Raw genomic sequence first — 230,686 nt, 5'->3', positions numbered from 1 at the left:
TTGCATGATAGTTTGGCTGGTACTGTTTTCCCAAGTATATATTCGGCAATCATAAAAAAGATGGTCCTTTATCATGATTTTGTGTCATTTAGTTTATTTACGCATGGGCACTGTGCAAGGTTTTTGCTATAGTAGAGGCGGTTGTTCGATTGGCTGTCAAGTTTTCCAACCGTTAACTTATAAAAAATAAGTTGTAAAGGTTAAATAATACGAACCGAATTATAAAAACTGAGCCATAAATAAGATAAAGATAAAACACCTTAAATATATTGGTGACATGCTAGATACGTTAGTATTTAAGGTTGTAGTGACACTAACAGGAATAAAAAGGATAAGCGGTAATGAGTGAGCAGTCTTCAAAACAAAACACAAATCATCTAAATCCAACTGCCGCAAGTACAAGCGATACCGCGACCGATCAAGAATTTTTGAACCAACTGCGCCACAGTATTGATGCGGTCGACACTGAAATACATACGCTGATAAACGACCGGGCCAAGCTTGCTCAACAAGTGGCAACTGTCAAAAAGGAGCATGTGGCAAAAAGTGGTGTTGCTGCTGAGCAAAATCCTATTTTTTATCGTCCAGAACGCGAAGCACAAGTGTTGAAAGCGGTCATGGAGCGTAATACTGGTCCAATCGCTGATGAAAAAATGGCACGTTTGTTCCGTGAGATCATGTCGGTTTGCTTGGATTTAGAAGCACCGCAGCGTATTGCATTTTTAGGTCCAGTTGGTACCTTTACTCACGCTGCCGCCTTAAAGCATTTTGGTAAAGCTGCTGACACCGTACCGATGACGACCATTACTGATGTATTCCGTGAAGTTGAAGCTGGTACTGCTATGTATGGTGTGGTACCTGTTGAAAATTCTTCAGAAGGGGTGGTCAACCATACTTTGGATGGATTCTTATCTTCAACGTTGAAGATTATTGGGGAAGTTGAGTTACCCATTCATCAAAACTTTCTTGTTGCTGAACATACTAAGGTTGATAGCTTAAGCCGTATTTATTCACACCAGCAGTCCCTTGCCCAGTGTCGTCATTGGCTCGATGTTAATTTTCCTAATGTTGAGCGTGTGGCAGTATCAAGTAATGGTGAAGCGGCCCGTCGTCTTAAAAACGAGTGGCATTCAGCAGCTATCGCAGGTGATGTCGCCGCTGCAGAGTATGATCTGCATAAGCTATATTCAAATATTGAAGACAATCCTAGTAATACCACGCGTTTTTTAATTGTTGGTCATGAGGCCATTGCGCCATCAGGACAAGACAAGACTTCTATTGTGGTCTCAGCTCATGACAAAGCAGGTGCCCTAATCGAAATCCTCAAGCCATTGTCATATCATGGTGTGTCGATGACCAGCATTGAGACTCGACCTGAACGCCCTAATAAATGGGCTTATGTCTTCTTTATTGATATGAATGGTCATATTCAAGATGTAAATGTGAGTGCAGCTATCGATGATATTCGGCCGTTGGTGAAAGATGTACGTGTACTAGGCTCATATCCGAAAGCCGTGCTATAGAGCGCTTGTTATACAATGGATGTTGTATGAATAAAGCGGTCATCGAATGCGTTTTAACAGTAACCACTAATAATAAGTCATTCATAATAAATAGGTTATAACATCTTAGGATAAATTATGCAGCCTAACGAACCGACAGAGCTAGCGTTGTCACCGTTGACACCAGCCTACGATAGTATTTTGGAGCTAACACCGTATCAGACTGGCAAGCCTGTCGAAGAGTTGAGTCGAGAATATGGGGTTTTCAATGTAGTGAAGCTTGCAAGTAACGAAAACCCCATAGGCTGCTCGCCGCAAGTAACATTAGCGATAACCGAGCAATTAGGAAAGCTGGCACGTTATCCAGATGGGAACGGACACTATTTAAAGCAAGCGCTTTCTGATTTTACTGACATCAATATAGAGTGTATTACTTTAGGCAATGGCTCTAATGATCTGCTGGATATCCTAGCACGTGCCTTTGTAAGTGCTGATGATGTGGTAGTATATAGTCAGTATTGTTTTATCGTCTACCCGATGGTGACTAGAATGCAAGGCGCAACAGGTGTAGAAGTGCCTGCGCATCGATTTGGTCACAATTTGGACGCTATGCGTCAAGCAGTAGACGATAATCCTAATACTAAAATGGTTTTTATAGCAAACCCAAACAATCCAACAGGCACTCAGCTTCAGCATAAAGAATTGCACAAGTTTGTTGCCAGTATTCCAAGTTCGGTATTGGTGGTATTAGACGAGGCTTATATTGAATATAGCCCTGAAAGTAATAATTGTGTGCTGCTAGATGAGTTTGATAATGTGGTTATTGTCCGCACTTTTTCTAAAGCTTATGGGTTAGCAGGTTTACGCATTGGTTACGCACTAAGCTCAGCTGCTGTGGCAGAGTTGCTCAATCGTATTCGCCAACCGTTTAATGTCAGCCGCATTGGACTCGCTGGAGCAGTTGCGGCACTTGGCGATCAATATTTTATTGAAAAGACGCGCAATACCAACCAAGAGCAAATGCATTGGTTGGAAAAGCAATTTGATGCGTTGGGATTGGCATTTATCAAGTCGTATGCCAACTTCATTATGGTGGAGATACAAGTTGAAATGGAAGATATAACCGCTATTTCTATTTATCAGGCGTTGCTAGAGCAGGGTGTTATAGTGCGTCCATTGGCAGGTTATGGTTTACCTAATTGGTTGCGTATTACTGTTGGCATCGCAGAAGACAATTTACGTCTCATTGATACGCTGCGCTCCATCTTAACCAATGACTAGGTAAATACAGTTTACGTAATACGTTTTGAAATTTAATAGACAGTGTTTATAGTTTCGGGATGAAAGATTTAATATACTTTGACGATCAATAAAAAGTACTGTTTTTGTCATTTAATTTTTATAATGCTAATCTAAATCTAAATCTATGCTTAAGCTTACGTAGCGGTATGGATTGGTTTGTTCAATGAGTAATGCCGTGAGTAGCCAGCAAAACAAGCAGAAAAATAATAAACGATCGCCTTTAAACGTTAAGCCACCTCTATTTAAACAGGTTTGCGTGATTGGCTTAGGGCTAATTGGCGCCAGTCTTGCTCAAGCAATTAAAGACAATGGTGTAAGCGAGCGTTTGGTAGCGGTAGATAGGCATGTGCCAAGTTTAGAGGAAGCCATTCAAGATGGATTGCTTGATGCCGGTAGTTCTGTACTTGATGACGTGGTTAGTGGTAGTGATTTGATAGTCATTGCGGTACCAGTACAAGCTGTACAAGCCGTGTTTGTGGATATCAAAAACGCAATGGACAGTAGACAGCTGGCCACAGACTGTATCATTACCGATGTTTGTAGTACCAAAGTCAATATCATTGAGGCTGCCAGAACTGTATTTACCTCGCTACCTATAGGGCTTGTGCCAGCACATCCGATTGCTGGTGCTGAAAATTCAGGATATCACGCTAGGCGTGCCACATTATTTGTCAATCATAGTGTCATTATTTGCAACCTACCAACGACCAATCTTTCTGCAATTGCTAATCTACGTCAGCTATGGGAAGCAGTAGGAGCCATGGTCATGACAATGGAGGCTGACCATCACGATGCCATATTGGCGCATACCAGTCATTTGCCGCACCTGCTTGCGTTTAACCTTGTTGAGCAGCTGGCAAGCCATAATGACAATTTAGATATGTTTCGCTATGCAGCAGGCGGGTTTCGGGACTTTACTCGTATTGCTGCCAGCGACCCCAAGATGTGGCATGATATATTTTTTGCCAATCAAAGCGCGATTGTGAGCGCCCTTGATGAGTACAGCGTCTATCTACAGGACATACGCCAACTTATCATTGATAAAGATTCAACCGCCCTGATGGGCCTTTTGGGCCGCGCGCAAGCCGCACGGCGACATTTTGGTCATATGTTAGCCAGCACCCCTTATACGGATACCCCTGCTATGTCAGCTTCTTACCTTATTACTCCTAGTAACACTGTCACTGGTACTATTGCTATTCCTGGTGATAAGTCTATCTCCCATCGCAGTATTATGCTTGGTAGCCTCGCAACAGGAGTGACCAACGTCACAGGTTTTTTGGAAGGAGAGGATGCGTTAGCGACGTTGCAAGCATTCCGTGATATGGGTGTGACGATAGAAGGCCCTGACAATGGTAAACTGACTATTCATGGTGTCGGAATGAACGGTCTTAAACCTAGCAAAACCCCTTTATACATGGGTAATTCTGGCACCAGTATGCGCTTGCTAGCAGGTATTTTAGCTGCACAATCATTTGATAGCGTATTGACAGGTGATACTAGCTTAAATAAGCGTCCAATGGAGCGTGTCGCAGCACCACTTCGCCAGATGGGCGCAGTCATTCAAAGCACTGGGCATAGTGGCACAGCGCCGCTCAGCATCACTGGCCGTGATAACGTCGGTAAGCCGCTCCAAGGTGTAGATTATGATATGCCGGTTGCTTCAGCACAGGTCAAGTCTTGCTTATTGTTGGCGGGGTTATGGAGCGAGGGTACAACAACCGTTATTCAACCTGAGGTTAGTCGTGACCATACCGAGCGTATGCTGTCAGCCTTTGGTTATCCTGTGACCGTCGATGGCAATCGCATTAGCGTTGAAGGTGGTGGTACGCTGACAGGCGGTGATATCGCCGTCCCTGCTGACATCTCTTCTGCGGCCTTCTTTATGGTAGCTGCTGCTATCAGTCAAGATAGTGAATTGACCTTAACGCAAGTCGGTATTAATCCTACGCGTACTGGTGTCATCGATATTTTAAAGCTGATGCAGGCAGATATTAGCTTAAGTAATGAGACCCACGTTGGTGGCGAACCAGTGGCTGATATCACCATTCGTAGTTCAAGCCTAGTCGGTATTAAAATTCCAGAGTATTTAGTCCCATTAGCGATTGACGAATTTCCTGTATTATTCGTTGCCGCTAGCTGTGCGCAAGGTCGTACGGTATTAACTGGTGCGAAAGAGTTGCGTGTTAAGGAGTCCGATCGTATCGCCGTCATGGCCGATGGGCTAAAAACCCTTGGTGTTGATTGTACAGTTACGGACGATGGCTTAATCATTGAAGGTCAAGGTATCGAAGGGCAAAATGGTCTAGTAAATAATAGTCAGCCTGTATTTGGTGGCGGACATATCACCTCGCATCATGATCATCGTATTGCTATGAGTTTCTCTGTTGCTAGTTTACGTGCGTCTGAACAGATTATCATTGAAGGCGTTGAAACGGTCAATACCAGTTTCCCAGGTTTTGCAGAGCTTGCCAATCAAATCGGTATGTCTATCCAAGTCGATCATAGCAAGGCATAGATATCGAAAACACCAAGAGAGTAAACGTGTTAAGAGTAAACCAAAATAAGGGTTAATTTGAGAGTTTTCTAACCCTTATATTTTATTTCGAAAATGCAGTCATCGTTAGCAATGTGTTGATACCTAAATGGGTATAACGCATTGCTTTTTACTTTTTATCCTATATGTAGTAACCCTGCGCTCTTACCAATAAACTTTTATTGTTTATAAAGATAGGTAAGGTCGTGCTTTGCTCTGATAAGTTGTCTTGCCTTATGACTACCCAAAATGTCGTCAAAAAACCAGTAGTCCCGATCAAAACTACGAGAAGTGGCATCATCACTGCACTAATCGCTTTTTGTATATGGGGCGCATTCCCTTTATATTTTAAACAGCTAGCGGCTTATAATGCGACAGAAATCATCGGTCATCGCATCGTTTGGACGTTTGCCTGTTTGTTAATCGTCGTAGTTGTGACCAAGCGTTGGCAGTGGATAGATACCTTAAAACAAAATCCAAGATGGATAGCGTTGACTTTTTTATCAGGTATTATTATTGCGACCAACTGGCTCACCTACGTATGGGCAGTCAATCATGATCGTATTCTTGAAGCAAGTTTAGGGTATTTCATTGGTCCGCTAGTTGGCGTTGCTTTGTCGATGATTTTATTTAAAGAGCGTTTGCGATCCTTACAATGGGTAGCAATTGGTTTTGCATTGTTATCTGTGATTATTCAGGTGGTGATGCTGGGTAGCTTGCCATGGCTATCGCTCATTTTAGCCTTTAGTTTTAGTACTTATGGTACTATTCAACGCCAAACGCCTTTGACTCCTGTCGATGCAATGTTCGTTGAGACCACCATGCTCGTCCCCATCTTTATTTGGTGGTTTTGGCAAGCTGATGTGATCAGTAGCCAGCTTGGCTTTTGGTTTACGTCAAACATTTGGCTATTAATGTTGGCAGGTCCGATCACTTTGATACCGCTATTACTATTCAATAGGTCGACAAAACTGGTCGCTTATAGCATTTTAAGCTTTATGAATTATTTGACCCCGACTTTTATTTTCTTTTTAGCCGTGTTTTATTATAAAGAACCTTTTGATTTGCATCGTCTAGTGGTCTTTGGCTTGATTTGGCTTGGTCTGTTATTATTTAGCATTGACTTATGGCGTCATCGCCCTAGTAAAGCGCTAAAAGCTGAGCGTCTACGCGAAGAAGCTTTGCAACAAGCCAAATAAAAACTGGATGTAAAGTAAGAGTCGATCACCTAAACAAAAACTTAGCAAACAAGGATGAAATCATGTTTCATACCGAATCTGATGTGGTATTTGTAAAAGGCTTAACAGTAGAGGCAGTGATTGGTGTATACGCGTGGGAGCGCGCTATCACACAGCCATTATTGATTGATATAGCGCTTGAGACGGATATAAACGCTGCCGCATTCTCTGATGATGTGAATGATGCGCTAAATTATAAAGCGGTCTGCGATGATGTCAGAGAGTGGTGTCAAGATATCAAGGCGCAATTGCTTGAGTATCTGGCTGGGCAAATCGCAGATCAGCTGCTCACAAAATATCACTGTCATAAAGTCACTTTGAGCGTTGCCAAGCCAACTGCCATTAAGCAGGCCGATGCAGTTGGGGTGCAAATCACTCGTTATGCAAAAGCCATTGAAGATAAGCCAGTTGTAAGCAAGGGCAACGATGCATAAGGTACATAATGATCTGGCTGATTTTGATTTGGAAACGTTAGAGGTTTGTACACCTGAGGCGTTGCAAGCGCAGTCCGTGACAGCAGTATTATTGGCTTTGGGTAGTAATTATCAAGCCGAGTACTATTTGCCGCGCGTTCGAAAAAGTCTAGCCGTGTTAGGAGACATGCAGTTGTCTACTGCATTTCAAAATCCTGATTTTACATCGACCAAAGCGCAACCAAAGCCTGATTATACCAACCAATGTGTTTATCTTTCTCTCAGATCTGCACTCACTCTACAGCAGCTGCAGCAGACTTTTAAGCAGTTTGAACGTGACTGTAACAGACAACGTTTAACCGAGCCAACAGTGGCCAATCAGATAAAAAAAGTCACCATGGACATCGATATATTGATGGTCAAACCATCCTTCGTTAAGAATAGCCTAAGCCAAGAAAAAAAATACAAATGGTTGAAAGAATGGATAATAATGGCAGATCGTTATCCATTTAGAGCACATGAAAGAGCGGGGGTTAAAGAGTTAATTACAAGTGATATTTTTAAAGTTGGATAAATCGCTTGAAGTATTGTTTGATGTAGAGAACGGTTAGCGCTGATAGCACCTTAATCTTCGTGAGCAGGCTCTATGGAGATTTTGTGGTCATAGCAGCTTGATAGGGAGGCGTAAATACTTTGTCAAAAAGTAAAGTAAAAATAAAGATATACACTACAAAGCTAATAGTAAGAGAGACTTCCATGGTAAGAGCAGTCCATATGCCAACGCCATACCAAAACATATAAAGTGGCAAACACACTAACGTAAGTCCTCCTTCAAAGCATATTGCATGGACACTACGTATCTTAAAAGTACGAGCTTTGATTTGATTGCGTCATTCCCAGTACTCAAAGAAAGTGCTATAAACAAAGTTCAAGATAACAGCGGTAATAGCTATGATAACAGCAAGTTTCAACGACTGTTCTGTATCACTGCCACTTAATACCACTAGGATAAATGTGGTCAACATGACAGCAAATATCTCAAAAAGGGTGACATACAGCACCCGGCGTTTGATAGGGCTTAATGTAATCAATGCAAACTCCAGTGTGCTTTTTTAAGCTTTTAGATTTGATAGAATGCTGTATATAATAGGCTTATCATATTTTTAGTTACATAAGTTGTATAGCCAAGCTATAAATTAAACTAGTGTTGCTTAGCATCTGTTTCACTCATATCTTCTCTATCAATAACATCTAGATCTTCTAGGCATAATTTGTCGTATTCTTTTTGGCAAAAATTTGGATCAATCTTACACATCGCTTTTTGCAGCTGATCTAAGCGTTTTTCAGACTGCTGGATATGATTGAGCATTTTGGCAAATGCTTCAGCGACTGGGTCTTGTGAAGTAGGGTCAATACCATAAGCTTGAAAGGCAGTAGCGCGTGCTGTGCTTTGTGTAGTGGTCTTAGATTGAGCCGCCTGCGCTGCTTTTTCCTGCTGTTTTGCATCGTCGACTTTGGCTATGATTGGGTTGCCTTTTTCATCATGATGTTCTGAAATCATGCGAGCTGCACTACCAACCATCGTTGCACCCGCTGGCACAGGCTTTACAACTACTGCATTTGAGCCAATCTTAGCATTTTTGCCAACGGTGAATGGCCCCAAAACTTTTGCCCCAGCACCAACGATGACACCATCTTCTAATGTTGGATGGCGCTTACCATTATTCCATGATACGCCGCCCAAGGTAACGCCATGATACAAAGTAACATCGTTACCAATCTCAGCCGTCTCACCGATAACGACACCGACACCATGGTCAATAAAAAAGCGCTTGCCTATTTTGGCTGCAGGATGAATTTCAATACCAGTCATAATACGTGAACCATAAGACACCACGCGGGCAGCAAGCTTTTGCTCGTTTTGCCATAAGCAGTGCGCCCCGCGATGCAAAATAAGTGCATGAATGCCAGGGTAGGTTAGGATGACTTCCAGGCTGTTGCGAGCAGCCGGATCGCGATTAAATACCGCATCAATATCTTCTTTTAGGTCGTGCTTGATGCTGGCAATTGATTTGAATAAGGCGGTTGGCAATGACATAAATCATCCTATCGTATTTTTGATTACAATCTCTTTAGTTATAGCATTTTCAGAGCATAAAACATAGCGATGAGTCGTAAGTAAAAACAGATTGCCAGTAAACAACCTATCAACCACTAACCAGTGGCGCTTTGTTTATAGGCAATCTTTTATCGTTTAGCTGTCACTAATAACGTATTTTAATATCTCGACAATTTGTTCGGGCGTTTGTGCCCATGCCATGGCCGCAGCATCAACCTCTTTTAATGGATGGATAATATCTTCAGCGTGCAAGGTGATATAAGGCTTACCCAGTGCAGCACAGTAGCCAGCATCGAATGCTGCGTTCCATTGCTTATATTTGTCGCCAAAGCGAATAATAGCAATGTCGCATTTTTGAATCATATTTTTGGTGCGAATCGCATTAACCTTTGACGACTTATGATCGCGCCAAAAACCATTTTCCTCTTTGCCAAGCACATCACCGGCTGCGTCACTGGCTTCATGCTCAGTCACTGCTGATGTGAAGGTGATAGCAAGACCATAATCTTTTGCCCCTTGCATAATCTTCTGTCGCCAGTCGGTATGTATTTCTCCGGACAAATAAACGTTCCAATTCATTTTAAATTCCTTTTTATGATTAAATTATATTGCTTGTAGATAGTAACACTACCGTGAATAATGTCAAAAAATCAATACCTTAAACCTTGTACGTCACAGAGTTTAATCTTTTAAAAGCTTAGCGATAAGTGCGCTTAGCAACTGATACTCTTTTTGATCAAGCTGAATGCGTGAGCCAAGTCGAGACAAACGTGAGGGCAATGATTTTAAGTTTTCACTATCAGCCAGTTTGCGTTGAACCATCAAGGCAGTGGTACGCTCAGTAAGCTGTTGTAGTTGTTGCTGAGTAATCGCTGGCTCGTCCCATTGCTGACGTGCATAGGTGTTCAACGTCGTTTGTTCCGTCAACTCTAACATATCGTTATCAGCTTTTATATGCGCTCGCGTATAAGCAAATATAAAGCTGGCAATCACTTGGACGGCTGATGCGACGTTAAGCACGGGATAGGCAGGATTGGCATCAATCTGAATATGATAATCGGCATAAGCCAATTCCTCGTTGGTTAAACCTCTATCTTCGCGGCCAAATAAGATAGCGATATTTGGTTTACCAGTACCAGAAGCGTTGCCGTTATTATTTGTTATATCAAAAGTAGATTGAGTATCAATAAAATCACACATGATTTTGGCGGCTTGTGTGGGTGTGACCACAGGGCGCGGTAAATGACGACTACGACTGCTGGCTGCAAACACCAACTGACAATCTTCTATTGCAGACTCTAGTGTTGGTGTTATCAAAGCCGATGATAGTAGCTCACTGCCTCCTGCCGCATGAGAAATACTGGTTTCATCAATCGGTAGCTTAGGATCGACGACTGTCAGACGTGACAGGCCCATAGTATGCATGGCCCGCGCTGCTGAACCAATGTTGGCAGGTAAAGTGGTATTGACCATGACAACTTGTAAGCAAGACAGATAATCAGCAGCGGTAAATGTTGAAACGTTGGGAGATACGGGTAAGTCAGAAGTGCTCATTATTAACTCAGTCTTTTATTGGTTTCTTGTTCGACATGTTGTAATGCTAATGCAATGTCTTCTATCAGACTTGCTTGCTGGTTAATTTTACGTTCGCGGCAGTGCTCTTGTAGCTGGTGACTAAGCGCTACCAACTGAGTTGCTCCTAGGTTGGCACTAGCGCCTTTTAGCGCATGGGCGATCTCGAAACCGTTGACATTGTCATTCGCTGTTCGCGCTGCACGTAGTGTTTCGATACGATGCTGGCTATCAACTATGTAAGCACGTATCAATTTTTCAAAATCTTCTTCAAACAACTCACGCAAATCTTCGAATTGTTCATGATTGATAATACCATCATCTAAGTTTTTGTTTATATGGTCTTTTTTGAAGTGTTCTTTGGTCATTAATACCTATCCAGTGTCAAAATATTTTTAAACTTCTATATTTATAGTATCAACTATAATGAAAATGCAGGTTGTCTTCAGTCACCATGCTCTTTAACTGCTGCAAATTGTCGTCATTAGGATAGACGCGCCAATGCTCAGATAACCCTACATTAGCGATACCATAACTTTCATAGATGCTCAAGCCAAGTGGTAAGCAATTATCATTGATTGAGTCGTCGGTATTGCTCAAAGCGTTGTTGGCATAGCTGCTGCCATTTTGTTGAAGTGTATTTTGATTCATATCATTTTCTAGCGCCAACAAGTCGTTACCATCTTCATCATATAAGCTACCACCCATAACAGGATCATAGACACCAGTGTTATTACTGTCTTGTTCGTCCTGATCATTATTATAAGTCAAGCGCGGTGCTGGGATGATGTCAGCTTGTGCTGATTTGAGCAGTGGCTGCAAACGCGTGAGTAATTGAATATCACTACCATGTATTTTAATACTAATTTTTTTGAGCCAACGCAAGCGTGCATCCATCATGGTCATGGCATTATCAAGTCGTGCAAACAGACGGCCATCACGCTCACGGATACTGCCTTTGATAATGACCACTTCATCTACCTTTAGCTGGTCTTTAACGCGATTAAAACGCTCGGCATAGCAGCTGACTTCTAATCGTGAGGTACCGTCATCTAAGGTAATCACATTTCGGTTACCGAAGTTGGCGATATCGATAATAAGGCCTGCAAAGTAGCAGCTGCCGTTGTAACCTGTGTCTGTGAGCTTATCGAGACGAGCACCGGAGGTGTAGCGCTTTAATTCATCCAAATACTCATTAATAGGATGTCCGGTTAAATATAAACCTAAAGTATTCTTCTCAGCTTTAAGACGATGCTTATCACCCCAAATCAGCTCTGGCGTCATTTTTAGAGGCGGCGCTGCGACCACGCCGTCCATTTCACCAAACAAATCCATCATGCCAAGCTCATTGTTTTGGCGGTCTTGCTCAGCGGCTTGTACCGCGCTTGGCAACTGACTCATGAGTGCACCGCGAATCTCGTAAGCTTCGTCGCTTGGCAGATCAGGGCGTAATATTGCTGCAAAGTCATCAAAACAGCCGGCGCTTACCAAGGCCTCTAAAGTACGCTTATTGACTTTTTTGATATCTACTCGGCGGCAAAAATCATAGAGGTCTTTAAAAGGGCCTCCACGGCGACGCGCATTGACGATAGACTCAACCGCACCTTCACCCACGCCTTTGATCGCGCCTAAGCCGTAGATAATATTGGTCGGCGTATCGGCGACAAAGTGCCACTCGCTACGGTTCACTGATGGATTGACAACCGTGAGGTCAAAGTTTTCACGGCAGTCATTAATAAAGAACACGACGTTGTCAGTGTTGTTCATATCAGAGGTCAGTACCGCAGCCATAAATTCGGCAGGGTAGTACTGCTTGAGATAAGCGGTCTGATAAGCGAGCACACCGTAAGCGGCGGAGTGCGAGCGGTTAAAGCCATAACCGGCAAACTTCTCCATCAAGTCAAATACGCCGCCTGAGGTCGCTTCATCGATACCTTGCGCGGTCGCACCAGTGACAAAGATATCGCGCTGTTTGGCCATCTCTTCAGGTTTCTTTTTACCCATGGCGCGGCGTAGCATATCCGCACCGCCCAAGCTATAGCCTGCCATGACCTGCGAGATCTGCATGACCTGTTCTTGATAGACAATAACGCCATTGGTATTCTCGAGGATCGGCTCAAGGTTGGGATGGTCATAGATGACTTCCTCGCGGCCGTGCTTACGGTCAATATACATCTCTACCATGCCAGCGTCTAGCGGACCTGGACGATAGAGCGCACACATGGCGATGACGTCTTCGATATTGGTCGGTTGTAGCTTGGCTAAGTATTTCTTCATGCCCATACTTTCTAGCTGAAAGACGGCCGTGGTCTTAGCATCTTGCAACAGCTTATAAGCTTTTTTATCATCTAGTGGCAAGTCTTCTAATACTAGCGCATCGAGACCTTCTTTTGCGCGGCGTAGATTGATGTTTTCTACCGCAGCATTGATAACGGTTAAATTACGTAGACCCAAGAAGTCAAACTTTACTAGGCCCACATCTTCGACATCATCTTTGTCAAATTGGCTGACACGATGTCCGTCATCATCGCAGTAAATGGCGCTAAAATCAGTAATTCTATGTGGGGCAATCAGGACGCCACCGGCATGTTTACCAACGTTTCGGCATACGCCCTCAAGCTTAATCGCCATCTCCCAAATCTCAATGGCATCTTCATAATCCATATTGTCAGGATTGGATATTAAGTCTTTAAGCTGCGGCTCTTGCTCGAGTGCTTGAGACAGCGTGATGCCTGGCGTCTTGGGAATCAGTTTGGAGATTTTATTAGCCAAAAAGTATGATTTGCTTTGTACCCGTGCTACATCACGCACCACGGCTTTGGCCGCCATCGTACCAAAGGTGATAATTTGCGAGACCGCTTCACGGCCATAGGTTTGGGCGACATAATCAATAACTCTATCGCGGCCTTCAATACAAAAGTCAATATCGAAATCGGGCATTGAGACGCGCTCTGGGTTTAAAAAACGCTCGAATAATAGATCATAGTGAATAGGGTCAAGATCGGTAATATTCAGTGCATAAGCGACTAGTGAGCCAGCACCAGAACCACGGCCAGGGCCAACTGGGACACCATTGGCCTTGGCCCAGCGGATAAAGTCCATGACGATTAAGAAATAACCGGGGAAACCCATCGATAAGATGATATTAAGCTCGTACTCTAAGCGCTCATCGTACTGTTTGCGAAAGTCACTCCAGCTGTCGTCGCGCTCTTCCACAGGAAAGAGTTTATCCAACCGGTGATTAAGGCCGCGCTGCGACTCTGCGCGGAAAAAAGACTCAATGGTTTCGCCCTCTGGAACAGGAAAGTCGGGCAGTACGTTGATGCCAAGGGTCAAGATCACATTACAGCGGGTTGCTAAACGTAAGGTATTATTAATAACTTGTGGAATATCATCAAACAACTGCGCCATCTGTTCTTGAGTCTTCAAATATTGCTCATCTGAATACAGTCTTGGACGATTTGGGTCAGCCAGTACATAAGAGCCTGCGATACAAACGCGGGCTTCGTGAGCATCGAAGTCTTCTTGTTCTAAAAAACGCACATCGTTGTGTGCAATGAGAGGAATATTGTGTTTGGCACCTGAGTGGATAGCGGCTTTAATAAAAGCATCTTCCCCTGAGCGATTGGTACGTTTGATAGCAAAATATAAGCGATCATCAAACTGCGCTTGCCATTCGTTTATCAGCTCATCGGCTTTTTCTGGCATAGAGCCGAGTAAGGCCTGACCGACGTCTGATCTTTCACCGAATAAGACAATAACGCCCGCAGCGTGCTCTAGAATATGACTGCGCTTGATAATGGGTACGCCGTGATTATCAGGATCGGCGCGGCCTTCGGTAAAGCCTAGCGATACGATGCGGGTGATATTTTGATAGCCTTCGTTGTCCATAGCCAGCAGGGTAAGCCTCGAGTCTTCATCATCTATGATGACTTCACTACCGATGATGGGCTTGATACCAGCGCCTAAGCAGGTACGATAGAATTTCACCGTAGCATAAAGGTTGGATAAATCAGTTAACGCCAGCGCGCGCTGATTGTCCGCTGCTGCTGCTTTAATAAGCGGCTTGATGCGCACGATAGAATCGGTGATTGAATATTCGCTGTGAATGCCAAGGTGTACAAATGCCATAGAGGACTCTTACTAATGCAATCGAAAGAAGATGAGCTACCAAGAAAATAGTTTTATTATTATCAATGCTTTGAATGAGTTTTTAAAAGTAGTTAGAAGTAAATAGGGCGTTAATAGCCTTATTTATTAATTTTAAATTTAGCTGCTAATAATATCATTATTTGGCACAGACAACCACTGATTCAGCTACTAGGTATTATACGAGAAAGAATGAAATCGGTTTCCAGATTTGCAGCGACTTTTTGGTATAATTTTGATATAAAAGCTTTTTTTAGGTCGGCAAAGCATATAATAAAGATTTAACACGCCCTAGTCTTTGCCCAATTTATAATGTTTTGACAACCTACCTATCTGAAACGGGCAAGCTGATAAGGTTTGGGGTCGATAGTATGACTTTCATCAAAATAGTATTCGGCAATCATTTTTGCACTGACAACAGCTTGTGTTAAGCCTAAATGTTGATGGCCAAAGTTTAAAAACACACGCTCAATCTTATCTATAACAGGGAGAGAGTCAGAGGTTGACGGACGAAAGCCCATCCATGGCACATTATCGTTGGAATTTAAGGGAGTCTTTAGCATGGGCTGTGCATGCTGTAAGAATATGTGCGCTCGTTGCATATTGGCAGGAGCTTCAAGTCCTGCATATTCTACTGTGCCCGCCAAACGTAAACCCTCCTGCATCGGTGTTATCACAATGCGCCGATCTAGACTGGTTACGGGAGTCTGTATGCGTTTGCTTTCATGAGGTAATATCAAATGATAACCACGTTCGGTATCTAAAGGAACATTGACCCCCGTTAATTGTTTAGCCAAGGCTTTTGAATGAGCACCTGCCGATAACATCACTTTGGAGGCGGTGATATCACCTTGATTGGTCTTCAAGCGAATACCATCTACATCAGTGTGCGCTTCAAGGACTCGGCAATGTTCAATAATCTCACCACCAAGGTGTCTAAAAGTACTGCTAAGCTGATTGATTACCGCTGTTAAATTAGTGATATGTCCTGTGTTTGGGAAAAACAACGCTGCTAATTGATTATCTTGTAAGGCGGGCTCATGTTCTAAGAGTAGCTCTTTGGTCAGTAGTTCATTCGTGACACCAACATCGTTAAGACGCTTGCCTTGGGTCATAAGCAGATCAATGCCGCTTGTTTTTTCAGTGGTCAATAACGAACCTTTTACCTCTATCCAATCGTCTAATTGCCACTGGTTGGCAAAGTCTAGCCATGCTTGAAGGCAGTTAGTATTTAAGCTTAATAACGCTTGATGAATGCGCTCAAATGGTTCAGGACGCATGTTCAGTAGTAACTGAATGGCCCATGGCATCAAGCGAGGCAGGTAGCGCCAGTCTATACGCAGCGGTCCTGTCGGATTCAATAACATGGCTGGAATATGACGGAGCATGCTGGCATCAGCTATCGGAAATACATGTTCTGGCGCGATATGTCCGGCATTGCCAAATGACGCGCCTTGTCCAACTTCATTTGCCTCCAACAATACTACCTTTACTCCTCGTGCTTGTAATATCACTGCAGTCGCAAGCCCAATAATACCGCCACCAATAATGTGTAAGTCAAAATTTGAAGTAATCATAAAGACTCTCGATAGTGCTCATGTGCTGAGTTTAAAGAGGATAGAGTAGTTAAGGATAGAGTAGTTAATGTCATGACTGTCAGCTAATTGAATCCAATATACTCAGTCCAAGAGCTTAAAGCAATATGCTCTATTCGAATAAAAGAGCCCTCCACATGAAATGCAAAGGGCTCTATATTTTTAACTATGGATAAGGTCTTTTAGGGTTTAACGCTTACCGTACTTATCACTATACTCTATCCAGAAGTCTGCGTTTTCGATGCCTACTTTTCTGGGATCAAATATTGGATCAAGTCCTAACTTTTTCTGTTCATCATAGTCTTTTAGAACTTTTAATGCGGTTTTGCTAAGCAGTAAGATAGCAATGAAGTTTAGGTAACACATACTACCGAAGCCAATATCACCAAGCGCCCACATCATGCCAATAGATTGCACGCTACCAGAAAAGCAGATGGCTAAAAATACAATTTTTAGTATTGGCTTTAATACAGGATAACGCAGATTGCTATCCAAAAATACCAAGGTAGTTTCAGCGATGTAGTAATAAGCTATTAAGCAGGTGAAAGCAAATAGAAAGATAGCAATGGCCACAAAACCGCTGCCATATTGGCTAAATACGGTTGATACCGCTGCTTGAGTAAATGCTGTACCAGCGGCAACGCCTGGCATGTTTTCAACCAATGTCATACCTTCTGCCGGAATGACATTGTACATACCTGTAGATAAGATCATCAATGCAGTCGCAGTACAGACGAGGACAGTGTCAACATAGATCGAAAATCCCTGTACCAAACCCTGCTTGGCAGGATGCGAGACTTCGGCAGCAGCAGAGCTGAAAGTCGCTTCACCAGCGCCGGCCACGTTTGAGAACACCGCACGACGTACACCCCAAGAAATTGCGGTACCGACGATGCCACCGAAGACTGCCTCCATACCAAAGGCGCTCTTGATGATAAGTGCAAACATAGCAGGTATATTGGTTGCATTAAATCCTAATACGATAACCATCATTAGGATATAACCAATCGCCATAAAGGGCACCACTGTAGCAGCAACGCTGGCAATGCGTTTTACGCCACCAAATATAATAACGGCTAACAGCGCCACAATGATTAAACCAGTCATAGAAGGTGGAATATCAAAGGCGGTCTGAAAGGAGTCAGCGATGGTATTGGCTTGAACGCCAGGAACTAATACGCCATAAGACAGACAAGTAACGGCAGCAACGACAATGGCAAAAGGCTTCATCTTAAGCCCGCGCTCGATATAAAATGGCGAACCACCACGATACTGACCATCCACGTCGTCTTTGTACACCTGAGCAAGAGTGGATTCAATAAAGGCACTTGCACCGCCAAGCAGCCCCATCACAATCATCCAAAATACGGCTCCAGGTCCACCAGCTGCGATTGCTGTGGCAACCCCAGCAATGTTACCAACACCAATACGACCCGACAATGCCATACAAAAGGCTTGGAATGAGCTAATACCTCTATTTGAAGTTTGCTTGTCAAATAATAACTTGATCATCTCTTTAAAATAGCGGAACTGTACACCGCGGGTCATAATCGTAAAATAAATACCGACACCGAGTGCCAAATAAACTAACGCATCACTCCAGATATAGCCGACTATGGTGTTAATAATTGCTTCCATGACCTTACTTCCTTGTAAGTTTGACTAAAGAATTCAATTGTTTTGATATGAAATACGGTCACATTAAGCGCGTTAATATGACCGTACGTGTTGCGAAGCTCTATTAATTGACGACCCAAATAGTTTTAGTCTGTGTGTATTGTTCCAACGCTTCTAGACCGTTATCACGTCCGCCAAATCCTGATTGTTTATAACCGCCAAATGGCGTGGTGATATCGCCTTCTGAGAAGCCATTGATAGAGACAGTGCCCGCTTTGATGGCTGAAGCGACTCGATACGCGCGCTTGATGTTTTGGGTATAAAATGACGCCGCCAAACCATAGCTAGATTGATTGGCAAGACTAATGGCTTCTTCTTCAGTCTCGAAGCTAGTGACGGCAAGGATGGGACCAAATACCTCTTCATTAAACAAAGTCATGTCGGGACTGACATTGTCAAAAATAGTAGGCTCGACATACCAACCGCTGCCCAATTCTGAATGGATGTTGCCTCCTGCCACAAGCGTTGCGCCTTCATCTTTGGTGGTTTGTAGATAATGACTCACCTTGTCGAAATGTGCTTTTTCGATCATTGGGCCAATGGCAGTGCTTGGATCATAAGGTGAACCAACTTTCCAGTCTTTTAGACCTTCTTTAAGTTTTTCAAGTAAAGCTGCTTTTTGGCTACTGTGTACGATCAAACGTGAGCCGCAGCTACAGTTTTCACTCATGTTCCAAAACGCCGCAGACAAGATGTCGTTGATGGCGGCGTCATCAAGTACGGCGTCATCAAAGACGACTTGCGGGCTCTTGCCGCCGCACTCTAAGACGATTTCCTTTAAATTGCTTTGTGCCGCGTATTGTAAGAAAAGACGTCCGACTTCTGTTGAGCCAGTGAATGACACCATGTCGACATCCATATGCTGACCGAGTGCTGCACCGACATTCTCGCCAAGACCACAGACCAACTGTAGGGCTTCTTTTGGCACGCCCGCTTTATAGGCAAGCTCGGTTAAACGGTAGGCGGATAGGGAGGTCAGCTCAGCGGGTTTAACAATGACAGAGTTGCCTGAGATGAGAGCAGGAGCGACTTTCCATGCATACATTTGGGCTGGAAAATTCCAAGGTAATACTGCACCAACGACACCAATGGGCTCTTGCACAATAAGTCCTAAAGCCGCGCTACCTGTCGGCGCGACTTTACCAAATACCTTATCAGCTGCTTCGGCATACCATTCAAAAGTCTCGATAGTCGCTGGCATGTCAGTGTTTAAGCATTCGGTAATCGGCTTGCCCGCATCCACACAATCTAATGCTGCCAGCTCCTCGAAATGCTCATGCATGAGCGCACACCAGCGCTGCATGATGGTTTTACGCTCAGCTGGTGCTAGACGTCGCCATTCACCATTCTCAAAGCTATCGCGTGCGACCTTGACGGCAATGTCAACATCATCGGCGTTACCTGAGGCGATTTGACCGATGACGCTGTTATCAATAGGGGTGTAATTGTCTAAGGTCTCTGTTGATAGATTTTCGGCGGCGATTAAGTGACCCGCCCATAGTTTTTGTTGTTTTGCTTGCTCGAATACTTGCTCTTTAGTAGTTATTTCTTTTGTGGTGCTCATTTTTTAATCCTTGTCTGCTAAGTTTGATGCCGTCAGTTTAACTACGGCATCAAATTTAGCGTTGGTTATCCTTAACAGTACTTTTACTAAGCTGAATGTTATTTAGACAGCAATGCTAAAAACTCTGATTTTTCATCTGCTGGCATGTCCGTGAGTGGTACGCGAACTGAGCCAACATCCATAGTGCCGTTTAAGCATCCCGCTTTGGCCTTTTGGTTGTAGTTGCCAGACTCCATAGAATGAATGGCAGGATAAATCTCACTCATGATTTGCTTGGCTTTATCCCAGTCGCCTTGCTGGGTGGCATCAAAAAGAGCGACTTGTTCGGCTGGAAAGACGTTTGCTGCGCCTGCGATCCAGCTTTTTGCACCCCAAAAGAAGAAGTCAACGGGTTGATCGTCGCAGCCACAGACCACTTCAAATTCATCAAAATCAGCTTGTAGCATACGTAACGCATGGCTAAAGTCGCCGCTACTTTCTTTTACGCCGACGATGTTAGGGTGCTTGGCTAGATGAGCAACCGTGTCAAATTCAATGGCAACGCCGACACGATCCGGGAAGTTGTACATGATGATTGGCAGCTCGCTGGCGTCGGCCACTTTTTCAAAGTGAGCGATGATGCCATCTTGCTCAGGTAAGCTATAAGGCGTCGCAGATAGCATGAGACCGTCATAACCTAAGGTTTTTGCTTGTGCGGCAAGCTCAATAGAATGATCGGTTGATAAGCTGTTAATACCAGCGATAAGGGTCACTTTATTTTTTGCAGCTTCAGCAATAGTGGTCAACACTAACTCACGCTCAGCATCTGAAAACGTGTAGTATTCACCAGTAGTGCCGCAAGCGACGATACCAGCAACGCCTTTATCGATAAAGGCTTCGACCAGCGCCGTTAGTTTTTGCGCATCAACGTTACCGTTAGTGTCAAATGGGGTAACGATTGGGACTAAGATTCCATTAATATTCATAAGTCTTTCCTTATTGGTAGTGATTTAAATAATGGTGATTCAGTATTGAATCGGTTGCTTTTTTTGCTTGCTATACGGCAGTCATAAACTGCCTATTTGAAACGGTTAAGTCGATATGGTTTTGGGTCTATTACAGGCGGCTCATTAAAATATAGCTCCGCGACCATGCGTGCACTGACGACGGCTTGCGTTAGGCCCAAATGCTGATGCCCGAAGTTTAAAAATACTTGGTCAATCCTATCTATGATGGGTAGTGAATCCGCTGTTGAAGGTCGAAAACCCATCCATGGCACACTGTCCGTTGCATTTAATGGTGCTTTTAACATGGGCTGCGCTTGTTGCAATAACATGTGAGCTCGCCTCATATTTGCTGGCGCGTCAAGTCCTGCATATTCCACAGTGCCAGCCAAACGCAAGCCTTCTTGCATCGGTGTCATAATAAAGCGCCGATCCATACTGGATACGGGTATCTGCAAACGCTGCGGCTCATGCGGTAGCATTAGATGATAGCCACGCTCGGTATCTAACGGTACCGTCACACCAGTGAGTTGCCTCGCCAATGTTTTTGAGTGAGCACCGGCAGATAGCATGACCTTAGATGCTGTCATATCGCCTTGACTGGTAGTTAGACGAATACCGTCTGGATGCACGGCTGCTTCAAGTACACGGCAATGTTCAATCGTATGACCACCTAATTGTCTAAAGGTACTGTGAAGCTGCTTCATGACGGCTTTTAGATTGGTGATGTGACCGGTATCTGAAAAGAACAATGCTGCTAATTGGTTATCTTGTAAGGCTGGCTCACGCGCCAACAGCTCTTTTTGACTGAGTAACTCATTTGCCACACCAATCTCGTTAAGACGATTGCCATGTGCGGTTAATAACGCCACGCTAACGGGTTTTTCGACCGTTAATAATGAGCCTTCAATATGTACCCAATCGTTTAGTTGCCACTGATTAGCAAAATCCTGCCAAGTTTGAATGCTGCTCTGATTAAGGGTCAGTAATGCCTGATGAATGCGCTCAAATGGCTCAGGGCGCATGTTCATGAGCAATTGCATTGCCCAAGGCATTAAGCGCGGCAGATAGCGCCAATCTATGCGTAATGGCCCTGTTGGGTTAAAGAGCATGGCTGGGATGTGGCGAAGCATACTTGCATCGGCAATCGGAAAAACCTGCTCGGCAGCCAAATGACCTGCATTACCAAAGGATGCGCCTTGACCGATTTCATTGGCGTCGAGTAGTGCGACCTTGATGCCTCGCGCTTGCAACGTCACCGCAGCCGCAAGGCCGATAATGCCGCCACCAATAATATGAAGGTCGAAGTTTGAGGTGCTCATATAATCTCTCGATAATGCTCATACATAAACATCGGCTGACCAATCTATTGCTATCTGTGGTTTTGCATATGCTTAATAATTTTTTAGCAAGTGCTTAACAAGTGCTTAGCAAGAAATGCCCCATTTGAATGGGTCGTCGTCTTGTACAATCAGTGTGGTCTCGGCGCAGACATAGGCATGACCACAAATCGTTGGGATGATTGTGTGCTCAGGGTAGGCCGTAGACTCTGTATTATTGAGATCAATGGCATGTCGGTAGCTACCAGTAAATACGCTGCCAACGACACTTTGTTGGCGCCAAATTTGACCAGGCGCTAACAGATCGTCAGCAGCAAGGCAGGCCAGTTTGGCACTGGTGCCAGTGCCACAGGGTGAGCGGTCATAAGCAGCACCTGGGCATAGGACGAAGTTTTGACTATCTGCTTGAGCATCATTGCTATCGGCAAACAGCTCGATATGGTCAATCTCGCCGCCGTTTTCGCCTGTGATATTAGCAGCGACTAAGGCTTGCTTAATTTGCATAGTTACTTGAGTTAATTTTTCGACATTATTTGCTTGAATATCTTGTCCATGTTCACTGACCAAAAAGAACCAATTACCACCCCAAGCAATATCTCCACGGATAAGACCCAAATCAGGAACTTGCACTTCAACTTGTTTTTTATAACGATAAGAAGGCACGTTTTGGATACTACAGCTGCCGTCATAATGTAAGGTTGTTTTGATTAAACCCACAGGGGTCTCAAACCAATGTGTGCCAGTCGTGATTTTTTGTTGATAAGCCAGCGATGCGACGACACCAATCGTGCCATGGCCGCACATACCTAAATAACCAGCATTATTAAAAAAGATAACGCCCGCTGTGGCTTTAGGGTCCGTTGCAGGAAGGAGTAGCGCACCGACAAGGACATCATTACCGCGGGGCTCTAAGATGATACTTTGACGCAGATGATCGAAGTTTTGTTTGAAGTATTGCAGCTTATCTTGAATAGTGTCACCGACGAGGTCAGAAAAGCCGTCATAGACCATACGAGTAGGCTCACCGCCTGTGTGTGAGTCAATAATTTGAAAATTAAATAATGTAGAAGACATGACCGACGCCCTAATTCATCCGTGAAAAAGTTACATTCCGTTTTTTATGCATGAGACCTAATGGTTTCAATTTAACAGCCAATAGTTGGCTCTTATTTACCAAGGTCTATACATAGAGTGGACTTTTTCAGAGAGAGCGTCTTGCTATTTTTTCATGGATAAATGCGCATTTCTGCATAGTGTTCAGGTGTACACTAGTAAGGTTGTAGTATATTTTGGAGTAAAAAGGACACGACTTTTTTTCATAAATATAATCAGTGGATGCTGTTATATAAGCTTTGTTTCATAGAATATGAGGATAAATACATATAGGTTTTTTAACGTTTAATATGTATATTCAGCCTAATAGAACAAGGAAGCGCTATGCTTGATGAGTTAAATGAAAACACTGAACTTGTGATGTCACTACAAAAGAGCGTTACATCTTATTATCCAGAAAGTATGGATGAATTTGTTGGGAATATATCGTTATTGCTGCCTTTGATTGATAAGTTCACCAAGATTGTCTTTTTTGTAAAAGATGAGCAGGCACGTTATCAGCTGGCAAACAAAACCTTGCTAAAACGCTGTCAGTTGAGGCAGCACGAAGATATCGTAGGGTTTACTACAGAGGAGGTGTTTTCGCATCGGCAGAGTAGGGATTATATTTTACAAGATATGAAGGTATTGCGAGAAGGCAAGTCTATCGTTGATAATTTAGAGCTGCACAGTTATGCGTCTGGTCAGTTAGGGTGGTGTATTACCAATAAACTGCCTATTTATAATAAGAATCAACAAATAATCGCGATGGTTGGTATTTCGGTCGATATCGACGAAGATAACGAGCGCGTTTTACGTAAACACGCTCGCTTGGCAGAAGTTGCTCAGTTTGTACGAGCGCATCTTGATCAGAAAATCAATATCGCCCAATTGGCCGATTTGGCTAATTTGAGCGTATCGCAGCTAGAGCGTACCTTTAAAGCCGTACTCAATATGTCGCCCCTGCAGTTTGTACAAAAGCTGCGCTTGGAGTATGCGGTGAAGCTATTGGCGATGCCTGAAATGTCAGTGACTCAGATATCGTTGCACTGCGGCTATAGTGATCACAGCGCTTTTAGCCGCCAGTTCAAGCAGTTCACAGGCATGTCGCCTACTCAGTTCCGCCAAGCTTATTTATAATTAAAAAACTAAAATTGAAAAACTAGCTTAATAAGCTATTATTACGGATTTAACTAATTCAGATCTAGCTACTGCGGATCCAACAATTCAATCCAGTGCTTCACTGGTACGCTTGATCGGCTACTTAAATGGAGTTGGCAACCTATATTAGCGGTTACTATCTGCTCTGGATAACCAATCGTCAAGTCCGCAAGCTTGTTGGTTAGTAACTGTTGACTCAGCTTAGGCTGCAGTATTGAGTAAGTCCCAGCAGAGCCGCAGCATAAATGCTTGTCTTTAGTAGGCGTGAGCTCAACGCCTGCCTGCTGCAATATCCGTTCAACTAAGCCGCTAAGCTGCTGGGCATGTTGCAAAGAGCAAGGACAGTGTACGGCTGTTTTGCGCCCCTTATCTTGCAATTGCAGCTGACTCAGATCTTCCTTAACTAATATTTCTCCAAGATCATGAGTCAGCTCGCTTACTCGTTTCGCTTTGGCCGCATAAGCTGGGTCATACTGTAGTTTTTCGCCGTAGTCTTTGACCATCGAGCCGCAGCCTGAGGCGCTAACAACAATAGCTTCTACGCCGTCTTCAATATAAGGCCACCACGCATCGATGTTGCGGCGCATGAATGCCAGCCCCTCTTCATGGGCGGGCATGTGATAACTGACGGCACCGCAGCACCCTGCTTTGGGCGCAGTAAATAAGCTAATACCTAATTTATCAAGTACACGAGCGGCTATAATATTGGTGTTTGGCGTTGCTGATGGCTGAGCACATCCGGCTAATACCAACATTTGGCGTGAATGCTGCTGTATTGGCATAGGAAGTTTGTTTTGTCTCGTTGGCACTGTCGCTTTTAGGCTGCTTGGCAATATAGGCCGTACTGACTGCCCTAGGCGTAACAAAAATCCGAAGCGATGAGAGTAGGGTAATACCTTACGAATTAGCCAACGTAGTAGCTTTTGCTGTAGAGATCGCTCTAATTGCTCCTCCATAATGCCGCGGCCTATTTCGGCTAGGCGACCGTATCTCACGCCAGAGGGACAGGTGGTTTCGCAGCTACGACAGGTTAGACAACGGTCTAAGTGCGTTTGCGTTTTTTCGCTAACATCACCAGTTTCAAGCAGTTGTTTGACCAAATAAATACGTCCACGCGGGCCATCTCTTTCATCGCCTAATTCCTGATAAGTAGGACAGGTGGCATTACAAAACCCGCAGTGTACGCAGCTACGTAAAATAGAGTCGGCCTCTTCGATTTCTGGATGATCTATATACTTCACATTAATTTGGGTACGCATAATGTTTTCCTATTGCATTTCGCTATCATGTAAACCTATTGCGCTCCGATAGGATATGCAGCTATTACATCCAACTATAGAGACGACCTGGATTAAAAATATTCATCGGATCAAAAGCTTGTTTGAGCCGTTGATGGAGTCCGCGCAGTACCTCAGGCTGAGTATGAAACACCTCTTGTAGCCGATTACCACCACGATAAAGGCTCACTTGACCACCCATACTCTTGGCAAGTGCTTCCAGTAATTCAGTATCAAAATCACCGCGCAGCCAGCGTTGGCTACCGCCCCAATCTAGCAGCCACTTTTTATCTGGCAATACATGCTCAGCATTACTATTGACTGAAAACCGCCATAAAGGCGCACGATCCGCAAAGTAACCTAACTGCTGCTCACGTAGCTGTGTCCATAGATTATCACCTTCTTCTAATACCACGCCTTGCCATTGCTTAACAGTGCTCTCGACTGCACTACGCGCGCCCTCTAAACGTAGATAAAGGTGATTGTCAAACCAACAAGCAGCGGTCAAAGGATTAGGCAGTCCTGCTAAACGATTCATCTCTTTGATAGCTTGCTTTGCATCCATCTCGCGTTTGAGGGTAATAGTAGTAGCAGGTTTGGGCATGACCTTTAGGCTGACCTCGCTAATGACACCTAAAGTCCCCATCGCTCCGGCTTGCATTCTTGAGACATCGTAGCCAGCTACGTTTTTCATCACTTGACCACCAAAGCGCAGCGCTTCACCTCGACCATTAATCAGGCGAATACCGAGGACATGATCCCGGACCGAGCCATTCCAAGGACGTCCGGGTCCCGATAGATGACATGCTAGCGTGCCTCCTAAAGTCGCCTGCCCATTAAATAGCGGTGGCTCAAACGCCAATCTCTGATTATGTTCACTCAAAGCGTTATTAATCTCGGTCAACGGCGTGCCTGCTCGTGCGGTCAACACCAGCTCAATCGGCTCGTAACTCACAATACCACTGTGCTCAGCAATATTAAGCGGCACACCCTCGGGCGTGCGACCCATAAAATACTTACTACCGCCGCCAACTATTTGTAATTTGCTACCATCAACACCCGCCTGTTTAACTCTCTCAATTATCTCAGCACTAATATCCTTCATGCTGGTGCTCCCTGCTGTGGTGGCTGACTCACTGAATCGTCCATTACCTTATTAAGTGCTCGATATTCCTGACAATTTTTTAGGACAGGAATGCCTTTACCTGGATTGAGCGTCCCAGCAGGGTCGAAAGCGGATTTAATAGCATGAAATTGGCGTAATTCCTGCTCATTAAACTGCACATGCATTTGACGAATTTTTTCTATACCGACACCGTGCTCACCAGTGATACAACCACCTACCTTGACACAAAGCTCTAAGATACGAGCGCCAAATTCCTCAGTTTTTTCAAGCTGACCAGGCATGTTGGCATCGAATAATATCAGAGGATGCAAGTTACCATCACCGGCATGAAAGACATTTGCCACACGCAAATTATAGTGCTCTGAGAGTTTTTGCATTTCAGTCAATACATGAGCCAGTTGGCCGCGAGGAATAGTGCCATCCATGCAATAGTAGTCGGGTGAGATTCGGCCTACCGCTGGAAAGGCAGACTTACGGCCTTTCCATAACAAAGCACGTTCCGCCTCGCTCTGAGAAACTCGAGTTGAAGTGGCTCCTAGTTGGGTGAAGAGTTGTTCAACTTCGATAATTTGTTCTTGAACTTCCGCCGCTGTACCGTCTAATTCACATAGCAGCAGTGCCTTCGCATCGGTAGGATAACCCGCTTTAGCAAAGGCTTCAGCTGCTATGATAGCGTAGCTGTCCATCATCTCAAGCCCCGCTGGGATAATGCCTTTAGCAATGATTTCGCCTACGGCATCGCCTGCCGTCTGTACATTATCGAAACAGGCCATAACGACCTGCGCCTTTTCGGGACTGGGTAATAATTTAACCGTCACTTCGGTAACTACACCAAGCAATCCCTCAGAGCCGGTTATCAATGCCATAAGATCAAAGCCGTTACTGTCGAGCCCCTCACTACCAATGCTAATCAGCTCTCCTTCGACCGTTACCATTTCTACTTTTAATAAGTTATGCACCGTCAGCCCGTACTTGAGGCAATGCACGCCACCGGAGTTTTCGGCGACGTTACCTCCTATCGTACAAGCAATCTGTGAGGAGGGGTCTGGACCATAATACAAGCCATGTACGGAGGCTGCTTCACTGATAGCTAAGTTACGTACGCCAGGTTGCAAACGTGCCGTGCGTGCTAGAGGGTCTATCTCGAGGATATGCTTAAAACGCGACAGTACTAACAGCACGCCATCAGGATTTGGCATGGCACCGGCACAAAGTCCTGTTCCTGCTCCGCGAGCTACTACTGGGATCTCATAACGATGGCAAATACGCATGACTTCTTGTATCTGCTCGACCGTATCTGGCAACACGACTAATAGCGGCATATCACAATAGACAGACAAGCCATCACACTCAAAAGGCTTTTGGGTTTCCTCATCACTGATTACGTATTCGGGCTCAATAAAATCACGAAACATGCTCGCTAACGTGGCTTTATCAGGTCTTTTACTCTCAATCATAGGGCTCTCCTTAGCTTAGGGTCTGTTGAACACCTAATTTGTTACCCGATTTAATACCCAACCACTGCCGCATCAACGATACGCGGGTCAGAAGAACCATATACACCATTAGGGGTCAACATAATTGATTGGGTTGAGCCCATAGCTGCCTTTGGACTAACCGTATGTCCCATGGATTCTAGTTTTCTAACCGTATCAATATTCAGTGCCTTTTCAGTACGAATCTCATCCGGCAACCATTGATCATGAATACGCGGTGCATGAGTGGCTTCGGCGATATTCATATCGTGATCGATGACGTTGGAGATGATTTGGGTGACGGTAGTAATGATACGGCTACCACCGGGGCTGCCTGTCACGATATATGGTTTACTGTCCTTAAATACTAAGGTTGGACTCATAGAAGATAGCGGACGTTTATTGGCTTCAACGGCGTTGGCGTCACCACCAAGTAAGCCATAGCCATTAGGCGTGCCTGGCTTAGCAGAAAAGTCATCCATCTCGTTGTTAAGTAATATGCCGGTACCTTCAGCGACAAGGCCCGTACCGTATGAGAAGTTCAGCGTATAAGTATTGGCTATCGCATTGCCGTCTTTATCAACGATAGAGAAATGCGTGGTTTGATCGCTCTCGTAGGGTAGTGGATTGTTGGCTTTGATCGTGGCTGCTGGCGTGGCTTTATCCGGATTAATTAATGTACGGAGCTCATCAGCATACGCTCGAGCGGTGAGGCCGCTGGCAGGTACATCGATGAAATCAGAATCTCCTAGATACTCAGCTCGATCGGCATAAGCCAGTTGCATGGCCTCAGCCATCAAATGAATGGTTTGTGCGCTATTTTGCCCGTAGTCTTTGAGCGGATAGCCTTCTAAGATATTTAAAATCTGCACGATGTGAATACCACCAGAAGAGGGCGGCGGCATCGAGACAATCTCATAACCGCGGTAATCTCCTTTCACTGGCTCGCGAGCGATGGCTTCATAATTGGCCAAATCCTGCAAGCTCATACTGCCGCCAGCGTCATTAACGGCCTTGACCAGCTTGCTTGCAGTTTCACCTTTATAAAAGCCATCAGCACCTTGTGCAGCAATTAATTTCAGAGAGCGAGCAAGCTCGAGCTGCTTTAAGCGTTCACCTGGTTGATAGGCGCTGCCATCTGCTTTAAAAAATATTTTTTGGGTGCTCGGCCATTTCTGCAAACGATCGCTCAAGGCTTCTAGCGACTCCGACAAACCAGCAGTAACTTCTATACCATCTTCAGCCAATGCAATGGCGGGCGCCATTACTTGTCCGCGGCTCATGGTGCCATGATCTTCCAACGCTTTTAGCAGTCCTGCTACTGTACCCGGTACCCCAACGGCCAAACCATGATAGCGAGATAAATCACTGACAGCATTGCCTTCCTCATCGAGATACATATCACGCGAGGCGCTACTCGGTGCTTTTTCACGGTAATCGAGTGCTACCGTTTTGCCTTGCTTGGCATCATAAATCATCATAAAGCCGCCACCGCCGATGTTGCCAGCGCGAGGTAAGGTAACTGCTAAGGCAAAGCCAACAGCGACGCCAGCATCAACGGCATTGCCACCTTCTTTTAGAATCTTCAAGCCAATATCCGAGGCCAGCGCTTCTTGAGTCGCGACCATGCCATTCTTTGCCCATACCGGATGATGGATAGCATCCTCAGAATAGATGGCTTGATCGGCTTTGGCATTGCTAGTCGTTGATGTAAGCGCATTGGTTTTCGCTCGGGTGATGCGCTGAGTCTCAAGTACAACCGTTGGGTTGTCCGTCATGATGGCGAGATTGATGGCGCTAGTATTGATCGAGGTATTATTTATCACATTGGCATCAGTTGGTGCAACGGGTTCAAGCGCATGAGCAGATACAGACAGCAAGATTGTACTGCTAATCAGCACCATAGCTGACTTAAGTGTTGTTTTTAATACTTTTTTACTTTGGTGGTTGTGAGAGGAACCAATATCGTTATGAGGTTGAGAAGGTAGTTTTTGCATCGCAAAGTCCTTTTTACGAGTGGGTAGGAAATCATACTGAAGTACTAAAGAGAACGATTATATAGTTAGATAGTAACGAATATAGCAGCGAGCGCAAAGCTGTTTATCAACTTTTATTTTTTGATATTACTAGGACGTGTCCTCAGTCTGAACGAGTCAACCTCTAATGGGCCAAAAATGGCTATATTTCCGTACCATTCTTACAGAAAGAATTTTTAAAGTTAATTAAAATATCAGATTGATTTGAGCGTAAATGTCGAAAACTAAAAAGCGCACCGTACATACGATGCGCTTTTTTGTGTCTGATATGATACTTAGACTAACGAGATAGTCAGTATTGCCATAACGCTGTGACGACTGATATATTTTAGTTCTGCATTTTTTGACGCTCCAAGCCTTTATGACCTTTAGCCATTCTATCAGCCTTAATTGCTTCAAGCTTTTGGCGCTGCTCAGCGGTGAGTACTTGTATTATCGCGCTGTGGTTTTGCATACGATTGCCAGAATTATTTTGTCTAATAGTAGCGATCTGCGCTTGCTGCGTTGCTGTTAGATTCAATTCTGATAAAGGACTGTTTTTGCCGCCTTTATTATGCGAGCGGCGATGTCCTTTAGCTTGTCTTTCTGACTTTAAGGTTTCAAGTTGAGCGCGCTGTTCTGCTGTAAGTATTGCTAGCATTGCTTCACGATTTTGCATACGCTCGCCGTGCTTTTCTTGCATGATGGCTTTGATTTGCGCCTGCTGCGTGGTTGTCAAGTCTAGCTGTGACATCGGACCTCGCATGCCGCCTTTATGCATGCCGCCTTTCACACCTGCTTTATGATGCTGCATTTTGCTGGTCGTTGGTGCTGTATCAGTGGTTGCGTTGACACTCGTACAAGCGGTAACTGTAAATACGCTAGACATTGCTAGTACTGAACCCATTAATAATTTTTTCATAAAGATATCCTTTATTTAATTCGGTTTTGTTAAATGAACATTAAATTTTTATCTTGCAAGCATGATTTTTAGAACGTTGTAGATAAGTACTGTCAGCTACTCTATAAGCACCACGCTGTATAAGCACAATGTATAAAAGCAATGCTTGCTGTTGATAGGAGTTATCTTACGACAGTTAAAGGTTGCGAACATTTATGAAGTATTAAGAAAAGTAACGTTTATAGCGTATTGATAAGCACATGCCTGATAATATGGGTGATAACGCTATTAAGGCTCAAGGAGACAGATGTGCCAAATATATTGCTAGGTGATGATGACGAAGAGTTGACCCAGTTATTACAAGAATACTTGCACAATCATGGCATTCAATGTGACTGCGTTCATGATGGTGAGGCGGTCATCCAGAAGCTTAAAACCGCATCTAATGATACTTCTGCTTATGATTTGCTGGTACTTGATATTATGATGCCTAAAATCGATGGGCTTAGTGTGCTGCGTCAGTTGCCAAATGTTAGTGATATTCCAGTCATTATGTTGACGGCAAAAGGTGAAGAGATTGATCGTATCATTGGGCTTGAGCTTGGCGCTGATGATTACATTACTAAACCCTGCAATCCGCGTGAGTTGCTGGCACGCATCAATGCCGTTATCAAGCGCACTAATGCGGCAGCATCAGAGCATACGCCGCTACCAGAGAGTCGTTTGCATCTGAATCAAAATCAGCGACTTTGTCAGATAGATGGCGTAGAGCTACAAGTGACGGGGACAGAATTTGATTTGTTAGTCGCGCTACTCAAACAAAAAGGCGAGGTGGTGAGTAAGGCATGGCTATCAGAGCATGTGTTGCAGCGTGAACTGCAGCCGTTCGATCGTAGCCTTGATGTACATGTCTCGCGCCTGCGCAAAAAACTCCAACCTTTCCACGATGAGCCTATCAAAGCTATCCGTGGTAAAGGCTATCAGCTGGTGCTGTAATGACGGACTTATCGATGAAACCCGCCAAGAAAGCTATCAACAATAAAAGTCTTAATCAAGCGCCTAAATTTAAGCTGCGAATCACGCTGTTTTGGCGTTTGTTTCTGAGTCTGTTATTGACGATTCTGATCACCTCTATTTTATCTATCGTGGTGGAGCGCTGGTTGGTCGAAAAAACGCTGACTGCTCGCATGGATGTGCAAATTGATAGTTTATTAATTAAGCGTCAAGAGATGGTTGAGGCGCTACAAGTAGGTGATTTAACTACCGTTAGGCAGATGTATCGTGAAGACCGATGGCTTATGAATCAAATCAGAGTCTATGATCAGCAAGGCGCTATTATATTTCCGCGTTATCGTGATAGAGATGAGCGTAGGCAAGAACATAGGCAGGAACGGATGCCAGATGAAAGGCAGATAATGAAGCCTTTATCAATGCCACCAATGCAGTCAGTGCCTAAGCCTGATAATGAAATGTTTGATAATGAAAGGCCTGGTAGTCACGACGATAGAATATCGGATAATGAGCCGTCACTTTTAAATAATATCCTGTCACCGATGAGACCGAATCGCGCAAATATAGCTAATCCCGATAGTCGTCCTGAGTTGGCTGACGTGACGGTCGTCTTACCAGATGAGCAGGCAGTCATTGTACAATTGCGTCCGCATCTGCGCTTTGCCGACGTTGTAGCGCTGCAACGCGGCAATTTTCCGATACGTTTATTACTGATTATCCTTTTTAGCATCTTGGTTTGTATTTGGCTGAGTCGTACGCTGATCCAGCGTATTCGCCGTGTACAAAACACAGTCCATCATATGATCGACGGCGATTATCAAGCTAATCCAAATCTATCTAAGATGGGAGATGATGAATTGGGTTTACTCGCGAAAGACGTGGCCAAGCTATCAACAAGGCTGGCGGAGAGTGAGCTGGCACGCAAGCAGATGCTCAGTGATATCTCACATGAGCTGCGCTCGCCATTGGCACGGCTTGACGTTGCGACTGAGCTGACTCGAGACTTTGCGCCGAATGCCAATCGTTACCTTGACCGTATCGATAAAGAATCTGCACGGATGAATGAGCTGATTGAGCAAATCATTCATATTCAATCTCTACAAATGCAGCAATATACTATCGACAATTTAGAAAATGAAGCAGTTGATATTGCTGAGATTATCAGTGAGATTGGACAAGATGTCTGCTTTGAGTTTCAACAGAAAAACGTACACTGGCAATGGCAGCCGGATAATTCATTATTGACAGATTCTTCATTAGTCATGCCTTTATCAGCTACTTCTCCAGATACTCCTTGGACAGTGCTAGGCAATCAAGAACAGCTACACAGTGCACTTGAAAACGTCATTCGTAATGCTTTTATGCATACTGCAGCTGATTCAACGGTTATTGCTGAGATTAAACAAGCAGAGATGGACGGTAAAACCTCTGCTATTCAAATTAGCATAATAGATGAGGGCGGCGGTGTTGCGGATGAAGATTTGGAGCGTATTTTCCAGCCCTTTGTACGGCTAGACTCTGCCCGCCATCGCGAAACTGGTGGCTATGGATTAGGATTAGCGATCGTCCATGCGGTGGTAATGGCACATAAGGGTCAGATCAGTGTCTATAATCGACAAGATGGTATTCAAGGGTTGGTGGTGCAAATAGTGTTGCCCGCCTATTCTGCGTAATTTGCACAGCAGTTACCTACATAGCAACATAAATTGTCTTACTAGCAGAACTTATAGCCACTTAATGTAAGTGGCCATTTTAAATAAGCTATTTAAGTGCAATCGTATAGCTCTGCGGTTTGTCTTGCAAATTGTAAGCTTCAATGGCTTGTAATTTGAACTCGTTACGATCGTAAAGGCTAGGTTCCTCAGCAGCTCTTGACTCGAGCAGATTCATGGTGGAGTAATAATTTTCATCTGAGAAATCACCAAAAAGATTTTTGGCAATATAGTTTAAGTACTTTCTATTATGTCCATTTATCTCAAACTTTGTGAGGTAGTTGTCTTTTTCGCGATCAATAACCAGTGTATCGGTTATTTCTAACCGTGAGGGACAGTTAAAACAGCCTGGAACAAACTGTACGTCTTGAATATCAACTTGGCTGAGCAAATCCTGAGTCTTGGTAGTTTGACTATTATAGTTCACATTGGAGGTAGTAGAATATTTGCAGCTTTTACTGTCTATTATTTTAATTTCATTAATCCGATTTTTCTTATTTGTTTTTACAATAAGCCTGCAATCATTAAGCTCACGATTGCCATATTTGCCGGAACTTTGTTTTTTCAATCCTAACTGATACTTCTTGTTCAGTGTATGTATGCTTTTGCCTAAGGAGCTTGGCGCAATAAAGCTTTGATAATCTGCTGCATGGACAGGTATAGAGATAGTGACGATTAAACCAGATATTAACAACGTGTTCTTCATAACGTAGACCTAAATTTCAAGAGCATTAGCCAACTTAATACAACCATTAATAAAGCGTTTTAAGTCAGCTTTGTAAGCTTGACGTAATTATAGTCAACTTATTATCTGAATGCTATCTCCATAAAAAAGCCCCAATACGGGGTTTTTGCGTAATTATGATGTTATAGAATGGATTAAAGCAATGATTAAAAACATAATAACCTCGCTTGCAATTAACGATACTGGCTAATAATCAATAAAGTTAATGACCTAGTAGTTCATGAGCTTTGGTTTGGCAGGCATTGTATAAACAAGTATAGTAAATAATCAAATTACCTAGTAACCCAAGACCAAGGATGGATCAATGACTATTGCATGCTTTAAGCCAAAGTGGATGGATGAAGAGATTGAAATGCTGCATGAGAGTGCGCTCAAAGTATTTAGAGATTGGGAAGCACACGATGAGAAGTGGCGTGAAAACGGTATGCTCGATCGGGAAGCTTGGCTAGAAGCAGGCGAGATGGGGTTTTTGTGTGCTTCAATGCCAGAAGAATACGGCGGGGCAGGTGGTGACTTTCGTCATGAAGCAGCGCTGATTTATGCGCAATCTGAAGCCAATCAAGCAGGCTTCGGTGGCTTTTTGCATTCAGGCATCGTCGCCCCTTATATTTTGCATCATGGTACTGAAGAGCAAAAGCAAAAGTGGCTACCCAAAATGGCAACAGGGGAGTTAATCGGCGCGATTGCTATGACTGAGCCGGGCACAGGCTCAGATTTGCAAAACATCAAGACCTACGCAGTCAAAGAAGGCGATGATTATATTATCAATGGTTCAAAGACCTTTATCACTAACGGTCAACTGGGTAATTTAATTATCGTTGCCTGCAAAACTGACCGATCTCTTGGTGCTAAAGGTGTATCGCTTATAATTGTCGAAACCGATAATGCTCCGGGGTTTGAGCGTGGCAAAAAGCTCAAAAAACTTGGTATGGCATCACAAGATACTTCTGAGCTGTTCTTCAATAATATGCGCGTTCCGCAAGCCAATTTATTGGGTACGGTTGAAGGATTAGGTTTTGCGCAATTGATGCAAGAATTACCGCAAGAGCGTTTGATCGTAGCGCTGGCAGCGATTGGGGCGATGAAATTAGCACTGGACTTGACCATTGACTATACCAAAGAGCGCACCGCTTTTGGCCAACCTGTTTGGAGCTTTCAAAATACCCGCTTTAAGCTGGCAGAATGTAACACACACTATATTGCCTCAAGTGCCTTATGTGATGCTGCTATTGAAGCATTGGTCGAAGATAAGCTCACAGTACAGCATGCTGCTTTAATCAAATACTGGGTGACCGAAAAACAATGTATCGTGATGGATGAGTGCGTCCAGTTATTTGGTGGTTATGGCTATATGATGGAATATCCGATTGCGCGGTTATACGCTGATGCGCGGGTACAGAAAATCTATGGCGGTACTAACGAGATTATGAAAGAGCTGGCGTCACGCTTTATGTAAGCGACTTGTTTTAAATAATTGAAAATTTCATTAAGACCATTTCAATAAGACTATTTCATCAAGACTATAAGGATATAGCATGATTCAGACGGCTTATATTTACGACGCCATCCGTACCCCTCGCGGTAAAGGCAAAGCAGGCGGCAGCTTAAATCAAGCAACCCCCATTTGGCTGGTACGCACCTTACTTAATGCCATGCAACAGCGCAATGATTTAGACACTAGCTTGGTCGACGATGTCGTGCTCGGCTGTGTGACTCCAATCGGTGAACAGGGTGCAGATATTGCCCGTATTGCGGTGCTGGATGCAGGCTGGCATGAAACCGTCGCTGGCGTGACATTGTCGCGTTTTTGCGCATCAGGCCTTGAGTCCATCAATTTGGCCGCAAGTAAAATCATATCAGGTATGGAGGACATGGTCGTTGCAGGCGGTGTGGAATCAATGAGCCGTGTAAAAATGGGCGCAGATGGCGGTGCTTGGTTTATGGATCCGCGGGTAAATTCTGTGACTGGCTTTGCCCCGCAAGGCGTTGGAGCCGATACCATTGCAACACTTGAAGGGTTTAGCCGTACTGATGTCGATGCCTTTGCTACCGATTCGCATCAGCGCGCTGCTAACGCTTGGGCTGCTGGCTATTACGACAATGCGGTGATACCTGTGCATGATTTAAATGGTCGATTGTTGCTTGATAAAGATGAGACCATTCGTCCCGATACGACAGTCGATACCTTAGCAGGGCTCAAGCCTTCGTTTGCATCGCTTGGCGCGATGGGCTTTGATAGCGTTTTGCTGGACAAATATACCAGCATTGAGCGTATCAATCACGTGCATCATGCGGGTAATTCCTCCGGTATTGTTGATGGCGCTGCGCTTTGTCTTTTGGGGAGCGAGGCTGCGGGTAAAAAAGCAGGATTGCGTCCGCGCGCGAAAGTCATTATGGCGTCGGTTATCGGCTCTGAGCCCTCTATTATGCTGACTGGTCCAACACCTGCTTGCCAAAAAGCTCTCAAAAGAGCCGGTATGACGGCAGCCGATATTGATCTATGGGAAATCAACGAAGCGTTCGCCGCGATACCGATGAAGACGGCGAAAGATTTGGGTGTCTCACTGGATAAAGTCAATGTTAATGGTGGCGCTATTGCCATGGGACATCCGCTAGGAGCCACGGGTGCCATGCTGCTCACCACTGTGCTTGAGGAATTAGAGCGTCGTGATCTAAAAACGGCCATGATTACGCTTTGTGTCGGTGGCGGTATGGGCATCGCCACTATCATTGAGCGTGTATAAGCTATCTGTAAGACGATGATTAAATAATAAGTTTTAAATTATAAAAAAGGAATAGTAATGAGCATGGATTGCACCCCAACGATTAATGAGTTGGCAGATTTTTCTGCTGAGCGTGACAATGACAATATTGTAACAGTCACTATCAACCAAACCGCGCATCAGATGAATGTGATTGACGATACTTTTAATCAATCGTTTAAAGTATTGGTCGATGCTTTTATAAACGATGAGACGGTTAAAGGGCTTATCTTAACGTCAGGTAAAGAGTCTTTTATCGTTGGCGCTGATATTGATCAGCTTGCGAGTATTCAAACCCACGAGCAAGCGTTTGAATTGGCGGAGTCGCTCAAGGCCAGCCTACGTAAGCTTGAGAAATCTGGCAAGCCGGTCGTGGCAGCGATGACAGGTTCGGCGCTTGGTGGCGGGCTAGAGGTTGCGTTGGGCTGTCATTACCGACTCGCTATTGATTCAGCTAAAACCAAACTTGGATTGCCCGAGGTGAAATTATGCTTGCTACCCGGTGGCGGTGGTACTCAGCGCCTTATGCGCCTACTCGGTATGCAAAAGTCGCTTGAGATGATGACTCAAGGTAAAATTGTCAGTGCTACTGCTGCCAAAGAGATTGGGTTTATTGATGCGATAGCCAGTGACAAAGACGATACGTTAAACCAAGCTAAAGCATGGATTAAAGCCAATCCCGACGCGCAGCAACAGTGGGACAAAAAAGGCTTTAGCATCCCTGGTGGCAATGCGAATCATCCAAAGAACGCGCAAATGCTATCTGTTGCCCCAGCTATGGCGTATCAAAAATCACACGGCAATTATCCTGCCATCACCCATATCATGTCTTGCGTATTTGAAGGCAGCTTACTTGATATCGATGCTGCCCTTGAGGTCGAATCTAGCTACTTTGCTGCTTGTGTGCTGTCGCCTGAATCTAACAATTTAATCACTTCTATGTGGACGCAGCTCAATCAGATTAAAAAAGGACAATCGCGTCCTAACGGCTTTGATCGTCAAAAAGTAAATAAGGTTGCGGTACTTGGCGCAGGCATGATGGGTGCTGGGATTGCATATGTTGCCGCCAAAGCGGGCATCAATGTGGTGCTATTAGATACCAGTATTGAAAACGCAAATAAGGGTAAACAGTATTCAGAAAACCTACTTGATAAAGCCATTAATCGCGGACGCTCAAACGATACCAAAAAAGAAGCGTTATTAAGTAAAATTCAAACCACCATCTCCTATGATGATATTGCAAGTTGTGATTTGGTCATCGAAGCGGTATTTGAAAATCGCGATATCAAAGCTAAGTGTACCGAACAAGCAGAAGCCGTCATTGCTGAAACGGTCGTTTATGCTTCTAATACGTCGACCATTCCTATTACGAGCTTAGCCACTACAAGTAAACGTCCTTCTCAATTCATCGGGCTGCACTTTTTCTCACCAGTCGATAAGATGCCCTTGGTTGAGATTATCATGGGCGAGCAGACGGATGATGCAACCTTAGCAAAAGCTTTTGATTTTGTGCTACAAATTGGCAAAACGCCTATCGTCGTCAACGACAGTCGTGGCTTTTATACCTCGCGCGTATTTGGTACGTATGTTTCAGAAGGCATTGCGATGTTAGGTGAGGGCGTGCATCCACGTCGAATTGAAGTGGCGGGTCTCAAAGCTGGTATGCCGATGCCGCCGCTCGCGCTACAAGATGAAGTGTCGCTTGATTTATCTATGCATATTATGGAGCAGTCCAAAAAAGATACGATCAGCGAGGGCAAAGAATGGGTCAGTCATCCATCTGCTGCAGTGCTTAGTGTGATTGCAAAAGACCACGAGCGCTTAGGTAAAAAGGTCGGCAAAGGCTTTTATGATTATTCGCAGAGTTCAGAGGGTAAGAGTGATAAGCACTTATGGCCAAAATTGACTGAGCTGTTTCCACCCGTTGTTGAGCAGCTAGACATGCAAGAGCTGATAGATCGCCTGCTCTATATCCAAGCCAACGAATCGGCGCGCTGTTATGAGGAAAATGTCTTGCGCTCTGTTGCGGAAGGTAATGTAGGCTCAATCTTTGGTTGGGGTTTCGCCCCGCATCAAGGGGGGACGCTACAGTTTATTAATGCGGTAGGAATAGAAAATTTCGTTAAGCGTAGTCATGAGCTGGCCGCTAAGTTTGGTGTGCGTTTTGAGCCTGCACAAATTTTGATTGAAATGGCAAAAAAAGGCGAGGTGTTTTCAGATGGCTAATACAGATTTAGTATCGAATAACTCAATACCCAGTACAATGACAGACATAATGTCTGACTGCCTAAATGGTCTTAAAGTTATCGACTTGACGCGTAATTTACCCGGTCCATTCGCAACGCGCTTACTTGCCGATCTAGGCGCAGAAATTGTTAAAATTGAACCAAAAAATGGCGATCCAGGACGTGCGTTTGGTGAGTTGTTTAAAGCGTTAAACCATGGCAAACATTGTGAAAAGGTGGATTTTCGTAGTGAAGCAGGCATCGAAGCAATAAAAGCGCACATCAAAGATGCAGACGTGATGCTTGATAGTTTTCGTCCCGAAGTACTTGTTGGAATGGGTTTAGATGCTGCTACTTTACATGCTATTAATCCAAAACTGGTGATGGTTTCTATCACAGGCTATGGTATTCCAGAGGCGCTTGATGCTACAGGTAAGTCTTGGGCAGCAAAGGCAGGGCATGATATCAACTTTATGGCAATGAGTGGCACCCTCGATCAACTCAAAACTGCTTCAGGCGATCAAGCTATGCCCAATATGCAATTTGCAGATTTGGCTGGTGGTAGCGATACCGCAGTGATTACCTTATTAGCAGCGGTACTTGCCGCTAAAAATACTGGTCGCGGTCGACACATAGCCGTGAGTATGACGCATAGCTTGTATCAGCATCTGGTCATGCCAAAAGCGACAGCTGATATGATGAAAAATATAAATGGACAACGCCCAGAGCCTCAGAATGACTTCTTGGGTGGATGGCTGCCGTGCTATCGGTTGTACAAAACACAAGATGGTCGCCATATGGCAGTCGGCTCGTTGGAGTTTAAGTTCTGGCGATTATTATGCGAGACCTTAGACTTATCTGAATACGTTGATGCTCATTGGCAGCGTGGATCAATGCCAAATACAGCTGAGAGTAAACAAGCTGAGCAAGCAATGATAGAGAAGTTTGCTAGTCAAACGATGACGTATTGGGAAGAATTGTTCGCAGAGGTTGATGCTTGCGTAACCCCAGTACTTAATTTGGCAGAAGCTCAAAGCCATCCTTTGTTTGCGCATCAAGACAAGTATCAAGCGACTGCCAGCTGGCAGGTTATTGCTAGTGTATAAACTCAGTTAAACGTCATTGATATTTCATTTTAAGCAAACGGTTTTAATTATTGGTGTAAAAAATCCAGATGAATTAGGTGATATTTCTCCATGCTAACGATATTCCAGCGTATTCTCAGTGAGACTTGCTTTTCAAGTCAGGATGATATTATGAAAGATTTTCATTACCAAGCTTTACCGCTCGACGTTCATTTTGGGAACGGTAAGTCAGCTGAAGCCAAAGATATTCTAATACAGCATGGTTATCGTAAAGTTATAGTAATTACGACACCGGGTCAAAAAGAAGCAGGTCAGAAGTTATCGCAGCAACTACAAGAGATTTCAGCAGGCGTGTATCCGCACGCTGTCATGCATGTTCTGGTAGAAGTCGCGGACAAGGCGGTAGAGTTTGTCCAATCAAACGACATTGATTGTTGCCTGGCTTTGGGCGGCGGCTCTACGATTGGACTTGCCAAAGCCATTGCATTAAAGACGCATTTACCGATAGTCGCTATACCAACTACCTATTCAGGTAGCGAGATGACAACTATTTATGGCATGACTGAAAACAATCTAAAAACCACAGGTAAGGATATTCACATCCTACCCAAAGTAGTGATTTATGATCCAGAGCTAAACTTAACCTTGCCTGCGCAAATCTCGGCTTGTTCAGGTATGAATGCCATGGCACATGCGATAGAAGCGCTATATGCTGAGGATAAAAACCCAATTGTCAGTCTCATGACGGTTGACTCTATCAAAGCATTAAAGTCTGCTTCGCCTGTGATTGTAGATGACTTGAGCGATATTTCAGCACGCCAGAAAGCAACCTATGGTGCTTGGCTTGCTGGAGTTTGTCTAGGATCAGTTGGTATGGCCATTCATCATAAGATTTGCCATACTTTGGACGGCACATACAGTCTGCCACATGCTCAAGCACACGCTATTACGCTTGCGTATTCAGTGCATTACAACCGTAACGCTGATATTGAAGCCATGGATCGATTGGCAGAGGCTTTAGGTGTTAGTAGCCGTGAAGAGGTCGGTTTAGAAATTTATCGTTTAAATCAATCCTTAAAGATTCCGTTGGCACTAAAAGACATTGGTCTACCCAAAGAGGGTCCAGCTAACGTGGCACAAATCGTCTGTGATAGTCCTTATTATAATCCTCGTGATTATGACTATGAGGAATTAAAAGATTTATTAAATAAAGCGTATCAAGGACTACCTCCTGCTTAAGAGTGACATGAGAGTTGTCGTTCGGCGCAAACGATTTATTATGGTCATCTAGTGAAGTGCGTACACGTACACCTTTGGTTTATGACGAGATAAATAATGGTCTCCATTATTTTAACGCCGTTTTATTTCATGCCATTCCTAAAGTCTATCGTAATATTAAAAAAGCCATTATTGATATCTATCTTATGAAACTACAGGTTCAATATTGTCTTTGAGAAGGGAGTGATCAGATTTAAGCGTAGTACTTTTAGACTAAGCGATAAGGGCGCTTCATGTTTTATTTTTGAAAGTGGTCTGCTGATGTGCTATCTAGTCATGGTGGTGTATCTTCATATTAGCCTATAACAAGCCTTGATTATGGAGGCGTCATTGGTTGTACTTTATCTGGTTTATACTTTCTCTTATAACTGGGCTTATGACAAGATTTTCCCAATACCGTATGTTAGCTATGAAAAAATAAAGCGGTATCTATGTAAACCAAAGCTATTCATCGAGTGATTTGTGATGTTGATGGATGCTAGAATGGACTATAAATTTAAAGTTATCACCTCGATAAAATCTATGATTGATTGAGCTTTTTAGGCTATAAAGTATATAGTTTAAAAGGCTTTACTGTATTTTAAGGCGGATAAAACACTTCTAAATTTAGAATTAATTTTCAGATTTTTAAGAACTCATTAAGGATAGGTTATGCATATCACTGCAAATTTCGATGCAGGTAATATTGATGTTATCAATGTAGAGAATAAAAACGATATTCAATTGGCGATTCGCCCAGATGTTGGTGGCGAATTTTTTCAGTGGTTTAACTTTCGTCTGTCAGGTGAGGTTGGTGAGCGCTATACTCTTAATATCCTAAATGCAGGGGAGGCTTCCTACGTTAAAGGGTGGGAAAATTACCAAGCGGTGGCTTCCTACGATCGGGAGTATTGGTTCCGTCTGCCTACCACTTATAAAGACGGCAAATTAACCATCGTGGCAGAACTGGAATGTGACACCATTCAAATTGCGTATTTTGCCCCTTATAGCTATGAGCGTCATCAAGATTTATTAGCAGCTGTACAAACGCATCCGTTGGTGACATTGGAGCATTTGGGTGACACCCTTGATAAGCGTGACTTAACCTTAATAAAAATCGCTAATAAAGATAGCAATAGTAATGTGAATAAACGCAACATTTGGATTACGGCCCGTCAGCACCCCGGCGAGACCATGGCCGAATGGCTGATTGAAGGTTTGCTGGATAGTTTGTTAGATGATGACAATGCTACTGGTAAATTGTTATTAGAAAAAGCGAACTTCTACATTGTGCCGAATATGAACCCAGATGGGAGTGTACGCGGACATCTGCGTACTAATGCAGTTGGCACCAATTTAAACCGTGAATGGTCAAATCCAAGCTTGGAGAAAAGTCCTGAAGTATTTCATGTCATCAATAAAATGGAAGCGACTGGCGTGGATCTATTTTATGACGTGCACGGCGATGAAGCATTGCCTTATGTGTTTCTTGCCGGCTCTCAAGGGACGCCAAGTTATAACGAGCGCCTCGCACATTTGCGTGATAGATTTTCAGAGGTATTAAAGTTAGCCAGTGCCGATTTTCAGTCTGAAGTGGGCTATGATATTGATGCGCCAGGTAAAGCGAACATGACGGTTGCAACTAATTGGGTGGCGGAACGCTTTGATTGCCTTGCCAATACTTTAGAGATGCCTTTTAAAGATAACGATAACCTACCGGACGCAGACACAGGTTGGTCACCAGAGCGTTCTAACAAATTAGGGGAAGCCTCATTAGTTGCCATGTTGGCAGTGGTGGATGATTTACGTTAGTTGTTAGGGCTTGGTTTTAGAAACACAGGTTTTGAAGACCTAAATTTTAAGGTCGTAACAAGACTTTAATAAGCGTGCAATTCTGTTTCTATTATTACGCAATAAAAAGGTGGTCTACCTTAGATAACTAACCTTATTTAAGGTAGACCCTTATCAATAGCGAGGTTAAAAAAGTACCAAGAAGCATAGTCGATACTAAATAAGACGAATATGCGGCATTACTTATAATCTCACCTCTTTAAAGCGCAGTAAACGCAAAGCATTGAGCGTGACCAGAACCGTCGCGCCAGCATCGGCCAGTACCGCAATCCAAAGTCCTGTAATACCAAACACAGTAGTAATCAAAAATATGCCCTTTAGTCCGAGCGCAAACGTCACATTTTGATGAATATTGGTCATCGTGGCACGCGATAGTACAATAAGATTGGCAACGTCCATCACGCGGCTTTTCAACAGTGCAATATCAGCCGTTTCGATAGCCACATCGGTACCACTACCCATAGCAATACCGACATCTGCTGTTGCTAGTGCTGGTGCATCATTAATGCCGTCACCAATCATCGCTATTTGGTTGTTGTCTTTCATCTCGCTTAGCAGACGTAGCTTGTCTTCAGGTAACAGCTCAGCCTGCCACTCTATATCTAACTGACTGGCAAGCGCTTTTGCTGTACGGCTATTGTCACCTGTGAGCATGACAGAGCGCACGTTCATTGTGTTCAGCGTTGCTACAGCCTGCTTTGCATCTTCTCGCAGCTCATCACGCAGAGCGATCAATCCAAGCGCCTCTCCGTTTTGTTCATCAAACAAAATCGAAACTGTTTTTCCCTCATTTTGTAGCGTCTCGATTTGCGTTTGCTGCGTCATCGGCAACGTAGTTTTCTCTGCTATGTAGACTGGTGAGCCAATGCTTAAAGAGCGTCCAGTGACCGTAGCATGTACGGCTTTACCCGCAGTAGCAGTAGCATCAGTGGCGTCAAAGATGTTTACCTGAGCGTCTTTGGCATGATCTACGATAGCTTTAGCAAGAGGATGGCTAGAAGCCGAATCTACGCTTGCAAACAGTGCCAATAGTTTTTCTTGACCTTTAGCATCCGCATGCGCTGAGGTAAAGCCGACAATATCGGTTACCTGCGGCTTGCCTTCGGTTAGCGTACCTGTTTTATCAAAAGCGACGGTACTGACTTGACCAATCAATTCCATGACATTACCGCCTTTGATAAGAAGTCCGTGGCGCGCACCGACCGCCAAACCTGAGGCGATAGCGGCTGGTGTTGAGAGTACCAACGCGCAAGGGCAGGCAATGAGTAATAGTGCTAGACCACGATATAGCCATGTCATCCATTCTGCGCCCATAAATAGCGGTGGAATGACAATAACTAGCGCAGCAAGTGCCATTACGATAGGCGTATAGTAGCGGCTAAAGGTTTCAATAAAGCGCGCGGTCGGGGCCTTAGATGCTTGCGCCTGCTCTACAAGCTCGATGATACGTGCAATCGTGTTATCAGTCGCTGTTTTCTCCACGCGTATGTGTAGTACGCCATCGACGTTAATCGAGCCAGCAAAGACATCATTGTCTATGGTCTTAGCAACAGGAACGGACTCACCAGTTACAGGCGATTCATCAAGACTTGACGTCCCTTGAGTAATGACGCCATCGGCAGAGACTCTATCTCCAGGACGCACCAGTACTTTATCATTTACTTGTAGTGAAGCTGCTGGCACCTGACGTTGTTGACCTTGTGCGTCTAATAAAATGGCAGTCTTTGGTACAAACGACGATAACGCTCTAATACCAGCGCGGGCATGATCGGCCGCTACGCTCTCTAACAGCTCACCAACAGAGAACAAAAAGACCACTGCAGCCGCTTCTTCAGCTTCACCGATGATAAGGGCGCCAATAGCCGCGACGGACATCAGCATTTCAATTGAAAAAGGCGAGCCTGTCAGCGTCAATGCAAACGCTTTGCGGGCAAATGGTATGACGCCAATAACAACAGCGGCAATAAAAGCCCATGTGCCATAGGCAGGAAAAACCAATGATAAGACGTAGGCTGCGCTCATTAACAGGCCAATACCAATGACTTGTTTGCCCTTTAACGTTTGCCACCAGCGCCGATTATTTACTGTTGTTTGATGCTCATTGATTTCCGCCTCATGTTGTTGGTCAGTGAGCTCTGACACACCAAACCCAAGACGCTTGATGGTTTTTTCGATATCTTTGTCTTTGGTTGCCGCATTAGGCGCTAAGGTTAACGCAAGCTTTTGGGTGGCAAAGTTTAGCTGAACGTCAGAGACACCAGGCATACGGGTTAATGCTGTTTCAATTTTGCCCACACAACTGGCACAGTCCATACCTTCAATATGATATTGCATAATATTTTATCCTCTTATTAAAGGTATTATGAGCCCTATAGTGGCTTTAGGGTCAAGGCCTTGATTACTCAATCGGTTTGATTTTTCGCTTATTAAACCTTATAGTTACTTTATGGTCTAAATTTTAGAATCACTATTGATGATTACAGCTGTTTAAGGAGACAAACATGCTTATCAAAATTGGCGAGCTGGCCAAACGCACAGGGGCAACGGTAGAAACCATTCGCTATTACGAAAAAGAAAATCTATTACCAGAGCCTACGCGCAGTCAAGGGAATTATCGTTTGTACCGTGAGGATCATATTGAACGTCTGCAATTTATCCTACATTGCCGTACGCTCGATATGACTTTGGAGGAAGTGCGAGTTTTGCTGCAGTATTGGGATACGCCTGATAAAAACTGCGGAAAGGTAAATATACTATTAGACGAGCATATCGATGCGGTAGAGACACGTATGAAAGAGTTGGTGCAATTAAAGCAGCATCTATTGGATTTGCGCCAAAAATGCGCCAAAGAAGCGCCAGCTGAATCATGCGGGATACTCCATGCGTTGGCGGACAATTCTTGTCATCTCTCTTCAGGCTAGCTCAAATCATAAGGTTGCTATGTCTATAAAGGCTAAATCGCTGGTATCAAAATGATTACTATTGCTGGCATGCTCTTTATTTGCTGAATTAACGCTTTTCGTCTAAATGTTTGATGTCGTCCGGGCTGGCAGCATAGATAGCGTCAAGCTCGTGCTGCGTCAAGTACTCTTCAACAATAGGAAACAGTTCTCGCTCTTCGAAACGTAAATGATCATACAATAAGTTACCAAGTTGTTTGACTTGTCCAACAGTGATTATAGTCTCTTCACAAGTTTGGATTTCCATCTTCATATTGTTCAACAGTCTATGCTGTTCTTTCATTGTATTAAGTACAGAGGTAACCTTAGGTTGAGTAGCTTGATGAGGTAGCAAGGCCTTTGTGATTAAATTATCTTCGATACTAAAATGAGCCTGCATGTCATGAATATAAGAAGACAGTGCTTGCCAGTGAGCAGTAATTTCTTGCAGGTTATCTGCACACTCTTTAGCATGGCGTCCTATATGCAAACCAAGATGATGCTGGCGGGATAATGGCTGTAATTGAGGGGCGCGTTTCATTCGTAATCTCCAGTTTATGAAGTCGATGTGTTTAATTGACGACCTATTATAATATGAATGATAACCATTCTCATAATATAACAATTTATAGCCTGTTTGACTATTATCATATGACGTCTATTATTAACCAATACGCGGTTATTACTTAGATAAAATTGATGATTAAGATTGTTACTTTTATATTATGAAACCTATCATGTCGACAGATAGCCTATCTCAAACATAGTACGTTCTCTCCTAAACATAGTACGTCTGTATTTGTTCAACGCAATCACGCAATGTAGGTAAAAACTCGTTTATCAAAACCTCATGAGAGACTCGTGAAGCATTGGTACTAACGTTAATAGCACCAATCAATTCGTTATTTGACTTATATACAGGCAGTGCAAGCGATCTTAAGCCAGTGTCTAACTCCTGATCTACTATGACATATTGATCATTTTTTGCTTGTTTTAAGGTTTTAAGGAGCTGTTTTGGGTCAGTAATGCTATAGGGTGTATGGGAGATGAGTTCAACATTGTTGACATAATCTTTGCGCTGCTCGTCAGGAAGGTTAGCCAAAATAGCGCGTCCTATTGAGGTATAAGCAGCAGGCAAGCGTGTACCAACGGATATACCAATAGATAATAAGCGATGTTTGGCAGCCGAGCGGGCAATATAAACCACTTCGTCATTATCTAGTACCGCAAAGGAACAAGATTCTCCAGTTATTTCAGTGACACGCTCTAGATAAAACTGAATAATATCGTGATGATGCATACCATCTAAGTAGCTTGCTCCAATACTCAACGTTTTGGGAGTCAAGCTAAATTGGCGCTTATCTTTGTGCACATAACCAAGGGCATGTAAGGTTAATAGATAGCGCCTAGCTTTTGCTCTATCTATGTTGGCGCGTTCGGCCACTTCACTTAGAGTCATACTAGAATGACTTTCATCGAACGTTAGTAAGACGCTTAAACCTGCTGCAAGAGAGGCAACAAAATCTGGACTGTCGGAGGATATTTTCTTTTCTTGTTCTTTATACATGATGTCTACTAATTACCAATTAATGATTACTAAAATTAGGAAGTTTAAACGCCCGTTACCAAATTAATCAATCAACCTTTTGTACATACTGACATCAAAAACGAACTTTTGAATCGTTTGTTTGTACAAGCGATGTTAGATGTTGAGCTGGTTATCATAGAAGTTAGAGAACATCATAGCCTTATTCTAAAAGGTATGCTACCGCAAACGAAGTAAGAGCGATCAATAGATTTGTGTGATAGCGATACGATTGGATCACAAACTTATTTTAGTAATAATTTTACTATCCGTTCTATTTGTCATCTAAACTGAGTCCTTCAATTCAATCATTAACACTATCTTGTCATTAAACAGTGACCTGTCAAGAGGTGATCGATACAGCAACGGTGATGTTGCTTAACCCTGCATTAATACACGGTAATCACAACTAAGCGAGACAAGCTTACCTTATTAACTATCAAGAGGTTGGTTTTGTCATTGGCGCAGGACAAAACACATAACTAGATTGACAGTAGGCTAAAAACAGGTTAGCTTAATTCACTATACGAACAACTATTCTAATAGAGAACGAATAAAGCGTCGTTGCTATCAATGACGGTAAAGCTATGCCTCTATATGGCGAAGATACCTTATTTGCAAATTTAACGTTTGCAAATTCAGCGCTAGCCTATGAAAGTTTGAGTCTAGCCATGAAAGAGAGGATAGATCCATTCAAAGTTTAGATGAGTACCAAACATGTTGTAGACTCAAGTGATATAACAATACAGTGATCATGTGGGACAACAGAATCTGCTGACATCAGGCTTTTAATGATTATGATGGCTATAGAAGAGAGATGCATCGCGCAGTAGTAATGGATGAAAGTTTAGAATAAAAGGAAGTTATCATGAAAGATATTTTTGATACCATAACGACCCCTGCAGGCTATAGTGACATTGAATGGCAAGCAAGAATAGAGCTGGCATTATGCTATAGGATGGTAGATTACTATGGGTGGACTACCCAAGTTTATAACCATATCTCCTATCGCATTCCTGGTACAGAGCATTTATTGATTAATGCCTTTGGACTGCTATATAGTGAAATCACCCCCTCAAACCTAGTAAAAATAGATTTTGAGGGCAATAAACTTGAGGATTCACCGTACCCGATTAACAAAGCAGGTAACGTGATACATACTGCATTGCATAAAGGCCGACCTGATATCCATTGTGTGATGCATACGCACAGTACGGATGTGCAAGCAGTAAGTGCTTTAGAGTGTGGATTTATCCCTTTGTTTCAAGAAGCTTATATGTTCCATGACCGTATTGGTTATCATCCTTTTGAAGGGATTGTATTAGATGCTACGGAACAAGAAAGGCTGGTGCGCTCAATCGGAGCAAAAAATCACACGCTGATGCTGAATAACCACGGCGTTATTACCACAGGACCCGATGTAGCGTGGGCATTTATGCGCATGTACCAAATGATACAAGGGTGCCAAGTTCAACTAAAAGCCATGGCGTCTGGTGGCAAGTTGCTACAAGCCAGTGATGAAGCGATGAGTAAGACAAGAGAGCAGTTTGAAGGGGGTGATGCACAAGCGGGTGCCCAAGTTAGACTGCCTGAGTGGCCTGCTTATTATCGATTGATGAATCGCATTGACCCTAACTGGATTAGATAGTAAAGCTATGGTAATAATGTCATAGCAAAAAATGATGAGTACATATGAATGATATAGTAATAGACAATATATCAGCCCACTTATCTATATATATCCTATAAAATAAAAGACCTACGATAATTCGTAGGTCTTTTTACTATTAAAAAAGTAGTCAGCTATATTGACAGAGTCCTAAAAAAAGTATAAGTTAATTCACAATACGAACAATAATTCTTATATAGAACAAAAGTTATTCGTAATTAAATGGTATTGATAATATCTCTAGGGAGAGAGGAAAATGACAGCAGTCTATATATGTCATCCAAAGCGTTCAGCGGTCGGTCGTTATGGTGGCTCTTTAGCGGATATTCGTCCTGATGACTTGTTAGCTCAAGTGATAAAGGCTGTATTGGCCGATGCCCCTGAGTTCGATCATAGTATGATTGACGATGTGTTCATGGGGTGTGCCAACCAAAGTGGTGAGGACAACCGCAACGTCGCTCGTATGAGCAGCTTACTATCAGGCTTAACAGAGCAGGTACCCGCTACCACTATCAACCGTCTATGTGGTTCAGGCTTGGACGCTGTCGGTACAGCTTTTCGTGCGATTGTTAGTGGCGAGATGGAGTTGGCAATAGCTGGCGGCGTTGAATCGATGACGCGCGCCCCTTTCGTAATGGGCAAGCCAGAAAAAACTTATGACCGTAGTCAAAAGCTGCAAGATACCACCATGGGCTGGCGCTTTATTAACAAAAAGCTTGATGCCTTATATGGTACAGAGGCTATGCCACGCACAGCTGAGAACTTGGCTGACAAATATCATATTTCGCGCGAAGATCAAGATGCTTTTGCAGTATGGTCACAGCAGAAAGCTGCACAAGCACAAAACGACGGTCGCTTGCCCGCTGAGATTACGCCAATCACCATCGAAAGACGCAAACAAGCCGCCCTTATTGTCGATACAGATGAGCACCCAAGACCCAATACTGATATAGCAGCATTAAGCAAATTACGTCCAATATATGAAAACGGCACGATTACCGCTGGTAATGCGTCCGGCATCAACGATGGTGCAGCCGCTATGCTAGTGGCTAGTGAAGCTGCCGTAAAAAAATATGGCTTAACCCCAGTCGCCAAAATCGAAGGTATGGCTACAGCAGGCGTTTTACCAACCATCATGGGTATTGGTCCTGTGCCTGCCACTCAGAAGTTATTAAAACGTTTAAACCTCAGCTTAGATGACATCGACGTCATAGAGCTAAATGAAGCTTTCGCAGCGCAGGCCCTCGCTTGCTCTCGTGAGTTGGGATTAGAAGATCGTGATGAGCGTATTAATCCTAGAGGCGGCGCTATTGCTTTAGGTCATCCACTAGGCGCATCAGGCGCTCGTATTCTAATCTCAGCTATCCATGAATTACAACATACCAATAAAGATAAAGCGCTTTGCACGATGTGCATTGGCGTCGGGCAGGGTATTGCCTTAGTCATTTCACGAGTAGGAGAATAACGATGGCCTTTTTAGCGACCGACGCTCACCTTATAGCTTATCAAGACAGTGGTGAGACCTATCTGCCTGCGTTATTTATGGCGCATCCTTTGGGAATGAGCCGTGACGTTTGGGATACAGTATGTGATCAATTGCATGGTCATTACCGGTGTATTCGTTGGGATTTACCAGGTCATGGCAGCAGTGGTGTCGCAGCAGAAACCTTATCGGCAGAGCTGCTTGCTTATGATGTGTTGGCTTTAGCGGATACCCTAGAGGTGGCCAGTTTTGATTTTATTGGGACTTCAATTGGCGGGGTCGTTGGACAAAGCTTATGCCAGCTTGCACCGCAGCGTTTGGAGCAAGTGTGGCTTACCAATACAGGGGCTGTCATCGGCACTAAAGCGGGGTGGTCTGAGCGCGCTGAAAATGTGCGTCGTTTGGGTTTGACTGCCATGGCAGAGACGATTGTGCCGCGGTGGTTTTCACCCAGTTATACCCAGCAAAATCCGGCGGTGATACAAGGCTGGCAAGTGCAACTGTCACGCAGTGATGCTGAGAGCTACGCCAAGCTTTGCGAGGTTCTAGCAGAGGTTGATAACCGCGGCAAGTTGGCTGGCTATACAGATAGTGTGGCGTTGATAGCTGGCGGTGACGACGTCTCTACGCCTATCGAAGCTTTAGAATCTCTCAAAACTGAATTTACTGCTGCAAGCCTAAGTGTATTTGCAGGGGTCGGTCATGTGCCATCTATTGAAGCATCCGATTTATTGGTTGAGCATATACAAGTTAAGGCTGGTCGAGAGACTGTCGGGCAGACTGGTATCAGCTACGAGCAAGGACTGATGCAGCGTAAGCGCATTTTAGGAGAAGCTCATGTTGAGAGAGCCTCTAAAAACGCAACGACGTTAGACAGCCCGTTTCAACAATTTATCACGCGTAACGCTTGGGGTGAGCTTTGGGGCGATCCATCTTTAACGATACAACAGCGTAGTATGATTACTACTGCAATATTGGCGGCGCTTGGCCGCGATGGAGAGCTGGGGTTGCATTTACGTACCGCTAAGCGCCTAGGTATTAATGAGGCTCAATTAAGGCAAGTATTGATGCATGTCTCAATTTATGCTGGCGTCCCTGCGGCCAACCATGCTTTTGCCTTAGCAAAAGACAATGGTTGGGGCACGACCATTTTATAAAGTCACAGCCGTCAATACTATTGCTTATAAAATTTTATAGATAAGAGTGGAGAAAATCAAAATGAGTCAAAAGTATCCTTATTTTCTGGCGCGTGATCGAGCATGGCAACCGGCGCAATATACTCCAGGTTATAAAACTTCTATCACACGTTCGCCAAAACAAGCCTTGGTTAGCATTCAAAATGCCAGTCCATCTGAGCGCAGTGGGCCAGTATTCGACGGTTTAGAAATTGGTCAATACGACAATGATTTGCTCATGAATTTTCGTACAGAAGGTACACAAGCTGGCTTGCCCATCGGTGAGCGTATCATTATGCATGGCCGTGTTATCGATCAGTTTGGTAAGCCAGTTGCCAATACACTAGTTGAGATGTGGCAAGCCAACTCTGGAGGTCGCTACCGCCATAAAAAAGATAACTACCTAGCACCGCTTGATCCAAACTTTGGCGGGGTAGGTCGTTGTATAACTGATGCTGATGGCCGCTACCGTTTTCGCACGGTACGTCCAGGGCCTTATCCATGGCCAAATGGCATCAATACTTGGCGCCCTGCCCATATTCACGTCTCAGTTATGGGGCCATCGATCTCAACACGGTTGATCACACAGATGTATTTTGAAGGTGATCCATTGATCCCTTTGTGTCCTATTGTTCAAGTATTAAAAGACCCAGAGGCAGTGGAAACTATGGTTGCGCGTTTAGATATGGCGATGAGTAAACCTATGGATTGCTTGGCCTATCGTTTCGACGTTGTCGTTCGTGGCGCCTTGCAAACCTACTTTGAGGAGTAACAAATGTACAGTCAATATAAACTACAAGATGACACAGGTATATTGCGCGAAACAGCCTCACAAACATCGGGTCCTTTTGTGCATATCGGTTTGGCCTTAGAGATCGCCGGGTTTGCATCGCGAGAAGATGAAATCTGGGAAGACTTAGCTAAAGAAGGAGCTGAGGGTGAGCATATTGAATTGGTCGGCCGAGTCTATGATGGCAATGGTGAGCTGGTGCATGATGCTTTGATTGAGATGTGGCAAGCCGATAGCCATGGCAATTATATCGCTAGTTTTGACAATAAAAAACCCTTTGGTGGCTTTGGACGCAGCGCTTGCGCCATAGATGGAGGCTTTCATTTCAATACCATCAAGCCTGGACCAGTAGACTTTAATGGTAAGCTGATGGCCCCGCATGTCAATATCGCCGTGTTTGCACGAGGTATCAATTTGCATCTACAAACCAGAGCTTATTTTGAAGATGAGCAGGCGCATAATGATAACTGTCCAATCTTAAACGCGGTACCTTCATTAGCGCGTCGCAATACACTGATAGCGGTAAAAGAAGCGGGTAATAATCAGCCACGCTATCGTTTTGATATCTACTTGCAAGGTGATAACGAAACCGTGTTCTTTGATTTTTAAGTTGGGTATTTCAAAGAACCACATCTAATTAGACAATGAGAGGGATTTCATGACTAAAACAAAAGTAGCTATCATCGGGGCAGGTCCATCCGGGTTATTACTTGGTCAGTTATTGACCAAAGCTGGGATTGATAATGTTATTTTAGAACGAAAGTCAGGAGAATACGTATTAAGTCGTATTCGTGCAGGCGTCTTAGAACAAGGTACTGTAGATTTGATCCGCGAATCTGGTGCTGGCGCTCGTATGGATGCAGATGGCTTAATTCATACCGGAACGGACTTTAGTTTTCAAGGAGAGCATTATCACCTAGACCTAGAGAAGTATAGCGGTGGTAAACAGGTCATCGTTTATGGTCAAACCGAAGTCACACGCGATTTGATGGCAGAGCGTGAAAAGACTGGGGGCGTCACTATTTATGAAGCTGCTAACGTGCAGTTGCATGATATTGAATCAGACAATCCGTACGTAACTTATGAGCATCAAGATGAAACTCTGCGTCTAGACTGTGATTATGTTGCTGGTTGTGACGGTTTTCATGGTGTGTCTAGAAAGTCCATCCCAAAATCTGAGCTAGAAGAGTATGAGAAAGTCTATCCATTTGGGTGGTTGGGCTTAATGAGTGATACACCGCCTGTCAACGATGAGCTGGTTTACTGTGCTCATGAACGCGGTTTTGCCTTATGCTCAATGCGCTCTGCCACCCGCAGTCGTTATTATCTTCAAGTTCCCAACACGGACACGATTGAGGACTGGAGTGAAGAGAAATTTTGGGAAGAGTTAAAGCGCCGTATTCCAAAAGAGATGGCCGAGCGTTTAGTGACAGGGCCAGCCTTGGAGATGAGTATTGCTCCGCTACGCTCTTATGTGTGTGAAACCATGCAATACGGCAAGTTGTTTTTATTAGGCGACTCAGCACATATCGTGCCGCCCACCGGCGCTAAAGGTCTTAACTTAGCGGCCAGCGATGTAGAAACGGCTTACCGCTTGTTTGTCAAAATATACCAAGAAGGCCGTACAGATTTAATTCCACGTTACCAAGAAGTATGTCTAGCCCGAGTATGGAAGTCAGTACGCTTTTCTTGGTGGATGACCATGCTATTGCATCGTTTCCCAAGTTCTAGCCGCTTTGATTTTCGCGTACAGCAAGCTGAGTTTGACTATTTTATTAATTCAGAAGCGGGTAAGAGTAATATCGCTGAAAACTATGTTGGATTGCCCCTAGAAAAATTAGAGTAAGGGCTTAAGGGCTAAGGTTTAGCACCGACCTACCTTAAAAACAATAATGACAACCTACTGATTTGTTTACCATATGACGGGCTGTCCATTAAGATAGCTCATAACGTTAGATAGACATATTTGCAGGTATAAGCACTTTTTTATAGGATGACTCAATGTTAAATAAGGTGACAGAATCTGCGGCTCAAGCTATGAGCAATATAACGGATGGCGCCACTATCTTAATAGGTGGTTTTGGCCTGGCAGGACAACCAGCAGAATTAATCGATGCATTAATTGAGCGCAATGCTAGAGATCTCACGATCGTTAGTAATAATGCTGGCAATGGTGAAACAGGACTGGCTTTATTATTAAAATCAGGCTGTGTACGGAAGATTATTTGCTCGTTTCCGCGCCAGCACGATTCTTATATTTTTGATGACTTATACCGTGCAGGCAAGATTGAGCTTGAGGTTGTGCCACAAGGGACACTAGCGGCTCGCATGCAAGCAGGAGGTAGTGGGCTTGGGGCTATTTATACGCCAACCGCCTATGGCACACTACTGGCTGAGGGTAAAGAGACTCGCACCATCGATGGCATCGACTATGTATTAGAGTATCCTATTAAAGCGGATTTCGCTCTGATTAAGGCCTTTCAAGGAGATCGTTGGGGCAACTTAACTTATCGCAAAGCGGCCCGCAACTTTGGCCCTGTTATGGCTGCAGCCTCTAAGCATACGGTTGCCCAAGTCAGTGAAGTGGTAGATTTGGGGGTTTTAAATCCTGAACATATTGTCACCCCTGGTATTTTCGTCCATGAAGTCGTGCATGTGGGAGCATAAACATAATGAATAATTATACACCATGGTCAGTCGATGAGATCGCCAAGTACGTCGCCCAAGATATTCAAGAAGGGATGTACGTCAATTTGGGTATTGGTCAACCCACCAAGGTTGCAGATTTTTTGCCGGACGATAAAGACATCTTTTTGCACAGTGAAAACGGGGTATTGGGTATGGGTCCTGAGCCAACTGCAGGAGAGGAGGATGGCGACTTAATCAATGCCGGTAAGCAATATATTACCTTATTGAAAGGCGGCAGTTATTTTCATCATGGCGATTCTTTTACCATGATTCGAGGAGGGCACATCGATTTATGCGTCCTAGGGGCCTTTGAAGTGGCTGAAAATGGTGATATTGCTAACTGGTTTTTAGGTCGCCCTAAAGATATTCCTGCAGTTGGTGGGGCGATGGATTTAGCGGTAGGCGCTAAAAAAGTGTATGTGATGATGGATCATGTCAACAGAAATGGTGCGCCCAAAATTGTTGAAAAACTCAAACTGCCTATTACCGGTAAAAAGTGCGTTAATCGAATTTATACAGATTTAGCAGTAATTGATGTGACTGATCAAGGCTTGAAAGTCCGTAAAATGGTTGATGGCTTAACTTTTACTGAGCTACAAGCCAAGACAGGTGCCAAGCTAATTGATAACACTCAATCAATCTAAATAACTACCTGTCAAGACAGGATTCTATGATACAAACAATTTAATAAGAAAGAAAATACTACAATAAGCTGAAGGCTCAAAGCGTAGTACGAGTGGCGATATCTTGAGATATAAATAGTTTTGCTGACGCAATAGCGTTTTTCATGTCTGTATCATGAAAAACGCTTGTTAGTGTGACTTGTCTCTCACAGTTTTATTTTGCGGCTTTAGTTAATCGGGCTTATCAAACAGCTTTTCAATTGGTTTGCTATGAATAGTGGAGCTGTTGAATAGAGATTTGCCCTTAGTGTCGCCCTCTGTCCAAAAGTTAATATTGAACTGTGCATCATCGCTTAGCTCAACCCGGTGCCAATACTGCGGCGGGCTAACGGCAAACTCTCCTGCGCGAATGATAATGGTCTGCTCGGGCTCAGTGGCGGCCTCGTTAGCGAAGCCATAAAAAGTTACCACACCTTGCATCACACAAATCTGACCATATACGCCCTCAGCGGTATTGTGATGTGTGAGCAGAGCTTTAGGCACTTTATCTTTGGTAAAGAAATGCGTAGAGCGTTTTATTTTCCAGTGGCTGGGAATGACTTGCTGATTCATAGTGACTCCTTAATAAGTTATCAGTATTTTACATATTGAATAATTATCATTTACCTCATTATAGCTTAAAGATGAATGAATAAAGTCCTCCTTTAGTAGTACTAGTCGTAGTCTTAAACGCATAAAATATACTGCTTTTGCTCAATAGGTATGCTCGCTTTTTATTGCTAACTTATCTCCATCACAATTATTTAAAACTATCTAGTTTTATGGCGGAGGATATGAGATATGCATGCAAAAGAGCTGCTTGAGATGGAACGCCGTGAAATAAGAGCGCTGCATTATACGTGGATTGCTTTTTTTCTAACCTTTTATGTTTGGTTTAATATGGCTCCGCTAGCCACTTCTATGCTAGCGACTGAGAGCTACTTGACCCCTGATCATATCAAGCTATTTTTAATTGCCAACGTGGCTTTGACTATTCCTGGTCGCGTCATTGTCGGTATGGCACTAGACCGTTTTGGTCCTCGGCGAGTATTTTCAATACTCATGGTCGTAATGGCAATACCGACTTGGTTTTTTGCCTTTGGTACCTCAGCCATGCAATTGTTTGTAGCGCGACTATTTATGTCGATTGTTGGTGCAGGCTTTGTGGTCGGTATTCATATGACCGCGCTGTGGTTTAAGCCCAAAGACATTGGTTTTGCCGAAGGGTTTTATGCCGGTTGGGGCAACTTTGGTTCAGCGGCGGCCGCAATTACTATTCCAACGGTGGCGCTACAGTTTTTTGGCGGCGATGATGGATGGCGCTGGGCGATCGCTTTATCAGGCCTACTGATGGCAACATACGGGGTGGCGTATTGGTTTTTGATTACTGATGGTCCAAGCGCTGATACCCATCAAAAATCACGTAAGGCGGGTGCATTAGAGGTCTCTACTTGGGCAGATTTGCTGCTTTATTGTTTGTTTATTATTCCTTTATATGGCGTGTTATCACTCCTGGTCTATCGTACACAAGGAATGGGTTTTTTAAGTGATACAAATGCTTGGATACTCTACGGCGTTATTGCGCTGATGGTGGTTTATCAGATATATAAAGCCATTAGCGTCAATGCGCCTATGATTAAAGCCGGTATTCCTGAAGACGACAAATACCCATTTACTTCTGTTGCAGCGCTTAACGTGACCTACTTTGCCAACTTTGGGGCTGAGCTTGCGGTAGTCTCCATGCTACCGATGTTCTTTGCGGCGACTTGGACACTTGATCCGACGGTTGCAGGTTTGGTTGCCTCAACCTTTGCCTTTGTGAACTTATGGGCGCGGCCGCTTGGCGGCTACATCTCTGACAAAGTCGGTAACCGCCGGCTAGTGATGCTGATTTACATGTTTGGAATAGGCATTGGCTTTGGGTTGATGGGACTACTCAATGCTCAGTGGCCGTTATTTATTGCGGTGGTGTTTACTATTTTATGCTCCGTATTTGTGCAAGGCGCAGAGGGCGCAACCTTTGGGGTTATTCCTTCTATCAAGCGCCGCCTGACCGGTCAGATATCAGGTTTGGCAGGTGCTTATGGTAACGTGGGCGCGGTATTTTATTTGTTTGTATTCACTCTAGTGGAACCTAGCCAGTTTTTCTTTATCATCGCAGTTGGCGCCTTTATTGCTTGGGTGCTCTGCTTCTTTTGGCTAAAAGAACCTAAAGACGCCTTTGGTGATGAGTATCAAATGTCATCGGTGGATCGTCAGATTGCCGCTGAAGCTAACGGCTAAAATCATTTTTTTATCAAAAAACCAGCTGATGTATCATCGGCTGGTTTTTGAGTTATCTGTTTGATTAAAATTTATTTTGTTAAGTTGTTGACGGCCCATACTGCCGCTTCTACTCGGCTGCGTAGCCCAGTTTTGTTAAGGATGTGCTTGACATGCACCTTCACAGTTGATTCAGCGATATCTAGTTTATTGGCGATCATTTTATTACTAAGACCTTCAGCGATCATTTGAATCACCTGTAATTCTCTAGCGGTCAAATTGCCAGCCATATCATCAATGGTAGGTTTGCGTAAGGTTTGCGCTAATATTGCAGCTAGATTGGGGCTAATCACTAGCTCGCCTCGCAGTACCTTTCTGATATTAACAATAATCAGCTCAGGCTCCATATCCTTTAACAAGTAGCCATCTACTCCCAGCTCTAAAGCTTCTTGGACATCTTCACCAGCATCAGAAACCGTAAACAATAAAGTCTTGGCCTCGATGCCGCGAGACTTGATCTCCCTTAAGGTCTCAATACCTGTCAGTATCGGCATTTTATGATCCAATATGACCAAATCAACCCTATTGCTAACCAAAAAACCTAATGCTTCTTGCCCATTACTGGCTTCACTAACCACCTCTACATCATCCTCAAGGCTTAATAGCTCGGCGATGCCTCGGCGCAGCATAGGATGATCATCGACTAATAGTAGTTTGGCAGGAGAGGTTGGGGTATAGACATTCAGACTCATAAGATGCTCACAAATTAAAAGTGTTACAAGGTAGTCTAATTAATTAGTTGTCAGTTAAAAAGACTCGTTAAAATCAGTGGTTTCCGTCATATAGTCGGTGAAAAAATGGGGTACAAATCTAACAATGACACTGACGCCCGTTGGTTCATTGGCAGTGACAATCAGGTCGCCGCCAAGCTTATAAGCCCGCTCTTTCATAATCATGAGGCCATGATGCTGCGTTTGATTGACCGTACCTGACATACCGATGCCATCGTCTATCACTGCTAGGGCGATATAATTGCTCTCGTCATCATAGCCTAAATCTATAGTGACGTTTTTGGCTTGCGCATGACGGCTCACATTGGATAGCGCCTCTCTGATAATTTGTATCAGATGTACCTGCTCAGCGGCACTCAAATTCAATGACATGATTTGATTGTTTACTTTCACCGCAAAGTCGCCTTTTACAGCGAACTCATCAGCGGCTTCATATAAGGCTTCATCAAAATTAGCACTATCAATAGAGAGACGAAAAGTAGTCAGCAAGTCTCGCAGCTCTTGATAAGCTGAATTAAGACCCGTTTTGATTTGGGAGATATGCTGCCAAACTTTGGCTTGATTTTGCTCATCAAAAGGGTGCTGATCGTCTTTATCTGAGTATTTTTTTAGATGCTTTTCAAGCACACTCACTTGTATCTTCAAATAAGATAACGACTGGGCTAGAGAATCATGTAGCTCTCTTGCAATAGTGGACCTCTCCTCAAGTAAAATCAGCTGATGCTCTTGTTGTTTTTGTTTACGTAATGATAGGGCGGTACTGATAAGGTTGGTGAGCGCGACAATCAGCTCATGACTTCTAGCATCTAGATACGCGCTGTCTATATCTACCATTTTGATACGCGATGACGACGACTCTTGATTGGCATTAGCATTGGTATTGATATCGACATTGGCGTTGGTATTGGCATTATCTGTCAAGAAGGCGTCATTTGATAATAAGACGGATTTGGGCCGTACGTTCAGTTCACCAAACTCGACATCTTGGTGAACAATCGGGAAAGTTTGGGTATGGCTATTGTCTTTAATAATGCAGTTGTCGCAAGTCAGCTTGGTGCATAGCTCTTTCATTCTGTCATCGTGCAAGGCGATGCTGTCTTTATCACTCAAAATATTGCTTTGTATACATAAAGTGATGTCTAAATGCGAAAAAATATGACCGAAATCGGTAATCAGACTGTCCAGCTTATGCAAGCTGACGGGACTAATCGTGAGCTGTTTAGAGAAATCATAAAACAACGACAAGGCTTGATTGGCTTTAATCAGATGCCGCGTTTTTATCTGTACTTCATTTTCTAATGATTGCTGAGAGGTTTCAATCGTACGCGCCATATCGTTAAAAGAGTCGCCCAGTTTTTTGAATTCTTTATAGCCTGAAATGGATACTCTGGTATCGCGCTTGCCTTGTCGAAATTGGCTATTGGCTGTGATTAAGCGCTGCACGGGTAATAAAACGTTTTGCTGTAACTTAGCAAAACCAACAAGCATGATGATGAGCGTTAATACCAAAGAGGCGATCTGTAACAACTGCTGCCACATCTGTCTTTGCTCGTTGCGATACTGCAAGGCATCAACCAATCCATCTGCGTCTTTGACGTAGGAGTCTGATGCACTATATAAAGAGGCTTTATCACGAGACAGTAAAGCAGGTTTTAGACCATTGAACCACTGTGTTTCGATCTTTGCTAATTGATCATTAATACTGTCATGTTCATTACCATAGTGACGTTGATATTGTCTTAGGCTGGCTAGCCGGTTCTCCATGTCAGTAATCAAAAAAGCGGACGCATCAGAGTAACTGGTAGAGTCCGTCTGTGCCGGATTGGTTTTGGGGTTGCTATCCAAATCAGCGGAGTAGAGCCTATCAAAGTCAGTCGCTATTTGAAACTTGATACGATAAGTCGCCATACGTATCGAGCCTGCCGTATTGATGGCTTGGCCATCTGCTTGAGACACCCAAGCCAACACGCCGCTGCCTACAGCAGATATAAAGCAAAGTATAGCAATAGCAAACACAGATGCTAACGCTTGGGCAGGCAAAGAACGTCCTAAGTAATTTTTCATAATGGAAAAATGTATTCCTTATAACTAATCTGTTTTCACATCGTACTTTTTAAACGCTAAAAAACTGCCATCGTACCTTATCACTTATTTCCCATTACTCGCTATACCTCTAAAGCAGTAGCCAATTTGGCGTACGTCAATTAACTCCTTTAGATAATAGTCTACCTCTATATGTGAATACCAATCAAAAAGGCAACTCAGTAAGCTGAGTTATGACTTTTTGTTAATGCGTGATCAAGTTTAAAAGCCGGCTGAGCAAGCAAGGATAGTTGAGTTGCTGCCAAGTAGTAACAGACTAGTAGCAACCGCTTAGTAGTCATAGCCAAACCGTCATCACTCGCTGCATGCTTTTTAACTTCTATCACTGATTAACGAGATAAGCCTACTACTAATAATGGGATAAACTCTATTAAGTGAGGAAAAAATGAGCGGTAAATATTATACAAAAGGCGGTAAGCTCATTACTGATTGGCGTCCTGAAGTAGATGAGTTTTGGCAAAACGGCGGCAAAAAAGTCGCCACGCGTAACTTATGGATATCAATACCCGCGCTACTGCTAGCGTTTGCAGTATGGATGGTATGGAGCGCGGTCATCGTTAATTTGCCAGATATTGGCTTTCGTTTTGATGATGGTCAGCTGTTCTGGCTTGCCGCGCTGCCTGGATTGACTGGGGCAACGTTACGCATCTTTTACTCCTTTATGGTGCCTATCTTTGGCGGCAGACGCTGGACTGCTATCTCAACCGCGTCATTACTGATTCCGGCACTATGGATGGGCTTTGCGGTACAAAACCCTGATACGCCATTTATGATTTTTGCCATCATTGCGCTACTTTGCGGCTTTGGCGGTGCAAACTTCTCATCTTCAATGTCTAATATCTCATTTTTCTACCCTAAGGCTGAACAAGGGACAGCGCTCGGTCTTAATGCCGGCTTAGGTAATCTTGGTGTCTCAGTCATGCAGTTCGCTATTCCTATCGTCATTGGGCTAGGTGTCTTTGGCGCTTTGGGCGGCGCACCGCAGATAACCGCGGCGGGGAAAGCGCTTTATTTACAAAACGCGGGCTTTATTTGGGTGCCTTTTATCGCCTTGGTCTCTGTATTGGCTTGGTTTATGATGAATGATATCTCCTCAGCCAAAGCCTCTTTTAAAGATCAGTCGGTTATTTTTAAACGTAAACACAACTGGATCATGTGCATCCTTTATATGGCAACCTTTGGCTCATTTATTGGTTTCTCTGCCGCCTTCCCCATGCTCATTAGAAACGCCTTCCCTGATATCAATCCACTCAAATACGCCTTTTTAGGGCCTTTTGTTGGTGCCATATTTCGTCCACTGGGCGGCTGGATAGCGGATAAGATAGGCGGGGCGAGAGTGACGTTTTGGAATTATATCGTGATGGTGCTGGCGGTGGTAAGTGTGATGTACTTCTTACCTAGTGACAGCCGTCCGGGTAGCTTTGTCGGGTATTTCATCTCCTTTATGGTGTTGTTTATCACTACGGGTATCGGTAATGGCTCTACCTTTAGCATGATTCCGAATATTTTTAGAACCTTTTTGGAGCGCCGCCATCCGTGTAGGGTCGGCACTGAAGATCTGTTTATCGAGATACGTAAAGAGTCCGCGGCGGTGGTTGGCTTTACCGCTGCTATAGCCGCTTATGGGGCATTTTTTGTCCCAAAAATGTTTGGCTCAGGCTTGGGTATCAATGGTACCTTTATCGCTTTAATCATCTTTTATGTCATTTGTATCGTGCTGACTTGGTGGTATTACAGCCGCGGCAATGCTGAGATTCCTTGTTAGAGTCATCGTGTTAATTTTATAAGCTTAAAGGGTTTTGATAATGCCACTTACTCCGGTAAGTGGCATTTTTTTTGCCAAAAATTTGGTTTTTATGTGGTTAAGTCTATGTGCTTTAGGAGCGTTTTTTATAGGTCGAGCATGATAGCAACTACTACTTAGGAGGTAGAGCACTGCTCATATTAGCTGATAGTCAGGTTATCAAGGCTCACTTAGAATGATGATATCTAAATAGTATTTATCAAAATAGTATGAACAGCCGTTAAGCATAGAGCGATTTATCCAAAGCCTGTCACACAAACCTAATTTCATGACCTTAGCGCTTAATCAATCACTGTTCACAATATAAGCCATCAAGTAGAGGATAGCCAAATGAGTCATTTACTCGACCAGTTCCGCTTTTTTAAACGCAAACAAGGCGAATTTGCCGATGGGCATGGTGAGACTCGTGATGAGTCGCGCGCGTGGGAGAACGTCTATCGTAGCCGCTGGCAGTATGACAAGATTGTGCGCTCAACGCATGGGGTCAACTGTACAGGCTCTTGCTCATGGAAAATCTATGTCAAAAACGGCTTGGTCACGTGGGAGACGCAGCAAACTGACTATCCTGAAACGCGCCCTGATCTACCAAACCACGAACCGCGCGGCTGCCCACGGGGCGCAAGCTATAGCTGGTATATGTACTCAGCCAACCGCGTCAAATACCCAAAGGTACGTAAGCCGCTACTCAAACTATGGCGTGAAGCCAAAGCCCAATATCCTGATCCCGTCGACGCTTGGGCCAGTATCGTTGAGGACCCAATCAAAGCTGAGCAGTACAAATCCAAGCGCGGCTTGGGCGGCTTTATTCGCTCGACGTGGGTGGAGGTGAATGAGATTATCGCTGCCAGTAACGTCTATACTGCCAAAACTTTTGGCCCTGATCGCATTATTGGTTTCTCACCGATTCCGGCGATGTCGATGGTCAGCTATGCTTCTGGTAGTCGCTATTTATCACTCATTGGTGGCGTTTGTTTGTCGTTTTATGACTGGTATTGTGATCTGCCGCCAGCATCCCCAATGACTTGGGGCGAGCAAACCGACGTGCCAGAATCCGCCGATTGGTACAACTCTGACTATATTATCGCTTGGGGCTCAAACGTACCACAAACGCGCACGCCCGATGCGCATTTCTTCACCGAAGTTCGTTATAAAGGTACTAAGACCGTTTCTATTACGCCTGATTATGCTGAGATCTCTAAGCTGACCGACTTATGGCTAAACCCTAAACAAGGAACCGATGCAGCAGTGGCGCAAGCCTTTTGTCATGTGATTATCAAAGAGTTTTATCTTAAGCAGCCAAGCGATTATTTCTTAGACTATGCCAAGCGCTATACCGATTTACCAGTGTTAGTGATGTTAGAAGGAGATGAGAATTCGCGCCGTGCTGGTCGTTATCTGCGCGCTTCTGACTTGGTGGATAATTTAGGGGAGGAGAATAATCCAGAATGGAAAACTATTGGCTTAAATAATGATGGTGAGCTGGTGTCGCCACTAGGCTCTATCGGCTATCGCTGGGGCGAAAAAGGCAAATGGAATCTTGAACAAAAAAATGGCGCAACAGGCGCAGATATTGACTTAACCTTGACTCTAAAAGACAACAGCGAGACCTGTGTCGTTGACTTTGATTACTTTGGTCATGTCGATCATCCGCACTTTACCTCAGTGCCAGGCGAGCCAATACAACAAAAAACCGTCCCTTGTAAAACCATCACCCTTGCCGATGGTAGTACCGCTATTGTGGCAACCGTTTTTGATTTAACTGTGGCCAATCTTGGTGTCGATAACGGCGTTGGCGGCGAGCATGTTACTGATGACTATAATGATGCCACGGTACCAGGCACGCCAGCTTGGCAAGAAGTAATCACCGGTCTTAGCCGTGAGCGTGTCATTCAAGTGGCGCGCGAGTTCGCAGAAAACGCGCACAAAACCCATGGTAAATCGATGATTATTATTGGTGCCGGCATGAACCACTGGTATCACCTCGATATGAACTATCGCGGCGTCATTAACATGCTGATGCTATGCGGTTGTATCGGCAAATCTGGCGGCGGCTGGGCGCATTATGTCGGTCAAGAAAAACTGCGCCCGCAAACCGGCTGGTTACCACTAGCCTTTGCCCTTGATTGGCACCGTCCGCCGCGTCATATGAACGGGACGAGTTTTTTCTACGCGCACAGCTCACAGTGGCGTCACGAGACTATCTCCGCTCACGAGATACTCTCGCCCAATGCCAATAAAAAATTCTTCCCTGAGCACATGCTTGATTACAACATTCAAGCCGAGCGTGCTGGTTGGTTGCCATCAGCACCGCAGCTCAACCGTAACCCATTAACGATAGCAGCCCAAGCTAAAGCTAGTGGTAAGGGCGTCGAAGAATACGTAGTGGACTCACTACAAGATAATAGCCTACGTTTTGCTTGTGAGTCTCCAGATAATCCTGCTAACTTCCCACGCAATATGTTTATTTGGCGCTCAAACCTGCTGGGCTCATCAGGAAAAGGTCACGAATATATGCTGCATTACTTCTTAGGTACTAGAAACGGTCTCTTAAATGAAGAAAACCCTACCGGTCATTTGCAGCCAAAAGAAGTCGATTGGGTCGAAAAAGGCCCAACTGGCAAGCTTGATTTGGTCGTTACCTTAGATTTTCGCATGTCCTCGACTTGTCTATACTCAGACATCGTTTTGCCAACAGCGACCTGGTACGAAAAAGATGACATGAATACCTCAGACATGCATCCGTTTATTCATCCCTTAACAGCGGCAACCGACCCTGCTTGGGAGTCCAAATCAGATTGGGAAATCTATAAAGGCATCGCCAAAAGCTTCTCTGAGCTATCAAAAGGTCATTTAGGGGTTGAGACCGATGTGGTGACTTTGCCGATGCAGCATGACAGCCCAGGTGAGCTAGCGCAGCCCTTTGGCGGTACAGACTGGAAAACTGCCGGTGAAAAACCAGTACCGGGTAAAAACTGTCCCATGATTAAGATCGTTGAGCGTGATTATCCCAATACTTATAAGAAGTTCACCTCTATGGGACCGGCGCTTGAGGCACTAGGCAACGGCTCAAAAGGTCTAAATTGGGATATGAAAACCGAAGTCAAACAATTGGGTGACTTAAACCACCGTGTCACTGAGCCAGGTATCTCTGAAGGGCGACCCCGTCTGAATACCCCAGTGAATGCCTCTGAGATGATTTTGATGCTGGCGCCTGAAACCAATGGTCACGTGGCGGTCAAAGGGTGGTCGGCATTGTCTGAGTTTACGGGTCGCGATCATACCCATTTGGCCAAATCCAGCGAGCACGAAAAAATCCGCTTTAAAGACATCGTCGCCCAACCGCGCAAAATTATCTCAAGCCCGACGTGGTCTGGCATTGAGTCTGATGAGGTGAGCTACAACGCTGGTTACACTAACGTTCATGAACTGATCCCTTGGCGCACCATTACAGGTCGTCAGCAGTTTTATCAGGATCACCCATGGATGCAAGCGTTCGGTGAGCAGATGCAGCAGTATCGTCCGCCTATCGACACTAAAACCACCGATATCATTCAAAACACCAAGCCCAATGGTAATAAAGAGATCGTACTGAACTTCTTAACGCCGCACCAAAAATGGGGCATCCACAGTACCTACTCTGAAAACTTACTGATGCTGACGCTAAGTCGTGGTGGCCCTTGTGTTTGGATGTCAGAAGTGGATGCACAAAAAGCCGGTATCGTCGATAACGACTGGATTGAGCTCTTTAATGCTAACGGCGCTATCACGGCTCGCGCTATTGTCAGTCAGCGCGTCAAAGAAGGTATGACTATGATGTATCACGCGCAAGAAAAACTAGTCAACGTACCTGGCTCGCAGCAAACCGGTATCCGCGGCGGTATTCATAACTCAGTGACCCGTACTATCTTAAAACCAACGCATATGATTGGTAGCTATGCACAGCAGTCTTATGGCTTTAACTATTATGGCACGGTCGGCTGTAACCGCGATGAGTTTGTGGTGATTCGCAAAATGTCGAAGATCGACTGGTTAGAAGAAAAACCAGATGATTCATTACCGCGCCCATTGCCTACTAGCATCGATGGCTAAAGCTATTTTTCTCAAAGAGATATTCTGATTTTTGGATATCTCTTAAGAAACCAAAGCTGCTTTTTTACTACTATTTGGAGCACACCCATGAAAATTCGTTCACAAGTCGGCATGGTGCTTAACCTTGATAAATGTATCGGTTGTCACACTTGCTCAGTCACCTGTAAAAATGTTTGGACCAGCCGCGAAGGGATGGAATACGCGTGGTTTAATAACGTTGAATCAAAGCCCGGTATTGGTTATCCCAAAGAGTGGGAAAATCAAAGCAAATGGCGCGGCGGTTGGATACGAAACGCTAACGGCACGATAAACCCGCGTATCGGCGGTAAGTTTCGCGTACTAGCCAATATCTTTGCCAATCCTGATTTGCCAGAGATTGATGATTATTACGAGCCGTTTGATTTTGATTATCAGCATTTGCATACCGCGCCTATCGGTAATTATTCCCCAATCGCCCGCCCGCGCTCAGCCATCACCGGCAAGCGTATGCAAAAGATTGAATGGGGCCCTAACTGGGAGGAAATCCTCGGCTCAGAGTTTGAAAAACGCCGTAAGGACAAAAACTTCGACAACATTCAAGCTGAGATTTACGGTGAATACGAAAACACCTTTATGATGTATTTGCCGCGTCTATGCGAGCATTGTCTGAATCCCACCTGTGTGGCGTCATGCCCCAGTGGCGCGATTTATAAGCGTGAAGAAGACGGTATTGTCCTCATTGACCAAGAAAAATGCCGCGGCTGGCGCATGTGTATTTCAGGCTGCCCATACAAAAAGATTTACTACAACTGGAAATCGGGCAAGTCAGAAAAATGCATTTTCTGTTATCCGCGTATCGAAGCTGGCATGCCAACGGTTTGCTCAGAGACCTGTGTTGGCCGTATCCGCTACCTAGGCGTATTACTCTATGATGCCGATAAAATCGCTGAAGCCGCTAGCATGCCAAACGAGCAAGATCTGTATCAAGCGCAGCTCGATGTGTTCTTAGATCCTAATGACCCAGCGGTTATCGCCCAAGCCCTAAAAGATGGCGTGCCGCAATCGGTCATTGACTCAGCGCAGAAATCACCTGTTTATAAGCTGGCGATGGATTGGAAGCTTGCGCTACCACTGCACCCTGAATACCGGACGCTACCGATGGTCTGGTATGTGCCGCCATTATCACCGATTCAAAACGCGGCTGAAGCGGGCAAAGTCGGTATGGATGGTCTGATTCCAGATGTCGATAGCTTGCGTATTCCGCTGCGTTATTTGGCCAATATACTCACCGCAGGCGATGAAGAACCGGTACGTTTAGCGCTCAAACGCTTGCTTGCCATGCGTAGCTACAAGCGTATGCAATTGGTTGAGAAGCAAGAGGTACAAAGCATTTTGGACGAAGTTGGTTTGACCAAGCACCAAGTGGAAGAGATGTATCGTTACCTGGCGATTGCCAATTATGAAGATCGTTTTGTCATTCCAACCGCGCACCGCGAAGAGGCATTGAGCGATGCTTTCGCGGAACGTAATGGCTGCGGCTTTAGCTTTGGTGAAGGTTGTTCAGGACAATCTGATAACAGTATGTTCGGTCAACGCAAAACCAATCGTCGTGATTTTATCGATACCGTACAAAAGTGGGAGTCATAAGATGCAAACTACTCAAACTCACAATGACAGCACAGTGCATGAGTCTATTGAGCCGGCCGTAATCGGCTCATCAGACCTAAAGATACTCAAAGTCTTAAGCTTGCTTATCGACTATCCAAGCAACGAGCTATTCTTAGGCGATACCTTGGCCGATTGTACCGAGATTGTTGCTAGGTCGACATTGATTAGCCCGCAAGTACGCACACAAATTATCGACTTGATTGAAGACTTAATCGATACCGGTTGCCTTGAGGCGCAGGCGCGTTATGACGGCCTCTTTGAGCGTGGTCGCTCGTTATCGCTATGGCTGTTTGAGCATGTGCATGGCGAATCGCGTGATCGCGGCCAAGCGATGGTTGATCTGATGAATCAGTATCAGGAAGCCGGTTTTGAGATTAGCGTTAAAGAGCTGCCTGATTTCTTACCGTTATATCTTGAGTTTTTGGCTTATCAAGCCGCCGTCATCACCGACGATATTCAAATCCGTATGGATATTGCTGACGTCAGCCATATCATTGCGCTACTTGCAGCAAGACTTGAGGATCGCGGCAGTGTCTATCAAGGCTGTTTTAATGCGCTATTACAGATTGCTGGCAAGCCTCTAGAGATAGTTGAGGAATATCAAGAAAAAATCAGCGAAGAGCAGCGTGATGATACCTTTGATGCACTAGATAAAGAGTGGGAAGAAGAAGTGGTGACCTTCTTAGATGCGCAGCAAGAAGAGCGTTGTCCTTCGCAAACCAGCACGCAAAACCTTGCGGCTAAAGCGGGCGTTAAGGCCAACTCAACAGCGCCTATGGTGGATGCTCCGGTGCATTGGGTGGACTTTAACCAAAGTCCAAAACAAAATCAATCGGCTAGCCAATCATAAGGAGAGAGGACATGAATCTTGGAGCGCCTAGTATACAAGCTTTAGCCAGCCTAAATTGGCTGCAAATATTCCTTTTTGGGGTGTATCCCTATATTGCGCTAGCGGTTGCTATCGTTGGCACTTGGGTACGCTTTGATTTGTCGCAGTACTCATGGAAGACGGGCTCCTCGCAGATGCTCAGATCTAAAAACATGCGCTGGGCAAGCAATCTATTCCATGTCGGTATCATCATTGTACTGCTGGGACATTTTTTCGGTCTACTCACGCCGCATATTTTTTATGATCGCTTTATCAGCGCCGGCAATAAGCAAATCTTAGCGGTCGTGGTCGGCGGTATCGCAGGCGCGTTTTGCTGGGTGGGGCTGGTGATGCTGATGTGGCGCCGCTTCACTGATGATCGCATCTCTAACACCTCAAATTTCTCCGACAAGCTGGTACTGGTTCTGTTATTTATCCAATTGACGTTAGGGATGATCACCATCTTTACCTCAGCGCAGCATTTAGATGGTTTAACCATGCTCAACTTCGCTGGCTGGGCGCAGGACATTACCGTGCTAAGACCACTGCAAGCCGCGGCGCGTATTGAGCAGGCGGATCTGATTTATCAGCTGCACATGGCACTTGGGATTACCTTGATTATGATCTTCCCATTCACGCGCTTGATTCATATTATCAGTGCGCCGGTATGGTACTTTGGCCGTCGTTATCAGATCGTCAGACAGAAAAAATCACAATAAGATAGTGGTCATTTTAGGCTAATAACTGGCTTAAAGTGATGTTAAAAAAAGCTTTGATTGCTAGTCGCGAGTGGGCTAGTAATTATAAAATGATGCAACGATATCTAAAATTTCTACATACGAATACTGAGCGGAGCAACAATGATGACTGTCAATACTTATCACCCAAGCCACCACGTAAATAACGAGTCTAAAGCCCCGAATGCTGCTATGGAGAATAACGAGGATATTATCCGTATCATGCCAACGACAGCAGACCTGAAAAAACCGCATTCGGATCAAGAGTTTATCGAACGAGCGATGAGTGAGGAGCGTAGTAACCACAAAAACCTAATTGCTTCTAGCCGAGATGAGCTACCCTCTGTCACCGTCAACGGGGTAATGATTGATCGCACTGATATTGCGCAAGAGCTACAGTATCATCCGGCCGCTAATAAAGAAGACGCGGTGTTTTTGGCGACGCAAGCTTTGGTCGTGCGCGAGCTGTTGCGCCTAGCAGTACTAGCTGAGCCAAGTCTTGGCATCTCTGCTTGGAAGCAAGATGAAGAGCAGGCTATCTCTAATTTAATTGATAAAAATGTGCAAGCCACTATTGCGGATACCGCCACTTGTGAGCGTTATTATCAGCAAAATATCACTGACTTTAAGACCGATCCTATTATGTCGGTGCGGCATATTTTGTTAGCGTGCGCCCCTGATGACGGCGATGAACGTCTAAAACTAAAAAAGAATGCTTATGAGCTGATTAAGCAAATTAACAACGATGCCAATCCTAGTGCACAGTTTATTGAACTGGCTCGTCAGTATTCTGCTTGCCCCTCAAGAGAGCAGGGCGGCGAGCTTGGCGTGATTGATAAAGGACAAACCGTGCCCGAGTTTGAAAGTCATCTCTTTAAACTAGATAAAGGATTGGCACCCAGCCCTATTGAAAGCCGATATGGTTTTCATATTGTTGAGGTGCTAGATAAGCAGCCGGGCATTCAAATGACTTATGAGCAAGTCAGTCCCGCCATTCACAATAAGCTTAGCCAACAAGCCTTTCACCAAGCATTGTGCGATTATCTGTTTACTTTAGCCAATGAGGCCAATATAGAAGGTATTGAGATGAGTCTGGAGCAAGAAAACATCTTTCGAGGGTAGTGGCCTTTGTACTGTTTTTCTATACTTCCCATAAAAACTTTATAGCGTCTCATGAACCCTAAGTAATCTAGTTTCTACTCCTTAAGGGGTAGAGGTGAGATCATTTAGGGTTATTTCGTCGGTAATCGTTTTTTGTCATAATAGCGATTCACTATTATTTTTCCATTCATAACCTGAGGCGATGCTTAGAGCCAACCATTTATCCTTATTAACGGTATACTGATATGACCCATCTTGCCCCCACTTTAGGGAACGTGCAACGCTATTATCCCAGTAAAGACGCCGCCTTTACTGCTGATCATAAAGCATTGTCCATACCATCAGCAGCTACTGCTGTAGCGTCTACAGCGCTTTTTAATCGTAGCGAACCCCAACGACCGCTGACGGATAGTTTTGCTCGGGAGCTGACATATCTGCGTTTGTCTATTACTGACTTTTGCAACTTTCGCTGTGAGTATTGCTTGCCCGATGGTTACCAAGGTAGGCCTCCTGAAGATGAATTGACAGTCGCTGAAATTGCAACGCTAGTGCGTGGGTTTGCGCAAGTAGGTACGACCAAAGTGAGGATTACCGGCGGCGAGCCCTCTATTCGCCGCGATGTCGTCGATATCATTAAGACCATCAAACAAACTCCCGGTATTGAGATGGTCGCGATGACGAGCAATGGCTATAAACTTGGCAAGCATTTAGCGAGTTGGCAAGCTGCTGGGCTGAACCAGATTAATATCAGTATGGATAGTTTTGAGCCTGATGTTTTTCATAAGGTGACAGGGTTTAATATGCTACCGCAATTGATGGCTGATATGGATGAGCTATTGGCCACTACTGATATTAAACTAAAGATAAATAGTATTTTGATGGCCGAAACCGCCTATGAAAATCTTATTAATGCCATCGACTATATCAAACAGCGCCCAGTCACTTATCGCTTTATTGAGTTTATGCAGACCAGTGATAACAGCGAATTATTCTTCGCTCAACACGCCCAGTCCGAGCTGATTACCAATTATCTGATTAGCCACGGTTGGCAGCCACACGCGCGCGGTCATGCAGATGGCCCCGCTATCGAATACAGTCACCCAGACTACCTAGGACGCATTGGTATGATTGCTCCCTATGCTGCACACTTTTGTGATAGCTGTAATCGTCTGCGTGTAAGCTCTCAGGGCAAGGTACATTTATGTCTCTTTGATCAAGGCAATTACGATATTCGTGAGCATCTAAAAGGTGATGATGTCGAAGGGCTCATCAACACCTTATATAGCTTTATGCCGATTAAGCCTGAGCACCATCATTTGCACGATGCCAATAGTGGCATGATGCATAACTTGTCGATGATTGGTGGTTAAAATTCTTCATCACTAATTTTATAACAACCAAATAACTATTAAGGAATATCCATGAGTAAGCCTGCCGCTGACTTTATCCCTCTTAATATCGCTATTTTGACAGTCTCCGATAGTCGCACCATCGCTCAAGATAGCTCAGGACAATGTTTGGTCGATCAGCTAACCACCGCAGGTCATCATTTGGCGGACCGTAAGCTGATTAAAGATGATATCTATCAAATCAGGGCGGTAATTAGTCGCTGGATAGCAGATCCTGAAGTGCATGCAGTAATTACTACTGGTGGCACGGGCTTTTATATTAGAGACAGTATGCCGGAGGCGGTAGGGGTGTTGTTTGATAAAGCTATCGACGGCTTTGGTGAGATGTTCCGTCTAATCTCAAAAGACGATATCGGTATGTCAACAGTACAATCGCGAGCAGTGGCTGGCATGGCCAATGGTACGGGTATCTTTTGTCTGCCAGGATCGACAGGAGCCTGCCGCACTGGTTGGGAGGAGATATTACAAGAGCAATTTGATAGCCGTACGCGTCCTTGCAACTTTGTGCCGCACTTCATGCGAGTAAATCCTAGTCATGGCTAAATCTACTGAGATGACCAAAAAATACAGTATTACTCAACCGTACTCATGACCTGATCCTGTTTTGTCATCCTTTTATAAGCATACCTAGACTAGGTTCTTAGTGACTAGGTTTTTAGTCTATAAAATGTACGTGTTTTAGTTGATGACCTACCCCAACAGTAACCTGGTTTATTAAATAAGAGGATAACAGCAATGGGCGTTATCGCTAAAAACATGGACACAGATAGTTTAATAAATATTAATGTTTTATATTTTGCCAGTCTAGCTGATAAAGCCAGATGTAATGAAGAAAAAATACAAGTGCCACCATCAATATCATTAACTAAGCTGTACGAGACGCTTTGTCAAAAGCACCGTTTTGATCTTCCGCAGTCTGATCTAAGAGTGGCAGTAAATGACTATTTTGCTAAGTGGACAGATGAGATACATGAAGGTGATAACGTAGTATTCATCACGCCAGTAGCAGGTGGTTAAAAGTGTCAGACAATAGACATAATCAAGCGGTGGCCATCAAACGTAGTGTCGTAGATGACATCTGTGTCTGACTTAATATAGCTACGCTGACTTGGCGCTCAATCAAGAGCCGTTTAACCTATAAAATTAGCATAGCTTGCCATACTAAATAAATGGCCCTGATGGTAAAGCATAAAATAACCTCTGTAAGTGAATACTTATAGGGGGGTTTTTGCTATGAATTTTTTCATGAGCTAGGATAAAGATTAGAAAACCTTTATCCTAGCTCATAGTATGGTAAGTACGTTTTATGAGAATGGGCTGAAAAGCACCCTCCATTTAATTCACCCAATAGTAGTACGACAGTTTTAGCACCGATAAAGATTACAACTAGGATCATAACTATGATAACAATAAAAAAATCAGCCAGCCACGATCCATTTACGCGCGTATGTATAGAGCTGATTGAGGACGAACATAGTATTCACAGCATTACAGCGAATGAGGAGCACTGCGCGCGGTATGCCGAGAGAAGCATCGGTATCGTCACCGCCCTTGTACCCCATATTGGTTATGATAATGCTAGCCGTATCGCAGGCCTAGCTTTGGACAGTGGCTTAGGCGTGGCAGAGCTGGTCAGACGCGAAGGGCTACTAAGCGCTGAGCCGCTAGCAGCGATTTTATCTCCTAGCACTATGACCACAAACTCTTGAGGGCTAGGTGTGATTACTGTTCTACAAACCCAGCCGCCGCTATTTTTATTAAGTATTCTACTATTAGTCGTTATCGTAGTTTTATGGGCATTGCAATATGTTGTCATTCGCTATGGCAAACCCGTCTTTATACTAGCCAAGAGATATTGGCGCAAGTTTGAGCAGTATTTTGGCGTGGATAAGCGACTGATTCACTTAAAAAATAGCCAGCCAAAGCTTTATCAGTTTTTTTGGCAGCGACTACACGTTGAACATTTTTATGGCTTGCCACTGACTATCTTGTTCTTGCTGATGGTCTATATAGCAGCGGTATTCGTGGGATTGGTTGAAGATGTGGTTACCTCCGACGCTATAGTCGCGCTCGATCTCTTGGTCTCGCAGCAGATGAGCTTGTTAAATGAAGCTGGCGTCATACATTTTTTTATTTTAATTACCAGCTTAGCCTCTACGCCGATTACCATTTTAGTGGTGTTATTGACGGCTATCACATGCTGGGTTGTGCGCCAACGTTATATTATCATAGGCTTACTAATAGCCGTCATCGGTAGTACGGCATTTACCTTTTTAAGTAAAATGATCTTTGAGCGCGCCCGTCCTATGGATATCTTATTGTACGAGAGCACGTACTCTTTTCCCAGTGGACACGCTACTATTACCATTGCTCTCTATGGGTTTATCGCGTACACCGCTATTCGCTTTAGCCAACACTTTGCGACACAAGTGCGCATCGTTATGGCAACTGCCTTGTTAACCGTGCTGATAGGACTAAGTCGAATACTACTAAATGAGCACTATTTGAGCGATGTATTAGGCGGCTATTTGGTCGGCAGCTTATGGCTACTAGTGGCGATCAGCGTGACGGAATGGTTGACTACTAAAGATAAAATTAACTGGCAAACACCTTGGTCAAACAAGCAGGTCTATTTGGTTGGGTTTAGTATCGTTAGTGTGCTGATTGGTACTTTAATATATGCAGGTATTTATCAGTTTCCATTGCTCGCTTAGATGACTTGTTAGCTTTAGCGACCGTTAATGTCCTTATGTAGACGTTAAATAAGCGCTATACGACTCTATGCAGTTAGAATCAACATACGTTATCTATTGTGTAGCGTTATATAAAAATACTATACTATACTGTAATATAATATATAGATACCATATATATTGAGTCTATAACAAATAAGGAAGCGTTATGATTTTTCGGCAATTGTACGAGCCTCTCTCGAGCACTTATACCTATTTAATAGGGGATGAGGACACAGGGGAGGCAATTTTAATTGATCCGGTTATTGCCACTATGGATCGAGATTTGGCCGAACTGCACAAGCTGGGCTTAAAGCTGGCATACACTGTTGACACGCATATTCATGCTGACCATATTACCGCTGCATTAGAGATGAAGCGCGCCGTTGGCAGTCAGATTGCAGCGCCAGCTTATGATCGGTTGGAGTGTGCTGATGTCGGTCTAGAGGAGGGTGTCCCCTTAACAGTAGCTGGCATCACTATAGACCCTCTACATACGCCAGGGCATACCGCTGGGCATTTTGCTTATCTATTTGATGGGCGGGTATTCACAGGAGATGCTTTATTGATTGAAGGTTGCGGTCGTACGGACTTCCAAAACGGTGATGCTGATGCCTTGTATGACTCTGTGCGCAACAAGCTGTTTGCTTTGCCTGATGAGACTTTAGTTTATCCTGCCCATGATTACAAAGAGCGCTTTGTCTCCTCAATCGCACAAGAAAAAAAGCGTAATCCACGGCTTGGCGGAGATATATCTATTGAGGCGTTTCGAGATATCATGAATAACTTGAACCTGCCGTATCCAAAATTCATTGATCACGCGGTACCTGGCAATCAGCAATGCGGTGTCTGTCCAGAGGATTTACCAGAGAACCTAGCAGGCTACTGTCGTCAGATGACTCAAAGCCCTCAAGGTTAAAGGCGTTGCTATATTGAATGAGGCTTAGGCGCGATGCTCAGCGCCTATCAATCCTGTCATAAGCGGCAGCAACACCAAATAAGCATAAACTAATAATGCCACTACCATCGTAAGATGAAACGCCCAATCTACCCAATAATTCAGATCTGCCAAGCTGGCTTTAAACAGCATCGGCAATACAAAAAAGCCAATGACAGCGACGATAGCCGATAGCACACCAGCGACCCGATACGCCAGTTTTTTATGCCGACCTTTGATGACCCAGTAGCCCCACGCCACAAGTAACACGAGTAATAACATGATCACCAAGGTAGCGTTCTCTAGTATCGCCTCCCATAACATCATAAACGCTTGGTTTAGCAGTAACATAGCATGTGCTCCTCAATTTTGATTCAGAAAGTAAAGCGACTATACGTCACTAAAATTGACTCTATAGAACGCTAAACCTGACCTTTAGCGACCGCCATATACGCAGGTTTTAGCATCATCTCCTCTAAAAACCAAGCAAAGTAGCTCTCTTGTAATGGGTCTACTAGAGGCACGCTAGGGGTTAAGTTATTGTCATAGTCGAACTCAACCAGCATCGCTTCACCTTCTTTTATGAGCAGTGGGCACGATGTATAGCCATTGAACTTTTGGCTGGGTGCGCGCCCTTGTATCGCGTCGATAAGATTCGTCGTCACTATCGGTGCAGAGAGCTTGACGGTGGCGGCCGTCTTACCTTTTGGCGTACCATTGATATCGCCTGCGCCAAAGACATTGTCATACTGCTTATGCTGTAGCGTATATTTATCGACATCAAGCCAGCCTATCTCATTTGCTAGTGGGCTATTGAGTACGCTATCGACTGCAAACATAGGGGGAACCACATGAATAAAGTCGTAATCTTGCTGGTTTCGGTCGCCGTTTTTGTCCGTAAAAATAGCTGTTTTGCTACCTTTATCGATCGCTGTTAGGCGCTGCTCAAAGTTAACCTTTATCGGCGGATCATACGATGCCCAGCGTGACAATATGTTGTCATTGACAATAGGCACGCTAAAGACGGTCTTATGAGGGCTAAAAAACTCAATATCACTATCGTGGCGAGTGCCTGTCTGCATAAGTCTATCGTGTAGCATAAAGGTCATTTTTAGTGGCGCACCCGCGCATTTCATATCGGTATGTGCCAAAGTCATCACCGCGCGTCCACCTGTCTGGCGAAAGATATCCATCTGCTGCCATGTCTTTAGGGCAGTCTCTGGACTGGCATAGACGCTACCGATACCATCCGTTCCCAAGTCATCAAGACTGAGCCCTTCAATTTGCTCATAACCCAGCCGAAGTCCAGTTGCAATCACCAGATAATCATAGTCTAGGATTGTGCCACTATCGGTCACCACTTGATTATTATCAGGTAAAAACTCACGGGCATTTTCTTGTACCCAATTGATATCTGTAGGCATCAAGTTAGCATTGTCGTCAGTGACCTTGTCCGTACTGCTCCAAACCCCAGTGGCGAGCAAGGTGTAGCCTGGCTGATAATAATGAACTTTGCGGCTGTCTAAGATGGTTAACGTGGCATTAGGTAACTGACGGCTGAGTCTGTTGGCAACGCCCAATCCTGCCACACCTGCACCCACAATTACGATATTGGGATTGTCTTGATGAGTGGGCAAGGTAGAGCATCCCGTCATCGTCATGCCACTCATGACAGCGCCTGTGGCCAAGCTTGCCCCAATAAACTGACGACGATTAAACGGTTTTAGACCCTTTGCCTTTAACGAGGTGCGCGGATCTTGATTAGGGTGTTGCTTGGCAGTAGATGAGCCATCTTTGGGGCTTGTTAGATAAAGCGAATTACTAAAAAGTAGTTTCATAATATTATCCTCAAATTGTTAAAAGATGACTGACCGTTACCCTTAGATGATCGCTGTGGCTAAACAATCGTTACGCCGAAACTTAACGAATCAGCTCAATGAATCGGTCTGCTTAATCAAAATCAAAACCGTCGTTTGCTGAAATAACGATATATTAAACAACTATATATAAAATAATATATTAATATAACTGTAATATCCATAATTGTTTTTGATATGTGGACGAATTTTGGAACACATTGGATTTAGCTATATTTTGCTAAAACAGGTGTGATTTTATGCTTATCGCTAGAGAAGATAACTAAAACACTCAAGTTTGTTGGTCAGGATATGACAGTAGAGGTCATGCGCTAGAGTAGTCGAAAAGCTAGCGACATGCTTTTTAGGATTGGAATTACGCGGAGCTGAAGATAAGCCTGCTAGGGGTTGATGCGCTGAAAAGAAGCAGAATAAGACATGAACGATCTTATAAAGTAGTAAAAATTATAAAGCTAAGCGGTCTATCAGCTCAGTACATTTCTCTCTTAGAGTATCTCTAAGCAATCTTACTGCAGGTGTTATCGACTGCCTGCTTGGGCAAATTAGCCAAAGCTCATTTTGCTTTGCTTGATAGTCAGTCATGATAGGTATCAGTCGGCCTGCTAATATATCGTTAGATAGATCCAAACAAGACTTTACCGCAAGCCCTTTGCCTTCAATACACCAATGCTTAACTAAATCGCCATCATTAGATGCTCGGTTGCCATTCATTTTTACTTTATACGTCTGCTTGTCTTTGGTGAATTCCCAAACATCGTGGGTCTTATCGTACAGCTGATAAAACAGGGCATTGTGCGCTGGCAGCTCATGCGGGTGTTGAGGTGTGCCATATTGTTCTAGATACTCAGGTGACGCACAAAGTAAGCCTTGCGTATCACATATCTTAAAGCCATAAAGTCCAGCATCTTTGGGTGAGCCATAGCGTAACGCCATATCTACAGAGTCGCGATAAAAGTCGATCTGACTATCACTTAAGTTCACTCTCAAGCTTAAATTTGGGTGTTTGTCTAATAACTCATCAAGCCACGGCGTGACAACATTTCGTCCTAGATCAGAAGGTAGGGTGATTCGTAACTCCCCATCAATAACGTTAAGGTCTTCTTTTATATTTTGTTTCGCTTGTTCAAGCAGTAATAGAGCTTTTTCGCATTCTGGTATATAGCGCTCTCCTGCACTCGATAGCCGTAACTGCCGCGTTGTTCGGATAAATATCTCAGCACCCAATGCTTTTTCCACCCGTTTCAGTGCCGCGCTAGCCGTGGCCACACGCATGTCCAGATGCGCTGCCGCAGCAGTGATACTGCGGTGTTCAGAGATTTTTAGAATAACTTCAAGGTCGGATAACAACATATTTTCAATTCCTATTTGATAATGTATCAAATATTACCCTGTTTATTATGCAATAAGCCAGCGTTATGATAGTAGCCACTTAACCAATTGGTGTCATATTATGAAAGCATTTGTCGTAGAAAAGAGCGAAGATAAAACATTCTCAAGCAGCATACAAGAGGTGCCTGTACCTCAATGCGGCGAAGATGATGTGGTTATAAAGGCCACTTATTCCTCCTTAAACTATAAGGATGCCTTAAGCTCTATAGGTAATCCTGGTGTGACCAGAAAATTCCCACATATCACAGGTATCGATGTGGCAGGCGTGGTACATGAAACGACTTCTGACGCCTTTACTGTTGGCGAAAAAGTGCTAGTGACGGGTTATGATTTAGGCATGAATACCGATGGCGGTCACGCTCAATTTGTCAAAGTGCCGGCCTCATGGGTTGCAAGAGTACCTATGGGAATAACTGATAAAGACATCATGACTTTTGGTACGGCAGGACTGACTGCAGCTTTGAGCGTTAATGAGCTGATAAATAATGGTGTCAAGCCTGAAGATGGAGAGGTTTTAGTCACTGGAGCAACAGGCGGCGTCGGTTCTATAGCCGTCTCAATACTTAGTAAGATTGGCTTTAGCGTCGTTACGGTGTCAGGAAAAGAGACACAAATTGAGTACTTAAAACAAATTGGTGCCACAGAAGTTATCCTCAGACAAGCCTTTAATGAGGACGCCAAAAAGACAATGATGGCTGAGAGATATGCTGGGGTGGTTGATACAGTCGGCGGTGACATCTTAGCTAATGCTTTGAAGTATATAAAATACGATGGTGTCGCAACGTGCTGTGGATTGACCGCTTCACATGAATTAAATACCAACGTATTCCCATTTATTTTACGAGGTGTCAGATTAATCGGTATTGATTCTGTCGAGTGCAAGCTTGACAAGAAGCAAGCGGCTTGGAATAAACTCGCTGATGAATGGAAGGTAGAGACACTAGCAAGTATCACTAATGAAATTGCGCTCGAAGATATCAAAGCAATTTATCAGTTGATGCTAGAGGGACAGTCAGTTGGTCGCTATGTGGTCAAAATATAGAGGGGCTGCTTCTTTGTCTACATAACTATTTTTTTTATCTACATAATACAGTTGTGAGTCACCCAATCGCTCTTAGAGACTTAGTCTGTCAAAGACACAAGACAGCTTTGGGCGGCTTAAAAGAGGTGTTAATTAGTAAGTAAACTGAGAGCCAGGTGTGATAATGCTTAAAGGGCTTGAGGTAATGCGAGGTTATGTCTAAATACATTGTTTTAAATAAATGATTGGTGCGCCCACCAGAATTCAAATTAATACGTTAAGTTAATGATAAATAATGCTTTTATAAGTTCAGATAATAATAATACCGTAAGTGATTAAAATGATAGTGTAAATGCTACTTTTTTCAAATTGTCTGACCTCCGCTATCAAATCCGTACAGTTAAACCTGGGATATTTTAGTTACGCAGCTTGATGGTAAAAGTCAGACCATAACTTGCTTGGTGATCTATAGACCAAACTTTTTTAATGCTAATCACACTACGAGCATAGTTTTTGTCTTGCATCAGGGCGAAACAGTGCTTCGCTTTATCCTCTAATATCCCTCGTTCCTCTTCGAATATTATAAATTGGCGTTTATTCTTTTCCGATATGGCTATCTTCTTGACAGCCTTGGCTTTAAATTTGCCATTTTATGTTCTGATTTTTTTGTCATGACAAACTCCGGTTAATACGCTTAGTTTAGCAATTTTAATTGTAAAGTTTCTTCAGCATAGCTCAAACAGCATCTTTTCATACAACACACTAATGACGTTTGGATGCTTTCACATATATTCTTTTTTTTAATCTCTAATTACAAGTTCAATTGTAATTTTAATCAATCAGTTTCTTATGAAATTAACTTTACAGATATTAGCTGTGCTTATATATGCTATTAATTTATAACGTTTGACTGTGACTTTTCAGCAACATATATTAGAGAAAAACAAGTAAAACCTATTAAATATAGCCATCTCCCATAGGGTGTAGCCAAATATACTTTAGTAAGTGTATTAGGATTTTTAATATAATTTTTAAGTAATTTAGAAACAAGGAAACGTTCAAAATGAAAATTTATAACCACGAAAATCAAATGCTTCATTATCCGAAAAGCTATTTTTCTCGAGGGAAAATGCGTCAGCCGCAAGAAAAGCCTGAGCGTTTGACTGAGCTTCTAAAAGCACCAGAAGCTCTAAACTTGAAAATCACGATGGCTAAAGAGATAGGTATCGCCCCGATTTTAGCAGTGCACGATTTGGGGTACGTGAATTTTTTGAAGAACGCTTATAGTGAGTGGATAGCGGTAGACGAAGACATGGGTGAAGAGGTCCAGACTACTATCTATATGCCAAATAATAATGATGGCTTAGGTATTTTGGCAAAAGCCGCCAAATATCAAGCGGATGGTAGTGCCCCTATCGGTGAGCATTCGTGGGATTCTATTTACTGGTCAGCTCAAACGGCTCTCAACGCGGCTGAGTGCTTATTGAATGATGCAGATCATCAAAACTCTAATGAGAATAAGGTACAAATATGTCTAACCAGACCTGCAGGGCATCATGCTCGCAAGAGCGCGGCAGGTGGTTTTTGTTATCTAAATAATGCTGCCATCATCGCTGAACATCTTCGTCAGGAATTTCAAAAAATTGCCATCATAGATACGGATATGCATCATGGTCAGGGCATTCAGGAATTATTCTACGACCGTAGTGATGTGTTATATACGTCTGTACATGGCAGTCCTATTAATTTTTATCCAGTAGTCGCAGGTCATGAGCACGAACGAGGTGTAGGGGCGGGCTATGGATATAACATCAACTTTCCAATGCCACATGGCACAGATGAATCCGGATTTTTTCATTACGTCGATCAATCAATCGACGCTCTAAAACTCTTTGACCCAGACGTTATTGTTCATGTTTTAGGGTTTGATGTTTATAAAGATGATCCACAAGCCAAATGTCATGTTAGCACTGAAGGCTTCAAAATTTTGGCAGAGAAAATCCAAGCAATAAACAAACCGGTCATTGTGCTGGTCGAAGGAGGGTATTGCATAGAAAAGCTCAATGAAAACTTACAAGCTTTCCTCTCTGGGTTTACTGCAGAAAAAATCATTGATAATGACTAGTTGTAGTCAGTGATTGATTGTTTATTGAGCTATCTAACGAAATTAGAATCTATGAAGGTCGGACTAAAATGATAAAAAATGCTGAGATCATTGGCAACGAGACTCGCTTATGGGCATCTTTGATGGATATGGCCAAGATTGGTCCAGGTATTGCTGGTGGCAGCAATAGACAGGCGCTAACAGATGAAGATAGTGAAGGTCGTACTCTTTTCAAGAATTGGTGTGAAGCTGAAAATATGGTGGTAAAAATTGATGAGCTTGGCTCTATGTTCGCTTTTAGAGCGGGTACTGATCCAAGTGCACGACCCATCATGATAGGTTCTCATCTCGATACGCAACCTACGGGTGGTAGATATGATGGTATTTTAGGCGTTTTAGCTGGACTAGAAGTTGTGCGTTCGCTTAATGAGCATAACATTAAAACTAAACACCCAATCGTCGTCGCAAACTGGACAAATGAAGAAGGTTCACGTTTTGCACCGTCCATGATTGCATCAGGCGTCTATGCCGGTAAATATGATCTCGAATACGCATACAATTGTACAGATCCAGACGGTATTAGTATAAAAGATGAGTTAATACGTACAGGTTGGCTGGGCGATATGCCCGTAGGTAAGCCTAAAATACATGCTTATTATGAATATCATATTGAACAAGGCCCTATCTTAGAGGCAGAAGATAAGTTGATAGGGGTGGTGACGCATGGTCAAGGTCTGGCTGCTCTTGAAGTGACATTGAAAGGTAAAGCTGCACATACGGGCTCGACACCCATGACAATGAGATCAAACGCTTCTTTGGCAATGGCCAAAATAATTCATGTCACCCATAATTTGGTCATGGACAATCAACCCAATACCGCAGTGTCAGTGGGTAAGATTGACGTTTCTCCAAACTCTCGCAATGTCCTTCCAAGTAAAGTGGTATTTACTATAGATATCAGGGCAGCTTCGCAAGATAAATTCGATAAGTTATGTAATCAGATAGAAGCTAAGGTGCATCAAATATCATCAGAGTTTGATGTGGGCTGTTCAATAGAGGTAGTAGGGCATAAAGATCCTGTAGCCTTTGACCCTAAACTAGTGAAGATAATTCGTGATGCAACTAGTAAGTTAGGTTACTCGAATACTGATATTTGCTCTGGTGCTGGACATGATGCCTTTTGGATAGCAGATGTAGCGCCTTCTGCAATGATTATGTGCCCTTGCGTGGATGGTATATCGCACAATGAAGATGAAGAGATTTCCTCTGAATGGGCGATTGCAGGCACTAATGTGTTGTTACATGCGGTATTAGAAACAGCGATCATAGAAAACTGATAGGTACCATGGGCAAGGCATTCAATAGGTATTTCATGATCGTAAAGTATAGAGGCGCTCTATAAATCAGTAACGTTCCTACGCCCTACAGTATTCAGAAAGCAAGTTTTTTTGATAATAGTTCATTGTCGATGAATGCTTGAGGGTGAGCGATATAAAAATTTATTAGGACAATTGCTCGACTTAATAATATAACAAGGATGTTCAATATAAGAACCTCCCTCCATTCTGAAAGTAGTCAGTTGTTTCGGTATTGGTATTGGAGTGATTGTTACTACAGGATATACAACAATCTATAGGGAATTTGATTATGTATAGTTCAAATGAAAGTTTGATTTTAGGTTCTTTAGTAGTTATATATTTCTTATTTTTATTTGGTGTATCGTTTTATATTAATAAGAAAAGTATTAAGACATATGACGATTATAATGTTGCGGGAAGATCTGTATCGATCTTTCCTCTTATCTTAACATTTGTAGGTACTGCGGTCGGTGGTGCAACGCTATTAGGTTTCATGCAGAATGGTTTTCTATATGGAATGGGGCAGCAATGGCTAAATTTTGCGATTTTCATTTCAGGTGTGCTGATGCTGGCGTTCTTTTTAAAGAGAATTCGGGCAATTGGCGAGAAGTATCAAATGGTAACGATTGCAGACTTTACTGTCTTAAGATTTGGTGAGGGCGCTAGAATCCCTACAGTTGTAAGTGTTTTGGTTGCAAACTGTGCGTTGACAGGAATGCAGTTTGCCGCTATTGCCACCATACTTAATTTGACAATGGGGCTAAATATAACCACTGGTATTTTAATTAGTTGGGTTCTACTTACATTAAAGACCTATTACGGTGGCATGAAGTCCGTGATTTGGCAAGACGCTTTTCATGGAACGATACAGACAGTCGGTATTTTTGTCTTATTTGTAGTCGTGATTTTGGCTTCTGGTGGCTTGCAAGAAGTATCTAAACAAGCCGCACTTGCTAACCAAAGTGAGTTTTTAAGTATACTCGGTATTTCGCCTTCTGAGGTGTTTGTTTATCTATTAACTATTGGGGCTTATCAGTTCCTTAGACAGGATTTGTGGCAAAGATTTTGGGCTGCTGGCAGCGCTAAAATAGCTAGAAATGGCTATTGGATAGCTATTGTTTTAGGTGCTTTGACCGCCTTTATGGTTATTGCTATCGGTGTTATGGCCCGCTTTGGGTTGAACCTAGGAGAAATCGATTCTAGTCTTACTTATTACATAGTAATTGGAGACGTATTTAGTTTTCCAATGATTGTAGTGATGATTATTGCCCTACTTGCAACTGTTATATCAACAGCCGACTCTTTCTGTATGGCTGGTGCCTCTTCAATTATAAACGATATCATTAAACCAAGATTACAGGAGAGCACGGATCTTGATAGTCGCTTATTAAAGTATAGTCGCCTTTCAGTTCTGATAGTTTCGATCTTTTCTTTATTACTAGCGCTATCTATCCCGAAATTAGTTGGTTTATGGGTGACAGGTGCAGCTATGTTAGTGTCAAGTTTATTAGCACCAGTCATTGCTGGCTTATTTTGGAAAAAGGCGACTCGATTAGGTGGCATAGTTGCCATGTGGGTTGGGTTAATCGTCGCAGTAACTTGGCAAATACTTGGACATCCATTTGGTTTGCATCCGATATTTATTGGTTTCCCAATCTCAGTCTTATTGGTTATTGTTGTTTCGTTAATGACTAGTGATAACAGTAGTAATATTTAGTAACTAATAAATTATTTGCTCAATTAGTGTTTAATACTCAGAAGCAATAACTAGTACTTAGAGTGATTGTCCTATGATTATTCCAATAAGGGAACTCATAGAATAGCTGGACAATTCATAATTTAAATAATGACGTTATGGCTAACACTATTTGAAGTAATTTGGGGGCAAAAAATGAGTGATTTAAAACATGGCGGTCAAGCCATTGTGAATAGCCTTAAACAACACGGAGTAGATCGAGCTTTTATAGTGCCGGGAGAAAGTTATTTAGCTGTACTTGATGGCCTGTATAACTCTGATATACAGACCATTGTTTGTCGTCACGAAGCTGCGTGTACTTATATGGCTGATGCACATGGTAAATTTACAGGTAAGCCAGGTATTGCCATGGTGACTCGTGGCCCAGGCGCTGCGCAAGCTTATACGGGCATTCATACGGCTTGGCAAGATGGTGTGCCGCTGATATTATTTGTCGGACTTATACCGGTTGCTGATAGGCAGCGTGAGTCATTCCAAGAGTTTGATCCGATACAGTGGTTCGGTAGTCAATGTAAACGAGTCTTCATTCTTGACGAAGTCTCTAGGGCATCAGAAATTGTTGCCAAAGCATTTCATGCTGCTTTAGAAGGTCGACCAGGACCTGTTGTAGTTGGATTACCTGAAGATATTATTCAGCAGCCATTTGAAAATCAGAAGCACCCTGTTATTCCTGTCGCTCAAGGCGCAATTACACAATCAGAGTTGCAATCAATAATTGATGCACTGTCTATGGCTAAAAAACCTTTAGTGTTTGTTGGTGGTCAAAATTGGGATGCTCAAACATGTCAAAAATTAACTAAGTTTGCCGAAGATAATTATATCCCCATCATACATGATTGGCGAGCCTCTGACAGGATCCCATTTGATTCGTCCGCTCATGCAGGTTACCTAGGATATGGTCGAGCAAATGGATGTGCAGACTTACTGGATTCAGCGGATATGTTGTTGACGATAGGTACTGTGCTTGGCGATGTGGCTAGTGATGGTTACACCTTGCGTCAATCATTCGATCAAATCAATTATGTTGTCAATTTAGATACCAGCTTACGCGGTCATAGCGGCGCTATCACTTCTCATATTGCCGCAAGTCCTATTAGTTTTATAAAGGCAATTACTGAATATAAATTCGACGGACTTGATGCTAAGTCACGTCTTTCATGGTTCAACCACTGTCATAAACAACAGCGTCAAGATAGCGCTTTCCCAGAAGTCACTCTTTCTTCTAATAGTCATGAAAAGTATGCCAGTATGACTTTGGTGATGAAAGAGCTGGTCAAAATTATTCCAGAAGATGCCGTATATAGCTTCGGTGCAGGCAATCATTGTTTGTGGGCGCAGAAATTTCTACCAACGAAGGTGTTTCCAAGTCAGTTAAGCAGTAGGAATGGGGCAATGGGCTATAGTGTGCCGGCGGGTATCGCTGCTGCCCTAGAGTCTCCTGAGCGTTTATCCGTTGTTGTTACTGGCGATGGTGAGTTTATGATGAACGAGGCAGAATTATCTACTTCGATACGTTATAAAGCTCCTATTTTAATTATTGTTATGGACAATGGTCAATTTGGTACTATTCGTCAGCATCAAGAGGCTCATTATCCGGATCGTGTGTCAGGTACACAGCTTCAAAACCCTGATTTTGCTTTGATGGCGCAGTCTTTTGGCGCTCATGGTATTACGGTAAATAGTGATGAGCGAGTCGAAGAGCAAGTTGCAGAGGCCATGCAAGTCGTACGTAAAGATCGCAAAACTGTGGTAATGCATGTGATTACTGATCCTGCTGAGTTAAATCCTTAGTAACTTTATTTAACGGATAACTCTTTCAGAGTCATTGTTCATGGCAAGTTGTTAAATTTATAAAGGCAAACTGGTAAAATTTTTCAATATTTTCAAAAAGAAGCTTAACATCAAGTGTTAGGCTTCTTTTTGTGCTGCATATGATTACAGATCTTAATGAGCTAACAATTTAGGTGTTAATTAGTTTGTTATGACAAAGAGGTGTTATGACAAGACATACAATAAGTCAGCATTTATATTGACTCACTATCTCTAGTTATATTGTATTATGGACTGATGACAATAATAAGAGGAGAGTTGAGAACTCGGAGGCTAAGTACATATCGCGAAGACTAAGTCCTTTATACCTTTGGCAGACCTCTCATATTGATTGGTTATCAATATATTTAGAATATAAGTACTGAAATTACTATGATACAACGGAAGTTAGCAGACAATTTAAATTGGACATTACTCCACGTATTAATTGCTATATGTGAAGAGGGGAGTATTAGTGCGGCGGCTGATCGTCTAAATATTACTCAATCTGCAGTTAGCCAAAATCTCAAAAAGCTTGAAGAACAACTCGAAAACCAACTTGTTATTCGTAATACTAAGCCGCTAGAGCTTACACCGATCGGTCGCTATTGTCTTCAAGTCGCTCAAACGATATTCACAGAGATTACTTCTATTGAAGCGATGAAAGGCAGTAATTTACATCTTCTAGAAGGTAATATTAAACTATTAGTTGTTAGTCGACTTCATAACCCTAAATATAATGATTTTTTGGTATATTTCAAAAAAAAATATCCGAACATTACGTTAGATTTGACGGTCAAATCAAGTACGGATATTTTGAATGATTTAAAGCAAAAAAACCCTGCTATTGGTATTTGTTTAGCAAAGCATACATCCGATACTCTCAATCAACAAATACTCTTCAATCAACGTTATTACCTATATTGTGGATATCACCATCCTTTGTTCTCGGTAAAAGATTTAAGTATTAGTAATATACTAAAAGAAAATTTTATTGCATTTAATAGCGAAGCTATTGGTGATGTTCTTTCACCAATAACGTTATTTAAAGAAGCTCATGATTTTACTGGTCAAGTTAGTGCTTATACAAATAATTTAGATGAGCTGGTTCGACTGATTTACACTGGATATGGCATAGGTGCTTTGCCAGATCATTTTGTTGCTGCTACTCATCTAGCATCTAAACTTAGACGCTTGCCCCCGAAAGATGGTATTGCTGATATACCTGTATATATTTTTTGGCACAAGCATCGCGCTTTGTCCGCTATTGAAGCCAAATTTATCGAAGAAATTATAGAGTTTGATATGTCTTTTTAATAGCAGCATCAATTTACAAGATCAATGAGTGGTAGAGGCAATTGTTTCGACAACCCTCCAATAGAAAGCTTCTGGGGCATATTGAAAAATGATATTGTGTATCACCAAGATTATCAAACGCCAAGGCAGATGTGGTTTGAATTTTATAGTCAGGCTGCGTAACTAAAATCTTTCAATTTCAACTGTACGGATTTGACGACAGGGGTCAAAACGTTTAAGCAACAAAAAACCCCACAACCAGGTAGGTTATGAAGTTTTTTGTTGCTTCTGATGATATATGATGGTGCGCCCACCACGCAACGACTATTTACCTGTAGTTCCTTATTTATATAGGTCTTTTAAATTTACTTAATTATTTTAACAACATATTTAACAACTTTGTTAGACCTGTCCATTTACCATCCTATCAATATTGGCTTTTACATCCTGCATAACTTGGTTTGATAATTCTTTCTCAATATCGTAGTTGTTAATAATCTTCAGAAAACCTTTGGCCACAGCTGTTACCTGCTCAATAATAGCAGTTGCTTTATTCTGCTTAATATCAGCAAGTTTGGCAAGTTTAAGTAGGTGCAGTGCAGTAGGATGCCGAGCTTCACCTGCTACATCCATTTGATGATAACCGTTCATACCTGAATTATAGGCGATATCATAAACGGGCGATAACGACCACCTGCCAGCCTCGTCCATCATAAAAGAAAAGTTCTTACTATGATCGTCTTTATTGTTAAAAATGACATTAAATACGGCATGCCTAAAACCCTCTTCTACAGCAGCTTGTGACTGGGTTAGCATACGCACACAGCGTAAATACTGCAAATAATCCAATGATGGAATCCGAAAATCGATATCTAATAAGCCAGCAAGCGTATGAATATGGACGCGCTGATTGCCCATGCGGTCAAAACGCTCAACCCCGAAAGCAGCATATTTTTCATCAATATCAAAATAATGATGCGCTGGCATGTTAAGGCCTGCTTTTTTTGCCATATCAGCATAAAGCGATTCTAATAGACAAACGGTTTTATGCTCCGACTGAGCAGGGAACTTAATAAGCCACGGCATTGCGGATGTATGTTCGCTTGTTAAGTCAGTAGTAATAAACTCAGTTGCTTCATCGTATAGGATAAGTGCTTTTGGTCTTGCGCCTTGTGGTGAGCCACCGATGACGATAAGCTCAGCCAGTATGTCACTATCTTGTCCGGATAAAATCGATTGATTGGCAGCGGCTAGTTTGGCTAAAGTGAAATCAGTGATGTCGATATCGGAGCCTGATAGGTTTTGTTGTGGCTCAAAACTCAGCGCTCCCATGGCTGAATTACCAATATACGCAAGGCGATCTAAGACATTAATGGGCGTAGCATGAGTCATTGTTTTTCGAAAGAACCTATCCATTAGCAACATTCCCCAACCATCAGGTAAGCTGTCTGACAATAATCCACATAGGTAATGGCTCGACGCATGAGTACCATAATAAGGTGCTGCTCGTAATGGCATCTCAATTGGTGACAGCTCCATTCCATCAGCCAGCCACGCTGCATCATAGCCAAAGGCAGGGCGTCGTCCGTCCATCGTTAATTTGCCGATAAGACGTTTGGCTCCAAATCCTTGATAGTAAATGTTAACAATTGATATCGGTTGATACATTAAAATGGCTACCTTATGTCAGCTTTTATTTGAGGCACGCAAGCGTGGATTTTGCTTAGCGATAACATCTTCTATGTTGGTAGGTGCCATATTGAACAATTCAGCAAAACTATTGACCATACCAAGGGCTAAAGCGAGCCTGATTATATTATCTAGTGTACCGCCTTGCCCTGATTCAATACGAGCTACGGTGCTGACACCGATTCCAGACCTCTCAGCTAAAGTTGCTTGAGTTAAGTTTAATAACAACCGCTGCGCTTTTAAGCGTTCACCTAAAATCTTGGCAATCTCACTTGGAGTATAAAAATTGAACCTTACATTCATAATTTAATCAATCATATAAGAGTGTTATATCACTATATTAGCATTTAGTGATTCAAATATGAATTCTTATTTTTTTATAATGAATAGCTAGAAAAGAATACTTGCTTTAAATAGTGAAAAGTATGAAGCATTAGACCAACCCCAGTATCAATTAAGTCATCTGAGTGTTTCTAAAAACAGTAAGAACCCGCTAAGACATACCAGAAAATGCTTAGAGAGTTTTATATATATAACCAAGCCTAGGAAAACCATAATATTGCTACCTGAGAAGTAAGGATTATGTTGTCAAGACACTTGTTATTTATGAGTAAAAATTGAGTTTTACACGCTGACCAAAATGATTACCGTAACACTAGCTTCTAGTTCTAAATATGCTGCGCACATTCAATTAAATATTCCTTTACCGCTTGAAGGGTCAATTAATCGTCGTTCAGGACAGATCAAACCCCAATTTTGAAAACATCACCTGAGTAAAATGCGCAACTAGAAAAAGGTTGCTAACGCTATGTACGGTATAGTTTTAGCAACCTTTCTTATTGGTATTAATATTTAATTGCTGCATGCATTTGTTTATTGTATTAATATCTAAAACCACTTGTTAACGAGGTCATTAGCACCTACAAAATTGCGAGTTAGTAAATAGAAACAGTTTTCTTTAGCCACATGATCGCCATAGGAGCTAAGACTTGGGCTAGATGATGAGGTTGGTCTCAGTGATATCGTTATGAGTCACTACTGCTTGTCTAAGCTACATCAACGAGATCTGAAGTTGCAAGAAGATAGTGGGGATTCGCTAAAATCTGGCAATGGCAGTGTTTGTAAGGCTAAAAACAAAAAAGAGGACTGACTATCGAAAATAGTCGTGCGATTGAATGAGTTGTTTGATACTGAGAGCTTGACTGATAGCGACCTTACCAACACACTACTCAAGGTTTGTCATCGCCGGTTAACTGGCTAACTAGAGCAACCGAGCTGAGAACTCTTTGGACCTTGCACTCGGTCTCAGTATTCATTCAGGCAATCTCATGTACGCAAAAAATCCGTCCACCAAGACCGTAAGGACGGCGTTATTAAAGCCAAGTTATCAATCAGTTACAGTAAGCTCATTGGAACTATTTTAGCAACGTCTAACCAATTTTCATAAACAATAAGATGAGGTGATGAGAAATCCATCTCGTTGCTTACGTTGGTGTTGCCTTTTTTAGAACACAAAAGTTTGTTTGTTATGCTTCTTCTTAATAGCTTATTAGTCATAATAAAAGTGATAGAAAGCACCAAAACAAGGAGGTAGGTATGGCTACAAAAACTATAGGTATCGTCGGGTTAGGCCGTATGGGTAACGGTATGGCTCAGTCTTTGCTTCGCAAAGGTTTTAAAGTGTTCGGCACGGACGTTGGGGAAGCACAAAGCCAAGCTGCTAGGGAAATCGGCGTAAATGTTGTTGCAGATATTAAAGCTCTGTGTGCTGAATCTAGTGTCATCATTCTATCTTTGCCAATGGCAAAGCATGTACAAGCAGTTGTTAAAGGCAAAGATGGCATTATTAACTTTGCTCAGCCTAAAACTCTGATTATTGATACTTCTACTTCAGAACCAGAGGTGACGCGGGCACTCTCGATAGAGCTGGATCAGTTAGGCCATCAGTTATTGGACTGTCCTGTCAGTGGCGGTCCGGCGGGTGCTGCAGCCGGTACTATGGTAATGGTTGTTGGAGGTGAACGTAGTTCCCTTGAACGTGCACAGGTGTATCTGGATGCCTTGAGCTCAAAAGTGGTCTACATGGGAAAGTCTGGCAATGGACATGCGGCTAAACTGATCAATAATCTACTATGTGCTGCACATCTAATAACTACCGCCGAAGCAGTAGCTCTAGGTACTAAGGCAGGACTTGATCCTGCAGATCTTATTGCCGGTTTGAACGCCGGTTCAGGTCGTAGTGCAATCAGTGAAGTTAATTTCCCTCGTTGGATTCTTAATAAAGGTTTTGACTCCGGTTTCACTATGCAGCTGATGCGTAAAGATGTGCGTCTGGCGGAAAATATGATCGGTGAGATGGGATTAGAGTTACCTTTGGCTAAACAGGTAGCTGAAATTTGGTCGCAGAGCGAAAAAAACATACCTGATCAGGATGATTTTAATTGCATTATCAAAAATGCCGGCTTGGGAGAATAGATTATGAGTTTTGAAGTAGAAGGAAGTGGCGCGCAACAAGTTGAAATACTGCTTAATGAACTACTGGGTACTTCAAAGTTTGGCAGCTTGATTGATGGAGAATTGGTTGCAGGTAATGGTGACGACATCGAGCTGATTAACCCAGCAACCGGTCAGGTATTTTTAATCTATCGTGATGCGGGGAAAGATATTGTTGCTAATGCAGCCGATGCAGCTATAAAAGCTCAAAAAGTGTGGTGGTCAATGACCGCCAGTGCAAGAGGTCAGTTAATGTGGCAGTGCGGCATGAAAATACGTGCCGCTGCGGAATCTCTGGCACGCCTAGAATGTATATCTGCAGGTAAGCCTATTCGCGATTGCCGGGTTGAAGTGGCAAAAGTTGCAGATATGTTTGAATACTATGCTGGTTGGTGCGACAAAATTATGGGACAAGTTATTCCCGTACCAACAAGTCACTTAAACTATACTCGTCATGAGCCTTATGGCGTAGTGACTCAAATCACACCTTGGAACGCCCCTATATTTACCGGAGGCTGGCAGATTGCGCCTGCCATCTGTGCAGGAAATGCAGTCTTACTGAAGCCATCTGAATTAACCCCACTAAGCTCAACAGTACTCGCTAAAATTCTTGAGCAAGCAGGTATCCCGTGTGGTTTGGTGAATGTAATTAATGGGCTTGGGCACACTACAGGCATTGCCGCAATTGCTAATCCGGCCACTAAAAAAGTGGTTTTTGTAGGTTCACCACAGACCGGTGCTCTCATTGCTTCGGCATCTGCAAAGCGTGTCATCCCTTGCGTATTGGAGCTGGGTGGAAAGTCAGCCAATATAATTTTTCCAGATGCTGATCTTGATCGTGCGGTAGTGGGTGCGCAAGCTGCCGTATTTTCTGCCGCTGGACAAAGCTGTGTATCGGGTGCTCGGTTATTGGTTCATCGGGATGTTTATAAAGAAGTCGTGGAACGTGTTGCCTCGGCAGCCAGCAAGTTGCCTGTGGGTTTGCCATGGGATGAAGGTACGATGGTGGGGCCCATTAATAACCAGAAACAGTTTAGTCACGTGCGTTCGTTAGTTTCTGATGGTATTGCTGAAGGTGCTGTTGTTGCCGCAGGCGGAAAGCCAGGTGAAATTTGTGGAGGTGAAAATGGTTATTTTTATCAGCCAACCGTTTTGGCCAACGTGAAAAATAGTATGCGAGTCGCACAGGAAGAAGTTTTTGGACCTGTTGTTTCTGTGATTTTATTTGATGAAGAAGAAGAAGCGGTAGCGTTAGCCAACGACAGCCGGTTTGGTTTAGCTGGCGCTGTTTGGACTGCTGATGTAGGCCGTGCTCATCGGATGGCCGCTCAAGTAAATGCAGGAACGTTCTGGGTAAATAGCTATAAAGCAATCAATGTCATGTCGCCGTTTGGTGGCTTTGGTGAGAGCGGCTATGGCCGATCTAGTGGCTACGAAGGCCTGCTTGAATATACACAGACTAAAAGTGTATGGGTCGAAACCGCAAAAGATTCTGCTATTCAATTTGGTTATTCAAGTCAATAAAAGGAGAAAATAAATGTTAATTAACGAAACTCTATTAAGTGAAGTAAAGCAGTGGCGTAAGCAGATTCATAGTCAACCAGAGCTCGGTTTTAAAGAGTTCAAAACGTCATCATTTATTATCGACAAGTTACAGTCCTTTGGGATTGAGGTGCATCAAGGATTGGGCGGTACTGGTGTTGTCGGTACTCTAAAGAATGGCTCAGGCCCTACTATCGGCATACGAGCAGATATCGATGCGCTACCAATAAAAGAGCAAAACGACATTGATTATAAATCTACTCATGAAAACTGCATGCACGCCTGTGGCCATGATGGTCACACTTCAGTTCTGCTTGGTACGGCAAAGCATCTGAGCCAACATAAAAACTTTAATGGCACCATTCATTTTATATTTCAACCTGCTGAGGAGGTCTTAGGTGGTGCCAAGGCCATGATTGATGACGGCTTATTCGATAAATTCCCGATGGATGCGGTTTATGGATTGCACAATTGGCCAGGGCTTCCTGTAGGACAAGTTGCCGTTAATGATGGACCGATGATGGCGTCATTTGATACTTTTGAGATTACCTTAACTGGTAAAGGCACTCATGCAGCTATGCCACATTTAGGGGCTGATCCTATAGCAGCAGGAGCCGCTTTAATTACTAATATTCAATCTATTGTCTCTCGTCGAATATCTCCGCTCAAATCAGGCGTTATTAGCGTAACGCAGATGAATAGTGGGGATACTACCAACGTCATCCCTGATTACGCCATTTTAAAAGGAACCGTTCGTAGCTTTGATATGGACGTGCGCCAGTCCATGCAGGATATGCTCACAGAAATGGTTAAGACACTACCACCTCTATATGGTGTCACAGGCGAGATGGATTACCATATTCGCTATCCAGTAACCACTAATAATAGTCAAGCTTATCTTGAAATCGAAGAGGCTGCTACTAAAGTGCTGGGTGCTGATAAGGTAAATACTGCCGTAGAGCCATCAATGGCTTCTGAGGATTTTTCATTCATGAGTCAAGTGGTTAAAGGTGCTTATTTTTGGTTAGGTGTTGATGGTAGCAGCCCCTCCAAACCATTACACAATGCGTCTTATGATTTTAATGATGATGCTATTGAGACGGGTATCAAAGTATGGACTTCTTTAGTTGAGTCTCAACTACCAAAAAATGCTGCATAAACCAAATAATAAAAAAAACTTAGAAATCATAAAATGCAAAGGGAGTTGCTATGAATAATACCAGTGTGCTATCAAGTACAATGACAAAACGCTTATTTGATTGGAAACTGCATTTATTAGTGATTATTACATCGCTACTTGCAGAATGGATAGGGATCATTAAGATTCCAATTGGTATTGGTACATTAGTCTTACTGCCTCTACTATACGCATTCATATTTACACTATTGTTGAACCCCAATGTCATACCCTCAATGAAAGCTGTAATCTCCAAAGACCGAGCAAAATTTGCAAGCTACGCCGTCCTTTTAAGTATTATGCCTTTCATTGCAAAATTTGGCGTTGGCGTCGGCCCTAAAGTCGAGGAAATAATAGCCGCAGGTCCCGCCCTTTTATTACAAGAGTTAGGCAATGTAGCTACTGCCGTTATCGCCTTGCCTGTTGCTGTATTGGTGTTTGGCATGGGAAGAGAGTCTATTGGTGCCACTCACTCAATTGCTCGTGAGCCTAATATTGCGCTAATTGCTGATAAGTATGGACTTCAGAGCGCTGAAGGTATCGGCGTAATGGGTGTCTATGTGATGGGTACTTTATTTGGAGCAATTTATTTTTCACTTATGGCAGGGGTCATTGCCTCTTTAGACATTCTAGATATACGTGCTTTAGCAATGGCTTGTGGTATCGGTAGTGGTAGTATGATGGGTGCCTGTTCAGCAGCGCTAGCAGAGACTGTTCCAGCGCAAGAGGAGACCATTACTGCCTTTGCCGCGACTTCTAATTTGCTTACCTATGCTACAGGATTATTTGTCAGCTTATTCATAGCGCTACCAGCCGCTGAGTTTTTATACAAAGTTACCAGTAAATTCAGAAAAAATAATGGCGCTGATATCAGTAAAGCCATGGATTTTGGTTTGCAAGAGCAGTCTATCTTATCAATATGGCAGTCAGTATTATTATTGGTCGCTATATGCGGTGTGCTATTATTGAGTAATTGGGTGGGACAAGGTTTTAATCCGATTGCTGCGCTACCTGGTATGCTCGTATTATTTAGCTGTTGTGTCGTTGGCATACTACTAAAACGAGTCATTCCAATTAATGTGCCTGCTATTGCTTGGATATCTATTGTCGCTATTTTGATATCGCTGCCGCAGTTTCCATTTAGTGACTATGTTTTAGTCGAGACTGATAAGCTGGGTGTGCTACAACTCATTACCCCGGTACTAGCTTACGCAGGTTTCGCCATCTCGCAAATGGAGGTGGACTTATTCAAAAAGTCTGGCTTTAAGATTGCTATTGTAGCGCTGCTAACCTTTACTGGTACTTTTTTAGGCTCGGCGATTATCGCACAGGCGTTGTTGTAAACAGCGATAAGTCGTGCCGCCCGCTTACAAAGCTTTCATCCATGACTTTAGATGTTGTAATAATTCATATGGGCCTTGGGATAGATGACGACCCAACCGAGTTACAATATGAGCTTCACCGCTTGCCAGTAGCGCATTGTCTATAGGGATTGCTACCAGATGTCCGTCTTTCACTTCTTTGGACACTACAAAATACGGTAGAAAGGTAAACCCCATATTTGAGCGGGCAAAATTCTTTAGTACAGCGAATGAGTCAGTTGTTAGGATAGGGTTAAATCGAATTTTTTGTTGAAATTCAGCCATCGCTAGTAACTGACGTATGCCAAAACGACTTTCAGCCAGTCCCACTGGGTATTCTAGAAGCTCCTTCAACTGCATCGGTTTATCTTGATCGGCTAAAGAGTGGTCAGGGGACATAATAATATACATTGGCTGACAACTTACAACCTGTGAGCGGATGCGTGGATGACTGCTGGGATGGAAAACTAGACCGATATGTGCTTCATCTTCCTCAACCTGACGAATCACTTCGTTTGATCCACCAGTACTGATTGAAAGCGTCAGCGCCGGATATAGACGGGCGAATTCAGATAGGGGGCCCAACATCAAATCCCCAACAAAGCCATCACCCATAGCTAATTTTATATGTCCCCGTTGTAATCCCAACAACGCCTGTAATTTGGAAACACAATTCTCTTCAGCGGAGAGTGATTCCCGATAAAACTGTAAGAGAATACTACCAGCTTCTGTCGGTGTTACTCCTTTACGGTGCCGTTCAATAAGAATGCATGCTAATTCTTCCTCTAACAGAGATATTTGCCGACTGATGGCCGAAGGAGCAATATTGAGCTTATCTGCTGCAGCCCGGATCGTACCCATAGTTACAGCCTCATAAAGATAGGATAACCGCTTTCCATTAATCTCTGTCATTGCTTCCTCTTGCTCTGTTCTTGTTTTCATTAAGTAAGTGTAACACTTTGACCCATGGATGCAGCAAAGATGGCCAGTGTCGGTATACTATTTAGTCGGCTCTATAAAAGTACTGGTATTGTATCAAACCCCAATATTAATTAAGCCACCTGACTACTTCTAAAAATAATAAGAATCCGCTAAGACATGGCAGTAGATGCCTAGTGGTTTTATTTATACATTGAACAGTTTAGCGCTCTGATATTTGCAAAGTTTATTATTGATAATGCTATACCGTTAATAACTATTATATTGCTACCTGAGAAGTACAACTGGCGTTATCAGACTATTTATTATTTATAAGTAAAAGTTAATTTTTATACCCTAATGTAGTTAGAGTAAGTACATTCTAAGCTCTGAAGAAATAACTTTAAACTTCACTTTTTAAAGTTTTTCATTATTTTGCTTATCTAGGACAGATCCTAGCAGTCTACTTTAAGGGGTTAAAGATGTCTTTAAGGTGGTATAGGACAAGACATAAAAACAGAGATAACTAAAATTAATGGTAAATGAGGAAGGCAAAGTATATATAAGTTGTTGATAAGGATATTTATATTTTTTAATTAATAGTGTCAAAAGATTTTTTATGTGCTAACTTTATAGGTGAACCAAGTAAACTTAATTCTGTATTAAGAGATACTTTAAGAAATTGCTCGTTTTGAGCTGAGCTGCTCTTAAAGTTATACGAGGTGATTTATGCCTGACTTTAAAGAGACAACTCCATCCTCTGTAGACAATGGTGGAGCCGATAACGCACAAGGAGCCGATCAGCGGCAAGGCTCTGCTCCCACGATCTCACTTCCCAAAGGTGGCGGTGCGATTCAAAGTATTGGAGAAAAGTTTGCTGCTAACCCAGTAACGGGTACAGGTTCTATGTCTGTGCCAATCGCAACCAGCCCTGGTCGCTCTGGCTTTGGTCCTCAGCTCGCTCTTTCCTACGACTCCGGCGCAGGCAACGGCCCTTTTGGGTTCGGCTGGACGCTTTCATTACCGTCAATCACGCGCAAAACAGCAAAAGGCTTACCGCGCTACCATGACACCGAAGAATCTGATATTTTCCTGCTCTCTGGTGCAGAAGATCTAGTACCGCTACTTAATTCCGATGGTACGAGTTTTGAAGATAAGGCGTCTGTCTTAGGTTACCTCATCCATAGATATCGTCCTCGCATTGAAGGATTATTTGCACGCATCGAACGTTGGACTCGGCTGAGTGATGGGGATGTGCACTGGCGCTCGATATCCCAAGATAATATTTTGACCCTATATGGCAAGGATCCCAGCTCTCGAATAGTTGATCCTGAGGATGCTAGCCGTGTTTTTAGCTGGTTGATCTGCGAGACCCGCGACGATAAAGGCAATGCCATTCAGTACGGGTACAAAGTAGAAGATGGAGTCGGGGTCGATTTAACCAAAGCGCACGAAAGCAACCGAGGCGATCGTAATGATCCTCGACGCACAGCCAACCGTTATCTCAAACGTATCCATTACGGCAATCGAACGTCGTTGTTGGATGAGGCAGGATCTCGGCCACTATTTTTGAGTGAGACACAGATCCAGAATGCTGGTTGGATGTTTGAGGTGGTTTTCGATTATGGGGAGCACGTTACCGAAAGACCCATGCCAAACGGTATTGAGTCGTGGGTCTTTCGTGATGATCCTTTCTCAACCTATCGCGCCGGCTTTGAGGTACGAACCACGCGACTTTGTCAGCGGGTGCTAATATTTCATCATTTCGAGGGCGAGGAGGGTGTGGGTAATGATTGTCTAGTACGGTCCACCGACTTCACCTACTCACATGAGCAAGATCCAGCCAGCGCCTCTAATCCCATTTATACCTTTCTGCGCACCTTTACACAAACAGGATATAAGCGCAATGGTAACGGCTATCGAAAGCGTAGTTTGCCACCGGTTGAGTTCGAATATACCCAGCCCACCGTGCAGGACACGGTAGAGGAAGTCGATTCTGAGAGTCTTGAAAATCTTCCGATGGGTCTGGATGGCACAAACTACCAATGGACGGATCTGCACGGTGAAGGTCTCCTAGGCATCCTTACCGAACAGGCGGAGGCCTGGTACTACAAACGCAACCTCGCGCCAATCAATGAGATTGAAGAAGACGGAACAGTCCGCATCAGAGCGAAGTTTGCGCCATTGGAACGAGTGGCCACGAAGCCGAATCTGACGTTGGCCGGTGGCGCGCAATTCATAGATCTCGCCGGAAACGGTCAGCCGGACCTAGTGATGCTGGGTGGTCCAATGCCGGGCTTCTATGAGCACGACGTCGCTGAGAGCTGGCAACCTTTTCGGCCGTTCACATCTTGCCTTAACCGTGCCATGCATGATCCTAACCTAAAATTTATCGACCTCAACGGTGACGGTCATGCCGATGTACTTATTACTGAAGATGAGGCTTTCGTTTGGCATGCATCGCTAGCGGAGGAAGGGTTTGGTCCAGCCATGCGTGTTGCTCAAGTGCTGGATGAGAACAAAGGTCCTCGTGTCGTTTTTGCCGATGGCACGCAGTCCATCTACTTGGCTGATTTGAGCGGCGATGGCCTCACAGATCTGCTACGCATCCGCAACGGCGAGGTCTGTTACTGGCCCAACCTAGGCTATTGCCGATTCGGCGCCAAGATCGCCATGGAAAATGCGCCGCATTTCGACCACCCGGATCAGTTCGATCATAAGCGCATCCGCTTGGCCGACATTGACGGCAGTGGCACCATCGACATCATCTATCTGCACCGAGACGGCGTGTGTCTTTATTTCAACCAATCCGGTAACAGTTGGGGCGCGCCGCAGGTGTTGCGCATTTTTCCCCGCGTCGATGAGCTTGTCAGCATCGTGCCTATCGACTTGCTCGGCAATGGCACTGCTTGCCTAGTCTGGTCCTCGCCGTTGCCTGATGACGCGGGCCGGCCCATGCGCTACGTCAATTTGATAGGCGACCAAAAACCTCATCTGCTTATCAGGACTGTCAACAACCTCGGCGCGGAGACCCATGTTCAGTACGCGTCTTCTACAAAATTTTATCTACAAGACAAGTACGCTGGTAGACCTTGGATCACCAAGCTACCTTTCCCAGTGCATGTGGTCGAAAAGGTCACAGTGACAAATAAGTGGAATAAAACCAAATTCTCCTCTACCTATAGCTACCACCACGGGTATTTCGATGGACACGAGCGAGAATTTCGAGGATTTGGTCGGGTTGAACAAATTGATGCGGAAACCTATGGGGAATTTACCGAAGGAAATATAAACAGTCCTTACATTACAGACGACCACACCCTCTACCAGCCACCAATTAAAACCGTTACCTGGTATCACACGGGCGTAATGATTGATCGCAAAAAAATACTGCAACAGTTCAAGCACGAATACTTCCCCCAGTGGCTGGAAGAAAGCAACCTAGGTGAAACAAATGTATTGGGAACTTTTCAGGAAGCCGAATTACCCGAGCCAGATATTAAACAACAAAACCTGAATGCCGAGGAAATGAGAGAAGCATTACGGTCTTGCAAAGGAATGATGTTGCGCCAGGAAGTCTACGAACTAGATGTTGATGCATTTACACAGGGAACCCATCAACCCATAAAACTCTATTCAACGGCGTATCACAATTGCCATATTCAACGCTTACAAGCACGCGGCACAAACCCACATGCCGTGTTTTTGGTAACAGAGAGCGAAGCCATCACCTATCAATACGAACTGGATTTACAAGCAAACACACTCATTCCTGATCCTCGGATTGCTCACACCTTTAATCTCAATACCGATGAATACGGTAATGTGTTACAAGCCGTTGCCATTGTTTATCCTCGTCTTGGTGAATATCAAGATGACACGCTCGAACGACAAACTATTCAGCTTATTCAGGATGTCCAGAAAGAAACGCATATAGCCTACAGCGAAAGTCATTTCACCAACGATATTAATACTCAGGATAACTATCGTTTGCGAGTTCCTTGTGAGGCGTTGAGTTATGAGCTCACAGGTATCAGTCCAGCAGACGAGTATTTTACCTTAGCAGAATTACAAGGATTTAGGTTAAATCTGGATTATCAAAGTACAGGACAAGCAGTAACAGACATTGAATACCACCAATTACCTGATCGCACTCGTCCACAAAAACGAACAGTTGAACATAGCAAAACGCTCTATTTTAACGACAAGGATAGTGCTACTCGAGAGTTTTTGAAGGAACCATTACCTTTTGGGGAACAGGGCAACTTAGGTTTACCTTACGAAACCTATACCTTGGCATTAACCGATGATTTGCTCAATGCCATTTTGGCTGAAAAATTCACACCAGACATACAAGCCGAACTGGAGAATGCATCAAAAAGCGGCTATCTCAGTGGCGCTGAGTTAAGGGCTCGTTTTGCTGGTATAGACACTACCGAACAATACTGGATTCGCTCAGGTATTGCTGGCTTTTCCAATGATGCCGCTGATCATTTCTTTCTGCCCGAACGCTATATTAATGCCTTCAACCAAACCACCACACTTAACTACGATCCGCTTGATCTCTATATCAAAACAAGCACAGATCCAATTGGGAATACCGTTTCGGTTGAAAAATTCGATTATCGTGTACTCGCCCCACGTGAACTAAAAGACATCAATGATAATGTCACAGAAGTAATATTTGATGTTCTAGGGTTGCCATCAGCTACAGCGGTTAAAGGCAAAGGCGATCAGGCAGATAATCTCACCGGGTTCACCGATGAGCTGCTAAATCCTGATAGAGCAATGCAAATCAACTTTTTCACCGAACCACGCTTAAGCACAGAAACAATAACTGATTACCAACAACGCCAGCAGGATGAAGCAAGGCGTTTATTGGGTAATGCAACCGCGCGGCATCTTTATTATTTTGGTGAAATTGAAGTTGAGGCTGGGGAAATACTGGCAGATGGCAGTAAAGCCAAAATTATTAAGTGGGGCGAACACCCAGCCTCTGCCTGCGGCATAGTGCGAGAACAGCATGTTGCTCAATTGGACACGGCTGAAATCAGTCCGCTACAACTGGCTTTTGAATATTCAGATGGTGGCGGCAATGTGCTGGTCACAAAAGTTCAAGCTGAACCCCAAAAAGAGGGAGAGTTATTAAGCTGGATCGCCAATGGAAAAACCATTTTGAACAACAAAGGCAAACCGGTTAAACAATACGAACCCTATTTCAGTGAAATCGAAACAGCCCTCAACATTTTTGAGCCAGATCATCGTTATGAGGAACCAAAAGAGGTGGGTGTTACCCCAATCATCTATTACGATGCTGCGGGTCGTGTCATCCGTACCGAAGCACCCGATGGGTCATACAGCCGAGTCGAATTTTCACCCTGGCATGTTACCAGCTACGATCAGAACGATACAATACTTGAACCAGCAAATAACTGGTATCAGCGCATGAGTACTGGCACAGACGCCGAGCAAAGGGCAGCACGTATTGCGGCTAAACATGCCGATACCCCTGCAACCACTCTCCTCGATAGTTTAGGGCGAGAAGTAATTAATGTGGCTTTTAATCGTAGTCCAGAAGAGTCAGCAGCCTTAGCCAATGTTCCGTTTCTCAATCGTCCTTGGCTTGATGAACACTACATCACCTTTACCAAACTAGATGCCGAAGGCAAACCGCTGTGGATTCAAGATGCTCGCGATAATTTGGTCATGCGGTATACCGTGCCCGCTTCGCCCAGATCAGACCCAACCATTGACTATTTTCCTGTCTACGACATAGCCGGGAATTTACTGTTTCAACACAGTATGGATGGCGGAGATCGCTGGTTAATCAACGATGCCTCAGGTCAACCATTCTATGCCTGGGATGAAAATGAAAATGAATTGGGCGTATTGGAACAGCGAGTTATTCATACAACGTATGACACCTTGCGTCGTCCGCTGGAACAAAGTCTAAAAATAGCGAGTAATGAGTGGACGGTCGAGCGATTTGTTTACGGTGAAGGGCAGCCAAACGATAAAGACAAAAACTTGTGCGGTCAGGTCTATCAACACTATGACTCCAGTGGCCTAATAACCAACGAGACGTTTGATTTTAAAGGCAATTTGCTTGCAGCAAAACGGCGATTAACCAGCGCTTATAAAGAACGCATTATTCATTGGCCACAAAACCCATCCTCTGATGCATTTATAACAGAAATTTTTAGCCAAAGCACCCAATACGATGCGCTAAACCGTATGGTGCAGTTGGAGAATTGGCATCTTCAAGAGCGCGAGCCTGCCATCTACACACCGCAATATAACCAACGGGGGGTATTATCAAGCGAAACCCTTACCGTGAAAGGCCAAATTACGCAAGCGATTCAAAAAATTGCATACGACGCGAAAGGCCAGCGCACTTCCATAGAGTTCGGTAATAACACCAGAACACGTTATGAATATGACCCGCAAACGTTTCGGCTCATCAAGCTAGAAACCGTCAATACGATCACCTCAGATAAGTTACAAGACCTCAGCTACACCTATGACCCTGTAGGGAGTATTACCGAAATAACCGATGCGGCGATTGAGCCGGTGTTTTTCCGTAATCAGCAAGTAAAACCGCGAAGCCAATATATCAATGATGCCCTGTATCGATTAATTGAAGCCGAGGGGCGGGAACAATACAGTGCATCAGGTCCTCCGCCACAACGACCTCCGTCAGCGCCTGACATTTCGTTGCCAGTCCGTGACGCCAATGACCCTAATGCGTTGCGCGATTACACCCAGCGTTATCAATACGACAGCGTTGGTAACATCATGCAAATGAGACATATTACCGGAGTCTCAAATGGAAATTGGACTCGCGATTATGCCTACGCAGAAGACAGTAATCGACTACTCAGCACCTGGACGGGTAGTGATCGTACAACCGCTGTTAACTACCAATACGATACGCACGGCAGCATGTTGAATTTGAATAATGTACCGGAAGCGTTCCAACTGCACTGGGATACGCAAGACATGATTCATGATGTCGATCTGGGCGGCGGCGGGCATGCTTGGTACAAATACGATTCAGGTAAACAACGCACACAAAAACGCATCGAACGTGTTGGCGGGTTTACTGAAGAACGCTTTTATCTGGGAGGTATGGAGCTTTATCGGCGGCGCAATGCGGCAGGTGAAATCAAAGAAGAAATTGAAACCTTTGATCTATTTGCCGATGATCAGCGGGTGTTGATTGTTGAGGATGTATTGATTGCGGATAGCGCCGAGCTACCAGCAGGCGTTTTGTTTCGTTATCAGTATGGGAATCATTTGGGATCGGTGGGTCTGGAGCTGGATGAAAGGGCGCAAGTGATTTCTTATGAGGAATATCATCCTTATGGGACGACGGCTTATAGCGCGAAGAATAAAGATATTAAGGCGGCGAAGAAACGCTATCGGTATACGGGGATGGAACGGGATGAGGAGACGGGGCTTTCTTATCATACGGCAAGGTATTATTTGCCTTGGTTGGGGAGGTGGGGGAGTGCTGATCCGATAGGGGTTGGCGGGGGGGTGAATTTGTATGGTTACGCATCTACCTCACCTACTAATTCTGTAGATACTAACGGAAATCAACCGGGCCCCCGGCCAGGCCCTAGGCGGCCTCAACTACCTATAAGAGATGGAGCTATTCTAAGTGATAGTGATCTCGGCGAGGTTTGGGATACTGCAATGCAAGAAGTTCTTCAGCGAAGATACGGAGGGGCAACACGATCTGAAAATATAGATAGTTTCAATCGCGAGTTGCAAGATTTGTTAGATGCGAATGGTGGAAGTCGAGGAACAAATCGACAGAGGGGAACTGCAACACATCGTGCACGCAGATTGTTTGGCGCTGTAAATAGCTCATTTAAACGTAAACTAAAGAGGCTAGGAGTCACACTTCCTAGTGGAACACAAATACACCATGCTCTTCGAGGGCTTGCTGAAAATATATTCCAAGCTCTTAATGCGAGCAATTTGCAGATTACCCGAGGTCATGCGAAAAGTAAGAATAGCTCTCATGGGCGAGCACATGATGCTTTGGATGCTGTAGCTGATCATGTTGATTATGTTGAAACTGCGGCGACCGGCAGATCTAGGGAAGAGATTAGGACGGAAAGAATGAGAGGAGGAACTGATGCTCAACAGGCTCTATTTCGGTCCAACTCAAGCCCCGAGATTTCAGGACCTAACAGAGCAGTTAGGGCGGGTAGAGGGCGAGTTAGGCCAGGGCGAGCAGGAGTAGTATTAAATGCGGTAATGGCAGTGGCAGTATTGGCAGATGGGAGGAGTGCTGTTGACGTGGTTCAAACTCTTAACCCTTTAGCTGAAACTACTGAAGCTCTCGTAAATGGCGATTTGGAGAATATACATGTGGCATTGTTTACGGATGTATATGATAACACCTTTGGCATATTAGTACCGCGCGCAGCGATTGAAAATTTAGAAATTATGGCAGAGCAGTGCAGAGCAACACCTGGATGCATGGAATCGGCAACAGCCGCTGCCGAAAGGTCTAACCAAGAACAAATAGAGTTAGAGTTAAGAGCGCTAAGACGTGGGGCTAGGATATTTTAGGGGGTGAATTCATAAAAATTAGTGGGGAGGTCTTGCTTTTTATATTGACAAATAAATAAGCAGTTTACATAGATGAGGAACATAGTATGAAACCCGTAAGGCGGAACCGGTGTAAGTTGGATGAGCGAAGCGTTATCCGACATTGTTGAAGTAAGAATGATTGACGTATTTGGATTTGGCGGAATGCGCTATCGCTTTTCCGCCCTACAAAAGAGAAATCATGCCGAATTATGTGCGTTATCGGATTAAAGGAGGGTGTTATTTTTTTACAGTAAATCTGCTGGAAAGAAATAGAACGTTATTGGTTGATGATATCGATTTGTTGCGGGATTCGGTGCGTTTATGTAGACAGAAATGACCGTTTAATATCGATGCGATGGTGGTGTTATCGGAAAGATTACACCCGCTTTATAAAGGTACTACTAAATTTTTAGTGAGTATAGAAATGCCCAATTGGCGTCTTTGTTAGACAGTTCTCAACGGCCGTTTGATGCGTTTGACAGGTTGAACGAATTTCTTTGAATCATTACTTATTGGAGTGACCAATGAACGCAATCTCATTTCCACTACAATCACAAATGTCGGGGCAGCCCACATTCGATCTGCAAAATGTATTGCAATTGCTGCTCGAGCGGGACCTAATGATGGCCAACGACCCTACCAACGCCGCTGATCTGGCTACTGAACTCAAAGCAGAACAGGCTCAGCAATTTTATGGCGGCATAACAGCAAAACTGGTTGCAATATTCCAGCAGGAAAACCAGCTAACCCCGTCAGGCTCGGTGGATGAATCCACTGCCAAGGCGCTCAATACGATACTGAAGCAGTTGGGCCTCCTGGATGCGCCACAAGATGACGAAGACCTACTAGTGCGAGGCACGATAGCCTATGCTGATGGCCGTGCCGCTGCGGATCTGCTGGTACAAGCCTATGACCGCGACATGCGTTCAGAGGAACTGCTTGGCGCAACCCGGACGAATGCGAAAGGTCGCTACGAAATTCGCTACACTGCCACGCAGTTCCGACGTGCAGAGAAAGACGCGGCTGACTTGCTAGTTAAAGTCGTGGACGACAACGGCACCGTGATCGCGACTTCAGACACTGTTTTTAATGCTACGCCAGAGCAAACCATCGACATTACCCTACAGCCGAGCCAAGATCATGGCCCGTCTGAATATGAGCGCTACCTGAGCGAAATAAAACCGCTCATAGGCACAGTCGAGGGTGCCGCGCTGACCGATGATGACCTTGAGTTTCTGGCTGGCGAGACGCAGATACCATTGGAGCACCTTCGCTACCTGCGGCTAGACACCCAGTGGCAAAAATCGCACGATGTTGAAGAAGCCGCGTTCTATGGTCTGCTGCGACAAGGCCTGCCAACCAATTTCCGCAGTCTGCTGGCAGAAAAGCCGATGCGCTGGCGTGTAGTGCTAAAACAAGTCATCGCGAACCATATAGTGCCTAGCAGCTTAAGCAGCCAGCTTGACGATATTGTGCGGCGCCTGAGCGAGTTGGCGTTGGATAACGCTTTCAAGCAAGAAGAGGGTGACGCAGTTGCGCCGCTCGGCCTAGTGGTGGCGACCGCGGCCGGTGTGACCCGACCACAGCAAGAGCAGTTCGTGCGCATGACGCTGGACTACGAGCCAAAGCCAAGCACCGACTTCTGGCAAAGAGTGCAGTCTGAACTGAATGATGAAAAGGCCGTACGCGCTATACAACGTAGCCTGCAAGCTAGCGTGCTTACGTTCCACCACCTGCCGCTATTAACGCAGGTGCAGCAGGAAACCCAGGGCGACTCGGTGAAAGCTGTGGCCGGCTGGTCGGAAACAGAATGGCTGAGTGTAATAGACCGCGCGAAGGCGTACGGCGCGCAAGTGCCAGAAGCTTTTGCAAATGCGCAAGACTATGCCAACGCCATTATAAAGAAGGTCGATGCCTATTTGCCCAGCGACCGACTTGTTGCCAGAGCCACTCGTACGGCGGAGGATTTAGACCTGGTGACTGATTCGCCGCTGTTAAAGCTCTATGCCCACCTGGGCCTCGACAATATATTGGGAATGCCCGGCCTCAATGCCAGCCAGCAGAATGAGGCCGTACAAGAGAAGCTAGGGTTGTTCGATAGCCTTTTCAAAGAAAACCCAGCGCTAGATCTGCGCCATGCTGATCTTATTCGAGGTCGCATCGTGTTGCAGGGTAAGGAGACGGAGCTGGAGTGGGGCGGAATTTCTGAGGCTGATCGTCCTAGAATACTCAAACAAGCACGTGCTTTCCAGCGGGTGATGCCGCTCTCCAATAATACGGAAACACGAATCAAATTGCTGTCGGCCGGTTTTGACAGCAGCAGCAAGGTGCTCGGCACGTCTGTCGAGCGCTTAGCAATTCAAGCGCAGCTGCCAGTTGCAGAGGCTGCGCAGGTTCGCCGCGCAGCAAGCGATAGGGCGACAAAATCTGAAGTCGCTCGGTACGGTTTGTTTGAGCTTTTGTACGGCCCAGCCATGCAGGTGGACAACTTGGAAAGGACCATACCTGCAACTTTCCGGGAGATGGATAACATTGAGAAACTGTTTGGCGCACAGAACTTCTACGATTGCGAGCACTGCAGCTCCATATTGAGCCAGTCCGCTTATTTTGTCGATCTGATGGCGTTTGTGGATAAGCATATTTCCCAGGCGCCGGAGGCCTTTGGTGAAGAAGACGATCCGCGCCGAAATAGCGCGCTTTACCTGCGCAAGCGGCGCCCCGACCTCTGGTCGCTGGAACTCAGTTGCAAAAACATTCACAACCAGGTGCCCTATCTGGAGGTGGTCAATCATACGTTCGAGCAATTCCTGATTGGGCACATCGAAGAGGTGAGTAACCGCAACGACCTTTACCAAGAGCTGTCCGACGCTGCGAAGTACAGCAGCTTCAAACAGCCATTTTTGCCAGTGCAACAGGAATTGGACCTCTATTTGAGTCACTTCAGTCTGAAAAGGGCCGATGTGTTCGCGGTGCTCGGTCGTCCGGTCGCGGAGCAACGGTTGGCGTATCTGAACGTGTCGCAGTTAGAGCTTGCGTCAGAGCTTGCCATCATAGTAGAGCCCAATAGGAACAACGCGCACATGCGCCGCTTGTTTCATGCTGAGGGCAGCGGCAGAGATCCCGTACGTATTCCGGTGCCTCAGTTCATGCGCGCCACAGGGCTCAGTCGCGAGGAAGTCACCCAGTTGCGGGACGCGACAACGCTGTATTCATTTGCTTTTACCATTGAACGTACACCGGTGGACGAAAGTCTGGGGCAGTTATTTGAAGAAGAAGCACTTGTAGCTACCAATGCGCTATCAGCAATTAATAAGCTGGATACCATCCATCGCTGGGTCCGCCTCTGGCGCAAGACAGACTGGAGTCTGATTGATTTTGACTTTGTACTGAGCGCCTTGGATTCAGAAGGTTTGGCTTTCGGAATCACTGACGCAACGGTGCATCGCGTTGCCGATCTCAAGCTACTGCAGGATCGCCTGCATCTCAATGTAGAGGAGCTGGTCAGTCTCTTCCATCAAATACCGGCACCGTTTGAGCGACCTTCTGGTGATGATCGACCCAACCCACGCGCTGCGTTTCTGACGGCTCATGGTGTGCTGCTTCACCGACTGTTCGGTGAGCAGTCGTGGACAGACACGGTGAATTTCTCCAGTTTCGATACGGACTCGCCCACAGTGACGTTTACCAACGATGAAGGAGCGAGCTCGTCAGACGTATACCGTATATTGGCCGGCCTGAGTTTGAACGAGTCGGAGTTGGTCGCATTACTGATCGATCTGCGGCAAGAGCTGGAGATACCCGGCAGCGGTGCCGAGCGCACCATGAAAATTACGGTTGCAAACCTCAGCGTGCTATACCGTCATGTGCTATTAGCCCGCAAGCTCAAATGCTCCACAGCCGAGTTATTCCCGCTCATTCGACTGGTATTTGGAGCCGAGCAAAACGCGGCGCGCTCGCTAGAAGACATGTTGCAGCTCTTCACACAACTGCCCAAAATCAATGCGCTACCATTTAGCCTTGTAGAGATGTGCTGGTTGGTGCTCGATGAAGGCCGCGATACTGTTAAGATGAAGGCGACCGAAGCTCAGCTGACGCAGCTTCGCGACAACCTGCCCGAGATGGACAGCGCTGCGTTGCACTCAACGCTTGGCAGCATCTATGGCTGGAAGACAGAGGTATCCGTAGAAGAGCGCGACGAAGGTGTGCCCTCTCAGGCGGAGGTATTACTAGCCTTGGCCGGTGTCACGCTCATGAGCTTGCAGGCGGCAGTTGCCGATGGCGAACCTGAGGGCGCGTTACGTGGACAGATCAGCCAACTGGAAAAGTGGTACCTGCTGCAGTTGAATCTGGAGCTGACCGTTGCCCATGAGCGTTTCATCGCCGATAACGCTATGTTGTTTGGCAATACGGAAGCGTTCGACCTGACGCTGATTCGCCACTTGGCCATATACCGCAGCTTCGCAACAGAAGAGGCCGAAGAGCTAGAATTGGCGCATGCTTCTATGCGTGTGTTTGGCGCGGACCGCAGCGAATCGGTCGCACAGTTGTTGAAGGCTGACGCCACGCTTGTCGCGTCACTGCTTCAACCTGATGTGTTAGAACTGGCATCAAACCCAATGGAGGCGCTCGCGCAATTGCAAAGCGCCGTGGCACTGTGCCAGACCATCGGAGTAAATGGGGATGCGCTGAAAAAAATGACCGCATCGGTCTATGCCGACCTTCAGATCGGACGGGACGCAATATTGGGGGCCTTTCTTGCCAAGTACCCCGATGAAGCAAAACGCAACAAACTACTGGAACCCTACACAGAAGCTGTGCTTGAGCTGAAACGTGACGGCCTAGTGGACTATCTGCTGTCGCCAGCCTATTCATACCCTGTTCCCGCAGACCATGCTAATCCTCCGGTCATAGTGTTCCACGACCCGGTTGATCTGTACCGTTTCTTTTTGATGGATGCACAGATGGACGGCTGTGCCCGCACGTCTTGGGTTCTGGCAGGTATTTCCAGCTTGCAACTTTACGTGCAGCGCTGCCAGATGAATCTAGAGAAAAGCGGCGAGGGCGATAAGCATGCTATCCAAGTACTACCCTCTGTAATACCTCCACACGAGTGGGCCTGGCGCAAAAACTACCGTGTATGGGAAGCCAATCGCCGCATCTTTCTTTATCCAGAAAATTATATTTACCCGGACTTGCGCGACGACAAAACGCCGTATTTTGAAGAAGCAGTGAATGAGCTGCAACAGCAGGAAATCAGTCAGGATTCGGCCGAGAGCGCCTATAAGAACTACTTTGACAAGTTTATTAAAGTGGCCAATATGAATTATGCGGGGGCTACCTATTACGATGCTGACTCTGGCGGCCCACTGTACTTATTCGCTCATACTCATGAAGATCCACCCGAATACCATTACAGAACTTTGACGCCTACAACAGGTGATAAAAATAGCAATGTCTGGTCACATTGGCATCGAATTGACCTTCCGATTAACGTCGAAACCGTTTCACCCATTGTGTATCAGGGTAAGCTGCATGTGTTCTGGGTGGATATAAAAACCCGTATGGTGAACGAGGTTGTTGCAGGTGACTCCAACCTTGTTGGATACAAACACACCATAGACTTGAACTACTCATATCAGAATGCCAAGGGCACTTGGGAGCCTCAAACGAAAGTCAGATTGAGGGATGCGTATGAGGCAGTCAATGAGTGGGGCCATTCTTCTTCAAATGGCCCATTAATAATAACCGGATACCGATCAATGGAGGGGCTTTACGATAGCGACATTTTGCAGTCGGCCAAAGATGAACATACGCTTACTGGCTACAAATGGGACAGGGTCTATCCAATATTGGCCAACGGAAAACTGCTGTTTCAATATTCCGATACCGTTGATAGCGCTGGTCAAAACAATCCCGACATTTATAAAAATAGGGTTTCCACACTGGACAAGAGAGTGTTGCATGATGAGCAAAGGATTGGCCTCTATCCAAAGATAGTTGCTGAACAATATTTTATCGATACTTCGCTGGCAGAAGGCGAAGAGATCAATCTTGATGCGCAGATTGGGGAGTTTCGCCAAGAACTCTCCGCTACCCCTTACAAAATTCGAGTTGTAAAAACCAGTCAGCACAGAACGTATATCGCTTCACTTGAAAAAGATTCGTATTTGTTAAAAAGTCGGCATCCCCAAATGCTTGCTCGTCAATTGGGCTCCACTGTTGTTCAGCCCCTTGGCGCTGTTTTGCATGAAGATGGTCTGGATACCCTGCTTTCTGTTCAAACACAGACAAGATTCAAGGAAACTAGAAACCCTTGGCTCCTGCGCTCGGACATAGTAAGCTTGGATCCAGAAGACGCTGAAGCCAAACACATCGACTTCGAAGGACCTTGCGGCAACTACTATCGCGAGCTGTATTTCCATTTACCGTTTCAGATTGCCTTCAACCTGAACGCTGATCAGAAGTTCGCTGAAGCGCAGCGCTGGTTCCATTACATCTTTGATCCAACGGCGGCAGATAGTGATCTGGATGAACAGCCGGGCGACCGCAACTGGCGTTACTCACCGTTCCGGGGGCAGGAGTTGCCAAAACTACAGGACATACTGACTGACGAAGGCGCGATTGCACAGTACCGCAATGATCCGTTCAACCCTTGGGCCATTGCACGCCTGCGTCCGGGTGCACTGCAAAAAGCGGTGGTGATGAAGTACATCGATAATTTGCTCGATTGGGGTGATTACTTGTTCACTCAGGATAGTTACGAGTCGATTAATGAAGCCACGCTGCTTTACATAACTGCTCTGGATATTCTTGGCGACCGGCCCGTGCAGATGGGGGCCTGTTCGGTGCCTAAGTCCACAACCTTTGCCGACGTCGCCGAGGACATAGAAGGCGAATCGGAGTTCGTGGTGCTCGAAAACTATATCGCGTCTAGCCGACCTGACATTTCAGGTTTGCTGACCGCGGACCGCTTCGAGCAAGATGGTACGTTCAGTGTTGTGCCAACAAGGACTCAAGAGCGTCTCCGGGGATTTGTGGATGGAAATTTCGAGGCCGAAACGCTGCCAGATGAAACGTTAGACTCTAGCCCATTGAGCTCGCGGGCTGTCAGCGCCAGAGGCTCAAGGGTCGTTGGCGCGTTTCTTGCGGACATGTCGAAAGTTCGCACGGTATTTTGTATGCCGGTGAACGAGCAACTTTTGGGCTATTGGGATCGGGTAGAAGACCGATTGTTCAAAATCAGGAATTGCATGAATATCCGTGGCATGCGCCGCGCACTGGCGCTGTACGCACCAAGGATCGATCCAATGCTGTTAGTGAGAGCTAAAGCAGCTGGCCTGTCGCTTGAAGACGTGCTGCAGTCCGAATACGGTCAGCCCCCAATCTATCGGTTCGTTGTCCTGATCGAGAAAGCACGAAGCCTCGCTGCTACCGTGCAGGGGTTGGGCGGAGGCTTGCTTAGCGCGCTGGAAAAGAAAGACGCTGAAGAACTCACTTTGATGCGGGCGCGGCATGAACAGAACATCATTAGCCTTACCCGGCAGGTGAAAGAGAAGCAAATCGCGGAGGCCCAACGGCAGCGGATGAGCCTGGAGGAAAGTCAGACAAATATCGGCAATAGGCTAGAACACTACACCAATCTTGTCGAGGGTGGTCTTTCGGGATGGGAACGGACGCAACAAGTTTCACTACATTTGGGGACCCAATTTACTGTTCAAGAGTCCATTCACCGTCTAGTCGCAGCAGTCACCCATCTCATTCCAGAAGCCGGCAGTCCTTTTGCCATGAAATTTGGAGGCAAACAACTGGCTGATAGCCTTTCTTCGTTCGCTGATGGTTTTGGTGCAATCGCAAGAAGTCATGCTGCTATATCATCTTCAGCGGGTTTGGAAGCGAGCAACCAACGCCGATCTGACGAATGGGTGTTTCAACGCGACACAGCACAGCAAGAACTAAATCAAATTAAGCAACAAATTGAAGCTGCCAAGCTGCGAGAGGAAATCGCCCAACACGATCTGGAGATCTACGAAAAGAACGTTGAACAGACCGAAGAACAGTACGACTTTGTAAAGGGGAAGTTCACCAAGGTCGGACTGTACAATTGGATGGCCCAACAAATGACGCGGTTGCATCGGCAGGCTTACATGCTTGCCTATGACGCAGCGAGACAGGCCGCAGTAGCCTATGGGTTTGAGCATGGAGATGACGAACCCATCTTCATTGATCCGTCCCACTGGGAGCAGGATAAAGCAGGTTTGCTTGCCGGAGAGCATCTCATGCTACAGCTCCACCAAATGGATCAGGCTTTTCATACCGCCAACGAGCGCGAACTGGAGATGACCAAACATGTCTCGCTGCGTCGGCTTGACCCACTCGCCTTGTTGAGCTTAAAAGCGACAGGGACATGCGAAATTCGCTTGCCGGAATGGCTGTTCGATCTGGATTTGCCTGGCCACTACATGCGCCGCCTCAAGAATGTAAGCCTCTCGATTCCGGCAGTCACGGGGCCTTACACCGGTGTAAACTGCACATTGTCGCTGAGCCGAAGCAGCATCCGCATCTCACCTTCTTTGAAAGACGACAAGTATACACGCTTGCCGCTAGGGGAAGAAGACGACGACCGCTTTAGGGATTATTCAGCTACGCTTCAGTCCATTGTCACCAGTAATGCCCAGAATGACAGCGGCTTGTTCGAGACTAATCTTCGCGATGAACGATTCCTTCCTTTTGAAGGGCAAGGTGTCATCAGCACATGGAATCTGGAATTACCTAACGACTATCGTCAGTTCGATTACGACACTATCTCCGACGTGATCCTCCATCTTCGCTATACAGCGCGTCAGGGCAAAGACCTTCGTCAAAAAGCTGTGGATAATTTGCGCACGCTCACTGAGGAGGCTGAAGGGTTCGACCAGATACAACTTTTTAGCCTGAACCAAGATTTTCCGACCGAGTGGCACCATTTTTTAGCTGGCGACGAAATGTTCCGAGCAATGGTCAAGCGGGAACATTTTCCGTACTTGGTACAAGATAAAAATATCCGCGTCAGCGGAGTGGAGCTTTATGCAATCGAGGAAAAAGAATTGCTGTTCAGCATGCCGAATATGGGCGATCTTCCAATGCTTTTCCAAGGCGGAAACCAAGAGTTCGAAATAGCACTGGCGCCGGATCATGTGCTGAAAAGAACACCGGATACGTACGTATTCTTAGTTGTTCGCTATGCTATTGCGTAGTTGCAGTGCAGCTTCTACGGCAGTTTAGGCTTTCGGATCAAAACTTTGCGCAGATTCCTGATCTCTCGCAGTAGCCCTTAGATTCCTAGCCTTACATATTTATATGGTATTTCGCGATTGCCAGAAGCGGACAATGGCGAGTTTAATACTTACGCCATGAGCCGAGATTAGGATAGAAAAGGACGTCACCTTCGGCAACCTGCTCGTCGGCAAACTAACCAATATTGGGTTGCCTGCCAAACCCGACAGAACATTGAAGCTCTTTTTCGCTTTAGGTGATTGATTATGATGGCTACTTTGCGGTTTATAAAGGACAAGTATTGGCGGGTAGCTAGGTAGTGAACTAGATTATAGCCTGTTTTTCACCGTCTTGAAGTTTACGTAGCTCTGTTAAATTATGGCAGAAGACACTTTGACGTAAAAGCTGAGTGTATTGAGTAGATTTTTTATATATAACAAAGTCCATCGCTTTAATATTTATAAAGGTTTTATTGGTTTGATCAATGAAAATACCACAAGTAGAAAAATTCATGAATTGGATTTTACCTTTTGAAACCTTTGCAAAAACTCTGTAAATGTAACTATTTCTTAAAATAATACAATGAGCGATAAACTAGATACCAATATCTGGTTCTAAGCTTTTAACGTGGTTAATGAGTATAACTGTGAAGTGTTGGGTATTCATATTAGTATGAATATACTGTTTTTAAGAGTGATTCGTTACCTTAATCAATTAGCCGAGTGACATTGCTATCCACAACAGATTCGCTTAGATAATGTCAGTGCTTTTACGTTAACTATCTTTAGTAACTGGACAGCTAAAATAGATAAAGGACATAAGAAATAAGTAGTTGTGCTAAATTCTTACATAAGTAACAATACATAGGGTATATTGGACATATAAGATAGATTAATCTCTGATTTAGTGAGGAGTTAATAATGTCTGATATAAGTTCAAACATATCGTTGCCAAAAGGTGGAGGCGCTATAGCTGGCTTGGGGGAGACCTTCTCACCAGATCTTTTTACCGGAACGGGTAACTTCTCAGTACCCATCGACATTCCTTTAGGCCGAAATGATTTTCAGCCTCAACTAAGCCTTGTTTACAGCACTGGTAATGGTATCAGTCCCTTTGGTTTAGGGTGGCAGCTCACTATTCCGGGTGTTAGCAGAAAAACGAGCAAAGGGATTCCTCGTTATTTGGGTGAAGATACTTTCATTCTCTCAGGTGCTGAAGACCTTGTTCCCATTCAAAAAGATAAGGGCGTTACTCAATATAGACCTCGTACTGAAGGGCTATTTGCCAAAATTTTTAGACATTTAGATGCAGATAACGATTACTGGCAGGTGCGTAGCAAAGAAGGGTTAACCAGCTATTACGGCCATGAGAAATCAAAAAAAACTGATTCTGCAGTTATAGCAGACCCGCAAAATAATGATAATACCTTTGCATGGAAGTTAACCAAAACTGAAGACACGTTCGGTAATCAAATACGCTATAAATACTTTAATGACTCTGATGAAGACTATACTCAAAGCTACTTGCATGAGATTCTTTACCTAAATTATGGGGAAGACTCTAATAATAAAAATCCGAAATTTCTCATAACCATTCGTTTCAGTTATGAAGATTTGCCAGAACAAAAAAGTATTTATCCCTCATCAGATCATCGGGCAGGCTTTGAGGTTCGCACCGCTAAACGCTGCTCTTCGATAGAAATTTACAGCAATCCTGATGCCTTATCCCAAGACAAGCTGACAACAAACCAACTGACACGAAGTTACCACTTTAAATACATAGATCAATTAAGCTCAGAACAACGACAAGTCTTAAATATAAAATTACCACAAAATGGTCTTTTCTACCTTTATCAGATCGAAGTCGTAGGGCATGACAATGGTAAAACAGAAACCTTACCCGCTCCTCGCTTTAGTTACAGCATTTTTGATCCTGAACAACGAAAATTCACGCCATTAGATAATACAGACCTACCCACACAATCTCTATCAGATCCTGACCTAGAACTGATCGATTTATTTGGTAATGGATTACCAGACCTATTAGAAACGAAAGGTGTAATCCGTTATTGGCGTAACCTTGGTAATGGTAAGTTTGATATACCACGCATAATGAAAGAAGCGCCAACAGGGCTTGAGCTTTCTTCTACTGGTGTACAATTATTAGATGCTAATGGTGATGGCAGGCCTGATTTGATGGTCAGTAATGCGCAAATGAATGGTTATTTCTCCAGTGAAGCGGGTGCACTATGGGATCGCCATTCGTTTCAACCCTATCGCACAGCGCCTTCTTTTAGCTTACAAGATACACAAGTCAAACTGATTGACCTAGATGGTGATGGCATCACTGACGCACTGCGAAGCGGCAGTCGTTTTGAGCTGTTCTATAATGACCCAGACAATGGCTGGACTAAAACCCAACAAGTTTCGCGCAAAGCACTAAAACATTTTCCTAATGTCAATTTCGCTGACCAACGCATTAAGTGGGCGGATATGTCAGGTGATGGACTAACCGATGTTGTGATGGTTCATGATGGCAATATTGAATACTGGCCGTATCAAGGTTATGGACAATGGGGCAGGCGTGTACATATGCATAATAGTCCTAGGTTGCCCTATGGCTATGATCTGCAGCGACTCTATCTTGGCGACATCAACGGTAGTGGCAATGCAGATCTGATTTATGTAGACGATTACAAAGTAACGCTTTGGCTTAATCAGGCGGGAAAAGGTTGGAGTGATCCTATAGTGATCAATGGTACGCCACGTGTTACTAATCCTGCCGCAATTAGACTGGTTGATTTGTACGGGAGTGGTGTGAGTGGTTTGTTGTGGACGGATGACAAGAGCGGAGCAGGTCACCATTATTATTTTCTTGACTTTACCGGTGGCGTAAAGCCTTATCTACTTAATGAGATGGATAATCGGCTCGGTGCTTTAACCCGTGTGTACTATGAGTCCTCTATTCGTTTTTATCTTGAAGATGAAAAACGGCCCGATACCCGTTGGCAAAGCACTTTACCGTTCCCTGTGCAGGTAGTGAGCAGGGTAGAGTCAATTGATCTTATCTCCCAAAGCAAACTGACCACTGAGTACAGCTATCACCACGGCTATTGGGATGGTAAGGAAAGAGAGTTCCGTGGTTTTGGCCGCGTTGACCAACGGGATACGGAAAGTTTTGATAATTACCACCAATATACTACCGACAGCCAACTATCCTTTCTTGATATTGATTATACCTACTTTTCAGCGCCCACAGAAACGCGTAACTGGTTTCATCAAGGCCCTGTGCGTAAACAAGAGGGACACTGGAGTAGCTCTGATTTTAGACACGAATATTGGGCAGGGGATACTGGGCAACTAGACGGATTATACGATCAAGAAAGCTTTCTAAAAACGTTACAACTGCAAGACAGACATGATGCCATACGTACCCTGAGAGGGACTTTACTGCGCTCAGAGGCTTATGCGCTGGATGGCAGCGTAAGAGAAGCCATTCCCTACACCGTTTCAGAATCTGCCTTTGAGCTTAAAGAAATAGCGGTTCCTACCCAAGTTGAGTCCGATAGACAACGCATATATTTTCCTTTCTCTGTAGCCAGTCGAACCACACAGTGGGAGCGCGGTGATGAGCCGATGACCCAGTTTAGTTTCACTAACGATTATGATAATTATGGTCAACCGCAAAGAAGCTGGCAAGTTGCCTGTCCAAAAGGCTGGATAGATAAGTTTAGTCAGACAGAAGATTACCTTGCTACCTTTGTTCAAAGCTCTTTTGCACAACGTGATGACGAGCATGTTTATATCGTAGACCGACTCGCAGAATCTAAACATTATGAGTTAATAATACCAACGCCGCAGACCCTTCTCCAAATTGAACAAGCCGTTGAGGGTGAACAAATTAATAAACAGCTAATCGGTCATTCTCTTAATTTTTATGATGGTAATAAATATACCGGCTTGACATTGGGGGAAATTGGTGAACATGGCGTACTTTCACGTAGTGAATCCTTGATATTAACGCAAGAGACTCTTAATCGTATTTATGATAATCAGATACCCGATGTTTTTGCCAAAAATGGACAGCCCAATTGGTCTAGTGAATATCCGCAACCATTTATCAATAGCCTGCCTGTGGATAGCTCTCGTGATGTGACACGTCCAGACCTAGCTATTACACCGCTTGCATACGGCTTTGCCGATGGATTAACGCCACCCTATACCCATGGTTACTACGCAGCTGGGCAGCGTCAGGAAATAAACGCCCGTGGCATGGTGACCACTAGTGTCAATCCTTTCGGGAGTGAATCGTATATTGAATATGATCAATATGACTTTCTTCCTATCAAGGCAATTAACCCTAGAGGGCTTACTATTCAGGCAGAGTATGATTACCGTACTTTGCAAATTGCCTTAATGATTGATGCCAATGGTAATCAAAGCCAAGCAAGCTATTCACCGTTGGGAATGTTACAAAGCATACAAGTTAACGCTAAAGCAGGGGAGAATGTCGGCGACCGAGTAGAGCAACCTAGCATACGGTATCGATATGATTTTAATGCTTTTGTTGATAGCCAAAAACAGGGGCAAAACCCCCAGCCAGTGTACGTGCATACCCTGCAACGCACTGAACATGCATGGCAGTTAATTGATGAAGAGAACGCCAAAAGAGCAGCAGCAAATCTAGCAGAAATGACAGAATCAGAAATCACTGATTTTTTCGACAACGAAGAAGATAAATACCCCGAACGCTTTATACAAATGCGTGAGTATAGTGATGGTTTTGGTAGACGGATACAAACACGTGTACAAGCGGCCGAAACTCGTTTTGGCGATAATAATTTTGGTCATAGCGGATTACCCGCCAATCAATCCGATGAACAAATAACAAAGCAGATAGTAACGGGCACAGTAAATAGAGCCAAATCACAACCTAATGTCATTGTTAGTGGCTGGCAAACCTTTAATAATAAAGGCAGTGTAGTAGAGCAATACGAACCTTTTTATCATGTAGGTTGGGATTATTTAGATAGAAACGAGCATCAAGCTCAAAATGACAAACACGGCAAAGCCGCCAAAATGTTCTATGATCCTAGAGGTCAAGTGATTCGCACCCTTAATCCAGATGGCTCAGAACAGAGAGTAATTTACGGTATCCCTAAACAATTAGACAGTCCGGAGGATTTCATTCCCAGCCCTTGGCAAGCTTATACTTATGATGCCAATGATAATGCAGGGCGAACCCATTTTAACGAAAGTCAGAACTATCAAAACCACTGGGATACGCCAGCACATATTGAACTAGATGCCTTAGGCAGAACCATCAAAGTAGTAGAACGATTAAAAAGTAGTAATGACCCAGTTGATTGGATAGTTACAAAATCGCGTTACGATATTCTGGGCAATCTACTGGAAGTGATCGATGCCTTGGGTCGGATGGCCTTCAAGTATAGCTATTCACTGATACCAGAATCGCCGCCGCTGCGTATCGACAGTATCGATGCGGGAGTACGCCGAATCATCACCGACGCCGTAGGGCAAGAAGTTGAACGTAGAGATAGCAAAGGCGCACTGATTTTACAAAGTTACGACTTGCTACTGCGTCCGAAATATTTCTGGGCGCGTAATACCGAGCAAGGAGATATGACCTTGCGCCAGCGTAATCACTATGGAGATGATAACGTAGCTGATTTTGATGTCGCTAAGTTAAGTAACACTTTGGGGCAATTAATAAAACATTACGATGAAGCAGGTAGCGTCAGCACTTCAGATTTTGACTTTAAAGGTAATCCGCTAGATAGCACCCGACAAGTTATTGCTGAACAGCATCTGCTAACCCTTTATGATAGCGCTGCCAATAATAACTGGGACATAAAGCCCTTCCAGGTAAATTGGCAAGCACCAGCTGGCACTAGTGAAGAGGATCACGCAAACAGTCTATTAAACCCCTTTCAATACACCAGTAGCTCACGTTTTGATGCGCTCAACCGTGCAACAGAGATTGTCTATCCAGAAGATGTGACAGGCAAACGCGCCAAACTAATCCCATATTACAATCGCTCAGGCGCCCTAGAAAGTGTGGCGCTAGATAATGAGACTTATGTAGAACGCATTGCCTACAATGCCAAAGGGCAGAGAATTTTGATTGCTTATGGTAATGGCGCTCTAACCCGCTATAGTTATGATAATGATACTTTTCGCTTAAATCGTTTATGCACAGAGCACTTCGATGTAAATATTCATGTATCAAATTCCGCAGCCTATAGACCAACAGGTAAGGTGCTACAAGACTTTGCTTACCAATATGACCTCAATGGCAATATTCTAAAAATAGCAGATCGCTCACCTGAATGTGGCGTGCATAATCCAGCACTAAACATCGACGAGCTCGATAGACTCTTTCAATATGATCCATTATCAAGACTAACCTCTGCAACGGGTAGAGAAAGTGACAGATCATTATCTACCCCAAATGGCCCTGAATTACCCCATCATAATGACGTTACAAAAACGCGTGCTTATACCCAAAGCTATCAGTATGACAAAATGGGCAATATGCAATTATTGAAGCATACCCATGTCACTAATAGAGGAAATGTAGTTAGCAACAGAGACTTTACTGTTGAAGCGAATAATAACCGACTTGAGCAAGTCAGTTTTAGCGGAACGGAATTTTCTTATGTTTATGATGTCAATGGCAATATGATAAGCGAAGGATTAGCTCGTCATTTTGAATGGAATCATAGTGATCAGCTGACAGTGTTTAGAGCACAAACAGGCAATAGTGAGCCCAGCATCCACGCCCATTATCTATATGATGCTTCAGGGCTGCGTGTGATGAAACTGGTGCGTAAACAAGGCGGTAGCTGGGAAAGCCGAGTTTACATTGGTGAGCTGTTTGAGCATTTTCGCTGGGATAATTCAGGCGCTAGCCCAAAAGAGAATAATGTCTTGCATATCATGGATAATCAACAGCGGATTGCATTAGTGAGAAGAGGAGACGCTCATCAAAACGATGCTGGGCCAGCCGTACAATTTCATCTAAGCGATCATTTGGGAAGCAGTAATCTGGTACTGGATGATGCTGGGGAAATGATAAATCGGGAAGAGCATTATCCCTACGGTGAAACCAGCTTTGGTAGTTTTGCTCGCAAGCGCTATCGGTTTACTGGTAAAGAGCGGGATGAGGAGAGTGGTTTAAATTATCATAGGGCAAGGTATTATTCAGTTTCAACAGTTAGGTGGATTTCTTGTGATCCTATTGGGCTTGCGGGTGGGATTAATTTGTTTTCGTATGCAAGTTCTAACCCAAATAATCGGGTTGATCTTAATGGGATGGATGATAAAGAAAAGGTATATATTGATTTGTTAGAAGTAACAGCAGGAGATATTTTAGAAAAAGCAATAGATACAGTAGCTAATGGCACTCCATTACGTTTTCAGGATGGTGTTATTGCACATTACATAATTGGATCAATAATGGAGTACTCGCACGGGGCTACTGCAGATAAAGGACTTAAACATATATACGAAAATATCACACCATCACATTCTATAGAACCTTCTTATGATGCTGATGACCCACACACATCTTTTAATCAGGATTTTCGTTTGCGTCCAGATATTTATATAGGACCTAAAAAAAACGGTAGTGATACCTTAGGCGAGGAGGGAGAAGTCTTTGAAATTAAGCCAGCGAATGATATCGAGGGTGCAAGAAATCAAGCAAATGAATATGTTACTGCTTTGGACAAGATTGGGTTTTCAGCAAAGTTGGGTGAAAGCTTGCCTAGCAATCATATATATCAGATAACACTGCCAAAAAGAATGCTGTCTTTTTGGTCTCCCGAACCTGGGGTTATTTTATACAAATGGAGTAAAATAAAAGTTAATACACAGAAAGCTCCTGTAAAACAACCACAAGAAGTCCCTGAGGCTGTTAAAAAAATTGGAATAGTAACTGCTTTCACTGCTGCTGCAGCAAAAGCCCTTGATTTAATAAAAAATGCTCCTAAGTTAACTTTTCCTGTGCCGTCAATGCCGTCAATGCCGTTAATTTTTAATCCAAGAATTCTAGAAAATATGATAAATAACGGGAGAGATCCAGATATTACATAAGCGTATAAAGAAACAAAAGTTTAAAAAATGTATAAAAGAACTAAGTTTGAAGAATTTATCCAGCTATAAATGAAGTGAACATTAGGGAAGCTAATATAGGCAGTTAAACATAACCAAAGGATTGGGATCATGGCTAATTTATTTAATGTATCTATCAATCGGGTGCCATTACCGGCACAAAAACCTGTCACCGATGTTTTAAAGGTAATGCTAGGGCCAGACGCGATTGACAAAATCAATCAACTACTAGATGTAGGTGGCTTTGTCTTAGGTGATTTAAACAAACAGGCGGCCGATGTGTTTGCCACGAAGTTACGTGCAGCAGGAGCAACGGTTTCTATAATGCTTAGCAATACAACCCTAGAATTATTCAGGGTTCGCCTGCTTTCCTTTGGTGAGCAAAAACTACAAGTCATAAAACAAGTCAGAGAGATTACTGGACTGGGCTTAAAAGAAGCCAAAACCTTAGTTGAGAATAATGGCGTCGTCAAAGACAACTTAGATAAACCATCTGCTATAAAAGTTCATCAGAGATTATCTAGTGTCGGCGCTACCGTGGTTATTGAAGCTATGTCAGGCTCTGACAATGGTGAAGACCCTAAGAAACCCAAACCCGCCAAAGATGATAACTACTTGGTAACAGGTAAAGTCAGTCTTGCTAATGGAAAGCCTGCCAGCGGCGTGCTGATTCGAGCTTATGATAAGGACTTGCGCAGCGAGCAATACCTAGGGGAAGCCTCAATATCATCAACGGGCGACTACGCTATATCTTATAAACAAGAGCAATTTTCTCGCAGTGAAAAAAACAATACCGATCTGTTATTGCGAGTGTTCAACGAAGTTGGTATAGAGCTGGCGTTAAAAACAAAAATTAAAGATGAGCCAGATATATTTTTTAACAGTCCTAAAAAGATGGATATTGATCTACAGCTAGAAGCGTCAGCGGCTGTTAAAGCCTCAGAATATGAGCGTTTAGAAGGGTTACTAAGACCTGCGTTGGATAGTGCAGTACTCGCAGATCTATCTTTGCAAGATATTAGCTTTTTGATTAATGAAACGGAAATAAATGAATTCTCCGATGAGTTCCCTGCTGGTGCTAATAGCATTCACTTTATAGCCCAAAGTGCCAAACTCTCCTACGAAACGAATATACCTGCAGCAGCCTTTTATGGCTGGGCGCGTATGGAGTTTGGGCTTGTGCGTGATGAAGATACTGAACAGACAACTTTAAATTTAGATACGTTACTGGAACAATCTGATAAATACCTAGCAGAGGCATTGAAGCAGGCAATAGCAAAAATTATTATTCCAGCATGGTTAGCAGAGCAAATTGATTCAATATTAAGTCAACTGCAAGGTTTACGTGACGAAAAAACACAACAAGAAAAAGACCATTGGATACTACATGAAGTAAAAGGAGTGTTAATAGACTCGGTAAGCGCTGAACCATTGGTCGGTTTGTTAGTAAATGCTCAACCTCTTGACGAAGACAGCTTGCTGCATTTGCAAGGAAGCATCACTAATGGGCAGGGTGAGTTCATCCTCACTTATGCATTGCCTCCAGAGTCAACACTTTCAATGCTTTCATTGGCTTTAAATATTGAAGCCTCTAATGGTGATGAGCTTGATAAACAAGAGGTAAGCTTTGCAGTGGATCAGACCCAAGCCGTCATCGTCGAAGTAACTCTACCTGCTCCAGTAGAGTCAGGAAAGGAGCTAAAGCTAACAGCATTGCCGCTATCTTTCTCCGATGGTTTAAGTTCGTTCTTGGAACAAAACAACCTGACCAATATCGCTGAGCTGCGTAAGCTTGGGAATCTTGAAAATTTAAAAGAATTACCAGAAACACTGCGTGCAAGCAATGAAATCAAACAATTACAAGCACACGTCGATTTGTCTTTACTCTCTACTAACTTAAAGCTTGTAGAACAGATTAAGCAAAACCAGTTATTAATAGACAAAGGTTTCACTAGTTTTTCTGCGATTGCTGATATGTCTGTAGAACAATTTGCATCAGTAATAGATGATAATGGTATTGTTGCACCAACAGTACAGCACGCACAAGCGCGCTATCTAGATTTTCAATTGAATAACCTCTACCTTGATATTAAAACAGGTGGTACGAATAACTCAGAAGAGCTTCAACAAGACTCAGCATTAAGCTGCCAATGTGAAGACTGTGTATCGGCACTAAGTCCAGGTGCCTATCTAACAGATTTGATAGGCTATGTAACTTCGAACGTCACTCAAGCAAGCGGCACTGCCCTTACGCTTGACTTTTTGGTGGATAACTTTCATCAACCTTTATCCAAACTGCCAATTAATTGTGCAGCAACAAAAACTCAATTAAGACAAGTTAGAATTGCTTGCGAAGTACTCCTTTCTGCTATGGATACCTCTCAATTAAATTTTGTGATTACTGAAGAGCGCGTTGCCAGATATCGTCAGGCAGCCTACCAGTCGCTGCTTAGAGCTGTAGGTACTTCCCAGTTTGACCTTGATAGAGCATCATCAGATGCCGATATCGAAGCCATTGCCAATCGTCTAGGTATTGACCCTAAGTATGTAAAAGAATTACAGCTGCAATCGGGTGCTCACCAAATTTTAGCTAATGCGTTATCAGAGCATAATTTAGAGCGGATTTTTGGTTTGCCAGCTTATATGGAAACGTACATTGATATAGATATTCCACGGGTACGCTTACTTGATCCATTAAGGTTTTTAAAAGCAGAGCAAAAACGCCCTGAGCTTTATGACTGGCGATTAGAGCGTCTAAAAAAACAATGGAAAGAAATAGATTTTCCTGAAAGTCCGTTGTCACAAAACACACCGATTATTGATCCTGATGTGATCGGGCCTGATGATTTTCGTCATCCTGACGAGCTTAATACTGCTTTTGAGCTCTGGAAAACGAGGCGTGAATGGGTTGATGAACAGATTGCCCGTATTCATAGCAAGGTTATTTCCGATTCTAATAACCCCTATGGTCTAGCGACTGCTATTGCAGAAATTACTGTGCCCACGACGCTCGGTAATCTGATTGCTCAACAAGCGCTATTGGCAAACGATGCAAAGATTATCGAGGATGCAACATTTACTCAATGGCTCAGCGAAAGACAGTTAAGCGTTGAGGCGTTAAATGAGCTGGCAAGATTCGCAACCGATGTAAAAGCAGGTAAAGAATACAATGAGGAGGAATGGCAAACCTATGTAACCAATGCTACCAATATAATTGTCAATAGTGTAAAAAGAGCCGCTTGTAGCAGCTGGATATTAGAAGAGGTTAATATTAGCTTGAATATGACGACATTTTGGCCGTCTTTGACTGAACCGCAAGAAGGAGAATGGTCACTATTTTTGGAAAGTGAAAAACCACTGCTTGATCCTGAAAACATTGAACCAAAACAGCTGCCAGACGGTAAGTTTGCGCTCACGGCACGCACATTATGGAATGAGCGCCGAATACAGTTGGATAACAAGCAAAAAGAATATGCTGATATTTTGAAATCAAAAACGGCAGGTGGGTTAGACGTGATTATGATAGATGCCTTTGGTACAGTACCTGATATTGAAGATATCAATACCAAGCTCAACAGTTTAGATCAGGCTGAGCAGTCAGAGGCAAAAGCGCAAATACTAGCATTAAATTTGCATCAAGAAAGCTTCATCACACTGATAGCTGCTAGTTTGATTTTAAACGATGACCAGCAAACATTATCTAATACAGTGCAAAACAATCTATCTGCCGCTCTAGTTTCTGCATATAAGTTTAATTTCTTATATCAAGACTGGCTGTTAGAAGAAGCCAGTTTGCCATATTGGCAGTCTCTCAAAGCGCGCTTACCAAGATGGCGGGCAAGCCAGTTACAAAGACAGCAATGGCAACAAACATTAAAGCAGGCGAGTACGCCACCATTAATTGACCCTGATGTGATCTCTGGTGATGTGTTAATCGAGCCTATCATTGGCAACTTTGCTTATGATACTTGGCGCTCACGTACAAAGCTAATTGATATAGAGCTAAATACTATCCGTGACAGCATAGAGCAAGGCGGCAATGTTACCGATGATGTAATTAAGCCAGATGCTATAGAAGATTTATTTAGTAAAGAAAAATATTTAGGTATCTCTCATAAAGACCTGATAGCACTTAGTCAACTCGAAGAAAAAGGAGTTTCCATCACGGGCCGTCTACAGCAAATAGCGCTGGCAAGAGATGCTTATTTGTTTTTGCTGGAGGTAGCCAAGCGTATAGAAAAAGGCTCGAAAGTATTAACGGGCACACGTGAAAATATGTATGCCATTCTGCTACAAATATGGAAAGTAAAACAGTTTGCTACATGGAGAGAAGAAGAGAGCAATAAACTATCACTTAGCCCTGAGTTTTTTAAATATCCTACCCAGCGTCCTACATTTGCAATGCAACAAGAGGCACAAAAATGGCGTATTGATACACGTAGACAACGCGAGTGGTATAGAACGCTAAAAGCAAGAATTGATCAACAAGAGGTGCTTGCATCTAGTCTTAAGTCGATGGTTTCTGAGGTAGAAGAACAAACTTTACCGTTGCTTAGAAATGCTTTGGTAAACATCATTGACCCTTCATCTGATGATTTGACCATTAAATCAGAAAAGCTCACCAAGCGCTTTCTTATAGACTTGCAACAAAGTGGCTGCCAGATGACCACCCGTGTCAGTATGGCACTGGAGGTCTTGCAGACCTTAGTATTCTCAATTAGGTCAGGCAAAATCGATATTGCAGATGTTGAGCTGAAACTAAGCTCAAAGCAGTTTGAACAAGAATGGAGGTGGATGGGTTCTTATGCTACTTGGAAAGCGGCGATGGGCGTGTTTCTCTATCCTGAGCAGATTTTGTATCCTTCTTTACGACGAGATAAAACGCCTTTATTTAGCAATATAACGGAAAGTCTAAAATCAGATGTTTCTTCTGAAAATGTTTGCAATCAAGCTGCGGCTTATTCAGACTATATAAAGGATTTGGTTTCCATGAAACCACTCGCTACTTGTGATGCGATGGTAAGAGAATCTGACGAAGATAAATGTAGTGAAAAAGAAAGAAAGCTCAATAAATTATTTTTTGTTTTCGCACAAGGCGGCGAAACAAAAAAATATTATTGGTCATCGATGGATCAAATTAAAATAGACAATCACACTCAGTCATTTTGGAACACAGTCCCAACTCCTGAAAATGCTAGTATTAATAAGTTGATTGGTGCATCTTCACTATATGATAGCGAAAAGGATACTAATGATATTTATGTATTTTTTGAGGTTTATGAAAAAGACTCTTTTAATAAGAAGGTTATTTATTTTACTTTTGATTCAGATAATTATAGATTTTTACCTGAAGAAAGTTCGATTGAAATCCCAGAAAAAAACTATGATTCAGTTATCCTTGTGCAAGACGATTTTCGACCCGCATTACTGATAAAAAGTGAATACAAGTTTTATCTTTTTAGTTTAGAGAGAAGTGAATGGGTCTATTACGAACTAAAACAAAAGCAAGGGCTGGATCCATTCGGAACTGCAATAAAATATAATGAAAAGCGCAAAAATTTACCTCGTTCAAGTTCTGAAGCTATATACTTTTCTAACTCTATTCAGCTACATTCAGCACAAACTATTAACAGAACATTATTGAGAGGAGCGCTAATAAATATCCTAATCTCTAATAGTAAGGGAGAGTATTACAGCATACAGTTTATCTTGAGTTCACTACCTGGAGATGAAACCTACTTTTATTATTTGTATTATTCGACTTATTATTATACAAATAAAGGTAATGGAGAAACTACTCCTTTATGTTCATTCGTTGAATTAAAAGATAATAGATATATAATATACGCATCGGTGCTTACAATATTTGAATTAGGTGATAAATCACATATTGTTGTCACTGTGGATTTTTACAAAGAAGGTGATATTTTAATTAGAAAGTTCGGACTTACAAAATATCTAAGAGAAAATATTTATTTCGCAATTCCCAATCCTCGTTCGAGATTTGCTTTTACAACGCTAGCTTACTCTTCAATTGAGAACAAATATCCTAATCATGGCGCATATACTGGAATGTTTATGCTACAAAATAGCAGCTATTTAAATGAAACTTCTACGCGTTTAATTAGTTTGAAAGGCAATCCTAAGGATTTGCCTGAAATCGTTAGTAGGGATAAAATGGAGGACTTAACCAGAGTCTACTATATTGAAAGTTTTCATCGAAACAACCCAGAAGTCACACATTCATCTCATGATATTACGAGTCATGGTCGATATCATAACTATTTGAAAGAAGCCTACTTCTTTTTGCCTCTGCAAATAGCTTTATCATTATACGAAAAACAGCTTTATTTAGAATCTTTGCTGTGGTTTCGGTCTGTGTTTGACTTCCAGCTGTCTGGACGCGAACGAAGGCTCACTTATATTTTAAGTAACGAAGCTTTTTCAGTATCAAGCTATGGACAACCTGAAGACTGGTTTAAAGACCCTCTCAACCCACATAGTATATATCGTACTAATAAATATACGTTGTTTACTATCCAAAATATTATCCGCTGCTTGCTTGATTATGCAGACGCTGAGTTTACCTATGATACCAGCGAAAGCGTAGCGCGAGCTAGAAACCTCTATAATACTGCATTAGAATTAATCGAGTCAGAACTGCCTGTTCAACCTGAGAATAAGTGCTTAGAATTAATTGAGTCGCTTAAATATACGGTCGAAGATATAACTTTACAGCCTTATTATGAGTATCTTAAATCAAGGTTAGGCGAGCTTAATTCAACACAGGCATTAAAAAACACACTGGTAGAAGTGCGTAATAAACTAAACAGCAACTTCTCTGAAGAAAAAAGATTGGCTAATGCTTTAGAGGTTATACAAATGGCGTTGGGCGAGCGAAAAGCATCCTTAACTGCCACAGAGATTATAACTAAATCTTTGCTAACCAAACAAGATTTTAGCCGGACACTATTTTCTAATTTAAATATATCTACTAACTTCTTTAAAACTGATCGCTTACTGTCAAGATTAGCTAGCTTAAACTCAAATATAACAGATAACGATAGTGCTGGAATTGAAACGGTTGAGATAGTTGATTTTAGCGAAATAGTAATAGAATATTCCCCGCGCTTATCCTTTGAGTTTTGCATCCTCAATAACCCAACAGTTAAGTTTCTCCTGCTAAGAGCCAAGCTTAATTTATTTAAAATTCGTAACTGTATGAATATTGCGGGAATGCAGCGCGAGCTTGAACCATACTCAGCGCCGATAGACGTAGAGAGTGCATTGCCAAGTATGGGGGCTGGAGGACAGGTAAATTTGGCAGGCGTGACGAGAATTAGACCAACACAATACCGTTATCCAGTATTGGTTGAACGAGCGAAACAATTGACTCACTTGGCACAGCAGACAGAGTCTTCATTATTTAGTACTCTGCAATCACTAGACCAAGAAAAATACACTTTAATTAAAGCGCGGCAGGATGTCGAGATATCAAGAGAAGGCGTAAAATTACAAAAATTACGTGTGCGTGAGTCAGAGAATGGTCTTGGCTTGGCTGAGTTGCAGCTAGAACGGACTGCTATTTTGGCTGAAACCTATGCTGAATGGTCAAGCGAAGATATGCTTGATTTGGAAAAGCAACTACTTGATCAGTATAAGTTTCATCAAGATGCGCAAATCCTTTCTGCCTTTGCAAATTATGCATCACATATAGCTGGTCTTGCTGTTACCGCTGCTGCGGGTGGTGCAACAGGAGGCGCCCCTGCCTCAGCAGCAGCTGCTGCGGCTATCATTCCAATATATGCTGAGACGGTTAGCCAAAGCGTGCTAGCAACAAGCCAATTTAAAATAAACACACTTTCACAATCAATCAGTATTGCACTACGCAATCGCGAATACCAACTACAGCATCAACTGGCAGAACAAGATTTAGAGATAGGTAATCAACAAATTAAACTAGCTAATGACCGTGTTCAGATTACTGAACAAGAGCAAGCTATAGCCGAAATTCAATCAGAACAAGCCAGCGATACCGTTGTTTTCTTACAAGAGAAATTTGCTAATGTAGAGCTCTATGACTGGATGAGCGGTGTGCTAGAAAGTATCTTCCGTTATTATCTGCAACAGGCGGCTGCTATGTCAAAACTGGCTGAAATACAGCTGGCGTTTGAGCGCCAAGAGCCTTTGTTCGGTGTTATTAAAGACGACTATTATGAACTGCCTAATTTTGATAGTAATAACTCAGCAAACAGCGATTCTGCTACGGCTGATAGACGAGGGCTGACAGGTTCGACAAGATTATTGAGAGATATTACCAAGCTTGATCAATATGCTTTCACCACAGACCAGCGCAAACAACAACTCAGTGTTAATTTCTCATTATCACAACTTGACCCCTTTGCCTTCCAACAATTTAAGCAGACGGGTATTTTAAATTTCGACACATCAGGTAAAGTGTTTGACCGACGTTTTCCAGGACAATATTTACGTCTGATTAAACAAGTTAGAATCTCGGTAATCGCGCTAGTTCCTCCTGTGCAAGGTATCAGTGCTACGTTGACTTCTAGCGGTATATCTCGTGTGGTAATAGCAGGTGATGTATTCCAGACTGTTGTTATTCGCCGAGATCCGGAGTCAATTGCCTTCTCCAATCCTATTGGCGCATCAGGTGTCTTTGAGTTGAGCCCTAATCCTGAAATGTTATTGCCCTTTGAAGGCAATGGGGTGGATACTAGATGGGAATTTCGTTTACCAGAAGCTTCCAATCCAATGGACTTTAATACCATTGCTGATGTGTTATTAACTATTGAATATACGGCTTTGCACGATAGAACTTATCAGCAGCAAGTACAGCAAGAGCTGGACCCATATACTAGCTTCGATAGAGCTTTCAGCTTCCGCCAAGAGTTCTCTGATGCATGGTATGATCTGCATAATCCAGAGCAGACGGACACTCCTATGAGCGTGAGTTTTGAGACGACATTGGCTGATTTTCCCTCCAACATTAATGAGCTAATCATTAGCCACGTATTAATGTATTTTATCGCTGACAGTGACTTGCCTAGTGTCTTCGCAGCTAAACTGTTCTTTACACAACATCAAGATAGCAACACATTAGGAGGCGAAGCATCACCGATTGATGGGGTAATCCGCTCAAATACGAACGGAACAAACTGGGCTTCAATAGGCGGGAGCGTACCAAAAGGGAAGTGGCAGTTGGAGCTGCCTAATATCCCCGTTATTAAACAACTATTTGCAGATGAAAAAGTTAGTGATATTTTGCTGGTTTTAACTTGTGAGGGTGAGCTACCTAATTACCTTATGTAATATGGCTTCGGAACTTGTAATACCTTACATAGATATTTATAAATTCGCCATACATAAGGTATTAAAATTTATGATGGAGTTTGAAAAGAATATGATCAATTCTAGTGGTTCAAATTTATTCAAATCCCAGTATTAACAACATGACTTAGGAAAAGCACAATTCGAATCTTAGTCATTACCTGTATACAGGTAATGGTATATAGAGTTGTTTTGAGGTATTTAATTTATAGTCGTTTCGTATATGTATATGCATTATCGATATTCTCAGCCCCTTGATGATGAGTGTAATGCATCAGCTTGTAATCGATGTGATTAGTCTAGTGGCAGATGATGACATCGATTAGTCGGTAATCTTTTCTCTTCATCATGAATTGTCCTTAAAGGTATGAAGAGGTTTCAACAGTAAAACCTAAAAATTTAACAACCGTATAGTATAGTACTGCTGCTATATAACAAAACCCCCTTGCAGCGCGCGGCATACAAGGGGGGTTTGTGAACAGCTATGGTAATGTTTAATAGTGCGCCCACCAAGACTCGAACTCGGATCGATCGCTTAGGAGGCAACTGCTCTATCCTGTTGAGCTATAGGCGCATTATGGAGTGCTATTGTAAAAAAAAGCTCGTATAAAAGCAATCAACAACGATAAATAAAAGTGATTTGACTTTATGCACCATTGCTAAGGGCGTCAGCTACTTGTACTGAGCTTTCATCTGCTGTTGGTTTGGCACGCGATGTCGGGTTAAATAAGTCATTTAAATTATTTCTGTAACCTTCAATATTTTCATAGTCATGCTGTTTTAAAATGTCTTGTCCGACACTTGATAGTATAAAATTACGAAAGCTTGTAGCAGCAGGGTTTTCGGTTAAAATCACGCCATCTACCGTTTCGGTGTTTTTTAGCGCATAGCTAAAAGAGGATAGGTTGCGCGCTTCTTTATTATCATTTGGCGTATCGGCATTTTCATGCTCATCGTTATCTAGGCTGTTATTTATAATATCAGCAGTCTTATTATGCTCAGCTTGTAACGCTTTAAGAGATGCTTGCAAAGGCGCTAAGCGGTCTTTAGTTATTTTATTATCGGCCATAATAATATCAGTATTGACAATATATCTTGAATTTTCGTTAATTGCGTTATTGTCAGGAGTAGTAAGATTATTAGAAGCTTGAAGATCTGGCAAGTCTAGTAATTCATCAGACTCTACGTAGCGTGCTAACACTTGCAACTTAGGATAGCGTGATTCAAAGCGAACAATGACATCATCTAACGGAACTTGTAGCTTATCTTCCGCCTGTACATATAAAGTTCTAGTAGTAACTGAGTCGTCCTCATCAGCAGAGCTGTCACTATTGGTACTTGCCATTATAGGAAGGGGATCTATGCTTTTACGATTACTGTTCCATAGCCACGCAAAAACGCCAATAAAAATAGCCAGCAGTAATAAAACCAGTCCTGCCAATAGTAGCTTATAGTCTCTCATAGGTTACTGCTCATCTTATATTTCAATATATGGTTCAAATTATTTTAGTATTTTTTCTAATGGGGTTAAGAATTCTATTTAGGGTCGATGATGCAATACCTCATTGGTTAGTTCCGCCAGCATATTATCAAAAGCATTCTCTTCAGTAGCTGATTTGGCAGACTCAAGGGTCTCAGTTTTTTCGATAGGGTTTACTACGTCTGTTTTTGCATTGTCTAAAGACTGAATATTCAAAACAGGGGATTTTACGCTTGATTGATGAGCGGCTAGCGGCGATTCGCCATTATTAAGTAGACTCTTTAACCATTCAAAACCATGAACCTCCCACCATGCTTCAAAGCGAGGTAAGGTGCTTCCACGTATAGCGGTCGGTAAGTTTAAGGTGCGTAATGTTCGTGCCAGTATGGGATCGGTAACGATTTGATTGCGACTAAGATAAAGCGACTTTGTGTTACCATCATAAGTCTGCCGGCGTTGCCAAGCCGCATGATCGACTTTCATACGAGGTAATTGCCACAGCTCACCGCGAAAATAAACGACATAAAGTCGCTTTTCGGGATGAACAAAAATAGCATCAATGGGACGCAGTGGCATGATAGGCAGTGATCTCGTATTTGAAGTTCAATTGGGGTTAGATATTAGTCAAGCTCGATGTAAATATATACCTTACGCAAGCTGAACGACACTGAATGTCGTAAGCGACTACGTGACTGAGCAATACGCTAGTAAATCTCTAGCATCGGTGGCACACTATGACACTATGCTATAGCGTATGTATCTTTTATTTATGTTGTTAGATGCAAGTGCCATAAATCAGTAACTAGCAATCAGTCACAATTGTTATTAATCACCAAATGAGGTCATCTTAGCAGAAATATATGATTGGCACGACCGCCAATATTGAGCTGATAAGTGTTGTCATTGGTGATTTTTATTTTAAGAGCTATGATATCAAGAAAACTTCTGTTTAGATATAATGCTTCTATATTGTCAAGAATGATCTCTCTGGATGTTCTATCAAGTCATCTATGATCGATTAAACCTCTTTATACCGCCCCATTGCATTACTATTATCGTAGCGTGCACTAGGTATTGTTTATCTTATTCTAATTAGATTATTGTTTATGTTTAGAATTATTCAGTCCCATCGGACCGAGATTTTGGTCGAACAGTTATTGGCCGCTTACAAGTCCAAAAATCAGCCTATATTTGAAGAGTTTGTCGTCATTGTGCCATCGATGGTGCTTGGTGACTGGTTGGATAAGTCTATTGCAAGCCAAGCGGGTATCAGCACGTTAGTCACGACGACATTTTGGGGTCAGTATCAGTGGACATTGATGCAAAAATTGTTGTCTGAGCACAATACTTGGTTGGAGAATAATCAGCGCACGCAAGAAATTATTACCGTGCCAGAGGTGGCAGTACTGACTGGCTCGGTGATGCAGTGGCGCCTGTTCGGTTACTTTACCTATTATCAAACGCAGATTATGACGGACGATAAGCATCCGCTCTATCCGTTGCTATTAGCTTTAATAGACGATGAGGCTGATCGCAGTCAGCAAGATGTTCGGCTATGGTCGCTTGCGACTGATTTTTCGCGAGTATTTGGTCGCTATCTGAATCACCGTGAGGAATGGTTGACCTTATGGTCTGAAGGTAAAGCGCTAGACGTGGAGACGTTGGTTGCTGAAAAGGATAAGCTGACGTTAGAGTTTGATAAATACGCTGGCATGACACCTGAATGGTTAGTTGCGCATTATGTAGAGCTAGAGGCGGCGCAGCGACATCTATGGCGGTTATTATTTGCCTCTGTATATGAGCATCGCTCTTCTATTGAGCGCCGGTTTTGGGAGGTTATGACAAAGGATAGCAGTGAGACAGGCGTCGATATTAAGTCGATCTTGCCGACTCAATTGCATATTTTTACGATTCAGCAATTGCCGCAAAACGAGCTAGATTTTTTACAGCGCTTGTCAAAACATCTCGATATTACCTTGTTGCATTACAATCCATCGCAGCTTTTTTGGGCAGATATCGTCGATAAGCAATGGCTACAGCGCCAACAGGTAATTAATCCTGAAAGTGTGTTTTTGCGTGATTACGGGCATACCTTGTTATCACGTCTTGGCAAACAATCGCGTGAGACCTTTGCGATGCTGGCAGGGCTGTCTGGTAATGAGGATAAAGATGGTTTTGTATTGGACTGGCAAGATAAGTTTGATATAAAAGATGAGTATCAGGCTTCTTCAGTCAGTCGTAGTGATGAGCGGCCGATGAGTCTGCTTGCGCACTTGCAGCAAGATGTGTTGATGCTTGATGAAAGCTCAACTCAGCAAGTTACAGCAGGGCGGCTCAGTGCTGCGCTTGGGACACAAATGGCACTCAACCTAGAAGATTCAGAAAACCAAGCCGACGTTGATAGCCTCAATAGTAATGAAGTAAATAGCCTAAGCAATGATAATCATCATTCAAACCAGCACATAGAACAATGGTACAGCGACGATACGCTAAAAAATAAATATCATGAGCAACCGCGTCAGTGGAATATCTCACAATATGACAATAGCCTAAGTATTCACTCTTGCCATAACCTTCAACGTCAACTTGAAGTACTACGCGGAATGATCGGGCGCTGGCTTAATGAAGCCAATGACGATGGTAGCATGCGCCACTTATCTGACATCGTTGTGCTTTTACCAGATGTGGAGCGTCATCATGATTTGATTACCTCGGTATTCGTACAAGGCAGAGGGCAAGATGGCCTGACGCTCCCGGCCAAAGTCACAGGGGTGGTTGATAAGTCGATTCGCCAACTGTGGGAAGCTATTAGCGGATTTTATAGTTTGCTAGGTAGTGACACGGCACGTTTTGAAGCGGCGGTAGTCATGGATTGGTTAATGCTGCCGCCACTATATGAAAGTCTTGGCTTAACCCATGAGCAGATGAGCCGTGGCTGTGACTTGTTGGAACAGGCGGGCTTTGTACGCGGTTTTGATGAAGCGCATTTGCAGCAGACATTAGATGCCGCAGACTATGACTACCGCTTTAGCTTTGCTTACGCTTTAGATCAAATCGCCTTAGGTTTAGTGATGCCAGAGGCGGGTATTAGTGATTGTCTGTATCCGGACAATTGGCAAGACAATACCTTAGCGGAAAAAACCGTTCCTATTTCTGCTATTAGTTTAAATGATGCGTCTATTGTTGAAGCCTTGTGCCGTGTCCATGCCGGGCTTAATAAGTGCCGAGATGAGTATCAAGCAAGCTATAAAGCTGAGGACTGGCTAGACCGTATAGAAAACCATATCATCCATCCATACTTTGGCGCGCTTGATCAAACCCGCCCTATGCGCGCTATTTTCAATGCCATGAACGGTTTTAAAAGTAGCTTACGGGCTAACCGCCATTATCAACGCTATCATGCTCAAATAGATGATCAATTAGATATCGAGACAATTGCTAGCAAGGCTTCTGCTGACGCTGGCAAGTTAAATGCCGCTCAAGTAGAAGCGCAGCTATCGAGAGTGAGCACCTTGCCATTAAAGCTTAGCTTTATGTTGGGTAGTATTGAGGACGAGCTAGAAAGCCAGCAAGTCAGTGCCGAGCCGACAGGGGTTATTACTTTTGGGCGCTTCGGTGCGCTGCGTAATGTACCGTTCGGACTAGTAGTGATGCTTAATATGGATTTGTCTGAGTTTCCTAATCGAGATAGAGATAATCGTTATGATTTGATGAAAGCGGGATTGGCCAAGCGCGGTGATAGATTTAGTGAAGATGATGACAATGGGGCATTTTTAGATGCCGTGCTATGCGCGCGTAATGCGTGCTGGATTTTTTATAATGGTCAGCGTCTAACCGATATCCACGAGCATCTGCCTGCTAATCCGGTCAGCGAGCTATTGCAGTTTTTGCGCGGTGAAGTGCAATGGCAGTGGGATCCTCTTAAAAATGCTCAAAAAGATGCGCAGGCTGATTTAACTGCTCAAGTGCAACGTTATCTACCTGAACTGATTGAGAAATGGCTTGTAACGCGCCATCCAGCGCTACCCTTTGCAGATGAAGTATTTGTACAGCCCGACTCTTTATCTACCAATTCTAGCTATGAAAATAATGTTGAAAGAAACAATGAGCAGGATGACGGTCAAGAGCTTATTCAGTCCTTAGCGCGCGCGATGCAAAGCGAAAAGCTCTATCAAAAAAGCACTCATGCGCCTGCAAAAGTCTGGCAAGCGGTGTTTGAGCGTCTGCAAGCGCAAATTGATACGGACACACCCAATCATGCTATCAAAGTCGTGCTACCTAATAGGGCTGAATACGCTCCTATTGCCGCCGCTATCACTCAACCTATTGAGCTAACCGCTGAGCACAATACGTTCCTTTTTGATGTTCAGCAGGTTGATATGCAGTATTTGTACTATCATGTACGTCATCCGGCAAAGCACTTCTTAAAAGAGCAGCAAGTGCATGTTGTGTTGCCAACAGAAGATACGATGCATCAGGAGCCGTTAGCGTTATCAGGCTTGGGTGCTTATGCGGTGAATGCGCAGCTACTAACTGACTTATACGCAAGCTCCTATACTAATAGTGATAATGCAGAAGAACGTCAGCAGACAACGAAACGTTTAAATGGTTTGCTATATGACCGAGTCATGCCCGCTGGCGTCGCCCGTCAATCGACCTTACAGTATCAACAGCTAAAGATTACCCAACAATGCCAAGACTTTGCCGAGCAGCTAACTGCATTGGGTATTGATGTTAATACTGGTATTAATACTGATGTGAATAATGAGCAGTGCCCGACATTATTGACGCCATGCGCGGAAAAAATGGTCAATGTGCAAGCATCTGCTATGAATGCACAAGGTCAATTGCAAGTTAAAGGAGTTGTCCCGCTAGAGATTAATACGCCAGATGAATCGATTTCACCTAAGCTCTGGATAAATATCTTACCCAATAGTGCTCGTACCCAGCATTTATTACGCTTCTGGCTGGCCCATGTCTATTGGCAAGTATCGCGACGTACTACTGAGGCACAAGTCGCTGACGGTGATGGCAAAAGTATCTGGCGCTTTAGTAAAGGTAGTGATGAATATAAAAAGTTTAAAGGTAAAGCGACCTTTGCGCTTGCACCGATAGATTATGACACGGCATTAGCAGAGCTGCTTAAATGGGTTAAGTTTGCACAAATTGCCAGCACTACACCGATGACTGTGTTACCTGTACACGCGATGACTTATTTGGATAAAGTGAGAGAGGCGCAAAAGGGGGATACAAGCTATCAGCCGAAGCGTAGTGACTTTGACAGCTGGTTATGGGCAGGCTTTAACAGTGACGTCATCTATGATACCTGTGCCCAGCACGAGCTTTGGCAGTATATATTACAAAACCAAGATGCGTTTACCGCGTTGATCGATGCTTTGCCGTCTTTAGCTCAGCCATTGTTTGGGATGATGGATAACGCGTTGGAGCCGCTATAGAGCCTGTTTTATTGGTTTTATAACCTTCTTAACAATCTTCTCAAATATAGACCTTTTACAGTACTAATTTGTGTTTTTGTAGCATTATTTTCAAGCATTGAACAAGTGATTTTTTATGGATCAGTATGATAACGACAGCAGCATTCTTAATAGCGATCTTAATAGTATGAGTAATGAAACGGAAGCTTTTACCAGCACGGCAGCCGATAGCGTTAATGATGACAATAAAGTGGTCGAAAAGTCTGAGCAACCACCTGCAGTTCGAGTACCGTTAACTGGGAAGTACTTGATAGAAGCTTCAGCAGGTACAGGTAAGACATGGACGCTGACGGGCATTGTCCTACGCTTGCTGATTGAAGCCAAACGGGCTCCTGAACATATCATCGCTACTACCTTTACTCGGGCAGCGGCGGCTGAGATGCGCGAGCGTATCCATGCGCGCTTGGTTGATTTTTATCAAGTACTGCAATGGCTTAATAAGCTGCAAGCTGATACCCATACTCATCCAATTTTATACCTGCAATTTAATGACATCAGCAATAAAGAAAGCAACAACAAAGCTGACTCAAAATCCACTGATAATGCTAAAAAAGCCAAAGAGACGAGTAAAGTAAGTCCTGAGCAGAAGCAAGCACGCTTGCAATGGCTAGAGCAGCAAGCAAAGCTGGCAGGAACAGCGAATCTAGTGACAGATCCTATCAACAGCCATCTGATTGAATACCTATTGGATCATACGGAAGAATATCCTTTAGCCGATGCTATCAGGCGCTGTGCATTGGTACTGACGACGTTAGATAAGCTGTTTGTTGGTACATTAGATAGCCTGTCGCAAAAATGGTTGTCTGAGTATAGCGCGGAGACGGGACATCAGCAGGGTATGCAAATCAGCGACGATGAGCAGACAGTGATAGAGAGTATCATTCATGATGCCGTACGTGCGCATCATAGTTATATGTACTATCAGCAGCCTGAGATATATCAATTATTACAGCATACCAATCGTCTGACCACGCCCGCTGATCACCTAAACGTGGCGCAAAAGTCACTGCAGTTTATCTCCACACCAATTGAGCCTGTTGATTTGGGCGAGCCAATAGACTTTACCGCCTACCAGCATGCATTAGAGGATTTTAAAGACTGTGATCTAACAGATGTAAAGCCGTACTTTGATAAAGACTATCGTAAAGCGCAAGGGATGACTTGGAATGCAGGTCTTGCTACTAAAGTAAATCATATAGGTAATATACAGACTGCCATTCAACAAAATGGCACAGCGTTCTTTACGCATTTGGACGAGGAAACCCAAAAGTTTTATGATGCACTGCCTTATGCATTTCTCAGTAAAGACGATGGCGGCAAAGGTTTTAATAAAGGCAAAGAGCTAGAGCGCCAAACCTTTATCAATCTAGACAGCATAAACGCTCTAAAAACGCTACGTGATTACACCCAGCAGATTGAGCTGTATCTTGATGGGCTCATTGAAAACCTAAATCGTGATATCGCGTTAAAGGTAAGACAAAAGCTACCATCGGTCTTAGAAGAGCGACGCGAGACGACTTTTGCTCTACAAATGGTACGGTTGAATCAAGCGCTAACCGGTAAACAAGGGCAGCGGCTGGCACGTTATATTCGTCATCATTATCCCATTGCCCTGATTGATGAGTCACAAGACATCAATGGTGAGCAGGCGCGTATGATTGAGCGGATCTATCTGTCTAGGAAGACTGATAATAAAGACCCTCGTGCGCAAGACAGAAGTCGCGGCTTCTTATTATTGGTAGGTGACCCTAAACAGGCGATTTATGGTTTCCGTGGTGGTGATGTGGCCAACTACAACGCCATGAAAGCAAGGTTTGATGATAAGCATATTATGAGCTTGAATGTGAATCGACGTTCCAATGAGCGCTTAATCACGGCACTGAATCACTGGTTTGGACGCACAAAACCTGCTACCGATGTGAATGAGTCTACAAGTTCAGGCGTTGTCGATGAGTTAGCCCAGTTGGGTAAGGGTATTTACTACCAGCATATTACTGCGGTTAATACGGAGTCGCGATTATCTTGGCAGCAATCAACCGCTGAACAAACTGTCAGCCTATCTTCTGAAACCGCTTCCATTGCATCAAATAGCCCAGTTAGTGTCATCCATCTGCCTTATAACAAAGAAGCTAAGCACAATGCTTGTGAGCTGACTGCCTTACATATTGCCGCACTTCTTGGTAGTGATCAGACCATAGAGGGACGACTATTAAAACCAAGTGATATCGGTGTATTGGGCCGTACCAAAAAAGATTTAAAGCAAGTCGAAGATATGCTCGCTAAGCTTGGCGTGCCGACATTAGAGACGGCGGAGAACAACGTCTTTGACACGCCTATAGCCGCTGATCTAGCAGCATTGCTAGAGGCCATGCTACGCCCGCATCGCCGTGACATTATCAATCGAGTGTTGACCAGTCATTTTTACCAATTAAGTCTCAACGATGTGCAAGCACTGATGCAAAGTGTGGATGACGACAGCGTAGAACAGTTAAGCGCTGAGCAAGCTATTGGAATATCAGATACAGATGGTGAACAAGCTGCACTTAAGCAGCGTTATCAAGACTTCCAAAATTATATAAAGATAGCCGCTAGCCAGTGGCAGCATAATGGCATCTTGTCTGCACTGCATTATTTGTTTGGTCATAACCCAATGGCCTACAAGACAGAGAGCCATACAGGGCGTCCAACAGAACGTCAGAGTATTTGGGTAGGTCTTGCAGACTTAGAAGATGGGGCACGCCATCTGATGGATTTACGCCATCTAATGGATATCTTAGCTCAGTACGGGATGCATATTGGTGAGCATGAAATGCTGGCATGGTATAAGAAAAACATGAATAGTAAACGAACACCTGAATGGGCGAAGCAGCAACCATTGCCGACTGAGTCAGGTGTCCAATTGATGACCATTCATAAATCTAAAGGGTTAGAGTTTCCAGTGGTATATGTCATTGGTATGGATGGGACTAGCAAAAAAGCCGGTGATAGCAGTAAACATAATTTATTTTTATTCGATCACAAGAGTGCTGATAGTAGTAGTGATAACGATAATAATAGTGACGTCAACAACATCCATAATAACAAGACTGAACGTCGTCTATCTGCTTGTAAAGGCAAGCCGCATAGTAAATCAGCAAAAGGAGAGACGCCAACGGATTACTATGCTCAGTTTGAAACGACTGAGAATTATGAAGAGCTTAGACGCTTAGCCTATGTGGCTTTTACCCGCGCCAGTGAACAGCTGTATATGGTATTAGCAGATAGCTTTAACAAAACGGGTGCTGAACGTAAACCAAGCCTTAAATGGCTAAGCTGTGAAGATCACAAGTTCACACTGCCAGAGCGTTTATACGATCATATTGGCTGGCTAGAATATAGTACCGTTGCAACCAATGCTGAGACTATAGTCAAAGCTAATGGGAAAGCTGCAAAGACTGATAATAATGAAAATAAAAACGATGCTGATACGTTGCTGCGTATTGATTATCAAGATGCCTACGCACAGATTCGAGTAAATTACTTTAAGGGTTGGGCAAAAACCAGCTTTACTGCCTTATCTCGGCAGCTGAGTGAGCAAGGTAAAGCTTTAGCTGTGTTTGATGATGGTATAGAGGATGACTTAGACTTAACGGATAGTGTGGATTTAACAGATAGTATGAATTTGTCGGCTGCCTCTACATCTGGAAATATAACTAACGCAGAAGGTAACGAGAGTAGTGAGAATAACTCTGCTTTAATGACGGTAGATAATATTCGTTTTCGTTTTGTAAGAGGCGCCAATGCGGGTACATTCTTGCACGAAGTTTTTGAAAAGATAGATTTTAATAATAACAGTAAATGGTCAGCGATTATTGATCAAGGTATTCGCCAATATCAGCTACCAGTTAGCTATACTAGTGCCAGCAACCAACAGCGTCTGCTACAAGACATACCCTCAAGCGCAAGTGATAATGAAAGTGCCAGTGTAGTACCTATAGAAGAGGACAGTCAATTAGCCGTTGCTCATGATGAGCTGATGACATGGGTATCAGACGTACTAGCAGCGCCACTGTTAGCCTCAGGGCAGCCATTACAAGCCATCTCGCCCAAACAAAGTATTGCTGAGCTGAGCTTCAATATGGGACTGGCTGATGACTTTACCCCTGAACGTATTAACGAGGTCTTTAAGCAGCACCTACCTGACGATCCTGATAAGCATATAGAGCTCACAGCGCAGTACTCTGATCATATCTATCGCTATTTGCGCGGTGAGATTGATTTAGTATATGAGCACGTGGGTAAGTTTTATGTGGTGGACTATAAAAGTAATTATTTAGGAAATAGCCTAAGTAATTATGATTATGAAAACCTCAGTGCAACAATGAATAAGGCTGGTTATTGGTTACAAGCAACCATCTATCAAGTCGCGCTACATCGTTTTTTACGGTTACGCTTGCATGATTATGAAGGCAATGAAGAGCAGTATCTAGGCGCGGTAGAGTATCTCTTCTTACGCGGTATCGACTCTCAAGATAGCCAGAACGATGCTGTTGAAAATATTGAGAGCAATGTTACTAACAATACTAATAATAATGTTAAAAGCTATGGCCGTATTCAATGGCAAATACCTTTTGCGCTAGTACAAGCGTTAGATGAGATGTTTGGCACTCCTAAAGTATATAGTTAACACACTTTAAAATAGGTACAGTTTAATACCAGCAGCACGTGGGAGAAGGTGCGCCAATTTTGTTTAGCATAAATTATAGTACGATGATAAAAATGGATGAATAATGAGTAAATCTACAAGTATTACGCAGCGAGTAGCAAGCAGTGGCCAAAATCAAGGCGCTATCGATATTGGTAGTAGTTGGGCAACCACTGTCAGTCAATATTTATTGCAACGAAGAGGGCAGACGCAGGCAGCCTATCAAGCTCAATTGCGACTTGATGAAAGTGATGTACACCCTGCCACACAGGATTGGTTGTTTGAGGCCATTTTTGAGGTGCTTATACAGCGCTTAGAAGAGGGTCATACCGTAGCCATGCTTACAGACGATGACAGCCAAGCAAATCCGGAACTAGAGTCTGAGAGCTATACTGGGCTTTTAAATTGGCAACAGCAGCTAATACAACCATTATTACAGCCACTATTGAGTCAAGCTGAAGGCATCTTGGGTCAGGTAGTTGATATTGATTCACTTATGAATAATGAGCACGCATTATGGAATGCTGCGCTATTACAGTCGATACTATCGCAATACGAGCAGCAAATTCTACAGCAACGCTATAGGGCAGCGACTGAACTTTATCAGTATTTAAAAACAATGACAGCGACTAAAACAAAAGTACCATCAGTAAATAGCCTAAGCAAATTCGTACAAACTTTAAGAGAGCATCCATTAATTCAGAACAGCAAAAACAACTACAACTGGAAAGATATTAGTCAAAACGATAGCCCGATCGTTTTTCAAGTAAAAGAAAACACGCAGTTTGATAAGCAAAAACTAATACTGACTCTATGGCTACACCGTACATGGCAGGCAGAGTATGCACTCGCGCACAATATTATCCGTATCAAAGATCAGACCGTTGACATTTTACCGATTGCATTAAATCCACTTTTAAACACTGAGCAACAAGATGCCATTCATATGGCCAATCGTTCAGCGTTTAGCATCATTACTGGTGGGCCAGGTACCGGAAAGACGTTTACCGTCGCTCAGCTAGTAATGGCGCTCCATCAAGCACAGTCAGAGGGCGAAATAGAAGACAAAGTAGGGGAGGCATCCACCAATAGCGTAAACCTTGCCCTAGCTGCCCCAACGGGTAAAGCAGCTCAGCGTATGCAGGAGTCCTTGCAAGACGCGTTACAACATGCAGGCGTAGCAATGCAGCTGCCAGAGGCTAAGACCATTCATAGATTGTTAGGTATTGGGCAGGGCGGGCAGCCTCGCTATCATAAAGACAATCAATTAAGCGAAGATATTATCATCGTAGATGAAGCTTCTATGCTTGGCGTAGAGTTAGCCAACTATTTAGTCAGTGCAGTCAAACCAAAAGCTCGGTTAATTTTATTGGGAGATGCTAATCAGCTAGCGGCAGTAGACGCTGGGGCAGTACTGGCGGACTTATGTCGCATACCAGCATTACAAGAGGTACATCAGCGTTTAGAGGTTAGTCGCCGCTTCACAAAGGAGTCTGGTATCGGTAAGCTTGCAAAGCTAATCAATCAAGATGCTAGTGATATAGGGCGAAGTATGACAGCCGTTTGGCAGCTAATGCATGAGGATGAGACTTTAGACTTTTATCATCTGACTCATACACCCTCAATACAAATGGAAAATGATATAAATAATAAAGATAATATAATAAAAAATAGCCTAAGCAATTATAATTTCTATTCAAAAACACTTAAGAATTATAAGTCGTATATAAATCAAACCAACAAAACTTTAACAAGGATAAAGGTAGCCAAATCCATGCCAACGGCAGAGTATATCGCAATTTTCGATGAACTAATTTCACTACTCAATCAATTTAGGGTGCTCACTGCCGGACATCATGGACGCTGCGGGGATCATTCTATTAATCGCTACCTAAGTGAGCAGCATCGCAATCAATTAAAACTACCCTTATCCAAATCTCCTTGGTACCACGGTCGACCTATAATGGTATTACAAAATAACTATGAACTCGGCTTGTTCAATGGCGATATTGGTATTTGTCTACAGACTGAAGGCGGGCGTTTGCAGGTGTTTTTTGAGAACAAACCACAAGGTATCTCAGTAAATATGCTCAGTGATGAGATGATTGCTACTGCGTATGCGATGACGATTCATAAGTCGCAAGGTTCTGAATTTGAGCATGTTGCTATTAGCTTTGACGATCATAACGCGCGGCTGCTTAGCCAGGAGTTAATCTATACAGCAGTTACGAGAGCAAAAAAGCAGGTGTCGATATTTAGTACAGAAAGCGCATTTGCACAAGCTTTGGCTACACCAACGGTGCGCCAGACAGGATTAAGCTTGCAGTTTGAAGGGTCGATAGAGTAGGTGATAGCAGCTATAATAATATTTATCTATTTAATTTCAAAAAATGTTATCAATAAAAAAGCATCCGATTTGGATGCTTTTTATATGGAATATGTAAAGTTTGAGATTATAATTTGTCTTCTTTAATAGCGTAAATGCCAGGCAGATGACGCAAGTAACCATGAAAGTCCATACCACAGCCATAAACATAACGGTCGGCGACATTAATACCGACAAAATCAACCTCGAACTCTGCAACTTTGCGATCATGTTCTTTATTAAGTAATACACAAGACTCAATAGAGAGTGGCTTTTCTTTCCCTAGCTCTTCTACGATAGCTTTTAGAGTAATACCTTCGTCAAAAATATCATCAATTAGTAATACGTGTTCGCCTTCAAGACTAACGTCCGGTTTGAATTTCCAATCAAGGTCATTGGTACCTTCGTTATTACGATAACGTGATGCATGAATATAGTGCATACGATGATAGAAGGTTAGATGAGTCAGCAACTGACCAGCTGGAATCAGTCCGCCATTCATAACAACCATAACGATTGGATTAAGACCGGCATAATGAAGATTAAGTTGAGCGGCAAGACGCTCATAGGCCGCAGCTACTTCGATACTACTAATGAGGCATTCTGAGTTGCGCAGGGTTTTTTCAATTTCTTGATTACTGATTTGAGTCATGAGTTGCGCCTTCGAGGAAAAGTGCCGCTTATTTTAGCAAGTTTTGGTGAATTTGCCCAACGAGATATTACTTTAAAGCAAAAATAGTGATTTATTTTTATCGTTATCTGTTTAGTGAGCCATTTTTATAAGAAAAGGACGGTAAAAACGGGCTAAGCGATTTAGTCCAGCATCAGGCAGCTGCGGCAATAACTTATTTAGAGCCATACCCATACCTTTATCGATACCTACTTTTGCAACCGGAATAGATTTACGTTTGATCATACCCAGCTTGAGCGTTTCAGTGAATTTACTAATGAAATGATCAAGTGCTTCTTCATTCATAGTTTCAAGCGCAATTTTAAACCTATCTTTATCGACATTGTCGGGGGTAATTGCATCAAATCCCTCTATGATAATATCGGCAGATGCTTTTGGTAATTCAAAACCTACACGGCGAATACCTTCATTATCTATAAACATCGTTTGATTTTTTAAAAAGTTGAAACTTGGTAAAACGTCTTCGTTTTCATCTTTACCAAGCAAAACGTTGAGTAGTGTCTCTGTTGCGCGTTCAATGGTATTCACAATTTTGCGCATGGCTGCTTGGCGGTCTGGGTTTGGAATGACATCTATCAAGCTAACCAATAAATTGTCGTTTAGTTCGCGAGCAATTTGCTGCGTGAGATCATTGCGATAGGGATAATAAGCTACTTTTTCGCCTGATATGATGATACGCTCAGCCTCATTAATCATGTTGTTTAATTTATCTGATGGGACAAATCCAAAATAGTATGTCATTTTATTCCTCTTGAGTGTTTTATCATATCCAGCGTCAGTATGGTCAAATATCTGTATGAGGACATCTTAAGCCAATAAAATGACGCTATAACGCTTGTATGCATTTACTGTCGCAATAATTTGTGCAGGTAGCGTATAGGTATGGAAATATCGAACCTGCATTTTAACAACTATCACTGCCTAAACTGTATTAAGACTACGTTTATACTACTGTGTAACAAATATACTAATCGTTACACTTTAGGTCGGACAGACTTAAGCAAAGACTAATAACCATAAGATCAAAAAAGGTAGGGGGATATGTAATTTGATCCTCATTATCTTATCTAGGGAGAGATAAAATGAATAGTGCTATTGTATTATTATTCGGAATTGCTGCGATGCTTTGCGGCTATCTTTTTTATTCAAAATTTATTGCCACCAAGATTTTGGCGTTAGATAATAGTCGTCCTACGCCAGCCCATACGATGAAAGATGGGATAGATTATGTGCCTACCAATAAGTATGTATTATGGGGACATCATTTCACCTCTGTAGCAGGTGCTGCACCAATTATCGGTCCGGCCATTGCAGTCATTTGGGGCTGGGTACCAGCGGTGCTTTGGGTGGTATTTGGGACGATATTTATGGCTGGTGTTCATGATATGTCAGCCATTTGGGCGAGTATGCGTAATCGCGGTCAGTCTATCGGCTCCATCGCTGGTACGGTCATGGGCACACGCGTACGCAGTCTGATGATGGTCGTTATATTTTTACTATTATTAATGGTCAACGCTGTCTTTGGTGTGGCCATTGCCAATATGCTTATCAAAACGCCATCAGCTGTCTTACCAGTATGGGGAGCATTGATTGTCGCTTTCATTATTGGTCAATGTATTTATCGCTATAATATGAGCCTGATATGGGTTTCTATTATTGGGGTAACGGCCTTATACGGACTGATTTATCTTGGTCCTATGTTCCCAGTCGTATTACCTGAGACTCTTTTTGGATTACCAGATAATGCTGTCTGGATTATTATTCTGTTCACCTATGCTGCAATTGCCTCATTATTACCCGTATGGATGCTATTGCAACCACGTGACTATATTAATGGGTTGCAGCTATTCGTCGGTTTGATTTTGTTATACGCTGCTATCTTTATCTCAACGCCTAATATTGTCGCGCCAGCAATCAATACCGACTTACCAATAGGCACGCCATCTATGTTGCCATTATTGTTTGTGACTATTGCTTGTGGTGCTATTTCAGGATTCCATGGCTTGGTCGCGACAGGTACGACCTCTAAGCAAATCGACAAAGAAGAAGATGTACGTTTTGTTGGTTATTTTGGTGCACTTGGTGAGGGGATGCTGGCATTAGGTGCCATTCTTGCTGCCACCGCAGGTTTTGCGACCCTTGGTGATTGGCAAACAGTTTATCAAAAATTCGGTGACGGCTCGGTTGGAGCATTCATTGATGGCGGCGCGGCTATACTTAATGCCGGTGTCGGTATTGATATAGTATTGTCACAGACGATGCTTACGGTAATGGCAGCATTATTTGCCGGTACAACAATGGATACTGGCGTTCGTCTACAGCGCTACATCTTCCAAGAGTTTGGTGAGTTCTATAACCTTCCAATTTTAAGTAAAAGCGTCGTCGCCACCTTGTTAGCAGTCGGATCCTGTCTATTATTGGCGTTCGGTGCGGGCGGTATTGGCGGTGAAGGCGGCATGATTATTTGGCCACTATTTGGTACTACTAACCAATTGATGGCAGCATTAACGCTTATGATCGTAACCGTTATCTTGTTACGTAATGGCAAGACGGTTTGGTACACTTTAGCGCCATTGTCGTTCTTGCTAGTCATGACGGTTTTTGCGTTGTTAATTCAGCTCAAAACTTTCTATACTGATGGTAATTGGTTACTCATTATTATGGATATCATCATTATGATTGCAACGATTTTGGTTACTTTTGAGAGTCTGTCTGTGCTACGCCGTGAATGGTCGCAGCATAAAGGTAAAAATGAGACTTAATTAAATCTGAAATATTTGAGCAGAACAAAACGCTAGCAATTGCTGGCGTTTTTATGCTTTGGAATATTGTTTTATAGGATATGGTTAGTACAGTGTAACCCACCAGTTAATGATATTATCTAATAAATAAGTTGTTAGAACCAAGGCAAAACTATGGACGAAACAAAAAACGATCAGCCTTTATGGCAAAGATTCCTAACAGGACTTAATGAGTTCTACCATGCACCATATCGGCAAACAATGGCACGCGCCGCACGCGATGAAGAAGATTTATTTATGCTAATGATGTTTGCGGAGAGTCTCGGCATTGATAACCCAGCCAGCTTTTATACACTTGAGCTACAGCCACTATTTTTAGAAAATTTCCATGAATGGCATACACGCATGGGTATGGAGAAATGCCCATTTGACCATGTTGGCTGTTGTTAATTGCTAGTTGAATGCCTAATTAAATTATAAAAACTATAAGAAAAAACCATCAAAATGAGAAGACATTATGGCTCTACAACCATTAGATAAGCTAGCCACACTGTTAGCTAGCCAACCGATTATATTCGTTGGTGGTAAAGGCGGCGTTGGTAAAACAACGACAGCCGCCGCACTTGCCAGCCATTATGCGACTCAGCAAAAAAAGACACTCATTATTTCCACTGATCCAGCGCATAGCTTGGGCGATGTATTAAATGTAGCGCTCAGTGACGAGAAGACAGCAATTACCCCTTACCTTGATGCGCTTGAGCTCAATCCAGATGTTATCGTTGATAACCATTTTGCACAGGTCGAACGTACCATTAAAGGTTATGCCAATCCTGACATGATGCCCAAGATTCGTGAGCATCTACGTCTGTCAAAGTCTGCGCCGGGAGCACAAGAGGCCGCCATGCTCGAGTCTATGTGTCAGCACTTGGTGGCGGCAGCGGATGCTGACTCTGATAAAAGGTACGAGCATATAATCTTTGATACCGCACCAACGGGGCATACCTTGCGCTTATTAGTATTGCCAGAGATGATGGGAGCGTGGACGGATGGATTATTAGCCCAGCAGCGGCGGCAGTCTAAGTTACGCTCGGCAGCAACGAGCTTGGATTTAGATAAGAACAATGGTAAAGACAATGTCTCAAATCCCTTCGCTAAGCAAAAACCAGATCGCTGGGAGCAGGCAGTATCCGTCCTAGAAAAACGCAAGCAGCTGTTTCGTGAAGCAGGGTTGTTACTCCATGATCGTAAGCAAACGGCCATTGTGTTGGTGATGACTGCCGATGTACTGCCATTGGCAGAAACTAAGCGCGCCATCCAGCAATTAGAAGAAACCAAACTCACGCCAGCGGCAATCGTAGTTAATCAGCTGATAACGCCTACGCAAACCGATGAGTTTTGGCGCACACGTGCGAATAGACAGCAAGGATTGATGAAGGAGATTGAAAGTAATTTTACAGACTATCCAATCTATCCCATTTATTTACAGCAGACAGACGTACGCGGTAGCGAAGCTTTGAGTGAGTTATTGACCTAGTCCATTTGCAAGTTATCAGCACTGCGCGCCTGCAATTTACTTGAAAGTGACCATGCTGCATCAATACGCAAACTTTGTGCCTGCTCAGACTTACCACTACTGAGCGACGACCATTGCGGTTTGCCACGGGCTTTTTTTAGCTCACTTGGCAGTTTGTGGGTCGGCCAAGGGGTAATCGGGTTGCTTTCATCATCAGCAAGTTCATCATTGTCATCAGTCGTTATTTGCTCTTTTGCATACAACAGCTGCGTCGCATCAGTGGCAGCATGACCGCGATGACGTACGGCGACCAACAAGTCCATAGCGCGGGTAGCAAGGAGGGTTAGGGTAGCGGGGTCAATATATAAACGCTTCACACCGGATAACTTGTCCGCGATACTACCTGTATTGGATAACAGCCCACCTGCGATACCACCTATCGCGGCACCCAATCCTAAAGTCGTACCTAACGCAGCCGCATCAATACCCAATCCCAATAACGCGCCAGCCGCCGCGCCAGAAGTCGTACGAATACCATAACTTTTGAGCAATTCAGGATCAAATGGATCTTGCTGATAAGCTTGCAACTCAAGCGGAGTCGCTGCTACGGCATTATCATAAAACTTATAAAGATTTAACAACTTATGCTGCATGCTACGCTCGCTTTGGCGCACGGCTTCTTGCATCTGCTGCAACACAGGCATCGGATCATCGTCTTCATTGACTTCTTGAACGAATGCGGCGACATTTAATAAAAAATCTGCAATTATAATATTGGCCTCGTCGTACAGACGTGCCCAGTTTTCAGTCCGGCGCTGCATTAATTGCTCAAGCATTTCAGCATGAGTAAGCATGGTGGCTAAATTCTGCCAAAGTCGCATCTCGTCGACAAATTCAAAAGCGACAGAGTCAAAACGGGTGGAGATATGCAAATTACGCCGCGCCAGCATGGTTTGCCATTCATCAATATTGGCGTCTTGGCTATCAGTAAAGTTAAATACCGGCATAACTGGAATGGCTGCCCACGACAAAATGGTTAATTCGTCTTTATACTTACCGAGCACAGGCTCACGCGCATCGACTACATAAATGGCCATATCACTCGCCAGCAGCTGGCGAATAACTTTCGCTTCTTGACTATAATCCTCACTGCTACCTAATGCATCGGCACTTTGTGCAATGTCTGCTGCCAAAAATTGCTGTAAGCGCTCAATACCATCACGGCGACTGGCAGTATTATCCTCGAGCCAATCCATCAGACCAGACGCATCTTCCAAACCCGGCGTATCGTACAAGGTAACCAGCACTTCGCCCGTTTGGTTATCCGTTAATTGTGCACGCTCCACATGGCGAGTAGTCGCAGCTTCGTTTTTGACTTCACCAAAATAGACATCACGTAGCAAAGTGCGCAGTATGGAGGTCTTACCTGTATTGGTATGACCAACGACTGCTAATTTTAGTGAATCGCCACTGGCAATAGTGGTTTTACTGGTTGTTCTTGCAGCCTCTTCAGTTGGTGATGTTGATAAAGCCGATAAATTGGTTAGGCTGCTATCCGCAGTAGACTGTCCAGTATTACTCTCATTCTGCTTTTTGCTAATATTAATAGATGACGTATCCTCAATAGGTTTGGTAGACGAATTAGATGCATCATAAGCTTTGTCTGCAAATAGGCTCTTCGGCTGACTGTCAGAACTATTATTGTTATTATTCATGATAGGGTCTTATATTGAATATTATTGGTCGATTGCAGCTTTCAGTTGTCGGATAACAGCACTGAGTAACATCTCGTCAATCTCAGTTAGCTCATTCAGCCCGTAATCATAAGTTTTTAAGATCATCGCTTTTTGATCTCGAGTAAGGTGCACCGATATATCACCATCTTTTATTATTCCTCGATAATCTTCTAGCGTTACTTTTTTATCATTTTTCATGTTCAACCTCCTCTTGACTGTCGATTTGGCAAATAGTGTATAAAAAATCACTCTTTTTTATACAGATACATCCTCATCTATAAGCTATTGTAACCAAACGCTCTTATATGGTCTATATACGCGATGTTATTGCTAATCAGTCAGTTTTAAACGGCACTAGGTGGACGAAACAATACTTTAAACTTGTTCTTTAGCCCTTTGGTACGAAAGAAGCGTTGCCACATACGATAAAAAACGCCAAATATTAAGCTGATAATATTATCATGACTGGTCACACCTACCGCACCGTATTTCACTGGGTTATTAATCGTATCTTCTTCCACATATGTGCCAAACCAACGATCAAAAAGAATGATAACGCCGCCATAATTTTGGTCGATATAGTCGCTATTGGTACCATGATGCGCACGGTGATTGGAGGGAGTATCAAAGATATATTCAATCCATTTAGGGAATTTACCGATCGTTTCAGTGTGAATAAAGAACTGATAAATTAGATCAAGCGCGTAGAAGAAGAAAACCCACACCGGATGGACGCCAAGCAGCATCAGCGGGACAAAGAACAACCACCAGCCTGTAACTGAGTACAATAAACTTTGGCGCATAGCCGTCGATAAGTTCATTTGATCATCGGAGTGGTGTACCACATGTGCTGACCAAAACCAGTTGACCCGATGGGAGCTACGATGAAACCAGTAATAGCAGAACTCGACCGTAATAAAAATAGGAATGGCCGTGAGCCATGTGACTTCAATCGTAAACAAGCGATATTGATATAACCACAAGCAAATAGGCAGCACGACAAGTGCTTGTATGACCAGCTCAAACCCTAAATAAGAGCCGCCTAAGCTAAAGTTGGTCATGGCGCGACGCCAACCAAAGGCAGATCCACGTCCACGCTTAGATTGATAAAACCATTCTGCCAAAAATAATAAGAAAAAAGGTCCACCTGCCAGCGGTAATAGCCACTCTTGCCAGTGTGCAGGTAAGATACTCGCCAGCATGGGCTGCCATGACTCAGGCGCGATGGCTAAGATACTTTGATTGAGCATCTCTTTGTAAGCATCTAGGGTCTGTCCGTACTTGCCTAAACTTATTAGACCGTTACTACTATTATCTGTCATCGCCATAACATCCTACCGCATATCTACCATTATGGTCATCCTTGACTCTTTAATATAAGCTTGACACCTTATAAAAGCAGCATTGCTTATGAACGCATGCGTCATCTACAGTCAGTCTAGTCTTATACAAAATGGTAAAGGGCTACTCATATGGATTTTTTGCAGCCTCTGTCTGCGCAGGTACCACAAGCAAGAAAAAATTATACCAGTAGAACCTTATAATGAGCGACTCTCTACCAAGCCAATATTACGTGCGGCTAATGCCGTTTGCCATTGTTGATAACGGATAGTCTGAGGCGATTTTGGGTCAGTAACCACCACAGATGTTGAGATATCATTAATATCGGTGCTATCCGTTCTGTCATTATTTAACAATTGAACGATAAGGCCATGTTTTGCGTGAGTAGCAATGCGGTCAAGCTTACGCAGGGTGCCACGATCAGGCAATGCCTGACTATGAATACCTAGCAATACTTGTACTGGATTTTTATCTAAATAAGTCGTTAGGCGCTCCATATCATCACGGTCATCAACGATACCGAAATTTTCAACCTCGCTATTGCTATCAGTACCCTCAAGACCTGCTTGCCACCAATGATCCTGCTCTGATGGATACTCAAGTAACGCAACCAGCTTCTTGCCCGCACTAACGCTCGCCTTTGGTGCTACCGGTACTGGTGCTTCATTGAAATCATCGGCATCTACTACTTGACGCTGCCAAAAGCTTAAAATCTTTTGATAATAGGGGAGTTTAATATCCAAGCGCATTTTTTTGCGGCGAAACATTAGCGCACAAAATGTCCAAGCGATCGCCCGTGGAACGATACCATACATAATTAGGCTACCAATTAACAAACTTGCCCATTGCCGCGCGACAGATAGTGGCATGGCATCTGTGACCAGTCGGCTCTGCACAATAGCAGCATTGTCCGGCACATCGAAACCAACCATACTGGGCAGCCAGCCAAGTACTTGGGTCAAGCCAATCAGCGCCTGATCTGATAGTAACGTCGACTCCCAGCTAAAGCTATACTGACGTACAATTAATAAAAAAATAATCGCAAACATCATGCCTGTCAGTGTTGCCAGCCACAATTGATGACTAAACCGACCTAGATACCAGCGCATCCCACTATGCTGCAATTGACGCTCGTATAACTCGACTGCCGCCTTAGTGACATCGTCCTTACCACGTATTAGGTAGCTGGGACTCACAAAGTTTGCAAACCAACTGGGCGACTGGCGACCTTGATTAATCAGTGTCATCACGAGCCAGCCACCGAGCATCAATGTATGAAAGCCCAGCAGGCAAACCAACACATAGAAAAAATTGACCACGTTGGTCTGCAATAAGGTAAACAAACCCAAAAATCCTGACACGCACCAGACGATGCTCATGACTATCATGATGCCTTTAATGCGGCCATCGATTTTCCCCAGTATCCGTGCAAGATTGCCATTACTGTCAATACGCGAAGCTCGCCGATGGAGCTTTTGAATCGGCTTACCGTCTTCTGCCTGTAATTTTTCGGTTACCAATAAAGGATCGGTCGTAAAGACGTGCTGCTCGGTCTCAAGCGTACGTACCAGCTCAGTTAATTGGTCTTGGGGTGATAGCATGATAGGGAGATATCCATATAAATAGAACAAACATTAATCCAGTAAAGTAAACAACTATTACGAACATTGTAACCTATTCAAGATTATTTTCATTCTTGCTTGAATAAACAAGAAATAAGGGTAAAATAAAAAGCTGACCAAATGGTCAAAATACAACCAGTAGTTATGGATAATAAAATCTACCCTAAAATTAAGTTATAAATCTTATGACATATTCAATCATATCGTAATCTACTATACCTTCTCTTCTTAAAGAGTCTCTGCCACAGATATGGACTCTAGTGATCGTTTATAGCAAAGCTAGACAATACGATTGTGGTTGTATTTAAGCTTTATTTTAGGCTTTAGACAAAATATACATATCTAAAATAGATTAATAATAGATTATGCAGGGAGCACATCTATCTATGGATATCAAATCTACTTCTCAACCTCTATTAGAACGGCCAGAAGATGAAAACCTAGGCACTGTCGCCAATATTGCTTATGGCTTCCAACACGTACTAACTATGTATGGTGGTATTATTGCTGTGCCACTGATTGTTGGGCAAGCAGCAGGTCTAGTACCTGCTGAGATTGGCTTACTGATTGCCGCATCTTTATTCGTTGGCGGTTTAGCAACATTATTACAAACGCTTGGACTGCCGTTTTTTGGTTGTCAGCTGCCACTGGTGCAAGGGGTCTCTTTTGCAAGTGTCGCGACTATTGTGGCGATTGTCACTGCAGGAGGCGGTTTACCATCGGTATTTGGTGCTGTCATTGCTGCATCCGTTCTCGGGCTTTTAATCACCCCTGTTTTTTCAATGATTATTAAATTCTTCCCGCCACTGGTCACAGGCGCTGTCATCACAACCATTGGCTTGACCTTGATGCCCGTAGCAGCGCGCTGGTCGATGGGCGGTAATAGTAATAAGCCTGATTTTGGTAGCATGACCAATATTGGTTTAGCCGCCTTTACGCTAGCATTGGTGCTGTTATTAAGTAAACTTGGCAGTGCCGCTATCAGTCGCTTGTCGATACTACTCGCTATGGTCATCGGTACTTTTGCCGCTTGGGCAGTTGGTATGGTTGATTTTTCTGGTCTGATGACAGGACCTATCTTTGCCTTTCCTACTCCCATCTATTTTGGTATGCCAACCTTTGAGATTGCAGCTATTATCTCTATGTTTATTGTGGTGCTGGTCATTTTGGTAGAGACTTCAGCAGATATTTTAGCCGTTGGTGATATTATTGACACCGAAATCGATTCACGTCGTTTAGGCGATGGCCTACGTGCAGATATGATTTCAAGTATCGTGGCACCGTTTTTTGGTTCATTTACCCAAAGTGCATTTGCGCAAAACGTAGGTTTAGTTGCTGTGACTAACGTAAAAAGCCGCTTTGTCGTTGCTGCCGCTGGTATTATTTTGGTGACATTGGGACTATTACCAATCATGGGCCGTGTCATTGCGACTGTTCCTACTGCTGTATTAGGCGGTGCTGGTATCGTGTTGTTTGGCACGGTCGCCGCGAGCGGTATTCGTACCCTTGCGCAGGTAAGCTACGAGAATAATATGAACCTTATTATCGTTGCTACCTCTATCGGCTTTGGCATGTTACCAATTGCCGCCCCAGCTTTCTATGACCAGTTCCCAGATTGGTTTGCCACGATTTTTCATTCTGGCATTAGCTCTACTGCTATTATGGCCATTTTACTCAATTTATTATTTAATCACTTAAAAATAGGTAACTCAGATCAACAATCAGTGTTTGTAGCTGGTACGGAGATCAGGACAGTACGCTCTGATATTATTGTAGATTTGAATGAGGGTGATTATTTTGTTGAGGGTAAATTATTCGATTGTGACGGACAGGAGGTACCTGTGGAGCCTGAACAAAGGCAGGTTGCTCATCATTAATCTCTCTTTTATATGACTTAAGATACTAAACCGCTTATTGACAAAGGCGGTTTTTTTATCTGTCATCTTATGCCATAGTAATATCAAAAAATGTAATATTAAAAAATCAGCCTAAATAACCCATTAAGATAAACAGATGACAAGGAGTCGGTATGAGTAATATAAGTAAGAAAGACAAAACCTACCTAATCATCGGTGGAGCAGGGGGCATTGGTCAGGCAATGGTTAGACAGCTGGTGCAAGCGACTACCGATGAGCAAAGCAAAAACAGCACGCAGGTTAGAGTCTTTGCCACTTATCATAGAAATGTCCCTGACATTGAAGCGGCTAATTTGTACTGGTTACAAATGGATGTCAGTGATGAGAGTAGTATCAAACAAGCCGTTGAGGACATAAAGCAACAGAGCGCCCATCTTGATTGGGTCATTAACTGTGTAGGGCTATTACATACTAAAAAGTCACAACCAGAAAAGGCACTCCGCCAAGTTGAAACGGAATTTTTCTTACAGAATATGCAAATCAATGCACTAGCAGGGCTACTTATAGCTAAGCATGTCAGGCCGTTACTTGCCAAAGCCAAGCGCAGTACTGATAAGCCGGCGATATTTGCGACTATATCGGCACGTGTGGGCAGCATTGGTGACAATCAATTGGGTGGCTGGTATAGCTATAGAATGAGTAAGGCTGCGCTGAATATGGGCATGAAAAACCTAAGCATTGAATGGGAACGCTCATTAAAAGATGTGTGCATAGTGGTCATGCAGCCAGGAACGGTCAACACCCAGTTGTCAGCACCATTTCAGGGTAATGTCGCTGATGGACAGTTATTCTCGCCAGCCTATAGTGCAGAATGTCTACTAGAGGTACTGTCAGGTATGAGCGCTGCCCAATCGGGGAGTTTTGTCGACTGGGCAGGGGAGACAATCCCGTGGTAAAAAAGGACTTAAAAAAGTGAATTGTTAAAATAAGAAAAAGGGTATGTCATAATTCAATCAATGACATACCCTTTTTATTTATAGCACTCTAATTGATAACAAACAAGTCCATAAACTCATGAACAGGCGTCTGCTCTAATCGACTTTGATCGTCGCATAGCGCAACAATCTCGTCACAACGGCTCTCAATAAAGCGAGTCGCTAAACTGGCGCGAAACTTTGCTTCTAGTATGGGAATGCCTTCTTCACGGCGGCGTTTGTGTCCGATCGGGTATTCCACAGCGACTTTATCGGTACTAGTGCCATTTTCAAAGAAGATTTGAATCGCATTGGCAATTGAGCGCTTGCTTGGGTCATGATAGTCTGCTGAGTAGCGCTCGTCCTCTTCTACCACCATTTTGCTACGCAGCTCATCAATGGATAGATGCTGCTCATGATAGTCATCTTCATAGTTCTCTGCCATGAGATCGCCAGTTAGTAGAGGGACGGCAACCATATATTGTAGGCAGTGATCACGATCAGCAGGATTGGCAAGCGCGCCTTCTTTTGAGATGATTCGAATCGCTGAGTCATGCGTGGTCAGGACGATTTTTTCAATCTCATCAATTCTATCTTCGATGCGCGGATGTAGAATAACTGCGGCTTCACAGGCGGTTTGTGCATGGAATTCAGCAGGGAAGCTTATCTTAAATAAGATGTTTTCCATCACATAGGTGCCAAAGTCACGCTGAAAGGTAAAGCGGCGCTCATCTTCAGGTTTGAGTGCGAGATCTTTATTGGTATGACTAAATAATACATCATAAAATCCCCATTGCGGCGCGGTCAGTGCACCAGGAACTCCCATCTCGCCGCGACGGGTGATATCGACCAAGCGTACCGCTCGGCTGGTTGCATCACCTGCTGCCCATGATTTACGGCTACCAGCATTCGGTGCATGGCGATAGGTACGTAGCGCTTGACCATCAACAAGGGCTTGTGAGATCGCGGCCATAATGCGCTCACGTGGTAGGTCGTATAATTTAGCAACGACAGCGGTTGATGCAAGTTTGACCAAGAATACATGATCCATACCCACGCGGTTAAATGAGTTTTCAAGCGCCATAACACCTTGGATTTCATGCGCCATAATCATAGATTCCAGCACATCTTTCATAGTAAGCGCTGCGCGACCTTTACTGACGTTTTGCTGACTAATATAGTCGGCCACTGCCAAGATGCCACCCAAGTTGTCTGAGGGATGCCCCCATTCAGCGGCAAGCCATGTATCATTATAATCAAGCCAGCGCACCATACAGCCAATATCAAAAGCGGCCTTGATGGGATCTAGTCGATGAGAAGTACCGGGGACGCGCGCGCCATTAGGCGTTATCTGATCGATGCATTCAGGCCCTAGATGCTTGGTACATTCAGGAAAACGTAGTGCCAAAAGGCCACAGCCTAGCGTATCCATTAGACAGTGACGTGCAGTCGTCCAAGCATCGGCGCTATTGGGAGAGTCATCAATAGAGTAGTTGAGAACATAATCGGCGATTTTTTGAATCTCGTCATCATATTCTGGACGGACATTGCTTTCTACATTAGACATAGTCGTTACCTCTTCCTTGAGTCAGATGATTTTTTGACTATCGACCGTTTATCAGTATCTTCAGTTTTACGATCATAGTCATGACTCAAAAGTAGCACAATCAATATAGAACAACAGTGAAGTCGTGTAAAAGAACTTTGTAAAAGAACTTTATTGTTTGATGCTTTATACGTAAGGCCCTATGATTGCATCAATTTTATCAAATCAAGTCAGCCACTTAAGTCATCAAGTAGATTAAGCCTGCGATAAATAAGAGGCTCAATACTAAAAGCAAAAAACTCAACAATTTGGTGACAAATCCTGAACTTTCAGAGCCAGCTGATTTCTGGGATTTTACTTTACCCTTTTTTAAAATGGGTAAGACCATGGTGATATGTTCGATATTGTCTTCAAGATACACAGGGCCTTCAGGGACAAACCCCAATGATTCGTAAAAGCTAAGCAAATAGGTCTGTGCTGAGATAATAATCGGTTTTTTGCCGTACTTTTTGCGGCAATACTTAATGGCATGGGTCATGATTTGCCGCGCTAAACCATAGCCTCGATGATCGCTTAATACCAGCACCCTTCCGATAGCAGGCATTGAGTGTGCTGAGTTTTCTAAAGAATTTTTGGGATTAAATTTAGGTCCAATGATGCGACAATAGCCAACCAGCGCCTCATCCTTATGAGCGATCAGATGCAAGCAATCAAAGTCTACCTCATCCATATCTTGGTAAGCACAGTGTTGCTCGACAACGAATACTTGCGAGCGGGCCTTTAAAATATGATAGAGGTCAACTGAGGTCAGCTCATCAAAGGTTTTTATAGAAAATTCACAGGTCATAATTAATGATTCTTAACGGTTTAGACGTTTTTGGTTTACCTTTACAGTCGCTGCATAAGGGCTAATGCCTTTATCCAAGATTTTAATCGTTTCTTCATCGATATCATTCTCAAAGCTATTAAAAGCATGATAATGCCCTAACATAAAACGTTGATAGCTGCTCATCCATTTATTTAATAAAACCGATTGTGATGACATAATTTGCAAATTTATATCACTAATAGAATCTACAAAAGCTTTTTGCTTTTCTTCAACCATAGTAAATATCTCTTTTTGTTGCAATGTAGGGTTCATAGGAGAGGTGGCAAGCATCCAAAATCTAGAAGCCATAATTTGTGGCACAGCCGCGCACATCATCATGGTTTTTTTCTGAAGATTGACTGCACTTACTGAGTTCATTAACATTTTTTTCTCAATATACTTTAAGTTAATTTAACATTATATAGGCTTAACCATGGAGTGTTTGACTAATTTTGTCCAAGTTTAAACTATCCGACATGGCGCTAAATATCTCATAATACTTACCACCTTTATCATACAGCGCTTCATGCGTCCCAGTCTCAACTACTTGACCGTTTTCTATCACTACCAAATCATCGGCGTCAATAATCTGCGCGATATTGTGCGACACCATAATCACCGTACGATCTTTTTTGATTAAATCTAAGCTTTTTTTGACCTGCTGACTGGCGATAGCATCCAGGCTGGCGGTTGGTTCATCTAAGAACACAATCGGTGGATCTTTTAAAAACATCCTTGCCAGCGCAATGCGTTGCTGCTGACCACCTGATAGTGATTTTGCCGTACTCTCATAACCATCTTTAAGCTTCATAACTTGCTCATGAATCGAGGCTTTTTTGGCAGCGACAATAATGTCCTCTTGTGTCGCATTGGTATCGCCATAACGGATATTTTCGCTGATAGTCCCTGAGAAAATATGATTACTCTGTAATACTAAGCCAATATTGTGACGTAAATCATGGGTATCACAGTCTGCTAAATCATGACCATCCAAGTAGATCACGCCTGCGTCTGGCTCGTAGAACTTGACTAACAAGCTAATAATGGTGCTCTTGCCAGCGCCAGAGAGGCCAACAAGAGCGGTAATACGATTGGGACGAATCTCAAAACTGACGTCTTTTAGTGCTTGCGTGCCGTTAGGATAAGTAAAATCGACGTTTTTTAGCTCAATATGACCTTGCAGATCTTTACTACTGATACCGTCAATATTCTCAACTTGTTTGTCATCTTCCAATATCTCAAAAAACCCTTCTGCATAAGTGAGCGCATTATTGATCTGATCATAAATGCGATGCAATTGACGGATAGGGGCGGCGACGTTCTGAAACAGCAGTACATGAAACAAAACCATGCCGATAGTCATCTCGCCTTGTAAGACAAAATAGGCAGTCAATAAAATAATAATGACGATGCCAATTTGCTCAATAAAGGTCTTTACCGCATCATAGATAAAGCCAATGCTACGAATGCGCAGCTGATTGCCTGTCATCTCTTTTTGAATCTTTAGATGCTTTTGCGCCTCAATCGGCTCACGGACGAAGGATTTGACCACGCTAATAGAGTTAATAAGCGAGATAACAAGCCCGCTTTTGGCCTCCCGAAAGCCGCGCATCTGCCGGCGGTAACCTTGTAAGCGCCTAGCTTGCTTTTGACTAATAAAAAAGTAAATGGGTATGATAATCAAACCAACGAGGCCAATCCAAAAGTTGGTCGAGAACATAATAATAAGCGACACAATGGCACTGGCAAACAGTGGCAGCATATCAATAAAGAAGTTTTGCACTAGGCTGGTCAGGCTCATCACACCATAATCGATGCGGGTTTGCAGCTTGCCACTATCGTTTTGACTACTGGTATAAAACGCCATACGGTAGGTGAGAATGCGTTCTATAATCTTTTGTGATAAATCGCGTGACAGATTAATACGAATTTTCTCACCAAAAAAACGCTGACCAAAAGAGATGAATATCGATAATATCTCTTTAGTCAACAACACTGCACTAATAATACCTAACATACGCAAACCTGCCTGCCAAGGGTCGGCAAGCGCGGCAATCTCAGTTAAAGTATCAACGGTATAACGCAATACAAAGGCATTGACCTGTGCGGTAAAAGAGCCAAGTACGGTTAAGATTAAAGTGGCTACGATTAACACTTTGTAAGGCGCGGCAAAGCTAGCAAGCTTTTTTAGAATATTCCACAGCAGTGCACGGCGCTCCGTTTTTTCAACGGGTGCAGTATTTAAAAAAGGATTATCATTTAGGACACGTGTGGGTTTAAACGGTTTTGGCATATTAAGGTTTTGGTCTTACGATTGAAGCCAATAAAATTTAGAGTCAAAAATATAGCAGCTGGTAACTATTCTATTATCCCGCATTTTATTTAAAAATACAGCGGATGACTGTTAATTTTAGATATCACTATTTATAAGTTAACGTAGGCTATGGTGTTAGCCCCGTTTTCTATTTTTTTTGCAAAGGTTTTGTAGAGTACGTTGCAAGTACCAAATATTATAAATGGTGCGCGGGACGTGCCCTACATACTACATATCACCTTACATACTTCATACCGCTAAACGTTTTAAAAAGCATCCGCTGGCACAAATACAGCGCCTACCATAATACGACGGGCTGAGCGACTCATGGAGACTTTTTTGGCTTGCCAGCGTCCATCGACTTGTTCAGTCTTGCCGCCAACCAATAGCGTACCTGAAGGATGACCAAAACGCACCTCTGACAACTCGCCACCACCAGCGGCTGCATTCACTAATGTTCCCTGAGTAGTCGCTGCCGCGGCAATAGCGACCGCTGCCGTACCCATCATTGCATGATGCAGCTGTCCCATACTCATCGCCCGCACCACTAAGTCGATGTCGTCTGCGCTGACGTCTTTACCACTCGACGCGCTATAGCTTTGCGCTGGAGCCACCCAAGCGATCTTAGGAATATGTTGGCTGGTTTGTGCCTCGCTCTCGTCTTTAAAGAGTCCCATAGCGACGCCACCACGCGCACGAACTTTTTCCAACTTGGCTAATAGTTCGTCATTACTATTAATATCGCCTTGTAATTCTGTGCCAGTGAACCCTAGGTCTTCTGCCTTCATAAAGATAGTTGGGATACCGGCGCTGATAAAGGTCGCTTTAACGTTATCAGTATTTAGACCGCAACCAGACACATCAAATTCATCAACTAGATTGTTTGTTGGAAACATATCGCTTGATGAGTCAACGGGATCGATAAATTCAATTTTCACTTCGGCGGCAGGGAAAGTGACGCCGTCTAATTTAAAGTCGCCAGTTTCTTGTACTTGTACCTTGCCATTCTCATCTTTGTATACAGGGACATGAGCAATGATAGTTTTGCTGATATTCTCTTGCCAAATGCGCACTTCGCAAATACCGCTATCGGCACCCTCATCAATACTATTAGCGACTTTATCCGCGTCAACGATGCCCATATTAATCGCACAAGCACCAACCGCTGCGGTTAAATTACCACAGTTACCCGCCCAATCAATCATCGGCTTGGCAATATTCACTTGTCCAAATAAATAATTGACATCGTGGTCTGCTTGCCTTGCCTCAGATAGAATCACCGTTTTTGACGTGCTAGAGCTACCATTACCTAGACCATCGATTTGTTTGCCATAAGGGTCAGGGCTGCCGATGACGCGCAGTAGAAAGTTATCACGTGCCTTGCCAGCCATTTGGCAGCGCTCAGGTAAGTCGGATAGTTTAAAGAAGGTGCCTTTGGAAGTACCGCCACGCATATAGGTGGCGGGGACGGAGATTTGTGGGGCGAACTTTGGTTGAATCATTTTTTCATTCCTTTGTATCTTCTTATAGTGTGATTAGTTAATATTTCTTGTTTGTGGTAAAATACCACAAAGGTTAGCGTTATTAAATAAGGAGGGTATTATGTCCACTGCAAGTATACGACTTAATAAGTCACTAGTTGACAAAGCTCATGCTATTGCAAAAGCACAACATCGGACACCACCGAAGCAAATTGAGCATTGGGCGACTATTGGTCAAATTATGGAGGATAATCCCGATTTATCCTATGAGTTTGTTCGTCAGTTATTAATTGCACAAGCAGAGGTTGATGCTGGTATGACTGAGCCTTATGAATTTGGATAGTTTGATTTGGAAAAACTATGACTCAATCTCTACGCGTTATTCAGTCTCATGGATTTAAAAAAGTTGTTAAAAAGTTACATAATAATCAAAAATCAGACCTTGACGGTGCTGTACAGGCTATCATCAATGATCCTCATTTAGGAACACTCAAAGCAGGTGATCTTTCGTCTGTGCGCGTCCACAAATTTAAAATGGCAAAACAGTTAACGTTATTAGCTTATCAGATAGATGATGGTCAGCTAGTTCTTACGTTGCTTATGCTAGGAACACATGAGAACTTTTATCGTGATGTTAAGTTAATGCTTTAAAGCTAACCTTTCCAGCTCGATACTGCTCAATAGACTTAGCCAAATGCGCCGCATTAGCAGGCGACTTTGACAAATAAAGCGTTTCTATCAAGCTATTATAATAAGCAAACGACATGATGACCGCATCATCATTGTTTTGACGATTTATAACAACCACATTGGTATCGTCATTCACTGTATCTAAAATTTGTTTAAAATCTTGATTAGCTTCTGCAAAACTGAAAGTTTTCATAAGATGTCTCTTTTTTAATTCGAGATTAAGACTTACGTTATCAACTATAAAAAGGCCGATGCCATATTTCTATACAACATCGGCTCATTTACTAATTATTAGCGTTTACGCCAAAAACTAAGCAATATCAATCGTTCCTTCGATAAACTCTTTCGCAAAGCGTTGTAGCATACCGCCAGAGTTATACATCTTCACTTCATCAGCCGTATCTAAACGGCAGATAACAGGCGTTTTATCAACTGTGCCGTCTTTGCGATGGATGACCAGCGTCATACCGCCGCCCGCCGATACTTCACCTTCGATATCAAAAATCTCAGACCCGTCAATGTTTAGCGTCTCACGGTTGGTGCCTTCTTTAAACTGTACGGGAAGCGCGCCCATACCAACGAGGTTCTGACGGTGAATACGCTCAAAATCTTCAGCGACGACGACTTCCACGCCAGCGAGGCGCACGCCTTTGGCCGCCCAGTCACGGCTTGAGCCCTGACCATAGCCGTCACCTGCGATAATGATAAGCGGCTGCTCACGATTCATATAAGTCTCAATCGCCTCCCACATACGCATGACTTGGCCTTCTGGCTCCACACGAGCAAGTGAGCCTTGAATGACGTTGCCTTCCTCGTCACGTACCATCTCATTTAAAAGCTTGGGATTGGCAAAGGTGGCACGCTGAGCGGTTAGATGATCACCGCGGTGCGTGGCGTATGAGTTATAGTCCTCAGCAGGGAGACCCATGGTATCAAGATACTCGCCAGCTGCTGAATCACCCATAATCGCATTTGATGGTGACATGTGATCGGTGGTAATGTTGTCGCCAAGCACAGCAAGTGGACGCAGACCTTTTAACTTATTCATCGCCGCCATCTTACCTTCCCAATAAGGAGGGCGACGGATATAAGTACTCATCTCACGCCAGTCGTACTGAGGGTCGATAACCGATGCTTCATTACGACCTGCCTGTGCTTTGGCTTCATCAAACATCGGAATATAGACGGCATTATACTGCTCAGGTTTCACCGAGGCTTTAACGATAGCATCAACTTCCGCGTCATCAAACCAGATGTCTTTTAGATACACATCGTTGCCATTTTGGTCTTTGCCAAGTGAATCTTTTTCGATATCAAAACGGATATTACCAGCGATAGCATAGGCGACCACCAAAGGCGGTGAAGCTAGGAAAGCTTGCTTGGCATATGGATGAATACGGCCATCAAAATTGCGGTTGCCTGATAATACGGCGGTACTAAACAAATCCCGCTCAATGATTTCTTGCTCAATCTCTGGGTCGAGCGCACCGCTCATGCCATTACAAGTGGTACAGGCAAAGGCGACGACATCAAAGCCCAGTTTTTGTAGCTCGGGCAATAAGTTGGCTTCTTCTAAATACAGCTTAACGGCTTTTGAGCCTGGCGCGAGTGAGGACTTCACCCAAGGCTGACGCACAAGGCCTTTTTCTACTGCATTACGAGCGACAATACCCGCAGCCACCATGTTGCGCGGGTTTGAGGTATTGGTACAGCTGGTGATAGCAGCAATAATGACGGCGCCATCTGGCATCAGACCATCTTTTGGTTCTGGCAACTTGTTACCTTCGCCATGAGCGATGCCTTCCTTTACCAAATCAGTCGTCGATACGCGCGCATGGGGGCGTGACGGGCCGGCGATGTTGCGCACGACTTTGGATAGATCAAAACGTAGCACGCGATCATATTCGGCATCTTTTAGGCCATCCGCCCACAGACCAACCTGTTTGGCATAGGCTTCAACCGTTTCGATTTGCTGCTCTGAGCGCCCAGTGAGACGCAAATAATCAATGGTTTGCTCATCGATGGAGAACATCGCAGCCGTTGCGCCGTACTCTGGCGTCATATTGGAGATAGAAGCACGGTCGCCGACGGTCAAATTGCGCGCGCCTTCACCGTAAAATTCTAGGTAGGCGGAAACCACGCCTTCTTCACGTAAAAACTCTGTCATTGCGAGCACCAAATCGGTACCGGTAATGCCTTCTTGCAGCTTGCCTGTTAGCTCAACGCCAACGATGTTTGGCAAGCGCATGTATGAAGGGTTGCCCAACATTACGCTTTCGGCTTCTAGCCCGCCGACACCGATAGAGATAACGCCGAGCGCATCGACCATTGGTGTGTGGCTATCAGTACCAACTAAAGTATCAGGGAAGGTGATGGCATCGCCGTCTTGATCCGCGACGACTTGTACCACTGGCGACATTTTTTCAAGATTGATTTGGTGCATGATGCCGTTACCGGGTGGTACGACGTTGACATTATCAAAAGCGTACTGACACCAGTTGATAAAGTGAAAACGGTCTTCGTTACGGCGCTCTTCGATAGCACGGTTTTTTTCAAACGCGTCTTCTTCAAACCCTGCATGCTCGACTGCTAAAGAGTGATCGACGATAAGCTGTGTTGGTACGATGGGGTTAACTTTGGACGGATCGCCGCCTTCCGCTGCGATAGCATCACGTAGACCTGCAAGATCAACAAACGCAGTCTGTCCTAAGATGTCATGGCAAACCACGCGGGCAGGGTACCAAGGAAAATCTACTTCTTGCTTGCGATAGATATGCTGTGATAACGCCTCGGTCAAATCCTCAGGCGGGCAACGGCGCACGAGGTTTTCACACAGCACTTTTGAGCTAAATGGCAGTTTTGCATAAGCACCAGGCTCAATCTCGTTAACGGCTTGCTCGACGTCGAAATAATATAGATCAGTATTCGGCAATGGCTTTTTATATTGCTCATTCATGGTTTGCGGATTAACTTGCGTTAAAGGCTGCTTGCTGTCGCTCATGGCGTGCTTTCCTTTATAAGTAGAGTGGTATAGTGAGTTGAAAATAAAACGGTTATATAATTTTAAACACACTACTGGTATAAATTTTATTTGCTTGCTGTGTTTATGCTGACAGAGGCTGCATAAAATTCATCTCAGTAGCGCTATGTTCTTTTTAAAGTACATTGACCATATAAATGAAATGAGTTGAACTATATTTAGTTAAATTAAAGGTATAAGTATGATTCATTTAGCAAAACCTATTATTAATAGTAAATTTTGCTAAATAAATGTTGCGGCTGTTTTAGAAAGCGATAGGGCATGCCATACACACCCTATCTAGTCAGTCAAAAAAACACAATCAATTAACCACGCTCAGCGATAGGAGGTACGTCTCTTGGCTCTTCACCGATGTATTCCGCACTTGGGCGAATAATACGGTTGTTTGCGCGCTGCTCAAAGACGTGAGCTGCCCAGCCAGTCAGGCGCGAGCAGACAAAGATTGGGGTAAATAGCTTGGTTGGGATACCCATAAAGTTATAGGTTGAGGCATGGAAAAAGTCAGCATTACAGAACAGCTTTTTCTCACGCCACATGACTTCTTCACAGCGCACAGATACTGGATATAAAACCGTATCACCAACGTCCTCAGCCAGTTTTTCCGCCCATTGTTTGATGATGACGTTACGCGGATCAGATTCGCTATAGATAGCGTGACCAAAGCCCATGATTTTGTCTTTACGCTCAAGCATGGCCATCATCTCTTTTTCTGCTTCATCTGGTGAGCTAAAGCCTTCAATCATATCCATAGCGGCCTCGTTGGCACCGCCATGCAAGTGCCCGCGTAATGAACCAATCGCACCGGTGATGCAAGAATGGATATCTGATAACGTAGAAGCACAGACGCGCGCGGTAAATGTCGAAGCATTAAACTCATGCTCAGCATACAAGATAAGTGAAACGTTCATCACTCGTTCGTGAAGCTCATTTGGTTTTTCGCCTTTAAGCAGATGCAAAAAGTGACCACCAATAGTGTCATCATCGGTTTCAGTCTCGATACGCTCATTGTCATGGCTAAAGCGATACCAGTAGTTGATAATTGATGGGAATACCGCCAGCATACGATCTGTTTTATCATTTTGCTGTTCAAAGTCGGTTTCCATCTCAAGATTACCAAGCATTGAGCAACCGGTACGCAATACATCCATTGGATGGGCTTCGCTTGGAATACGCTCAAGCACATCTTTTAATGCTTGTGGTAGACCGCGCAGCTTTTTGAGTTTGGCTTGATAGGTATCTAGCTCACTTTGAGTTGGCAGGTTGCCATAAAGCAGCAGATAAGCCACTTCTTCAAAGATGCATTGCTCGGCCAAATCTTTTACGTCATAACCACGATAAGTAAGGCCTGAGCCTGATTTACCGACAGTTGATAGTGAAGTCTTGCCAGCGACCTGACCACGTAGTCCTGCGCCTGATAGTTCTTTGCCTGCTGCCATGATTAAATTCCTTTTGTTGGTAGCTTGTTGTTAAGGTGATTAAGTTAAACAGTATTGACTATTAAAAGGGCTTGAGAAAACAAGTTTATACCTTACTTATTTTTCTTACTTATTGTCCGCAAACAGCTTATCTAGTGTTTGCTCAAACTCATGATAGTTCAAGAAATCATAAAGCTCCATGCGTGTCTGCATGGTATCGACGACATTTTCTTGCGTGCCGTCATCTAAGATATGTTGATAAACATTTAATGCCGCTTTGTTCATCGCACGGAAGGCTGATAATGGATATAGCACCATATCGACACCTACGCCATGTAGCTGCTCAGTGGTATACAAGTCAGTTTGACCAAACTCAGTCATGTTGGCCAGTACCGGAATATCTAGTACATCGGTAAACTTACGATACATCTCAATGTCAGTTAAAGCTTCTGCAAAGATCATATCAGCGCCCGCTTCTTGAAAAGCTACCGCTCGCTCAACCGCCGCATCAAGCCCTTCAACTGATAGCGCATCAGTACGCGCCATTACCACAAAGTCAGGGTCAGTTTTGGCATCAAGCGCAGCCTTTAGACGGTCTACCATCTCTGAGATACTGACGATTTCTTTATTGGGGCGGTGACCACAGCGTTTTTGCGCAATTTGATCTTCGATATGTACGGCTGCCACGCCTGCTTTTTCCATTTTTCTAACAGATTGGCTGATATTAAATGCGCCGCCCCATCCCGTATCGATGTCAACCAATAGAGGAGTGTCGACGGCGTCAGTAATACGGCGCGCATCTTCAAGCACGTTATCAAGGCTGGTCATACCCAAATCTGGTAGACCAAATGAGGCATTGGCGACACCGCCGCCTGAGAGGTATATTGCCTGATGACCGACTTGCGTTGCCATCATGGCCGTATAGGCATTAATAGTACCGACGATCTGTAGTGGTTGGTTATTATCGTTCTTTTGTTTCATGGCATTGCGAAAGCGCGCGCCAGCTGATGATGTCATTTGAGAGTCCTTGCATGGAGGGTTAATCTTATTATCACCATACAAAATCCTAGTCAGTATCTTGTATGGTCAAATTTTTATTAACTTAGAGTATACGCATTTGACTCTAATTTGGAAGTAAACATTGCTAATGTAAATTTAGTAAATATTTATTAAAAGTTAATTTAATTTAACATTATTCACTTATTGAATAATAGTATCTATATATTGATGATATCTCTATTCTGTTATGCATATTAATAAAAACAACACGCTATAACTAAGTTACTATGAAATATTTAGTTACACTTGTACTTTTTATAACCAATTAATTATAGTCGATTGACTATGAGGGACGTCTCATCGGAAGGGCTTTTACATTTTTTGTAATAAAAAAGCCCTAATAGCTAGAAGCTAAAAGGGCTTTGATTGTTTATGGCTTAAATTGTTCAATACGCTTTACGCTTTTAGCCAAGCAGACCTGCAAGATTGGCTAAAAATAATAGAGCGACACCGCCTAAGAACAACAAACTTACTATCGAATAAGCATTCATACCTGCTGATAGCTTTTGATGATTTTTTACTAAAGTATAGTTCAACCAACCAAAGATAGGCGCCGATACAAAGGCTGATATCATAGCAAACTTTAACATCGCGCCTAATTGTCCGGTGAAGAAAGTGATGATAACCAAGCCACCGCCAATTGCATAAGTCGTCCAAAACGCAACCTGCTTTTTGTTGATCTCGCTCTCACCTTTTAGCAAACGCCAGCATTCAGCATTGGCACGGCCATAACCATCCGCACAGGTAATCGTAGTACCAAACATACACATAAAGGCGACGAAGGCGACCAGCAGTCTTGACCATTCGCCAATAGTGGCAGTATACATATTGATAAGCTGATCAATATAAGCAACGCCTGCGGTTTGAATCTCTTGACCGGAGCCATACTGAACAAAAACACCTAATGATAAAAAGAACAACGCTAAGATAGCAGACACTAAAAAGCCCACATTAAAATCAAGCAGACCTTGTTTATGAGTGGTATTGTCCGCTTTTCTCTTTGCAGAGGTCCACATCGAAGTAATGGCAGCAAACTCAAGTGGCGCTGGCATCCAACCCATCAATGCCACAATAAACCCTAAAGTTGCTAAATTCCAAGGAGACGTAGGAATAAAGTCAGCAGTCATTACCGTCGGTTTGCCAGCAGCAATCAAGACTGCTAACACTGTTGCGGAGACGAGTGCAATCATAATCCACTTAGTCACCCCATCGAGCAACTTATAATGACCAGCAATGAGAAAAAACCACGATACAGCAACGATTATGATAGCCAAGCTGATACTGGACAGCCCTATAGAAGCTGGCAACATAAAGCCCAATATTACCGCGGCCAGTAGCGTCACGGCACCTGTACTAATCACCGCGGATAAGATAGATAAAACAAAGTAAATCCAAAGATACGCTTTTGAGCGTTTGGCATAACCGGCGATCAAACTTTCGCTGGTATCATAAACATAATCTGTGCCAAAACGAAAGAAAGGGTACTTAAAGACGTTGGCCAGAATAATCATAATCGCCAGCTGCCAGCCGTATATAGCCCCCGCCTGCGTTGATGAAATCAGATGCGAGCCGCCGATGGCAGCAGTTGCCATCAAAATACCTGGCCCAAAGATACGCCAACTGAAGCCTTCTTTTTGAGCCTCTCTAACAGTATCAGGGTTATTAATTGGTTGTGTGGTCATAAGTACCTCGAAATGGTTAAAACGGCAAATTATCACTTACCTGTGTCAGCTTGCCAATGATCATTAAAAAATCGTTCTATTTAAGTCGGGCCGAAATATAAAACGATTCATATCGTATCGACTTTAGCACACCTATGCTATTCAGAATAATGATTATTCAAGTTATTATTACTATTTTTTTGCATTGCCATTACTGGTGGTTATCATAATGAATAAATAATATCAAGCATTAGCATTGTTTTTTTTGGCGGTTCTTTATACCATAATATGCATTCTATATCTGATAATTTCAGACTATTCTTATAATTTATAGCTTTGACCCAAATTTTTGCCGTCGATAAGTAATACCACGTTGTTCATAAACGGCGTAGATTGCGTCTAAAAGATTGGGGATTTTAGGGTGAATAAAGTCTTTTAGTGTATGCAAATACACAGGAGAGGTGATATTCTCATGAATTAAGCGCTGGTAACTGATTTGTTCGGTACGTACTGTGCGTAGGCTGGCTGGTACTAATGTAATTCCTTCGCTTGCCGCCACAAGTCCAAGCGCAACTTGTAAGTCGCTCACCTCAGTCGTCATTAGCGGGGTGATGCCATACCTTGCAAACAAGTGTAACAAAGGTTCGGTGACAGGTTCACTAACTGATAACGGTTCGCTGTCTGTCTCGCCACTTTTGGTCGATAGGGTTGTGGCTGCGGTAGTAGATACTGGTAAATGTGTTTGATGATATAAAATTAGGCGGTTGTTTGCCAAATCGATCAAGCGTTGATCTGTAGTATTGGCAAGTGGGTGGGCTTTGGGCAATGCCACCAGATAGCGCTCATGACGCAATAAAATTTGCTGTATCCAGGCATCTTGATGAGCAAAGCGGCCAAAGCCAACATCAATATCACCAGATTTTAACGCTTCTACTTGTTGATATGAGCTGATATCTTTAAGATTGACTTCGATATCAGGATTTTGCTGCTTTAAGGATGCAATGATGTCTGGTAAGTGCCCATAAAGTACTGATGGCACAAAACCTATGTTAAGTGCTTTACTTGGTGCTGATAAGCGCTGGGTCATACTGGTGATGGTATTGAGCTCTGTCAATACTGTACTGACTTTATCATAAAAGAACTGGCCGGCCTTAGTCAGTTGTAGTGGCCGGTGATAACGATCAACCAGTATCACGCCCATACCCGCCTCAAGCTGCTTTAGCTGGCGACTAAGACTTGGTTGTGATAAGCCTGTTTTTTTAGCGGCAGCACTAAAGCTTTTGAGGTCGGCGATAGCAATAAAAGCATTGATCTGCTTTAAATCCATTGTTTATAGTCCTATCATAGTAGCTTTTTTCATCTTTGATCGAATTAATGGCGTCGTGCGTATGTCAATTGGATCCAAAGTATCATAACGCAGTTATGATAGCGTAGTTTTTGCAATCACTTAATATTAACGGCATTACTTGGTTTATTAACATATGAATGAATTCAACAAAGGTCACTTAGAAAAAATTAATTTAGATGACCGTAATTTAGGCAAAAATAAATCAGACAATAGTGATTTGTACAAAAACAACGTGGAGGACAAAGAAAGTTTATCTGCCTCCGTTTGCAAAAAAGACAATAAAACCAGTGACATATATGAGCGTTTTATTAATCGCATACAGGGTATTAGTGAATCTAATGTTGACAAAAATTTAAGTCGTGCCAATTTTAAAGAAAAATTACCATATGCAGAAACTGCATCTGAACCTTTAGATAATGCAGAGTGGCAGCTTTCTTTAGAAACTGAACAGACCTCACATAATGATCAAAAAATCAAAGCCCAACAGCTAGTTACCTCTAAAGCAAATACAGAAAACACTGATGATGGGTTGGAGCTGTCTTTGCTCTCTTCACATGAAGATCCTACGCTTGACGACGCCGCGACAGCATCCGTACTACCTACTGACTTAAAAGCAGACGCTGACATTCAACAAACAGGCGTAACAGAGGATAAGCAGATTGGTAGCCTAAAACTCAAGCTATTGATTATTGGTATTGTTTGCGGGTTACTGCTGAGCGCCCTTGTGATTACTATACTGACTATGACAGGTATATTTACTAATACTGAGCCAGCTACAGAAAGCCCAAATACAACAGTGGTGAGCGCTGATGGACCAGATACTGCGAGCATAAAGACATTGAGTAGTGAAGGGACGGTAGCGAAATCTGACGATGTAAGTGAGGCAAATTTGTCAGATAACGTTGCAACGGTAGGAGAGTTGTCTGTAGACAAGCCAATCGACAAATCTACGTTAGGCGATGAACAAATAAAAGATACGCGGTCAAAGACTAGCACAACACAACTGGTTACTGCAGTATCTCCAAAGACCGATACCAGCGATACAGAAGCTGACCTTGTCAAAAATAGCGATAATGAGGCTACAATTAGTTATGAGGATTTTGCAGAGGAAGCGCAAAGTACTCTATATCGAGAAACGAACAACTAGTCGTTGTGACATATAATTGAATTGTAAGTACTTAAAGGAGGTTTTATAAGAAACAGCTTTAGATTTATAGTAACAATATTTAAAGATAAAATATAATATTAATACTATTTTTTATAGAATTAATAAGTGAATATTGTAGTAAGATAACAAATACACACAAAAATATTTAAACAGACTTTTGTTATTAAATTATTTTTATCAATAAAACATTACATTTGTTTGAAAGCGAATTGGTATTGAAAGCAAACTAGTCACAAAGTGGTAATACTTAGAGTTAGGCTACTGGTTTATCAAGATTAAACACGCTCTATTATTGAATAATTATTATTCAATAATAGAGCGTGTTTTTTTATATTGGCGGTATATTTTCGATAGTTATAGGAATACCATATACTTTGTAAGAGATTGATTTTCTCATTTATTAAATAGATAGAAAATTGTTCGCTAATATTCTTATCATATTTTTTTGTATAAATTAGTAATAAAAAATTACGCCATATTTACATTTTGTAAGCTTGTAAACATATTCGCTTTGATGAATACTAATCGAAAGTATTTTTTAAAGTGAAGGAGCAAGCAGTGAATAAGATATTCAAAAAAATTTGGAACCAATCATTAGGGCAGGTGGTAGTCACCTCTGAGACGGCAAAAAGTGCAGGCAAAACCAACGGCGTAACTGGTAGTATTAGCCAAACGATTAGCCTATCTAGTCATTCATCCAACAGTTCATCTAATTATCCAATGCTGACTCTAAAAGCTTTAGTTCTTGGTATGACAGCGATTAGCACTACGGTTTGGGCAGATACCGGTTTTGATAATACAGATCCTAGTTACATTGATTTAAATAAAAACAGTAGTGATGTAGACCTTGATGAAAATCCAATGCCTTCATTCAGTACAGAAGTCGGTTTTGATAATATGGCAGGGGGTATATTTAGTAGTGCGGTCGGTAGTAAAAATCAAGCAATGCACGATGGCAGCAATGCTCTAGGTTATAATAACAAGGCATTCGGTCATCAAAGCAGTGCTGTGGGTAGTAACAATAACGCGCAGACTTGGGGAACTAGTGCGATAGGCAATGGCAATGCAGCATTAGAAGAATATAGCATCGCAATAGGTAATGGTAATGTCGCAGAGGGTGGTTGGAGCAATGCGCTGGGTCGTGGCAATGCTACATCAGGGTATTATAGCAGTGCATTGGGTAATGAGAATACTGCTTCAGGTGAAAACAGCAGTGCCGTAGGTTATATCAATGATGCATCGGGTGAAAACAGCAGTGCGGTAGGGGCTAATAATAAAGCAGAAGGTACTGATAGCAGTGCAGTAGGTCATAATAATACTGCAAGCGGTCCCTTGAGTAGTGCCGTAGGTAACGGTAATACTGCATCGGGCAATAGTAGCAGTGCGGTAGGTTTCGGTAATGAAGCATTATTTACAAACAGTAGTGCAGTGGGTAATAGCAATACCGCACGGAGTAGATACAGCAGTGCGGTGGGTTATAACAATATCACATCGAGTAGGGACAGCAGTGCTATAGGTAATAAAAATCAGGCGTTGGAGGAACATAGCAGTGCGGTGGGTTTTAGCAATACAGCAGTGGGCTTGTTAAGCAGTGCGGTGGGTTCTAACAATACCGCATCGAGTGAATATAGCAGTGCGATGGGGGCTTTTAATGAAGCATCAGGTGATGGTAGCAGTGCAGTAGGGTCTGGAAATTCGGCAAGGGGTTCTGATAGCAGTGCGATAGGTCGTTCAAATACAGCAGAGGGTACTGATAGCAGTGCAGTGGGTGATAACAATACCGCATCGGGTGAAAACAGCAGTGCGGTTGGCTACATAAATGAATCATCAGGACTTAATAGTAGTGCATTAGGTAATGGTAATAAAGCAGTAGGTGAAGAAAACAGTACTGCAGTAGGCTATAACAATACTGCAAACGGTCTTTATAATAGCAGTGCCGTGGGTAATGGTAATAGCGCAGAGGGTGGTTGGGGTAGTGCATTAGGTAGTAACAACAACGCATCAGGTGACTATAGCAGTGCAGTAGGTTATAACAATACTGCACGTGGTGCCTTAAGCAGTGCTATCGGTGACAGCAATACAGCGACATTTTTTGGGACCAGTGCCGTAGGCAGTGGCAATACTGCATCGGGAGAATATAGTAGTGCAGTAGGTAACGAGAATAGGGCATCAGGCGGTTGGAGCAGCGCAATGGGCTCTGGAAATACGGCATCAGGTGAAAACAGCAGTGCATTAGGGGCTAATAACACAGCATCGGGTGAAAAAAGCAGTGCGCTGGGTCGTTCCAATACGGTATCGGGTAGATTTAGTAGTGCGATAGGTTTCAATAATGAAGCATCGGATGACTTTAGCAATGCAATAGGAGCTGCTAACAAGGCATCAACACGTAATAGCAGTGCGATAGGGGTTAGTAATACAGCACTAGGTGTTGATAGCAGTGCGCTGGGTCGCTCTAATACTGCATCAGGAATTGTTAGCAGTGCAGTAGGTGTTTCCAATGAATCTTCGGGTGCTGCTAGTAGTGCGATGGGTCGTAAAAATAAAGCAAGAGGTACTGATAGTAGTGCAGTTGGTTCTAATAATATAGCATCTGCTAGCAATAGCAGCGCATTGGGTAGTGATAATTATGCATCTGCTAGCAATAGTAGCGCAGTAGGTCGCTCCAATACGGCATCAGGTAATATTAGCAGTGCCATAGGCATTAGCAATAGAGCAGTGGGTATTGCCAGCAATGCTGTAGGTCGTTCCAATATCGCATCAGGTAATGCAAGTAGTGCGGTGGGTTACAAGAATGACGCGGATGGTGAATATAGCAGTGCGCTAGGCTCTTTTAATAAAGCAACGGGCATTAGTAGTAGTGCGGTGGGTTATAGAAATATTGCCTCAAGTAGTTTTAGTAGCGTATTTGGAAGTAACAGCCGCGCTACAGCAGCACGTGCCACGGCCATTGGCCATAATTCTCTTGCGGATGAGGTAGATACCATTTCAGTGGGCCGCGCAGGTAGTGAGAAACGTATCACCAACGTTGCTGGTCCACAAAACGATTATGATGCTGCCAATAAACGTTACGTCGATGATCAAATACTAGTGATACAAAGAAACTTTTTAGTTACCCCCCAGTCAGCTATGATTCAGCCTGCATCTATTGGACCTGCACCTATTGAGAATGAAATCAGTAGGTTTACGTTTGCAGAGTTTGCAACTGCCGACAATGCAAGTATGAGGTCGGTAGAGGCAAATGCTATAGATAATAATGCTACAAGCGCCAATAACGCAGTCTGGCAAGGTGAAGGTGAGCAATCTATTGCCATTGGTGATGGTTCAGAAGCAAGCGGTGTGCAATCCATTAGTATCGGTACCGGTAATCAGGTCACAGGAGACCATTCTGGGGCGATTGGTGACCCAAATATCGTCAGCGGCAATAGCAGTTACGCTTTCGGTAACGATAATACGGTGTCTGGTGACAATACTTTTGTAGTAGGCAACAACGTGAATACATCAGCTCAAAATGCGGTGGTATTGGGTAATGATTCTAGCTCTGACCGTGACAACACCGTATCCGTTGGCTCTGCTAGTAACCAACGTCAAATAATAAATGTCGCTGATGGCACTGATGAGCATGATGCGGTAAACGTCAGACAACTACAAGCTGAAAAAACGAACGCTATCGAAACGGCCAATGCCTATACTGATACTGGTATAGCGACTTTGAATAACACATTCCAAAATTATGAGGTTGAGACTGACAGACGTTTTCGGGAGGTCGATGAGCGTTTTGATCGTCAGGGTGCCATGAGTGCCGCAATGTTAAACATGGCTACAAGTACATCAGGCCTATCAGGTAAAAACCGTATAGGCGTAGGTGCAGGTTTTCAAGGATCTGAGCAAGCGGTTTCAGTCGGCTATCAACGCGTCATCCATCCTAATGCAAGTGTCAGTGTTGGCGGTGCTTTCACCAAAGATGAGACTTCTGGTGGTGTAGGTTTGGGTTATAGCTGGTAAAGACTCACTAAGCACAAACAAGGGATATTTGTTTATCCCTTGTTTTTTTTATAGATGTGAGCTGCCAACGCAGTTTGATATAAAACAGTCTATTTAACATAATATACATTATGCGAAAACAAACCAACGGTCTTAGATGTTAAGCGCATAATATTTTAGTCCAATTATTTGTTATCCAGTTCTGTCTACAAGTCTTGCCATTCATTTCTAAAAGAATTTATTCCATACTTAAATATCTATATTCCTTCTTAATTAATAGATATTAATACTCACATCTATCTCTTATATTCCAGCTAACGACAATGCTTCAGTAAATGCTCTTGTAACGATGTACCATCCTCATCTAAGATGACATCTGCCACTTGGCAATTTTCTTCATTATCGATGCTATCACATGACAGCTCATAATAAACATCATTACCTTGCACTAAGCTGACTTTGACCAAACCTTTTGTGGTCACTGAAAACTGCTTGTCTTGTGCATAGTCAGGATCTTGAGAACTCCACAACACGTCATACCCAATGTGACATGACACTTGCTCTTTATCAAAGTAATCCTGCTCAAGCTGCATTGCTGCCCGTAGCTCTGGACTGCCATATTGTTGCAGCACAACCGGATAATCTTGACCTTGATTATTCACATCCTGCTGGTACATCTTGGCAATAGTATTAACTTTCATGGCAAAAACCTTCTGTAACGGCTCAGTTAGATTAGCGCTAGCCGTCATAGCAGAAAACCCTATTATTAACATTATTATAGTAAATATCGTTTTTTGCATGGTGTCCTCCATGAACTATGACATTTTAAGTATTAAATTCATTAAAACACATATAAACTAGCATTTTACTGCATAATTGTTTAGTATTTATATTAGTCTAACTCTTCTTTAATTCCACTTTTATAAAAGCAATAAGCTATGATAAGGATATTGTTATGATGCTGTCATCTCGTTTTGATATTTCTAAGTCCTATCTTTATAAACTATCAGCCGCTGTGTGCTTTGCTTCAATACTAGTTACTACCGGTTGCCAATCTTCTGCTGAGTCAAATGCAACCGTTACTAACCAATCAAACGGTAACTCATCGACGACAGTTGTCTCAGATATAAGTCAGCAAACTCTCAGACAGCAAGCATTACGTATCCAGCGTGCACTCGCTAATAATGACTACGCTCGCATCACCAATGATATCCATCCGACACGTGGCGTTCGCTTCTCAATGTACGCTTATGTGCGCCCTGAAGCTGATAAAGTCTTTAGCCGTGAGCAATATGCACAGTATCTACAACAGTCTAAAATTCGCTTCACTTGGGGCGAACTTGACGGTACTGGCAATCCATTAATAATCCCACTACCAAAATACCTAGCTACTTGGGTAGCTGCGCAAAAGTATAATAATAGCTCCACCAGTATCAATGAATTCCGCCAAACAGGTGGTATGATTAATAATGTAAGAGATATCTATCAAAATTCGGATGTGGTTGAGTTCTATTATGAAGGATCAGATGAATACGATGGGATGGACTGGCGCATCATGCGCTTAGTGTTTGATGAATATCAAGGTAAGCGTTATTTGGTGGCTATTATTAATGACCAATGGACAGTTTAGAAAAAACATAGTTACATGATTTTTTAGTTAAATTCGATAAAAAAGGGCAATGCATCGTATGTGATGCACTGCCCTTTTTGTTTGTTGTTATGGCTATATATTCAGTTTTTTATATAAGTTATAGTGGCGTCTGTCGAAAGAATTTCACCATAATCTCATAAATATCAGGATAAGCGTCTACCAGCTTTTACGGGGTCTCAAAAAATACTTCGCTTAGCACAGCAAAGAATTCAGCCGGATTGGTCGCACCATAACGATCTAGACCAGATTTACGATGCTTTTGGAAGTCTTCAAAATCTCGACTCATAACCTCAGTCCAACGCTCAGGATCCATATCAGGTTGTAGTGGCGGAAAGCCATTGGCGCGACCATTAAGCATATCGAGCTTATGCACAAACTCGTGAATGACCACATTGTGACCGTCACGCTCGCCTGAGTGCTTGGCATCCTTCCATGATAAAACCACAGGCCCACGCTGCCATGCCTCCCCGCTTCGATGTTGCTGGCCTTCATGAACAATACCAAACTCATCTACTGTTTTGGTCTCGCTTTTGTATGAACCAGGATAGATGATGACTGACGACCAGCCAGCGTACCACTCAAGTCCTAAATTTAAGATAGGCAGACAAGCTTGCAAGGCAATAGACTGCTTAACAGCATCGGTAATCTCAAAGCCTTGAGCGCCGTTAATAGATTTGTCCTCCAAAAATAATGTCGCCAAATCAAACAAACGAGACATCTCATCCTTGTCTAGTCTATCGAGTATCACAATACGCTTGGCAGCTTGTGTCCAGTCAGCCTCGGTAAATTCGCTATTATCCAGTATTCGCTGCTCGCGCCAGTCTTTTATTATCTCGAACATATTGATTTTCCCTAACGTTAACGTTTAAACCATATTTATCCCATCTATTTACTGCACGATGTTACCAAACAAACTGAGAGCAGCGATGATATTTATATAGTGCTTGATATCGTTATGATTTAATGTGCGCAAATATATAAGTACCCTGCTCTATTTTTCATCTTTTAAAAGTAAAGCCTAATACATGCGCCCTAAACATATAAGGCTCAAAATAAAGCTGTATGCTTTAGTCTAAAATGATTCATTACGTTGAGCTTACCTTTTTCAAAAAAACTTAAATTAAAAATTACATTGCAATATATCTCTCTTCTATCAAAGCGTCTATGATTAAAGTGCATATCCTAGAGCTACGCATGAAGCTTTTATAACAATAAACCTTTTTGCTTTAGCTACTACCTGTACCGCTTTGACTTTGCGCAACCCTCATTCATAAATGGCTTTAATAATATTCATATAGCTTTTTAATGGACATAAACATAAAGATATTGCTAAGGAGCTTTTCAATGGTATCAACGATTGACTTAAATTCAGATATGGGAGAAGGATTTGGCGCTTGGACGATTGGCGACGGGGTCGATCCCGATATTATGCCACTTATTAGCTCAGCCAATATTGCCGCAGGTTTTCACGCCGGCGACCCCTCTACTATGGCTGAGACGCTGCGGCTGGCAGCGCGCCATGAAGTATGCATTGGTGTCCATCCAGGTTTTCGTGACTTGGTCGGCTTTGGACGTCGCCATATCTTAGCATCTGCTGATGAACTGGTGAATGATGCATTGTACCAATTAGGTGCTCTACGAGAACTTGCTCATCTTAAAGGTCTAAAGATGCATCATTTCAAACTGCATGGCGCATTATTTATGCACGCAGCACGAGATGAAGAATTTGCTGAAAAGCTAACTTCTGCCCTAGCAATTGTCGCTCCCAACTTAGCTATTTACTGCTTGGCAGACACAACAATTGATCATGCAGCAAAAAATGCTGGGTTACATAGAGTGCATGAGTTTTATGCAGATCGTGATTACGACGATGAAGGAAATCTTGTGTTTGTGCGCAAGATCAAGCCACTTGATCCTAAGATTGTGGCACAAAAAGTATTACGTGCCTGCCAGCATAATGAAGTAGAGTCAATTAATGGCCAGCTATTAACGGTTAAATTCGATTCTGTATGTATTCACAGTGACACTCCAGGCGCCCTTTCACTGATAAAAGCAGTACGAGCAGCTCTTGATAACGCGGGTATCGAGGTAGCGGCTCCTTAACTTTCATTAATAATAATTTCAAGGAAGAAGGAAAATCATCATGAAAAATCTCGAAATTGAAGAATTAACTATTGCTGATATGCAGACGCACCTTAAGAATGGATCGCTTACTGTTCGAGGTCTGGTTGAAGCATACCTCGACCGAATCGAAGCCATTGACAGATCTGGTCCTACTCTTAACTCTATCATTACTATTAATCCACTCGCGCTCGATGAAGCCGATCGCCTTGATTCACATTTTGCAGAAACAGGAGAGTTTGTTGGGGCGTTGCATGGCGTACCGGTGCTTGTAAAAGATCAGATAGAAACCAAAGATATGATGACGACCTTTGGTTCTATCGCTCAAGACGGCTACCAACCAAAAGACGACGCAACCGTTGTCAAAAAGATCAAAGCGGCTGGCGCCATCATCCTTGCCAAGACAGTATTGCCAGATTTTGCATCCTCATGGTTTGGATTCTGCTCAAAACAGGGCGAAACTAAGAACCCGTATGTTTTGTCGCATGATCCAGGCGGCTCTAGTAGTGGTACAGCCGCTGGGATAGCGGCGAATCTAGGATTAGTCGGAGTTGGCGAAGATACTGGTGGCTCTATACGCCTGCCAGCCAGTTTTACCAATCTCGTTGGTGTCCGTGTTACGCCAGGCCTAATCAGTCGCGACGGCACTTCACCTCTTGTAGTATTTCAAGACACAGCAGGACCGATAGCGCGTACCGTTACAGATGCTGCTCTTCTTCTAGATGCAATGGTGGGCTATGATCCAAAAGATGAATATACTACTGCCGCAAGTATTGCCAATCATCAAGGCAGCTATGCGGATGCGATGGATATTAACAGTCTTAAAAATGCGCGTCTGGGCGTTGTCCGTAATGCTTATGGATCAAACGATGACACTGAATCAGCAGAAGTTAATCAGATTATCGACTCAGCTCTTGAACAAGCAAAGAGCGCTGGTGCAGAACTCATCGATGTTGAAATTCCAGATATGATGGAACACATTACTGAAACCTCCTTATATGGTTCGCATTCACGACACGACATCAATGAGTTTTTAGCCTCACGTGAAAATATGCCAATCAAAAGCCTTGAAGAAATCAAAGAAAAAGGCTTATTTCATCCTGTGCTGGACCTTTTAATTGATATCTTTGAGGGGCCAGTAAACCCAGAAGATGAGCCTGATTATTTCAAAAAACTTGCCGCTCGTGACAAATTCCAGCGCCTAGTTGCCGGAATCGTTGCAAAAAACAACTTAGATGCACTGGTATTTCCTTGCATTCAGATTCTGCCACCATCGAAACAAGATGTCCGTGATGGCAAGCATCAAGTATTAACTTTCCCAACAAATACTTTGATTGCTTCACAAACTTGGATGCCATCGATTTGTTTGCCTGCTGGATTTAGTAAAAATGGGTTACCCGTGGGTATGGAGCTGGTTGTTTTGCCCTATCACGAGCCTGATTTATTCCGATTGGGTTATGCGTTTGAACAAGCTAACAATGTACGTCAAACGCCTAAGTATTTATGATTTTCTAATTTTAAGACTCGCTTTAACGGCTATAGTACTGAGTTACTTAAATGCAATGATCTACTCGATAATTTTCACCATCTGCAGCAGTTGTCGAAAATACTGCGACAACTGCTTATTTATCCAGCTTACCTTTTTTAAAGACATTGTTAGTTTGATTAATACTAATAACACTACACCAATAAAAAGGGTGCGGTACGACTAGTCTTGGACTGCGCCACCTCAATAGGCGTGCCTTGAGCAACGATAGATCCACCCGCATCCCCTGCCCCTGGACCAATATCAATAATCCAGTCGCTATTGCTGGCCACTTGCATATCGTGCTCAACCATAATGACAGTATTGCCCGCCTCGACGAGCGCATTCAATTGCGCCATTAGCATCGACACATCGGCAGGATGCAGACCGGTGGTCGGCTCATCCAAGATATAGAGCGTATCACCACGCTGGGTACGTTGTAACTCGGTGGCAAGCTTGATACGCTGCGCCTCCCCGCCCGACAGTTCAGTCGCTGGCTGCCCCAGACGCAAGTAGCCAAGACCAACTTGCAAGAGAGCATCTAAAGCACGTAATATCGAGGCTTCTCCGTCAAAAAACGCATAAGCGGCTTCTACCGTTAGATCCAGTACTTCAGCGATGTTTTTATCTCGGTAAGTGATCGCCAGCGTGTCATTATCATAGCGCTGACCGTGACAAACTTGGCAAGGCGCATAAACACTCGGCAAAAATAGCAGCTCGACACTGACAAACCCTAGCCCTTCACAGTTGGGGCAACGACCCTTTGGCGTGTTAAATGAAAAACGGCCCGCATCATAACCGCGCGCTTTGGCCTCTGCCGTTGCCACAAACAATTTACGGACATCATCAAACAGCCCTGTATAGGTCGCAAGGTTTGAGCGCGGCGTACGGCCAATGGCTTTTTGATTGATATCAATAAGGCGGCTGACCTTGTCCATGCCAACAATTATTTTGCCTTTAGTAACCGTCTCAAACTCCTGCTCTAACAAATCCGCTTCATCCGCTGGCGCGTCTGCACTGGATTTTTTTCCTAATGCCTCATTGACCAGCTCAACTAGAGCTTGACTGACCAAGCTTGATTTGCCTGATCCCGATACGCCAGTCACACAGCTCATAACCCCTAGTGGCAACTCAATACTTAACCCTTGGATATTGTTACGCTCTATATCAGCAAGCTTTAGCCAAGCGTTAGGTTTTCTAAGCGGTTGTTTGTGTGTCGTCTCTTTATCGGTAAAGAGATATTGCGCCGTTGTTGATGCAGCAACCTTGCGCAAACCCTCTACAGGTCCGCTATAGACAATCTCGCCGCCATGCGTACCCGCATGTGGCCCGACATCGACCACCCAATCGGCATGACGAATAACGCTCACATCATGCTCGACGACAAACACTGAATTGCCAGCGGCGATGAGCTCATCCAATGCACCGAGTAGTGCTTGCGTGTCGGCAGGATGCAAGCCTGCGGATGGCTCATCAAGCACATACACCACCCCAAACAGCTGCGAACGTATTTGCGTGGACAGACGCAAGCGCTGTAACTCCCCTGGCGATAATGTCGGCGTGGTGCGCTCAAGCGATAAGTAACCTAAGCCCAGTCTCGTTAATGCCTCAACACGCGTTAAAATGTCGCTAGCGATCCGCTGTGCGACGATGGCTTTTTCGCGGTTGGGGGTGTCATCTTCGATTTTTGTATGCGCTGTTTTTTCCAGTGTTAACGCCAAATCGGTTAAGGTAAGTTGCGACAGCTCGCCGATATCCAGCCCTGCAAACTTTACTGATAGCGATTCTTTTTTGAGCTTTTTACCGTGGCACTCTGGGCATACAGAGATTTGCATAAACTGTGAGACCCGTTTTTTGACCCGTGGGCTTTGCGTGGTGGTAAAGGCATTTAAAATAAAGTTTTTGGCACTGATATACGTGCCCATATAATTGGGCTTCTCTCCTTTTTCAATTGCAGCACGCGTTTGCGTCACATTGTATTCAGGATAGACTGGTACCGTTGGCGTTTCATCAGTAAACAAAATCCAATCGCGAGACTTTTTGGGCAATTTGTGCCACGGCGTATCGATATCATAGCCAAGCGTGGTCAATATCCGGCTCAAGTTTTGTCCTTGCCAAGCGCCGGGCCATGACGCAATCGCCCGCTCACGAATGGACTTGGTACTATCAGGCACCATCAAATCTTCGGTCACATCAAACACTCGGCCAATACCAGAGCACGCTCGGCATGCACCTTCTGGCGTATTGGGCGAAAATGCATCAGCGTAGAGCATGTCTTGATCTGCTGGGTACTCGCCAGCTCGTGAGTACAACATCCGCAAGCCGTTCGATATGGTCGTGACACTGCCAACGGAGGAGCGTACAGAGGGTGTGCCGCGCTGCTGCTGTAAGGCGACTGCGGGTGGCAGGCCTTCTATGGCATCGACATCTGGCTCGTCCACTTGATCGATCAAACGCCTTGCATACGGTGACACCGAATCCAGATAACGGCGCTGTGATTCGGCGAACAAAGTCCCAAACGCCAGCGATGACTTGCCTGAGCCTGATATACCCGTGAACACCACAAGTGCATCACGTGGCAAGTCAACATCGACGTTTTTTAGATTATGGACACGTGCGCCTCGGACTTGAACGTGATTGTTTGGTTGCCTGCTCCGTTGATGATTGGGAGTGCTATAAAGATCGTGGAAGTTTGTGTTATTGTACTTGGCCATACCGCAGTCTTTCCTCTTAACTCATTGTTATTATAAGATTTGATTCACAAGAGGTTAACACACCTTGATTGTAGCCTATGGCTCGGCTTACGTATTCATAGTATAGAGAGACAAAACGATAACTTGAAACTAAAAAGAATATAAAAATAGCGCGCTAAAGACATCTTTAGCGCGCTATTTATTTACAAGTCAATGCGTTTATAACTTATGACGCGTAATTATTAATAACTATTAATAATCATGAGTACCACGAATGGGATAGTCTTTGTCTCTGATAAACGCCAAACCTTCTGCAAGTGTTTCAAGATCGGGTCTTACAAAAGGATTATTTGAGATATCCACGACCTGAATATCCCCTTTGTCGTTGACCACGTAGATACCAGGTTCAGCAAACGGATGATCGGTTTCTTTTTCTGAGCGCGGATTAGAGATATAAAGCCCCAGCGTTTTCATTTGCTCGACGCTCAAGCCATAAGCAATCGGGAAATCGATATCTATATCGTCAAAATGGCTTTCTAGCTGCTCTTTACTGTCGCCAGATACCGCAATGATATCGACACCTGTTTTATAAAAAGACGTTTTTCTAGTCTCAAGCTCATTGAGGTATTTGGTGCACATCGGACAATGCTGACCGCGATAAATAACGACCAGTTTCCAATCATGACCATGGGCCGGCTTCCCCAATGACTGCATCTCACCGTTATATAGCTGTACTTCCATCTCAGGAAACTTGGTACCAGAAAGCAATTTTTGATTGTAAGATGCTTGCATAATTTTATCCTTATATATTCTCATTATTGTAACTTTGAAGATTGATTTTGACCAATCGTTCAACATCTCACCAACGATGGTATAACTAAAAAGCCGACAGTTAAGTCGACTTTTTGTTATGAAATGATACGTATTGGCAATCTATAGAGATATTTTTAATCTCACCCCACCACCAGCCGCATCATCTGCGTACTGATATAACCGCCAAAGGTGCCGACCGCATAACCAAGAATACCCAAAAACACGCCTACAGGTGCCAAGGAAGGATGAAAGGCGGTGGCGACAATTGGTGCTGAGGACGCGCCGCCTGTATTGGCGTTGGAGCCGACTGCCAAAAAGAAAAACGGCGCACGAATGAGACTAGCGACAGCAAAGACAATCACTACGTGAATACTCATCCATAGCAGACCAATGAGCAGCAGTCGCCACTGTGAGACGATGCCCGCCAGATTGATTTGCATACCGATAGCCGCGATGAGTACGAAGATAAACACCGTACCGATTTTGGAAGCACCCACATGATCAAGCCGGCGAACTTTGGTAAAGGAAAAAATCACCCCTATGATGGTAATGATGACCACCATCCAAAAGAAGCTGCTGGCAAAGCTATATTGTACTGCCCAACTATAGGGCGCAAAGAATTCTGCGATTTGCCCACCGATAAAGTGTGCCACTCCTACCATAGCAAAGCATAAGCCGAACATCACCATTAAGTCATTAAGTGTCGCTGGACGTGCATGGTCACGCTCGTAGCTCTCAACCGCTGCAATCACTTTATTAATACTACTGCTATCAGCCCTTAATAAGCGATCTATCTTATCGCTGTGCTTGGCCATGACCAAGATAGCCAATAGCCACAATGAGGCATTGGTCGTATCAACCAAAATCATCATGCCAAACAAATCATCACTGACCCCAAACAATTCTTTCATCGCTGCCTGATTAGCAGCACCGCCAATCCAGCTACCTGCCACTGCTGAAAACCCGCGCCATAACGTATCATCGGTAAACATACTGGGCGATACCCACTTAGCCACACCCAAACTAATCGGACCACTGATAATAATGGCAATACTGGCGGCAAAAAACATCGCAATGGCTTTCCAGCCTAAGCCCAGTATCTTGGGTACATCCATCGACAGGGTCATCAGTAGTAAGCTGGCTGGTAACAAGTAGGTAGCGGTAAAGCCATAAATCTGTGAGCCAATACCATCAGCAAAGAAGCCCAAGCTATTCAACGTCGCCGGTATAAAGCAGCACAATACGATACCGGGCAATACAGCATAAAAACGTCGCCAAAACTTACTGGGCAATCCTTGGGTATAAAATACCAAGCCTATAATGGCCATGATAATACCAAATGCTAGTGGCAAACTATCAATTGCAAAACTTGAGGTAGCGGGCATCAAAGGGCTCCGAAGTGTGCGATTTATCAAAGTTTGTCAGTATAGACAAGGCAAAAAATAGGTGCAAGCTGCTATTTGGCCAAATCCTAAATTGAATAGACACAAAAAAGCCAGATAACACGTATCTGGCTTTTTCCGGCTTTACTATAGGGCTAAATGAGCGGCTTTACTATAAACCGTGATTAGCCGTTAGAGCTAACGTTATTACGAGTTTCTACCACGATTGCCACCAGTTGGACGACCTTGACCACGGCTGTCAGAACGATTGGCTGGACGACCTTGGCTACCACTTGGACGACCGCGACCAGAGGCGGCACGTTCACCGCGCGGCGCGCTATTACCGTCACCGCGGTTAGGGCCACTGCGTTTACCTTGGTATGGTTTGCCGCCTGAGCGCTCATTTGGTTTGCCTTGATAGCCACTGTCGTTGCTGGCGCGTTGACCAGTCGCTGCGCGATCACTTGAACGACCACCGGTGGACTTGCCAGCATAACCGCCGCTTGAACGGCCACGGCCTTGACCACCACCGTTAGAGCGTCCGCGACCACGGCCACGCCCTTTACCTTTGTTTTCACTCGGTACATAAGTTTTCTTTGGCTCCATGCCTTCAATGACACAGACTTCCATCTTACGATCTAAGTAGCGGTTGATAGCGTTTAGCTGTGGACGATCATCCATACTACATAAGCTAATAGCCACACCAGTACGACCTGCACGGCCACAACGGCCGATACGGTGGACGTAGTCTTCTGTTTGACGCGGCAAATCGTAGTTGATGACGTGTGAGATGGCTGGTACGTCTAAACCACGGGCTGCAACATCAGTCGCTACCAAGATTTTGCACTTGCCATTACGCAAGTCTTGCACAATACGGTTACGCTTACTTTGTGGTAAGTCACCATGTAGGAAGCTGGCTTTATGACCTTGTTCTTGTAACGATTTGGCCAATTTTTCCGTACTACGTTTGGTCGCTGCAAAGATGATAATTTGGTCCATCTCTGGTTGACAAACAATTTTATCAAGCAAACTATTTTTGTGATTAAAATCATCACAGTAATACACTTTTTCTTCAATGTGTGCTGATTCAACTTTGATTGACACACGCTCAGGATTTTTAGTAAAGCTTGCAGCAATTTTGCCGACCGGGCCGTCCCAAGTCGCTGAACACATAATCGTCTGACGATCCGTTGGTGCCGCACTCAAGATATCACTAATGTCATCAGCAAAACCCATGTCTAGCATGCGGTCCGCTTCATCCAGCACGAGTACTTCAAGGTTTGATAAATCAACACGGCCTGCTTTGATATGGTCAAGTAAACGACCTGGTGTGGCGACAATGACCTGTACGCCTTTTCTTAACGCTGTGATCTGACCGTTGTATGGTGCGCCGCCAACCAATGGCACGCAAAATAGACCGCGCATGTCTTTAGAGTACGTACGCACACTGTCATGCACTTGTTGGGCAAGCTCGCGTGTTGGCGTTAGAATAAGGGCTTTGGTGAGCTTATCAAAGCTGGTAGCACGGCTCAAACGATCCAGTACTGGGATGACGAATGCCGCCGTTTTACCACTACCGGTTTGCGCCGACAATAATAAATCACGGCCTTGTAGGGCAAAAGGAATGGCTTGTGCTTGAATAGGGGTTGGGTTGGTATAACCAACGCGATCAAGCGCTGTCAAAATTGGCTTGGCAATATTAAGGTCAGTAAAGGTAACTTGATCTTCTTTGGCAGCAGTAGCCGCTTGATTATCAGTATCAGAGGTGTCGGTATTTGCAGTATCAGTATTTTCGATGATGCCGTTTTCAGCGGCAATGGTAGATAAGATATCAGTCATGAGAATCCTTGGTAAGTATAAGCTGCTGCACATTCAGCAAGCTTGATGCATACCACTGATAACCGTTCATCACGCTGCTTTTATCGACCATTACCGAAACACAAAAAAGTGTCGATAATCAAAAGCCAAGCCAATAAAGCTTAGAGCCTCTACAATAAATGCGTGCGTGCTGTCTGACGTATTTTGGTGGTAGTGCCGAGTGTCTTATCCTTGTCTGATACAAGCGCATTATCGATACTTTATCCAAAGCAGATAAGGGCGAATAACAACCAATCTAGCCCATACTCATGGGTCAGTAGATAAGATATGAGTCAAAAATAACTGACATATTATAAAGGTTATTTAAGTACACAAAATCATCGGCAACAATTACTAATGGTCAATCCTAGACCCAAAATCGCAGGCGATGTTATCAATCTCATAATTCACGAAAGCCTATGCTAACGTGGCGACGCAGTATAGCACAATGAAACGGCTATCAATACCTATTTTTTAATGTATTGGCAAAAACATAATGTTTGCAAGTTAAAAACAGGGTTTTATGAATCTATAGAGCTTAACGCAGGGTGTTGACCTCAGATACATAAGTTGGCAGCTGCCATGCCCCGCCCGCTTCAATCATACGGCACAGCCCTGTACTACTCTCATGACTTTTTACAAAACTCTTACCCGTCCATATCCAATCAATTTTATTTAAGCAATCACCAATACCGCGGCCTTTTTGTACAGAGCTGATCTTACCGTTTGTATAATCAGTCGCCTCAGTGGTTATTAGCACCGGGTTATAAGGTTTTTTATCATTGATTAGCCACATTCCTGTTCCCGCATTATAAGCACCCATCCAGCAGTTATGTTGGATTAGCAATTGTGACCCATTCAGACGACTGATTCGCCAAGGTGATTTGTCTGTTAAATTTGGGCAGTCAGTATCTACATTGGCTATGGTGCCTCTTGTCAATGCCGATAACTGTGAGGACTTCATACTAAACTTCTCTTTACGGCTTGATGTGGCCCTGATGTTAGGCACTATTAAACGCAGCTGAGGAGCAGGTTTGGGTGGTAGTACATTACTGTTAGACTTGCTTGTGCCATTGGTACTGACTAGCGCACTAGGTGTCCCTACTCGCCCTTGTGCTTCATCAGCTTTTATCATCACCGCCGTTGCGCCCTTATCAGACAACTCCCAACGCGAGTTGCGCATGACCAGTTCAATCTTACTAGATTTGGTCAACGCTTCAAGCAATGCTGAAACTTGGGTGGTAGTAAGCTCGGCATCACCTGCAACTGTTGAAAAAGGCTTGGTTTCTCCCAAATCTTTACCATCAATAAATAACGACATACGGTGGCGATTACCCAGTTGTAGCAGCGCTTTGGTAGAGCTCTCTTTGGTTCCGCCAAGCTTGACTTTACCCATGACATTAGCATCACTACCTGCACGGCGCATGAGTAATATTGATATAGGAAGCTCGCTATTTTCTGCTTGATAACCTGCTAGCCGGCAAGTACGCGTATTGTCACAAGCCACTTGCCAGTCTTGATGCGTCAGCTCAACCGCTGCGCTACTTATCGAACTTAACGCTATAGCACTAATAGCTACTAGTGTCGACGCTGCTATCTTATTCATGAGGAAAATACTTTTTAAAGAGGCGCCGCTATGTGCTTTGTCCCAAGAAGTACCCATTATCCAAGCCAATTTATTTTTATTATTTTTGCCCACAGTCCTATTTGACTGTATAGGCTTATAAGATAAACCCTTCATAATTCTCACTCATCAACAGAGGAAATATAAAACTGTAGCATGATGACTACAGCTAGCTATTGTCTTAGCCCACCGACGTGTCAATTTGTTATTACAATGTATCATTATGTAATGCTGTAAGCAAACAACTTTCAACCAGTTATCATTAATATTTCAATCAGTTAGTAATAAGAAAGCCAATCAGTATGGTGCTGATTGGCTTTCTTATTTTATTTTACCTGAAACACAAATTATCTCTAAAAATAACTAATGTAAAAACAGTTATCAAATGAAATTGGGTTGAATTGACAATAATGAGTTATTTAAACGACGGCTTTTAATGACAGATCAACCGCTTTTTTTACTGCTGGACGTTCAGCGATATTTTGTGCCCAGCGTTTGACATGCTTATACTCATTCACTTGTAAGAACTCAGCGGCATCATAGAGCTTGCCAAGCACCAACTGTCCATACCATGCCCAAATAATCATATCAGCAATATTGTAATCGGCATCGTCATTACCGCCCATGTATTTGTGGTCCTTTAAGTGTTTGTCTAATACGTCAAGCTGACGTTTAACCTCCATCGTATAGCGATTGATCGGATACTCTAATGGCTTTGGTGCATAGGCATAAAAATGTCCAAAACCGCCACCTAAGAAAGGCGCACTGCCCATCTGCCACATGACCCAAGACAAGCAGTCTGCACGCGCTTTACCTAAGGATAAAGGAATAAATTTGCCAAACTTTTCGGCCAGATACATTAAAATAGCCCCAGACTCAAAGATGGCCACAGGCTCGCCAGCTTCACGATTAGAATGATCGACTAAAGCTGGTATTTTTGAATTGGGGTTAATGTCCACGAAGCCTGAGCCAAACTGCATACCCTCAGAGATGTCAATTTTATAGGCATCGTACTGAGCGCCTTTGACGCCCAGCTCAGCCAGCTCTTCTAAAAGGATATTTACCTTGACACCATTTGGGGTGTTAAGTGAATATAGCTGCAGGGGTGCATCGCCTACAGGTAATGCTTGCTCGTAACGCGCGCCTGCGGTTGGACGATTGATATTAGCAAACTTGCCACCGTTGTCTTTGTCTTGTACCCAAACCTTGGGCGGTGTGTAAGCCGCGTTCTGCTCGTCAGTACTGTTGTTAGAATGGTTGTTATCCTGACTCATAATATATCCTTAATTTGCATTTATTAATTTACGTTATCGGTGTTTTATCAGCTCATGTGTTTTGTCTATTTTTTACGTAAGCATCAAGCCAAGGTTCACTATAGCGAGAAATTAACGGTATATTAAAGTCCTCTCTTGTAATCAATCTAGCGCTTCAAACATGACCTTTTATAAAATACTACCTTGATTTACTATTATTGTGAGCCGCTCTTTCTTATACTACTCAGCTTGCACCGCTTAACAGGCCGTTTTGCTTGTCTTAAAATCAAAAATCCAATGAGAGTGACATGGTAACGCTAACCCCAACGCAAGAAAAATACCTGCCCTATGTGTTAGCGGTAGCGCTGTTTATGCAAATCCTAGATGCTACTATCCTAAACACCTCGCTACCGCAAATGGCTCAAGCACTAGGCGAGTCGCCACTTAAAATGCAATGGGCGGTCATTAGTTACGCGTTAACATTAGCGATTTTTATACCTATTAGTGGTTTTTTGGCTGACAAATACGGCACACGTCGCATCTTTTTGACTGCCATTGTCATATTTTCTATTGGCTCGGTACTGTGCGCTGCATCCCCAACGTTGGACTTTTTGATAGGTTCGCGGGTGATTCAAGGAATTGGCGGCGCCATGATGACGCCGGTTGCACGCTTAATACTGGTCAAGTCTTATCCACGTAATAAACTACTGACCGTCATGAATTTTGCGGTGATACCAGCATTGGTTGCGCCACTCGTGGGACCAGTGCTGGGTGGCTATATTGTTCAGTATGCCAGCTGGCATTGGATATTTTTGATTAATATTCCGATGGGTATTTTAGGGTTTGTCATGGGTAAAAAGCTGGTGCCCGCTTTGTTTGAAGACACCAAACGCCTTGATTGGTTAGGCTTTGGGCTGTTTGCAGCAGCAGCTTGCGGCTTCACTCTTGCTGTAGAATTTGGCTCGCAAGTTGGACGCGGTATATATGGCCTCTTATTGGCTGTAGCAGCAAGCGTATTACTAGGCGCTTATGTGGCACATGCTAAACGCCGCGCAGCACCCCTGTTTCCGCTTACTCTATTTGATATTCGCACCTTTCGCATCGGTATTACAGGCAATTTATTTACCCGTTTGGGCATCAGTGCTGTGCCGTTCTTACTGCCGTTATTGTTACAAGTGGTATTTGAGTACTCGCCATCACAAGCAGGTTGGTTACTCGCCCCTATTGCTATCGGAGCCATCGGTATTAAACCTTGGGTCAGTAAAATTATCCAGCGGTTTAGCTACCGTAAGGTTTTGGTATTAAATACTTTATTAATCGGCCTATTAATTATCGTGTTAGCACAGTTCGATAACCCTGATAATTGGCTATGGTTCATACCTCTTCTCATCATGATGGGTGCGTGTAATTCCATGCAATTTAGTGCGATGAACACCATTACTATCGGCGACCTAGAAGGCGCACAGACCAGTAGTGGTAATAGCCTAATGGCCGTCAATCAGCAGCTAGCAATTAGCTTTGGTATTGCTTTTGGGGCAGCGGTGCTCAACCTGCTGCGTGAGCGCTTTGAGCTTGATACCTTGGCAGCGTTTCAAACGACGTATTGGGTACTTGGCGTGTTAACCATTCTCTCGGGATTATACTTTTTACGACTCAAGCCTGAAGATGGTCGCGGTTTATACTAACAATCGTAATGTCTGGCTCTCTCAAACCCATCGATGTTATGGGTGCTGTAAACGGCATACTTTAAAATCATAAACATAAGACATAAAAATGCCAGCCTGTTCTTAGATATATATCTAAAGACAGGCTGGCAAAAATAGTTTATTCATAATAAAACTAACACAGTGTTAGACGCTAAGCATCCTATAGCGCGTCATTATCATGCATTTGCGATTGGATATAGCGCTCGACCCCAATACTCTGTATCAGATCTTCTTGAGTCTCCAACCAATCGTCATATTCTTCATTACCATCTTTTAGAGTGACTAACAGCTGGCGCGATACATAGTCACGATGCGTTTCACACAAGGTAACCGCATCAGTGATAATAGTAAACTTTTGCCTTTCTAAACGCAGATTACACTCGATCATCTCAGGTACATCTTCTGCAAGAAACATCTTGCCATAATCTTGCAAGTTTGGCAGGCCGCCCAGTAATAAGATACGCGCAATCAGATCGTCCGACCATTTCATCTCAGCAATAGATTGCTTATAAAAATTCTCATTTAATGCCTCAAGCCCCCAGTGGCGGGCAATACGTGCATGCAAAAAGTACTGGTTAATGGCAATCAACGACTGTCCGAGCACTTTATTTAAGGCGCGAATGACCTCTTTATCCCCTTTCATATTCTTTCTCCCTAACCTCTTAATACTGACTCTAAATATTGTGATTCATTACATCTATAATGAAGTTAAACAATATCAGGAGATACCTCTGCCATTTGGCTTTGTAGATAATTAGGCAGACCGACCATATCAATAAGGCGTAGCTGCTGCTCTAACCAATGTGCATGATCTTCTTCAGTATCTTTGAGCTGCTCAACCAACATCTCACGGGTCACATAATCCTGCTCTTCTTCACACAGCGCAATACCGTCTTTTAGATGCTGCTGCACCTCATACTCTAAATCAAGATCATATTGCAGCATCTCAGGAACAGTGCTACCGATTTTAATCTCATTAACGGTCATTTTTGGCGTACCGCTGAGCATCAAAATACGGCGAATAATGGCCTGCGCATGCAAAGTTTCATCTTCCATTTCATGATGGATACGGTCATATAGCTTACCGTAATGCCACTCAGCATACATCTCTGAATGAATAAAATACTGGTCACGGGCTGCAAGCTCACCGCCCAGTAAGAAATTTAAATAATCAATGACTTTTTGGCTGCCTATCATAACGTGTACTCCTATTCCTATACTCATTCGATTTTTTATTTATTCTAAGATGGTTCTGTTAATACAAAAAAATGTATTTATCAGTCGTTTATTGACCTTCAACTATATCCAATATATGGCTAAAGTATCTAACAGCGTTAGTAAAATATACTAGCACAAAGGCAGGATAAGGGGTGTAACGTTATGAACTAGGAATAAGATGTCAGTTGAGAATAATAACTAACACCATTGTAAAAGTGACTGTAAAGAAGCAGATGACGCTTAAGCATGATTTGGAATTGTTGATAAAAAGGGGAAAATAGTAGGTAGTAGAAAGTTACTACATACGCCTTACCAAGTGTTCATTTTTGGAAACCAATGTGTTTTATAACTTATTTATGTCAATTAACCGTCTTTAATCAAACACTTGCTTTTCATTGGCATAACAATTGCATCATTTAAACCGCATAAGCCAATATATCGAGTTTGGCATGATGCTCGTTTAAATAGTCATTCACCATGGGTTCACAGCATCCACAACAAGTAGCAACATCAAGAGAGTCTTTTAAACCCTCAAGGGTATCGACTCCTGAAGCGATAGCCGCTTGAATTTGCTTCTCTTTTACATCGTTACAGATACATACATACATAGTTTGCTCCTATCACTATAGCTAGTTAGTATTGTTTATAATAACGATAATTATTACCATTTACAATGACTGTTTTGACAACAATTTTCAATAACGATTTATTTGGTGTGCCTAATTGGTAGGCGTTGGTAATGCTACAAAAACATAAAAAATAAGTTTACTGATATCAAAATATAGAAAAATATATTTATATATCCGTAAATATTAATATATTGCCGATGAACGGTGTTAAAATACAGACGAGTGGGCATATAAAATATATTTTTACGTATATAAATATATATTTTATGTTATTATTGTTTTCAGTTGCTTAAATGTTTTTTATTGTTCGTTTAGCTTATCATTTATGTATACTTATGTATAAACCGAATGTTCAATTTTGGACTATAGCTGAAGTGATATTGGTTAGCTGACGTTAAATCGACTTTGTTTACAAGACCAATATAATTATGCTTCAAATCTTTTACTAAATGAATGCGTTTTAATGACTCGATTGATTAGATAGTAAGTTATCGGATACTACTGGGTAATGGATTATCTATTTTATTAACTACTCAACTTCTCTCTTATTAAGATGAATAAAATTCATAAGTAAGTGTGACAATCTATTTGGAATATACTCTATGTCTGACAATAATTTTGCTATGCAGCCTCTTGAATTATTTAAAGTACTATCTGATCCAACTCGTTTGAAGTTGTTCCAGATTTTATTTAATAAAGAGTCACGCTGTGTATGCGAACTGGTAGATCTGCTTGATCAACCGCAGCCTACAGTTTCTCGTCACCTAAACCACCTAAAAAAGCTAGGCATTCTTAGTTGCTCACGCGAAGGTACATGGATGTGGTATGAAGTGGCTGATGATTTACCAGAGTGGTGTCAAGAAATATTAGAAATTACTTATAACACGCTACAAAGCCAGCCAGAAGCCAGTTAGTAGTCAGCTTTGCTATATGCATCTTTTACGAATAAAAAAAGACCTACATTATTTAGGTCTTTTTTTATATTTTGTTAAAACGTTTGTTATGGCAAATATAAATTATGCTAAGTCTAAAAAATCACTAACAAAAGCATTGGTTGGATGATGAATCAACTCTTCTGAGGTACCTACCTGCTCTACACGGCCATGATTCATGACCACAATCTCATCGGATACTGCACGCGCTTCTTCTTGATCGTGCGTTACCATGATACTGGTGATGCCAAGCTCGTGGTGAATATCTTTTAACCAAGTACGTAGCTCTTTACGTACTTTAGCATCAAGCGCACCAAATGGCTCATCAAGCAGTAATAACTTTGGCTTAACCGCTAAAGCGCGTGCCAATGCAATCCGCTGACGCTGACCACCAGATAGCTGATGTGGGTAAGCATTCGCTAATTGCGGTAACTGAACCAAGTCTAATAGCTCAGCCACACGCTTATTGATATCGGTCTTACTAGGACGTTCATTCTTTGGTAATAGCGTCAGTCCAAAAGCGATGTTATCCGCGATATTTTTATGCCGAAATAGCGCATAATGCTGAAACATAAAGCCAATACGGCGTTTTTGTACTGGCGTATTGGTCACATCAAGCTCATCGAAAAGTATCTGTCCAGAATCTGCATACTCAAGACCAGCAATAATACGTAGCAAGGTGGTTTTACCGCAGCCTGAAGGTCCAAGCAAAGTGATTAATTTACCAGTAGGAACGGTAATATTAATGTCATCTAAGGCAGTAAAGTTACCAAATTTTTTATTTACGTTACGAATTTCGATGCTCATAATGGTACCTTTATTTATATTTTGCTTATCGTGGCAAATTGTTTGAGGGCGGCAGTATTAGTTGTATTCAAGTCGGACATCGCCATTTTAGGCCCTATCACCTATACATTTCCTGAGCTATTGACAGCCTGTGACGTCGTAGCATCGGTGGCATTAGCGCTCACTGGTAGCTCAGGCGCAGCCGCTAGTCGTTCGGATTTGGCAAACTTGCGCTCTTGTAGCTTGGTCATCACTTGTTGTATGAGCAACGTCACTAAGGCAAGTGCGGCAAGCAAGCTTGATAACGCAAAAGCGGCGGTAAAGTTATAGTCGTTATAAGCAATCTCAACCAGTAGTGGCATGGTGTTGGTTTCGCCGCGAATATGGCCTGACACCACACTGACAGCGCCAAACTCACCCATCGCCCGCGCGTTGGTCAAAATCAACCCATAAAGCAAGGCCCATTTGATATTTGGCAAGGTGACATGCCAAAAAGTCTGCCAACCACTCGCGCCTAAAGTAAGCGCGGCCTGCTCTTCACTATCGCCTTGCGTCTGCATGAGCGGTATCAGCTCACGCGCGACAAATGGAAAGGTGACAAATAATGTCGCCAATACAATTCCTGGTACAGCATAAATTACCTGAAAACCCATACTCTCAAGCCAGCCGCCCACAGTAGAGTTCAGACCAAATAACAACACAAACATCAAACCGGCGACGACTGGCGATACCGAAAACGGCAAATCAAGTAAGGTGGTGACCAACTGTTTGCCTTTGAATTGATAACGCGTGACCAGCCACGCAATCGCAATACCCATCACCATATTGATCGGTAACACGATACCCGCGGTAATCAATGTCAGCTTGATAGCTTGCAAGGCTTCTGGATCAACGAGCGAGGCGATATATAACTGCCAGCCATTTTTAAAAGCTTCGTAAAACACCGCCAGTAGTGGTATGACCAACATAACAATCATAAATAAAACAGCAATAGCAATAAAGGTGCGCCGTATCCAAGGCGTGTCTTTGGTTGCAGGATTGCTCTGATAATCATAGCTATTAGATATTTGCATGTTAGCGAGCTCCCACACGGCGCGACAGTTTCCACTGAGCAATATTGATGGTTAATAAAATCACAAATGAGATCAGTAGCATAAATAATGCAACGGCTGATGCACCTTGAATATCAAACTGCTCAAGCTTACTGATAATGATGAGTGGTAAAATCTCAGACTGCATGGGAATATTACCTGCAATAAAAATCACTGAACCATACTCGCCGGTCGCACGCGCAAACATCATGCCAGCACCCATCAGCAGTGCTGGTAGTAGCTCTGGTAAAATAACCTTACGAAAGGTCGTTAAACGATTGGCACCCAATACCGCAGCAGCTTCTTCAAATTCAACGGACAACTCTGCTAATACTGGCTGTACCGCACGGACAATAAACGGAAAACTTACCACCACTAAAGCCAGCCAGATGCCTAATGGCGTAAAAGCTACCTGAATATCGAACTTAGCAAACCACTGACCAATCAGACCATTAGGTGCATAAAGCGTAGCAAGAGAGATACCAGTGACCGCAGTCGGTAGCGCAAAGGGCAAATCAACCAAGGCGTTAATCATTGACTTACCCCAAAACTCATAACGCACCAGCACCCACGCAACCAGCGTACCGAATACCATATTGGTTAGCATGGCCAAAAACGACATCCATAAGCTCAGCTTAATAGCAGCCGTCACTTGTGGTTGAGTGATGGTCTCCCAAAACCCAGTCCAGCCCATCTGTGTCGTGGTATAAGCCATCATTGCAAACGGTAGGACGACCAATAACGATAAGCTAAAGACCGTGATACCCATACTCAGACCAAACCCTGGCAACACATTGCGTTGACGCAACCGGGTCAACCAGCCTTTTTTGTGAAGGGGTTTATTGGCAGAAGATGTTTTTGCTTTCATAGTGATGTCCTATAGCCTAACGTCAGCACTGAGTTTAGAGCTTGATTTGATATGTAATTAGGTACTTGTTAGGTACTTGGCGGTAATGCCTAGGGTACAGACCATGTTATGTCAGATATACTATTGGATTGGTCTGCTTACGGTACAAAGGACATAGCGCAGGTGGCCATGTCCTTTATATGATTGGACGTTACTCGTCAAATGGCCTTATGAAAAGCCAGCGTACTTTTTAAACAGCGTTCTATTACATTCGTACCAGCTATTTATTGCGGGGCATTAATAGCTAATTGATCGAATACACCGCCATCGGTAAAGTAAGTACCCATAATCTCATCCCAAGTGCCAAAAGCATCATTTGGGCGGAAAGTTTCAACTGGCGGTAGTTTGTCACCATTTTTATCAAGGATACTTTTCACACTTGGGCGTAAGTACAGGTCAGCAGCCAACTGCTGCGCAGGTTCACTCCATAGGTAGTCAAGATAAGCTTTTGCCGCATCAGTTGTGCCTTTTTTATCCGTTACCGACTTAACAATAGCCACAGGGCTTTCTGATTTGATAGAGTATTTAGGATAAACGATATCTACTTGCCCTGCGCCAAAATCAGTCGCTGCAAGATTGGCTTCGTTTTCAAAGGTGACCAATACATCGCCAATACCGCGCTGAACAAAGGTCGTCGTTGCGGCGCGGCCACCATTTTCATAGACCTTGACATTTTTGAGCATGTCTTTTACATAGTTTTTGGCAGGCGCTTCTTCATTATTGAAGGCGTGTAGGCCATAACCGTAAGCCCCTAAAAACGCATAACGACCATTACCCGTGACTTTTGGGTTGGCCATGACAATCTCAATGCCATCTTTGGTCAAGTCTTCCCAATCGCTGATGCCTTTTGGATTGTCTTTACGCACTAGAAATACGATGGTACTGGTAAAAGGGACGGCGTTATCAGGGAACTGAGATTCCCAATCTGACTCAACCAAGCCTTTTTTCTCAAGCAGCTCAATATCTGAGCCTTGGTTCATGGTGGCGACATCTGCTTGCAAACCGTTAGCCACAGACAATGCTTGCTTACTTGAGCCGCCGTGTGACTGTTTAATTAAGATATTACTGTCTGGGTGCTCGCTTTTATAGTGTTCTACAAATAACGGGTTGTAGTCTTTGTAAAAATCGCGTGCCACATCGTAAGAGACGTTTAGCAGCTCAATATCTTGCCCCTCTGTAGTCGCTGCGGTACCATCAGCATTAGCAGTGGTTTCTGCCTGCTCACTATTGCTACAGCCAGCGATTCCAAGTGTAAGGGCAACGCCTGCGATACTTAAGACGCTAAGCGCTTTACTTTTATGTTGATAGCCTGCTGCGTAAGATGTCATAAATGCCTCAAAAAAGTTTGTTATGTAATGCAAGTATGCTAACAGTGCTGGCTTATTATGTTTAATGACTAATATGCGTATGTTATTGCCAAAATGGAATAATATACACATATAGCCAATTAATGAGCCACTTCCTGATTCTACTCTCTGGCAGGTAAGTTTACGTAACGTTTATCCTATAAGGCGATAAGAGAGTTCTGTCCTAGACTGTGGCATACTCTAATCATTTAGCGGATAGTCATGGCTTGCCATTATTCTACCTACCATTCATTAGCGTCAAAGGAGGCTCTTTTATGATTAAATACCAAAGCCATCGCTCATTATTTTCTGTTGCAGCACTATTTTTTGCTGCCACTGCCCTCACTACCGTAACGGGCTGTAGCTACAATAATGATTTAGTCGTTGATAGTACGGCTAATAGTACTGCCTCTATCCAGACGCCTGCTATAAAAATGGTCGTTGGTGATTATGCTTCTTTAGGTTATGACAAACGGGCGCAAGGTGACGACTGGGTGGGTGTCGTGGTAAGAGCAGATGACGTAGATGACGGCGACCAGATTAATATCCAAGTACGCGCTCGTAGCGATATAAAAAAACCGACCTGCCATTTTGATGGAAAAGCTACCTTGATGGGTCAAGATGAAGCGCATGGTGTTATTTTTCAGACTACTGTTGATGACAGTACAGCCTTTTTCCAATTCAAAGATGGCAAGCTAACTATTGATAGTCAAGATAAGTATGTACTGAATCAATTCTGTTCTGGTGGCGGTACGCTAGTTGGCGACTATCAGAAGCTTTCAAGTGATTTAGAACTAACCTAAACGCTTTATGTTTGAACTGCTAACCTTTAATGACGAATAAAAAAAGGTGCCAAAATATAAATCTGGCACCTTTTTTATGAGTGGCTTTTTATCAAAAATAAATTGCGATCTATACCGCGGATGCCCCAGTCAATTTGACCTCAGCACGGTCATCGATAGCGATACCTGCATAATAATTGCGTAAAATCTCTAGTACTTCTGGACGACTAAAGTTCTCTGGGACATCGAGATCCTCTGATAGCGCTTTACGTAGCTTGGTGCCTGATACTTTCACATGCTCAGATGCTTCATGCGGACACGTCTTATCAGAGGCCATGGCATTACAAGCATTACACCAAAACGTCCAGCCAATCTTGAGCGGCTGAGTAATGAGATCGTCTTTACCGACATATTCAAAGATAGTCTGCGCATCAAATGCGCCATAATAATCACCGACACCAGCATGGTCACGACCAACGATCAGATGGCTACAACCGTAGTTTTGACGGAATACGGCATGCAATAGCGCCTCACGTGGCCCAGCATAACGCATATCAAGCGGATAACCTGCCTGAATGACAGTATCTTTTCTAAAGTAATTATCAATCAAAGTTTTGATAGCTTCTTGGCGCACGTCGGCTGGGATATCACCTGGCTTTAGTGCCCCTAGCAATGAATGAATCAAGACCCCATCACAAATCTCAATAGCAATTTTGGCAAGGTATTCGTGCGAGCGGTGCATTGGATTACGCGTTTGGAAGGCGGCAACTGTTTTCCAGCCTTTGGCGTCCAGTATTTCCCGTGTCTCAGCAGGAGTTTTATAAATCTCTGGATATAGGGTTGGGAACTCGCCTTCGCTTAGGACTTCGACACTACCCGCGATATTTACTTCACCTTGGTTTAGTACTTGCTGTACGCCCGGATGTTCGCTATCAGTGGTGGTAAAGACTTGCTGACACTCATGTTCTTTATCGATGGTATAAGTCTCTTCTACCGTCAGTATGCCCATAATCTCATTATCTTGGGCGACCAATGCAACTTTATCACCTTGGTTTAGACTATCGGCGGTCGCTTTCGGTGCTGACAACGTAATAGGAATCGGCCAAAACAAGCCAGCATTGTCACCACTTTTCAGACGCATATCATCGACCACACCTTGCCAATCCGCTTGGTTCATAAAACCATTCAATGGGGTGAAACCGCCAATACCGAGCATAATCAAATCGCCACGCTCACGTGAGCTCAGAGTAATCGTCGGTAAGGTGCTGGCAAGTTGCAACGCTTGCTTGCGAGCATCACCTGTTAATAGTAACGGCTTAAGATCGCTGCTACCGTGTGGTGGTACAAGCTTTGATGATTGTTGATTAGCAGTAGTAGATGTCATTTTTTAAAACCTTTATAGGTAGTGATGAAACAAGTCGTAATAAATTTGATAAGCATAGGCTACCTAACTTTCTTTATGAAAATTTATGCTGACTTTGGATATACATATGTCTTAAAGGAATTTATGTTTATAGACGCAAGCTTATATGATGTGAATCTGAATTGTTTACCTTGCGACTGGCAATAAGATTGAGTACACACGCAAATCATTTTCGTCGCTGCTTTTATGTTTAAAAAATTGAGATTACGTCATGTATCAATATAACTACGCTGACCAGACCTTGGTAGAGGAACGAGTCGCCCAATTTCGCGACCAAACCGAGCGGTTTTTGGCAGGCGAGCTGCCAGAAGAGCAATTTTTGCCACTGCGTTTGCAGAACGGCCTCTACATCCAACGTTATGCGCCGATGTTGCGTATTGCCATTCCTTACGGGTTACTTGCCAGCTATCAGTTGCGTAAATTGGCTGAGATTACCCGTAAATATGACAAAGGCTACGGACACTTCACTACCCGTACCAATATTCAGCTGAATTGGCCAAAGCTAGAAGATGTGCCAGATATTTTGGCGGAGCTAGCCTCGGTACAGATGCACTCAATTCAAACCTCTGGTAACTGTATTCGTAATACCACCACCGACCCTTATGCTGGTATTCATCAAAATGAGATTGCCGATCCGCGTCCTTATTGCGAAATCATTCGCCAGTGGTCGACCTTTCATCCTGAGTTTGCTTTTTTACCGCGTAAATTTAAGATTGCTGTTATCGGTACCGATGAGGACCGCGCAGCGACGCAAGTACACGATGTTGGTCTGCACTTAAAGAAAAATGAGGATGGCGAGCTTGGCTTTGAAGTCCTAGTTGGCGGCGGTCTTGGACGTATTCCTGTGCTCGGCAAAGTTATCAATAAATTTTTGCCCCGTCAGCATCTATTGAGTTATTTAGACGCCATATTGCGTGTCTATAATCTGCATGGTCGCCGTGATAAAGGTAGCAAGTACAAATCACGGATCAAGATTTTGGTCGACACACTGGGCGGACCTGCGTTTGCTAAATTGGTCGATGCCGAATGGGAAGCGCATACCAAAGACGGGCCGCTGACGTTGACGGATGCAAACTTTGAGACGGCTACCAGCTTTTTTAGTGAGCCCGATTATGTGACCTTTGATGCGCTACAAGCACAGTCTGATTTGCAGCAGCAATTAAGCGCTGATAAAGACTTTGCCAATTGGTATAACCAAAACACCGTCGCACATAAGGTCGCTGGTTACCGCGCAGTCGTTATTTCTCTCAAAGCAGGCTTGGTCGATGGCAAGTATGTGCCCTCAGGTGATGTCAGCGAATCGCAAATGGATGCGCTTGCTGATCTTTCTGACAAGTATAGCTTTGGCGAACTGCGCGGCACTTATCAGCAGAATTTAGTATTCGCTGATGTGCAAACCAACAACCTCTATGAATTGTGGCAGCAGCTCTCAGATTTGCATTTAGCACGTGCCAATATCAACACTTTAACTGACATGATTGTCTGCCCTGGTTGGGATTATTGCTCACTTGCCAATGCCACTACGCATAATATTGCTGAGCAAATCGAGAAGCAGTTTAGCGATTTAGATTATCTATACGATCTTGGCGATATCCGCCTCAATATGTCGGGCTGTATCAATGCCTGTGCACACCACCATACTGGCGATATCGGTATCTTGGGTGTCGATAAAAAAGGTGAAAACTGGTATCAAATTAGCCTTGGCGGCAACTCAAGTAACGATGCCAAGCTTGGCAAAATACTCGGCCGCTCCGTACCTACCGAAGCGGTTGCTGATACCATTCAACAGATTGTTGATGTCTATGTCGATCTGCGTGCCACCACCGAGAATGACGTTGAAAGCTTTGGCGAATTGGTTGAGCGTGTCGGTATTGATCCATTTAAGGAGAAGGTCTATGGCTAATCACCACATTTTGGATAGTCACGGCGTCGATATCAGCCATAAAGATAGCTGGCATGCGTTAACCACGGATACGTTACCAGATGGTATCGCCTCGATAGACCTAACTCTACTTGAACTGCTACATAAGCAAGAAAAACCTGACGTCCTAGTACCACTCGCTGATTTATTGGACGGTTCAGGGGCGCTGGCAAGTGGTTTGGTCAAAGAGGTGTATGAGCTGATAGTCCAGCATAGCAGCCGTATTGGATTATGGGTGACCGCTGACACGGATGCGAATGCATTGAAAGAGCTAAGTGAGCTGCTAATAAAGAAGGCGCTCATCGTCATTCATGTTCCTAAATTCGCTGATGGACGCAACTTTAGCTTCGCTCAAACGCTACGTCAAATGGGCTATCAAGGTGAGATTCGTGTCGCGGGCGCGTTCGGCCGTGATCAAATTGCGTATCTATTACGCGTAGGTGTTGACAGCTTTGTGCTCAGTGAGCATGACATGCAACCAGACTCTAAATTTAGTATTGACCAAGCGTTTACTGCCCTTGCTAGCAGTTATGACGGTCGCAACGCCGCCGACTTACCGATGTTTGCGGGCGCTTAGTTTTTGTTAATCATCATTTATTAAATTTTTTCTAAACCCTTTGTTTAATCAATCCCATTTAAGGAACGTATTATGAGCCAGTTACACCCAAATTTAGACATCAACCAAGCTAACCAAGATCTGCAAGGCAAATCACCCGAAGAAATCGTGGCGTGGGCACTGACACAAGCTAAAAACCCAATTATCACTACTAATTTCCGTCCGTATGAGTCTGCCATATTGCATTTGGTCGCAAAACAGCGTCCCGATATTACTGTATTGTGGGTGGACTCAGGCTACAACACGGACGCGACCTATCAGTTTGCTAATAAACTAATTCGTGATCTTGATTTAAATGTCATCACTTATATTCCTAAACAAACCGCTGCCCATCGCAATGTCACCATGAACGGCATCCCAGGGATTGACGACCCGCAGCATGATAATTTTACAGATCAAGTAAAGCTTGAGCCATTCCGCCGCGCACTTGATGAGCTAAAGCCAGACGTTTGGTTCAATGCTATTCGCAAGGATCAAACCGAATTCCGTCAAGGTCTTGATGTTCTTAGCTTATCAAAAGATGGCGTGTTAAAAGTCGCGCCTTTATTTGAAAAAACCGATAGCGATTTAGATGTGTATTTAGATGAGCATAATCTGCCAAATGAGTTTGACTACTTTGACCCAACCAAGGTAGAAGAGCATCGTGAGTGTGGTCTGCATACGCAGTTGTAATCAAGCGTTACCGTAACTCATCGTTTAAAAATCTCTGTTTAAAAGGCTCTTTTACACTTGTAAGAGAGCTTTTTTGTCGCAAGCGTTCTTAACATTATTCTCCCCTCTATTCCACATTCCATCAAAAATCACAACTAACATGACAAAAACGAATATGCTAATGCCAATTCACTACGTGAGCGTGTGCCTGTGATACTTCATAATGGTGGCATATCTTACATTGACTGAATAATTGGTGATGCTATGAACACCTTTCCATTGTTTTTTAAATTAGAAGACCGCAAAGTACTGATCGTTGGTGGTGGTGATGTCGCGCTGCGCAAAGCCGACTTACTCAGTCGTGCCGGCGCTGCTATCACTATCGTCGCGCCAGGTATTTGCAAAGAGCTACAAGCCTTACTTCACGATGATAAGCACACTCTTATTTTTGATAACTATCATAAAAGGTACATGACGGGTGCACGCGTTATCATCGCCGGCACTGATGTTGAAGCGCTCAATCATCAAGTACACGCGGATGCAACCGAGCTTAATATTCCGGTCAACGTGGTTGATACCCCGCATTTATGCGACTTTATTTTCCCCGCTATCGTCGATCGTAATCCTATCGTCATCGGTATATCCTCAAATGGCAAAGCGCCGGTGCTCGCGCGTTTACTTCGCGCACGGCTTGAAACCTTAATTCCGCAAGGTTATGGCAAATTAGCCAAGCTTGCCGGCGAGTTTCGTAGCGAGGTAAAAAGTAAAATCCCAACCCTGACAGGCCGTCGTCAGTTTTGGGAGCGTGCCTTTGAAGGTCAAGTTAGTCAGTTGATGTTTGCCGGTAATGAGCGTGAGGCTACTGCGCAATTACAAGCAGATTTAGACAGCACAGTAGCAGCGCTTAAAAACAGTGTTAATCATACTATTGATCCTAATACCCATAGTCCTGCTACAACGACTAGCCAGCATGCTGAGAGCTACAGTACAGAATCACTATCGGCAACTGCGCCTGTAGCAACAGACGAATTAACCGCTACTCAAAATGCTACTATTGTTGGTGAAGTCTATATCGTTGGTGCTGGCCCTGGTGATCCAGAGCTTTTGACTTTTAAGGCGCTGCGTCTCATGCAACAAGCGGATATTGTCTATTATGATGCGCTAGTATCACCGCAAGTATTGGATCTATGCCGCCGCGATGCCGATAAAGTATTTGTCGGTAAAAAGCGTAGCAACCATGCGGTAGCTCAGCTTGGTATCAATGAGCTGTTGGTCAATAGTGCAAAAGAAGGTCGACGCGTCGTTCGTCTAAAAGGTGGCGATCCCTTTATCTTTGGACGTGGCGGCGAAGAAATTGAAAGCTTACGTGCGCATGGTGTACCTTATCAAGTCGTACCCGGTATTACCGCTGCTAACGCTGCCGCCAGTTATGCTGGTATTCCGCTGACTCACCGTGACCACTCACAATCAGTACGTTTCGTCACTGGATTTTTGAAGGCTGGCGCACCCAATAGCAATTTTAAAAGCTTTTTAAATACTGATGAGACCGTTGTGTTTTATATGGGTTTGCATTCGCTGGCGCGTTTGACTGAAGGTTTAATTGACGCTGGGCGCAGTAGCGACACCTCGATAGCTATCGTCTCCAACGCCAGTATGCCCAATCAGCAAGTATTAACTGGTACGCTTGAGACTATTGTTGCTCAGCAAGAACAAGCACAACTACCAACCCCTGCCTTACTTATCATGGGTGACGTCGTCAGCTTACATCATGATTTGGCTTGGTATAAGCTACACAATCAGCAAAACAATCAAAATAGTGAACATACAGCTAGTAACTGGCTACGTGAAGGATCAGCTACTACGGACAAAGATTCAAAAAAACCTATAGACCAGCAAGCCCATGCGCTATCTATGGTGGCTAATTTGGCTGCACAGCAAGAAGAAGATTTGGAGCAGTTGGTGATTGGTTAGGTTTTATTATTAATTTCTAAAAAGCTAAGTCCTACCGATAATATATTGGCAGGACTTTTTTTATGCGCTTGCAACAGAGCAGAAGAGCAAACCGCAACAATTCTTGCTAGAATGACAGCTTTCTAATAAACATTCTTAAGCTCAACTATGTCTACACCTGCCGATACCAAGTTCATGCCTACTAAACCTTTAAACATCTTACACACCTCAGATTGGCATTTGGGGCGCAGGCTGTACGGCCGTATGCGTTATGACGAGTTTGAGGCCTTTCTTGACTGGTTATACAGCACCATTAGCGCGCAAAAAGTCGATGTATTAATTGTCGCAGGTGATATTTTTGACACTATGACGCCGAGTAACCGGGCGCAAGCGCTATATTATGAATTTTTAGGTAGGGTCTCAAAATCATGCTGCCAACATATCATCATTGTCGCGGGCAATCATGATTCCCCTACTTTTTTAGACGCTCCAAGCAATGTATTAAAATTCTTAAACGTCCATGTCATCGGCACCGCTTGCGAGGACTTAAACGATGAGGTCTTGGTATTAGATGACACAGACGGCGCGCCGCACTGCATCATCGCCGCTGTGCCTTATCTGCGTGATCGTGATGTCCGTAGCAGTAGCGCTGGTGAGTCGATGGATAGCAAAGACGCCAATGTAATCAACGGCATTCGCGCCCATTATGATAACGTCGCCAGTATTGCCAAAGCGAAGCAAACAGAATTAGCCGAAGCAAACCAGCGTTATATCCCGATCATTGCCACAGGCCATCTGTTTGCAGCTGGCGGCAAGACTACCGAAGACGACGGCGTGCGCGATCTTTATGTCGGTTCGCTTAGTAAGGTATCTGCTGATATGTTTGACGATGGCTTTGATTATGTCGCCCTTGGGCACCTGCACGTCCCGCAGCGGGTCGGCGGCCGTGAGACCATTCGCTATTCAGGCTCACCGATTGCCATGGGTTTTGGTGAAGCCAAGCAACAAAAACAAGTATTGCTGGTACAGTTTGGCGATGTGAAAAATGATTTTAGCGAGCAAAAATCGGCATCAAATACTACTGCTACAAGCAGTATGCCTCAGCTTACCGATACAGTGACTAAGATTGAAAAATCGGTAGAAAAAGCCGCTAAAAAAGTAGCCAGTCAGGCGACTGACTTTATGGACGATTTGTTTGGATTTGATGACTCAGTAGAAAGTGATGCAAAGGAAGAAAGCACGGTTGAAGAAGGTTTAACTCAAACAGGTGCTAAGTTAGCACATCAACAGCTGCATGATGATGAGTCACGTCAGATGCAAGTGGTTTCCCTACCCATTCCAAAGTTCCAAAAATTGGCGCAAATATCAGGCGACTTAGAGTTTATTAGTCAGGCTATTGATAAAATCATCCAAGCTCTTGATGCATCAGAATCTGTTTGGCTTGAAATTATTTATACGGGTGATGACGTGGTCAGTGAGTTGCGTGAGCATATTCAGGCGATGGTAGATGGTTTGCCGTGTGAAGTATTAAAAATTAAAAACACGCGTACCTATAATAAAGTGCTGAACCAACAGCAAATCTCTGAGACTCTCCAAGACTTAAATGAAGCAGAGGTATTTGAGCGTTGCCTGACCACTCACAATATCCCTGATGAACAAAAATCGTCCTTACGTAACGCGTATGATCAAATCGTTTATAACCTGCAGCATGAAGATACTCAGGCTGAATAATAGCAGCGCATTTTAGATGCTAGTCAAAAACTTCTGGTCACCACTCTCTTTATAACTACTCTATATAAAAATAAGACCTGCCCATGCGACTGATTGAACTACGACTTAAAAACCTCAACTCCCTAAAAGGTGAATGGCACATCGACTTTAGTGACCCCGCTTTTCTGAATGAAGGCATTTTTGCCATTACTGGGCAGACGGGCGCTGGCAAGACCACCATCTTGGATGCAATTTGCTTAGCGCTTTATAGTCAAACGCCAAGATTGGGCGATATTACCGGCTCGACGAACGAAATCATGACCCAAGGTACGGGTGAATGCTCAGCAGAAGTTATTATCGAGATTGATGCCAAACGTTATCAATGCTATTGGTACCAACATCGCGCTCACAAAAAAGCCAAAGGTAACTTATTACCGATTAGACATGAGATTAGTGAGGTCAAAACTGGCAAAATTTTAGAAGAGAAAAAATCCAAAACTTCCGCCTATATTCAAGACCTCATCGGCATGGATTTTAATCAATTTACCCGCTCAATTATGCTAGCACAGGGCAGTTTTGCCGCGTTTTTAAAGTCTGATATTGGCGATAGAGCGGCCATTTTAGAGAAAATAACCGGTACTGCCATCTATGCCAAAATATCGCTAAACGTCCATGAGAAACATCGTACTGAAAAAGAAGCGCTTGGCAAGCTACAAGCAGGCGTGGATAGCTTATCCTTGTTAAGCCCTGAGGATGAAAAGCGACTGGCAGCAGAGTTAGAGACTCTGAATGAGCAGCAAAGCAAGCAGCGCCAAACCTTCAAAACCCTAAGCGAGCAGCTACAATGGCTGGACAGCGTTCAGCAGCTACAGCAAAGTTTATCAACCTATCAGACCGAGTTTGTAGTGGCACAGCAGGCACAGACAGATTTTATTCCAGAAGCCGAGCGCCTAGATATTGCTAATAAAGCCTTGGAAATTGATAGCCACTTTCGAGAGCTAAGCTATAGCCGAGAGTTGGTCAATCGACTTAGCAGTGAACAACATCAGTTACTCAGTAAGATCCCATCTCAGCAGGCAGTGCTTACACAAGCTACGACTCATTTAAACGATATCACTACCATTGAAAAGCAAGCAACAGATAATCTGCAAACCACTCTGCCTATTATTACAAAGACACGTGAGTTGGATGCTGAGATAAAACAGCAATCCCATTCTTTGGTAGACGATAATCAACGTAAAGACGACTTAGTCAATAATACGCAGCGATTACGCCACGAAATAGCCAGCCACAGCCAAATAGAACAAGACACTAAGACTCAGCTTAGCAGTATAGAAAAGTATTTTAGCGATTTCCAAGAACTAAACGCTCTCGACACAGACGTGGCGACCTTTGATAGCAACTGTAGCCGGTTAAAAGCATTGTTAGAAGATAACGTCAGCTTAGCGGCGGATAAGTTTGCGCAGGACACTCAATCAAGCCAGCTACAAGCTCGTTTTGATAATTTATCTAAACAGCAAGACGCAAATCAGATAGCGATAACCAAGCAACGCGAGCAACTTACAAGCTTACAACAGCAGCAAGCGGCACTTATCGAAAAACAATCGCTTGCTAGTATGCGCCGTGAGCAAGAGCAAGTCGATCAGATAAGCGCTCAGATTGTACAAGCCAGCTTTAAGCTACAGCAGCTGTCTGAACTTACTCGTCAAATCGAAAAGACGAAGCTCTCGCTACCCACACTAAATAAGGAATTAACTTCCTTAGAAACACTCATTGCTGATCATAAGTCAGATATTGAAGTTACTAAGCTCAAAAAGCAAGAAAGACAAGAGCATCTAGATTTGTTGCAAAAGGTCGCCAAGCTTGAAGATTATATAGCAGAACTAGAAGATGGGACGCCCTGCCCACTCTGCGGTGCGCATGAACACCCTTATGGCGCACATCATCCACTACTAGACAATGACAATGCTAATCACAATCAGCCGTCTAAAACACAACAAGCTCGGCTACAAATAGCGGAACTAGAGACCATTATTGATAATCTTGAGCAGGCTTTATCAAAACACAATATCGAACATGCCACAAAAAAAGAGACACTGAATAACCAAGAGCAACAATTAGCGCCCCTACAGCAGCGATCTAAAACCTTACATGAGGATATCCAGTCTGACCTACATTTGCTATTTGAGACTAAGAACGATTACTCTGAAGCAATCGCAGCAATTATCGACCCTCTTACGCAGATAAACGATAACATTGATGCGACTACTGCGAACATAGAGCCTATCTTATCCTCATTAGACACCGCCAAACACCACCTGAATGAACATAAACAGTCTCTTAAAACCATAGTGGTCGAATATGAGCACTTAACTGAAAGTGCGACAAAACTCAGTACGGCTATTGAAGCTGATGAAAAAAAGCAACAAGCGGTCAGTCATGACATTAACAACCTGACAACTAACATCAAGCTTAACTCGCAAAAGATTGTTGGAATAGAAGATAAGCTTGCTGCTAACTTCTCGGAGCTAACGCCGGTTATGACTACTGTTTCATCGCTAACGCACAAGTATCCTGCAGATAAATATAAAGATTATTTAACGACGGCGCTCAATGCGGCAGACGTATCTCAAGCACTTAAGCAACTAGATGATAGTTTTGATAAGCAAACGGTAATAGATCGCGCAGACTATGACCGTCATATTGAAAAACTGCGTCAACAGCGCAGCGCTTTAAACCAGTTAAAACAACATTTTAATGAGCAAAAAAATAGCCAGCATCAGCTAACCAATACCTTAAGCAGTTTGACTGCGCAGATTGAAACCAAGCAAACACAGCTTGGTCATGATGAAATAGCGCTCAAAGAATTGCATAATTCAATTACTAATCAAATTAGAGTTATTGAACAATTACAGCAAGATAGAAAAGAGATTTTCGCCGATAAAAATACAGATACTGAAGAAGATCGGTTACGCAATATTGTCGATGAAGCGAAATCTAAGCAAGCGTCTGCACAAAGACAGTTAGATAAGGTAGAGCACGATTTAGAGCAGTTGGAGCGTAGCAAGCATCAGCTGACCACAGAGCTGCGGTCTGCGACTACCACCTTAAATACGCAGCAAAGCGCCTTTACAGAGTTACTTACAGAGTCACAGTTTGTGGATGAAGCGGCATTCGTTAGCGCTCGCTTGCCGAAAGAAGCGCGAGAAGCATTACATACACGTAAATTAGCACTTGATAATGCGCTACAGCAAGCGAAACTACAATTAGATAGTACCCAGCAAGCGTTAACGCTAAAACTTGCTACTGCTATGACCGAGGAAAGCCAAGAAACGCTTGCAAGCCAGCATAAGCAAATACAAACGGATATCGATGAGTTAAGTCAAAAAATCGGTGCAATTGACCAAAAGCTCAAAGATAACGATAATCAAAAAGGCCAACAAGCGGAACAGCTCGTTGCGATTGATGCGCAAAAACAGAAACTACAAATCTGGCAGCAGCTACACACGCTAATTGGCTCAGCTGATGGCAAAAAATATCGCACCTTTGCCCAAGGCTTAACGTTTGAGGTCATGATTAGTCATGCCAATACGCAATTGCAAAAGATGAGTGATCGTTATTTACTCATTCATGATGAGTGCAGTCCGCTTGAGCTTAATGTCATCGACAACTATCAAGGCGGTGATATTCGCAGTACCAAAAACCTTTCTGGCGGTGAATGCTTTATTATCAGTCTAGCATTGGCGCTTGGTCTTTCACAGATGGCCAGTCATAACATTCGCGTTGACTCGTTATTTTTGGATGAAGGCTTTGGTACGCTTGATGAAGACTCCTTAGATATTGCACTCGATACCTTAACCAGCTTACAGCAAGAAGGTAAATTGATCGGCATCATCTCTCACGTACAGGCGTTAAAAGATCGTATCTTAACCCAAATAAAAGTCGAAAAACTCTCTGGCGGCTTTAGTCAAATCAGTGGTCAAGGCTGTCAAAAGATAGTCATATAAAATCATCAAAAAATAATAATGGCTTGTATCAGCCAATAAAAGCCCACTGCTAAATAAATTAACAGTGGGCTTTCATAGGTATCATAAATACTAATTACTTGGTAACAATACCACTTAGTTCACTCATTAGTACTGACAGTGTTGATAAACCAACCTGACTGTCTTCATCTTCACCATAAATATCATCAAGCTTATGCATCTCTGTCGTTACTGCTGCTAGCTGATCGAGATGACGAGAACGCCACTTGCTAAATGCTTGCTTGGCATCTGGTTTAGATAACAGCGCATCCATCAATAAGCGCAAGCTACGTGATAGCTCATTGACTAGGGCATGGCGCGCACGGCGATCCCAATAATCATGCTGCGGTAAAGTGGCGATATTATCCATCATCCAATCTAACTGTAAGACATGGTACGCCTCAAAGTACAGCGTTGCAATTTCATCGACAGGTCGCTCATATTGCTCAGCCAATAATGCCGCATCTAGCGCATCGACATGATAAGGTAGCATCGCAAACATCGTCGCATCACTCTCGGACAGATCTTCTTGCATCAAGCTGGTGGCATCCTCTTGCAAATATTCTGCAAATTGCTGTTCAATGAAACCGCCAGATTTGGTTAATTTTTCAACACTGCTTCTAAAGCGATTAATCATATCAGCGACTTGCAAGTCTTGTCCAAAGGCATTGATAAACCAGACAACACCTTGCTCAAGCGCATCACGCAGACGCAGCTCAAGTTTTAGCAGCAGTGTTGCGTCAATTTGGTTATCTAACGCTTCAAGCTTTTTCCATGCTATTGAGACATTGAAGACATCACGGCTAATAGCGTAACCCCGTACGATGGTTGCCAATGATTGATCGGTTTCTTCATAGAGACGGAACAGTGCCTCAATACCTAAGCGGTTAACCACACTATTGGTCAAATAAGTACTAATAATCTCACGATGCAAGCGGTGCTCAGTCATCTCATCAAAGAACCGCGTAGCCAGCTCATCAGGGAAGTACTTACGTAACTCATTGACGAAATACGGATCATCTGGCAAATCAGACAGTAGCAGATTGTCATATACCCACATCTTGCCATAAGCCATGACGACTGCTAACTCTGGGTTGGTTAGGCCAGTGGTTGCTTTTTGACGTTTGGCAATATCTTCATCCGATGGCAAATACTCGATCGCGCGATCCAGACGCCCTTCACTCTCCAACATCTGGATAAAGCGTTGATGATCACTTAAATTGGCCGCCGCACGAATGTGGCTGAGCTCAATCGCTTGGGGTTGTAGATAGTTTTGGCGCAATACCAGCTCTGCTACGGTATCGGTCATAGACTCAAGCAATTCATTACGCTGTTTTAAGGTCATATCACCTTGCTCAACGACTTTGCCAAGTAAGATTTTGATATTAACTTCGTGATCTGAGCAGTTAACACCGCCTGAGTTGTCGATAGCATCGGTATAAATACGGCCACCCGTTTGTGCATATTCGATACGGCCTTGCTGGGTAAAGCCTAAGTTACCACCTTCACCCACGACCGCCGTACGCAGCTCACCACCATTGACACGTACCGCGTCGTTAGCACGGTCACCGACATCAGAATGGCTCTCGTTTTCGCTTTTCACGTAAGTGCCGATACCACCGTTCCAGATGAGGTCAACAGGCGATTTTAGTAATGCACTGATAAAATCATTAGGCGCAAGACTATCTTCACTGATATCGAACAGCGCTTTCATCTCAGCACTGATGGTGATGCTCTTATCTTGACGAGAGAACACACCGCCGCCTTGACTGATGAGCGATTTTTCATAATCATCCCACGTCGAGCGTGGCATTTTAAACAAACGCTCGCGCTCTGCGTAAGAAGCAGCGGTATCAGGATTAGGATCAACAAAGATATGCAGATGGTTAAAAGCAGCGACTAGCTTGGTATGGGTAGATTGCAGCATACCGTTACCAAAGACATCACCACTCATGTCACCAATACCAACCACAGTAAAGTCATCACGATTTTGGATATCCATACCACGCATACGGAAATGACGCTTGACGGACTCCCAACCACCGCGAGCCGTAATACCCATCGCTTTATGATCATAGCCAACTGAGCCACCTGAAGCAAAGGCATCGTCCAGCCAGAAGTTATATTCAGCAGACAAAGCGTTGGCAATATCAGAGAACGTCGCTGTCCCTTTATCGGCAGCCACTACCAAGTACGGATCATCTTCGTCATAACGCACAGTATCAGCTGGCGGGACAATTTGTCCATCAACGATATTGTCAGTGACATCAAGCATACCGCGTAAAAACGCTTGGTAGCAGGCAATGCCTTCTGCTTGAAACGCTTCACGGCCATCAGCCATGGTTTTGGTTTTGACAATAAAGCCGCCCTTTGAGCCTACTGGCACAATCACCGCATTCTTAACCATCTGCGCTTTGACTAGCCCGAGAACTTCGGTACGGAAATCTTCCATCCGATCTGACCAGCGCAAACCACCACGAGCCGCCTTGCCGCCACGCATATGTACTGCTTCAACGCGTGGTGAATAAACAAATATTTCAAACATCAATTTAGGCTTAGGCAAGTTAGGAATATTGGCTGCTAAGAACTTAAACGATAAGCGGTCTTTACGCTGACCATTGCTATCGGTTTGATAAAAGTTTGTACGTACCATGGCATTGATTAAGTCCAAGTACCAGCGCAAGATTCGATCTTCATCCAAACTATCTACATCTGCCAATGCAGCGATGATTTGTTGTTCAATCTGAGTGGTTTTTTCGCGGCGTTCCTCTTCACTATGTTTAGGGTTCATGCGCGCATCAAACAAACTGCCTAAAGTCACACTGATAGCGCTATTTTTCACCACAGTTTGCTGGATATAAGCACTAGAGAAAGGTGCTTTTGCTTGTATCATATAGCGCGATAACGCACGCAGTACGACCACATCATAAGTATCTAGTTTAGTAATTAATACCAGCTCGTTGAAGGAGTCGCTCTCAACACGTCCAGCCCAGATTTGCTTTAGACTGTCTTCAAACTGACCACGCACGACTTGCATATTGACAGTATTGACGTTTTCTAATATCAGCTCATATTCTTGCATCCAAATCGGTTGATCCGGCAGGTCAAACTCATATGTCTGTGCTGAGATAACTGATACACCAAAGTTTTCTAGAATCGGTAGTACTTTGGATAAAATTACTGGTTGATTGCGACCATACAGTTTTAGGTGCAACTGATTTCCTGCATCTCCTGTTGACTGGTATAAATGCCAAATCATCGGCTGCTCATCGCTCAAGCTTGCCAAACGCTTGGTATCTTCAACCGCCGTACGCGCATCAAAACGCTCTTCGTAAGCTGCAGGAATGTAGTCTAGGAAACGACGCGTTAAGGAATTGGCTTGTTGTTCCCCAACATTATCCAGCAGCATTTGCTGATAATGATCAGTCCATGATTTCATAAGTGCTGATAGTTCAGCCTCAAGTGCAGCGTTATCGACATCGTTAACTTGACCTGGTACCGTGCGCACGTGTACGTGTACGCGAGCGTGTTCAGATTCGTTGAATTCAGTCGTAAAGCCAGATGATGTACCACCATAAGCTTCTTTTAGCACTTTTTGTACTTCAATGCGCAATTCAGTGTTGAATTTATCACGAGGGATATAAACAAGGCACGACACAAAGCGTTGATAATGGTCAATACGGCTAAATAAGCGTAGGCTCTTTTTGTCCTGTAATTGGGTGATACCAGAAACGATAGGATATAACTCTTCAACGCTGGCTTGAAACAGATCATCACGCGGTAAAGTATTAATAACATGCATCATTTTATAATAAGCATGTCCTGCACGCGGTAAGTCAGCCATCGCCATAATTTTGTTGGCTTTTTCACGTAACAGCGGGATTTGTTGTACGCTAAGCTGATAGGCTTGAGATGTTAAAAGACCAATAAAACGGTATTCACCAACCAGTTTGCCATTATCATCGAACTTATGAATACCTAAGAAATCCATATATACTGGGCGATGAACAGGTGACACGCGGCTTGATTTAGACAACATTAACACTCGCGGCTCGGTCAAAAGCTGTTTGAGTTCTTTAGGCAGTCTATCAAAGCTTTCTGATAGCTTATCTTCTTCAGCGCCGCGTAGTAGACCAAGACCACTATTACCAATGGCAAACAAATCTAGATCGGCATTTTGGTTGGCACCGCCTTGTTTGTTATTGTCTGACTTGTCATCAACAGCGATATAATTGCCACCTTCGAGACGATACTCACGATAGCCTAAAAATATAAAGTGGTCGTCTAAAATCCAATCTAAAAAGGCTTGAATTTCTTGCTGAGAATAATAAACTTCCGGTAGTGGCTTTTGTGACAGCTCAGTTTGAATATCAGTTAAACGTGCACGCATCTCCTTCCAGTCGCCAACCACGGTATCAAGCGTATCAACTTTATCTAAAAGTATCTGATGTAGCGCCTCTAACTCATCATCATTTTGATATGCAATCTCGCAATGGATGAGCGACATATTAGACGTCGCACTTTCATCAGCATTATCAACTTGGGACAAATCGCCGTTTTCATCTCGCGTCACGCTGATGATTGTATTATAAGTGCGGTGAACATCGATACCTTGTGCTTCAAGGCTCATAAGCATTGTATCTACCAAAAACGGTCGATCGTATGCCACCATTTGGATAATAGTATGTGAGCTATGAAAATGCTGTTCTTCAGCGATAGGGTTAAAGACCGCTAACTGCGGCTTACTACCTTCATAGGCTTTTAGTAGCGTAAAGTGATGTAATGCCATACCTGCTAAATCAGCATCATTTATGACGTCTGCAGTTTCATGGTGCAGCGGTCGATAATAGCTATTGATAAAATGATCAAGTAGTGATTTGTCTTTTTGCACATAACTGGTTGCAATATCACTTATCTGGCCAATGCGCTCTTTTGTGATACCAAGAGAGTTGGGCATAGCGTTCGTCCTTTTTATAAGTTTGATTTTTTTAATTAAATGTCGTTTACGTTTTTGTTTGATATTCTACTATTCAAACGTCTTTGACCCGTATACTTCGCTAGTCTGATGGATTGTAACCCACCTATCAGTATAGCTAAAGTGTAAAAAATTATTTCATGAATACGTACCGTCTTGATAACCTTTATTCATAAGATATTTGTTCATTATATCGCTAATTTGATAGTAATATCTTTTAAATATTCTTTTATGTAGATATTCTATGCTTTTACTAAATGTTAGTAGACAATATTTTGACCAAACAAATTTTTTAGCCAATGTCTGTGGGTAGATATATATTGATAAGGTTGTTTGAAGTAAGGTTAGCCAATAGATACGAATGGCAATGGGTGAGACTTTTTTGTTAGAATACGGCAGTATGTTTAACAGTGCTTTACTGTTTCACTATTAACGCTTAATTAAGGGTAAGATGTATGATGAATATTTTGGTGATCGGCTCAGGTGGTCGCGAACACGCATTGGCTTGGCAATGTGCCAAAAATGATAACGTGCAGCGTATCTATGTCGCACCTGGTAATGCTGGCTCCGCTTTGGAACCCAAATGCCAAAATGTTGTCTTAAAATCTACCAGTAGTGACGCAAGTGAACATAGCGCTGTCATCGAATTTTGCCAAAATAATGCCATTGATATGGTTATTGTTGGTCCTGAAGCTCCATTGGTTACCGGTATTATTGACGCTTGCCGTGATGCTGGTATCAAAGCATGGGGGCCGACTGCCTATTGCGCTCAGTTAGAAGGTTCAAAGACCTTTGCTAAAGAATTTATGGCTCAGAACAATATTCCTACTGCTGCCTATCAAGGATTCACCGATGCGACAGCTGCTAAAGCTTATATCGATGAACAAGGCGCACCGATCGTCATCAAAGCAGATGGTCTCGCTGCTGGCAAAGGCGTTATTGTAGCTGAGACTATTGAACAGGCTTATGATGCAATTGACGATATGCTAGCGGACAATAAGTTTGGCGATGCTGGTAGTCGTGTGGTGATTGAGCAGTTTTTACAAGGCGAGGAAGCAAGCTTTATCTGTATGATTGATGGTGATAACATTTTACCAATGGCGACCAGCCAAGATCATAAGCGTGCGTATGAAGGCGATACTGGTCCCAACACAGGCGGTATGGGCGCGTATTCTCCAGCACCAGTAGTCACTCAAGACGTGCATGATAAAGTGATGGCGCAAGTGATTCAGCCAGTGGTTGATGCCATGAAAGCTGCAGGTCATCCTTATACAGGCTTTTTGTATGCAGGTCTGATGATCGATAAGTCAGGCGACCCTTATGTCATCGAATTCAATTGCCGTTTTGGCGATCCAGAAACGCAGCCTATTTTGATGCGTCTTCAGTCATCTATGGTAGACTTAATTGCTCAAGGACTGGCAGGTCAATTGCCGAATGCAGCTAAATGGGATACGCGCCCTGCCCTTGGTATTGTTATCGCCTCTAAAGGCTATCCTGAAACTTCATCGAAAGGTGATGTGATTGCTGGCTTGCCCGAACTTGGCGTTGATAACGATGACTCAGTCAAAGTTTTTCATGCAGGTACTGCATTTTCTCAAGATGGCACTGACCTTGGTTCACAAGATGCAAGCTATGATAATAATGCTAAAGAAGTGATTACAAATGGTGGCCGTGTATTGTGCGTGACTGCTTTAGCAGATAGTATTTTAGACGCGCAACAAGCAGCACTTGCCGTCACAGGTGCTATCAGTTTCGATGGTGCGCATTATCGCCGTGACATAGGTCATCATGCTATTACACGCGAGCAGTCTTAGACCCAGTCGTATTTGAGACAGTATATTTTGTCCCAATATTTTGTTTTATTAATAAGTTATATGACTCAAACCCCAGTTTAAACATGAGCTGGGGTGTTTTAGTATTTTCATTCGTATTATGACCTAAAGGTCAGTACGACTTTGTATACTAACCTTGCATGTTCCTTGTATTGTTAGTCTTAAACCCGCAAATCAGTACAATCTGATGAATGGTTATATTTATGGCACATGATACGTCTAGACCTTCTAATAACAATAGGCAATCAATTGACACCCTAAAAACCTCTGGGTTTGAACGTCGATTATCGATTGCCAAAACCTCTTTGAACATTGGTCGTCGTTGGGCAGGTAATAGTATGTCTGGTATATTTTTGGATAAGCAGGCACGCTCGAAGCGCAATCAAGTTTTTATGGAGGCGCAAGCAAACTATGTCGCAGAAGAGCTAGGTAAACTAAAAGGCTCAGTGGTTAAGATTGGTCAAATGTTGGCGTTGTATGGTGAGCATATATTACCGCCAGAAATCACCAAAGCGTTGCAAACGCTTAATGATGACACGGCTACTCTCGCTTGGCCAAAAATAGAACAAACCCTTCAGCATATATTAGGTGACAAGCTAAATGAGCTCGAAGTGGATTCGGTTCCTATTGGTACCGCCTCCCTTGCCCAAGTTCACCGTGCAACGGTACTAGAAACTGGCGAGCAAGTCGTACTAAAAATACAGTATCCAGGTGTAGCAGAAGCGATCGACTCTGATCTTGCACTGTTTAAACGCTTACTAAAGGTAAGTAACGTGGTACCACAAACACGTGCACTTGACACTTGGTTTGAAGAGATACGCGACCTACTCCATAATGAAGTTGATTACAATACTGAAGCTGCAACGACAGAGCGCTTTTATAGTCGTCTGGTTGACGATCCTCGCTATATCGTACCGAAGATTAATCGTAATTACTCAAGCAAGCGTTTACTGTGTATGACTTATGAGCCTGGTGTCTCTGTCACCTCAGAAGCGCTGCAATTGATATCGCATGAACGACGCAATGCTATTGGTCAAGCAGCCATAGAAGTTATGACGCAGGAGATTTTCGTTTGGGGTGAGATGCAAACTGATCCAAACTTTGGTAATTACTTGGTACGTATCAGTGATAACTTTGAAGAGTTAGATAAACTTATCTTATTAGATTTTGGCGCTATTAGGCAGTTTGATAATACGCTATTGACCATTGCGCGTAACTTATTACGTGCAGGCTACCATCATGATCATCAATTAATGGTAGAAGGTATGACAGGTTATGACTTTTTTAATACGATGAGTGATAAAGTTCGTTCCGATATCGCCTCATTATTTTTGCTTGCGACAGAACCTTTTAGTCATCCTGATGCTAACCTTGATATTCCTGCAGACTGTTTAGATGAACAAAAACGTTATATTTGGGCCAATAGTAAATTGCATTCACGTATATCAGAGCGTGCTACACAAGCGATTCAGTCGTTCGAATTTAATTTACCTCCAAAAGAGTTTATGTTTATTAGCCGTAAATTTATTGGTGCTTACACTTTTTTGACGGTTGTTAATGCGCATACTAATTCAGAAAAATTGGTAAAACCTTTTTTATAAAATTATTATCGACCCTCCTTAAATTTTGAAAACCGCTCTTTGTAGCGGTTTTTTATTGTTTTATTGTTTTATTTGCTTAGGCTATTTTATATAGTTATATCTCAATAATGCCATTCAGTTTTACATAATTTTCCATTACTTAGGCTATTTACTTTTGTCATTACTATACGTTGTTTGCACACCAATCATCAAACCTTGTTTTATAACCTTGAGGCTTTGTCATGACTAGCTCCCAACACGTCTCCCCTCGAGCTAAATACTTGACTTCAAAGTGAGTACGCTGACTTTCAATAGCTATTTTATGGCGATTGTTAGGCAATACCCAAACAGTCGTCGCCTGCTCAACTGCATTGTCCATATAGGTGTCTATATTGGTTGCCAGAATCACAGTGCCGCCTATTTGCAAACGAGATAATAAAAATTCGAAGAAAGGCATATTTAGCCACTGCTGATTAAGGTTATGCTGTTCTGGGTTTGGATAAAGCAGATAAATACTTGTCAAACAATCGGGAGGCAGCGCGTGTACAGTCCATGCAATAGCATCAGCGTGGATGGGTGTTAGGTTATCTGGCAGTTGTTGCTCAAATAGTTTGGTGAAAGCTTCAAATTTATTACGTGTACGTTCAATAGCAATCAGATGTTTATCAGGATGCTCGGCTGCAAAACTAAGTGCATGCTTGCCCTTCCCTGCTCCAATCTCCAACACCAAAGGCATATTACTGTTACTATTTTTTATAACGCTTGGAACGGTAAAATCACGCGGTGCTGAGAGTTTTTGTGGTTGAAATGCACGCTTTTGCTGATGCGTAAACTCAATATTTTTAGTCATCTACTGTCCTTAAAGCATTTGTCTTTTGTCATCATCGAGCCCCATGCTATTATATAGGCAATTCACTTTAATAGTAATATGACAACAGTGAGTAACGCGTTAGGTTCTATCAATCGCAGCATAACAAAGGATAGATAGGATTGCGTATTACTGTTTCTTAATAATACTGAATGCTACCAATAAACTTGAGACTACTATTACCCTTATTATGACTAAAACGACTCCCGACACTTCCCCTAAGACCTATCCTTGCCCGCGTTGTGGTACTCAGACCACATGGCAGGACAATAAATACAAGCCATTTTGTAGCAGTCGCTGTAAGCTGATTGACTTGGGCGCATGGGCTAATGAGGACTATACTCTACCTGCAGAAACCACCCCTTTCTCTGACGAGCTATAGCCCATACCTTTTATTTTACTAACTTATCATCTTAAGGATGTTTTGCATGTCAGCTACTTATCTGATGCCTACCTATAATCGTCAGCCTATCAGCTTCACCCATGGTTCGGGAAGCTGGTTATATACCAAAGATGAAACTCCATATTTAGATGCACTTACAGGCATTGCAGTGTGCGGCTTAGGGCATTGTCATCCGAAGGTTACCGAAGCTATTCAGCAGCAGGCTGCCACTTTGGTTCATACCAGCAATTTGTTTGGCATCGATTGGCAAGAACGTGCAGGAGAAGCACTTTGTACTGCAGCACAAATGGATAGCGTGTTTTTTGCCAATAGTGGTGCTGAGGCCAATGAAGCTGCTCTAAAGATGGCGCGACTTTATGCTCACCAGCAAGGCTTTAAACGTCCAAAAGTTATTGTGATGGAGCAATCATTTCATGGTCGTACTTTACTATCGTTATCAGCGACTGCCAATCCTAAAGCGCGTGAAGGTTTTTATACCTTAGATGATGATTTTATCCGTGTGCCCTTCGGTGACATCGCAGCTATCAAACAAGCGGCCAAAGATTATGATGATATTTGTGCAATATTCATCGAACCTATTCAAGGCGAAGGCGGTCTCAATACTGCAGCTAATGGATTTAGCTATTTAGAAGAGCTACAAGCACAATGTGAGACAAACAACTGGCTCTTTATGATTGATGAAGTACAGACTGGCAACGGACGTACGGGCAAATATTTTGCTTATCAACATAGCAACGCTCGTCCTGATGTATTGACTACTGCTAAAGGCCTTGGTAATGGTTTTCCTGTAGGCGCCTGTATGGTACGCGGACGTGCTAACGGCTTATTCGGCGCAGGCAGTCATGGTTCTACTTATGGCGGCACACCGCTTGCAAGTCGCGTAGTACATAGTGTGTACGATGTATTGGCAAATAGCGGCATAATGGAAAACGCGTTAACCGAAGGTCAGTTTATTCGTAAAAGCATAACGGACGAGCTGCAACAATACGACGTTAGTAGTCGCGGTGCTGGAATGATGATAGGTATTGTCTTACCCAATACCATGGACTGTAGTCAGCTGGTGGATCTAGCACGCGATGAGCACAAACTAATCATCAATGTCACAGGCGGTCATGTCGTACGCCTATTACCGCCACTAAACATCAGCCGTCATGAAAGCCAGCAAGTTATTGAGCGATTAGTTAACTTATTGAGGCCCTTACTTTAAACTGGTTTTGTCATATACTTGATATATACTAAAGACCAAAGAGCCCTAAATAAGATTTATTTAGGGCTCTTTTCGTATCTCTATAACTTTACGCTTATTGACCATTAACAAGCATGGAAGTATTTTTTTAAAACTTCTAAGCAGCGAGTAATCTTTGCAGGCTGCTGCTCACGATTTAGGGTGACTGCATATAATACAAAGCTTGGTAACTGATAACCTGTCAATACTTCCACCAATTCACCACTTTCTAACTCTTTTTTAGCATCCATCTCCAACATTCTAACCAAACCATGCCCCTCTTTGGCCAAAGTAGTAGCCATAAAGACATTGTTGGTATGAATACGAGAGTCCATCTTTATACGCGTCTTTTTGCCAGTTTCGGTCTGGGTAAGCTCAACTTGATTAGAGTCTTTCATGATGTCAATACAAATTAGCTGATGCATCGCTAGATCTTTTGGGCTTTCAAGTTTTTTACGCTGACGTAAATATTGCGGCGATGCAATCAGTACTTGACGTACATCTGTCAACGGATGACTACTTAACGTAGAATCATTGATTGTGGGGCTCATACGTATGGCAATATCAATGCGCTCATCAATCATATCAATATAATGATTGTCCGCAAGATAAGTGATACTTAAGTCGTCATGCGCCGCCATCCATGTAGATAATGCTGGCAAAATATGATTAACGCCAAGCTCAGGTGTAGTAGCAATACGCAAACTACCTGCTAACTCATCACGCAACTGATTAACTTTAATTCTGCCCTGCTCTGCAGCACTAACGACATCTTTGGCCGCTTCATAAAAACTCTCACCTGCTTCAGTCAGGCTTAACTTGCGTGTAGAGCGATGTAATAACACTACACCTAGCTCATTTTCTAGTGATCGTATCTGTTGGCTGACTGCACTAGTTGTGATGCCAAGCTCACGAGCCGAACCACTAAAAGAGCCATGTCCGACCACACTGGCGAACACAGCCATACCGCGTAAATTATCTAACATAGTCTCACCTGGTAAACTTTCTGGTTGTTAATATAACTTAACCAGTATATCGGATTTTGTACATTTTTCATATTACCGTATATCAGTAGTACCATTTATTTTTAAATATAAAACAAAGTAATATCAATACGTTGGCGTTTGACTATGATAATTTGTAGTTAGACGCTGTTTATAAATGATTACTTTTACTACTTGCAAGAATCTAGCAAACTATTTAATAAAAATTAACACTGAAAAAATGAATAAAATGAGATTCTCCGCCATATAAAGTAACGATGACATAGGTATATTAATGGCTAAATAAGTTTGACCTTACCCATTTTTCCTTCGCCACGAGCAGACAAATACTGCATGACAGGTGACTCAAGTAACATGGTTTCTGCAACTGAGGTGGCTTGCAAAACGCGTTGACGCTGACGCAGCTCAGGGGTTTTATTCTCATCTTGCATCACACTGCTGTCTACTTGCAAACTTACATCTGCCTTAGGAAACTGCTGTTGTAGCTTTGCAGCCAGTGCTTGAAAGGTAGTTTGCAAATGCTTGCTATCGACACCAGTCACAAATACTGCGTCTCCATTGCAGTCGCCAGTCATCATACCTTGACGAGCAAGGGCTAACTCATCTTGCGCAAGGTTGCTATTCTCACGAGCCTCTTGTAGCCAATAGTCCCACTTCTCTGGTGTCCATTCTCCTGTCAGCTCTTGCGGTGGGCAACGTAGCAAAACACGTGGGTCATTGTCTTGAGAATATAATTGAGAATCATTTCGATTTGGCTCAGAAATTGGTTCAGGCTCAGAAATTGGTTCAGGCTCAGAAATTGGTTCAGGCTCAGAAATTGGTTCAGGCTC

Annotated in this window: 150 protein-coding genes, 1 tRNA gene and 5 pseudogenes; 84 read left to right on the top strand and 72 right to left on the bottom strand. The window is 43.5% G+C overall.

What is annotated here, in order from left to right:
* Nucleotides 1–341 precede the first annotated feature (341 nt).
* From pheA to ACS8FB_RS05450, 6 genes are all read left to right on the top strand, one after another.
* Complete coding sequence (gene pheA / locus ACS8FB_RS05475; protein ID WP_439261437.1) at nucleotides 342–1,523, top strand: prephenate dehydratase; 1,182 nt, start codon at nucleotides 342–344, stop codon at nucleotides 1,521–1,523.
* A 117-nt stretch (nucleotides 1,524–1,640) separates the two neighbouring features.
* Nucleotides 1,641–2,783, top strand: a complete 1,143-nt coding sequence (gene hisC / locus ACS8FB_RS05470; RefSeq protein WP_439261436.1) for a histidinol-phosphate transaminase — start codon at nucleotides 1,641–1,643, stop codon at nucleotides 2,781–2,783.
* A gap of 184 nt (nucleotides 2,784–2,967) precedes the next feature.
* Entirely contained in the window at nucleotides 2,968–5,322 is a 2,355-nt protein-coding gene (locus tag ACS8FB_RS05465) for a bifunctional prephenate dehydrogenase/3-phosphoshikimate 1-carboxyvinyltransferase (RefSeq protein WP_439261435.1), read from the top strand.
* Nucleotides 5,323–5,576: 254 nt separating this feature from the next.
* Nucleotides 5,577–6,539 (top strand): EamA family transporter RarD, encoded by a 963-nt coding sequence (rarD, locus tag ACS8FB_RS05460; protein ID WP_439261434.1) that lies wholly within the window; start codon nucleotides 5,577–5,579, stop codon nucleotides 6,537–6,539.
* A gap of 62 nt (nucleotides 6,540–6,601) precedes the next feature.
* The gene (folB, locus tag ACS8FB_RS05455) at nucleotides 6,602–7,012 is read left to right on the top strand and encodes a dihydroneopterin aldolase (RefSeq protein WP_299220508.1); all 411 of its coding nucleotides are present in this window, start codon (nucleotides 6,602–6,604) and stop codon (nucleotides 7,010–7,012) included.
* Nucleotides 7,005–7,565: a 2-amino-4-hydroxy-6-hydroxymethyldihydropteridine diphosphokinase gene (locus tag ACS8FB_RS05450; RefSeq protein WP_439261433.1), complete on the top strand. Its 561-nt coding sequence runs from the start codon at nucleotides 7,005–7,007 to the stop codon at nucleotides 7,563–7,565. Before folB ends, ACS8FB_RS05450 begins: the two co-directional genes overlap by 8 nt.
* Before the next feature lie 70 nt (nucleotides 7,566–7,635).
* Here the strand turns inward: ACS8FB_RS05450 and ACS8FB_RS05445 are convergent, their stop codons facing one another.
* The 13 genes from ACS8FB_RS05445 to ACS8FB_RS05385 all read right to left on the bottom strand — a co-directional run bounded on the left by ACS8FB_RS05445 (nucleotide 7,636) and on the right by ACS8FB_RS05385 (nucleotide 23,064).
* The gene (locus ACS8FB_RS05445; RefSeq protein WP_439261432.1) at nucleotides 7,636–7,806 is read right to left on the bottom strand and encodes a chlorhexidine efflux transporter; all 171 of its coding nucleotides are present in this window, start codon (nucleotides 7,804–7,806) and stop codon (nucleotides 7,636–7,638) included.
* Nucleotides 7,807–7,881: 75 nt separating this feature from the next.
* Nucleotides 7,882–8,016 (bottom strand): hypothetical protein, encoded by a 135-nt coding sequence (locus ACS8FB_RS05440; RefSeq protein WP_439261632.1) that lies wholly within the window; start codon nucleotides 8,014–8,016, stop codon nucleotides 7,882–7,884.
* Nucleotides 8,017–8,192: 176 nt separating this feature from the next.
* Nucleotides 8,193–9,089 carry a serine O-acetyltransferase gene (cysE, locus tag ACS8FB_RS05435; RefSeq protein WP_439261431.1) on the bottom strand — a complete coding sequence of 299 codons (897 nt, stop codon included), beginning with the start codon at nucleotides 9,087–9,089 and terminating at the stop codon, nucleotides 8,193–8,195.
* Between the two features lie 156 nt (nucleotides 9,090–9,245).
* On the bottom strand, nucleotides 9,246–9,689 hold the full coding sequence (locus ACS8FB_RS05430) for a YtoQ family protein (protein ID WP_299220519.1): 444 nt from the start codon (nucleotides 9,687–9,689) through the stop codon (nucleotides 9,246–9,248).
* Nucleotides 9,690–9,791: 102 nt separating this feature from the next.
* A complete protein-coding gene (locus ACS8FB_RS05425; RefSeq protein ID WP_439261430.1) occupies nucleotides 9,792–10,664 on the bottom strand; it encodes an RNA methyltransferase in 873 nt (290 codons plus the stop codon).
* Nucleotides 10,665–10,666: 2 nt separating this feature from the next.
* On the bottom strand, nucleotides 10,667–11,050 hold the full coding sequence (locus tag ACS8FB_RS05420) for an Hpt domain-containing protein (protein WP_439261429.1): 384 nt from the start codon (nucleotides 11,048–11,050) through the stop codon (nucleotides 10,667–10,669).
* A gap of 49 nt (nucleotides 11,051–11,099) precedes the next feature.
* Nucleotides 11,100–14,813 carry a DNA polymerase III subunit alpha gene (gene dnaE / locus ACS8FB_RS05415; protein ID WP_439261428.1) on the bottom strand — a complete coding sequence of 1,238 codons (3,714 nt, stop codon included), beginning with the start codon at nucleotides 14,811–14,813 and terminating at the stop codon, nucleotides 11,100–11,102.
* A 347-nt stretch (nucleotides 14,814–15,160) separates the two neighbouring features.
* Nucleotides 15,161–16,408 carry an NAD(P)/FAD-dependent oxidoreductase gene (locus ACS8FB_RS05410; protein ID WP_439261427.1) on the bottom strand — a complete coding sequence of 416 codons (1,248 nt, stop codon included), beginning with the start codon at nucleotides 16,406–16,408 and terminating at the stop codon, nucleotides 15,161–15,163.
* A gap of 207 nt (nucleotides 16,409–16,615) precedes the next feature.
* Nucleotides 16,616–18,064 carry an alanine/glycine:cation symporter family protein gene (locus ACS8FB_RS05405; RefSeq protein WP_439261426.1) on the bottom strand — a complete coding sequence of 483 codons (1,449 nt, stop codon included), beginning with the start codon at nucleotides 18,062–18,064 and terminating at the stop codon, nucleotides 16,616–16,618.
* A 103-nt stretch (nucleotides 18,065–18,167) separates the two neighbouring features.
* Nucleotides 18,168–19,667, bottom strand: a complete 1,500-nt coding sequence (locus ACS8FB_RS05400; protein ID WP_439261425.1) for an aldehyde dehydrogenase — start codon at nucleotides 19,665–19,667, stop codon at nucleotides 18,168–18,170.
* A 98-nt stretch (nucleotides 19,668–19,765) separates the two neighbouring features.
* The gene (gene dapA / locus ACS8FB_RS05395; RefSeq protein ID WP_439261424.1) at nucleotides 19,766–20,632 is read right to left on the bottom strand and encodes a 4-hydroxy-tetrahydrodipicolinate synthase; all 867 of its coding nucleotides are present in this window, start codon (nucleotides 20,630–20,632) and stop codon (nucleotides 19,766–19,768) included.
* Between the two features lie 92 nt (nucleotides 20,633–20,724).
* Complete coding sequence (locus tag ACS8FB_RS05390) at nucleotides 20,725–21,972, bottom strand: NAD(P)/FAD-dependent oxidoreductase (protein ID WP_439261423.1); 1,248 nt, start codon at nucleotides 21,970–21,972, stop codon at nucleotides 20,725–20,727.
* Nucleotides 21,973–22,077: 105 nt separating this feature from the next.
* Complete coding sequence (locus ACS8FB_RS05385) at nucleotides 22,078–23,064, bottom strand: proline racemase family protein (RefSeq protein ID WP_439261422.1); 987 nt, start codon at nucleotides 23,062–23,064, stop codon at nucleotides 22,078–22,080.
* Nucleotides 23,065–23,427: 363 nt separating this feature from the next.
* On the opposite strand from ACS8FB_RS05385, the gene ACS8FB_RS05380 reads away from it, so the two are divergent.
* Entirely contained in the window at nucleotides 23,428–24,222 is a 795-nt protein-coding gene (locus ACS8FB_RS05380; protein WP_439261421.1) for a PAS domain-containing protein, read from the top strand.
* 68 nt (nucleotides 24,223–24,290) lie between these two features.
* Here the strand turns inward: ACS8FB_RS05380 and glcF are convergent, their stop codons facing one another.
* The 5 genes from glcF to ACS8FB_RS05355 form a co-directional block, all read right to left on the bottom strand.
* Nucleotides 24,291–25,502, bottom strand: a complete 1,212-nt coding sequence (gene glcF / locus ACS8FB_RS05375) for a glycolate oxidase subunit GlcF (protein WP_439261420.1) — start codon at nucleotides 25,500–25,502, stop codon at nucleotides 24,291–24,293.
* 64 nt (nucleotides 25,503–25,566) lie between these two features.
* Nucleotides 25,567–26,625 carry a glycolate oxidase subunit GlcE gene (gene glcE / locus ACS8FB_RS05370; protein WP_439261419.1) on the bottom strand — a complete coding sequence of 353 codons (1,059 nt, stop codon included), beginning with the start codon at nucleotides 26,623–26,625 and terminating at the stop codon, nucleotides 25,567–25,569.
* A complete protein-coding gene (locus ACS8FB_RS05365) occupies nucleotides 26,622–28,103 on the bottom strand; it encodes an FAD-linked oxidase C-terminal domain-containing protein (RefSeq protein ID WP_439261418.1) in 1,482 nt (493 codons plus the stop codon). Before ACS8FB_RS05365 ends, glcE begins: the two co-directional genes overlap by 4 nt.
* A 50-nt stretch (nucleotides 28,104–28,153) precedes the next feature.
* Nucleotides 28,154–30,025 (bottom strand): gamma-glutamyltransferase, encoded by a 1,872-nt coding sequence (ggt, locus tag ACS8FB_RS05360; protein ID WP_439261631.1) that lies wholly within the window; start codon nucleotides 30,023–30,025, stop codon nucleotides 28,154–28,156.
* A 460-nt stretch (nucleotides 30,026–30,485) separates the two neighbouring features.
* Entirely contained in the window at nucleotides 30,486–31,058 is a 573-nt protein-coding gene (locus ACS8FB_RS05355) for a Spy/CpxP family protein refolding chaperone (protein WP_439261417.1), read from the bottom strand.
* 288 nt (nucleotides 31,059–31,346) lie between these two features.
* Here ACS8FB_RS05355 and ACS8FB_RS05350 point away from each other — a divergent pair, with 288 nt between their 5' ends.
* Both ACS8FB_RS05350 and ACS8FB_RS05345 read left to right on the top strand, forming a co-directional pair.
* Nucleotides 31,347–32,033, top strand: a complete 687-nt coding sequence (locus tag ACS8FB_RS05350; RefSeq protein ID WP_439261416.1) for a response regulator transcription factor — start codon at nucleotides 31,347–31,349, stop codon at nucleotides 32,031–32,033.
* A gap of 14 nt (nucleotides 32,034–32,047) precedes the next feature.
* Nucleotides 32,048–33,721, top strand: a complete 1,674-nt coding sequence (locus tag ACS8FB_RS05345; RefSeq protein ID WP_439261415.1) for a sensor histidine kinase — start codon at nucleotides 32,048–32,050, stop codon at nucleotides 33,719–33,721.
* Between the two features lie 88 nt (nucleotides 33,722–33,809).
* Here the strand turns inward: ACS8FB_RS05345 and ACS8FB_RS05340 are convergent, their stop codons facing one another.
* On the bottom strand, nucleotides 33,810–34,466 hold the full coding sequence (locus tag ACS8FB_RS05340; RefSeq protein ID WP_439261414.1) for a hypothetical protein: 657 nt from the start codon (nucleotides 34,464–34,466) through the stop codon (nucleotides 33,810–33,812).
* A 343-nt stretch (nucleotides 34,467–34,809) separates the two neighbouring features.
* Here ACS8FB_RS05340 and ACS8FB_RS05335 point away from each other — a divergent pair, with 343 nt between their 5' ends.
* The 8 genes and pseudogenes from ACS8FB_RS05335 (at nucleotide 34,810) to ACS8FB_RS05300 (ending at nucleotide 43,646) form a co-directional block, all read left to right on the top strand.
* The gene (locus ACS8FB_RS05335) at nucleotides 34,810–35,961 is read left to right on the top strand and encodes an acyl-CoA dehydrogenase family protein (protein WP_439261413.1); all 1,152 of its coding nucleotides are present in this window, start codon (nucleotides 34,810–34,812) and stop codon (nucleotides 35,959–35,961) included.
* A gap of 82 nt (nucleotides 35,962–36,043) precedes the next feature.
* The gene (locus ACS8FB_RS05330; RefSeq protein WP_439261630.1) at nucleotides 36,044–37,249 is read left to right on the top strand and encodes an acetyl-CoA C-acetyltransferase; all 1,206 of its coding nucleotides are present in this window, start codon (nucleotides 36,044–36,046) and stop codon (nucleotides 37,247–37,249) included.
* A gap of 57 nt (nucleotides 37,250–37,306) precedes the next feature.
* Nucleotides 37,307–39,493 (top strand): 3-hydroxyacyl-CoA dehydrogenase NAD-binding domain-containing protein, encoded by a 2,187-nt coding sequence (locus ACS8FB_RS05325; RefSeq protein ID WP_439261412.1) that lies wholly within the window; start codon nucleotides 37,307–37,309, stop codon nucleotides 39,491–39,493.
* Nucleotides 39,486–40,598, top strand: a complete 1,113-nt coding sequence (locus tag ACS8FB_RS05320; protein ID WP_439261411.1) for a CaiB/BaiF CoA transferase family protein — start codon at nucleotides 39,486–39,488, stop codon at nucleotides 40,596–40,598. The genes ACS8FB_RS05325 and ACS8FB_RS05320 overlap by 8 nt, the downstream gene beginning before the upstream one ends.
* A 150-nt stretch (nucleotides 40,599–40,748) precedes the next feature.
* A complete protein-coding gene (locus ACS8FB_RS05315; RefSeq protein ID WP_439261410.1) occupies nucleotides 40,749–41,816 on the top strand; it encodes a maleylacetate reductase in 1,068 nt (355 codons plus the stop codon).
* A 32-nt stretch (nucleotides 41,817–41,848) separates the two neighbouring features.
* Nucleotides 41,849–41,998: pseudogene (locus tag ACS8FB_RS05310) on the top strand (phosphoenolpyruvate carboxylase); the annotation flags it as partial.
* 175 nt (nucleotides 41,999–42,173) lie between these two features.
* Nucleotides 42,174–42,314 carry a chlorhexidine efflux transporter gene (locus tag ACS8FB_RS05305; RefSeq protein ID WP_439261409.1) on the top strand — a complete coding sequence of 47 codons (141 nt, stop codon included), beginning with the start codon at nucleotides 42,174–42,176 and terminating at the stop codon, nucleotides 42,312–42,314.
* 192 nt (nucleotides 42,315–42,506) lie between these two features.
* Nucleotides 42,507–43,646 (top strand): M14 family metallopeptidase, encoded by a 1,140-nt coding sequence (locus ACS8FB_RS05300; RefSeq protein ID WP_439261408.1) that lies wholly within the window; start codon nucleotides 42,507–42,509, stop codon nucleotides 43,644–43,646.
* Between the two features lie 222 nt (nucleotides 43,647–43,868).
* Here ACS8FB_RS05300 and ACS8FB_RS05295 read toward each other — a convergent pair whose 3' ends face one another.
* Entirely contained in the window at nucleotides 43,869–46,019 is a 2,151-nt protein-coding gene (locus tag ACS8FB_RS05295) for a heavy metal translocating P-type ATPase (protein ID WP_439261407.1), read from the bottom strand.
* A 167-nt stretch (nucleotides 46,020–46,186) separates the two neighbouring features.
* On the opposite strand from ACS8FB_RS05295, the gene cadR reads away from it, so the two are divergent.
* The gene (gene cadR, locus ACS8FB_RS05290; protein ID WP_439261406.1) at nucleotides 46,187–46,606 is read left to right on the top strand and encodes a Cd(II)/Pb(II)-responsive transcriptional regulator; all 420 of its coding nucleotides are present in this window, start codon (nucleotides 46,187–46,189) and stop codon (nucleotides 46,604–46,606) included.
* An 88-nt stretch (nucleotides 46,607–46,694) separates the two neighbouring features.
* Here the strand turns inward: cadR and ACS8FB_RS05285 are convergent, their stop codons facing one another.
* On the bottom strand, nucleotides 46,695–47,165 hold the full coding sequence (locus ACS8FB_RS05285; protein WP_439261405.1) for a hemerythrin domain-containing protein: 471 nt from the start codon (nucleotides 47,163–47,165) through the stop codon (nucleotides 46,695–46,697).
* A 237-nt stretch (nucleotides 47,166–47,402) separates the two neighbouring features.
* On the bottom strand, nucleotides 47,403–48,191 hold the full coding sequence (locus tag ACS8FB_RS05280; RefSeq protein ID WP_439261404.1) for an IclR family transcriptional regulator domain-containing protein: 789 nt from the start codon (nucleotides 48,189–48,191) through the stop codon (nucleotides 47,403–47,405).
* Nucleotides 48,192–49,077: 886 nt separating this feature from the next.
* Between ACS8FB_RS05280 and ACS8FB_RS05275 the strand changes: the two genes are divergently transcribed.
* From ACS8FB_RS05275 to ACS8FB_RS05240, 8 genes are all read left to right on the top strand, one after another.
* On the top strand, nucleotides 49,078–49,857 hold the full coding sequence (locus ACS8FB_RS05275) for a class II aldolase/adducin family protein (RefSeq protein WP_439261403.1): 780 nt from the start codon (nucleotides 49,078–49,080) through the stop codon (nucleotides 49,855–49,857).
* A 277-nt stretch (nucleotides 49,858–50,134) separates the two neighbouring features.
* Nucleotides 50,135–51,343, top strand: coding sequence for a 3-oxoadipyl-CoA thiolase (pcaF, locus tag ACS8FB_RS05270; RefSeq protein WP_439261402.1), 1,209 nt, complete (start codon nucleotides 50,135–50,137; stop codon nucleotides 51,341–51,343).
* A 2-nt stretch (nucleotides 51,344–51,345) separates the two neighbouring features.
* A complete protein-coding gene (locus tag ACS8FB_RS05265) occupies nucleotides 51,346–52,518 on the top strand; it encodes an alpha/beta fold hydrolase (protein ID WP_439261401.1) in 1,173 nt (390 codons plus the stop codon).
* 61 nt (nucleotides 52,519–52,579) lie between these two features.
* On the top strand, nucleotides 52,580–53,308 hold the full coding sequence (gene pcaH / locus ACS8FB_RS05260; RefSeq protein ID WP_439261400.1) for a protocatechuate 3,4-dioxygenase subunit beta: 729 nt from the start codon (nucleotides 52,580–52,582) through the stop codon (nucleotides 53,306–53,308).
* Between the two features lie 3 nt (nucleotides 53,309–53,311).
* Nucleotides 53,312–53,935 (top strand): protocatechuate 3,4-dioxygenase subunit alpha, encoded by a 624-nt coding sequence (pcaG, locus tag ACS8FB_RS05255; protein WP_439261399.1) that lies wholly within the window; start codon nucleotides 53,312–53,314, stop codon nucleotides 53,933–53,935.
* Nucleotides 53,936–53,984: 49 nt separating this feature from the next.
* Nucleotides 53,985–55,172: a 4-hydroxybenzoate 3-monooxygenase gene (gene pobA / locus ACS8FB_RS05250; RefSeq protein ID WP_439261398.1), complete on the top strand. Its 1,188-nt coding sequence runs from the start codon at nucleotides 53,985–53,987 to the stop codon at nucleotides 55,170–55,172.
* A 155-nt stretch (nucleotides 55,173–55,327) separates the two neighbouring features.
* Nucleotides 55,328–55,993 (top strand): 3-oxoacid CoA-transferase subunit A, encoded by a 666-nt coding sequence (locus ACS8FB_RS05245; protein WP_439261397.1) that lies wholly within the window; start codon nucleotides 55,328–55,330, stop codon nucleotides 55,991–55,993.
* A 5-nt stretch (nucleotides 55,994–55,998) separates the two neighbouring features.
* A complete protein-coding gene (locus tag ACS8FB_RS05240; protein WP_439261396.1) occupies nucleotides 55,999–56,658 on the top strand; it encodes a 3-oxoacid CoA-transferase subunit B in 660 nt (219 codons plus the stop codon).
* A gap of 210 nt (nucleotides 56,659–56,868) precedes the next feature.
* On the opposite strand, the gene ACS8FB_RS05235 is transcribed toward ACS8FB_RS05240, so the two are convergent.
* Nucleotides 56,869–57,249 carry a DUF1971 domain-containing protein gene (locus ACS8FB_RS05235; RefSeq protein WP_439261395.1) on the bottom strand — a complete coding sequence of 127 codons (381 nt, stop codon included), beginning with the start codon at nucleotides 57,247–57,249 and terminating at the stop codon, nucleotides 56,869–56,871.
* A gap of 228 nt (nucleotides 57,250–57,477) precedes the next feature.
* Between ACS8FB_RS05235 and ACS8FB_RS05230 the strand changes: the two genes are divergently transcribed.
* Entirely contained in the window at nucleotides 57,478–58,959 is a 1,482-nt protein-coding gene (locus tag ACS8FB_RS05230; protein ID WP_439261394.1) for an MFS transporter, read from the top strand.
* 71 nt (nucleotides 58,960–59,030) lie between these two features.
* Here the strand turns inward: ACS8FB_RS05230 and narL are convergent, their stop codons facing one another.
* Nucleotides 59,031–59,690 (bottom strand): two-component system response regulator NarL, encoded by a 660-nt coding sequence (gene narL, locus ACS8FB_RS05225; RefSeq protein ID WP_439261393.1) that lies wholly within the window; start codon nucleotides 59,688–59,690, stop codon nucleotides 59,031–59,033.
* A gap of 54 nt (nucleotides 59,691–59,744) precedes the next feature.
* The gene (locus ACS8FB_RS05220) at nucleotides 59,745–61,793 is read right to left on the bottom strand and encodes a histidine kinase (RefSeq protein ID WP_439261392.1); all 2,049 of its coding nucleotides are present in this window, start codon (nucleotides 61,791–61,793) and stop codon (nucleotides 59,745–59,747) included.
* Between the two features lie 424 nt (nucleotides 61,794–62,217).
* On the opposite strand from ACS8FB_RS05220, the gene ACS8FB_RS05215 reads away from it, so the two are divergent.
* The 12 genes from ACS8FB_RS05215 to ACS8FB_RS05160 all read left to right on the top strand — a co-directional run bounded on the left by ACS8FB_RS05215 (nucleotide 62,218) and on the right by ACS8FB_RS05160 (nucleotide 77,138).
* A complete protein-coding gene (locus ACS8FB_RS05215; RefSeq protein WP_439261391.1) occupies nucleotides 62,218–63,597 on the top strand; it encodes a NarK family nitrate/nitrite MFS transporter in 1,380 nt (459 codons plus the stop codon).
* Nucleotides 63,598–63,966: 369 nt separating this feature from the next.
* The gene (locus ACS8FB_RS05210) at nucleotides 63,967–67,725 is read left to right on the top strand and encodes a nitrate reductase subunit alpha (RefSeq protein WP_439261390.1); all 3,759 of its coding nucleotides are present in this window, start codon (nucleotides 63,967–63,969) and stop codon (nucleotides 67,723–67,725) included.
* 87 nt (nucleotides 67,726–67,812) lie between these two features.
* Entirely contained in the window at nucleotides 67,813–69,351 is a 1,539-nt protein-coding gene (narH, locus tag ACS8FB_RS05205; RefSeq protein ID WP_439261389.1) for a nitrate reductase subunit beta, read from the top strand.
* A gap of 1 nt (nucleotide 69,352) precedes the next feature.
* Nucleotides 69,353–70,222 (top strand): nitrate reductase molybdenum cofactor assembly chaperone, encoded by an 870-nt coding sequence (gene narJ, locus ACS8FB_RS05200; RefSeq protein ID WP_439261388.1) that lies wholly within the window; start codon nucleotides 69,353–69,355, stop codon nucleotides 70,220–70,222.
* Nucleotides 70,223–70,233: 11 nt separating this feature from the next.
* Complete coding sequence (gene narI, locus ACS8FB_RS05195) at nucleotides 70,234–70,959, top strand: respiratory nitrate reductase subunit gamma (RefSeq protein WP_439261387.1); 726 nt, start codon at nucleotides 70,234–70,236, stop codon at nucleotides 70,957–70,959.
* Nucleotides 70,960–71,103: 144 nt separating this feature from the next.
* Nucleotides 71,104–72,099 (top strand): peptidylprolyl isomerase, encoded by a 996-nt coding sequence (locus ACS8FB_RS05190; RefSeq protein WP_439261629.1) that lies wholly within the window; start codon nucleotides 71,104–71,106, stop codon nucleotides 72,097–72,099.
* Nucleotides 72,100–72,323: 224 nt separating this feature from the next.
* Entirely contained in the window at nucleotides 72,324–73,448 is a 1,125-nt protein-coding gene (gene moaA / locus ACS8FB_RS05185) for a GTP 3',8-cyclase MoaA (RefSeq protein ID WP_439261386.1), read from the top strand.
* A gap of 51 nt (nucleotides 73,449–73,499) precedes the next feature.
* Nucleotides 73,500–74,030, top strand: coding sequence for a molybdenum cofactor biosynthesis protein B (moaB, locus tag ACS8FB_RS05180; RefSeq protein WP_439261385.1), 531 nt, complete (start codon nucleotides 73,500–73,502; stop codon nucleotides 74,028–74,030).
* A 192-nt stretch (nucleotides 74,031–74,222) separates the two neighbouring features.
* A complete protein-coding gene (locus tag ACS8FB_RS05175; RefSeq protein ID WP_439261384.1) occupies nucleotides 74,223–74,504 on the top strand; it encodes a MoaD/ThiS family protein in 282 nt (93 codons plus the stop codon).
* Nucleotides 74,505–74,887: 383 nt separating this feature from the next.
* Complete coding sequence (locus tag ACS8FB_RS05170; protein ID WP_439261383.1) at nucleotides 74,888–75,196, top strand: hypothetical protein; 309 nt, start codon at nucleotides 74,888–74,890, stop codon at nucleotides 75,194–75,196.
* A 9-nt stretch (nucleotides 75,197–75,205) separates the two neighbouring features.
* The gene (locus ACS8FB_RS05165; protein ID WP_439261382.1) at nucleotides 75,206–76,201 is read left to right on the top strand and encodes a phosphatase PAP2 family protein; all 996 of its coding nucleotides are present in this window, start codon (nucleotides 75,206–75,208) and stop codon (nucleotides 76,199–76,201) included.
* Between the two features lie 187 nt (nucleotides 76,202–76,388).
* A complete protein-coding gene (locus ACS8FB_RS05160; RefSeq protein ID WP_439261381.1) occupies nucleotides 76,389–77,138 on the top strand; it encodes an MBL fold metallo-hydrolase in 750 nt (249 codons plus the stop codon).
* A 24-nt stretch (nucleotides 77,139–77,162) separates the two neighbouring features.
* On the opposite strand, the gene ACS8FB_RS05155 is transcribed toward ACS8FB_RS05160, so the two are convergent.
* The 3 genes from ACS8FB_RS05155 to ACS8FB_RS05145 form a co-directional block, all read right to left on the bottom strand.
* Nucleotides 77,163–77,507, bottom strand: coding sequence for a hypothetical protein (locus ACS8FB_RS05155; protein ID WP_439261380.1), 345 nt, complete (start codon nucleotides 77,505–77,507; stop codon nucleotides 77,163–77,165).
* Between the two features lie 71 nt (nucleotides 77,508–77,578).
* Nucleotides 77,579–78,994, bottom strand: coding sequence for an NAD(P)/FAD-dependent oxidoreductase (locus tag ACS8FB_RS05150; RefSeq protein WP_439261379.1), 1,416 nt, complete (start codon nucleotides 78,992–78,994; stop codon nucleotides 77,579–77,581).
* A gap of 483 nt (nucleotides 78,995–79,477) precedes the next feature.
* Complete coding sequence (locus tag ACS8FB_RS05145; protein ID WP_439261378.1) at nucleotides 79,478–80,383, bottom strand: LysR family transcriptional regulator; 906 nt, start codon at nucleotides 80,381–80,383, stop codon at nucleotides 79,478–79,480.
* Nucleotides 80,384–80,483: 100 nt separating this feature from the next.
* Here ACS8FB_RS05145 and ACS8FB_RS05140 point away from each other — a divergent pair, with 100 nt between their 5' ends.
* The 7 genes and pseudogenes from ACS8FB_RS05140 to ACS8FB_RS05110 form a co-directional block, all read left to right on the top strand.
* The gene (locus tag ACS8FB_RS05140) at nucleotides 80,484–81,464 is read left to right on the top strand and encodes a YhdH/YhfP family quinone oxidoreductase (protein ID WP_439261377.1); all 981 of its coding nucleotides are present in this window, start codon (nucleotides 80,484–80,486) and stop codon (nucleotides 81,462–81,464) included.
* 1,042 nt (nucleotides 81,465–82,506) lie between these two features.
* Nucleotides 82,507–83,568 (top strand): histone deacetylase family protein, encoded by a 1,062-nt coding sequence (locus ACS8FB_RS05135; RefSeq protein ID WP_439261376.1) that lies wholly within the window; start codon nucleotides 82,507–82,509, stop codon nucleotides 83,566–83,568.
* Nucleotides 83,569–83,636: 68 nt separating this feature from the next.
* Nucleotides 83,637–84,884, top strand: coding sequence for a Zn-dependent hydrolase (locus ACS8FB_RS05130; protein WP_439261375.1), 1,248 nt, complete (start codon nucleotides 83,637–83,639; stop codon nucleotides 84,882–84,884).
* A 310-nt stretch (nucleotides 84,885–85,194) separates the two neighbouring features.
* Nucleotides 85,195–86,622 carry a sodium:solute symporter family protein gene (locus tag ACS8FB_RS05125; RefSeq protein WP_439261374.1) on the top strand — a complete coding sequence of 476 codons (1,428 nt, stop codon included), beginning with the start codon at nucleotides 85,195–85,197 and terminating at the stop codon, nucleotides 86,620–86,622.
* A 174-nt stretch (nucleotides 86,623–86,796) separates the two neighbouring features.
* Nucleotides 86,797–88,452, top strand: coding sequence for a thiamine pyrophosphate-dependent enzyme (locus tag ACS8FB_RS05120; RefSeq protein ID WP_439261373.1), 1,656 nt, complete (start codon nucleotides 86,797–86,799; stop codon nucleotides 88,450–88,452).
* A gap of 411 nt (nucleotides 88,453–88,863) precedes the next feature.
* On the top strand, nucleotides 88,864–89,787 hold the full coding sequence (locus ACS8FB_RS05115) for a LysR family transcriptional regulator (protein ID WP_439261372.1): 924 nt from the start codon (nucleotides 88,864–88,866) through the stop codon (nucleotides 89,785–89,787).
* A gap of 3 nt (nucleotides 89,788–89,790) precedes the next feature.
* Nucleotides 89,791–89,949 (top strand): annotated as a pseudogene (locus tag ACS8FB_RS05110) (IS3-like element ISPar1 family transposase); the annotation flags it as partial.
* Nucleotides 89,950–90,168: 219 nt separating this feature from the next.
* Here ACS8FB_RS05110 and ACS8FB_RS05105 read toward each other — a convergent pair.
* Both ACS8FB_RS05105 and ACS8FB_RS05100 read right to left on the bottom strand, forming a co-directional pair.
* Nucleotides 90,169–91,434 (bottom strand): type II toxin-antitoxin system HipA family toxin, encoded by a 1,266-nt coding sequence (locus tag ACS8FB_RS05105; protein ID WP_439261371.1) that lies wholly within the window; start codon nucleotides 91,432–91,434, stop codon nucleotides 90,169–90,171.
* 18 nt (nucleotides 91,435–91,452) lie between these two features.
* A complete protein-coding gene (locus ACS8FB_RS05100) occupies nucleotides 91,453–91,758 on the bottom strand; it encodes a helix-turn-helix domain-containing protein (RefSeq protein ID WP_439261370.1) in 306 nt (101 codons plus the stop codon).
* 1,245 nt (nucleotides 91,759–93,003) lie between these two features.
* On the opposite strand from ACS8FB_RS05100, the gene ACS8FB_RS05095 reads away from it, so the two are divergent.
* Genes ACS8FB_RS05095 through ACS8FB_RS05080 form a run of 4 tightly spaced genes read left to right on the top strand, consistent with a single transcriptional unit; the run spans nucleotide 93,004 to nucleotide 98,010 of the window.
* A complete protein-coding gene (locus ACS8FB_RS05095) occupies nucleotides 93,004–93,930 on the top strand; it encodes an NAD(P)-dependent oxidoreductase (protein ID WP_439261628.1) in 927 nt (308 codons plus the stop codon).
* A gap of 3 nt (nucleotides 93,931–93,933) precedes the next feature.
* On the top strand, nucleotides 93,934–95,472 hold the full coding sequence (locus tag ACS8FB_RS05090) for an aldehyde dehydrogenase family protein (RefSeq protein ID WP_439261369.1): 1,539 nt from the start codon (nucleotides 93,934–93,936) through the stop codon (nucleotides 95,470–95,472).
* 13 nt (nucleotides 95,473–95,485) lie between these two features.
* Nucleotides 95,486–96,649, top strand: coding sequence for a M20 aminoacylase family protein (locus ACS8FB_RS05085; RefSeq protein ID WP_439261368.1), 1,164 nt, complete (start codon nucleotides 95,486–95,488; stop codon nucleotides 96,647–96,649).
* A 50-nt stretch (nucleotides 96,650–96,699) separates the two neighbouring features.
* Nucleotides 96,700–98,010: a DUF3100 domain-containing protein gene (locus ACS8FB_RS05080; protein ID WP_439261367.1), complete on the top strand. Its 1,311-nt coding sequence runs from the start codon at nucleotides 96,700–96,702 to the stop codon at nucleotides 98,008–98,010.
* A gap of 24 nt (nucleotides 98,011–98,034) precedes the next feature.
* Here ACS8FB_RS05080 and ACS8FB_RS05075 read toward each other — a convergent pair whose 3' ends face one another.
* A complete protein-coding gene (locus ACS8FB_RS05075; RefSeq protein ID WP_439261366.1) occupies nucleotides 98,035–98,940 on the bottom strand; it encodes a LysR family transcriptional regulator in 906 nt (301 codons plus the stop codon).
* A gap of 735 nt (nucleotides 98,941–99,675) precedes the next feature.
* On the opposite strand from ACS8FB_RS05075, the gene ACS8FB_RS05070 reads away from it, so the two are divergent.
* Nucleotides 99,676–107,532, top strand: coding sequence for a SpvB/TcaC N-terminal domain-containing protein (locus ACS8FB_RS05070; RefSeq protein ID WP_439261365.1), 7,857 nt, complete (start codon nucleotides 99,676–99,678; stop codon nucleotides 107,530–107,532).
* A gap of 545 nt (nucleotides 107,533–108,077) precedes the next feature.
* Nucleotides 108,078–116,786, top strand: a complete 8,709-nt coding sequence (locus ACS8FB_RS05065) for a Tc toxin subunit A-related protein (protein ID WP_439261364.1) — start codon at nucleotides 108,078–108,080, stop codon at nucleotides 116,784–116,786.
* Between the two features lie 343 nt (nucleotides 116,787–117,129).
* Here the strand turns inward: ACS8FB_RS05065 and ACS8FB_RS05060 are convergent, their stop codons facing one another.
* Nucleotides 117,130–117,318, bottom strand: a complete 189-nt coding sequence (locus ACS8FB_RS05060) for a hypothetical protein (RefSeq protein WP_439261363.1) — start codon at nucleotides 117,316–117,318, stop codon at nucleotides 117,130–117,132.
* 407 nt (nucleotides 117,319–117,725) lie between these two features.
* Here ACS8FB_RS05060 and ACS8FB_RS05055 point away from each other — a divergent pair.
* From ACS8FB_RS05055 to ACS8FB_RS05040, 4 genes and pseudogenes are all read left to right on the top strand, one after another.
* A pseudogene (locus tag ACS8FB_RS05055) lies at nucleotides 117,726–118,496 on the top strand (SpvB/TcaC N-terminal domain-containing protein); the annotation flags it as partial.
* 420 nt (nucleotides 118,497–118,916) lie between these two features.
* Entirely contained in the window at nucleotides 118,917–124,922 is a 6,006-nt protein-coding gene (locus ACS8FB_RS05050; RefSeq protein WP_439261627.1) for a toxin TcdB middle/N-terminal domain-containing protein, read from the top strand.
* A 369-nt stretch (nucleotides 124,923–125,291) separates the two neighbouring features.
* Nucleotides 125,292–125,474: pseudogene (locus ACS8FB_RS05045) on the top strand (ribosomal protein L7/L12); the annotation flags it as partial.
* 18 nt (nucleotides 125,475–125,492) lie between these two features.
* On the top strand, nucleotides 125,493–134,270 hold the full coding sequence (locus tag ACS8FB_RS05040) for a Tc toxin subunit A-related protein (protein ID WP_439261626.1): 8,778 nt from the start codon (nucleotides 125,493–125,495) through the stop codon (nucleotides 134,268–134,270).
* Nucleotides 134,271–134,789: 519 nt separating this feature from the next.
* Here ACS8FB_RS05040 and ACS8FB_RS05035 read toward each other — a convergent pair.
* From ACS8FB_RS05035 to ACS8FB_RS05025, 3 genes are all read right to left on the bottom strand, one after another.
* Nucleotides 134,790–134,862, bottom strand: a tRNA-Arg gene (locus tag ACS8FB_RS05035).
* A gap of 72 nt (nucleotides 134,863–134,934) precedes the next feature.
* On the bottom strand, nucleotides 134,935–135,750 hold the full coding sequence (locus ACS8FB_RS05030; protein ID WP_439261362.1) for a hypothetical protein: 816 nt from the start codon (nucleotides 135,748–135,750) through the stop codon (nucleotides 134,935–134,937).
* 78 nt (nucleotides 135,751–135,828) lie between these two features.
* Entirely contained in the window at nucleotides 135,829–136,344 is a 516-nt protein-coding gene (locus tag ACS8FB_RS05025) for a hypothetical protein (RefSeq protein ID WP_439261361.1), read from the bottom strand.
* Between the two features lie 530 nt (nucleotides 136,345–136,874).
* On the opposite strand from ACS8FB_RS05025, the gene ACS8FB_RS05020 reads away from it, so the two are divergent.
* The 3 genes from ACS8FB_RS05020 (at nucleotide 136,875) to recD (ending at nucleotide 148,294) form a co-directional block, all read left to right on the top strand.
* The gene (locus ACS8FB_RS05020; RefSeq protein WP_439261360.1) at nucleotides 136,875–141,224 is read left to right on the top strand and encodes an exodeoxyribonuclease V subunit gamma; all 4,350 of its coding nucleotides are present in this window, start codon (nucleotides 136,875–136,877) and stop codon (nucleotides 141,222–141,224) included.
* 115 nt (nucleotides 141,225–141,339) lie between these two features.
* The gene (locus tag ACS8FB_RS05015) at nucleotides 141,340–145,929 is read left to right on the top strand and encodes a UvrD-helicase domain-containing protein (RefSeq protein ID WP_439261359.1); all 4,590 of its coding nucleotides are present in this window, start codon (nucleotides 141,340–141,342) and stop codon (nucleotides 145,927–145,929) included.
* Between the two features lie 103 nt (nucleotides 145,930–146,032).
* A complete protein-coding gene (gene recD / locus ACS8FB_RS05010) occupies nucleotides 146,033–148,294 on the top strand; it encodes an exodeoxyribonuclease V subunit alpha (protein WP_439261358.1) in 2,262 nt (753 codons plus the stop codon).
* Nucleotides 148,295–148,400: 106 nt separating this feature from the next.
* On the opposite strand, the gene ACS8FB_RS05005 is transcribed toward recD, so the two are convergent.
* Together ACS8FB_RS05005 and ACS8FB_RS05000 are read right to left on the bottom strand one after the other, a co-directional pair.
* The gene (locus tag ACS8FB_RS05005; protein WP_299220671.1) at nucleotides 148,401–148,964 is read right to left on the bottom strand and encodes a hypoxanthine-guanine phosphoribosyltransferase; all 564 of its coding nucleotides are present in this window, start codon (nucleotides 148,962–148,964) and stop codon (nucleotides 148,401–148,403) included.
* Between the two features lie 111 nt (nucleotides 148,965–149,075).
* A complete protein-coding gene (locus ACS8FB_RS05000; protein WP_439261357.1) occupies nucleotides 149,076–149,744 on the bottom strand; it encodes a hypothetical protein in 669 nt (222 codons plus the stop codon).
* Nucleotides 149,745–150,085: 341 nt separating this feature from the next.
* Here ACS8FB_RS05000 and ACS8FB_RS04995 point away from each other — a divergent pair, with 341 nt between their 5' ends.
* From ACS8FB_RS04995 to ACS8FB_RS04985, 3 genes are all read left to right on the top strand, one after another.
* Nucleotides 150,086–151,765 (top strand): carbon starvation CstA family protein, encoded by a 1,680-nt coding sequence (locus ACS8FB_RS04995; RefSeq protein WP_439261356.1) that lies wholly within the window; start codon nucleotides 150,086–150,088, stop codon nucleotides 151,763–151,765.
* A 153-nt stretch (nucleotides 151,766–151,918) separates the two neighbouring features.
* A complete protein-coding gene (locus ACS8FB_RS04990) occupies nucleotides 151,919–152,194 on the top strand; it encodes a cory-CC-star protein (protein WP_439261355.1) in 276 nt (91 codons plus the stop codon).
* A 67-nt stretch (nucleotides 152,195–152,261) separates the two neighbouring features.
* A complete protein-coding gene (locus ACS8FB_RS04985; protein WP_439261354.1) occupies nucleotides 152,262–153,278 on the top strand; it encodes an ArsA family ATPase in 1,017 nt (338 codons plus the stop codon).
* Here ACS8FB_RS04985 and ACS8FB_RS04980 read toward each other — a convergent pair.
* The 4 genes from ACS8FB_RS04980 to ACS8FB_RS04965 all read right to left on the bottom strand — a co-directional run bounded on the left by ACS8FB_RS04980 (nucleotide 153,275) and on the right by ACS8FB_RS04965 (nucleotide 157,935).
* On the bottom strand, nucleotides 153,275–154,972 hold the full coding sequence (locus ACS8FB_RS04980) for a DUF3482 domain-containing protein (RefSeq protein WP_439261353.1): 1,698 nt from the start codon (nucleotides 154,970–154,972) through the stop codon (nucleotides 153,275–153,277). The genes ACS8FB_RS04985 and ACS8FB_RS04980 overlap by 4 nt on opposite strands.
* A 21-nt stretch (nucleotides 154,973–154,993) precedes the next feature.
* Nucleotides 154,994–155,191, bottom strand: a complete 198-nt coding sequence (locus ACS8FB_RS04975; RefSeq protein ID WP_058368770.1) for a hypothetical protein — start codon at nucleotides 155,189–155,191, stop codon at nucleotides 154,994–154,996.
* 146 nt (nucleotides 155,192–155,337) lie between these two features.
* Complete coding sequence (locus ACS8FB_RS04970; protein ID WP_439261352.1) at nucleotides 155,338–156,315, bottom strand: sterol desaturase family protein; 978 nt, start codon at nucleotides 156,313–156,315, stop codon at nucleotides 155,338–155,340.
* Between the two features lie 216 nt (nucleotides 156,316–156,531).
* A complete protein-coding gene (locus ACS8FB_RS04965) occupies nucleotides 156,532–157,935 on the bottom strand; it encodes a DUF2868 domain-containing protein (RefSeq protein WP_439261351.1) in 1,404 nt (467 codons plus the stop codon).
* Between the two features lie 407 nt (nucleotides 157,936–158,342).
* Here ACS8FB_RS04965 and ACS8FB_RS04960 point away from each other — a divergent pair, with 407 nt between their 5' ends.
* Entirely contained in the window at nucleotides 158,343–159,833 is a 1,491-nt protein-coding gene (locus tag ACS8FB_RS04960; protein WP_439261350.1) for a nucleobase:cation symporter-2 family protein, read from the top strand.
* Nucleotides 159,834–159,985: 152 nt separating this feature from the next.
* Nucleotides 159,986–160,768 (top strand): SDR family oxidoreductase, encoded by a 783-nt coding sequence (locus tag ACS8FB_RS04955; protein ID WP_439261349.1) that lies wholly within the window; start codon nucleotides 159,986–159,988, stop codon nucleotides 160,766–160,768.
* A gap of 88 nt (nucleotides 160,769–160,856) precedes the next feature.
* Here the strand turns inward: ACS8FB_RS04955 and ACS8FB_RS04950 are convergent, their stop codons facing one another.
* From ACS8FB_RS04950 to prpF, 5 genes are all read right to left on the bottom strand, one after another.
* On the bottom strand, nucleotides 160,857–162,353 hold the full coding sequence (locus tag ACS8FB_RS04950; RefSeq protein WP_439261348.1) for a bifunctional 2-methylcitrate dehydratase/aconitate hydratase: 1,497 nt from the start codon (nucleotides 162,351–162,353) through the stop codon (nucleotides 160,857–160,859).
* Nucleotides 162,354–162,570: 217 nt separating this feature from the next.
* Nucleotides 162,571–163,179: a GNAT family N-acetyltransferase gene (locus tag ACS8FB_RS04945; protein ID WP_439261347.1), complete on the bottom strand. Its 609-nt coding sequence runs from the start codon at nucleotides 163,177–163,179 to the stop codon at nucleotides 162,571–162,573.
* Nucleotides 163,180–163,191: 12 nt separating this feature from the next.
* Complete coding sequence (locus ACS8FB_RS04940) at nucleotides 163,192–163,584, bottom strand: hypothetical protein (RefSeq protein WP_439261346.1); 393 nt, start codon at nucleotides 163,582–163,584, stop codon at nucleotides 163,192–163,194.
* A gap of 43 nt (nucleotides 163,585–163,627) precedes the next feature.
* Nucleotides 163,628–165,493 carry an ABC transporter ATP-binding protein gene (locus tag ACS8FB_RS04935; RefSeq protein ID WP_439261345.1) on the bottom strand — a complete coding sequence of 622 codons (1,866 nt, stop codon included), beginning with the start codon at nucleotides 165,491–165,493 and terminating at the stop codon, nucleotides 163,628–163,630.
* A gap of 287 nt (nucleotides 165,494–165,780) precedes the next feature.
* The gene (gene prpF / locus ACS8FB_RS04930; protein WP_439261344.1) at nucleotides 165,781–167,016 is read right to left on the bottom strand and encodes a 2-methylaconitate cis-trans isomerase PrpF; all 1,236 of its coding nucleotides are present in this window, start codon (nucleotides 167,014–167,016) and stop codon (nucleotides 165,781–165,783) included.
* Nucleotides 167,017–167,116: 100 nt separating this feature from the next.
* On the opposite strand from prpF, the gene ACS8FB_RS04925 reads away from it, so the two are divergent.
* Together ACS8FB_RS04925 and ACS8FB_RS04920 are read left to right on the top strand one after the other, a co-directional pair.
* Nucleotides 167,117–167,338, top strand: a complete 222-nt coding sequence (locus tag ACS8FB_RS04925; RefSeq protein WP_058368813.1) for a TA system antitoxin ParD family protein — start codon at nucleotides 167,117–167,119, stop codon at nucleotides 167,336–167,338.
* Nucleotides 167,339–167,355: 17 nt separating this feature from the next.
* A complete protein-coding gene (locus tag ACS8FB_RS04920; RefSeq protein WP_439261343.1) occupies nucleotides 167,356–167,646 on the top strand; it encodes a type II toxin-antitoxin system RelE/ParE family toxin in 291 nt (96 codons plus the stop codon).
* Here the strand turns inward: ACS8FB_RS04920 and ACS8FB_RS04915 are convergent.
* From ACS8FB_RS04915 to ACS8FB_RS04890, 6 genes are all read right to left on the bottom strand, one after another.
* Nucleotides 167,630–167,878, bottom strand: coding sequence for a type II toxin-antitoxin system Phd/YefM family antitoxin (locus ACS8FB_RS04915; RefSeq protein ID WP_439261342.1), 249 nt, complete (start codon nucleotides 167,876–167,878; stop codon nucleotides 167,630–167,632). The genes ACS8FB_RS04920 and ACS8FB_RS04915 overlap by 17 nt on opposite strands.
* Nucleotides 167,879–167,995: 117 nt before the next feature.
* Entirely contained in the window at nucleotides 167,996–170,641 is a 2,646-nt protein-coding gene (gene acnD / locus ACS8FB_RS04910; protein ID WP_439261625.1) for a Fe/S-dependent 2-methylisocitrate dehydratase AcnD, read from the bottom strand.
* A gap of 389 nt (nucleotides 170,642–171,030) precedes the next feature.
* Complete coding sequence (gene prpC, locus ACS8FB_RS04905) at nucleotides 171,031–172,161, bottom strand: bifunctional 2-methylcitrate synthase/citrate synthase (RefSeq protein ID WP_439261341.1); 1,131 nt, start codon at nucleotides 172,159–172,161, stop codon at nucleotides 171,031–171,033.
* 105 nt (nucleotides 172,162–172,266) lie between these two features.
* Nucleotides 172,267–173,157, bottom strand: a complete 891-nt coding sequence (prpB, locus tag ACS8FB_RS04900) for a methylisocitrate lyase (protein WP_299220726.1) — start codon at nucleotides 173,155–173,157, stop codon at nucleotides 172,267–172,269.
* A gap of 446 nt (nucleotides 173,158–173,603) precedes the next feature.
* A complete protein-coding gene (locus ACS8FB_RS04895) occupies nucleotides 173,604–174,881 on the bottom strand; it encodes an NRAMP family divalent metal transporter (protein ID WP_299220728.1) in 1,278 nt (425 codons plus the stop codon).
* Between the two features lie 307 nt (nucleotides 174,882–175,188).
* Nucleotides 175,189–176,187, bottom strand: coding sequence for a LysR family transcriptional regulator (locus tag ACS8FB_RS04890; RefSeq protein ID WP_439261340.1), 999 nt, complete (start codon nucleotides 176,185–176,187; stop codon nucleotides 175,189–175,191).
* A gap of 154 nt (nucleotides 176,188–176,341) precedes the next feature.
* On the opposite strand from ACS8FB_RS04890, the gene ACS8FB_RS04885 reads away from it, so the two are divergent.
* Together ACS8FB_RS04885 and ACS8FB_RS04880 are read left to right on the top strand one after the other, a co-directional pair.
* Complete coding sequence (locus ACS8FB_RS04885) at nucleotides 176,342–177,355, top strand: hypothetical protein (protein WP_439261339.1); 1,014 nt, start codon at nucleotides 176,342–176,344, stop codon at nucleotides 177,353–177,355.
* A 579-nt stretch (nucleotides 177,356–177,934) separates the two neighbouring features.
* Nucleotides 177,935–181,378, top strand: coding sequence for an ESPR-type extended signal peptide-containing protein (locus ACS8FB_RS04880; RefSeq protein WP_439261338.1), 3,444 nt, complete (start codon nucleotides 177,935–177,937; stop codon nucleotides 181,376–181,378).
* A gap of 293 nt (nucleotides 181,379–181,671) precedes the next feature.
* On the opposite strand, the gene ACS8FB_RS04875 is transcribed toward ACS8FB_RS04880, so the two are convergent.
* Complete coding sequence (locus ACS8FB_RS04875; protein WP_439261337.1) at nucleotides 181,672–182,058, bottom strand: hypothetical protein; 387 nt, start codon at nucleotides 182,056–182,058, stop codon at nucleotides 181,672–181,674.
* Nucleotides 182,059–182,312: 254 nt separating this feature from the next.
* Here ACS8FB_RS04875 and ACS8FB_RS04870 point away from each other — a divergent pair, with 254 nt between their 5' ends.
* Nucleotides 182,313–182,987: a hypothetical protein gene (locus ACS8FB_RS04870; protein ID WP_439261336.1), complete on the top strand. Its 675-nt coding sequence runs from the start codon at nucleotides 182,313–182,315 to the stop codon at nucleotides 182,985–182,987.
* A gap of 187 nt (nucleotides 182,988–183,174) precedes the next feature.
* Here ACS8FB_RS04870 and ACS8FB_RS04865 read toward each other — a convergent pair whose 3' ends face one another.
* Nucleotides 183,175–183,849 carry a M90 family metallopeptidase gene (locus ACS8FB_RS04865; RefSeq protein ID WP_439261335.1) on the bottom strand — a complete coding sequence of 225 codons (675 nt, stop codon included), beginning with the start codon at nucleotides 183,847–183,849 and terminating at the stop codon, nucleotides 183,175–183,177.
* Between the two features lie 503 nt (nucleotides 183,850–184,352).
* On the opposite strand from ACS8FB_RS04865, the gene ACS8FB_RS04860 reads away from it, so the two are divergent.
* Nucleotides 184,353–185,111, top strand: coding sequence for a 5-oxoprolinase subunit PxpA (locus ACS8FB_RS04860; RefSeq protein WP_439261334.1), 759 nt, complete (start codon nucleotides 184,353–184,355; stop codon nucleotides 185,109–185,111).
* A gap of 40 nt (nucleotides 185,112–185,151) precedes the next feature.
* A complete protein-coding gene (locus tag ACS8FB_RS04855; RefSeq protein ID WP_439261333.1) occupies nucleotides 185,152–186,636 on the top strand; it encodes an amidase in 1,485 nt (494 codons plus the stop codon).
* Between the two features lie 173 nt (nucleotides 186,637–186,809).
* On the opposite strand, the gene uvrA is transcribed toward ACS8FB_RS04855, so the two are convergent.
* The 6 genes from uvrA to yghU form a co-directional block, all read right to left on the bottom strand.
* The gene (gene uvrA / locus ACS8FB_RS04850) at nucleotides 186,810–189,368 is read right to left on the bottom strand and encodes an excinuclease ABC subunit UvrA (RefSeq protein WP_439261332.1); all 2,559 of its coding nucleotides are present in this window, start codon (nucleotides 189,366–189,368) and stop codon (nucleotides 186,810–186,812) included.
* Nucleotides 189,369–189,599: 231 nt separating this feature from the next.
* On the bottom strand, nucleotides 189,600–190,139 hold the full coding sequence (locus ACS8FB_RS04845; protein WP_439261331.1) for a redoxin domain-containing protein: 540 nt from the start codon (nucleotides 190,137–190,139) through the stop codon (nucleotides 189,600–189,602).
* Between the two features lie 161 nt (nucleotides 190,140–190,300).
* Nucleotides 190,301–191,545, bottom strand: coding sequence for a DUF819 family protein (locus tag ACS8FB_RS04840; protein ID WP_439261330.1), 1,245 nt, complete (start codon nucleotides 191,543–191,545; stop codon nucleotides 190,301–190,303).
* Between the two features lie 204 nt (nucleotides 191,546–191,749).
* Nucleotides 191,750–193,381, bottom strand: coding sequence for a DEAD/DEAH box helicase (locus ACS8FB_RS04835; RefSeq protein ID WP_439261329.1), 1,632 nt, complete (start codon nucleotides 193,379–193,381; stop codon nucleotides 191,750–191,752).
* Nucleotides 193,382–193,937: 556 nt separating this feature from the next.
* Nucleotides 193,938–195,062: a DUF1176 domain-containing protein gene (locus ACS8FB_RS04830; protein WP_439261328.1), complete on the bottom strand. Its 1,125-nt coding sequence runs from the start codon at nucleotides 195,060–195,062 to the stop codon at nucleotides 193,938–193,940.
* A gap of 380 nt (nucleotides 195,063–195,442) precedes the next feature.
* Complete coding sequence (gene yghU, locus ACS8FB_RS04825; protein WP_439261327.1) at nucleotides 195,443–196,297, bottom strand: glutathione-dependent disulfide-bond oxidoreductase; 855 nt, start codon at nucleotides 196,295–196,297, stop codon at nucleotides 195,443–195,445.
* A 287-nt stretch (nucleotides 196,298–196,584) separates the two neighbouring features.
* On the opposite strand from yghU, the gene ACS8FB_RS04820 reads away from it, so the two are divergent.
* Entirely contained in the window at nucleotides 196,585–197,961 is a 1,377-nt protein-coding gene (locus ACS8FB_RS04820; protein WP_439261326.1) for a DHA2 family efflux MFS transporter permease subunit, read from the top strand.
* Nucleotides 197,962–198,142: 181 nt separating this feature from the next.
* Here ACS8FB_RS04820 and bfr (ACS8FB_RS04815) read toward each other — a convergent pair whose 3' ends face one another.
* The 3 genes from bfr (ACS8FB_RS04815) to ACS8FB_RS04805 form a co-directional block, all read right to left on the bottom strand.
* Nucleotides 198,143–198,625: a bacterioferritin gene (gene bfr, locus ACS8FB_RS04815; RefSeq protein WP_439261325.1), complete on the bottom strand. Its 483-nt coding sequence runs from the start codon at nucleotides 198,623–198,625 to the stop codon at nucleotides 198,143–198,145.
* Nucleotides 198,626–198,690: 65 nt separating this feature from the next.
* Nucleotides 198,691–199,179 (bottom strand): bacterioferritin, encoded by a 489-nt coding sequence (gene bfr / locus ACS8FB_RS04810; RefSeq protein ID WP_439261324.1) that lies wholly within the window; start codon nucleotides 199,177–199,179, stop codon nucleotides 198,691–198,693.
* Between the two features lie 437 nt (nucleotides 199,180–199,616).
* Complete coding sequence (locus tag ACS8FB_RS04805) at nucleotides 199,617–199,808, bottom strand: (2Fe-2S)-binding protein (RefSeq protein ID WP_299220789.1); 192 nt, start codon at nucleotides 199,806–199,808, stop codon at nucleotides 199,617–199,619.
* A 623-nt stretch (nucleotides 199,809–200,431) separates the two neighbouring features.
* On the opposite strand from ACS8FB_RS04805, the gene ACS8FB_RS04800 reads away from it, so the two are divergent.
* Nucleotides 200,432–200,743, top strand: a complete 312-nt coding sequence (locus tag ACS8FB_RS04800; protein WP_299220792.1) for an ArsR/SmtB family transcription factor — start codon at nucleotides 200,432–200,434, stop codon at nucleotides 200,741–200,743.
* 102 nt (nucleotides 200,744–200,845) lie between these two features.
* Here the strand turns inward: ACS8FB_RS04800 and ACS8FB_RS04795 are convergent, their stop codons facing one another.
* From ACS8FB_RS04795 to ACS8FB_RS04780, 4 genes are all read right to left on the bottom strand, one after another.
* A complete protein-coding gene (locus ACS8FB_RS04795; protein WP_439261323.1) occupies nucleotides 200,846–201,568 on the bottom strand; it encodes a sulfate/molybdate ABC transporter ATP-binding protein in 723 nt (240 codons plus the stop codon).
* A gap of 101 nt (nucleotides 201,569–201,669) precedes the next feature.
* A complete protein-coding gene (gene cysW, locus ACS8FB_RS04790; RefSeq protein WP_439261322.1) occupies nucleotides 201,670–202,620 on the bottom strand; it encodes a sulfate ABC transporter permease subunit CysW in 951 nt (316 codons plus the stop codon).
* A 1-nt stretch (nucleotide 202,621) separates the two neighbouring features.
* Nucleotides 202,622–203,506: a sulfate ABC transporter permease subunit CysT gene (gene cysT / locus ACS8FB_RS04785; protein WP_439261321.1), complete on the bottom strand. Its 885-nt coding sequence runs from the start codon at nucleotides 203,504–203,506 to the stop codon at nucleotides 202,622–202,624.
* Nucleotides 203,507–203,769: 263 nt separating this feature from the next.
* Nucleotides 203,770–204,873, bottom strand: a complete 1,104-nt coding sequence (locus tag ACS8FB_RS04780; RefSeq protein ID WP_439261320.1) for a sulfate ABC transporter substrate-binding protein — start codon at nucleotides 204,871–204,873, stop codon at nucleotides 203,770–203,772.
* 293 nt (nucleotides 204,874–205,166) lie between these two features.
* Between ACS8FB_RS04780 and ACS8FB_RS04775 the strand changes: the two genes are divergently transcribed.
* Entirely contained in the window at nucleotides 205,167–205,694 is a 528-nt protein-coding gene (locus tag ACS8FB_RS04775; RefSeq protein WP_439261319.1) for a hypothetical protein, read from the top strand.
* A gap of 109 nt (nucleotides 205,695–205,803) precedes the next feature.
* On the opposite strand, the gene sat is transcribed toward ACS8FB_RS04775, so the two are convergent.
* Nucleotides 205,804–207,057 carry a sulfate adenylyltransferase gene (gene sat, locus ACS8FB_RS04770; protein WP_439261318.1) on the bottom strand — a complete coding sequence of 418 codons (1,254 nt, stop codon included), beginning with the start codon at nucleotides 207,055–207,057 and terminating at the stop codon, nucleotides 205,804–205,806.
* A gap of 250 nt (nucleotides 207,058–207,307) precedes the next feature.
* Here sat and ACS8FB_RS04765 point away from each other — a divergent pair, with 250 nt between their 5' ends.
* From ACS8FB_RS04765 to ACS8FB_RS04740, 6 genes are all read left to right on the top strand, one after another.
* Nucleotides 207,308–208,999 (top strand): nitrite/sulfite reductase, encoded by a 1,692-nt coding sequence (locus ACS8FB_RS04765; protein ID WP_439261317.1) that lies wholly within the window; start codon nucleotides 207,308–207,310, stop codon nucleotides 208,997–208,999.
* Nucleotides 208,992–209,594, top strand: coding sequence for a DUF934 domain-containing protein (locus ACS8FB_RS04760; RefSeq protein WP_439261316.1), 603 nt, complete (start codon nucleotides 208,992–208,994; stop codon nucleotides 209,592–209,594). The genes ACS8FB_RS04765 and ACS8FB_RS04760 overlap by 8 nt, the downstream gene beginning before the upstream one ends.
* A 72-nt stretch (nucleotides 209,595–209,666) precedes the next feature.
* On the top strand, nucleotides 209,667–210,305 hold the full coding sequence (locus ACS8FB_RS04755; RefSeq protein ID WP_439261315.1) for a phosphoadenosine phosphosulfate reductase domain-containing protein: 639 nt from the start codon (nucleotides 209,667–209,669) through the stop codon (nucleotides 210,303–210,305).
* A 243-nt stretch (nucleotides 210,306–210,548) separates the two neighbouring features.
* Nucleotides 210,549–212,255, top strand: coding sequence for a uroporphyrinogen-III C-methyltransferase (gene cobA / locus ACS8FB_RS04750; protein WP_439261314.1), 1,707 nt, complete (start codon nucleotides 210,549–210,551; stop codon nucleotides 212,253–212,255).
* A 147-nt stretch (nucleotides 212,256–212,402) separates the two neighbouring features.
* Nucleotides 212,403–213,965, top strand: a complete 1,563-nt coding sequence (locus ACS8FB_RS04745) for an exonuclease SbcCD subunit D C-terminal domain-containing protein (protein ID WP_439261313.1) — start codon at nucleotides 212,403–212,405, stop codon at nucleotides 213,963–213,965.
* A gap of 83 nt (nucleotides 213,966–214,048) precedes the next feature.
* Nucleotides 214,049–217,951, top strand: coding sequence for an AAA family ATPase (locus ACS8FB_RS04740; RefSeq protein WP_439261312.1), 3,903 nt, complete (start codon nucleotides 214,049–214,051; stop codon nucleotides 217,949–217,951).
* Between the two features lie 94 nt (nucleotides 217,952–218,045).
* Here ACS8FB_RS04740 and ACS8FB_RS04735 read toward each other — a convergent pair whose 3' ends face one another.
* Entirely contained in the window at nucleotides 218,046–222,926 is a 4,881-nt protein-coding gene (locus ACS8FB_RS04735; protein WP_439261311.1) for an NAD-glutamate dehydrogenase, read from the bottom strand.
* A gap of 476 nt (nucleotides 222,927–223,402) precedes the next feature.
* On the opposite strand from ACS8FB_RS04735, the gene purD reads away from it, so the two are divergent.
* A complete protein-coding gene (purD, locus tag ACS8FB_RS04730; protein ID WP_439261624.1) occupies nucleotides 223,403–224,758 on the top strand; it encodes a phosphoribosylamine--glycine ligase in 1,356 nt (451 codons plus the stop codon).
* Between the two features lie 221 nt (nucleotides 224,759–224,979).
* Nucleotides 224,980–226,377 carry an ABC1 kinase family protein gene (locus tag ACS8FB_RS04725; RefSeq protein ID WP_439261310.1) on the top strand — a complete coding sequence of 466 codons (1,398 nt, stop codon included), beginning with the start codon at nucleotides 224,980–224,982 and terminating at the stop codon, nucleotides 226,375–226,377.
* A 163-nt stretch (nucleotides 226,378–226,540) separates the two neighbouring features.
* On the opposite strand, the gene ACS8FB_RS04720 is transcribed toward ACS8FB_RS04725, so the two are convergent.
* Nucleotides 226,541–227,206 (bottom strand): class I SAM-dependent methyltransferase, encoded by a 666-nt coding sequence (locus tag ACS8FB_RS04720; RefSeq protein WP_439261309.1) that lies wholly within the window; start codon nucleotides 227,204–227,206, stop codon nucleotides 226,541–226,543.
* A 208-nt stretch (nucleotides 227,207–227,414) separates the two neighbouring features.
* Here ACS8FB_RS04720 and ACS8FB_RS04715 point away from each other — a divergent pair, with 208 nt between their 5' ends.
* Both ACS8FB_RS04715 and ACS8FB_RS04710 read left to right on the top strand, forming a co-directional pair.
* On the top strand, nucleotides 227,415–227,606 hold the full coding sequence (locus tag ACS8FB_RS04715) for a DNA gyrase inhibitor YacG (protein WP_439261308.1): 192 nt from the start codon (nucleotides 227,415–227,417) through the stop codon (nucleotides 227,604–227,606).
* 46 nt (nucleotides 227,607–227,652) lie between these two features.
* Nucleotides 227,653–228,834, top strand: a complete 1,182-nt coding sequence (locus ACS8FB_RS04710; RefSeq protein ID WP_439261307.1) for an aspartate aminotransferase family protein — start codon at nucleotides 227,653–227,655, stop codon at nucleotides 228,832–228,834.
* Between the two features lie 104 nt (nucleotides 228,835–228,938).
* On the opposite strand, the gene ACS8FB_RS04705 is transcribed toward ACS8FB_RS04710, so the two are convergent.
* Both ACS8FB_RS04705 and ACS8FB_RS04700 read right to left on the bottom strand, forming a co-directional pair.
* Nucleotides 228,939–229,838, bottom strand: a complete 900-nt coding sequence (locus tag ACS8FB_RS04705; protein ID WP_439261306.1) for a LysR family transcriptional regulator — start codon at nucleotides 229,836–229,838, stop codon at nucleotides 228,939–228,941.
* A 296-nt stretch (nucleotides 229,839–230,134) separates the two neighbouring features.
* Nucleotides 230,135–230,686 (bottom strand): annotated as a pseudogene (locus ACS8FB_RS04700) (DNA polymerase III subunit gamma/tau); the annotation flags it as partial.

Source organism: Psychrobacter sp. 1U1, from assembly GCF_051847535.1.
GTDB classification, from domain to species: Bacteria; Pseudomonadota; Gammaproteobacteria; order Pseudomonadales; family Moraxellaceae; genus Psychrobacter; species Psychrobacter saeujeotis.
The sequence above is the reverse complement of the archived record's forward strand: the minus strand, read 5'-3'. Positions and strand labels throughout refer to the sequence as shown.

Coding starts and splice junctions, on each gene's coding strand:
- ACS8FB_RS05005 (WP_299220671.1), bottom strand. CDS start 148,964: ATGACTCAAATCAGTAATCAAGAAATTGAAAAAACCCTGCGCAACTCA.
- ACS8FB_RS05060 (WP_439261363.1), bottom strand. CDS start 117,318: ATGAATTTTTCTACTTGTGGTATTTTCATTGATCAAACCAATAAAACC.
- ACS8FB_RS05230 (WP_439261394.1), top strand. CDS start 57,478: ATGCATGCAAAAGAGCTGCTTGAGATGGAACGCCGTGAAATAAGAGCG.
- pcaH (WP_439261400.1), top strand. CDS start 52,580: ATGAGTCAAAAGTATCCTTATTTTCTGGCGCGTGATCGAGCATGGCAA.
- ACS8FB_RS04865 (WP_439261335.1), bottom strand. CDS start 183,849: ATGTTCGAGATAATAAAAGACTGGCGCGAGCAGCGAATACTGGATAAT.
- ACS8FB_RS04875 (WP_439261337.1), bottom strand. CDS start 182,058: ATGAAAGTTAATACTATTGCCAAGATGTACCAGCAGGATGTGAATAAT.
- moaA (WP_439261386.1), top strand. CDS start 72,324: ATGACCCATCTTGCCCCCACTTTAGGGAACGTGCAACGCTATTATCCC.
- prpB (WP_299220726.1), bottom strand. CDS start 173,157: ATGACATCATCAGCTGGCGCGCGCTTTCGCAATGCCATGAAACAAAAG.
- ACS8FB_RS05210 (WP_439261390.1), top strand. CDS start 63,967: ATGAGTCATTTACTCGACCAGTTCCGCTTTTTTAAACGCAAACAAGGC.
- ACS8FB_RS05145 (WP_439261378.1), bottom strand. CDS start 80,383: ATGTTGTTATCCGACCTTGAAGTTATTCTAAAAATCTCTGAACACCGC.
- ACS8FB_RS04840 (WP_439261330.1), bottom strand. CDS start 191,545: ATGCCCGCTACCTCAAGTTTTGCAATTGATAGTTTGCCACTAGCATTT.
- ACS8FB_RS04835 (WP_439261329.1), bottom strand. CDS start 193,381: ATGACTGATATCTTATCTACCATTGCCGCTGAAAACGGCATCATCGAA.
- ACS8FB_RS04760 (WP_439261316.1), top strand. CDS start 208,992: ATGGCTAATCACCACATTTTGGATAGTCACGGCGTCGATATCAGCCAT.
- ACS8FB_RS04935 (WP_439261345.1), bottom strand. CDS start 165,493: ATGCCAAAACCGTTTAAACCCACACGTGTCCTAAATGATAATCCTTTT.
- ACS8FB_RS04820 (WP_439261326.1), top strand. CDS start 196,585: ATGGTAACGCTAACCCCAACGCAAGAAAAATACCTGCCCTATGTGTTA.
- ACS8FB_RS04970 (WP_439261352.1), bottom strand. CDS start 156,315: ATGACAGATAATAGTAGTAACGGTCTAATAAGTTTAGGCAAGTACGGA.
- ACS8FB_RS05380 (WP_439261421.1), top strand. CDS start 23,428: ATGCTTGATGAGTTAAATGAAAACACTGAACTTGTGATGTCACTACAA.
- ACS8FB_RS05390 (WP_439261423.1), bottom strand. CDS start 21,972: ATGAGCACCTCAAACTTCGACCTTCATATTATTGGTGGCGGCATTATC.
- ACS8FB_RS05315 (WP_439261410.1), top strand. CDS start 40,749: ATGAAAGATTTTCATTACCAAGCTTTACCGCTCGACGTTCATTTTGGG.
- ACS8FB_RS04725 (WP_439261310.1), top strand. CDS start 224,980: ATGGCACATGATACGTCTAGACCTTCTAATAACAATAGGCAATCAATT.
- ACS8FB_RS04830 (WP_439261328.1), bottom strand. CDS start 195,062: ATGGGTACTTCTTGGGACAAAGCACATAGCGGCGCCTCTTTAAAAAGT.
- ACS8FB_RS04715 (WP_439261308.1), top strand. CDS start 227,415: ATGACTAAAACGACTCCCGACACTTCCCCTAAGACCTATCCTTGCCCG.
- ACS8FB_RS04805 (WP_299220789.1), bottom strand. CDS start 199,808: ATGTATGTATGTATCTGTAACGATGTAAAAGAGAAGCAAATTCAAGCG.
- ACS8FB_RS05075 (WP_439261366.1), bottom strand. CDS start 98,940: ATGACAGAGATTAATGGAAAGCGGTTATCCTATCTTTATGAGGCTGTA.
- ACS8FB_RS05130 (WP_439261375.1), top strand. CDS start 83,637: ATGATAAAAAATGCTGAGATCATTGGCAACGAGACTCGCTTATGGGCA.
- ACS8FB_RS04740 (WP_439261312.1), top strand. CDS start 214,049: ATGCGACTGATTGAACTACGACTTAAAAACCTCAACTCCCTAAAAGGT.
- ACS8FB_RS05105 (WP_439261371.1), bottom strand. CDS start 91,434: ATGTATCAACCGATATCAATTGTTAACATTTACTATCAAGGATTTGGA.
- cysW (WP_439261322.1), bottom strand. CDS start 202,620: ATGCAAATATCTAATAGCTATGATTATCAGAGCAATCCTGCAACCAAA.
- ACS8FB_RS05220 (WP_439261392.1), bottom strand. CDS start 61,793: ATGAAAAATTACTTAGGACGTTCTTTGCCTGCCCAAGCGTTAGCATCT.
- ACS8FB_RS05440 (WP_439261632.1), bottom strand. CDS start 8,016: ATGTTGACCACATTTATCCTAGTGGTATTAAGTGGCAGTGATACAGAA.
- pobA (WP_439261398.1), top strand. CDS start 53,985: ATGACTAAAACAAAAGTAGCTATCATCGGGGCAGGTCCATCCGGGTTA.
- ACS8FB_RS05405 (WP_439261426.1), bottom strand. CDS start 18,064: ATGGAAGCAATTATTAACACCATAGTCGGCTATATCTGGAGTGATGCG.
- folB (WP_299220508.1), top strand. CDS start 6,602: ATGTTTCATACCGAATCTGATGTGGTATTTGTAAAAGGCTTAACAGTA.
- ACS8FB_RS05450 (WP_439261433.1), top strand. CDS start 7,005: ATGCATAAGGTACATAATGATCTGGCTGATTTTGATTTGGAAACGTTA.
- ACS8FB_RS05215 (WP_439261391.1), top strand. CDS start 62,218: ATGAGCGGTAAATATTATACAAAAGGCGGTAAGCTCATTACTGATTGG.
- narH (WP_439261389.1), top strand. CDS start 67,813: ATGAAAATTCGTTCACAAGTCGGCATGGTGCTTAACCTTGATAAATGT.
- dnaE (WP_439261428.1), bottom strand. CDS start 14,813: ATGGCATTTGTACACCTTGGCATTCACAGCGAATATTCAATCACCGAT.
- ACS8FB_RS04765 (WP_439261317.1), top strand. CDS start 207,308: ATGTATCAATATAACTACGCTGACCAGACCTTGGTAGAGGAACGAGTC.
- pcaG (WP_439261399.1), top strand. CDS start 53,312: ATGTACAGTCAATATAAACTACAAGATGACACAGGTATATTGCGCGAA.
- ACS8FB_RS04950 (WP_439261348.1), bottom strand. CDS start 162,353: ATGTCTAATGTAGAAAGCAATGTCCGTCCAGAATATGATGACGAGATT.
- ACS8FB_RS05175 (WP_439261384.1), top strand. CDS start 74,223: ATGGGCGTTATCGCTAAAAACATGGACACAGATAGTTTAATAAATATT.
- ACS8FB_RS05325 (WP_439261412.1), top strand. CDS start 37,307: ATGAGCATGGATTGCACCCCAACGATTAATGAGTTGGCAGATTTTTCT.
- ACS8FB_RS05240 (WP_439261396.1), top strand. CDS start 55,999: ATGAATAATTATACACCATGGTCAGTCGATGAGATCGCCAAGTACGTC.
- pcaF (WP_439261402.1), top strand. CDS start 50,135: ATGACAGCAGTCTATATATGTCATCCAAAGCGTTCAGCGGTCGGTCGT.
- ACS8FB_RS05365 (WP_439261418.1), bottom strand. CDS start 28,103: ATGATTGAGAGTAAAAGACCTGATAAAGCCACGTTAGCGAGCATGTTT.
- narI (WP_439261387.1), top strand. CDS start 70,234: ATGAATCTTGGAGCGCCTAGTATACAAGCTTTAGCCAGCCTAAATTGG.
- ACS8FB_RS05000 (WP_439261357.1), bottom strand. CDS start 149,744: ATGACATACTATTTTGGATTTGTCCCATCAGATAAATTAAACAACATG.
- recD (WP_439261358.1), top strand. CDS start 146,033: ATGAGTAAATCTACAAGTATTACGCAGCGAGTAGCAAGCAGTGGCCAA.
- ACS8FB_RS05420 (WP_439261429.1), bottom strand. CDS start 11,050: ATGACCAAAGAACACTTCAAAAAAGACCATATAAACAAAAACTTAGAT.
- ACS8FB_RS05235 (WP_439261395.1), bottom strand. CDS start 57,249: ATGAATCAGCAAGTCATTCCCAGCCACTGGAAAATAAAACGCTCTACG.
- ACS8FB_RS04985 (WP_439261354.1), top strand. CDS start 152,262: ATGGCTCTACAACCATTAGATAAGCTAGCCACACTGTTAGCTAGCCAA.
- ACS8FB_RS05385 (WP_439261422.1), bottom strand. CDS start 23,064: ATGTCTTCTACATTATTTAATTTTCAAATTATTGACTCACACACAGGC.
- ACS8FB_RS04800 (WP_299220792.1), top strand. CDS start 200,432: ATGTCTGACAATAATTTTGCTATGCAGCCTCTTGAATTATTTAAAGTA.
- ACS8FB_RS05305 (WP_439261409.1), top strand. CDS start 42,174: ATGGAGGCGTCATTGGTTGTACTTTATCTGGTTTATACTTTCTCTTAT.
- ACS8FB_RS04780 (WP_439261320.1), bottom strand. CDS start 204,873: ATGACATCTTACGCAGCAGGCTATCAACATAAAAGTAAAGCGCTTAGC.
- ACS8FB_RS05335 (WP_439261413.1), top strand. CDS start 34,810: ATGACTATTGCATGCTTTAAGCCAAAGTGGATGGATGAAGAGATTGAA.
- ACS8FB_RS04735 (WP_439261311.1), bottom strand. CDS start 222,926: ATGCCCAACTCTCTTGGTATCACAAAAGAGCGCATTGGCCAGATAAGT.
- cysT (WP_439261321.1), bottom strand. CDS start 203,506: ATGAAAGCAAAAACATCTTCTGCCAATAAACCCCTTCACAAAAAAGGC.
- ACS8FB_RS05040 (WP_439261626.1), top strand. CDS start 125,493: ATGTCAGGCTCTGACAATGGTGAAGACCCTAAGAAACCCAAACCCGCC.
- uvrA (WP_439261332.1), bottom strand. CDS start 189,368: ATGGCCAAGTACAATAACACAAACTTCCACGATCTTTATAGCACTCCC.
- ACS8FB_RS05015 (WP_439261359.1), top strand. CDS start 141,340: ATGGATCAGTATGATAACGACAGCAGCATTCTTAATAGCGATCTTAAT.
- ACS8FB_RS05355 (WP_439261417.1), bottom strand. CDS start 31,058: ATGAAAAAATTATTAATGGGTTCAGTACTAGCAATGTCTAGCGTATTT.
- hisC (WP_439261436.1), top strand. CDS start 1,641: ATGCAGCCTAACGAACCGACAGAGCTAGCGTTGTCACCGTTGACACCA.
- ACS8FB_RS04885 (WP_439261339.1), top strand. CDS start 176,342: ATGAATGAATTCAACAAAGGTCACTTAGAAAAAATTAATTTAGATGAC.
- yghU (WP_439261327.1), bottom strand. CDS start 196,297: ATGAGTCAGGATAACAACCATTCTAACAACAGTACTGACGAGCAGAAC.
- prpF (WP_439261344.1), bottom strand. CDS start 167,016: ATGATTCAACCAAAGTTCGCCCCACAAATCTCCGTCCCCGCCACCTAT.
- ACS8FB_RS04975 (WP_058368770.1), bottom strand. CDS start 155,191: ATGAAAAATGATAAAAAAGTAACGCTAGAAGATTATCGAGGAATAATA.
- ACS8FB_RS05120 (WP_439261373.1), top strand. CDS start 86,797: ATGAGTGATTTAAAACATGGCGGTCAAGCCATTGTGAATAGCCTTAAA.
- ACS8FB_RS04995 (WP_439261356.1), top strand. CDS start 150,086: ATGAATAGTGCTATTGTATTATTATTCGGAATTGCTGCGATGCTTTGC.
- prpC (WP_439261341.1), bottom strand. CDS start 172,161: ATGGCAGCAGGCAAAGAACTATCAGGCGCAGGACTACGTGGTCAGGTC.
- sat (WP_439261318.1), bottom strand. CDS start 207,057: ATGACATCTACTACTGCTAATCAACAATCATCAAAGCTTGTACCACCA.
- ACS8FB_RS05115 (WP_439261372.1), top strand. CDS start 88,864: ATGATACAACGGAAGTTAGCAGACAATTTAAATTGGACATTACTCCAC.
- ACS8FB_RS05070 (WP_439261365.1), top strand. CDS start 99,676: ATGCCTGACTTTAAAGAGACAACTCCATCCTCTGTAGACAATGGTGGA.
- ACS8FB_RS05085 (WP_439261368.1), top strand. CDS start 95,486: ATGTTAATTAACGAAACTCTATTAAGTGAAGTAAAGCAGTGGCGTAAG.
- ACS8FB_RS05155 (WP_439261380.1), bottom strand. CDS start 77,507: ATGTTACTGCTAAACCAAGCGTTTATGATGTTATGGGAGGCGATACTA.
- ACS8FB_RS04860 (WP_439261334.1), top strand. CDS start 184,353: ATGGTATCAACGATTGACTTAAATTCAGATATGGGAGAAGGATTTGGC.
- ACS8FB_RS05065 (WP_439261364.1), top strand. CDS start 108,078: ATGAACGCAATCTCATTTCCACTACAATCACAAATGTCGGGGCAGCCC.
- ACS8FB_RS05320 (WP_439261411.1), top strand. CDS start 39,486: ATGGCTAATACAGATTTAGTATCGAATAACTCAATACCCAGTACAATG.
- ACS8FB_RS04915 (WP_439261342.1), bottom strand. CDS start 167,878: ATGAAAACTTTCAGTTTTGCAGAAGCTAATCAAGATTTTAAACAAATT.
- ACS8FB_RS05430 (WP_299220519.1), bottom strand. CDS start 9,689: ATGAATTGGAACGTTTATTTGTCCGGAGAAATACATACCGACTGGCGA.
- pheA (WP_439261437.1), top strand. CDS start 342: ATGAGTGAGCAGTCTTCAAAACAAAACACAAATCATCTAAATCCAACT.
- ACS8FB_RS04920 (WP_439261343.1), top strand. CDS start 167,356: ATGACTCAATCTCTACGCGTTATTCAGTCTCATGGATTTAAAAAAGTT.
- ACS8FB_RS04710 (WP_439261307.1), top strand. CDS start 227,653: ATGTCAGCTACTTATCTGATGCCTACCTATAATCGTCAGCCTATCAGC.
- bfr (WP_439261324.1), bottom strand. CDS start 199,179: ATGATAGGCAGCCAAAAAGTCATTGATTATTTAAATTTCTTACTGGGC.
- ACS8FB_RS05025 (WP_439261361.1), bottom strand. CDS start 136,344: ATGCCACTGCGTCCCATTGATGCTATTTTTGTTCATCCCGAAAAGCGA.
- ACS8FB_RS04705 (WP_439261306.1), bottom strand. CDS start 229,838: ATGTTAGATAATTTACGCGGTATGGCTGTGTTCGCCAGTGTGGTCGGA.
- narJ (WP_439261388.1), top strand. CDS start 69,353: ATGCAAACTACTCAAACTCACAATGACAGCACAGTGCATGAGTCTATT.
- rarD (WP_439261434.1), top strand. CDS start 5,577: ATGACTACCCAAAATGTCGTCAAAAAACCAGTAGTCCCGATCAAAACT.
- ACS8FB_RS05410 (WP_439261427.1), bottom strand. CDS start 16,408: ATGATTACTTCAAATTTTGACTTACACATTATTGGTGGCGGTATTATT.
- ggt (WP_439261631.1), bottom strand. CDS start 30,025: ATGGTGCTGATTAGCAGTACAATCTTGCTGTCTGTATCTGCTCATGCG.
- ACS8FB_RS04960 (WP_439261350.1), top strand. CDS start 158,343: ATGGATATCAAATCTACTTCTCAACCTCTATTAGAACGGCCAGAAGAT.
- ACS8FB_RS05340 (WP_439261414.1), bottom strand. CDS start 34,466: ATGAAGAACACGTTGTTAATATCTGGTTTAATCGTCACTATCTCTATA.
- glcF (WP_439261420.1), bottom strand. CDS start 25,502: ATGCGTACCCAAATTAATGTGAAGTATATAGATCATCCAGAAATCGAA.
- ACS8FB_RS05090 (WP_439261369.1), top strand. CDS start 93,934: ATGAGTTTTGAAGTAGAAGGAAGTGGCGCGCAACAAGTTGAAATACTG.
- ACS8FB_RS04955 (WP_439261349.1), top strand. CDS start 159,986: ATGAGTAATATAAGTAAGAAAGACAAAACCTACCTAATCATCGGTGGA.
- ACS8FB_RS04965 (WP_439261351.1), bottom strand. CDS start 157,935: ATGCTATCACCCCAAGACCAATTAACTGAGCTGGTACGTACGCTTGAG.
- bfr (WP_439261325.1), bottom strand. CDS start 198,625: ATGAAAGGGGATAAAGAGGTCATTCGCGCCTTAAATAAAGTGCTCGGA.
- ACS8FB_RS04720 (WP_439261309.1), bottom strand. CDS start 227,206: ATGACTAAAAATATTGAGTTTACGCATCAGCAAAAGCGTGCATTTCAA.
- ACS8FB_RS05300 (WP_439261408.1), top strand. CDS start 42,507: ATGCATATCACTGCAAATTTCGATGCAGGTAATATTGATGTTATCAAT.
- ACS8FB_RS05050 (WP_439261627.1), top strand. CDS start 118,917: ATGAAAGAAGCGCCAACAGGGCTTGAGCTTTCTTCTACTGGTGTACAA.
- ACS8FB_RS04745 (WP_439261313.1), top strand. CDS start 212,403: ATGTCTACACCTGCCGATACCAAGTTCATGCCTACTAAACCTTTAAAC.
- ACS8FB_RS05135 (WP_439261376.1), top strand. CDS start 82,507: ATGAAAATTTATAACCACGAAAATCAAATGCTTCATTATCCGAAAAGC.
- ACS8FB_RS04845 (WP_439261331.1), bottom strand. CDS start 190,139: ATGCAAGCATCTTACAATCAAAAATTGCTTTCTGGTACCAAGTTTCCT.
- ACS8FB_RS05170 (WP_439261383.1), top strand. CDS start 74,888: ATGATAACAATAAAAAAATCAGCCAGCCACGATCCATTTACGCGCGTA.
- moaB (WP_439261385.1), top strand. CDS start 73,500: ATGAGTAAGCCTGCCGCTGACTTTATCCCTCTTAATATCGCTATTTTG.
- acnD (WP_439261625.1), bottom strand. CDS start 170,641: ATGAATGAGCAATATAAAAAGCCATTGCCGAATACTGATCTATATTAT.
- ACS8FB_RS05265 (WP_439261401.1), top strand. CDS start 51,346: ATGGCCTTTTTAGCGACCGACGCTCACCTTATAGCTTATCAAGACAGT.
- ACS8FB_RS04775 (WP_439261319.1), top strand. CDS start 205,167: ATGATTAAATACCAAAGCCATCGCTCATTATTTTCTGTTGCAGCACTA.
- ACS8FB_RS05100 (WP_439261370.1), bottom strand. CDS start 91,758: ATGAATGTAAGGTTCAATTTTTATACTCCAAGTGAGATTGCCAAGATT.
- ACS8FB_RS05425 (WP_439261430.1), bottom strand. CDS start 10,664: ATGAGCACTTCTGACTTACCCGTATCTCCCAACGTTTCAACATTTACC.
- ACS8FB_RS04795 (WP_439261323.1), bottom strand. CDS start 201,568: ATGAGCATCGAAATTCGTAACGTAAATAAAAAATTTGGTAACTTTACT.
- ACS8FB_RS05275 (WP_439261403.1), top strand. CDS start 49,078: ATGAAAGATATTTTTGATACCATAACGACCCCTGCAGGCTATAGTGAC.
- ACS8FB_RS04895 (WP_299220728.1), bottom strand. CDS start 174,881: ATGACCACACAACCAATTAATAACCCTGATACTGTTAGAGAGGCTCAA.
- ACS8FB_RS05080 (WP_439261367.1), top strand. CDS start 96,700: ATGAATAATACCAGTGTGCTATCAAGTACAATGACAAAACGCTTATTT.
- ACS8FB_RS05030 (WP_439261362.1), bottom strand. CDS start 135,750: ATGAGAGACTATAAGCTACTATTGGCAGGACTGGTTTTATTACTGCTG.
- ACS8FB_RS05345 (WP_439261415.1), top strand. CDS start 32,048: ATGAAACCCGCCAAGAAAGCTATCAACAATAAAAGTCTTAATCAAGCG.
- cadR (WP_439261406.1), top strand. CDS start 46,187: ATGCTTATCAAAATTGGCGAGCTGGCCAAACGCACAGGGGCAACGGTA.
- ACS8FB_RS04755 (WP_439261315.1), top strand. CDS start 209,667: ATGAGCCAGTTACACCCAAATTTAGACATCAACCAAGCTAACCAAGAT.
- ACS8FB_RS05190 (WP_439261629.1), top strand. CDS start 71,104: ATGACTGTCAATACTTATCACCCAAGCCACCACGTAAATAACGAGTCT.
- ACS8FB_RS04990 (WP_439261355.1), top strand. CDS start 151,919: ATGGACGAAACAAAAAACGATCAGCCTTTATGGCAAAGATTCCTAACA.
- ACS8FB_RS05160 (WP_439261381.1), top strand. CDS start 76,389: ATGATTTTTCGGCAATTGTACGAGCCTCTCTCGAGCACTTATACCTAT.
- ACS8FB_RS05295 (WP_439261407.1), bottom strand. CDS start 46,019: ATGCAATATCATATTGAAGGTATGGACTGTGCCAGTTGTGTGGGCAAA.
- ACS8FB_RS04855 (WP_439261333.1), top strand. CDS start 185,152: ATGAAAAATCTCGAAATTGAAGAATTAACTATTGCTGATATGCAGACG.
- ACS8FB_RS05020 (WP_439261360.1), top strand. CDS start 136,875: ATGTTTAGAATTATTCAGTCCCATCGGACCGAGATTTTGGTCGAACAG.
- ACS8FB_RS05400 (WP_439261425.1), bottom strand. CDS start 19,667: ATGAGCACCACAAAAGAAATAACTACTAAAGAGCAAGTATTCGAGCAA.
- ACS8FB_RS05245 (WP_439261397.1), top strand. CDS start 55,328: ATGTTAAATAAGGTGACAGAATCTGCGGCTCAAGCTATGAGCAATATA.
- ACS8FB_RS04980 (WP_439261353.1), bottom strand. CDS start 154,972: ATGAATAATAACAATAATAGTTCTGACAGTCAGCCGAAGAGCCTATTT.
- ACS8FB_RS04890 (WP_439261340.1), bottom strand. CDS start 176,187: ATGGATTTAAAGCAGATCAATGCTTTTATTGCTATCGCCGACCTCAAA.
- ACS8FB_RS05465 (WP_439261435.1), top strand. CDS start 2,968: ATGAGTAATGCCGTGAGTAGCCAGCAAAACAAGCAGAAAAATAATAAA.
- dapA (WP_439261424.1), bottom strand. CDS start 20,632: ATGAATATTAATGGAATCTTAGTCCCAATCGTTACCCCATTTGACACT.
- ACS8FB_RS05280 (WP_439261404.1), bottom strand. CDS start 48,191: ATGTATAAAGAACAAGAAAAGAAAATATCCTCCGACAGTCCAGATTTT.
- cobA (WP_439261314.1), top strand. CDS start 210,549: ATGAACACCTTTCCATTGTTTTTTAAATTAGAAGACCGCAAAGTACTG.
- ACS8FB_RS04870 (WP_439261336.1), top strand. CDS start 182,313: ATGATGCTGTCATCTCGTTTTGATATTTCTAAGTCCTATCTTTATAAA.
- glcE (WP_439261419.1), bottom strand. CDS start 26,625: ATGAAGGATATTAGTGCTGAGATAATTGAGAGAGTTAAACAGGCGGGT.
- ACS8FB_RS05150 (WP_439261379.1), bottom strand. CDS start 78,994: ATGAAACTACTTTTTAGTAATTCGCTTTATCTAACAAGCCCCAAAGAT.
- ACS8FB_RS05140 (WP_439261377.1), top strand. CDS start 80,484: ATGAAAGCATTTGTCGTAGAAAAGAGCGAAGATAAAACATTCTCAAGC.
- ACS8FB_RS05285 (WP_439261405.1), bottom strand. CDS start 47,165: ATGAAACGCGCCCCTCAATTACAGCCATTATCCCGCCAGCATCATCTT.
- ACS8FB_RS04940 (WP_439261346.1), bottom strand. CDS start 163,584: ATGTTAATGAACTCAGTAAGTGCAGTCAATCTTCAGAAAAAAACCATG.
- narL (WP_439261393.1), bottom strand. CDS start 59,690: ATGAGTCTGAATGTCTATACCCCAACCTCTCCTGCCAAACTACTATTA.
- ACS8FB_RS05125 (WP_439261374.1), top strand. CDS start 85,195: ATGTATAGTTCAAATGAAAGTTTGATTTTAGGTTCTTTAGTAGTTATA.
- ACS8FB_RS04925 (WP_058368813.1), top strand. CDS start 167,117: ATGTCCACTGCAAGTATACGACTTAATAAGTCACTAGTTGACAAAGCT.
- purD (WP_439261624.1), top strand. CDS start 223,403: ATGAATATTTTGGTGATCGGCTCAGGTGGTCGCGAACACGCATTGGCT.
- ACS8FB_RS04945 (WP_439261347.1), bottom strand. CDS start 163,179: ATGACCTGTGAATTTTCTATAAAAACCTTTGATGAGCTGACCTCAGTT.
- cysE (WP_439261431.1), bottom strand. CDS start 9,089: ATGTCATTGCCAACCGCCTTATTCAAATCAATTGCCAGCATCAAGCAC.